Origin of the sequence: Tahibacter aquaticus, from assembly GCF_004363655.1 — a bacterium.
In the GTDB taxonomy this organism is placed as follows: Bacteria; Pseudomonadota; Gammaproteobacteria; order Xanthomonadales; family Rhodanobacteraceae; genus Tahibacter; species Tahibacter aquaticus.
The window spans coordinates 1-230,686 of the sequence record NZ_SNZH01000006.1 but is presented as its reverse complement, the minus strand read 5'-3'; the positions used below and the strand labels follow the sequence as shown (position 1 = coordinate 230,686).

Below are 230,686 nucleotides of genomic sequence, written 5' to 3'. Positions count from 1 at the left end.
TCCTTCGGCCAGACCCATCGGAGCAGCAGACACCCTCAGCACAGCAGCAGCAGATTCCAGGCAACAGCACGCCGTATCCGTGGCGCGCACGAATCCTTCCCAACCGCTTCGGGTTTTTGGCGACACCCACCCGGGGCGTCGCGATCAGAAAACAGATGCTTTATGGAAAACGCTGCATTACGTTATTTGTATTATTTGCAAGCTATCGCGTGGCGGTGACCGTCCTGCGTGCGCCGCTGCGGATTGGCCATGCCGTCGTTCGTCGGCATGCCCGGCCAGCGGGATCGCGTCGACACTGACGATGCCCCCGCCTCGATGACGTATTCTGTTGCGATAGACGTAGCCACCCGCGTTTCCCCCCAAGCCTTTTTGCCACATCGTGCAACCTGTCTTTTCGCGCTGCCGCCGTGCAACGTCAGCGATGCCGAGTCCGCCCTCCAACGCCGCGCAGGGCCGTCTCCTCGCACCGTACGCGAGCGTATTTGCAGCTGCCGCTCCGGCTAAGCAGGGACCCGGGTGCAGCACCTGAGCGGCTGTCGCCGCCACTGCACAGCAGCGTTCCGAAGCGGCAACGTGGATGCCGCAGCCATCAAGGACAGCTGCCCGAAACCGCATTCGCGCAAGCCCTCACCGCGCGATGCCGGAACGCCCCGCTGTAGTTCGACAACACGCCTGGCGCAAAATGGGCATTGACGTAGTTCACCGCCTGGAAGCCGGTTGCCGGCAAGCCGCTGTACACGTCGCCGTCGCTCGACTCACGCAGTGCATGCCGCTGCGTCGTCGTCTCCAGCGTGAGGCGCAGCCAGCCACCTTGGTCGAACGGTTTCAGGTTGGTATGCAGCCGGGACCCCAGCACCGCGGATTCGACCGGCGGTGCGGAACTGCTCACCATGCTGATGACGTTGACCGACGTACACAGCACGGGAATCGGTGTCGGCGTACCCGGAAAACCGGGAGGATTACCGGTCGGACGGCCTGATTCGCGATCCAACCGCAGAAACGCGACCTGGCTGCAGGACCGCCCGTCGCCGTTGACCGAGAATCCGTTGACCGTGGACGGCTGGCCGAACGTGAAATTGAACGGCGGCAGGGCACCGGCACTGCCCAGCGGCAGTCCCAGAATTTCCGGATCGACATAGAAGCGCTTGGTCGGAAACGTCACAACCCAGTCGGTATTCGATCCGACAGCCGAATCGACGTTGTATTCGTTGAGCAGGGTAGACGCCATGAACACCGCGGAAACCGCATCGATCGCCCGGCTGGGCTGGCCCGAGGTCGGGTAGTCCGAGCGGAACTGCTCGCCGGCCGCATCGAATACATAGGCCGTTGCCACGCCGGGCGCCGTGTTCGCCTGCGCCAGCGACGGGGCGGGCTCTGTGTGGTCCGAATACAGCACGACCTTGCTGAAGCCGCCGATCGCATCGGCGTTGTAGGAAAAGAAAGTTCCCTCTGCGACATTGACGATGCCACCCGCGCCGAACAGTCCACCGGTCGGCGGCAGCAGATCGGTATCGGCCGGGTCGATCGATTGGACGGCGTTGCAATTCGGCGGAACCCCAGCGGTGTGCGTCACTGCCGTGCGCAGCGCTCCGCTGAGGTCGGCCATCTGCAGTATCTCGACATGGCCTTCGCGTGTCCGCGCGATACCCGTCGGCCCGGTGTCCTGATGCGGGCCGGTATACGCGACCGGCAGGAATTCCTGGAATGGACGGCCGGTACCGAGCGAGCCGGACCACTCGGCCTTGTCCGGAGCGGTACAGCTACGATCGGTCGTGAAGATGGCGGCGCCATCGCCCGCCCGCCCGGCGTCGGTCAGCGCGAATACGGTGGCCGTCCAGACGTCGTACTCCGACAGGAACAGGTTGAAGTCCAGCACCTCGCGCGCGTTATAGCCCTCGAGGAAACGCACCCGCACCGCCTTCGCGACGCTGGTCCCATTGACCACCGTGATGAGGGTCTGCTGCTGCCGGTTGACCGTGTAATAGGGATAGATCAGCACCTGGCCGATACCATCGGCGCTCAGCTCGACCGCCTTCGCGCTGCCGCCCGTGCCGGCGACCGCCATCACACACGCCGCCATCGCGGCGTTGAGTACATTTCTTTTCATCGCAAACTCCAACAGGCAAGGAATGAACCAGCATTCCCAGGCGTGGCGGCGACGTGCTGCCGGTCGTTGTGACGCGTGACCACGCTCAGTGCAAGGCGAAAACCGGCCCGCGCGATTTCCCGCAACGCCAGCCATCCGGCAGTGCCGTTTCGCTACGACGGCGGCAGCGGCGTTTCGCTCAGTACAAAGTGGATACCGCAGCCATCAAGGACAGCTGCCCGAAACCGCATTCGCGCAGGCCCTCACCGCGCGATGCCGGAACGCTCCGCTGTAGTTCGACAATACGCCCGGCGTCAAATTGGCGTTGACGTAGTTCACCGCCTGGAACCCGGTTGCCGGCAAGCCGCTGTACACGTCGCCGTCGCTCGACGCGCGCAGTGCATGCGGCTGCGCCGTTGTCTCCAGCGTGAGGCGCAGCCAGCCACTGCTGCTGAACGGTCGCAGGTTGGTATGCAGCCGGGACCCCAGCACCGCCGATTCGACCGGCGGCGTTGAACTGTTGCCCATGCTGATGACATTGACCGAAGTGCACAGCACGGGAATCGGTGTCGGCGTACCCGGAAAACCGGGAGGATTACCGGTCGGACGGCCTGATTCGCGATCGAACGGCAAAAACGCAACCTGGCTGCAGGACCGCCCGTCGCCGTTGACCGAGAATCCGTTGACCGTGGACGGCTGGCCGAACGTGAAAGTGAACGGCGGCAGGGCACCGGCACTGCCCAGCGCCACGCCCAGGATTTCCGGATCGACATAGAAGCGCTTGGTCGGAAACGTCACGACCCAGTCGGTATTCGATCCGACAGCCGAATCGACGTTGTATTCGTTGAGCAGGGTAGACGCCATGAACACCGCGGAAACCGCATCGATCGCCCGGCTGGGCTGGCCCGAGACCGGGTAGTCCGAGCGGAACTGCTCGCCGGCCGCATCGAATACATAGGCCGTTGCCACGCCGGGCGCCGTGTTCGCCTGCGCCAGCGACGGCGTGGAAGTGGGCGCCGCGGGGTCCTCATACAGCACGGCCTTGCTGAAGCCGCCGATCGCATCGGCGTTGTAGGTATAGAACGTTCCCTGTGCGACATTGACGATGCCACCCGCGCCGAACAGTCCGCCGGTCGGCGGCAGAAGCTGGGGGTTGGCCGGATCGATGGTCTGCACGGCGCCGCAATTGCGCGGAGTCCCACTGGCGTGCGTCACTGCCGTGCTCAGCGCTCCGCTGAGGTCGGCCATCTGCACGATCTCGACATAGCCTTCGCGCGTCCGTGCGATGCCCGTCGGCCCGGTGTCCTGATGCGGGCCGATATATCCGAACGACAGGAACTCCTGGTACGGACGGCCGGTACCGAGCGCTCCGCTCCACACGTCCTTGTGTGGAGCGGTACAGCTACGGTCGGTCGTGGTGACGGCGGCGCCATCGCCCGCCTGCCCGGCGTCGGTCAGCGCGAATACGGTGGCCGTCCAGACGTCGTACTCCGACAGGAACAGGTTGAAGTCCAGCACCTCGCGCGCGTTATAGCCCTCGAGGAAACGCACCCGCACCGCCTTCGCGACATTGGTCCCGTTGACCACCGTGATGAGGGTCGTCTGCTGCCGGTTGACCGTGTAATAGGGATAGATCAGCACCTGGCCGGTGCCGTCGGGGCTCAGCTCGACCGCCTTCGCGCTACCGCCCGTACCGGCGACCGCAAACAGACCCGCGGCAATCGCGGCGTTGAGTACATTTCTTTTCATCGCAAACTCCAACAGACAAGGAATGAACCGGCATTCGCAGGCGTAGCGGCAACGCGCTGCCGGCCGGTGTGACGCGTGACCACGTTCAGTGCGAGGCGAATACCCGGGCCGCTGCAGCCGCCCGCTTCGTCTCGACGTCCTGGCGGATCCACCCATTCGCCGCGTCGATCGCGGCTTCGCGCGTGGCAACGATGCCCGACGCGGATACGGTGCGTAGCCCGGGGCGGAATACCGTCCAGCGCAACGGCGTGGCCGACGTTCCTTCGACGGCGACGCGATAGCCCAGGCGGCGATAAGCCGCCACGCGCTGCAGGCACGGCCGGTGGCCGGTATTCATGACTCGGGGCATATCAGGGATGCGATACATGACGCCAGTTCCTTCAGCTAGACCCATCGGAGCAGCAGACACCATCCACACAGCAGCAGCAGATTCCAGGCAACAGCAGGCCGCATCCGTGGCGCACACGAATCCTTCCCCACCGCTTCGGGTTTTTGGCGATACCCGGCCAGAGCGTCGCGACCGGCGAATTTTTTTGACTTTATGGAAAACGCCGCACCGCGTTGTCGATCTCCGTTGCAGGCCATCGCGTTGTGGCGACCGTCCTGCAGGCGGCGCTGCAGATTCTCCCTGCGGCAGTTCGTCGGCACGCCCGGCCACCGGGATCGGCTCGATACTGACGATGCCCCCACCCCGATTGCGTATCCACTTGCGGTAGACGCAGCGCACCGCGTTTCCCCCCAAGCCCGCGTTGCCCCATCGTGCTACCCGCCGTTTCGCGCGGCGGCGGCGCATCGGCCGCCAGCACTGCCGCCGTGCGGCATCAGCGATGCCGGGGCCGCCCTGCAACACCGCTCAAGTCATTCTCCTCGCACCGTACGGCTGCCGCTGTTTGCAGCGGCTGCCGCGGCGGGGATAGCCCCCGCGTGCCGCACCTGGACCGCCGTCGCCGCCACGGCACTGCAGCGTTCCGAAGCGGCGATCCGTTGGCTTCGCTACGCCCAGGGATGGCTTATGCAAAAGCAGAATTGAACACCTGCGTACCGTTGAATTGCGTATGTTTGCAGCGACTGCATAAAGTTTACAACGTGTGCAAGAAATCCCTTGTGGATTTCTTGCACACGCAGTCGTCAGGGGCGATTGCTCAAAAAATGGAACTTTCTTTGACTCGCCTGGAGTATGCCGTGACGCAGAATCTCGTCTCCATCAGCTACACCGACGAACAGCTGGCCGCCGCCGACGCCGCCATCGACCAGCTCGAAACCGTCTTCGCCAATTTCATCGCACTGACACCCGCCGAACGCCGCAGCATCAACCGCATGGGCGACATCACGCAGCCCTTCTGCGAAAAAACCCTGCGCATGATGGAACAGAACGCCAACCTGATTCCGCCCGTGCTCGACGTGGCCGAAGCGCGCAACGACCTGCTCGCACTCAACCAGCTGATACCGCGGCTGGAGCGGCTGGAACGCCTGGCCGAACGCGGCAGCGATACCCACGCCGCCCTGGGCAGCGACGTCTACATGCTGTGCCTGGCCGGCTACGGCATCATGGACAAAGCCGGCCTGGGCCAGGGCCTGGACAGCCTGCGCAAGGAACTGTCCGTACGCTTCGCCAAGAAGCGCCGCAAACCGACCGAAGAAGCGGCCGCCGCCAAGGGCAAGAAAACCGGCTCGGCCAAGGAGAAGGACACGCCTGAGACCGACGACGACAATACGTAACGCAACCGTGCCCGTCGCGCCGGTTGTGGCGCGGCGGGCATCGCCGGCAGTCCAGCACCCTGCGGTTGGCGCCCTACCCCGGTCGCCACCCGCGGCGAACAGCGGCTACCCGGTCGAAAGTCGCTCCGGCGTAGTGGAAACCGCTTCCGGAAGGGAAAAAAGTCGCAACGACCCGGTCGAAAGCCGCTCCGGAGCAGTAGAAAGCGCTTCGGTTGAACAAAAAAGTCGCAACGACCCCGTCGAAAGTCGTTCCGGGGTAGTAGAAACCGCCTCCGTTGAACAAAAAAGTCGCAACGACCCGGTCGAAAGTCGCTCCGGGGTAGTAAAAACCGCTTCCGTTGGACAAAAAAGTCGCAACGAGCCGGTCGAAAGCCGCTCCGGGGTAGTAGAAACCGCTTCCGTTGGACAAAAAAGTCGCAACGACCCGGTCAGAAGTCTTTCCGACCCCGGTGGGACCGGACTGCTTTTCTCGTCAAAAGTGGGGCATTCCGCCCACCCCGCTGGGACTGGTTTGCATTTCTCCTTCCCCTTCAAGGGGGTGAAGAGTGATCGCTCAGAACCACAGGTTCTGATCACTCTGAACGCCCGACGGGCCGGACAGGCCGGGATGGGGATGGTGTTTGCCGCAGCATGCGCGCGCCGTGACAAAAGCCGGAGCGGCGCAGCACCGCCCCGGCAAGGGGACTCACGGCCCCGGATGGATACAGGCTTCCACCAGCCCGCGCACATCGCGCGAAAGAATCGCCAACGCATCCAGAATGCCGCCATGCGAGCGCGCATCCGGCGCTTCCAGCTGCGCCAGCGCCACCGTCTCGCTGATGGCCTGGATAGCCGCGATGCGATCAAGGATTTCCTCGTACAACGCCTCGCGCTGCGCCGGCGTATCCAGCACATACGCAAACATCACCGGCTCGGCCGATGACACATCGCGACGCAGGGGGAAAAACGAACCTTGGCGGGTCATGGCGCGCACCTCCCGGAGAAGGGAACAACGCCGCCAACGCGGACAAAGCAACCGGGCCTCAGACAGAGCCCGCAACACGCATACCGGTCTTCCATGGACAACTCCCTTTGCGTGGAGTCGCCACCCGGAACAGAAACGAAAGAAAGGGTGGCGAACGGTGTGCGGGTTGGCAGACCGGCTAGGACCGGCGAGCCTTGCGGCTCCCCACACACCGCCGCCAGAAATCGGCAGACGACGCCACAAAAATTCCGGGCGAAAAAAAACGCCGGAAATGATGCGGCGCGGTGTGCGCCTAGATCGGGCTGCCAAGCCCGGTTGCCGAATTGGCGGCAACGAGAGGATTGTTGTACTCGCGGCAGCTAGCGTCAAGGGCGTGGATTTGTCCCTCAATGAGATTGAGCTTCGCAAACGATGCCACAATCGCAAAACCAAGTAGCCGCGCCCCGCGACCCCAGCAAGACTCGCCCGCCCGAATTTGCTTCGAGGTGCCCGCATTCAACAACTGGTTGATTGGCTGCACGTGGACTTGACGCATCCTCATCGACCCACCATTCGGTCGAATATTCGTAATGTATGTCGACTCACAACTGGGACGAGGCAAGAAAATGGGCGAGTTTACGAAACGGGTCCGCGCTGACACTGTCCCCGGACCGCTGAGGCGAGCATTCACTCCCGAGAAGTGGCAGCGCGCATTCGCTGAACTGCAGGAGCCCGATGCCGTCGACCACGACACCTATGCCGCCGGACTAGCTCTTAACGGAAAACTTGGAGCGATCCGGGGGGTTCTGAAACTGTCGTCCTCTGAAAGCGTCTCCGCAACAACAAAGCTCCGGGCGTTTCTAGCAATCGCAAACTACGATTTTTTTGTTGCACGCGACAAAACAAAGCTTGCAATGGAAAAGTTTCGGACTGAAAGAGAGGGCAAGTCGAAAGAAGTTTACACCTTGGAAGAAATTGCCTCAGTGAAGCTCAGCTTGCCAGGTGGATTTGAGTGGAAGCCCGACGAAATCTTCGAGAGCCTTGTGGATGGCATCGAACTACCGATAAAGATCATCTTGCAAGATAGTCCTAGCTTGGCGGGAAACCCTCAACTGAATCAGATCCAATGGGGCGAGGTTAGCCGCGAACTCAACTTAGGTATCCTGTATCGCTTCACCGAGGATTTGTGGGATGACTGCCTTTGGAATAGCTATCAGATGGTTGAGAAGGATCAACGTAAGGTATTCCTGCCACGGGATCTAGATGTTCTCCGTGCCCATCGGATCGGCTTAGCACGACGGACCTCGATCGCGATGAGTTTCGGAGTCATGGCGACACAGTTCCTTAGCGATAGCCTCAATAGGAACGCACGACTACGGGTCCGCGAGATCAGCGGCATCGAGCGTCAAGGCAAGCGCCAGTTCATCAAAGTAGCCAAGCATGGTGTTGCGACCGAAGTACTTAAGGAGATTTCCGTACTTCGTGCCTTTGCCTCAGAGGCCTACTACGGTGATTTGTTAGAGGAGCGCTTAGAGTCTCTTCATGGATTGACTTTATCCGCACTAATCGACGCATGGATGGTCATTTCTCGCGCCGCGTATATGCTGATGCAGTCCATTGATGAAAAGAATATCTACAACGTCTCGGAGAAAATTTGCACGAATGCTCGGCTCCCTGAGTTCGCGCCCACGTTGCAGATCGAGGCACTTGTGGACGCGTTGGAAGCTGCAGCCGGGATCAGCAAGCCGGAAGGCAGGCGTCTCGTAGAGTTCTTCACGTTTCGCGGTGCGGCAAAGCAGGAGATCTGGGCGCAGCCGCTCGTACCTGTCGGACCGGAAACCGTGACGCCTGTTTTTGCTGCAGTCGTGTCCCCAAACTTGAGGCGGCTGGTCGATGTATGGATGAATCAGGCTGGCATTGACCTTGGGAAACGAGGACCGGCTTTCGAGGCCCATGTCCGGAAGCTTGTCATTGAAACAATTGCGAAGTCGAAGGTGCTATCGCCCGTTGCGGCATGCATTGAGAAGGACTATACGTTCAGGCCGAAACACGGGCGTGAGGAGCAGATCGATTTGATCTTCTCCATCGGAAACACGGTCTTTGTTGCGGAAGCAAAGTGCATTCTTGAGCCCACTGATGCCAAGGGTATGGCCATGCACCGTAAGACCGTACTTGGTGCAGCGGAGCAGGTACTTCGCAAGGTCAAATCGTTGGACGAAAACCGAACCGCGTTCATCGCTGACGCACGTCAGTTTAATATGACGTTGGCCGAGGATTTCGTGGTCAAGCCTTTGGTCATCGTGAGTACCAGCACGCATGTGGGCGTTGCTGCGCTGGCGGTCCCCGTTATCGACGAGTTGATTCTTGGTCGCTATCTAGACGGCGAGCTGGAAGACATCGCCTATCAGCCGAGTGATCCAGCGTCGTCAAAACGACTGAAGACCCTGTTTTACTCCAATGCCACTGAGGCTGAAGACCAGGCCTCGAACTATTTCGCGTCCCCGCCGCAACTGCAACGATTCGTGGAAGGGTTGCGCAAGCGCCTCGTCCCACTCTACGCAGCGAACGATACCGACTGGACTGCGTACATCGTGACGCTGGAGTGTGTAGCGGGCGGCGTGCCAATTTCGCTCAAAGGCAGCGCCGCCTTGACTGTCGAACCGGCCTCAACTTCGCCCTCCCAGAAGCTAACAGGATTGGGTTAACTTCCCGCGTCGCAAAGTCAACGGGGTCAGGTTAACCTCCTGCGCCAGACAAATAAGTCAACCCAGGTGGCGCTGAACATGGAACATTGCGTAACCGGCTTGGTCACCCGGACCGACAAGTTGCGCACGTTTGCTCGGCAATTTTCGTTGCCTGAGCCAATCGCGCTGACGGGTGGACTGAAACTACTGCCACTGAGGGACGACGATCTCGATGCAATCCTGCCCGTGCAGACCGGCAGCATTGGCCGAAGATTGCGACATACCCACAACGCGCGTCACACTCATCCAAGCCGGCGCCACGCCCTGTCCGGCCTGCCTCCAGCATAAGGTGTCCAGCGTGCTAGCCGAAGACCACGTTTCTCTAAATCGATACCTGATGCTGGTGACAAAAAACTGTCCGGCGCCCGATTCGATTCCGAGAAAGCCCACGCTATCGCAGTGTGCAAGGCGAACCCGGCCCAATTGACCCCCGCTATCCGTCGTGCTGCAGAAGTGCTTGCGGAAACGACAGTGACCGACCGCACCGTGGCGTTCATTCAGTGCCACTGCTACGCCGATATTCCAGCAGGCAGGGTTTACAACACCGCGTTTATGCTCGCCGAACCGCGCCGCGCCAGCACCACAAGAGCCGAATTGCGAGTCGCCATATTCTGGCGAAAGGTGCCAATGCTCTCGCTCGAACGCTGACACCATCATCTGGTTGTATTCGACTTTCCGGACGGAGTGCCGGCGCTGGTGAACGAGCTTCCGACCGACCGGTTTGATGGAGGAAAAACTCCACCGACAGTGGGCCTGTGCAACGCTGACTCGTGGGAGGCAATGGCTTGCTCGAAGCCGTAGAGTCGCGGAAGCTCCCGATTGCAGCGAGTTTTCCCCCGATCGTGACGAGGTGGCGCGTGGGGCAGTAATCTAGCCCCCACCGCTCGCGGGGGCGAAAACGTCCGCCACGCAAGCACCAGCACATCCGGCCTGGCCGGGTTGTCCCGATTCAGATTAGTGCTCGCTACAGACTCAGGGGATGGAATGAGCTTCGCCACCGCGTTACTCACGCTCGCCGCGGCGTTTCCTGCGGCCAATGCCTACAAGTGCAAGCAGGCCGACGGTTCCATTGCGTTCCAGCAGACGCCGTGTGCGGCGACGGCTGAGACGCTGGGACAGCACCGCTACGAGCGGCAGCCTGATGTGCCGCATACGCAATACGTGCCGTCGCGTGATAGCCGTGCGGCGCAGGAACGCGCGGCGGCCGAAGAGGCGAGAGTGCAGGCGCAGTGGGTGGCCGCGTCGCGTGGGTTGCTGGCACCCCTGCCCTCGCTGGACGCCCCCCAGGCTGACGCCTACAGCTGCTTCGACGGCGCCAAGACCTGGGTGCAGCAGACGCCGTGCCCCAAGACTGTCGTGAGGGGGCATTCGGTTCCGGTCTCGGTCTCGGTGGGTCCGCGCGGAGAAACGTCTCAAGGCACGGCCATGGTGCCGCGGGAGACGGCGGTGCAGCAGCGGCCGATATCACGCGACGAAGTCTGTCGCCAGGTACAGGCCGGCACCGCGACGGCGCAGAAGGAGCAGCGCGCCTCCGATGCCTCGTACGAGCGCAACAAACTGCGCAACAACAACGGTTGCTGAGCATCGGCATGCGGCCAGGTCAATTTAACCGTGTGCGATACCCCCTCTCACCGTTTCAGCACCGTTCAACCCTGTGCACCGGGAAATGACGCTCAACAACCTCACCGATACGGAAACCGAGGTCGTGTTCGACTGCCTGCGCTGCGTGGCTGCCGGCGATGTCATCCTCAACGACGCGGAGTTTCGTATCCTGTTCGGTATCACGTTCGACAGGCTGGAGGACATCGTTCGCCGCCTGCCGGATATCGATGAATCCGATGAGGACGTGCAGCTTGCCATCAACAACGCGCTGAACAATCTACTCGGCTACCCTCACGGACGCGACGCGCGCTTTTTGGCCCACGTTGTGGTTCCGAGACAAGAGGTGGCGCGCATCTTCTGGAAATGGCGCGGCGAGCAAAAAGGACGCTAATTCGCGAGCATTCAGTAGGTCGTAGAACGTATCCAGCGCATGGGCGAACCGGCCGCCACCGTCGACGAGGAACGCTTCCAGGCATTTCCCCACTGGCGCGCATTCGCGCGCCGTGAGTCGTTCGACGACGGAGACAACGGCCGGGTGATTGAAGTGGCTCCACCGGCGGGCGCCCCTGGCGCGCACGGAGGGGTCATCGACACGGCCCATGGAGAAATCACGCCAGGGTTTGGCAGCCCTTGGATTCTCGCGATGGGAAACCACGCGCCGTATCGGGTAACGACAAAACCCCTGGCAGCGAAAGCGCCGGGGCGCTACGGACCGCGAGGCCTTTTCCTCATCGCCGTGGGGATGCGGACATCACGGGCGGTTGAGGCAGGCAAACTTTGTTGATTGCGCCGCACGTACCAGACGACAAACCCGACGACCGCCAGCGGAGTAAGCGCCATTATCAGCATCACCAGCAGCACGAACAGGTGGTGGATTGAAAAGCTTTCCATGTCGAAATCTCCCTACGCCTACGTCTTTGCAGAAGCGTTGCGCCCCTGGCGATTCAAGCACTATCGTACACATGTTCAGGGGAGCAACAACAACGGGAAATGCGATGCGCAAGGCTTTTTCAACGAGTGCAAGCATCGCCTTGGCCATCCTGGGCGCACAGTCCGCTGCTGCGGCGGCTACGCGATGCATCAATTGCAACGACACCCAAATGTATAACGCGGCCCGGGCTGCCGGCGCATCGCCTTCGCCGATTCTGGTCTGGGATCCGGCCGATGGCGATGTCAAACGATTCAGAAATTACTGCGGCGCCTTGAACGGCGTTGATCCCGGCACCGCCGGCAAGGGCGCCACCGGCAGGACAGCCCGAGCGTCAGCCACGCAGGCGACGTGTAGTCTTCAGACCGAAGAACTCGCCGTCACGACCACGACTATCGATTTGGGCCGGGCCCTGGGCGAGGTGTGGCGTGCGACGGGCGGCACTATGAAAGGGATGATCGTTGCGGACTTTAGCGACGTGGGTTTTCCGACGTACCTGCCTGGCAAGCCCACCGCGCACAGCGTTGTGCTCGATGGCGCATTGCGCGGCCGCATTCTGGATAGGGCGAGCGAGCCAGACATCTTCCAGATGGCCCCGGGAAACATTCTTGCCGGTCCAATCGAATTCATCCTCTCGCACGGCGACGCTTTCCTGGGATTCACGGACAGCATCGTCATCACGGTAAACGTGGTGTTTGCCGACGGCTCAAAGGTTCAGGTGCGGGCACCGATGGGCGAAAACGCTACGTATGTGCCCGGGAGCGCTCGGGACAATACAGGCCAGTTGCTTCCGGATCGATCGGACAATATGCAGGATTACAACGGCAGGTGGTACTACCCTCCCGGTTCTGGCGACGACATGAACGCCTTCCTGGACCTCATGCGTCAGCTCGGCGTGCAGGTGGTCTACGGCACCACCGGGCAGGGCACCGGTGTGATCCCGTGTCGCTGGAATCCGGAGAGCAACGAGACCGTTTGCATGTTGCCCCGATGAAAAGCAGGGCAAGCATTTCATTTGAGCGAGACGACTGTCCAAAGAGAAGCCCCGTTTGCTCAGCGTTTGTCCGACACACCACACCGCGGACCGCATCCGGTCCGCGTGATTTCTCCACGGCGCCGCATCGCCAGCGATTGCCGTTTCGCTACGACGGCGGCTGCTGTGTTTCGTGCAGCCGCGTACGCACGAAGAACTCGGCTTTGCGCAGATCGCGCTGCACGGTAGAAATGGAACATTTCAACTCTGCTGCAATCTGCGCCAGATCCAGGCCGCCCCAGTAGCGCAGGGTCAGCGCATCGGCCTGTTCCGGCCGCAACTCCCCCAGTTCGGCGATCGCATTGCGCAGGTCGAACTGCTGTGTCGCGGTATCGCCCAATCCACTCGCTGCCGCCAGCGGCAGCGCCTCGCCACGCGTCTGGCGGCGGCGGTACTGATCGACCAGCACGCCCTTCATTGCCAGCACGCAGACCGCCGCAAAATGCGTGCGGTCGCGAAAGTTCGCGGCTTCGCTGGCGCTCAGGCGCAAGAACGTTTCGTGCACCAGCGCCGATACGGTGAATGTCTCGCCCTGGCGCGGCGCCTGCTGCGCGGTACGGCGCAGCGGCAGGTAGACCGCGTCGAACAGCGCATTGCGCGCCGCCGTATCGCCGTCGCTCCAGCGCTGCAGCAATTCGGTAATATCGTAACGGTCCAGATCCAGCAACATTACATATCTCCCCTACGGGAACTGTACACCGATGAATCTGCGTACTCTGACGCACGTCGAGATGTTGTTCGAGATCTATGCTGTCGCCGGCGAACTGCCGCCGGAACAGCGCGAGAGCTATTTACAGGCACACCTGCCCGAACCGCGCGATCGCCAGCTGTTGCTGGATCTACTGCAATCGGAGCTGCATTCCTCCCAGGCGGCCGGCCTGCTCGACCAGGCCTGGCCGGCTGAACCCGAGGCACTGCAGCCCGGCACCACGCTCGGCAGCTTTCGTATCGAAGGCGAACTGGGCTGCGGCGGCCAGGGCCGGGTCTACCTGGCCACCCAGGCGGCCGAGGTGGTGGAGCGGAAATTCGCCCTCAAGCTGCCGCATCGGCTCAGCGGCGAATCGCTGACCAACCTGCGCCACGAAGCACGCGCCGTCTCCAAATTGGAGCATCCCGGCATCGCGCGTTTTCTCTACATTGACAGGACGGCGGCCGGCCAATGGTTTCTGGTTACCGAGTATGTGCAAGGCCAGCGCCTGGACCAGGCGCTGCATGGCGCGCCGGCCGCGCGCGTACTCGGCGTCTTCGTCCACCTGTGTGACGCACTCGCCCACGCCCATGCCCAGGGCGTGGCGCACCTGGACCTGAAGCCGTCGAACGTGCTGCTCGCCGCGGACGACCAGCCCCGCATCCTCGATTTCGGCCTCGGCCTGATCCAGCTTCCGCAAAGCAGCAGCAAGAGCGTGCGCGGCTACACCCTGCCCTATGCCGCGCCGGAACAAGTGCGCGGCGATCCCAGCCTGCTCAGTGATATTCACGCGCTGGGCACCCTGCTGCTGCAGATCATCACCGCGACGCCGCCGGAACACCTCGTGGCACAGCGGGAGCGTCTGCGCGACCCAACCCTGTCGACGCCCTTGCGCGCACAACTGGGGCCAGACCTGTACGCCATCCTGCAGCGCGCCTGCGCCGCCGACGCAGCGGCGCGCTATCCGTCGGTCGCGCAGTTCGGTGCCGACCTGCGCGCCATGCAGGCACGCGAACCTGTATCGGCCCGCGCCTGGACCTGGCGCTATGCGCTGGCCTGCCTGCTGCGCCGCCGCCCCTGGGCCAGCGCCGCCGTCATCGCCGGCGTGCTGCTGATGGGTGTCGCGCTGCTTGCGCTGACGCTGCAGCGCGCCTCGCTGCAGCGCGCCGAAGCACAGGCGCGCACCGAGGCCGAACGCGCACGCAGCGGCATGCGCCTGCTGGTATCGGCGATGGAATCGGCCGATCCGGAAAGTGCGCCGCAGGTGACGCCGGCCGAACAGGCCCTGGTGGAACGGCTGAAGCGGGCTGCAGCGCGGTCGCCGGATGCGCAGATCCGCGCCACGGTCGACCTGGTCGTGGCGCGCATCGCGCGCAGCACCGGCGACCAGCGCGCCGCGCTGGCGCTGTTCGACGATGTCGTCGTGCGTGCGCAGCAACTCGGCGCGACCGAACTGCTGGGGCAGGCGCTGATCGCCAAGGCCGAGGCGCATACCGAACTGGCGCAGTACGACGAAGCGGCAGCGGCGCTGGCACGCGCCCGCGCGCTGCCGGCGCAGGCGGTAGAGCAGGCCGCGCTGCTGCGCGCCGAAGGCCGCCGCCTGCTCAAGGCAGCGCAACTGGATACGGCAGAGCTAAAACTGCGCGAGGCGCTTGCCGCGACGAACGCCGACGATCGTCTGCGCATCGGCACCATCAACGACCTGGGCACCATTGCGCTGGATCGCGGCCACTTTGCCGAGGCCGCCCGGCTGTTCGACCAGCAGCAGCCGCTGGTGGACGCGGTATACGGGGCGGACTCGGTTGCCGCCGGTGTCAATGCGCACAATCGTGCCAGCGCCTACCGCGGCCTGGAGCAGACCGACAAGGCGCTGGCACAGATCCGCGACGCACAGCGCATCTATGCCGCGCGCCTGGGCCCGCACAGCGCCCGCCATGCGGACGCGCTGATGGTGGAAGCCATCGTGCTGTTCGCCGATGACCCCGACCGCGCCGCCACCTGCCTGCAGCAGGCCATCGCTGCCTACCGCGAGGTCTATGGCGCGAACAGCCCCAAGATCGCCCATTCTTTGTATTTTCTGGGAAACCTATACCTTGAGGCAGGCGATGCCGATGCGGCGTTGCGCGAATTCGCCAGCGGCATCGCCATCGTGCAGCCGCAATTGCCCGCGACGCATCCGTTGCTGGCTGTGCTGAACCTGGGACTGGGCAGCGCCCTGCTCGGCCAGGACAAGGCCAGCGCCGCGCTGGCACCGCTGCAGTCGGCACTGCAGGGGATGCAGGCATCCAATCCGGAGCCGGGTCCGGCGCAGTCGTCGGTATTCAATGAACTGTCACGTGCCTACCGCCTGCTGGGCCGGGCGGCGGACAGCGAGGCGGCCAGCGCTACCGCCTATGAAGGCGTCAAGCAGGCGTTTCCGCCGCAGAGTGTGGAACTCGTCCCGTACCAGCTGGAACGCGCCGCGTCGCTGGCGCTGGCTGGCCGGGCCAGCGAAGCGGACGCCTTGCTGGCCGGTGCCCGCGCCCTGCTGGACACGCAGGGCGAGCGGCCGGCAGCGCAACGTCTGCGGCCACGCCTGCAGCGCGCCGAAGCCTATGTGCGGGATCGGCATACGGCGGACCCGGCACCGCCGTAAACGTACGGAAGATCTGACCGGTTTTTTCCGCTTCGCGCGTTTGGGCTTAATGGGACTATTCCCTTTTTCGATCATGGCGCAGCCATCCTGGCCGCGCCGGGGTTGCTGCCTGCCATCCGGGTAGCGACACCTGTCCTGGCCAGCTCTTCCGCTGACCCACAGGTAATCGCCATGATCACTTCTCTCTCCCGCTCGACGCCGATCCCAAGGCCGCGCCGCCGCCGTAGGCCGTTGCCGTGGTTTCGCGCCCTGCTCGCCGTCGCCACACTGCTGCTGCCTGGCCTTGTGGCCGCCAAATCGGTCGCGGCCGGCACCAACCGCGCCTGTGCCATCACGGCGGCCGGCGCTCTAAAATGCTGGGGCGCTTCGCCTGGCGACGGCGGCGGCGGCAGCCAGGCGCCGGTGCCGGTTTTCGGCCTGGAGCAAGGGGCTTTGCACGTCGCCCAGGGCGCCACCCAAAGCTGTGTCCTGAGCACTGGCGGCCGACTGCGCTGCTGGGGCAACAACAGCTACGGCCAGCTCGGTGACAACACCACGACTGCGCGCAGTACTCCTGCCGACGTCGTCGGCTTCGCCAGCGGGGCGCTGGATTTCGCCGTCGGTGCCGAATTCGGTTGCGCCGTCACCGCCACCGGTGGCGTGCGTTGCTGGGGCCGCAATCATCAGGGTCAGCTCGGCGACAACTCCACAACCCAGCGCAACGCTCCGGTCGATGTGCCGGGCCTGAGCGCCATCAGGGCCGTTGCCACCGGCTATTACCATGCCTGCGCCCTGAGCCAGGCCGGCGCGGTGAAATGCTGGGGCTACAACAATCGCGGCCAGCTGGGCGACGGCAGCAATCTCAATCGCCTGACGCCGATTGCCGTCGCCGGCCTGGGCAGCGGCGTCAGCGCGATCGCCGCGGGCGGCTATACCACCTGCGCCCTGCTCGCCGATGCGACCGTCCGCTGCTGGGGCCAGAACGATGCCGGCCAGCTCGGCGACGGCAGCCTGGTCGACCGGTGGCAGCCGACGGCGGTGCTTTCGCTGAGTGGCGTTGCCGAGATCAGCGTCGGCGGCTACCACACCTGCGCGCGCAGCGCTGCGGGTGCAGCCTTCTGCTGGGGTGCCAACGGCAATGGCGAACTGGGCGACAGCACGCGCCTCAACCGCCTTACGCCGGTCGCCGTCACTGATCTGGGCAGCGCCGTCACACAGATTGCCACCGGCACCGAACTGAGTTGTTTTCGCCGCAGCAACCATGAAATTCGCTGCGCCGGCAATGGCGATGTCGGTGCGCTGGGCAACGGATTCGACGGCGGCTGGGCGTCGCTGGCACAGTCGCTGGCGGCCCTGCCGGAAGCGGTCGACAAACTCGCTGCCGGCGGTCACATCGGCGCGAACATCCAGGACGGCCATACCTGTGCACGCACGCTCAGCGGCGGCGCCTGGTGCTGGGGTTCGAACTACCGCGGTCAGCTGGGCCAGGGCCATACCAACTGGAGCCGTAACGGTCCGGCCGTGGTCACCGGCTATGCCAGTGGCGTGCGCGATATCGGCGCGGGCTCCGGCCACAGCTGCCTGCTGACCCAGGCCGGCGCCGTCAAATGCTGGGGCGGCAACGACCAGGGCCAGCTGGGCAATAACGCCACCGGCAACCGCACCCTGCCGGAGGATGTGGTCGGCGCTTCCAGCCAGGTGACCCAGCTCGGTGTTGGCATTTTCCACAATTGCGTACGTACCAGCGCCGGTGGCGTGCGCTGCTGGGGCGACAACAATTTCGGCCAGCTCGGCGACGGCACCGCCACCGACCGGCGCAGCGCCGTCGACGTGGCCGGCATGCTCAGCGGCATGCGCTCGGTCAGCGCGGGTGGCTCGCACAGTTGCGCGGTAAGCAGCGCAGGCGCCTTGCGCTGCTGGGGCGACAACACCTACGGCCAGCTCGGCGACGGCACGGTTACTGCGCGTACGACGCCGGTGCCGGTCAGCGGCCTGGGCAGCGGTGTCGACAGTGTCAGTCTGGGCGAATTCCACAGCTGTGCGCTACTCAGCAGCGGCGCGGTCAAGTGCTGGGGCCTGAACGACTACGGCCAGGTCGGCGATGGCGGCAATACCCAACAACTGCTGCCCGTCGACGTGGCCGGCCTGGGCGCCGGCAGCACCAGCAGCATCGAGGCCGGCGGCCGGCATACCTGCGCGCGCAGCGGCGGCGGCCTGCTTTGCTGGGGCATCAACAACCGTGCCCAGCTCGGCGACGGCAGTACGGCCAATCGCTACGTGCCTACGCCGGCGGCCGGCCTGTCTGCGGGAGTGAACGTTTATTCCGCCGGCGGCTACCACACCTGTGCAACGCGCCAGGGGCTGGTCTATTGCTTCGGCTGGGGCGAGAACGGGCCTCTTGGCAACGGCCGCGAAACCGACTACCTGCAGGCGCAGGCGGTCGCTACCTGGCTGGTCGCGGGGGACGTGATCTTCCGCGACAGTTTCCAATAAGCAAAAACCCCGCGGTGGCAACACCGCGGGGTTTTCTACATCGCCGGAAACGCCGGATTTATTCCGCCGGCGGTTCTTCGCCGGCAGGCGCTTCGCTCGCGGCGGAGTCGTCTGCAGCCATCTCGTTGCCCGAGGCCTCAGCCGACACAGGTGCTGCGGCGCTATCGCCCGTGTCTTCGCCTTCGCCCTCGCCGTCCTCGTCACCGCCCAGCAAGGCCAGGCCGACCACGCTGGTGAGCGCTTCGTTCTCGGGCAGGCGGATCAGCGTCACACCCTGGGTATTGCGGCCGACGCGGGCGATTTCCGCCGCGCGCGTGCGCACCAGGGTGCCCTGGTTGGACACCAGCATCAGCTCGTGCGAATCATCCAGTTGCACTGCGGCGACCAGCGCGCCGTTGCGGCCGGAGCACTGGATCGCGATGACGCCCTGGGTGCCGCGGCCCTTGCGCGGATATTCTTCCAGCGGGGTGCGCTTGCCGAAGCCGCGTTCGGTCGCAGTGAGGATGTCGCCCTCGCCTTCGACCGCGATCAGCGACACCACTTCGGCGCCTTCGGTCAGCTTCATGCCGCGCACGCCGTGGGCGACGCGGCCCATGGGGCGCACTTCGTCTTCGGCGAAACGCACGGCCTTGCCGTTGGAGGCGAACATCAGCACGTCGCGCGCGCCGTCGGTGATGGCCACGCCGACCAGGCCGTCGCCATCATCGAGGTCGATCGCGCGGATGCCGTTGGTGCGCGGGCGCGAATAGTCGGCCAGCGAGGTCTTTTTCACCGTGCCCTGGCGGGTGGCGAAGAAGACGTAGCGGTCGACCGGGAATTCGCGCACCGACTGCACGGCCTGGATTTTCTCGTTCGGTTCCAGCGGCAGCAGGTTCACGATGGGCTTGCCGCGCGAGTTCGGGCCGGCGTCGGGAATCTGGTACACCTTCTGCCAGAACACGCGGCCGGCGCTGGTGAAGGTGAGCAGCGTGTCGTGCGTGTTGACGATCCACACCTGGGCGACGAAATCTTCTTCCTTCACCGCCGTGGCCGAGCGGCCCTTGCCGCCGCGCTTCTGCGCGCGGTAGGTGGTGATGGGCTGGCGCTTGACGTAACCCGTATGCGACAGCGTCACGACCACGTCTTCGGGCTCGATCAGGTCGAGTACGTCGAGGTCTTCCTGGCTGTGCTGGATCACCGTGCGGCGCGCATCGCCGTAGGCGTCGTTCATTTCCACCAGCTCGCCGCGGATCAGTGCCAGCAGCACGGCCGGATCGGACAGGATCTCGATCAGGCCGGCGATGGCCTTGAGCAGTTCCTTGTATTCGTCGGTCAGCTTGTCCTGTTCCAGCCCGGTCAGGCGGTTCAGGCGCATTTCGAGGATTTCCTTGGCCTGCACGTCGGACAGCTGGTAGCCGTGCTCGCCCAGGCCGGCGTTGGCATCGAGGTCTTCCGGACGCGAGGCACCGGCACCGGCGGCTTCGAGCAGGCTGCGCACCATGCCCGCGTTCCAGCGCCGGGCCAGCATGCGTTCCTTGGCGACGGCCGGCGATTCCGAGGTGCGGATCAGCTCGATCATCTCGTCGATGTTGGCCAGCGCAACGGTCAGGCCTTCGAGGATGTGCGCACGCGCACGCGCCTTGCGCAGTTCGAAGATGGTGCGGCGCGTGACGACTTCGCGGCGGTGGCGGATGAAGGCTTCGAGGATTTCCTTCAGCCCGAGCAGGCGCGGCTGGCCGTCGACCAGGGCCACCATGTTGATGCCGAAGGTCACCTGCAGCTGGGTCTGCTGGAACAGGTTGTTCAGCAGCACGTCGGCCATGGTGTCCTTGCGCACCTCGATGACGATGCGCATGCCGTCCTTGTCGGACTCGTCGCGCAGGCCGTCGGGCGAGATGCCCTCGATTTTCTTTTCCTTGTGCAGCTCGGCGATCTTCTCGATCAGCCGCGCCTTGTTCACCTGGTAGGGCAGCTCGCTGATGATGATGGTCTCGCGGCCGTTGGACTCGACTTCGATGTCGGCCTTGGCCCGCACCAGGATCCTGCCGCGCCCGGTTTTATACGCTTCCACAATGCCGGAAGCGCCGTTGATGATGCCGGCGGTGGGGAAATCGGGCCCGGTGACGAAGCGCATCAGGTCTTCGATACCCAGGCTGGGATCGTCGATCAGCGCGATGGTCGCGTTGATGACTTCGGTGATGTTGTGCGGCGGGATGTTCGTGGCCATGCCGACGGCGATGCCGGCAGAGCCGTTGATGAGCAGGTTCGGTACGCGCGTCGGCAGTACCGTCGGCTCCCATTCCTTTTCGTCGTAATTGGGCTGGAAATCGACGGTTTCCTTGTCGATGTCGGCGGTCAGCTCGGAAGCGAGACGGTCGAGTCGGCATTCGGTATAACGCATCGCTGCAGCGGCGTCGCCGTCGATGGAGCCGAAGTTGCCCTGGCCGTCGATGAGCGGATAGCGCAGCGAGAAATCCTGCGCCATGCGCACCAAGGTGTCGTAGATCGACGCGTCGCCGTGCGGATGGTATTTACCCATCACGTCGCCGACGATGCGCGCGCATTTGACGTAGGGCCGGTTCCAGAAGTTGTTCACCTCGTACATGCCGAACAGCACGCGGCGGTGGACCGGTTTCAGACCGTCGCGCACATCCGGCAGGGCGCGTCCCACGATTACGCTCATGGCGTAGTCGAGGTAGCTCTGCCGCATCTCGTCTTCGATATTGACGCGTATGACTTCTTTGGCTAGTTCCGCCATCGGGATTCCAGGGTTCTGACGCTAGATTGCGCTGCGAAATTGCAGGGCGGCCCAGCCGGCCGGCCGGGTGCCGAAATAACGCGCGAGCATACCACAGAATGGCTCGCATCAGGCGCTGGAAGCCCTTGTTTCTGGCGGTTTTTATCGATTCCGGGCAGAGCCGGGCCCGAGCCGCCGCAGCCGGGGGCGGAATCAGCCTAGGGCGCGCAATTCCTCGGCCAGCAGCAGGGCTATTTCCGCGGTTTCGAACTGGCGCAGAAACAGCGGCACGGCGAAGACCAGGCGGCTGTCCTGCTTGCGCAGCACATAGGCCAGCTGCAGCCGGGCGAAGCAGGCACGGATCGCTTCCACTTCGACATTGGCCTGCGTACGCAGAAGCTGGACCACGTCGGCCAGGCTGGTGCTGCCGTTCGCGGCGACGCGGTAGACCACGATGCGGTCCAGGCGCGAGGCCTGCACGTCGGCGCTCAGGCGGCCCCAGCCGGCCAGCGCGTCGAGCACGGCGGTCGACTGCAGGGCCTGCTCCACTTCCTGCGCGGAAATCGTGGTGGCGCCGGCAGGCAGCGCCTCCAGGCATTCCTGGCACAGGATCGCGACCAGGTTGGCACGGCGTCCGCTCTGGCTGACGATGCGCTCGACCAGCTGCGGCGTTTCGAAGCGCAGGTTGAGCACCTGCAACGGCACGGTCGCCAGTTCGCGGCAGGCGCTTTCTTCCAGGCCGCCGACGCTGACCGTCTCGCCGAAATTGCGCAGCGGCGACTGGTAGTCCAGCGCCGCGGCGGCGTACAAGTCCCAGAACCCGGCCAGCAGGAAATGGCAATGCCCTTCCTCGGACAAGGCGCGCAGGCTGGACAGCTGCGCATAGCCCTGCTCCGCATCGGCGCGGAAGAAGGGATCGGCCTCGTCGATCAGCAGCAGCAGGCGCTTGCCGCCCTGTTGGCGCACCAGTTCCGCGATGCTGCATTCCAGGCCGCTGTCCAGCGGCAGGCCGGCCAGCGCGGCCAGGCGCGGCAGCAGGCGATGGTCGCGCAATACCAGGTACAGGCAGGCCAGCTGCGGATGGTCGCGCAGGCGCCGCTCTATCGCCTTCATCAGGCTGGTCTTGCCCAGCTGGCGGCCGCCGATCAGCAGGTAGTTGGCCGGCTCGCGCTGCACCACCCGGGCGAGCAGGCTTTCGCGGCCGAAGAACGACGAGGCGCGCGCTACGCCGCCGCGGGTCTGGTAGGGCGAAATGCGCGTGATGCGCAGCTGCCGCGCCAGCGCGCGCAGCAGTACCGGCAATGCTTCGTGCTCCAGCAGCCAGGCGGTCTGCAGTTCCTGGTCCAGGCAGACGAACAGGTTGTCGCGGTTGGCGCAGAAGCTGCGCAGCGCGCCTTCGCCGGGCGAAGCGGGGCTCAGCACCAGCAATACGTCCAGGCCGGTCTGCGCCTGGCGCAGGTGGCGCAGCATCGCGGCCGGGTCCAGCTGCGCCGCCGGCACCCACAGCAGGCAGCGCTCCAGCGACACCGGCATCTCGGCAGAAAAAGTCCACTCATACACAGTGCCGGGCAAGGTCCAGCCGTCGCTGGGCATACTGCGTGCGGCTACGCGCAAGGCCAGCATGTCGGCGCGCGACGCTGCCGGCAGCGCCGCAAAGGCCAGCGCATCGTGCCAGTCGCCCGGCTCCACGCGCGCTGCGGCGAGGGTGTCGTCGCGCCGGCGCAGCCAGCCGAGCACGCTGTCGATGCGTGGCAGCTGCGACAGCGGCGTGCGCCGCAGCCGGGCCGGATCGCGCTGCAGCGGCGCAATCAGCGGATGGCGCCAGACCAGCAGCGCGCCGCAGGCGAGCAGGATCAGCACGGCCATCGCCAGCACCACGCCCAGCCAGCGCGTCATGTCGGTGCTGGTGTCGCCGTCGATGCGGCAGTTCATCGGCAGGTAGCGCGAGGGAATCGGTGGATCGCCGGGTACGCAGTCCCATTGCAGCCGATCCGCATCCAGGCGCAGCACGACGCGCTGGCCGCGCAAGCTGCTGCTGAGCGGCGCCTGCGCCTGCACCGTGGCAACGAGTTCGTAAGGCGCCGCCGAGCTGAGCGCGAATACCTGCCCTTCCGTGCGGATGCCGGCAACGGCCAGGTCCTGCGGCCACTCGCCGGTATCGCTGACATGCACATTCAGCAGCATTTTTGCCGTGTGGATTTCGTTCCAGCCGTTGAACAGCTGGGCGGTCGTCTGCGGCGTGGTCACCAATGTGCCGCGCAGCAGCGGATTCCATTGCGGCGCCATGAACAAGGTGCCGAAGAACAGCGTGGCCAGCACCAGCGCGACGCGGCGCAGCCAGGTCTTGTACAGGGGTTTCATCCGGCGTCTTCGCCCCAGGAGGCGAGGATCTGCCGGCCGGCCTCGCGCACGGCGGCACAGCGCCATTCCAGCTGCGCGCCCTGCTCGCCCGGCCGCGCCGCGATCAGGTTGGCCCAGAACAGGCGGCGCAACAGGCGGTCGATCAGGTAGGGCTGGGCCCGGCCCAGGGTGGATTTGTGCAAGAGCTCGCCAATGCGCATTCGCGCCGCCTCGTCGGCCAGCAACGGCAGAAAACTTTCCCACAACCGTACGCTGCCCGACAGGCACTCATGCAATTGGGGTGTTTCCAGACGGGGGTTGTTGGCATGGGCTTGCAGGGCCTCATCGATCAGTGCCGGATGTCCGCCGCAGTGCAGCTGCAGGCGTTCCAGCAGCCTGGCGTCGAGCTGGGCCGCGGGCAATTGCCGGCCGGCCAGGGCACGCAGCTCGGCCACGCCCGGGTCGGGCCATTGCTCGACACTGGCAATGTTCAACAGCGACAGATCTCCACTTTGGTACTTCAGCTCAGCCAGCGCCTCGCCGCCGCAGAGCATCAGGTGCAGTCGGCCGCTGTACATCTCGGACAGCCCGCGCAGGATGCCGGCCAGCGCCTCGCGCAGCTGTGCATCGCCCTGCTCGAAGCGGCTGACCAGGCAGAACACGCGCTCGCCCGCGGCCAGGCGCCGCTCCAGCGCGGTTTCGAAGGCGAAATCCGAATCGATGCCGTCCAGCCCGCACTGCGCGCCGATGGCGGTGAAGTAGTCGCGCGCGTCGGCCTCGACGCTGTAGGGCGGACGGATATGCAGTACCGACGCGTGGCCGTAAAGCCGGCGCGCGGCGTTCAGCAAGGCCTCGCGGAACGGCGGCTGGCCCCAATGGGCCTGGCTCAGCAACAGCAGGATGGGATACGGCGCCAGCCGCTGCAGGCGCTCGAACAGGCCGTCGATGTAGTCCGCATAGGGCTGGCCCGGTGCCTGTCCGCCGACCGGATATTCCGGCTCGAAACCGGCCGCGCCGAGCAGCCGGTCGGTCTCGCTTTCGCTCAGGCGCAGGTAGCGCGCGCAGTCGACCAGCTTGTGCCGATGCTTGCGGTTCGGCAAAGACAGGCCGTGACGCCAGTTGTTGACGGCTTCGCGGCTCATGCCGATCTCGGTGGCCACACCGGCCGCACTGGCACGGATACGACGCATGTAGCCGGTCAGCAGATCGGCGAATTCGCTGGACATGACGATGTGAACGCTCCCCTGTGGAGCGCGCACGCTAGCCGGACCGCCGCGAAAGTCAAACATCGGCGGTGCGCGCATGGCGAGTGTGTGTCCTGTCGATCATCGAAATTCCCGTCGCGATGGCGGTCATTGTCGCGACGTTGCGTAAGTGCAGAAAGCGGCTGCTTGTCCGGCGCAAGCGCCGCGCGCTTGACGCCGCGTCAACCCATCGCCCGCACCGCTGCTCCCCTTTCACCACGAGGATAGACCCATGCTCGCACTGCGTTCCCTGCTTGTTCTTTCCGCCGCTGCCCTGGCCTGCTCGCCCCTGCTGGCCCAGGCGGCCAAGCGCGGCGGCGTCACCCAGACCTTTACCATCAGCGCCGGCAGCTTCAGCGCCTGGACCGTCGACGGCCAGACCAACCCCGCCCTCACCTTGCAACGCGGCGGCACTTACGTATTCCATCTCAACGCCGTCGCCGGCGTGCATCCGTTCAACATCAACACGATCAACACTACCGGCGCCGGTTCGCGCTACACCAGCGGCGTGACCAACAACGGCGCCACAGGCACCATCGACATTACCTTCGTCGTGCCCAACGACGCGCCGAACACACTCCATTACAACTGCCAGAACCACGCCGCCATGAACGGCCCGATCACCATCACCGCGGCCGACGCGATCTTTGCCGACGCTTTCGAGCTGTGACGGCAGCGCCAGTCCATTAATGCAGAAGGCGGCCCCACGGCCGCCTTCTGCTTTACGGTGCAACGCTGCCGGCCTGGCCGGCCCGGCAGGCTGTTCAGCCCAGCACGCTGCCCAGCTCCTTCTCGATCTTTTCCGGCGCGTCCTGCGGTCCGTAGCGCTTGACCACATTGCCTTCGCGGTCGACCAGGAACTTGGTGAAATTCCACTTCACCCCTTCCGTGCCGAGAAACCCCGCTTTTTCACTTTTCAGCCATTTGTACAAGGGATGAGCCTTGTCGCCGTTGACGTCGATCTTGGCGAACATCGGAAAGCTGACGTCATAGGTGAGCGAGCAGAACTGGCGGATCTCGTCCGCATTGCCCGGCTCCTGGTGGCCGAACTGGTCGCAGGGAAAGCCCAGTACGACCAGTCCTTCTTCCTTGTGCCGCCGATACATCGCTTCCAGGCCCTCGTACTGCGGCGTGAAACCGCACTTGGACGCGACATTGACGATCAGCATCGCCTTGCCCTTGTAGGACTTCAACGATTGCTCGTCGCCGTCCAGCGTGGTGGCGGAAAAGTCGTAGGCAGTGGTCATGCGTTTCCTCTCGATCAAGAGCGGCAGGTGCTGCGAACTGTGCCGCGGCGCGGGTCAACGATCAATGATGGTGGCCGCCGTCGCCGTGGACATGGCCATGGGCCAGTTCTTCCTCGGTCGCCGCGCGCACCTCGGTGACTTCGATGGCGAAATGCAGGGTTTCGCCGGCCAGTGGGTGATTGCCGTCGATGGTCACGGTCTCGCCGTCGACTTCCGCCACGGTCACGGCCATGGGGCCGTTCGGGCCGTTGGCGTGGAACTGCATGCCGGGCTCGATCTCGTCGACGCCCTGGAACGCCTCGCGCGGCACTTTCTGCAGCAGCGCCTCGTGGTGCAGGCCGTAGCCGAGTTCCGGCGGCACGACGACGTTGAAGGTATCGCCGGCGCGCTTGCCGGTCATTTCCTGCTCCAGCCCCTGCACGATATTGCCGGCGCCGTGCAGATAGGCCAAAGGCTCGCGCCCGCTGGACGAGTCGATGATCTCGCCTTCTTCATTGGTCAAGGTGTAGTGGAACGAGGCGACACAGCGCTCGGCAATCTGCATACAGAGGTCTCGGAATTGGGCCCGGAACGGGCGGAAGCAGCCGGCCGCTGGGCCGGCGCAGGCGGGAGCATGAGGGCGCGGCGCCGGCGATTCAAGCCGCGGCTGATGGCTCAGCCGGGCAGTGGGGCGGGCTCGTTCAAGGGCTGGTCCTGCGGTCCGCGGGCGAAGGCGGCGTGCATCCTGGCGTCGTCGCGCAAACCCTCCCAGCGCGCCACCACCATGGTCGCAACGCCATTGCCGATCACATTGGTAATAGCGCGCGCCTCGGACATGAAACGGTCTACGCCGATCACCAGCGCCACACCTTCCACCGGCACCTTGCCGTTGAGCGCGGCCAATGTCGCGATCAGGGTGGTCAGGCCGGCGCCGGTGATGCCGGCCGCGCCCTTGGACGTCAGCAGCAGTACGCCGATCAGTACCAGTTCGTCCTTCAGGCTAAGGTCGACGCCGACTGCCTGGGCGATGAAGATCGAGGCCATGGTCAGGTAGATGCAGGTGCCGTCGAGATTGAACGAATACCCGGTCGGCAATACCAGGCCGACCACGGAGCGGTCGCAGCCGGCTTCTTCCAGCCGCTGCAGCATGCGCGGCAAGGCCGACTCGGACGACGAGGTGCCGGCCACCAGCAGAATCTCGCCGCGGATGAACACCAGGAAGCGCCAGAGCGAAAATCCCGACCAGTGCGCGATCAGCCCCAGCACCAGGAACACGAACAGAAAGCAGGTCAGATAGACCGACAGCATCAGCCAGCCCAGCGACACCAATGTGCCCAGGCCGAACTTGCCCACGGTAAACGCCATCGCACCGAACGCACCGATCGGCGCGGCGCGCATGACGATGGCGACGATCTTGAACAGCACATGGGAAACATCGTCGAACAGATCCAGCACGCGCCGGCCCGGCGCGCCCGCATGGGTCATGGCGACGCCGAACAGAACGGCCACCAGCAGTACCTGCAGCAGGTTGTCGCCGGTAAAAGCGGAAACCAGCGTCTTGGGGATAATTCCCAAGATGAACCCGATGATGCTGCTGTCCTTGGCCGCCTGGCGGTAGGCTTCGGTCTTGTCCGGGCTCAGGTCACCCGGATGGATTTCCATGCCGGCGCCGGGCTGGGCCAGGTTGGCCACGAGCAGGCCGATGACCAGCGCCAGCGTGGTCAGCACTTCGAAATAGATCAGCGCCTTCAGGCCGATGCGGCCGGAGTGGCGCAGGTCGCCCATGCGCGCCATGCCGACGACGATGGTCAGGAAGATGACCGGGCCGATGACCATCTTGACCAGGCTGATGAACGCGTCGCCGAGCGGGCGCATTTTCTCGCCCAGGCCGGGCGTTACCGCATCCAGGCTGGGATAGAAATGGCCCAGGGCGATGCCCAGCGCAACGGCAATCAGAACCTGTACGTAGAGCTGCTTGTAGGCGTGGCGCCACATCCCGGCATCCTCCCCGATGCGGTCAGTGTTGAGGTCTGGCTAGCGGCCGCGTCAGGACACGCCGGGCCGAGTGTCCGACACTAGCCGGATTGCCGCAGCGCGAAAAGCGCCGGGTTCGCTTGCGCCCTTGCACGCACCGGTGCCGCCAAAAGGCACCCATAAAAAAACCCCAGGTTTTCACCTGGGGTTTCTTTCACGCTATGACAGCGAGGATCAGACCACCTGGACCTGATCAGCCTGCATGCCCTTCTGGCCCTGCACGGCGACGAACGTGACGCGCTGACCTTCCTGCAGGGTCTTGAAGCCGGTGCCCTGGATGGCGCGGAAGTGCACGAACAGATCGGCACCGCTTTCCGGGGTGATGAAACCAAAGCCCTTGGCGTCGTTGAACCACTTGACGGTGCCAGTCTGACGATTCGACATACTCTTAACTCCATGAAACGATTTGAGAAAATCACGACAACGGTGAATCCGTGCCGAGACTGAGGTTGCAGGGAGCAAGCAGGGCGAATCGATGAAGCGGATCACAGGGATCAACCGCATCAGGCCACAATTTACCGTGACCCAGGCAAACACAGTGCCGCGAAGATACTCGCAATTTCACCTATTGCCAATAGCTACCGCTACGCGACGGCGCAACCCGTCCCGACCGTGGACCGACTACCGTGCCGACACGCTGTACGTGTTCGGCCCTAAGCTTGTATGACGTTTTCTTGTCACGCACAACGGCTAGCGTCGGCCGCGTGGCCCCTCCTACGGAGAAAGTCATGTCAGCAGTGGATACGGTCTGGACCGATTCGCAGCGCGAACTCTGGCAGCGCATCGAGCAGCACGATTTCGGCACCGGCGCTTGCGCACTGAGTTTCCAGCGCCGCCTGGCCGACGAGCACAACTGGAGCGAAGCGGACGCAACGGCGGCGATCCGCGAGTACAAGCGCTTCTGTTTCCTCGCCGTGGTCGCCAGCCATACGGTCACTCCGCCCGATGCGGTGGACGAGGTCTGGCATCAGCACCTGACCTACAGCCGCGACTACTGGACGCGCTACTGCCCGGAAATACTCGGCCGCCCGCTGCACCACGAACCGACCCGCGGCGGAGCCGAGCAGAGCCGCCTGCACCAGCGCCAATACGCCGATACGCTGGCCAGTTACCAGCGCTGGTTCGGCCCGCCGCCCCTGGCTTGGTGGCCCGATGCGCGGACCCAGGCACGCCAGCCGGCGCACTACCGCCGCATCGACGTCGCGCAGCACCTGCTGCTGCCGCGCTGGCGCTGGCCGCGACTGCGCTGGCCACAGCTGCTGCTCAGTGCCGGCCTGCTCGCCATCGCACCGGCCCTGCTCGCCCTGCCGGCCAATCCGCTGGATTTCAGCGGCCCGGAATTCCTGCTGACGTTCGGCGTACTGATGGTGGTGTGTTTCGTCGTCTCCGCAAGCCTGCGGGCACGGCTGCGCAATACCGGCGGCGACACCTGGCCGGGCGTGCCGCTGGATGCCTGGTCGGTCGCCTATCTTGCCGGCGGTACCGCGCGCGTCGTGGATGCGGGCGTGGCCAGCCTGCTCGCCGCCGGTTCGGCGCACTGGAATGCGAAGGAACAGCGCCTGGACGTGCCGCATCCCAACCATATCGACGAGTTCCCCCTGGCCGAAATCGCCCGCGCCAGCGCGGCCAAGACCAAGGCCGGCAAGATTCCAGCCCAGCTCGACGGCATGATGACGCGGCGCCTGCGCGAACCACTGGTCCAGCGCGGCCTGCTGCTGGACGATACACAGCGCCGGCGCATAGGGCTGTTTACCGCCCTGCCTTTCCTGCTGCTGACCGCCTTCGGCCTGGCCAAGATCGCCGTCGGCATCAGCCGCGACCGGCCGGTATTTTTCCTTTGCATACTCACCGCCTTCGCCGTCGTGATGAGCCTGCGCCGCTGGTTCAGCACGCCGACCACCAGCAGTGCGGGTGACCAGCTGCTGCGCGAGTTGAACCAGACCCACGCCCATGTGCGCCGCGCACCGCGCGATGGCGACATGGCGTTGGCCGTGGCACTGGCCGGCACCGCCGTGCTGGCCGGTACCGCGTATGCGGGCTTCCACGACTACCGTTCTCCGGCCAGTTCCGGCTCCAGCGGCGACAGCGGCAGCAGCAGTTGCTCGTCCGGCGACAGCGGTGGCGGTGGGGGTTGCGGCGGCTGTGGCGGCGGTGGCGACTGATGGCCTGTTGCGGATAAATCGCAAACGGGGATAGGGCCGTGCAGGAACTCACTGCGCGGCGCGGCAGTAACCCCAGAGTTGGCCCGGCGAGCCACACGTCCTGCGCGGCAATTGCGCACGGGCCGCCTTGGATTTATCCGGAGCAGGCCACTAGCAGCGCCCGGACAGCGCCTGCATCGCTTCGCGCTGCGTGCGCGCAAGGTAGGCCTGTACTTCACGCACGTTATCGCCCACTTCGGCGACCGCGAGAAACAGTTGCTCCGGGGTAATACCCCATCGCGTCGCCCAGTAATTCACTTCCCAGATCGCGACGATATTGATGCGATCGCTGCCGGCAGCCGGAGACGGCTGATACACGTCGAGCATGAGGTGGCCCTCGTCGATGCAACCGGCACGCTCGCATGCCGGCGTATGGCCCTGTGGAGGCAGAGTGCCCGTGGCATTGCGAGGAATTCGTTAATTCCCGGTCATGCGGTTGTGAACACCGTCATGCCATTCAGGTGCGTATCCACCTTGCCGCCGAGCCAGTGCGAATTCCGCCAGAAACCGTTTACAGCGTATCGAACCAGTCCGCTTTGGCGGACACGGCCTTGCGATCTCAGCGAGCCAGCTCTCACTACGGCCGAGCCCGCAATGAGACCATCGCCGCCCTTGCCCAAGCCACAAACGCCGCAATGAAAACATCTACACCAAGAAACTTGTTCGCATTATTCGCAATCATCGCTGCGGGCGGCGCGCAGGCGGCAACCTGGTATGTCGCTCCCGGCGGCAACGACAGCAATGCCGGCAGCCTGGCCGCACCGTTCAGGACCGTGACCAAGGCCGTCGGCATGGTCAACCCGGGCGATGCGGTCGAACTGCGCGCCGGCACCTATACCGAAGCGGTGATCCTGCGCCGGCCCGGCACGGCGGCAGCCGGCATCGTGCTGCGCGCCTACGCTGGCGAGACAGCGGTGCTGCGCAGCAGCGGCAGCGGCCCTACCCTGTACTTCTATCATCCGGACTGCGACGAGGACACGATCGGCAGCGGCAACGGCAATACCGACTGTCGCGCCTACTACTGGAAGATCGAAGGGCTGACCATCCAGGGCAGCCCGGCCGGCGGCAGCGACGGCAATGCGGTGAAGATCGACGTGCCCAAGGTATCGCTGAGCCGCAACCGGCTCTGCTGCAGCGTCGCCGACATCGTCAAGGTGGTGCGCACCGCCAACGACGCCAGCCTGACCGACAACGAAATCTGGCAGGACTCCGCCGTCGTCGTACCCAGCGCCAACGCGCAAGGCGTCGACATCGTCGGAGCCGACCGCGTGCGCGTGGCACGCAACTACATCCACGACGTGCCGAATATCGCCGTGTATGCCAAGGGCAATGCGCGCGACGCCGTGTTCGAAGGCAATCGCCTGGTGAATATCGGCAACGCCGCCAACGGTCATGCGCTGATGCTGGGCCAGTCCACCGATGCGGAACGCCTGCTCGACGGCAACTACGAAAGCTACGACGGCATCGTGCGCAACAATGTGGTGGTCAACGCCAGCTGGTCGTGCCTGGCCACGGCCTCGTCGTGGAATGCGCGCTTTTACAACAACAGCTGCTACAACACCGGCCAGGTCACGCATGGCTCGGTGCTGTTTTCCAACGAATCGGAAATCGGCCAGAAGGGCCACCAGATCGTGCTGCGCAACAACGTCTTCTACGGTTCCGCCGCGCGGCCGGTGATCAAGATCGGCTCCAACGCGATGGACGATTACGCCACATTGGAAATTGACCACAATCTCTATTTCGTCGACGGCGGCAATCCGCAGTTCATCGCCAGCGACTTCTTCGCCGCGGTGAATTTTGCCCAGTGGCAGACGCGCTATACCCAGCTCAGCACGCGCAACGACGCCAGCGCGGTCGCCGATCCGCTATTCATCGCCACCAGCGGCAGTACTGCGCTGCAGCTGCCGGCAGCCAGCCCCGGCGTGGACAGCGGCGCGGCGACGGCGCTGGTGCGTTCGGATTTCCGCGGCGCCCCGCGGCCGCTGGGCAGCGCGACCGACAAGGGCGCCTACGAATTCGGCAGCAATGACCGCGTGTTCTGCCATGCCTTCGATCGTGCCGATGGTTGCTAGCCCCGCCACGCCATCGCGCCGCATCGACGCGGTCACGGTGCGCAAGCTACATTCGCCACAGCAGGGAAACCCGGCAGCGCGCGAACTTCAATGCCAAAGCGGTCCAAGGCCAAGGAAGCGGTCATCGTCATCGTCGTCGACAGCGAACTGGTGGCTGTCGGCCTGACCATGGCCATGAGTTCGCGCCCTGACGTGCATATTGCCGCGGTTGCCCACAACGCCGAAGCGGGCTGGAAGGCGATTGAGCGGCACAAGCCCGACCTGGTGCTGATCGCGCCGGAGCTGGCCCGCGCCGTGCAACTGCTGTCGGGCGGGCATTGGCGTACGCGCACTATCCTGCTCGGCCGCAATCCGCACGTCGGTGTAGAGCCCGCCTGCGGTACCGAGCAGGTCTGCGGCTTCGTCAGTTACAGCGCCAGGCGGCAGCGCTTTCTGCCGCTGATCGACACCGTCGCACAATGCCCGCTGGTGCAGGCGGCGGCGGGCGGAGCGCGCTGCGGCGACTGTCCGGCGCGCCTCTCGCTCGCCTTGCCGGCGCTGGGCCTGAGCGGCCGCGAATACCAGGTGTTCGTCTTCATCGGCCGCGGCTTTGGCTCGTCGGACATCGCCAGCGAACTGGGTGTCAGTATCAAGACCGTGGAAACCCACCGCGAAAGCATCAAGCACAAGCTCGGCCTGGGCTCGGCACGCGCCCTGAACGCCGCAGCCGCCGGCTGGTGCCGCGGCGAGGTCATCGCCAGCGACCCCTGAAGGCGTTACCCGCTACCGGCCGCCGACGCAGACACCGGACAGTTGTGTGCCCCAGCACACGCCCCCTGACGGATTGTCGGCCGGCGCGTTTCCGCCTGACTGATACGGTGGCAATCCGTAAAAACTGGCGCTGTTACGGTCCGACTGATCCGGTCACCATGCGCGTCATGAAGAGTTATTGCTATCTCTGGCTGGCCTTTGCCGCCCTGGCATCGCCCTCGCCAGCGGCGCCACCCGCAACACAGGCCGACACCGACCTGAGCGAACGCCTCGCTGCCTGCACTACCTGCCACGGCAAGCACGGCGAAGGCATGACGGCGTCGGAGTATTACCCGCACCTGGCCGGCAAACCCGCGCAGTACCTGTTCCAGCAGCTGCGTGCCTTTCGCGACGGCGACCGGCAGTACGCCCAGATGGGCTGGCTGCTGCGCAATATGGACGACGCCTACCTGCACGCCATCGCCATGCATTTCGCCGCCATGCCGCCGCGCACCCGCGCCCAGGGCAGCACCGCCAAGGCCTTGCCGGCGGAAACCGCCGACAAAGCCCTGCAACTGGTCGAGCACGGCGACCCGGCGCGCGGCCTGCCCGCCTGCAAGGCCTGCCACGGCAGCGCACTGACCGGCCTGGAGCCCGGCGTTCCGGCCCTGGTCGGCCTGCCCGAGGACTATATCGTCGCCCAGTTCGGCGGCTGGCTGACCGGCGTGCGCACGGCGCGCGCGCCCGACTGCATGGCCCAGGTCGCCCAGGCGCTGGACCCACGGGAAATCCGCGCCGTTGCCGCCTGGCTGTCGCGCCAGGGCCACGACGAACCCGTGCCGCCTGCGGCCGCCGGCAGCCTGGTACTGCCGCTGACCTGCGCCGACCTGCCGCATGCGCCGGCCATGGCGGTGCAGCCATGAAACTGCCGCGCAAACTCCTGCTCGCCACGGTGTTACTGGCACCGCTGCTGCTGATCGCCGCGGGCTGGCTGCTGTTGTTGCTGGCCCGGCAAGGCGGACTGGAGCCGTTCCGCGTGCCGCTGGGTGGCGTGCGCGCGCCATCGACCGATACCGCCGTGATCGAACGCGGCCGCTATCTGGCCCAGCTCGGCAATTGCGCCGGCTGCCATACCCGCCACCGGGGCGCGCCCTATGCGGGCGGCCGGGCTTTCGCCACGCCTTACGGCACGATCTACAGCAGCAATCTCAGCAGCGACCCGCAGCATGGCATCGGCGCGTGGTCGAACGCGGAATTCAGCCACGCCCTGCGCCACGGCGTCAGCCGCAACGGCGTGCAATCTCCCGTTTTCCCATATGCCAATTTTGCACGGCTGGCCGAGGCCGACATCGAGGCGCTGTTCGCCTATCTCGCCACCGTGCCCGCCAGCGCCGAGGAACCCGTGGCCGACGCGCTGCAATTTCCGGCCAACCTGCCCGGCGCCATGACGGCCTGGCGCCTGCTCTACTACCGGCCTGGCGCCACCCTCGTGGCTGCAGCGCAAGCACCCGACTGGCAGCGCGGCCGCGACCTGGTCAGCGGCATCGGCCATTGCGCCGTCTGTCATGCCACGCGCGGCAGTTATTCGTCGCTGGCCGACGGCCTGCTGCTCAACGGCGGGCGCATCCCGGGCTGGTACGCACCGGCGCTGAATGCGCAAACCCTGGCGCACTACCCGCCGGGCGATCTGGCGCGCTATCTGCGCGGCGCGGCGCGCGACGGCCACGCTGCCTACGGACGCATGGCCGACGTGATCGCGCAAAACCTGCAGCACCTGCAGGTCGACGATGCCAAGGCGATGGAAACCTATCTGCGCAGCCTACCCGCCGCGCCGCCAGCGCCATTGCCGCGCAGCGACATCCAATGGGAGGGCCTGGGCCAGGGCGAATCGCTATACCGCGAACACTGCGCCGACTGCCACGGCGACGATGGCCGCGGCAAGGCCGGCAAGTATCCGGCGCTGGCCGATTCCTCGGCACTGACCGGGCCCGATCCGATCAACGCGGTCAAGGTGATCCTGTTCGGCGGCGCCGCACCGGCGACTGCGCTGAATCCGCAACCCTATACCATGCCGCCGTTTGCCCATCGCCTGTCTGCCGGCGAAGTGGCAGCGCTGGTGAATATGTTGCGCAAGCGCTGGGGCAGTCCCGAACGGCCGATCACCGCCGACGAGGTGTCGCGCTGGGGCGGCATAGAACCGCGATGAAACTCTACGAGCAATACGCCGCCGAAATCACCGCGCTGATCAGCAACGGCCAGCTGCGTCCGGGCGAGCGCCTGCCCTCGGTACGCGAAGCGCGCGCGCGCCGCGGCATCAGTGCGTCCACCATATTCCAGGCCTACCAGCGGCTGGAGCGCGAAGGGCTGATCCACACGCGGCCGCAGTCGGGCTTCTATGTCTGCGCCGCGCGCAGCGCACTGGGCGACGAGCTGGCGGTCACCGCGCCGCGCGCCGAGGCGAACGAAGTCGAAGTCAGCGAACTCGTGTTCGAAGTGCTGCGCGCGGCACGCTCCAGCGGCATTGCGCCACTGGGCTCGGCCTTCCCTGGCCCGGACCTGTTTCCGCTGCCCCAGCTCGCCCGCGCCGCCGCCACCGGACTGCGCCGCCTGGCACCGAATTCCATTGTGGAAAATATCTCGCCGGGCAATCCGCGCCTGCGCGACCAGATCGCCACGCGCTACCGCCTCGACGGCGTGCGCCTGCAGACCGACGAGATCGTCATCGGCAACGGCGCGCTGGAAGGGCTGAACGCCGCGCTGCAGGCGGTGACCCAGCCCGGCGACACCGTCGCGATCGAATCGCCGACGTTCTATGCCGCGCTGCAGGCGATAGAACGGCTCAAGCTCAAGGCACTGGAAATCAGGACCGACGCGGAAACCGGCATCGACATCCAGGCGCTGGGCGAAGCACTGTCGCGCCAGCGCATCGCCGCCTGCTGGCTGATGCCGACGTTCCAGAACCCCCTCGGCAGCCTGATGCCCGAAGCGCGCAAGCGCGAACTGGTACAGCTGCTGCGGCAGCACGAGGTACCGCTGATCGAAGATGACGTCTACGCCGAACTGTATTTCGGCAGCCAGCGTCCGCGTCCGGCCAAGGCCTTCGACGAGGCAGGCCTGGTACTGCATTGCAGCTCGTTCTCGAAATGCCTGGCGCCCGGCTATCGCGTTGGCTGGATCGCCGCCGGCCGCTATGCCCAGCGCATACAGCGCCTGACCCTGATGACGACCATGGCCGCCTCGGTGCCGGCCCAGGTCGCTGTGCTGCACTACCTGGAAGAAGGCGGCTACGACCGCCACCTGCGCCGCCTGCGGGCGGCACTGATGGCACGCATGAGTGCAGCCATACAAGCCATCGAAAGTGCATTTCCCGCCGGCACGCGCCTGTCGCGCCCGCGCGGCGGCTATTTCGTCTGGGTCGCCCTGCCGCCAGGGCTGGATGCGATGCGCCTGCACCAGGCCGCCTTGCAGGCCGGCATCGGCATCGCGCCCGGCCATATCTTCTCGCCCGACCACCGCTTCGCCGACTGCATCCGCATCAACTGCGGCCATCCCGCCGCCGACGTGCTGCCGGCCTTGCAGCAATTGGGCGCACTCGTCCACGCCTTGCTGAGAACCCCTGCATGAAAACCCTGGTTGCCCTCGCCTTCCTCGGCGTCATTGTCTACAACCTTGCTGCCGGCCTGTTTTTCATGATGACCGACAAAGGTGGCAGCGGCCGCATGGTCAAGGCGCTGACCCGGCGCATCGCCCTGTCGGTTGCGCTGATCCTGCTGGTGCTGGTCGGCATCGCCACCGGCTTCGTGCAACCGCATGGCGTGACGGGCTAGCAGCAGCGTGTTGCGGCGCAATTCGCTGCGCTCATCGGCGCCTGCCGCGGCGGCGCCATGCGGGCGAAAAACCGGCGCAACATTGCCGCGTCATGCTTGGCTTTTTTAACGGAAGCCAATGCCATGAAACGTCTGCTCCTGGCCGCACTGATCGGCTGCTGCGGCGTCGCCAGCGCCGAAACCGTCCTGCTCGGCAAGAATCTGATCGGCAAGGGCGCCAGCGCCGTGCAGGCGCGCGATGCCGCCGGCGAGCCGACCCAGCTCGACAGCATTCCCGGCGACGAATCTTCGCCAGCGATGGAAATCTGGACCTACCGCCTCGACGACAAGACCATCACGCTGTGGCTGGTCGGCGACAAGGTGGTCAAGGCGCTGGAAGAACGCAAACCCGCCACAGCCGCCAGCGCCACCGCACCGGTCGCCGCCCAGCTGCGCAATCCAGGCTGATCGCGGTTCGGCGCACCCACATCGCCGGCGCAAGAAAAATCGCGCTGCGGCCACGCCGTTGCGGCGGCTGAGGCGACACCACCGTCGCCTCAGCCGCGCAAGGCCAGCACGATCTCGATCACGATCAGCAGCACGATGGCGATTTCCAGCAGCTCGGCGCGGCGGCTGGATGCCTCTTCGTACAGCGCCGTATAGGTATCGCGCACGATGGCCAGCTTGCGGTCGACCGCGGCCGCGACGTTGGGCACGCGAAACAGCCCCAGTGCCGCGGAATAGACCCGGGCCAGGTAGACGTCTTCTGTCACCTGAAGCGCATTGTCCACTTTTTCTGTCAGCTCGGTGACTTCCGCCACCAGCGTGTGCAGGCGGCGCGCGAGGTGGGCGAAATGGCGCGCGGCAAGCAGGCCGGCCGCATGCCGCGCACGCTCGACTTCGTCGTACATCTGCGGCAGTTCCGCATCGAGCAGTTCGTCGTAGTAGCGCAGTTCCAGCAGCTGCGCATTGGCCACTTCCAGCACGTCGACCACGTCGGAATCGCCGCGCGGCTCGTAGATGAAGGCGCGGTCCCAGGTCAGCACGGCCAGGTCGTCGGCGTAGTAGGAAAAGCGCTGCCGCAGCAGTTCGGCCCGGTACGACTCTGCCAGCGGCCTGTCCTCGCCCGACAGCAGCGGCACCACGTCGATACGCTGCAGCAGTTCCTCGGCGCTCAGGCGCAGGCCGAGATCCTGCACGATGATCAGGCTGTAGTCCTCGCGCAACCGCGTGCTGGACGGACGCTCCAGCGCCGGCCCTATCGCCTCGACGATCTGCTGGCACAGCTGCGCCCACACCGCTGCCTCCGAGGCCGAACCGATGGCTGCATCCACGCGCCGCTGTAGGTCGACCAGCTGTTCCCAGGAACGCTCGCCGACCGGTACGCGAATCGCCATCGCCAGTGCGCCGAAATGGTAGACGTTGGCCGTCACGCCGCATTCGATGGTCTCGCCGTCGAAACTCAGCAGCGTCGGTGGCAGCGGCAGTACCACCGGCGGATCGCCGAAGGTCATCGCCTTGGCCGGTATCGTGCTCAGGCGTGCGCGGCTCGTCGCCGCCTGCGCCGCGAACAGGGCTTCGACGCGGACCAGGTCGATGGCATAGGCAATATCGACGATGCGCTGCACGATGAGGAAACCGGCGCGCACCGTGATCGCTTCCGTCTGTGCCGTTGAGGCGTTCATGTGTCAATCCTTTGCTTGTCGGCCCGGGGCCAGGCCATCCGTCGCGATCCTGGCCCGCGAACGCACGGCATCCGGCCATCGTTCGGCGAACGTTGCCGGCGCCACGTTAAGCGCGCCGCTGTGACAAAACCAGCATCAGCCGCGCCGTTCCTGCCGCGGCACACGGCGTTCGCCACTACGTCCGCCAGTACCGCCGTGCCTTGCGGCAGCGCTATTCGCCGGCTGGCGGCCGTATCGTCAGCGCCTGGTCCTGCCTGCCGGCATAGGTCACCAGCAGCTTGAGCGTGCCCTCGCCCACGTTGCGGCCGTTGTGCCAGGTGTCGACCACCTCATACAGCACCTGGCCGGCCGTGACGCGCCGGCTGCGGCCGTCCTTCAGCCGTACTTCCAGCGCGCCTTCCAGCACCAAGGCAAACGACGGCACCGGATGCTTGTGCCAGCCGGTCTCGCCGCCGGGCGCGATCTCGATGGTCAGCGTGGAGACTTCGGCAGGGCCGGCGGGATAGACCAGCGGCGTGCCGTCCCAGCTCGTCGTCGATTTCAGCAGCGGCGTTACCTTGACGCTGCTGGTGTTATCCAGCGCAACAGCGCCGGTACTCGTGGCAAGCAACAACAGTGCGCAGACAGGACGCAGCAAGGCCGTACTCCTAGTGCCGGGGGAATTTTCGCTGCCGATAGTCGGTGCAATCCGGCCGCGTCGGCAACCGTCGGCCCGGCCGAAGCCGCGGCGGAACAGACCCGCCTGAGGAAACGGCGGCGGCGGCAGGCCTGCCGCCATGTTCGCTGCTCCGGCACAGCCTCGTTTTCCTTTTCACTGCGAGTCCGCAACGCCCGCCGTCGCCGCGGCGCATTCCGGCGTATCGTCGATGCAGGGCCACACCGCCGGCACGCAATGCCGAGCGGAGATACCGCAGCACCGCCATCAGAGGGATTCCGCATGATGCACGCCCCCGCCCTGCCGCTGCACCGCTGCATCTGCTGGCTTGCCGCACTGGTACTGAATGCCGGCCTCGCCACGCTGGCCAGCGCGCAGAACGCCGCACCGTTCAATCCCGACGTGAATTCCAGCGTCGTCACCCTGGCCATCCAGCCCGACGGCAAGTTCCTTATCGGCGGCGCCTTCACCGAGATCGGCGGCGTCGTGCGCAATCGCCTCGCGCGGCTCACCGCCGACGGCAGGCTGGACCCGAATTTCGTCGCCATCGATATCGACGGCGCGGTGCAGGCCATCGCACTGCAGCTCGACGGCCGCATTCTGATCGGCGGCAATTTCACCCAGGTCGGCGGCAGCACGCGCAACCATCTGGCGCGCCTGCTGGCCGACGGCAACGTCGACCCGAGCTACGTGCCCGACGTCAACGGCGTGGTCTACAGCATCGTCGTACGGCCCAACGGACGCGTGCTGATCGGCGGCGATTTCAGCACGGTGAACGGCTTTCCCCGCGCGAATATCGCCCAGATGATCGAAGCCTCGCTGTCCTCCGCCTTCAATCCCGGCACCAATGGCCTGGTCGAAAACATCGCGCTGCAGGCCGATGGCCGGGTGATCTTCAGCGGAACCTTCACCCAGGCCGGCGGACAGCCGCGCAACGGGCTGGCGCGGGTCAGCAGCGGCGGCAGCATCGACAGCGGCTACGTACCGAATCCCGATATCTGCAGCTGCGCGCTGGCCCTGCAGAAGGACGGCAAGCTGCTGGTCGGCGGCAACTTCACCAGCATCGGCGGACAGGCCCGCAATCGCATGGCGCGCCTGAACACCGACGGCACGGTCGACCTGGGCTACGACCCGAACTTCAGCGGCGGCGTGCTCGGCATCGCCTTGCAGGACGACGGCAAGGCCCTGGTCGGCGGCATCTTCGCAACCGCCGGCGGACAGACGCATACGCGTATCGCACGGGTCAATGTCGACGGCAGTATCGATGCAGGCTTCAATGCCAGCGCAACCAGCAGCGTCATCGTGCTGGCACAGCAGGCCAGCGGCCTGATCGTGATCGGCGGCACCTTCTCCAATGTCGGCGGCCAGACGCGCCGCCGCCTGGCGCAACTGCATGCGGACGGCGCGGTAGAAACCGCCTTCGACCAGGTACCCAGCCCGACCCCGGCAGCGCCGGTCGCGATCGCCCCGCAGGGCGACGGCCGCGTGCTGCTGGGCGGCTCCTTCACCCAGCTGGGCGGACAGTCGATAGGCCGCCTGGCGCGCCTGAACGCCGACGGCAGCCGCGATGCGACGTTTGCGCCGGGTCCCAACAACGGCGTCACTGCCATCGTGCTGCAGCCCGATCTGTCCATGCTGGTCGGCGGCTTTTTCACGCAGATGGGCGTCAACGCGCGGACCCGGCTGGCGCGGCTGAACGAAAACGGCATTGTCGACAGCAGCTTCAGTCCGTCCATCGACGACAGCGTTTTCGCCATTGCGCTGCAGCCCGATGGCCGTGTCGTGATCGGCGGCGATTTCAGCCTCGCCGCCGGCGCCAGCCGCAACCGCATCGCGCGGCTCAACGCCAATGGCACCATCGACGCGAGCTTCGATCCGAACGCCGACGGGACCGTGCGCGACGTGCTGCTACAGCCCGACGGCAAAATGCTCGTCACCGGGGCTTTCACGACCATCGCTGGCGCACTGCGCGCCGAAATTGCGCGGCTGCTGCCGGACGGCAGCATCGACACCACGTTCAACCCCGGCGCCAACGCCCCCATCACAGGCATCGCCTTGCAGGCCGACGGACGCGTCGTCGTCGCCGGCACCTTCAGCGTCATCGGTGGTTTCAACCGTGCCGGCCTGGCCCGCTTGAATGCCAATGGCACCGTCGATACGGCCTACAACCCACAGCTCAACAGCAGCATCCGTGCGCTGGCCCTGCAAGCCGACGGCAAGCTGCTGGTCGGCGGTGACAACACGGCCTTCCTGAACCGGCTCAACGTCGACGGCAGCCTCGATACGAGCTGGGTAACACCGAGTGCGGCAAACACCAGCCCGCGCTTCGTCAGCAACATCAGCATCGCGCCCGATGGAAAGGTATACGCAAGCGGGCAATTCCTCGACCTGGGCGGCGTCGGCGACAACGACTATTTCGCCCGGCTCAACCAACCCCAGGCCGCATTGCAGAGTATCGACGTGATTTCCTACAGCAGCGGCGCAGCCTTCGTCTACTGGCGCCGGGCCGGCGCCACACCAGAGCTGACGCGCGCACCGGAACTGGCGTATTCGCCGACCGGCGTCGCCTATGCACCACTCGGAAACTTCACCCGCAGCGGCAAGGACTGGGTCTATCGCAACTATTTCCCGCCGCTGGCGCAGACCTTCTATCTGCGGGTGCGCGGAGCCACCGCCAGTGCCGGCAATGACAGCTACAGTGGCATCGAGCAGCGCGTGAAGCAGTTCCATCTGCCGCTGGCGGAGGGGATTTTCCTGGACGGGTTCGACTGATGGCCGGTAACGGATGAATCGCTGGCGAGATCGCCAAGTACGGGTCGTGCAGGACGCGGCAGCGGAGCAAGGCCATCAGCCCTTGCCGTTGGCCGAGCAAGCATCGGGTACTGCGCAATCAGAACAAGCGCGCTGCTGTCGATCGTGTACACGCCAGATCTCTGAAAAGACTACCGACGCACAAAAAAAAGCCCGGGCTCTCGCCCGGGCTTTGCGTTTCGACCGCGTACAGCGCTAGTTCGCCACTTTGATCGATACCGTCATCGTCAGCGGCGGCGACAGGTTGTTCGCTTCGGTGAACGTCACCTTGCCGAACCACCAGGTTGCCGTCGACACCGGCGCAGCAGGACCTGGCTGCGCAGTGATCGTCAGTGTCTGCGTCGGCGAGACGCCCGGCGTTCCCACCGACTGGAAGCCATTCGCAAAGATGGTTTCGTTGGTCAGCGAGAAGGTCGACGGCGACACCGACAAGGCGATGTCGGGCGACGGGTTCGACACCGTCGCGGTCCAGTTGCCGGCCGGCAGCACGCCGCGGACGATACGCGTCCAGTTGCAGCCCGATGCCTTCGAGCAGACCGTATTGCGCATGCTTGCGAAGTTCATCGCGCGCTGGTCGGTGACGCTGGGCCGCGTCGTGTTCGACGCAAAGTAGTTAGCGACGTCCATAACGAAGCCGGCGCGTGCGGCCTTGGTCAGGTCGACACGGCCGCTGCCCACATCGTCCGGCACCCACGCGGTGGTGCCGTTCTCGCGGAAGCCCGAAACAGCCGTCAACATCAATGCCGACTTGATCTCGGCCGGCGTCCAGCTCGGGTGCACCGACTTCATCAGCATGCCGACGCCTGCCAGGTGCGGGCTCGACATCGACGTGCCACTCATCAGGCCGTAGTTGTTGTTGCCCGGATCCTTGGCAGCGAGGATGTCCACGCCCGGCCCGGTGATGTCCGGCTTGGTCAGGTCGGTGACGCCGGCCGTCGGGCCGCGCAGGCTGAAGCTGCCGAGCACATCGCCCTGGCGCAGTCCGTAGGCCACCGGATCGATCCTGCCCGGCACGGCAGCCGGCGCGCTGGACGCGATGAAGTTCTTCAGCGCGAGACCGAACGGACCTTCGATGAACCACGCCTTCGCATTCGGCGACGTGACCGTGGCCATGTCCATCGACACGGTGCCAAAGTTGATGATGTTGTTGTAGATCACCACGCCGACCGCGCCGGCACCGATCGCGTTGTCGATCTTGATGGCGAAGCTGCAGTCGCCACGCTGGATCAGGGCGATCTTGCCGGTGAACGTGCCAGCCGGGAAACCGCCGCCCGGCGTGCCGCTGTCGGGTACGTTCGGGTTCGCCGCAACCGGGTCGGTACAGCCTTCGATGTTGGCCGGATACGTCGCGATGTCGGCAACGATCTGCGCCGTGAGCGGAGCCGTCGTCGAACCGGGTACGAGGTAGATGCCCTGCGTGTTGGCCGGCGGCGTGCCGGGGCCGGTCGCGCTGATGCCGGCAGTCATCACTTCGTCCTGGCTCGACGCCGCGACGGTCATGATCCACGGTCCCTGGTGCGCCACGCGGCCGCCCGGTGTAGTGAGCGTGGCGCTGGTGTTGCCAGCCGACGCCGCGACAACGATGCCCGACTGCACGGCGGCCAGAAACTCCTTGTCGGAGCCCGTCGCCCACGGGTTGGTGCCGCTGGTGCCGCCTGCCGTCGGGCCGATCGAGTAGTTCACTGCGGTCACGTCGCCGGCCGCCATGAAATTGTTGATCGCCGCGAGCGTCGCGTTGCCGCCGCAGGCGGTGGAATCGCACATCTTGTACGCGCGGATCGCCGCACACGGCGCGACGCCCGAGATCGAGCTGTACGGCGCAACCACCGGCAGCGTCGGATCGATCGCCGTCGTCACGACGTTGCCCGCCGCCGTGCTTGCGGTGTGTACGCCATGGCCGTCTTCGATGTCTTCCGGATTCGGGCCGTTGCAGGCGCCGGTCGGGGTCGACGCGGTGGTGCAGTCGAGCTTGCTCTTGAGCTTCGGCGTGGCGATCGAGAAGCCGCAGCTCGCGTCGTTGGCGAACGACGGATGCGTCGAGTTGGTACCGCCATCGAGCGACGCCAGCGTCTGGCCCTGTCCGCGCGTACCGAGGCCATTCGGCACGGCCGAGCCATTCCAGATCGACGGCGCACCGATGAAAGCTGGGCCTCGGAACGTGTCGCGCTTGAGCATCGGGGTTTCGTAGATCGTCTTGATGCCCGCGACCTTTGCAACTGCTTCGGCTTCCGCCTCGGTCAGGTCAGCCGATATGCCGCTCAGGGTAATATTATAGTAATGCGTAATGTTCAGATTGCTGCGGCCGATCGCGCTGCGGATCTGCGCCAGATGCGTCTGCTGCTGCATCTGCACCTGAAGCAGGTAGTCGCGTGATTCCCGCGCGTTGACGTCGATGCGGCCGGCATCGGTCGCGCTGGCGGCGGCTTCGCCGACCGGCACCTTGCGCTGCCGCATGCCTACGTCGGAATAGAACAGGCCGTCCTCGTCGAATTCGATGATGTACGACTTCGTCGCGGCAGACGTCGCCCCCTGCGGCGACTGCGCCATCACCGGCAGGATCGTCACGCTACAGATGCTTGCGCCAATGACGGCAGCCAACACGTTCATTCGAAAATTGCGCATTACGAATCCCCAAAAAAGTAGCGGCGATGAGCGAGGCCGCGTAACGATCCTGTGGCGGACATCGCATTGCAGTTGCGTGAACGGATCTGTTCGACGCGGAGTTATAGCAACATCGGCATCGGTACGTAAGGCATGCCCAAAGAAACCGCCTAAACAATTGTCAGCGGTCGGTTACTTCACTCAGCCCATCGATCCACACGACCATGGACGCAGACCGCTGGACCTAGTCGCTTCCCCGCCTTGCGACGTATCCAGCCCAGCGCATTGCCGAGCTGCTGCCACAACTGCCGCACACTACCGGCTTGCGCCAGTCGAACACGCTGCCGCGTGCCGGCGTGATCGGTTCGGTCGAACCGGGTCGCTTCTTCGACTGGACCGATCGCCAGCTCGACCGGCTGCGGCCCCATCCGAACCTGGCCGCCGACCGCTCGCACGATCCACCGCCGGGCCCGGAGCGCTGACGATGCCGCACCGATCACTTCCGGCACGCGCGTTGCGCGGCCGGTACCGCCAACCCCCTCGCTGCCACAGGAGCGCACCGCATGAACAACGGGCAAGACATGTTCGAGCCCCGGCGACCGGAATCGCCCGCGGCGATCACCCCACAAGGAATTGCCGACGACCCAATCGATGAGGCCGCGCCTGCACCCGACCCGCGCAATTGTCAGCCCTGGATTATCCAGCGCGGGCGCTGGCGCCCAGCGCTGCTGCTCGATTTCCGGCAGTTCGAGCCGCGCGGCGGCATGCTGACCGGCTGCCAGATGCCCTATCACCACCTCGCCGGGATCGACGATCTCGGCGACGGCATGGTGTCACTGGATTACGGCGTACTGCAGTTCGTCATCCGGCATTGAATCGAACAACCTGGGTTGCCGCTGACATTCGGTAGACCAGAAACACGCCCCCATGACGACAAGCGCCATGGCACGACATCCGTGTTTGCAGCGCTGGATGTGGCAACCGGCAAAGTCATCGGGCGAGTCAAGCGCCGCCACAGAAGCGCAGAGTTTCTTCTATTTCCCAAAGGCGGTAGATGCGGACGTTCCGGCAACCCTGGATGTCCATCTCAGCATGGACAACTAAGGTACACACAAGACCGAGGCGGTGCGTGCCTGGTCTGCCGCTTGTCCCCGTTACCCCGTGCATTTCACACCGACTTCAGCGTCATGGCTCAATGGGGTCGAGCGGTGCTTTGCTGAAATTACGCAGAAGTGGATTAAGCGCGGTTCTCACACCCGTGTCGCGGAGCTGGAGCGACCCATTCTTCACAACATCGAACGTAACAACGCCGATCCCAAGCCCTTCCCATGGCACAAGTCTGCCGATGCGATTCTGCACGCGGTTGGGCGGGCAGCGAAGGTTGTTATTTCAAGGCGGAATTTTGAGACAGGACATCAACGTGCACGCCGGAATATTCGCCCGAGGGAACATTGCCGCAGCCGAAATGGCGTCGTGTTTGGCGGGCGCGCCGCCTCAGCGAGGGATGGTTCAGCAAGGCTTGTCCGGTTGTAGCGCGGTTTGCCGTAGGTGGCGTGGCTCGCTGGCCGAGAGGACGCGCCCGCGTCCCCAAGCCCAGCAGTCAACCCAACAACCCATCCAGGAAGATCCCCATGCGTCTCGCCCTTGCGTCCCTCCTTCTCGTCGTGGCGTGCACTGCCCAGGCCGGCGAAAACATGCTGCTGGTTCTCGACGCCTCAGGGTCGATGCTCGGCAAGATCGAGGGGCGTACCAAGGTGGATATCGCGCGGGCCACGGTCGCCAGCGTGGTCCGCGGCTGGAATCCCGGCAACCAGCTGGGTCTGGTCGCCTACGGGCACCGGCGCAAAGGCGATTGCGCGGACATCGAGACACTTATCCCGGTCGGGCCGCTGGATCCGGACGCCTACCTGAAAACCGTCAACGGTCTCGGGGCGTTGGGCATGACGCCACTGTCGGCTGCCGTCCGGCAAGCGGCGCAGGCGCTCGACTGGTCCGAACACAAAGCCACGGTCATCCTGGTTTCCGACGGCGAGGAAACCTGCAACCTCGACCCCTGCGCGATCGGAGCCGAACTGGAGAAATCGGGTGTGGATTTCACCGCGCATGTCATCGGGTTTGACGTAGGCAACGCAGCCCACCAGGCACAGCTGCGCTGCCTGGCCCAGGCGACGGGTGGGCGTTACTTCAACGCGCGCGATGGGCGAGAGCTCTCTGCCGCGCTGCAGGGGGCGATCGCCGCCAGCACCGAGCCGCCACTGCCGCCCGCACAGGCAACCCTAGTCTTCGAGCAGCCGGTCACCATCGCGCAACCGCTGACGGTGCGTTGGACAGGTCCCGGTGACAATGGCGATTTTGTTGCTTTGGCACGGACGGAACAAAAGGACGGCGATTACCTGACGTACTCACGGATGATTGAAAGCGGAACGACGAAGGGCAACGTCACGCTGCTGGTGCCGGCAACGGCGGGCACCTACGAAGTGCGCTACGTGAACCCACGTCGAGATGCAGTGCTCGCTCGCACACCCGTTGCGGTCCAGGACGCACAAGCCTCGCTCGACGCGCCCGAGTCTGTGATGGCCGGCTCGCGTCTGAAAGTGGTTGCGCGAGGCCCCCACGGCGGCCAGCACTGGGTAGGTTTTGCGCCAATCGGAAGCCCCGTTGGGAGCCACCTCGACTATGCCCGATTGTCCGGGCCGGTCAGCGAGGTGGAGCTGATTCCGCCGGCGGAGCCTGGCACCTTACGAACTGCGCTACGTGCTGAACGAAAACGAGCGCGTGATCGCCTCCCGGCAGATTGCAGTGGTGCCCAGCGAGGTCGAGGTCAGCGGTCCGGCGAGCGTCATGGCGGGCGACGTCTACCCGTTCGCGGCGAGGGGGCCGGTCGACGCCCGCCATTGGATCGGGTTTGCCGCGGCGGGCAGTGGACCGGGTGACTACCGCGATTACACGCGGCCGGAGGCCTCACCGGCATCCGGCGTCTTGTCGGCCCCTGTCGAGCCGGGAAGCTACGAACTGCGTTACGTGCTCAACGAAGGCGAGCGCGTGGCGGCTTCGCAGCGAGTTACCGTTACGCCGGCGAAAGCCACCCTTGCTGCGGCTGGAGCGCCGCTCGTCGGACAGCCGCTACGCGTGGCGTTCACCGGGCCGCGCGGAGCTGGGATTTGGATCGGTTTCGTGCGGACCGGAACGCTCGACTACGTCAGCTATGCGTCGGTGCGGGCAGACGGGGAAGCAGTGGTCGAGGTAACCGCACCGGCCGAGCCGGGCGGTTACGAACTGGTCTTCGTCGTCGGTCAAGCATCGGTCGTGCGTCAGGCGGTTTCGGTTTCGGCGGCGACCCAAGGCGATGGAGGTTCGAAACCTTGACCGATTCAGCAAACAAGCGACTCGCTGCCGTCGCGCGAGGAGTATATGGTGCGTCGGCGCTGGATCCAGCCATGGGCCGTTCCTCCGATCCAATACAGCCAGCGCCCACGACTCAGATCGCGGGGAGGCCTTGCCAGGAGACTGCGCGTGCTCGGTGCAACACGAGGCGGCAACAGTCTCGCAAGGTGCAGCCAACCCAGCCCAACGGCGGGTGACTGCGCGAAGCAACAGACGGATATGGAGAACCCTCACACCGTTGCGGACAGCGCGAAGCACAACGCTGCATCGCCAACTATTGCAGCCCAGGGCGTGATCCTTAAGTTTTCGGCATTGATACAGAATCCACTTGGTGCCTATTCCACTATAGTTTTCCCGCACTGCTATCTGCTTTTAGGCGTGCAGAATCGCCAAAAACTTGGCTATTCGTGCCCAGCGCCCGATCGATCACGATAGGCCTGAAAGCGGACTCTTGGGTCGAAACCCCGAAAAGGGCGCATTAGCGCTCGGCTTGCGCCCGTCCGCTTACATGCGAACGGTGTGATCGAACGGACACGCCTCCATCGGGCGCTAGCGGCTTGACATCCAATATCATGCCATCCAACATACTTTGCATTGCAAGGTATTATGGATGACACAGAGCCATGGCCCCAGACGAACAGGAAAAATGGCAAATCCAGTTGCGTAAGGGCGCGCTCGAGCTGGTGATCCTGGCCAGTCTGCGGGGAGGGGCGGTCTACGGGCTGGCCCTGCTGCGCCACCTTCAGCGATTTCCCACCACAGCCATCACGGAAGGAACGCTGTATCCCCTGCTGGACCGTCTCAAGCGTGACGGGCTGCTGGACGCTAACTGGATGCAGGAAGGCGAGGAGCGTCCGCGCAAATACTACGAGCTCACCGCCAAGGGCAAGCAGAAACTCTCCACGCTCATGCGGGCGTGGCGGCAGTCGGTCACCGACATCGAATCCCTGCTGGCCACCAAGGCCAGCGCAGAACACATCAACAGGGGAGACTGACATGACTTCGCATCACCCGATTCGCCGCTATGTGGACGCACTCGCCCTGCACCTACGAAAGCTGGACAAGGCCGACGCCGCGGAAGTCATTCGAGAGATCGAAAGCCACATTCACGAGGTCATCGAGCAGACCGAGGCACGCGGCGAGGTCCCCGACGTGGATGCGCTGCTGCAAGGCTTCGGCTTGCCGGAGATGCTGGCCGCACAATACGTGGCCCACATCCGCACCGGCGCGCCTCCGCCGGCGGGCTTCCGCGTCGTCCAGCGCGTCACGCAGACGGTGACGCGTGGCCTGTACTACTCCATGGGCGCATTCGGGTATTCCGTCGCCATCGCCTTGCTGCTGCTGGCAGTGGCGAAGCTGTGGCAGCCCTCGCTGGTCGGGGCCTGGTCGATCAACGGTGGCCATTCCGTTGCCATCACCTGGTCCGGATCGCCTTACCAGGATGCGAAGGAAATACTGGGCTACTGGCTGGTGCCAATCGCCCTGCTGGTTTCCACATGGTGTGCCGTGCTGACACACCGGGTCATGCGGATTTTGCAGGTGCTGCGACGCGGGCTGACCTGACCGGAGCACGTTCCCGAGGGCGGCCAATCACCGCTCGCTTCCAACCCTTGCGAACGGTGCGTGGCGGCCTGCGCGGCTGCCCGGCTTCGCTCGCGCCAGAAATGAGAACAGCAAGCATGAAAACCGTGGCGACTTTCGTCGGGCATTTCCTCGTCGTAACGCTGGTATTGGCCGTGATCGCCACCGGCTTCGGCCTGTGGCATGGCGCCGATTTCCACTACGGCCATATCGAAACCGCCTACAAAGCCGGCGACGAAGGTCCGCATGTGTTCCGGCAGGGTGATCACTGGGTATCGCAAACCCTGCGCGGCGACGGCAAGAAGGGCTTCCAGGTGGAAGAAAAACGGCATGCACTGGCCGAGCCTTTCGCGGTGGACGTGGTTTTCCCGGTCGACCAAAGCCGCTTCGCCGTGCAGGCCACGCCGCAGTTCGTCACGCCACCCATCCACTACCGCGGCGACCGGCCTATCCTCGCGATCTCCGACATCGAAGGCAATTTCAGAACCTTCCGTGACTTCCTCATCAATTCCCGGGTAATCGACACGAACTTGAACTGGACCTTCGGCAACGGCCATCTGGTGCTGCTCGGCGACTTCGTTGATCGCGGCGCCTCGGTGACACAGGTCCTGTGGCTGATCTACAAGCTCGAACACGAAGCAGCGCAGGCCGACGGACGCGTGCACTACATTCTGGGCAATCACGAGATCAAGAATCTGCAGGGCAATTACCTGTCCAGCCATAAGAAGTACTTCAACGTCGCCGCGATTCTCGGCCGGCAGCCGTTCGATCTGCTCGGCGATGATGCTTTCCTGGGCAACTGGCTCGCCAGCAAGAACACGATCGAGGTTATCAACGGCATCTTGTTCGTGCATGGCGGCCTGCATCCGGCACTGACCGACAAACCCTGGTCGCTGGAAGACATCAATCGCCTCGTCCGCGACAACTACCGCCGCGCCTGGTATCCGAAGCAACAGGCCAGCAGCGAGGACTTCCTGGTCAATCCCGAGACCGGACCGTCGTGGTATCGCGGCTACTTCAAGGACGACCTGACGCCGGCGCAGGTGGAGAAAACCTTGGCGCGGTTCGGTGCGACGGCAGTCGTCGTCGGTCACACGCTGCACTGGCGCGTAAAGACGCTGTTTGACGGCAAAGTGTTCGCCATCGACGTCAAACACCCTGTCGACCATCGCCACACGCTGCCGCTGCGGCGTTCGGAAGGACTGTGGCTGGAGGGAGGAAAGGCCTGGCGAGTGCTGGATGACGGCCGCCGCCTGACACTGTGAGCCATGCCGTCATGCCGATACGCTGAAAACGACCATCGGCGACGACAAGAAATCTCGACCATCAGCCCGCGATGCCACGAATACCGTCGCCGCTGGACCACACTGCGGAGTCAGCCTGACCTCGCTCCTGCTGCCGCTGGAGAGTCCGTTCCCGAGGATACGATCTTACTCAGTGCGAGTCGGCGGAACCCCCGGAATCAGATAGCGGTCACACCGGCGGAGACCATCAGACTGCTTTCCGACAAGGCCTCCTCGGTGATCGAGTTCAAACTGGCGGGAGGTCCGTGATCGGATGGCAGGCAACGCAACACTGTCGCTACAGCACGCAGTGGGTGGGCAGCACCGCATGGAGGCGCATCTCCTCGGTTGCCAGTTCGCACCGCATCGACACGATACTTACGCGGTGGCATTGACCCTCCAGGGGGTGCAGAGCTTTGACTACCGAGGCAGCGAGCGCCATTCACAGCCCGGTGGCGTGGTAGTGATCCACCCGGACGAGCGACATGATGGCCGCCCGGGTACATGCGACGGCTTTCGCTATCGAGGGATCCACATTGAACCCGGACGCATCCAGCGGATGCTCGGCGGCCGCGAGCTTCCCTTCATTGCCGGGGGCACTTCGACCGATCCACACTTGATTCGGGCGGTGCGAGTATTGCTAGCGGACTATCAGCGGCCATTGGGCGAGCTGGAGTTCGATGACGCGCTCTACGACTTGTCCACTGCACTGAACGCGCTCTCGACGCAACGGCGACAACTCAAGCCATTGGACTATTGCTCGGCTGAGCTGGCGCGCGAATTCCTGGTCGCGCATTGGGACAAGGACGTTACCCTGGCTTGTCTGGAGCAAGTGAGTGGTCGCGACCGCTGGAAGCTGTCGCGCGATTTCCGGGCCTTGTTCGGCACCAGTCCGTATCGCTACCTGCTCATGCGCAGGCTCGAGCAAGCGCGCAATATGCTGGCATCCAACCAGGCGCCGGCCGATATCGCCGTGGCGTGTCGATTTGCGGACCAGAGTCATTTCATCCGTCATTTCCGCAATGCGTTCGGGATGACACCCGGGAAATGGGCAGGTCCGGCCTGAGCAGCGGTCACGCACGATCGTTCTATCCGTGGGCTACAGGCCGGAACTAGAGTTTCGTCTCCCATCAGGAACGATCGATTGTGACCCCCAGCATGCCAGCCCAGCAGTTCTTGTTCGCCACGCAGGCCGAGCGTCATCCGGTACTCGTCTTTGTCGCGCTTACCTTTGCCATCACCTGGACGGTGTGGTTTTGCGTGCCATGGGTGGCCGGAACGGACTGGGCGCTCGGCAAGATCGTCACCGGCTGGGCATTCGGGCCTGCACTGGCCGCGATCATCATGGATCGTTGGCGTGGCACGGGCGCTGCCATCGGCGGGCGGGTTTGGTGGATGCGTTTCGCTGCGGTGTTTGCAGTCGTCATGGTGATCGACGTGTCGATCCTTTTCACGGGGGACGGCGTGAGTGCCGACACGTTCGCAGTCGCCCAGTCCCCGGGGCTGTCGACGGTGGGCATCGTCAGTGCGCTGATTGCAGCGACAATGGCCGGGTTCATCGTAGCCACGGTTGCCGGCAGCCGATCATCGCAACTGTCTTCATTGCTGGAGTGGCGTGTGCCGTTGCGCTGGTGGTTGGCTGCGCTGCTGCTACCACCGGGCTGGATGTTGCTGGGCCTGGCGATCGCGTCGGCGACGGATTCGCCGATCGAATCGATCACCGGCGGACTGCCGCTGCCGGTGTGGATTTTGTTCGTGCTGCGGTCGATCCTCTTCACGCTGCTCGTTGTGGCGGTCGGCGAGGAAGCGGGTTGGCGCGGCTGGATGCTGCCCGAGCTGCAGAAACGCATGAGCCCGGCGCTGAGCACGGTGCTGCTCGGGATCGTGTGGGGGCTCTGGCACTATCCGCTGTTCGTCAATGGCCAGTTCCCCGGCCCCCAGCATTTAGTGTTCGCCAAGGTCGGGGTCTGCGTGTTTCTCGGCATCCTGTTCACATGGCTCTATAACCGCAGCGGTGGAAATCTACTGCTGGCCGTGGTGCTGCATACCGTATTGAACAATGTGGTCCGCGTGATCCCGATTTCCGAGCAGGCAGGGATCGGAATGTTTGCGCTGTTGGTCGTGCTGGTGATCGTCGATCGGATGTGGCGTCGACGTACGCAGACCAACCCGGGGTAGATCAGGATAGGTTTCGGCAAACTTCTAGCGCGGTGTGGCAGCGCGGCACCAGCCCGTACGGCGAGCTATACATGAACCACTCGCGAATATTACAGGTCGGGCGCGTGCCGCAGGCGATGTCGTGGGCGCTGAAGGCGCCCCAGATACGGCAGGCGTTCGGTGTGCCGTTGGCGAGATTGCCGTCGTTGTCGTCGGCGGCGAAGAACATCGTGTACCAGTTGGTCGAGCCGCTGCCATCGACGACCGCCGCCGTGTTGCACTGGCTGCCGGAGACGAGGCGATAGGCGCTATTGGACAGTGTCAGGCTCTTGTACCAGAGCTTGTCCATCTGGGTCCAACCGGCGGCGGCGCCCTAGCGGGTCACGGGCGACTGCGCAAGATCCTAGTTCACCTCGCTCGCGATGTAGTTTTCGCAGTGTCCTTCATAGCCCATCGGGCTGCGATACGGCTGGCTCGCCGTCTTGTGCAGGTACGGGTATGTCTTGCCGTCATGACCGACGTGCTGGTCGCAGTTGATACCGGTGTTGCTGGTAATGGTCGAAGCCTTGGCGATCGTTCGCGTGCCTTGAAGCGAGAAGTCTTTCACGTCGCGATCGACACGAACACCTTCCCGACGATCTCGCTGCAGTTGGCCGCGGTCGGCGTGTGGAAAACCAGCTCGGTGATCACCGACGAGATGAACATCTCGGTGCCGAACCGCATACGCGTCGACCACATCATTGTCGACAAGGTGGTCAATTTCGGCAACGCGTGGGCCGACTGGTGGTATCAGAACCCGCCGGACGCTTCGTTCTCGATTGACATGTCGATAGTGAGCTGAAGACCTGCGACGCGTGCCGCGCCACATTCCGGCGCGGCGCGGCAACATCTCGCGGCAACCAGCTTTACCGCGCCGCACGCGGATGTCAGTGTGCTGAGTCCTACTGTGCCAAGAGATGCTCATGCCACGACGCCTGCTCATCGCCCTGCTGTTCACGACCCTTCCCGCGCTCGCGGCCGAGCCCGTGCGACTGGAACGCGACACGTCAGGCGCCACTGCCGCCGGCACGACCTTCGTCGCGCCGGCCGGCTGGTCGCAGCATCGGCGCGGCGATGCGGTCGTACTCAAAGCACCCGAAGCCGGCTCGTGGATCGCGCTGATCGACGTCGACGCGAAAGACGCATCAGACGCGGCGGCGAAAGCGTGGAGCGCGGTCGATCCCGCCATGCAGCGCGAGCGCACGACGGCGACACCGCTCGGCGACAAGGACGGCTGGCGCGAGCAACGCGTATTTGCCTACGCGACCTCGCCCGACGAGCGTCGCAGCGTCAGCGCGCGCGTCATGCGGTACGGCGAACGCTGGTCGGTTCGCCTCGCCGATCTCGCTCACGCGGTCAGCGGCAAGCGCGAGGCGCAGATCGCACTCGTCTTCGACGAACTGCTGCCGAAGGGCCATGTGCGCGAAACCTTCGCCGGCCGGCGCGCGCACGCGCTTGATGCGGCGCGTCTCGAAGCGCTCGACGCCTTCGTCGCACAGGCGCGCACGACGCTCGACGTGCCCGGCGTTTCGGTCGGTGTGGTGCAGAATGGCAAAGTCGTGTTCGCGCGCGGCTTCGGCGTGCGTGAACACGGCAAGCCGCAGAAAGTCGACGCCGACACGCTGTATCTCATCGCGTCGAACACCAAGTCGCTGACGACGCTGATGCTCGGCAAACTCGTCGACGAAGGCGTGCTGACCTGGGATACATCGGTGCGCAAGGTGCTACCGGCGTTCCGGCTGGCCGATGCCGAGACCGCCGACAAGGTACTCGTGCGGCATCTGTTGTGCGCGTGCACGGGCCTGCCGCGGCACGATCTGGAGTGGATACTCGGCCCGGCTGATGCGACGCCGGCGCTGACGCTCGAGATACTCGGCCGCATGACGCCGACGAGCAAGTTTGGAGAAATGTACCAATACTCCAATCCGATCGCGGCAGCCGCGGGCCTGGTCGGCGGCCATTCGGCGTATCCGTCGCTGGAACTCGGCGCGGCGTACGACCGGGTGATGGCGACGCGCGTGTTCAAGCCGTTGCGCATGACGCGCACGACACTCGACTTTGATCGCGCGACGCGCGGCAACTACGCAAGGCCTTATGCGTTCGATGTCGACGGCAATCTCGCGCCGGTCGCGATGGCGCAGAACACGCCGATCCGCAACGTGCGTCCCGCCGGCGGCGCGTGGAGCAATGTGAACGACCTGTTGCGCTACGTGCAGATGGAACTGGCGCAGGGCATGCTGCCGAACGGCCGGCGCTACATTTCCGCGGGCGCACTCGCGGCGCGGCAGGCCGAGCAGGTGCGTACCGGCAAACACTCGTGGTACGGCATGGGCCTCGACGTGGACGCGCGGTGGGGTACGCCGATGGTGTATCACGGCGGCCGTCTGCGCGGCTATCGCACGAACATGGCGTGGTTTCCCGAGCACGGTGTCGGCGTGGTGGTGCTGACCAATGCCGACAACGGCAACGTGCTGATGGACGCGCTGCCGCGGCGCGTCGCCGAACTCATGTTCGACGGCGAGCCGGAAGCGCAAAGCGCGGTAGAGGCGGCGGCGGAAACCGCGAAGAACGCGTTCGCGGCGAGGCGCCGCACGCTGACGCTGCCGGCCGATGCGGCCGTGGTGGCGACGCTCGCGCCACGCTATCGCAACGAGGTACTCGGCACGATTGCGGTGACGACGCTCGACGACGGCCGCCACGCGTTCGACTTCGGCGCATGGCGCGCACCACTCGCGTCGCGGCGCAATCCCGACGGCAGCACGACCGTCGTCGCGGTGGCGGCGGGCTGGTCGCCGGAGCTGCTCGCGGACACGCGTGACGGCAAGCGGACGCTGACGATTCGGGATCAGCAGCATGAGTATGTTTACGTCGAGGTGGATTGAGGCGATCGGCGGCTGTCCTTTCGCCGACATCCCAACGCAAACTGGGATCTAGCTTCTAACGTCATGCTCTCGCTCTTGCTCGTCTTTCCGGCTGACCCCTGCACCTGTACTGGAGAACCCAATGAGATCTCTAATCTTTGTTGTCGCTTTAATCGCAGCGCCTTTCGCCCAATCGGCGGATCTACCTGTGCTCTCCGCTGAAGAGCTGCACGGGAAGGTGATTGAGGTCACGGATCTTCAGAATAAGGTCATGATGCATGAGTCATCGGTGGCTGATGTCGACAAGCTTTTTTCCCTTTACACCGACAACTTCACCTATATCCATGCTGCGTATGGTGGCACGTACACAAAAGATGAGCTCTACGGCAACACAATCAGGCTCTTGGAGCGAGGCATGTATAACAAGACTGAGCCCCGTTACACTTTGGTCACGACAATTTCCGGCTACAACAGCATTGCTGTACAGCGCCAAGAGACTCATAAAGGGGTCACATCGAGGCATCTTGCGGTGTTTGAGTTCCAAGGCGCCAAAGTGTCAAGAATCACCGAATACTGGAAGTAGTTTGGGGATTGGCAGCTAACTATTCGTTCAAGCCGCTACAACGACCAGATCGCCTCGTCGGTCATCCTGCAGAATACGGTGGACATGATGCGGACCCTACTAAAGCTGCACGAGGAAGGGCACGAGGTGTCGGGTCACGACGTGGCGTTCCTGTCGCCGTACCTCACCAGCTCAATCAAGCGGTTCGGCGACTACCGGCTGGACCTCAAACGCGAACCGAACCCTGGATTCGCGACCGACTGTTCCGCGCCGCGGCCAAGGCGGCACGGTCGAACGTTGCTGCCTGCACACAGGAGCAAGCGAACAGAAAAACAAAGGGAGTATCCACGACGCATAAGGAATCCTTAGAACATCTAACAGAATGAACTGATCGTCGAGATCGTGGCTTTTCTCCTTCCCCTTGAAGGGGAGGGCTTGAAGCTCGTGCCCCAAAAACCTTTCTGGCATTTTGATAGGCGCTCTTAGGCCGTTTCTGGAGGCTTTAGCGCTGACGCGAAGAGCGAGGTTTGATGGGGGCGGACCGTGCGCGTGCCCGATCAAGGCCAGCACATGACGCGCTTTCCCCCGGCGTTGCATTGCGGGAACAGCGGGCGATCAGCGCAGTAACAGCGGCTCCATGCCGTCGGCGAAGAGCGAGGCTTCACGCTGCAGTTCATGCGCACCGATGTCGCAGACGGCGACCCCGTCAGCGTCGCCGTCGGCCGGACGTGTCTCGTCGCGCGCATCGCCGGCCGTGCAGACGAACACCGTGCCCATGGCAGGATCGTCGGGATTGCCGCTATCGATCACCGGACTTCCGGCGAACAGATCGACGACGGGGATGTTGTGCAACGCGCTGCCGGTGGCGCGCAGGCCGCGGATGCGCAGGTCGCCGCCGTTGATGTAGCTGAAGGCGTCGAGGTAGCTGCAACTCGTGTCGGCAATCAGGTTCGAGCCCGTGCCTTGCAGGCCGTTCGGTAGCGAAGACGAGGAACACGCGGCGCTGCCATCGCCGCTGCCCGCGAACAGGTTGTGCGTGGCGGCGTTGATGGTGGTGTTCGCGCCGGTCAGGTTCAGGTGCGCTCCGAGCCCGCTACGTCCGCTGTTCTTCCAGAAGGTGTTGTTGCGCAGATCCATGCGAACGTTGCTCAGGCTCAGCGACGGACCGCTGAGGTTGCCGGCGAAGGTCGTGTTGCTGATGGTGGTGTTCATCGTGTTGGGCACGGTCAGCAGCGTTGCGTACAACGCGGAGCCCTGACCGCTTTCGTTGCGCAGGAACAGGGACTGCCGGACCGTGGTGTTGGTGCGGTCGCGCACGGAAATGGCGCCACCGAAGCTCAGGTTCGCGGTGACCGTCTGTACGGCGCGGTTGTCGATGAACTGGCTGCGCAACACCGTCAGCGTGCCGGAACCCGTGATCACGGCACCGCCCGAAGCACCGGTGTTACCTGTGCTGATTGCTTCGTTGCGCTCGAAGCGTGAGTTTTCGATCCATAAGCTGCGGCGCACGTCCATGGCACCACCCGCGGTCGAACCCGAGGCACGCGCCAGGTTGTCCGCGAACGTGCTGCGGTAGACGAAGGCCCCGCCTTCAGTCGACACCGCGCCGCCGAGCGCGACCCCGTTGGTCGCAATGCTGAGTGCCCGGCAGCCCTGCAGCGTCACCCGGTCCAGCGTAAGGGTCGATGTATCGCTGGTTACGCGCACGCAGCCGCCGCGATCATTGTTGATGAAGCCGTTGCGCACTGTCAGGTCGCGCAGGGTCAGCGAGCTCGACGCTCCGACCTCGAACGGACGCGCGGTGTCGAGCCCGTCCACGACCAGCCCGGGCGAGGCGCTGCCGTCGATCACCAGCGGCGTGGACGTCAGGGTTGGCAGTGGCGAAGCCAGGCCGATCACGCTGTTCGCCGGCAACGCGAAGAGGATCGTGTGCGGCGCTCCCACCGTGGCTTGCGCCTGCATCATGGCGTCGCGCAACGTGCCCGCGCCGCTGGCCAGTGACGAGGTCACGAGGAAGGTCGCGGCATGCGTGGCCGCGCAAGGCATGAAAGCACCCAGCGCGAGAGCCAGGCCGCGGACCCGTGCAAACCGGCGAACCCGAGAATGGGAGCGGGCTCCGACAACGAAAAAACGCATGGGTAATCTCCAGGGGAATGAGCCGGCCCTTACGAGAAGGCGGCAACGATCCGGACATTCCGATGCGCACTCACCGCCACGCGCGCCCGATTGCGCGCTCGATCACACGACGCGCCAGCGCCACAGCCGTGCTGCGGTTGGCCGCGGGATCGTCGGCGACGTTCACCACCAGCGCGACGGTGCTGCCGTCGACCAGCACGTAGAGGGTTGGATCGCCACCGCCCGTTGCCCACGCGGCGGCGTCCCCGAGGCCCTCAATGCGCTCGGCCGGTTCGCGGCGGGCGAACGCATCGGCGAGTTGATGCGCCATGGCTGTGCTTTGCTCGTCGAGATTCCGGCGTTCGGCCTGGCGCGTGACTTGGTCCTTGAGACGCGCCCGGTGCTGCTGGTCCGGCGGATTGAAGTGAAGTGCCGTGAATGCTTCGACATTGCTGCCGGTGCGGATCGGCCCGAGTGAAACCAGGCTCTTTTTCTTCACCCGTGTTCCCGCGTACTCGAACATCCGCCCAGCGTCCCAGCGGTAGCGCAGGCCGTCCGGCCGCGCCGCGTCGGGTGCTACGTCCGGCGGCATACCGGCCAGTTCGGTGATGTCCGCAGCGGGCAGCAACTGATCCAGCCGGCCGCGCCAGTCCGTCAACGACGCTCGCGCCGCGGGCGGGTTTGTTGATGCCGCTGGCGCGGACGGTGGCGGCAGCACGATCGGCAGCGGGGATCCGGCATGTAGAGGTGGGCCGGGCCTGCTGCAGGCCGTGATGAGGACAGTGAGAAACAGGAGGCTGATCGGTCGGCGCATGGACGTTCCGGGTGCAAGCGCGGGCGGTACCGCGGGACCGCCCCTTACGGCACGTCGAGCCGGATCCGGACACGGTCCAGCCTGGCGACATCGGTCGTACGTACACAGTTGCCTGGTCGTGCGGCATCGCCGATGCTCGGGTGTTGGGCGAAGCTGGGGAGACCGTCGCGTGCACGAAGCTGACCGCTGGGCGCTGGTCGAATCGATGTTCGACGCCGCGTGGGAGCTGCCCGAGCCCGAACGGCGCGCCTGGTTACTGGCGCAACCCTACGCCGCAGACGTGCTTGACGAGGTCCTGAGGCTTCTGGCCGCCGCCGGCCGCAGCGATGGGTTCCTGACCACGCAAGATGCGCCTTCCGCCAGCCGGGAATCCTCATCCACGCCCATGCTGCCCGACGAACGCGCGGGCGCGTGGCGGATCGTGCGGGCCATCGGCCGCGGCGGCATGGGCGACGTCTACGAGGTCGAGCGGGCCGACGGCCATTTCGCGCAGCGTGCCGCCCTCAAGCGCATCGCCCGCGCAGGCTCTGGCGACTGGGCCCGCTTCCAGGTCGAGCGCGCTACGCTGGCACGGCTGGAACATCCGGGCATTGCGCGGCTGATCGACGGCGGCCTGCTGCACGACAGCCATCCGTTCATGGTCATGGAGCTGGTCGATGGCTTGCCGATCGACGCCTGGTGCGACCGGCACGGCCTCGACAGTGCCGCGCGCGTTCGCCTGATCGTGCAGGTCTGCGATGCGCTTACCTACGCTCACGGCAAGCTGGTGGTGCACCGTGACCTCAAGCCGTCCAACGTGCTGGTCGACGAGAACGGTCGCGCGCGCCTGATCGATTTCGGCGTGGTGCACCTGGCGGACGCCGCCGAACCGCCTCACGCTGCCGTACCCCTGTCACTGGCCTACGCCGCGCCCGAGCAGATCGAAGGAGCGCCCGTCTCCACAGCGACGGACGTTTACGGCGTCGCGGCCACGCTCTACCGCCTCATCGCCGGACGGCCGCCGCGCGACCTGACTGGCTTGCCCGGTTCCGTAGCCATCGTGAAGGCCTTGGAGGCGCCACCCGCACCGCTTGCGGCATTGCCCCTCTCCACGCCGTCATACAGCGCCGCACGCGCGCTGCTGGCCGATCTCGATGCGATCCTCTTCAAGGCGCTTGCCCCCGAGGCGGCGGCACGCTACGCGACGGTATCAGCCTTCAGCGACGACCTTCAGCATGCACTGGACCGTGGCGAGGTCGCTGCGCGCCGCCACGAGCCCAGGCACCGCCTGCGCCGCACGCTGTGGCGTCTCAAGTGGCCCCTGGCGGCCACCGCCGCCATCGGCGCAAGCCTGGCCATCGGTCTGGGTCTGAGCCTGCGTTACGCCAATCAAGCGGCGCACGAACGGGACCAGGCCCGGCGCGAACAGGCGCGCCTGGAGGCCGTGCAGCAGTCGGTGTTCCATATGTTTCGAAGCGCCGGCGAACTCAAGGGCGGCTCGGCCACGGCGGCAGACGTGCTCGAAGGCGCGGCCCAACGCATTGAGGACGAGTTTGCGCGCGACCCGGCCCAGGCTGCCCCGATCCTGCATGCGCTGGGCGAACTCTACTTCCTGATCACCGACTACGAGGCCGCGCAGCCGCTGCTGCAGCGGCTAGCTGCAGCCGACCCGGCGGTGATCGATCCGGCGTTGATCGCAGCCGCACGCTACGATCTGGCGCAGGTGCTCTACCGGCGCAGCGATGCCGTGGGTGCGCGACCGCTCCTCGCACAGGCGCAACAGTTCTGGGCCAACGATCCGGCGCGCTGGGAAAGCCGCACGATCGACAGCCGGCTGCTGCAGGCGCAGCTGACGCGCAGCGCCGGTGACCACGCTGCAGCGGTAGAACTGCTGCAAGGCGCGCTCGCGCGCCGCATCGAACTGAGCGGCCCGCACCACCGCGAAACCGGCATCTTCCACAACAACCTCGGCGTCGCGCGGTTCTCCAACGGCCAGATCGAAGCGGCGCGCGCATCGTTCCGCGCCGCCACCGAAGTGTGGCGTGTGGCCGGACTGGCGCAATCGCCCGATGCGCTCAACACCCTGAACAACTGGGGGTCGCTGGAGCTGGCTTCCGGCAACCTGGAGACAGCGGAACCGCTGCTGCGCGAAGCCGTCGCGCTACGCCGGCGGCTCTATGGCCCTTCGGCAGCCACCGCGGCCCTGCTCAACAACTACGGCAAGCTGCTGTTGCAGCAGTCGCGTCCGGACGCCGCCCTGCCCGTGCTGCAGGACGCCGCTGCGATGGGCGCGCAGTTCGCCGGTCACGGCAGCCTGCACCACGTCGCCGCGCTGGCGGCCACGGCCGAAGCCCATCTCGACCTCGGACACCGCGAGGCCGGCGCCAAGGACGCCACGACGGCCCTGGACGCAGCGTTGGCCACGCTGGGGCCGGACCATGTGGGCACGGCGCTGGCCAGCCTGACCGTGGCGCGCCTGCACCTGGACCAACAGCGCCCGCGCGAGGCCGCTGCGCTGCTCGACGAGGCGGAGCGAATCGCGGCTGCCTCGGGACCTTCAGGCGCGCGGCTGATCGCCCAGGCCGCGGCGCTCAGGTCGCGGCTGGCTCCGGCAGATCCCCGTGCTCCCCCAGTTGCTGATACAGCCAAGCCCTCGCCTTGATCCAATCGCGGCGCACAGTCCGGTCGGTGATGCCAAGCACCCGTGCTGTGTCGGTTTCCGAATAACCCGCGAAGAACCGGCACTCGATGACGCGCGTCAAGCGTGAGTTGAGCGCACTCAGGCGCTGCAACGCTTCGTCCAACTCCACCAGCCGCTCGTCAGAGGTCCAAAACGGTTCGGTCCCGATCGTCTCCAGGGATTCCAACCCGCCGCCCCCGTGCTTGACCGCAAGCTTCTGGCGAGCGTGGTCGACCAGAGCCTGGCGCATGGCCAACGCCGCCGCGCGCAGGAAATGCAGTTCGCCCTGCCAGCCCTCGCTGCGGCGCAGCTTGAGGTAGGCCTCGTGGACCAGCGCCGTGGTACAGAGAGTCTCACCGGCCCGCACGCGGCGGCGCTCGTGGCTTGCTCGTTTACGCAGGTCGTCCAGCAGCAGTGGTACCAGGGTTTCCGCCGTGCGGGACACGGCCATCGTATCCTCCGGTACTTCGTCGCTTTTCCGCATCCCTGTCTCCGCCTGTGTCTTGCAGCGACCTTAGCAGATGCCGCAGAAACGATAGTCGCTGCACCATGCGTCTAGCCCGCGCCGATCACCTTGTCCTCGGGGCCTCTGACGCGGACGGTTCTTGTCCAGGATGCCAACCAGGATCAAGCCGCAGGCAACGATACGGACCACGTAGACCTGTTTTTTGAAGGCCATCGCATAAACGCTTTTTTGAACACCTTCATGTCGTTGTCGGCTGCAATGCTGCCCAAGTCGCGGAAGACCAGCGACTCCGAACGGTTTAACAGGGCTTCGGCGATTTTCATGACAACGTTCCAGGACACAAGGATTGTCCAACCACCACTTTTTCCGTTGAGCACCTCGTCGACATCAGCGGGCTGCACGGCAACTGGCGCCTCCAGAACAAATCCTTGATTCGGTAGAGAGCATTCTTCCACTTGCTTCCATGAGGCGGGATATAGCCAAGATGGGCTACACGGACAATTTCTTTTTTTAATTTTCTCCATTGTTTTTTGTTCGCATTTCTTTGGTTCCCGCAATCTTCGTGAAATGCATCCCCCAGGATTGCAGCACTCGATCTTCAAGCCTTGTTACCATGTGGCCGCTTGATCCCTTCAGTGAAGCAGCTACTGCCCCCGCAGGGTAGGATGAATTGTCGTGGTTTTGCCGAATATGCCAAGCAAGCATGTCTGCTGCCTGCAACGGCAGAAAAAACTTGTCATCTCCAAAAGTCGGAATGGCGGAGATGAGCTTTCGTGCATCTGAGGGCAGACTCTTCACCCTGTAATCGAAGAACAACTGAAAGTCGCTTGCGACGCCATCTTGCTGGTCGAAGACAAACTCGATCGGTGAGGTCCATCCTTGTGACGCTGCATATCGGGCAATGCCGGCAACAACCCCAAAACTGCAGGCGAAATGAGGATTTGCTAGGTCACGAGGAGCAGTCTGCTGTACGAAGTGACGGAAGGACCGGCGACTACAGGAACCTCGAACGAAATCGTCGACGTAAGCCCGAAGGATGGTCATCGTTCGCCTCATGAACTGGTCTTTGTCGCGGGAAAAGCTTGCGCGGCAAAGTGAGTTGGTGCGGGCGGGGGGACTCGAACCCCCATAGGACAAGCCTGACGGATTTTCATACCAGCTACGGCTTTCGCCGCCGCCCGCGAAGGCGTTTGTGGTCTGGACTATCCCTTCACCGTAGCTCTCGCCGTAGGTGCTGCCCGTCTAGTCTCTACACCTTCCCGTCTCCGGGCTTGGCTCGGGATTGCCAGTTGAAAGGTTTCCCCGACTTTGAGCAGTTCTGCACCCGGGGTTTCCCACCGGGGCACTCAAGTTGATTCAAGTCCGTTGCGTCTACCGATTTCGCCACGCCCGCGCTACCAACCGGCGGCACTATAGCACCAGGAATTCGCCTGCCAAGCGGCAAGAATGCCAGGCATTCCGACGCTTGATCGCCTTGTTGGCCGCAGCCTTGCTGGCCGGTTTCGGCTTGCGCACATTGATCGCTGCCGCATCGAGCGTGTTCTTGATGTACGCCGCGTAGTGCTTCTCGATCATCTCGACGCCGGCACGGCATTTCTTCGCAATCTGGTAAATGTCCGCACCTTCCATCAGTCGCATGCCGATGCAGGTGTGGCGCAGGCTGTACGCAGGACAACGCTGCGATCAGCACTTACTTCTGTAATTGGGCCGTCGCCGAAGAAAGGGAGCAGTGATTCTTTACGTGTCGCCCTTTGTCGGCGACGTAGGCAGCGTTGCGCTCACCTTCGGTGATGATGCCGTACTCAGTAAGGAATGCTTCGGCGGCATCGCGGAAGGTGGGGCCGGATGGCGTTCGCCAGCGTAGCGAGGCATGTACCACTCGCGAGCGAACTCTTGAGCAACAGCAAGGTTGGATTCTTTCATGCTGACGCGGTAGTTGCGTCTGCCCAGGCATCGGGGCTGCGCGGCCAACGCATGTGCGAATCGCGCGCAACAAAAAAGCCCCGCACTGCGGAGCTTTTTGCGAATCTGGAGCGGGAAACGAGACTCGAACTCGCGACCCCGACCTTGGCAAGGTCGTGCTCTACCAACTGAGCTATTCCCGCATTGTCTGTATTGCCGAAAACTGGAGGCCTGGGTCGGAATCGAACCGGCGTACACGGCTTTGCAGGCCGCTGCATGACCACTCTGCCACCAGGCCAGTTTTCGTATCCGGGCCATCGCTGCACATCGCAGCGTCTCCCGAAAAAACAAAACCTCGGCTTACCGAGGTTTTGTGGAAATCGTGGAGCGGGAAACGAGACTCGAACTCGCGACCCCGACCTTGGCAAGGTCGTGCTCTACCAACTGAGCTATTCCCGCACCGGAGACCGCGCATTCTAGGGAATTACGAATCGATGTCAACACTTGGCAGCGAAGTTTGTCGCACAGCCCGGCGCTGGCGAACCGCAGACCCGCCTGCCATGGCCAGGGCGCGGCACTGACAGGCGCTGCAGCCGCTATTCCCGCTCGCGCAGCACCGGCCATGCCGCACGTACGTAGATCAGCGCCGACCAGATCGTCAGCGCCGCAGCTGCAACCAGCAGGTATTCGCCGATGCGGTACAGGCGCAATTCGGCGAAGTCGTGCTGATGCAGCAGAACGACCAGGGCCACCATCTGCACGATGGTCTTGATCTTGCCCAGGGTGGCAACACCGACGCGGGCGCGCTGGCCGATTTCGGCCATCCATTCGCGCAGTGCCGAGATGCTGATTTCGCGGCCGACGATGACGGCACTGGTCACCGCCAGCATCGGCGTGGGATTGCGCTCGACCAGCAGGAACAGGGTGACTGCCACCATGAGCTTGTCGGCGACCGGGTCGAGAAAGGCGCCGAAGGCCGAGGTCATGCCGTAGCGCCGTGCAATCCAGCCGTCCAGCCAATCGGTCAGCGCCGCGGCAATGAAGATCGCTGCCGCAGCCAGGTTGGCACCACGGAACGGCAGATAGAACACGACCACCATCACAGGCAGCAGCAGGATGCGGAACAGCGTCAGCATCGTCGGCAGGGTCAAGCGGATCGGTCGCACCAGGCTTCCTTGATGGCGGGGTGACTGTGGCAGAACAGACAAGGCGTGGAGCGGCTTGGAGTGTGACATGGCCGTCCCGGCCTAACCATGAAACCGGGCGTAGATACGCTCGGCAAGATCCTTGCTGACTCCCTTCACCTGCATGAGTTCCTCCACACCCGCATTGGCAATGCCGGCAATGCCGCCGAACTGCTTGAGCAGGGCCGAGCGCCGCCGCGCACCGACGCCGGGAATCTCTTCCAGGCTGGACTCCTTGCGCGCTTTTTCGCGCCGCTGCCGGTGGCCGGTGATGGCAAAGCGGTGGGCCTCGTCGCGAATGGACTGGATCAGGTGGGAAGCCGGCGAATCCGGACCTGGCCATACGCTGCGGCCGGTATTGCCCAGTATCAAGGTCTCGTGGCCGGCGCGGCGCTCCGGCCCCTTGGCCACACCGACTACCTCGACGCCGCTGACGCCAAGCTCGCTCAGCACGTCCAATGCCTGCGCCACCTGCCCCTTGCCGCCGTCGATCAGCAAGATGTCGGGCAGCAACCCTTCGCCTGCGCTCAGGCGCTTGTAGCGCCGTTCCAGCGCCTGGTGCATGGCGGCGTAGTCGTCGCCGCCGACGATGCCGCTGATATTGAAGCGGCGGTAATGCGATTTCTCTGCGCCTTCGAGACCGAACACCACGCAGGAAGCGACCGTTGCCTCACCCATGGTGTGGCTGATGTCGAAACATTCGATGCGGCTGGGCAGCTGCTCTCGCTGCAGCAATACGCGCAAGGCCTCGAAACGATCGCGCACGGTCTGCCGGCTGGCCAGGCGCGAAGCCAGTGCCGCGCTGGCGTTCTTCTGCGCCAGTTCGAGGAAGCGCGCGCGCTCGGCACGCACGCTGCTCTTGATCTCCACTTTATGTCCGGCCTGGGTGGCCAGCGCCTCGGCCAGCAGCGGCATTTCCTCGCCGGCCGCGCTGACGATGATTTCCTCCGGTACCGGCCGGTCGAGGTAATACTGCGCGACGAACGCCGCCAGCAGGTCGGTCTCGCTCGCATCCAGCGACAGCCGCGGGAAGAAATCGCGCGAGCCCAGGCTGATGCCGTTGCGGAAGAACAGCACCGAGACGCAGGCCAGGCCGTTGTCGATACGGCAGCCGAGCACATCCATATCGGCGCTGGCGCCGTGCACGTAGTGGCGTGCCTGCAATTGCTTGAGCGTGCCGACCTGGTCGCGCAAGGCCGCTGCCCGCTCGAACTCCAGCGCGCGGCTGGCCTGTTCCATGCGTGCAACCAGTTCGTCGATCACCTGCGTGCTCTTGCCTTCGAGGAACATCGCCGCGTGGCGTACGCTGGCGGCATAGTCGGATTCCTCGATCAGGCCTACGCAGGGCGCGCTGCAGCGCTTGATCTGGTACTGCAGGCAGGGCCGCGAACGGTTGCGGAAATAGCTGTCCTCGCACTGGCGCACCAGGAACAGCTTCTGCATCAGACCGAGGCTTTCGCGCACCGCATAACCGCTGGGATACGGGCCGAAATAGCGCCCCTTCTCGTTCTTGGCGCCGCGGTGGAAGCTCATGCGAGGCGCATCGCTGCCGGCGGAGATAAAAATATACGGATAGCTTTTGTCGTCGCGCAGCAAGATGTTGTAGCGCGGCTTGAGCGACTTGATCAGCTGCGCTTCGAGAATCAGCGCCTCGCCTTCGGTGCGCGTCAGCGTGGTTTCCATGCGCGCAATCTGGCTGATCATGGCCATGATGCGCGGCTCCAGCCGCGGCTTGAGGAAATAGCTGCCGACGCGCTTCTTCAGGTCGCGCGCCTTGCCCACGTACAGCAGCTCGCCGCGCCCGTCGAACATGCGATAGACGCCGGGCGAGCTGGTCAGGTGACGGACGAAGTCCTTGCCGTCGAAGGGGCTGGGCGTAGCGTGGCTGGAATCCATGAACTCGGAACGTGCGGGGCAGAACCGGAGTTATAGCGCTGCGGCGGCAGAATCAAGTGCCGCGCGGCTATTCCGGCCTATTCGCCGACCGCAATGCGCTGGCAGCTGCCGCTGTTGGCCAGGTCGACGCGCACGATCTCGTGCGCATTGGTATTGGCGATCCACAGCGCGTTCTGGCTCAGGCTGACGCCTTCGGGCTCGTGGAAGCGGTACGGCAGGCTGAAGCTGCGCGTCTCGCCGCTCTTGAGGTTGATCGCCTTGAGCTTGCTGTTGTAGCTGTCGGCGACGAAGACCAGGCCGCGCGGATCGGTGGCCACGCCCTGGGGATGCTGCAGGCGTGCGGTGTCGCGGCTGCCCTGGGCATCGCCGAACTCCCAGGGACCGGCACCGATCACCGTGGTGACCTTGCGGTCGGCCAGGCGAATCGCCCGGATCGCCCCGGCACCCGCATCGGCCACGACCAGGGCCTGACCGAGGCTGGCCAGCCCGGCCGGCTGGGCAAAGCTGGCATAGGCACCGGCACCGTCGTCGATGCCGAAGCGGCCTGAACCGGCGAGTATGTCCAGCGTGCGCCGGGTGAGTTCCAGATCCCAGATCTGGTGCTGTCCGGCCAGGCTGAAATACAGATGCTCGTTAAGCAGCACCAGGTCGACCGGTGCGCACAGGCCGACGGCGGTCGGGTCGGGGTGCAGGTTGGGCCGGTCGCGCCCGGCCTTGCCGGTGCCGGCGACGGTTTCCACCTCGCCCGACAACAGGCGTACGCGGCGGATGGCATGGTTGCCGGTATCGGCGATATAGAGACTGTCCTTGCCCAGCGCCAGGCCCTGCGGCGAGGACAGGCCGCAATCGATCAGGCGGCCGTCCCAGTAGCCCGCATTGCCGGCACCGAACTGGCGCTGGATGCGCCCGTCCAGCGTGGTTTCCAGCACGCGGTGATGGCCGGTATCGGCGATGTACAAATGATCGGCCGTGGCGACCACGCGCGCGGGAAATGCCAGCGGCAGGCGCGGTTCGGGCCGGCCGACCGCCGGCCAGGCTTCGTAGACCCGCGTGTCCTGGGCGATGGCGTCGTCGAGCAGGCCGGTGATGCGCCGGTCGATTTCCTGGCGCTGGCCTTCGCCGGTGAAGATCGCCACGGCGTGGCCCTGGGTGTCGAGCAGGACTACGCTGGGCCATGCCTGCACACCGAAACGCTGCCACAGCAGGTAATTCGGATCACTGGCCACCGGATGGCGCAGCTGGTGGCGGTTGACTGCCTTGAGCACCGCCGCGGCCGTACGCTGGCCGCTGTAGCGCGGCGTGTGCACGCCGACGATGCACAGGCCGTCGTGATAGCGATTTTCCAGCCAGGCCAGGTCGGCCAGCAGGTTGACGCAATGGACGCTGTCGTAGGTCCAGAAATACAGCAGGGTCACGCGCCCGCGCAGACTCTCTGCGCTGGGCACCTGGATGGTATTGACCCATTCCAGCCCAGCCGGGAACTCGAAGGTCTCAACGTGCTGTGCCATGGATCAAGCCTCGGTTGCGTATGCCGGCGGATTATTCCCGATCCGGCCCGACAAAGGGTCAATCTTGGTCACAGGCCTGCGCAACTTGCTGCGACGGTCGGGTAGGTTGGGGTCAGCCGCCAGGCGCACCTCAACATCTAGGCGCATCACGCACGAAAAGCCCATGACGACACCTGTTCGCGATCCGGGCGCTCCTTCGGCACGGGATCTTTGATTGGGATCAACCTCGATGCTGGGGTGCACCTGTGGCCTACCCCGACCTACGATTTTTCTACGGTTTACCGCGGGTGATGAGGCGGCGGGCGAAATCTTCGGCCAGGTCGATCACCTGGTCGAAGCCGGCCTGCTTGCCGTAGTACGGATCGGGAATTTCCTGCGGTGCGGTTATGCCGGCGAACGGCAGCGCCAGGGTGGCCTGCGCCGTTGCCGCGGCGGGACGGCGCTGTTCGATCTCGGCCAGGTTGCTGCGGTCGGCGGCGAGCAGCCAGTCGAAATCGCGATAGTCGGTTGCAGCCAGCTGGCGCGCGCGATGGCTTTCCAGGCTGTAGCCGCGGCGCAGGGCCGACGCGCAGCTGCGCGGGTCGGCACCGTCGCCTGCATGCCAGCCGCCGGTGCCGACCGAGGCCACTTGCCAGTCCAGCCGGCTGCGCTGTAGCTGCTGGCGCAGCACTGCCTCGAATACGGGTGAACGGCAAATATTGCCAAGGCACACAAATAAAATTTTCATCCGCGCGCCAGCAGTGCGTTCACGCGGGCCAGGTCGTGCGGCGTATCCACGCCAGCGGGAAACGCTTCCGGTGCCAGGCGCACGGCAATGCGATAGCCGTGTTCCAGCACGCGCAGCTGCTCCAGCGATTCGGCCGTTTCCAGCGGCGTGCGCGCCAGGCTGCTGTAGCGGCGCAGGAAGCCGGCACGGTAGGCATAGATGCCGATATGGCGCAGGAACGGCACCGCAGCCGGCAGCTGCGTACGAGAAACAGCGAAGTCGTCGCGTGCCCAGGGCATGGGAGCGCGGCTGAAATACAAGGCCAGTTCACCTGCTGAGACCACTTTTACACAATTAGGATCGAACAGTTCTTCGGCGCTGGCGATGGCCGTGGCCAGGGTGGCCATGGGCGCATCGTTGGCCACCAGCGCCTCGGCCACCGCACGGATACCGCTGGGCGGCGCCATCGGCTCGTCGCCCTGCAGGTTCACGACGACGGTATCGTCGCTCCAGCCACGCTGTTCCACGCATTCGGCCAGGCGGTCGCTGCCCGAAACATGGTCGGCGCGCGTCATGCAGACCGTTACCGGCTGCGCCGCCAGCGCCAGGGCGATGCGTTCGTCGTCGGTCGCCACCACCACCTCCCGCGCACCGGCGGCAAACGCGCGCCGTGCGACATGGACGATCATGGGCTCGCCGGCAATCAGGCTCAGCGGCTTGCCCGGCAGCCGGGTGGATGCGTAGCGGGCAGGAATGGCGACGACGAATTCGGGCATGGCGGGCGCAATCGTGAGGACAGGCGAGGATTGTAGGTGAGGCCCGGCGCGAGATGCGCACACCGCCGGGCCAGCCAGAGCGCCGGGCGCAGCGGCGGCGCCTGCACTTGTCGTTCATGCGTGATCGGCTAGCTATGGCAGCACTGCCAATGGGAGTACCGCATGCATCGATCCGCCCTGCTCTGCCTGCTCGCCGTCGCCACGCCGGCCCTGGCCAGTGCGCCCGACGCCTGGGACCAGCACTACCGCCAGGTCGTCACCAGCTGCCTCAAGGCAAGCCAGCTGGAGAAGCCGCGCAGCGAAGGCCGCCTGATGCTGTTCTCCGACGAGGTCGGCACTGCCCTGCTCATCCGCGGCAAGCAAGGCAGGAAAAAGGACGAATTGAAATTGTGCATCGTTCGCCGCGGCAGCGGAAAAGTCGAAATCCAGTCGGTCAACGATGGCGTCGACCCGGCGCCCTACAGCAAGTAAGGCGCAAGAGCCCGATCCGGTCTGCCCGACCCGCTCGTTTCAGCCCAGCTTGCGCACGCGCAAATTGCGCCCCTTGATCTTGCCTTCGCGCAGCTTCTGCAAGGCCTGATCGGCAATGCCGCGCGTCACTGCGACATAGGCGCGGACGTCGAAGATCGCGATCTTGCCCACGTCGGCCGCAGCGATGCCTGCCGTACCGGTCAGTGCGCCGAGAATATCGGCCGGACGCAGCTTGTCCTTGCGTCCGCCGTCGATGACCAGGGTCTGCATGGTCGACAGCTGGCCGGTCTTCAGACGACCAGGCGTGGTCTTTGCCGTCTCCCAGCGCAGGGGCTGGCCCAGGCGCTCCTCGATGACCTTGGCACGACTCATCTCGCGGGAACTGCACAAGGTCAGCACCAGGCCACTGCGGCCGGCACGGCCGGTGCGGCCGCTGCGGTGCACGTGGGTATCAGCGTCGCTGGCGATGTCGTACATCAGCACCACGGGCAGATCTTCAATATCGAGCCCGCGCGCCGCGACGTCGGTGGCGACGAGGACAGAGCAGCTGCGATTGGCAAAGCGCACCAGCACTTCGTCGCGATCGCGCTGTTCCAGATCGCCGTGCAGCGCAAGCACCGAATAGCCACGCTCGTCCAGCGCCGCGGCAACGTCCTGGGTGTCGCGCCGTGTGTTGCAGAAGATCATCGCCGAGACCGGCTTGTGCTCGGACAGCAGCCAGGCCACGGTATCGAGCTTGCGTTCGGGCTCGACTTCGTAGAAGCGCTGTACGATTTCGGGAACCTGCGAGTCGCCGTCGATGCTGATCTCGATCGCATCGCGCTGGAATTCGTTGCTCAGCGCGCGGATCTCGTCGGGAAAGGTGGCCGAGAACAGGTTGGTCTGGCATTCGCGCGGCGCGAACTTGACCACCGCGGCAATCGCGTCGGCAAAACCCATGTCGAGCATGCGGTCGGCCTCGTCCAGCACCAGCACGCGCAGGCTGCCCAGCTCCAGGCTGCCTTTTTCCAGATGTTCCAGAATCCGCCCCGGCGTGCCGACGACGATGTGGGGCATATGCACCAGCGATTCCACCTGCACGCGCAGCGGCACGCCGCCACACAGGATGGAAAGTTTCACATTGGGAAGAAATCGCGCCAGCTGGCGGATCACCTTGCCGACCTGGTCAGCCAGTTCCCGCGTCGGCGCCAGCACCAGCGCCTGCAGCGCGCCCTGGGCCGGATCGATGCGGGCGAGCAGGCCCAGGCCGAAGGCCACGGTCTTGCCGCTGCCGGTGCGCGCCTGCGCTATCACGTCGCGCCCCTGCAGCAATGGCGGCACCGCCTGCGCCTGAACCGGCGTCAAGGTGTCGAAGGAAAGCGCCTGCAGCGCCTGGGACAGCGCAGGCGGCAGGGCCAGCGAAGCAATATCGGTCATGGCTAGGGCCCCGCGGGCAAAACGCTAGTCTACCGTAGCGAGGCCACGCACCACCGAAAAGCGCCGTGGCATGCCTGTAGGGCGCGATGAGCGCAGCGAATTGCGCCGGCCTTTCGCGCAGATAGCGCTGGCGCGGCACATTGCGGTGCCACTCGCTGTGCTCATCGCACCCTGCGAGATGCCACGGAGCGCGCCATGGAGGAATCTACGCCTGCCAGAGTGCCTCGGCAGCGAGGGCATCCCTGCCTAGGCACCGCCTGCTCTGGAACGGAAACGCTTGAGCTGGTCGCCGAACGCCGCGCCCTTGGCAGGTTTCGCCGTCGGCTTGGCAGCTGGCTTGGCCACGGGCTTTTTTGCCACACGCTCGCCGGTCACCGCCCGCGCCGCAGCGGCACGCTGGACATTCACGGCCGGCTTGCGCCTGGGCTTGGCGACAGCAGGCGCCACCTCAGCCGGCGTGGCAGGCGCGGGCGCCGCATAATGCCGATATGTCGCCTCCACATCGGCCGCAGCCACCTCGCCGTCCCAGTCTTCCATCAGGGTGGCCAGCAGCAGTTTCTCGAACTCGCCGGCAAAGCGCCGCACGACCGATTCCGGATCGGGCACCAGCTTGGCATCAACGATCAGGCCGAAATGCACGCTGCCGTTGTAGCTCAGGATGGAAATGCCCATGCCGATGCTGCCGTTCTGCGGCACCCAGAACATCAGCTCGCGCACGCGTGCGCCGGCCAGGTACAGCGGCATCTGCGGGCCGGGCACATTGGTTGCAACGGCAGTGGCCTTGCGGCTGAACAGCTCCAGCGCGGCGCGCTGTACCGCCACCGGCGCCATGCCGACTGCGGCGAGCAGGCCGAAGGTCAGCGCCGCCTGGCGCGAGCGCTTCAGCTCGCGCATGTTGGCCGCGACGCGTTCGAGCCGGCGCAACGGATTGGCTTCGCCGATGGGCAGGTCGAGGAATACCAGGCCGAAGTGATTGCCCAGCTTCTTCGCATGTTCCAGCGGGCGCAGGTTGACCGGCACGGTCGCACGAATCGTGATGCCGTCGGCTGCCTGGCCTTCGTCGACCAGATGGCCGCGCAGCGCGCCCGCGGCGCAGGCCAGCAGCACGTCGTTGACGGTACAGCCCAGCACCTTGCCCAGGGTCTTGACGTCTTCCAGCGGCAGCGGTTCGGCCCAGGCCACACGCTTGCTCACGCCGAGCGGGCCCTTGAAGGCGGTCGGCGGGTCATCGGGCAGCGACAGGGCAACGGCCAGCTCGCGCGTTATCTCGCCGCCTTCGCGTGCCAGCGCCGCGGCAGTCGCGGGATCTTTCCACATCTCCACACCTTTGCCGATCACTTTCTCGCCGGCCTGCAGCGCCTTGGCGAAGCCGGCGCGGGTCGGTTCCAGCAGGCGGTCCATCACACTGCCCTGGTCCTTCTTCAGCCATACCTTGGCCAGTTCCGCCTGCTGCTCCACCGACGGCGAGGCATCGGTCAGCGACAGCAGCACCTGTACCAGGGCCAGCCCGTCGGCATAGCAATGGTGGATGCGCGAAATCAGCACGCTGCCGCCGCGATAGTTCTCCACCACATGGAATTGCCACAGCGGCTTGGAATGATCCAGCGGACTGGAGGCCAGCTGGCTGACCAGGCGCTCCAGCTCCAGCTTGTCCGCCGCGCCGGGCAGCGCGGTCAGGCGCACATGCCAGTCGAGGTCGAAATCCTTGTCGGTCTCCCAGGCGGCCGAACTGCCGTTGTCGACGGCTTTCTGGCGAAAGCGGCGAAAGGCGAGGAAGCGGCCGGCGATGATCGCCTTGAGCGCGGCCAGATCGAGCCGGGTCTCGAACATCAGCACACCGGTGATCATCATCAGATTGGTCGGGCTCTCCATGCGCAGCCAGGCCGTATCGACCTTGGACATGGCATCCCGCTTGCCCCGCAGCACTTCGAACATCGACATCTCCCCGACCGGCCAGGCGCGGTCGCTCTCCGTCGCCTAGCATCCGCGCAGGCTGAAAAAAACACAATGCACGGCGCCGCAGCGGCGCGGGCTGGGCCAAACGCGCGTGAACGGCCTAGAATTGCCGATCCGCCGGTGAAGGAAGGGAAGCAATGCATCACGCCAGCGACATCCTGCTCAGCCTTTTCATCATTTTCGTCGCCGCCCAGATCGGCGCGGAAATCGCCACCCGGATCAAATTGCCAGGCGTCGTCGGCGAAATCGCCGCCGGCTGCATCGTCGGCCCATCCCTGCTGGGACTGGTCGTACCGAATGAGCCGCTGGAAGTGCTGGCAGAGATCGGCGTGGTGCTGCTGCTGTTCTCGGTCGGCCTGGAAACGCGCCTGGACGATCTGAAAAAAGTCGGCCGCAGCGCCTTGCTGGTCGGCGTGCTCGGCGTGGTGATTCCGTTCGCCTTCGGCTCGCTGTGGGCACACACCAGCGGCTTCGACTGGTCCAAATCGCTGTTCATCGCCGCCGCGTTCGTTGCCACGTCCGCCGGCATCACGGCGCGCGTACTGCAGGAACTCGGCGCGCTGCAGCGGGTGGAAAGCCGCGTGATTCTCGGTGCCGCGGTAATCGACGACATCCTCGCCATGCTGCTGCTCGGCGTCGTCGTCGCCTTGCAGGCCGGCGGCGAAATCAACGTCGGCTCGCTGCTGGTTGTACTGGCGGAGGCAATCGGCTTCCTCGCCATCATCGGCTGGGTCGGCACGCGCGTGATGCGGAGCAAATCGCATTGGCTGGACCGGCCGGCCAATCCGCTGTCGCCGCTGACCATCGTACTGGCGCTATGCCTGGGCCTGGCCTTCCTGTCGACCAAATTCGGCCTGGCCGCGATCATCGGCGCGTTCCTCGCCGGCATGATTGCCTCGGAAACCAGCCAGCGCGAGAAACTGGAACATCAGACCCAGCCGCTGCTGGCCCTGCTCACGCCGTTCTTCTTCGTGCTGACCGGCAGCAAGATCGACCTGAAGGAACTGGCCAGCGCCGAAGCCCTGTGGATGCTGGCCGTGGTCACGCTGATCGCCATCGCGTCGAAGTTCGCCGGTGGTTTTCTCGGCGCCCTGTCGCTGGGCAAGCGCAGCGCCAGCATCGTCGGCGTCGGCATGGTGCCGCGCGGCGAAGTCGGCGTGGTGATCGCCAGCCTGGGCCTCACCGCCGGCGTGTTCTCGCCGCGCACCTATGCCGTGATCGTGGCCATGTCGCTGCTCACCGCCATGGTCACGCCGCCGATCCTGGCATGGCAGCTGCGCCGGCATGCGGTAAAACCTGCACCCGACGAAACGGCGGGACCGGCGTAGACAGCAAGCTCACGCCTTCATCTGCTGATACGCCGCCAGTGCCGCCTCGCGCGATTCGGCCAGGTCGACCAGTGGCGCGGGATAGCCGCTCTGGGACAGCAGCGCGGGCTGCTTCCACGGCGCGTGTATCGATTTGAACGGCTGCCGTGCCAGCTCGGGCACCCAGCGCCTGACATAGCTGCCGTCGGCATCGAAGCGCTCACCCTGGCTTACCGGGTTGAAGATGCGGAAATACGGCGCGGCATCGGCCCCGGTGCCAGCGGTCCATTGCCAACCCTGCGTATTGTTGGCCAGGTCGGCATCGACCAGGGTGTCCCAGAACCAGCGCGCGCCGTGGCGCCAGTGCTGGCGCAGGTTCTTGCACAGGAAACTCGCCACGACCATGCGCACGCGGTTGTGCATCCAGCCCGTATGCCACAGCTCGCGCATGCCCGCATCGACGATGGGAATGCCGCTGCGCCCCTGCTGCCAGGCTTGCAGCTGGGCGCGATCCGTGTCGCGCCAGGGGAATTTGTCGAACTGTGGATTGAGGTTCTTTTTCGGCGTTTGCGGAAAATGATGCATCAGATGATGCGAGAACTCGCGCCAGCCCAGCTCGCGCACGAACGGTTCCGCCATCTCGCGAAACGCCTGGCCGCGCTGCTGCGCCAGTTCTTCCAGGCGCCAGAAGATCTGCTGCGGTGAAATTTCGCCGAAATGCAGGTAGGGCGACAGGCGCGAGGTGGCTGCCTGGGCCGGATAGTCGCGCTTGGCGGCGTAGTCGCGCACAGCCGCGTCGCAGAAATCGGCCAGTGCTTCGTGCGCACCGGCCTCGCCCGGCAGCCAGGCCTCGTGCAGGCCCGTATCCCAGCGGATCGCCGGCAACAGCTTCAAGTCATCGAGGGCAGCATTGCCGTCCAGTGCGACCGCAGCGATCCGCCGCGGCGCCGCACTGCCCGGTCGCGGTTTCAGCCGCGCGCGCAGATTGCGCCAGTACGGCGTGAACACGCGATACGGTGTGCCCTGGCCGGTTTCGACTTCCCAGGGATCGGCGAACAGGCTGGCATTGAAGCCATGCAGGGCGCAGCCCAGTGCCTTCAGTTCGCGCGCTACGCGGCGGTCGCGCGCTGCGATGGCCGGCTCGTACAGCCGGTTGAAATACACCGCGTCGGCGCCGCACTGACGAACCAGTGCGGCCAGTTGCTCAGCGCTGTCGCCGCAGCGCAACTGCAGTTCCACGCCGCGCTCGCGCAGCGCCAGGCGCAAGGCCTGCAGCGAATGATGCAGCCACCAGCAGCTGGCCGCGCCAGGCTGCCAGGGCGCTTCCTCGTCCGGCGCATGGATATATACGGCGACGATGGCAGCCTGCTGGCGCAGCGCGGCGGCGAGAGCGGGATTGTCTTCCAGGCGCAGATCGCGCCGGAACCAGACGATGGCAGTGTTCACGGTGGCTTTTTCCCCGGAGCGGCGGTGGCACGCAGTTCGCCCGAGGTAACGCACCCCAACGCCCCCGCGGCGTGGGGACGATGGGGTGCGAACCGGTCCTGCAAGCGCGCAGGTTAGTGCAGGCCGAGGTGAAAACGGAGTGAAACCGCAGCGTCGCTGCCGCGACCCGGTTTTGCCCGTCGTTCGCCACAGACCGCGCCGTATACTGGCCGCCGCCCACGTCAACACCGGATGTTACCGATGCGCATGACAGTCCCGAATCGTTGCTGGTGCCGGGGCTGGGCCCTGGCCGTGCTGTCGGCCGGCCTGCTGCTGGCCGCCTGCGACCGGTCTTCACCGCCGCTGCCCCAGGCACAGGGCACGCCACCGCCCCGGGCCGCCGAAGCGCCCAGGCCACAGGGCTTTGCGCTGGTCTCGGCGAATGCTGCGCAGTACCAGGGCCAGCTGGCCCTGGCGCTGGAATTCAGCCAGCCCCTGGTCGGCACGCAGGCCTTCGATCCGCTGCTCGGCGTCAAGGATGCCAAGGGCGCCGTGGTCAGCGGCAGCTGGGCATTGGACGAAGATGGCAAGACTTTGCATTTTCCCTATGTACAGGCCAACCAGACCTATAGCCTGACCATCAAGGCCGCACTGACCGCAGTCGACGGCAGCACCTTGCCGGCGGACCAGAATAAAGACATCTTCACCGGCCCGCTGGAGCCCGCCGTCGGCTTTGCCTCCCAGGGCAGCGTACTGCCGGCGCGCGATACGCGCGGCATTCCGGTGGTGTCGGTCAATGTCGGCGAAGTCGATGTCGAGTTCCTGCGCGTACGCGACAAGGAACTGTCGAATTTCTTCGCCAGCTACCAGGGCAACGAGCGCCGCTCCAGCTACGAGCTGGATCCGGACAGCGGCTGGTGGGGACGCAAAGGCAAGCCCATCACCAACATGGCAGATTCGGTCTATGCCAGCCGCTTCGTGCTCGACGGCAAGGAAAACGAGCGCACGCTGTCCTATCTGCCTATCCAGAACATTGCCCAGCTGGCCGAACCCGGACTGTATTTCGTCGTGATGAAGCGCGCCGGCAGCTTCCGCGAGCAATGGGAAACCAGCTATTTCTTTGTCAGCGACATCGGCCTGCATACGCGTGCCTACCGGGAACAGCTGTTCGTGCACGCGGCTTCGCTCAAGAGCGGCGAAGCGCTGGCCAATGTGGATTTATCCATTATCGACAACAAAGGCCAGAGCGTGCTGGATGCGCGCACCGACGCCGACGGCAATGCCCTGCTCAACTACGCGCTGAATGCCGAGCAGGTACTGGTCGCGCGCAGCGGCAGCGACGTGTCGCTGCTGCCATTCAACCAGCCGGCGCTGGACCTGTCCGACTTCGCTGTCGCCGGCCGCCGCCAGGAATGGTTCGACGTGTTCGCCTGGTCCGGCCGCGACCTGTACCGCCCGGGCGAAACCCTGCGCGTATCCGCCCTGCTGCGCGATAGCGACGGCAAGCCGATCAAGCCGCAGTCGGTATTCCTCACCCTGAAGCAGCCCGACGGCCGCCAGTGGAGCCAGGCCAAGCTGGAGCCGCGGGAACTGGGCTATCTGGAATGGACCCAGGCCTTGCCGGCCGATGCGCCGACTGGCCGCTGGCAGATCGAATTCCGTCTCGACCCCACGGCCAAGGAAGCGAACCAGGCGCTGAGCCTGCGCATCGAGGAATTCCTGCCCGAACGCCTCAAGCTCGACCTGAACTCGGCTCAGGCCCAGCTCAAGCCCGGCGAAAAACTCGCGCTGGACGTGCAAGGCGACTATCTCTACGGCGCACCGGCCGCGGGCAACCGCTTCAGCGCGCGCCTGACCATCGCCAACGACGCGCATCCGCTGGATACGCAAAAAGACTACTTCTTCGGCGATCCCACCCTGGAACTGCCCAAGGACGCCCGCGACGTGGTCGACGAGGCGCTGGACGCGAGCGGCAAGCTGCAGCCACAGATCGACGTGCTCGGCGAGATCAAAGCGCAGGCGCCGATTGCCGCCGTCGTTTCCGGCAGCGTGTTCGAAAGCGGCGGCCGCAGTGTCACGCGCACGCTCAAGCGCACCGTGTGGCCGGCCGAGGCCCTGGTCGGCATACGCCCGCTGTTCGATCCCAAAGATGGCGCGACGGCCAATGGCCGCGTTGGTTTCGAGCTGATCCGCGCCAACGCCAAGGGCGAGCTGCTCGCGGCGCAAGGGCTGAAGCTCAGCCTGGTGCGGGAAAACCGCAACTATCACTGGAGCTACGACAAGAGCAGCGGCTGGCGTTTCGACTTCACGCGCAGCTTCGACACGGTGGAAACCCGCGACATCGCCAGTGCCGCCGGCCAGGCCGTGAAATTCGACGTGCCGGTGGAATGGGGCGGCTATCGCATCGATGTGCTCGACCCGGCCACGGGACTGACCCTGCGCTATCCCTTCGTCGCCGGCTGGAGCTGGAGCGACGACAACCGCGGCAAGGAAGCGCGGCCGGACAAGATCAAGCTGTCCCTGGACAAGCAGCACTACCGCGCCGGCGACATGCTCAAAGTCAGCGTGACCGCGCCCCAGGCCGGTTCCGGCCTGCTTCTGGTAGAAAGCGACAAGTTGCTTTATACGCAGCGCATCGATGTGAAGGGAACGACCGAATTCGCGATCCCGGTCACGCCGGAGTGGGAGCGCCACGATGTCTATGTCAGCGCGCTGGTGCTGCGCGGCGGCTCGGCGCCGAGCAAGGTGACGCCAGCCCGCGCCGTCGGCGTAGCCCATGTGAGCATGGATCGGGAAGCGCGCAAGATCGCGCTGGAGATCGAGGCCCCCAGGCAGAGCAAGCCAGAGACCAGCCTGCCCGTCACGCTGAAGGCACCGGCGCTGGCCGGCCAGGAAGCCTACGTCGTGGTGTCGGCGGTCGACCTGGGCATACTCAATATCACCCGCTTTGCCCGCCCCGATGCAGTGGCCTGGTTCTTCGGCCAGCGCCGCCTGGGCATCGACGCCTTCGACCTGTACGGCCGCCTGATCGAAAGTTTCGACGGTGCACTGGCCAAGCTGCGCTACGGCGGCGACATGACCCTGGCAGCCCTGCCTCAGGCGCGCCGGCCGACGGCGAAAGTGCAGACCGTAGACCTGTATTCCGGTGCCGTGAAACTCGATGCCCAGGGCACTGCGCAAATTGAATTGCCGCTACCGGATTTCAACGGCACCCTGCGCGTCAGCGGTCTGGTATTCGGCGCCGACCGCTACGGCGGCAGCGACACGGAAACCATTGTGCGTGCGCCGCTGGTGGCGGAAGTCTCCACGCCGCGCGTGCTGGCGCCCGGCGACAGCGCCAGCCTCACGCTGGACCTGAGCAACTTCTCCGGCAGCGAGCGCGAATTCCAGCTGCACTTCGAAGCCGATCCGCCGCTGCGCATCGCTGACGCCAGCCGCAGCGTGCGCGTCGCCGATGGCGCCAAGAAAACCCTGCAGTTCGACCTGGCCGCCGACGAAGGCCTGGGCGTGGGCAAGTTCCGCCTCATCGCCGAAGCAGGCGAGGTGAAGATCCGCCGCAGCTATGAAATCGCGGTGCGTCCGGCCTGGCCGGCAGTGCTGCGCTCCTCGCCGCAGGTGCTGCAGCCCGGCGCCGGCCTGGGCCTGGGCAGCGGCGCAATGGAAGGACTGATCGCCGATTCGGTCACTGCCAGCCTGAGCGTCAGCGCGCTGCCGCCGCTACCGTTTGCGAGTTCCGTGCGCGGCCTGCTCGGTTACCCCTACGGCTGCGTCGAACAGACCACCAGCCGCGGCTATGGCGTAATGCTGCTGGACAAGGACACGGCGAAAAACCTCGGCATCGCACCACTGGCCGACGAAGCGCGCAGCGCCATGATCGCCAACGCGGTCAGCCGCATTTCGGCGATGCAGATTCCGTCCGGCCATTTCTCCCTGTGGGGCGACGAGGGCTCGGTCGATACGATGATGACGCCGTACGTGACCGAGTTCCTGCTGGATGCGCGCGAATCTGGCTTCGCCGTGCCCGAAAGCGTGCTGCAGAAAGCACTGAAACGGCTCAATGACGACCTGCTGTCCGGCGGCCATCCGTATTACGGCTACGACAATGCCGAGCACCTGCGCTTCGCCGACCAGGCCTGGTCGGCCTATGTGCTGGCGCGGGTGCAGCGCGCATCATTGGGTACATTGCGCACATTGTTCGACAACGACCGGGCCAAGTCGATCACCGCCCTGCCGCTGGTACACCTGGGTATTGCCCTGAGCCTGCAAGGCGACAAGACCCGCGCCGAACAGGCCCTGGCAGAGGCTTTCGCCAAGCAGGTGCAGCGGCCGCAATGGCTGGGCGACTACGGCTCGGAACTGCGCGATACGGCGCTGATGGTCGCATTGACGCACCACTTCAAACTGGGCAAGCCCGATTACGACGAGCGCGTCATTGCCCTGGGCCGCGAGCTGGCCGCACGCCGATCGGCGAATACCCTGCGCTGGCTCAGCACACAGGAACAAAGCGCGATCGCGCGCCTGGGCAAGGCGCTGATCGCCGACGGCACTGCCAAGGTCGGCGGCAGCCTGAGCCTGGCCGGCAGCAGCAGCGAGGTCGAACCCGCGCCGATCTGGAGCCGCAGCTTCGACGCGAACGAACTGCGCGCCGGCGTGCGCTTCGTACCCAATGCCAGCACGCCGCTGTACGTGAGCGAAGACGTGGCCGGCATTCCGAGGAATGCACCTGCTGCCGACGACAGCCATGTCGCGATCAAGCGCCAGTGGTATGCCCTGGACGGCACGGCCTGGGAAGGCAGCGAACTGAAAGAAGGCGCAGGCCTGATCGTCGGTATTTCGCTGGAAGCCAAGGAAGACATGCGCGACGCCCTGCTGGTCGATCTGCTGCCCGGCGGCCTGGAAATCGAGAATTTCAACCTGACCGATGCCAAGCAGTGGGCCGATATTGTCGTCGACGGCGTGCAGATGTCGGAACGCGCTTATTCCGCCAATCTGCGCCACGAAGAATTCCGCGACGACCGTTACGTCGCGGCGCTGAACCTGGCCAAGGGCCAGCAGGCGCATGTGTTCTATCTGGTCCGTGCCGTATCGCCAGGCAACTACCTGGTGCCGCCAACGACGGTGGAAGACATGTACCGCCCGGAAATCCGCGGCATCGCGCGCAGTACACCGGCCCGTGTGACGGTGGTACAGCCGTAATGCATTTCGTCGACGGTCACGGTAGCTCCCGCTCCCCAATCTCGCTGGGGGGACAGCCGCAATGAGTTTCGCAGCGGGCCGCTCTATATCCCTGTCCTCCAAGCTCGCTCGGGGGGTCAGGTGGCGACGCTCAGAGCCGACAGGCTCTGTCGCCGCCGAACGCCCAACGGGCCGGAATGGGCCGGGGTGAGGGGGCAGGCCTGCAGGCCGCCTCGCCGCACTCATGCACGACACACCCAAGCCTTCGCCTGCTTCGCTGCCGCCAGCGGCTCAGCACCAACCGACACCGCCAGAGCCTTATTCCACTAATTTCTTTTTCAACAAACCCGCCTGGCGCTGGCCCCGCCGCCTGCTCTATACCATCGTCGCCCTGCTCCTGCTCGCCGTCGTACTCGACCGCCTGTTCCCCCTGCCCCTGCCCGCCGAAAACAGCGGCAGCACGGTAGTACTGGCCCGCGACGGCAAACCCCTGCGTGCATTTCCCAACGCCGACGGCATCTGGCGCTATCCGACCACGCCGCAGCAGGTTTCGCCGCTGTATCTCGACGCACTGCTGACTTACGAAGACCGCTGGTTCTACCAGCACCCCGGCATCAACCCGCTCGCACTGGGCCGCGCCGCCTGGCAGCTGCTGCGCCATGGCCGCGCTGTCTCCGGCGGGTCCACCCTGACCATGCAGGTCGCGCGCATCCTCGACCCGCATTCGCGCAGCGCCCTGGGCAAACTCAAGCAGATGCTGCGCGCGCTGCAGCTGGAAGCGCATCTGAGCAAGGACGAAATCCTGACCCTGTATCTGGACCGCGCGCCGTTCGGCGGCACCATCGAAGGCGTCGAAGCCGCCTCCTGGGCCTATCTGGGCAAACCCGCCGCGCGCCTGAGCCATGCAGAAGCCGCCTTGCTCGCCGTGCTGCCGCAAGCACCGAGCCGGCTGCGGCCCGACCGCAATGCGGCCGCGGCGCAGCGCTATCGCGACAAGCTGCTCGCGCGCATGCAGGCACTGGCGCGCTGGGACGCGGCCACCGTGCGCGACGCCGCACTGGAAGTCGTCGCCGCGCGGCAGCTCGATCCACCACTGGACGCGGCACTGCTGGCGCAGCGCCTGCGCAGCGCCTATCCGCAGCGGCGCAGCATCGCCACCAGTATCGACCGCGAGCTGCAGGCAGCGATGGAAGCGCGCGTCGCCAACTACCTGGCACGCCTGCCCGAACGCACGTCGGCCGCCCTGCTGCTGGTAGACAATTCCACCTTGGAAACCTTGGCCTATGTCGGCTCCGGCGCCTTCGGCAACGTGCAGCGCCTGGGCCATGTCGACATGGTGCGCGCGTCGCGTTCGCCTGGCTCAACGCTGAAGCCGTTTCTCTACGGCCTGGCCATCGACGATGGACTGATCCACTCGGAAAGCCTGCTGGTGGATGCGCCGCAATCCTTCGGCGGCTACCGGCCGGGCAATTTCGACATGGCCTTCAACGGCCCGGTCGCCGCGGCCGATGCGCTGCGCCTGTCGCTGAACGTGCCCGCGGTAGACCTGCTCGACCGCGTCGGCCCGGCGCGTTTCGCCGCGCGCCTGGCCAATGCCGGGCTGCAGCTGCGCTGGCCGCGCGGCGCCAGCCCCAATCTCGCCCTGATCCTGGGCGGCACCGGTGCCAGCCTGGAGGACCTGGTCGGCGCCTACAGCGCCTTCAACCGCAGCGGTCTGGCCGGTTCGGTGCGCCTGCTGCCCGAGCAGCCGCTCAGCGAGCGCCGCCTGCTCAGCCCCGGCGCCGCGTGGATCGTGCGCAGCATGCTGGAAGCCAATCCGCGTCCGGGGCAGAACCGCGACACCTTCGATCCGGGCCAGCGCGCGCGCCTGGCCTGGAAGACTGGCACCTCGTACGGGTTCCGCGATGCCTGGGCGCTGGGCACGACCCGGCGCTATACGCTCGGCGTCTGGGTTGGCCGGCCCGACGGCACGCCGGTGCCCGGCCAGTACGGCGCCGTCACCGCATTGCCGCTGCTGTTCCAGGCCGTCGACAGCCTGCCCCGCGCCGCTGCCGACGTGCAGGGTTCCAGCCAACCTTCCACCGTTAGCGAAGTGGATATTTGCTGGCCCCTGGGCAGCGCATTCGAACCGCAACAGCCCGAGCTGTGCCAGCAGAAACGCAAGGCCTGGATACTCGACGGCGCCGTCCCGCCTACCCTGCCCGAACGCGAGGCCGCGGCCTGGAATGACCGCCGCCTGCAGCTGCGCCTGAACGCAGCCAGCGGCGAACGCCTCAGCGCCGGCTGCCATGCGGCGCAGGAAATACAGCGCACGCTGGCACGCTGGCCGGCATTGGCCCAGCCCTGGCTGACGCCGCCGCAACGCAAGGCCGCGCGCCTGCCGCCGCTGCAGGCCGGCTGCAGCGACGACAGCCTGGATGCAACGGCCAACCTGCGCATCGCCGGGGTGGCACCGGGTACCAGCCTGGTGCGCGCACCGGGCAGCACGCACGCGCCGCACCTGTCCCTGCGCGCGCTGGGCGCCAGCGGCACGGTGCAATGGCTGATCAACGGCCGCCTGGCCGCGGCAATCGATGCGGCCCAGAGCTTCGAACATGATTTCGACCAGGCCGGCAGGCAGACCGTCACGGCGATGACCGCGGCGGGCAGCTATGCCCAGGTCGAAGTACAGGTATTGCCGTAGGCAAGGCCGAACGCGCGCCAGGCGCATCGCAACAAGTTATTTTGTATAAAAAAAAACTAACGCGAACGCGGCGGCTGCAGGGTTATCGGCTGCACGCCAGCCTTGGCCTGGCTGCTGCTGTCGCCGCTGCCGCAGGCACCGCAGCTGCTGCATCCGCCGGAACTGCCGCAGCTGCTGCCGACCGCCGCGGGAATGCGCGCACGCAGGCGCGTTCCCAAGCGCTGCAGCCAGCCCGGCGAACGGCCCGACTGCAGCAGCGTGGCGATGCCTGCCAGCGCCCGGCCCCAGACCGAAGGCAGGTATTTGCGCAGCACACTCAGCGCGCTGAGTGCGACCAGTACGCCGATGATGGCGTATTGCCAAGCCAGCGAGCTGTTCATGTGCTGAGCATCCGCGTCACCTGGAAGGTGATGAACGAGGCGACATAGGCCAGGCCGAACAGATAGCCCGCGGCGATCCAGACATTGCGCCAGGAATTGGTCTCGCGCCGTATCACCGCCAGGGTGGACAGGCATTGCGGCGCGAAGATGTACCAGACCAGCAGCGACAGGGCCGTGGCCAGCGGCCACTGCGTTGCGATCATCGGTCCGAGTTCCGCCGCGATGGCATCGTCGGAACCCGACAGCGCATAGACCGTGCCCAACGCCGCCACGGCGACTTCGCGTGCAGCCAGCCCCGGAATCAGCGCAATGCAGATCTGCCAGTTGAAGCCGATCGGTGCGAACACGACTTCGAGCCAGCGCCCGATGCGGCCGGCAAGGCTGTAATCGATGGCCGGGCCGGTCGCGCCTTCCGGCGGGCCGGGGAAGGTCGACAGAAACCACAGCAGTATCGTCAGCGCCAGGATGATGCCGCCGACGCGCTTGATGAAGATCCAGCCGCGTTCCCACAGGCCGATGGCCAGGTCGCGCGGATGCGGCCAGCGATACGACGGCAGCTCCATCAGCAGTGCGTGCTCGCTGCGGTCGCGGCTGAAGCGCTTCATCACGTAGGCAACCAGCAGCGCGCTGGCGATGCCGGCGATATACAGCGCAAACAGCACGATGCCCTGCAGGTTGAACAGGCCGGCCACCGTACGTTGTGGAATAAACGCCGCAATCAGCAAGGTATACACCGGCAGGCGCGCCGAACAGGTCATCAGCGGCGCGACCATTATGGTGGTCAGGCGGTCGCGCGGATCCTGGATGCTGCGCGTGGCCATGATGCCGGGAATCGCGCAGGCAAAGCTCGATAGCAGCGGAATGAAGGAGCGTCCGGACAGGCCGGCCTTGAACATCAGCCGGTCGAGCAGGAAGGCCGCCCGCGGCAGATAGCCCGATTCCTCCAATGCGAGGATGAACAGGAACAGGATCAGGATCTGCGGCAGGAACACCAGCACGCCGCCCAGTCCGGCGAACAGGCCGTCGGTCAGCAGGCTGCGCAGCGGCCCTTCCGCCATGCTCGCCACGGCCCAGTCGCCCAGCGCCTTGATGCCGCCTTCGATGCCGTCCATCAGCGGTTCGGCCCAGGAAAACACGCTCTGGAAGATCAGAAACATCAATACCGCCAGCAGCACCAGGCCCCAGACCGGGTGCAGAGCGACCTTGTCGATCACATCGTCGAAGGCCGCCGTGCGTGCCGGCATGCGTACCGCCGCGGCGAGCAGCTGGCGCACTTCAGCATGCAGGTCGGCATCGGCTGCGTCGCGCTTGGTCGGTGCGGCCACGACCCTGTCCAGGCGCTGTACCAGTGCCTGCGCACCGGCATGCTTGACCGCCACGGTTTCCACCACCGGCAGGCCCAGCTCGCGCTCCAGCGCGGCGATATCGATCTCGATGCCGCGCCGCCGTGCCGCATCCATCATGTTCAGCGCCAGCACCATGGGCTGGCCGAGGCGGCGCACTTCCAGCACGAAGCGCAGGTGCAGGCGCAGGTTGGTTGCATCGGCAACGCAGACCAGCAAGTCAGGCCGCGATTCGCCCGCGGCAATGCCCAGGCAGACATCGCGCGTGATGGCCTCGTCGGGACTGGCCGCATCGAGACTGTAGGCACCGGGCAGGTCGAGCAGCTCGACCGTGCGTCCGGAAGGTGCGGTATAGCGGCCCTGCTTGCGTTCCACCGTCACGCCGGCGTAGTTGGCCACCTTCTGCCGGCTGCCGGTGAGCTGGTTGAACAGCGCCGTCTTGCCGCAATTGGGGTTGCCGAGCAGGGCGACGCGCAAGGCGTTTTCTGCCGTACTCATGCGCTGGCTCCTGCTGCCTGCAGCTGCACCCGGGCCGCTTCGCTGCGGCGCAGGGCAAAGCGGGTGAAACCGATCTGCACCAGCAAGGGATCGTTGCCGACCGGTCCGAATGCCACCAGCTTGACCGGCTCGCCGGCGACGAAGCCCAGGTCGCGCAGGCGCCGGGCAATGGGATCGGCACTGCCGACGTCCTCAACCGTATGCACTACGGCGGTGTTGCCCGGAAGCAGTTCGGAAAGGCGCACAGGCAGATAGGCACTAAATAAGAATGGTTCGCGATTATATCCGCAATTGGCCAAACGCGAACGCATGGCAATTGGTCGCAGCCTGGCCTCGGCTTGCCCGGCCCTGCCCCGTTATCATGGCGGTTTGCCGGAGCCTGTCATGACCTCATCCGTTGCGCTGACTTGCCGTGGTGCCGTTGCCGAGATCCGCCTGGCACGGCCCGGCGTACACAACGCTTTCGACGAACAGCTGATTGCCGAGCTCAGCGATGTACTCGCCCAGGTCGAGGCCGACGCCGCGGTACGCGCCGTGGTGCTGACCGGCGAAGGCGCCTCGTTCTCCGCCGGTGCCGACCTCAACTGGATGCGCTCCATGGCCAAGGCCAGCGAGGCGGACAACAACGCCGACTCGCTCAAGCTGGCCGCGCTGATGCGCCGGCTCAACTACCTGTCCAAGCCTACCGTCGCGCGCGTCAACGGCGCGGCCTACGGCGGCGGCGTCGGCCTGGTCGCCTGCTGCGATATCGCCATCGGCGTGGACGGTGCCAAGTTCTCCTTGTCCGAGGTCAAGCTGGGCCTGGTACCGGCGGTGATCTCGCCGTATGTGATCGCTGCCATCGGCGCGCGCCAGGCGCGCCGCCTGTTCATCACGGGCGAAGTGTTCGACGCCGCCGAGGCCTGCCGCATCGGCCTGCTGCACGAAACCGTCGCCCCGGCCGAACTCGACGCCGCTGTCGAGCGCAGCCTGCACTGGCTGGGCAAAGGCGGCCCGCTGGCCCAGGCCGAAGCCAAGCGCCTGGCCCTGGCCATGGCTGGCATGAGCGAGGCCGGCCAGCAGATTATCGATGTGGACAATGCAGCACTGATCGCACGACTGCGCGTATCGCCCGAGGGCCAGCATGGGCTTGCGGCGTTCCTGGACAAGAAGGCGCCGGATTGGGCGCGGCAGGGTTGATTGGCTGACGTGAGGATGATGGCCGGTGTGGCTCAGGCGAGAACACCATCCCCACCCAAACGCTCAACGCCATAGGAACAACGCCCATGCGCGGCCAAACCAACAAAGGAATTCTCGACAACAAGCTACAACGCGCGCTACGAAAGCGCCCGACCAAGGCTGAAGCCAAGCTATGGCAACACCTGCGCCTGCGCCAACTTGACGGCTGCAAGTTCCGCCGTCAGCACCCGTATTACAATGCCGTGCTCGACGACGTCTGTCTCGAACGCAAACGGGTCCGCGAAGTCGACGGCAGCCAGCATGCGGATTCACCGACGGACGCGGAGCGCGACAGGCGTCTGCAACAAGAAGGCTTCACCGTGCTGCGTTTCTGGAACACCGAAGCCATGTCCAACGGCGAAGCCGTATTGAACCAGATCCACAGCATTGCCACGCAATCCGTTCCACTCGCTCGCCCCCGCGCCAAGGAGTCCTGAAATGATCGACCATCTGGGTTTCAAGGTTTCCGATTTCGACCGCAGCCTGGCCTTCTATACCAGTGTGCTGGCGCCGCTGGGCTACGGCCTGGTAATGGAAGTGACGCCGGAAATGACCGGCACCGATGCACGCCATGCCGGCTTCGGGCGCGAGAACAAGCCCGATTTCTGGATCGGCAGCGGTGGCGACGCCACCCGCAACGGCCTGCACGTGGCGCTTGCCGCGCCCGACCGCGCCTCCGTCGACGCGTTCTACCAGGCCGCCATCGCTGCCGGCGCGCGCGACAACGGCCCGCCCGGCATACGCGCGCACTACCACCCGAGCTATTACGGCGCCTTCGTCATCGATCCGGACGGACACAATATCGAAGCCGTCAGCCACCGCCCCGAATAAGCCGAACCCCGTGCCGATGCGCAGCAATCCGCTGCACCAGGCCAGGCAGGCGCAGGCTCTACGCCGGCTGAAACCGCCCGGCACGGAATCGGCGCATCCCTAACTCCGACTGATCATTTGCGCGCAGGCCCCGCTACGCCGAGGCTGCGCGCGCCAGGCAAACCACCACCGGGAAGGCGCACGATGCAAGGACTGTTTTCCAAGGTACTCATAGCCAATCGCGGCGAGATCGCCTGCCGCGTGATCCGCACCTGCCGCCGCCTCGGCATTGCCACGGTGGCGGTGTATTCCGAGGCCGACGCGACAGCCCAGCATGTGCGCCTGGCCGACGAGGCCTGGCCGATCGGCGGCTCGCGTCCGGCCGAATCGTATCTGCGCGGCGACGTCATTCTGGAAGCAGCGAAACGCAGCGGTGCCCAGGCCATTCATCCGGGCTACGGCTTCCTGTCGGAAAACGCCGAATTCGCCGAGGCGGTGGAAGCCGCCGGCATCGTCTTCATCGGCCCCAGCGCGGCGTCGATGCGCAAGATGGGTTCCAAGGCCGGCGCCAAGATCCTCATGCAGGAACACAAGGTGCCGGTGGTGCCGGGCTATACCGGCGAAGACCAGGACCCGGCGCTGCTTGCGCGCGAAGCCTCGCGCATCGGCTTTCCGCTGATGATCAAGGCCGCCCACGGCGGCGGCGGCAAGGGCATGCGCATTGTGCATAATGCCGGTGAATTCGCCGCCAACCTGGAATCCTGCCAGCGTGAGGCGCGCAACGCCTTCGGCCGCGACCGCGTGCTGCTGGAACGCTACGTGGAAAAGCCGCGCCATATCGAGTTCCAGGTGTTCGGCGACAGGCACGGCAACATCGTGCATCTGAACGAACGCGAGTGCTCGGCCCAGCGCCGCTACCAGAAGGTGCTGGAAGAAGCGCCCTCGCCCTTCGTCACCACCGAACTGCGCACGCGCATGGGCGATGCGGCCATCGCCGCGGCGCGGGCCATCGACTACAGCAATGCCGGCACGGTCGAGTTCATTGTGGGACAAGGCGGCGATTTCTACTTCATGGAAATCAATACGCGCCTGCAGGTCGAGCATCCGGTCACCGAGCTGACCCTGAACCTCGACCTGGTCGAACTGCAGCTGCGCGTGGCCGCGGGCGAAGCGCTGCCCGGCTCGCTGGTGCGCAACAAGTCGGTGCCGGCCGACGGCCATGCGATCGAGCTGCGCCTGTACGCCGAAGATCCGGCACAGAACTTCCTGCCCGGTTCGGGCAAGTTGACCACGCTGCGCCTGCCGGCAGCGTCGCGCCATGTACGCATCGACGGCGGCGTGATCCAGGGCGACACCGTGTCGATCTTCTACGACCCGATGATCGCCAAGCTCATCGTCTGGGACAAAACCCGCGCCGAAGCCCTGCAGCGCATGCGCGAAGCGCTGGCCGAAACCGAGATCGTCGGGCCGAAGTCGAACGTGGAATTCCTTGAACGCCTGGTCCGTCATGCGGCGGTCACTGGCGGCACCATCGACACCGGCTATCTCGATCGCCACCTGGACGAATTCCTGCCGCAGGCAGCGGCCGTGGTACCGGCGCACCTGCTCGCGGCGGCCGCCAGCGTGGTGCTGCTGGACCAGGAAAGCGCCGCACCGGCGCTGGCCGCGACCGGCAACGATCCGTATTCGCCCTGGGCTCGCGCCGACGGCTGGCGCCTGGGCCACCCGGGCAAGCGCGTGGTCGCGCTGGTCCACGCCGGCGAGCGCCTGGAACTGGCCGCGCACGGCAATGCCGGGCAATACCGGCTGGACTGGAACGGCCAGCACGCCGTAGTGAAAAACGCCGCCGTGCACGAAGGCTGGCTCAGTGCCGAGATCGACGGCACCGTATACCGCCTGCGCGCCGTGGTCGAAGCCAACCATGTACTGCTGCATGACGGCAACGCACGCCAGGTGTTCGAGCGTGCAGCAGCCTTCGCCTACAGCGCCAGCAAGAGCGGCGGCGGCGACCGCGTCGTCGCGCCGATGCCGGGCCGCGTGGTGCTGACCAAGGTACAGGTCGGCGACACCGTGATCGAAGGCCAGGAGCTGGCGATCATGGAAGCGATGAAGATGGAGATCACCCTGCGCGCGCCGCGGGCCGGCACGATTGCAGCGGTGCAGGCACAGGCCGGCGAATTCGTCGAAGCGGATGCGGTGCTGATTCGACTGGAGGCGGTGTGATGAAGGTATTCGCGAGGTTGGGAATTCCTTCGTCTGTTGGTCTTCGGCGGGCGGCGAAGTCGGGGGTTGCTGCGTTTGCTGGTCTTCGGCGGGTGGCGAGGTCGGAGATTCCGTCGTTCGGCGTTGTTCGTCGCGGGAACGCCTCGACGTTGCGCTGCACCTGGCGGCTTATCCCAACCTACGGCCTGCTTTTTCTTGCCGCCCTGGCCCTGGGCGGCTGCGTGGAAACGCGCTTCGAATCGCCGCTCGGCGACAATATCGAATCCTGCGACGTGGCCTGGAAAGGCCTGTGGCTGCCCGAGGAGGCGCCCAAGGGCGACACCGATGCGAGCGCGTTCTTCGTCGATCACGAATGCCGCTTCCATGTGCTCGACCAGCCCGAACGCGGTGCACCGCTGAAGCAGATCCATATTCCACTGAACTTCGTCCACGACGGCAGCAACGACTACATTGTCGTGTCGGATGCGCAGCTCAAGGGCTTGGTCAAGCTGGGGCCGCCGTTCGCGGTCGACCCGCGGCCGGAGAAGTCGTTCTTCTTCGCGCGCTATGCGCTGCGTGGCGACAGGCTCGACCTGTACGACGTGGACAGCGAGCGCGTGGCCAAGCTGATCCTCGATGCCAAGATCGAAGGCACCATCAGCAAGACCTCGACCGAGCTGCACGTCTACGTGCGCGGCAATCGCGGCCAGATGCTGGAAATCGTGCGTGCGCACGCCATATTCGGCAGCAAGCCTTTCAGCCTCAGGCGCAGCGAGCAGTCGGTCGAGGCCTACGAGAAGGCGCTGATCGCGCGCCAGCGCAAGGAGTGAACATGAACATGCCCAGCAGCGTGCGCATCGTCGAAGTCGGTCCGCGCGATGGTCTGCAGAACGAGAAGGCGATCATCCCGACGCCGCTGAAGATCGAACTGATCGACCGCCTCAGCGCCACCGGCCTGCGCAGCATCGAGGCAACCAGCTTCGTCAGTCCGAAATGGATTCCGCAGCTGGCCGATGCCGCCGACGTGTTCAGCGGTATAGCGCGCAAGCCCGGCGTGAACTACCCGGTGCTGGTGCCCAACCTGCAGGGCTACGAACGCGCCCGCGCGGTCGGCGTCGAGGAAGTCGCAGTGTTTGCGGCCGCGTCGGAGGCTTTCAGCCAGAAGAACATCAACGCCAGCATCGAGGAATCCATCGCCCGCTTCGCGCCGGTGCTGGAGCGCGCCCGCGCCGACGGCGTGAAAGTACGCGGCTATGTTTCCACCGTGCTCGGCTGCCCCTACCAGGGCGAGGTGCCGCTGGCCGACGTGGTGCGCGTGGCCACGCGCCTGCATCGCGCCGGCTGCTACGAAATTTCCCTCGGCGACACCATCGGCATGGGCACGCCGCGCAAGGCCGCGGCCATGCTCGCCGCGGTCGCCGCCGAAGTGCCGATGGACGCGCTGGCGATCCATTTCCACGATACGCGCGGCCAGGCGCTGGCGAATATCCTGGCCTGCCTGGAACTGGGCGTCAGTGTGCTCGACGCCGCCGTATCAGGCACCGGCGGCTGTCCCTATGCCAAGGGCGCCAGCGGCAATGTCGCCAGCGAAGACGTGGTGTTCATGCTCGACGGCATGGGCATCGCCACCGGCATCGACCTGCCCAGGCTGATCGAAACTGGCCAATGGCTGGCCGCCCAGCTGGGCCGCGAAACGGGCAGCAAGGTCGGCAAGGCTGCCGCCTGAGTACGCGATCACGCTGGTGGGGGTAAGCCGCAGGCGCTCCGTGACATAGGCAGGCGTAGCAGCGCTACGGCGACGCATCGCAACGACGCATCGCGACGGAAGACACCGGAATTAGTTAGTGGTTTTGGCGAGACAGGACCCTCGCTTTCTGCACGGCCCTCGTAACCGGTGTGCAAGGCCAGGGCCTGGCGCCAGGCCAGCGGCAGTCCGCCGCCGTGCCACTGGGCGCGCACGGCGGCGAAATCCAGCGTCTGGCCTAGGTAGAGCGCTGCATAGGACTCGGCCAGGGCGTGGAAGAAACCGGCCTCGCTGCTGCCGCCGGGCGATAAGATCTCGAATTGCCTGTGCGCGCAATTCGTGCATGGAAAATCTCGGCGTGGATGCGGTAGCAAAAGCTGGCGTGGCCGTTTGCGGGAAGTCTGTGCGGCGCAATTCGCGGCGCTTATCGCGCCGTACGAGTTGCGCCGCTTTGGTGTGGCACCGATGGTCGCCGCGAATTGCGCCGCAGGCGAATCGACAATCGATGGCCTAAACCGGCACTGCCGCCTTCAAGGCTTCCGCCTGGGCCAGCAGCGTGCAGAGAAACGCCGGCGGCAATTCGCCGAGTTTCACCTCGGCCCATTCTTCGCCGGCATTGCGCCACGGCACGATGCTGCCGACCGTCACTTCTTCGTCCGCATCGAACCAGGCGGAAATGCCCATGTGGTGGATCTTCACCCGCCACTCGCTGTTCGGATGCCAGCTGTGTTCGTTGATCATGGCGCCGTCTTCCGCGTTGCCTTTGAGATAACCCCACTTTTCCATCAGTCCACCGAATCGGGCGCGGTTCACGGTACCGCCGTCCGCGCGGCGCACTTCGCTTTGCGCCAGTTCGTCCGGATGCGGCTCGACCACGGCCACATCGAACTGGCCCATCGGCGAGATCAGTTCGTAGTCGGCGAACTGGCTGCGCCATTGCGCCAGTTCCGCAGCGGGGATCTCGCGCGGATGGGCAATGCGCAGACGCGCATCGGCCGGCAGTTCCACGGCGGTGTCCTGCGCATCGACCAGTTCGCCGCTTTCGCTGGGCCGCAGGCGCAGCAGCGATTCGCCCTGTGCATCCAGCGCCGACCACACCACCGCCTGGCTGATCGCGCCCAGCAGCGGATGATCGACAAACAGGCTGCGCCAGCGTTGCGGCGCCCAGACCTTGCCGGTCTGCAGCGCGCGCAGCAGGCGCTGCGACTGCCGCTTCAACAGCGGCTTGAGGTTCTTGGCCAGCATCTTCAGCTGGTTTTCCGCCACGCCGCGTAGTTCCGCGTCTTCGCCGGCCCTGGTGCGCGGCAGGGTCTTGGACGGCTTGCCGCTGGCATCGACCACGACCACGCTGAAATCGCCGCGCAGCCTCGCCGTGTACGCATACGGGCCGACATCGAGCACCAGGCCGGCGCGGCCGAAACCGAAATCGGGCACGAGCTGTTCGAGGAATTCGTGCAGGCCCAGGCCTTCGCGCTCCGCCGCCGCGCTCAGCGCTTCCTCGGCATTGCGCTGGATGGACTCGGAGAACTTTCGGCTTTCCCACAGCTCGCGCACCTGGGCAATACCGTAAATGCCCGGCAGCTGACACAGCAGGTGCATCACCACGCTCGCCTTCTGCTTGCGGGTCTTCATCCAGGCCTTGGCCGCGCGCACCAGATCGTTGGCCACGCGCTCGTCACCGTATACCGGCAAGGGAAAAAGTAACCAATTGAACTTGTCTGCACCCTTCTCCGCGATCCAGGTCTTCACGCCGTAGGCGGCGAAGTCGGCACGACGCGCCGCGGGCAGCAGGGCAAGAATCTGGCGCGCGCGCCGCGGCAGGCTGTCGCCCGCCTCGATCAGCACCTGCAGCAGATAGCGGCCCAGCGTTTCGTCCAGCGGCTGCAGCAGGCGTGCTGTGTCCACGCCCAGCGCGGCATAGGCATGCTGCAGTACGCGGAGGAAACCGGCTTCGTCGTTGCCGTGCTGGATAAGTTCGCCTGCGGTCTGGACACGCGGATCATGCATGGAAACAGCCCCCTGGAAAGCGGGAACAGCGGTGGTGGTTTGAGCGGGGCAAGCATACGCAAAGCCGCTGCGGAGGCGCCTGGACAATCTGTCCATACGCACTTCTGCCGCGACGCCGATCCGCCATGGCGCGCGTGGCAAAGGCAGGTCCCGGCGAGGCAGCCGCAGCAGCGGCCCCTGCGCCAGGTCGAAACCGGCCTGCCAGTGATTGCAGCGCGCGGCCAGGAACACCCCGCATACCGTTGCGACAGTATACAAATGTTTATTTTTTCCTGATGCCTGCGACGCCGGGCACCCCGGCCCGTCGGGCAGGCTGTGCTCAGGTCACAGCAGCCGCTTTCAGTGCCTCGGCCTGGGCCAGCAAGGTCGCGCGCAGCGCGGCCGGCAGATCGGCCAGCGGCGCGGGCGTCGCCGGCTGCTGGTCGATGCGGTGCAGGATGCGCAGACCGTCGATGACGACGTCATCGCTCAGATCGAAGGTCACCGCAATGGGGCTGTGACCGAGGACTACGTGCCAGTGCTTGTCCGGGCTCCAGCTGTGCGAGCTGACCATGCGATCCGCTGCTTCGTCCTTGGCATAGCCCCACTTTTCCACCAGCGCGGCAAAGCGCCCACGCAGCAGTTTGCAGCCGTCGGCGCGGCCGATGCGCGCGCGCGTCAGTTCCTGCGCCTGCGCCTCGAATACCGGCTGCTGCAACTGCTGCAGTGGCGACAGCAGTTCGTAGTCGGCGAACTGCGCCGTCCACGCCGCACATTCGCCGGGCGGCATTTCCAGCGGGTGCGCAACGCGCACACGCAGCTCGTCCGGCAGCCGGTAAGGCGTGTCGGAAGCGTCTATCAGTTCGCCGCTGGCGCTGGGACGAAACCGCGCCAGCGACTGCTCGTCCGCATCCACGGCCGACCAGACCAGCAGCTGCCCGATCACCCGCAGCAGGGCATGCTCGGCGAACAGCAGACGCCACTGCGCCGCGCTCCACAGCCGTCCGGTCTGCAGTGCCAGCAGCAGCCTCTGCACCTGCTGCCGGTACAGCGGCTTGAGATTCCTGGCCAGCATCTTGAGCTGGTTTTCCGCCAGTCCGCGCCGCTCGGCGTCTTCGCCAGCCCTGGCCCGCGGCAGGCTTTTGCAGGCTTTGCCGGCAGCATCGAACAGCAGCAGGCTGAAATCGCTCTGCAGCCGTGCCGTATACGCATACGGCCCCAGTTCCAGGCGCAGGCCGTCGGCAGTGAAGCCGAAATCCGGCACCAGCTGTTCGAGCAATTCTTCGCGGCCCAGGCCGCGCTCTTCCGCTGCATCGTCCAATGCCTGCACCGCCGCATTGGCGACAAACGGAGAGAACTTGCCGCTCTCCCACAGATCGCGCACGCGGGCGACACCGTAGTCGCCGGGCACCCGGCACAGCAGCTGCAGCGCGGCAACCGCCTTGAGCTTGCGCTTGCCCGCCCAGGCCTTCACGCCACGCACCAGGTCGTTGACGACGCGCTCGTCGGCGTATTCGGGCAGCGGCAACAATAGCCAATTGAACTTGTCCACACCTTGCTCAGCCACCCAGGTCTTGACGCCGTAGGCGGCCAGATCGCTGCGCCGGGCTGGCGGCAGCAGGGCCAGGATCTGCCGCGCACGCCGCGGCAGCTGTTCGCCGGCCTGCTGCAGCACGTACAGCAGATAGCGGCCCAGCGTCTCGCCCAGCGGCGCCAGCAGCCGCGCCGTGTCGTCGTTCCAGGCCTTGGCCAGCGCGGCCGGGATTTTCTGCATAGCGGCCAGCGCTTGCATCTCTTCCCGCGTGGCAACCGCCCAGTCGTCCAGGCCGCGCAGGGAACGGCCGCTGCGCGCCAGGGCGTCCAGGCTGAGGCCGCGGCTATAGTCATCGTGCGCCGCATCGCCGATACAGGCCTCGATCAGCGGCAGCGCCTCCGCCGCCGGGTGCTGGGCCAGTGCAGTCAGCACAACCAGACGCGCCCTCGCCTCGGTTTCGTCCAGCAGGCCGCTGCGCTGCAGCGCGATCAGCGGCGTGCGTGCGAGCAAGGCGCGCACTGCGCTACGGCCGGTCTTGCTCGCTTCGCGCAAGGTGAGTGCCAGGCCGGCGCCGCAGGCCGCCACGGCGTGCCCATCGAACAGCGGCAGCAGGCGCAGTCGGTACTTTTCCTCCAACCGCGCAAACGCCGGGGGAAACGCGACCAGCGCCGACCGCAGCACCTCGGCCGGCACGCGCAGACCGCGGCCCGACGCCGCGATGCCGTGTGCTACCGCAGACACGATCAGCTCGCGCAGCGGCGAATCGCCAGCCTGTAGCGCCGCGCAGAAGGCGGCCACCTGCAGACGGCCGCCAGCCGCATGCGCTTCGAACGGCGCTGGTTGCTGCGCATACAGTTGCTCGGCCAGTGCCAGCACTTCGCCCCGGTCCGTACCAGCGGCCAGCGCATCGAGGAGGCCAGCCGCCAGGGCCAGGCGGCTGGCCTCCTCGCGGCTCGCCTGCCACAGCGCCGACCAGCGCGCCATATCGTCGACGCTGGCATAGACCAGCAATGCGGTGCGCTGCGCCACCAGGTCGGGCCTGGCCTGGCCCAGCTGCAGCAAGGCATCCCAGTGCGGCTGGCGTGGCGGCGCCGGCGCTTCCGCCGTCACCGCCAGCGCGAGTTGGCCCAGGCGGAATGCCGCGCCTTCGGCCACCGCCGCATCGGCCATGCCGGCGTAGTCGAGCAGGCTGGCGCTGTCCTGCATCAGCGCCCATACCGCGCCCGGCATCTCGCGGCCGCGGTCGAAGACGTGACGCTGCAGCAAGCCGCGCAGCTGCGCCTCGTCGCCGTGCCGGGCCACGCGCACCAGAGCACGCTCGAAACTGAAGCGGTCGTGCATCGCGTCGAGGATGCTGCGATACCAGCCGATCGCTTCCGGTGTGTCGAGCAGGTCGCCATGGAACCACTCGCCGCGCGCCCACAGCGCCTGCTCGTGGGCCAGCGCCTGGGCGGGAAAACGCTGTACGAAATCGCAGGCGTCGCCCAGTTCCAGGTAGCGTAGCAGCGGCGGTGCCGACTGCTGCAGGAAACGCTGCCAGCGCAGCGGCGACTCGGCCAGCACGTGTATCAGCCCGGTCCAGGTCAGCGCACGGCGGTCGTTGGCACCGGAATCGCCCAGGAAATCGTCCAGTGCCGGCGCCTGTGCGGCAGCCAGGCAGAGCGGGCGTAGCAGCGCGAGGACCAGCTCGCCCACTTGCCCGGGCGGCAATAGCTGGTAGCTGCGCTGCAGGCTGGCGAGATGCGCCAAGTCACGCAATATGGTCAGCGCCCAGTCGCCGTCCGGCACGGCGTAAACGTGTAAATGTTCACGCAACAGCAGACCGATCGCCTGCAGCTGGTTGAGCAGGATCAGGCTGCGCCGCGTCGCATGGCCGTCCTTGCGCCACTGTTCCGCGCCGATGCCGGCGAGCAGGCGCGCGGGCAGCGCCGTATCCACGCCGGCATCGCGATACAGCGCCGCCACGGCGGCCCATTCGCCTTCGCCAGTCTGTAGCTGCAGCAGCCACTCCTGCAGTGCCGCGGCCTTGGCAGCGTACAGATCGGCCAGGTCGAGCTGCAGCACACCCTTGGCCGCATAGAAATCGGCCAGATCGCTGAAAGGCAATTGCTCGCTGGGCAGCGGTGCCAGCAGTTCGGCCAGGCAGACGGGCACCAGCAGCGGTGCCAGCAGGACTACGGCGCGCTCGCCTTGGTCGAACCAGTGCCGCGCCTGCCGGCCCGGCAGCAGCCAGGCCTGCATCGGCAGCAGCGTACTCGGGTTCTGCCAGCGGCGCGTGCCCGGATCGTCGCGGCGAGGCCGCGCCAGGGCCAAGCGCCAGGCGGCCGGCAAGGCTGCCTGGCCGTGCCAGTAGTCGCGCACCGCCGCGAAATCCAGCGCTGGCGACATGCCGATTTCGCGGTAGGCGTCTTCCAGCGCAGCCAGGAACGTCGCTTCGTCGACAGCCTGTGCCGCCAGCCGCCTGCCCAGTTCGTCGTGGATGTACTGCATGGTTTGCTTTCCTGGCCCAGCGCCCACTGGCGGCACGCGCCAAGCATAGCCAAGCGGCCGCAGCCGCCGCAGCAGCGCCGCGCGGGATCAAACCCAGCGCGCGGGCAGAACCGCCCGCAGCGCTGCGCCACGCTGCTACCATCGGCGGGTCAACGGCTGCCGTGGAAAACGAAGTGCCTGCTCGCCTAGCTCCCGATCAATCCCGCGGTCACCTCATCGCCATCGGCGTCTTCGCCGGGCTGGATACCGAACAACGCATAATTTCCCGGCTACTGTCCACCTGTTCACAACGCGCGCAAGTCTGTTTTCTTGTCGCCGGCGAACTCGACCAGCGCGCCCTTGACGAGATCGAGACCGCCCTGCTGGCCAACGGCGCCGGCGGCGTACGCCGGGTCAACCTGGCCTCGCGCGCCGATGCGGAACGCAGCGAAACCCTGGGCGCGGTGGAAAATTCCGACCTGATCGTGCTGGCCACCATCCATCCGCTGAAGCTGACCACCCTGGTCGGCGGCACCGGCCTGGCCAAGCTGCTGCGCCGGCGCAATGCCGACGGCACGCCGATCGCCGGACTCGGCGCCGGTGCCGCGGTGCTGAGCGAGCACATGATGGCCGGCGGCGAATCCGGCACCACGCCGCGCATGGGCGCCGTCACGCTGGCACCCGGGCTGGGACTGACCAATCGCGTGGTGATCGACCAGGGTGGCGCGGCCAGCGATCGCCTGGGCCGCCTGCTCGGCGCGCTGGCGCTGAACCCGTTCGCGCTGGGCCTGGGCCTGGATGCGGACACCGCCGCCTTCATCGGCCCGGACAACGTGCTGGAAGTGGTCGGCCACGGCGGCATTACCCTGGTCGATCCCAGCGACGTAGGCCCGACCAACATCACCGAAGCCGGACCGCAGGCGCCGATCTCCATCACCAACCTGCACCTGCACGTGCTGGTGCATGGCACGCGCTACGATCTGGATTTCCGCCGGCCGCTCTGACACTCATGACTCTGTCCAGCCTGCGCATCCGCCCGGCCGTCAGCACCGACAACGCCGACATTGCCCGCATCATCCGCACGGTAATGCCCGAGTTCGGTGCCGGCGGCGCGGGTTTCGCCATCCATGACGCCGAAGTCGACACGATGGCGGAAAGCTATTCCATCCCGCGTGCCGCGTATTTCGTCGTCGACAAGGACGGCCAGGTCATGGGCGGCGGCGGCGTGGCCGCGCTGGCCGGCGCCGATGCCGATACCTGCGAACTGCGCAAAATGTACTTCTTGCCGGGACTGCGCGGCCTCGGTGCCGGCAGCGCGCTGATGGCACGCTGCCTGGATGCGGCGCGCGAATTCGGCTACCGCCGCTGTTATCTGGAAACCCTCAGCGGCATGGACGCGGCACAGGCTCTTTACCTGAAGTCCGGCTTCCGCCGTATCGACGGGCCGATGGGCGGCACCGGGCATTTCAGTTGCGACAAGTTTTTCTTGCGGGATCTGTAGAAGCGTCTAACAAAATGCAATACGGCTCCGGCAGGACTGGTTCAAAGCCCTCCTCTTCAAGGGGAGGGCTAGAGTGGGGATGGTGTAGCTCGTTGCCATTGGGTTGTGCGCAGAATATCTGCAGCTCCATCAGATCGCTTTGTGCTATTAGCCAGGGAAAACACTTCAACACCATCCCCTCCCAACCCTTCCCTTGAAGGGGAGGGCTCAAGGGCTAGCAAGTCGACATTTTCTTAGACGCTCTAGGGCTCGCCGGATCGCGGCATGCCACGCCGCCTGCCTACCCCTGCCGGATCGCGACGCTTGATTTACAATCGCCGCCTTTGCGCCGCCCCGGCGCCCAGCTTGCGGAGTGCTGTGCATGGAACTGAGTCAGGTCAAGGCCGTCATCACCGGCGGGGTTTCGGGTCTGGGTTATGCGGTGGCGCAGCATCTGCTCGCCCAGGGCGCTTCGGTCGCGCTGTTCGACGTGAACGCGGAAAAAGGTGCCGAGGCCGTGGCCACACTGGGCCCAAAAGCACATTTCTTCCGTACCGACGTGACCAGCGAAGAGGACGTGGTAGCCAATCTCAAGGCCGCCCACCAGGCGTTGGGTGGGCTGAACGCAGCGATCAACTGCGCCGGCATCCTCGGTGCCGGCCGGGTACTGGGCAAGGAAGCGCCGATGCCGCTGAAGACCTTCGCCGGCACGGTGATGGTCAACCTGGTCGGTTCGTTCAATGTCGCCAAGGGCGCTGCAGACCTGATGCAGCACAACGCAGCAGGCGAGGACGGCGAACGCGGCGTCATCGTCAACACCGCGTCGATCGCTGCCTATGAAGGACAGATCGGACAGGCCGCCTATTCCGCCTCCAAGGGCGGTGTGATCGCGATGACCCTGCCAATGGCACGGGAATTCGCCCGCATCGGCGTACGCGTGATGACGGTCGCCCCGGGCGTGTTCCATACGCCGATGGTCGACGGCATGCCGGAAAACGTATATCAATCTCTTTGTGCACAGGTTCCCTATCCGTCGCGCCTGGGCAAGCCGGAGGAATTCGCCGAGACGGTCGCGTTCATCCTGCGCAACCGCTATCTCAACGGCGAGACCATCCGCGTCGACGGCGCCGTGCGCCTGCAGCCGAAGTAAGTTCGCCCTTCCCTTCCCCTACCACGATTCCAGTGCCATGAAAGCCAGCGAAATCAGAAAAGGCAACGTCGTCGAGCACGACAACAAGGTCTACCAGATCCGCGACATCGAGCGCAGCTCGCCCCAGGGCCGCGGCGGCAACGTCACCTATCGCTTCAGCATGTACAGCGTGCCGGGCGGGGTGAAGCTGGACCTGTCCCTGCGCGCCGAGGACGATCTGCGCGAAGTGGAACTGTCGCGGCGCCAGGCCAACTATTCCTACCGCGAAGGCGACACCTTCGTCTTCATGGATGCGGAGGACTACACCCAGTACATGCTCGACGCCAGCGCGCTGGGCGACTCTGCCGGCTTCATCATCGACGGCATGGAAGCCTGCTACGTGCAGCTGATCGAAGACCAGCCCGTCGCGGTGCAACTGCCGCCGACGGTGACCCTGACCGTGATCGACACCGCGCCGGAGATGAAAGGCGCCACCGCGACCAAGCGGCCCAAGCCGGCCAAGCTGGAAACCGGAATCGAGATCCAGGTGCCGGAATACGTCGTCAACGGCTCGCGCATCCTGGTCAGCACGGTGACGGGCGAATATTCGGGCCGCGAATAAGCGCCCGGAATGCAGCGACGGCGCTTGCCGCCGTCGCTGCATGACGCAGCGCTATGCGGCAGATTCCCTTTCTAGCCATTTGCGCGCCATGCGCTGCAGCGACTCGTCGAAATCGGCCGAACCGATCATGTCGGCAATGTCGCGCCAGGCCAGCTCCAGCGACTCCTCGCTGACGGCGAATTGCTCATCGCCGCAACAGCGCACGACGTAGCGCAAGTCGTAGTGCCAGTGGCCCGGCACTGTCTTGTGATCGGGAATCCAGTGCCGGTCGAGATCGAACAGTTCGCCTTCGACGACGAGATCGCGCAGTCCCGACTCTTCCTCGGCTTCGCGCAAGGCTACGGCTTTCAGGTCGACATCGCCGTCGGCATGGCCGCCCAGCTGCAGCCAGCGCAACAATTTGCGGTGATGCGTCAGCAGCACGCGGCGTCCATCGGCACTGACCAGCCAGGCAGCGCCGGTCAGATGGCCCAGGGCCAGTTCGCGCTCGGCCGCATCGGCATGCTGCGTCATGAACTCGCGAAACTGGGCAATGCCGTGTACTTCCTGCGGATGACGAACGGCATACGCGGCCAGTTCGTGCAGCCAGTCATGCTGCCAGGCAGCCAGCGCGGGTGCTGCGCCATCGGTGGTTGAGCTCATAGCGGGCGCTTGCTGGCCTAGAGAGGGTCGCGTATTTTAGCGCGGATTTGCCGCGCTTCTGATCGGGGCGCAAAAGCTCGCCAGGCCTCGCAAGCAGGTACGCTGCTGTTCGGCGCCGGGTCCTATAAAAATTGCGGGAGGGGATGGAATGATTTTCTGGCGTGTAAAACCGCTCGACCAGATTCTTGAGAATGCCGAGAAGAAGGGGCTTAAACGCCAACTGGGTGCCTTCGATCTGACCATGCTGGGGATCGGCGCCGTGATCGGCACTGGCATCTTCGTGCTCACCGCCGTGGCAGCCAACAAGGCTGGCCCGGGCATGATCTACTCCTTCATCATCGCCGCCGTAGTCTGTGCGCTGACCGCGCTGATCTATGCAGAAATTGCGGCCATGGTGCCGGTGTCAGGCTCCGCCTACACCTATTCCTATGCCGTGCTGGGCGAAGTCATCGCCTGGATGGTGGGCTGGGCCTTGATACTGGAATACGCGATCGCTGCAGGTGCAGTAGCCGTTGGGTGGTCGGGCTACGTAAACGGATTCCTCGCCCATACCGATCTATTCGGACTGGTCAACCAGGGCGACCTGGCGCTGCCGCACGCCCTTATGGCCGGACCGCGCGATACCGTCACGCTCGCCGACGGGACCAAAGTGGCTGGCGGCTTCAATCTGCTGGCTTTTCTGATCTCCCTCGTCATCACCTGGCTCCTGATCATCGGCACCTCCAAGTCAGCCAAAGTCACCGCTGTTCTGGTCATCATCAAGATTGTCGCGCTGGCGACCTTCGTGGTGCTGGCGATACCCAGCGTCACCCACGACCACTTCACTCCGATGCTGCCCAACGGCTGGGGCACGCCCATGTCCGGCACCGGCGTACTCGGCGCCGCCGCCTCGATCTTCTTCGCCTATGTCGGCTTCGACGCCGTTTCCACTGCAGCTGAGGAAACGCGCAACCCGAACCGCAATATTCCGATCGGCCTGATCGGCTCGCTGGCCATCTGCACCATCTTCTACATGCTGGTGGCCTATGCCGCGGTCGGCGCCGTCGGCGCACAGCCGGGTGGCGAGCTGTCCCAGTCCAAGGAACCGCTGGCCTTCGTGCTGCGCGAAATCGGCTGGCCACACGTCGGCAACTGGGTTGCTGCCGCTGCCATCATCGCGCTGCCGTCGGTAATCCTGATGATGATCTTTGGGCAAACCCGCATCCTGTTCACCATGTCGCGCGACGGACTGATGCCGGAGGCCTTCTCCCGCGTGCATCCGCGTTTCCACACGCCGCACGTGGTCACGCTGATCACCGGCGTTGCCGTATCGCTGTTTGCCGCGGTATTCCCGGTCGACATCCTGGCAGACATCTCAAACTCCGGCACCCTGTTCGCATTCTTCGTCGTTGCCCTGGGCGTGATGGTATTGCGCAAAGTTCAGCCGGGACGCGCACGGCCGTTCCGCACGCCGTTCATCTGGGTGGTCGGTCCGCTGGCTATGGCGGGGTGCGTGGTGCTGTTCCTTAGCCTCGGCTGGAATCCGACCATCAAGTATTTCCTGATCTGGACCGTCATCGGCCTAGTCACCTACTTCGTGTTCGGCAAAAAGCACAGCCATCTCGCCAATAAAGGCTGAGTCCGTCAGCTTGCCCCCGCGTCGTGCGGGGGCAAGCGCGCCGTAAACCGCGCACGAACCGCCGGGTTTCTGTGTAATCAACAACTTGGCGCTGCCTTGCAGCGCCTTGTTGCTGTCCGCCGGGACAATTTCGTAAGCCCCTTTGCGCTCAATCACTTAGCGACGCACTTCGCAGTCCGGGTCGATTCGGCAGCAATCTGTACACAGTTTCGGCGCGCTCGACAAAAATCGTTTAAGCACCTGAGCTGGCTCTGGTTTGTGGGGAACGCCCACAAGCAATCCACGGCTTATCCACAGCCCTGTGTTAGCTGCCCGCAACCGCAGCGGTTATGATCGAGGTCCGCGGGAAATACACTTGGCAGTGGGCCCCACGGAATGCGGCTCGGATGCGTTCAGACGGGTTAGCTCCTCGGTCTGGGCGCATCCGGGCAGCGACTATTCAGTCCACCGCCCTTCGTTTCGCCCCCTTGCTTGCCGACCGACACCCCTCTCCGGGTGCAGTGCGCTGCCTGTATTTCAAGCCTTGGCGACGAAGGCCGAGCACCAGCCCTTGCCTGCTACCGACTTGCCCGGAAACAGCGAGCAGGCGCCGCGTGCGGACTTGCCCTGGTAGAAATTGCAGCTCAGGCAGGTATCGCCAGCCTTGTGCTGGGGAAAGCGCTTCGCATCGACGGCAGCGGCATCTTCGGTATAGGCCAGCGCGCTGGCAGTGGGGTCGCTGCCGCTCAGCGGCGGCAGTGCGTCACCCTGTGCTGCGGCGGGCAGGACGACGGCGGCAGCACCGCCGAGCAGCACCATCTGCACAAAACGGCGGCGCGATATGACGTGTTCTGGCTGAGACATAAGCATCCTTGAGTCCTGGCTGGGAACGTACAAGCGCGCAGGCCATGCGGCGCCGCGCGTTCGCCATCGTAATCGTCGCAGCACAGGTCTGCGGCGCTGCGTATCGTTCGCAAAGCGCGCGGTCGATGCGTTTACGGGCCTCAGTTATAGTGCTCGCCCATTCGATCGCAGCAGCCCATGGCCACTACGACTCTTCCCGACCCCGAACGTCTCGCCGCCTGCGCGCGCGAGATCGCCGACGCCGGACGCGACCTCGGCGCGCGTGGCTGGACGCCGGCGACCAGCAGCAACTTTTCCCTGCGCTACGACGACACACATGCCGCCGTGACGGTTTCCGGCCGCGACAAGGGTCGCCTCAGCGTGGATGACATCATGCTGGTCGATTTCGCCGGCAACGCAGTCGGCACCAGCGCGCGGCCGTCGGCGGAAACCCTGCTGCACGTACAGATGTACCGGCGCGATGCCAGCATAGGCGCGGTGCTGCATACGCATTCCCACAACCAGACCGTAGCCTCGCGCCTTTACGCGCCGGCCGGTCTGATCCGCTTCAGCGGCCTGGAACTGCAGAAGGCCATCACCGGCTATACCACGCACGACAGCGAGCTCGACCTGCCGGTATTCCCGAATACCCAGGACATGCCCGAACTGGTAGACCAGGTCGACGCCTGGCTCGATGCAGGCAAGCCGCTGCACGGCTACTTGATAGACGGCCACGGCATCTATACCTGGGGCCGGACCATGGCCGAAGCGCGGCGGCATCTCGAGGCATTCGAGTTCCTGCTTGCGGTGGAGCTGGACCTGAGGAGACTGAGAGCATGAGCCGACTGCGCATTTTCGCCGAAGACCAGCCCGCCCAGGTGCTGTTTGACAGCGACGATCACCCCGCCATCGCGGCCGAACTGGGCAAGGTCGGCGTGCGCTTCGAGCGCTGGCAGGCCAGCGCCGACATCGTTCCCGGCGCTGCGCCCGAAGCAGTCATCGCCGCCTACCGGCATGACATCGACCGCCTGATGAACAGCGAAGGCTACCAGGCCGTCGACGTGATCAGCCTCAATGCCGACCACCCGGACAAGGCGACGTTGCGGCAGAAATTTCTCAACGAGCACACCCATTCGGAAGACGAGGTGCGCTTCTTCGTCGCCGGCCGCGGCCTGTTCACCCTGCACATCGACGACAAGGTCTACGAGGTGCTGTGCACCCAGGGCGACCTGATCGGCGTACCCGACAACACGCGCCACTGGTTCGACATGAGCGAACAGCCGCACTTCGTCGCGATCCGCCTGTTCACCAATGCCGCGGGCTGGGTGGCGAATTTCACCGGCAGCGAAATCGCCCAGCGCTTTCCGCGCCTGGAAGTCTGATTTTCCACTTGCGAACACGTATCCAATGACGCGCGCCATCCTGACCGACATCGAAGGCACCACCAGCTCCATCAGCTTCGTCAAGGACGTGCTGTTTCCGTATGCGCGCGAACACCTGCCAGCCTTTGTCGCCGCCCACGGCGACGAGCCTGAAACAGCCCGCTGGCTTGCCGCCACCGCCAGCGAAGCCGGCCTGGCCGCCGACGACCGCGCCGGCATCGTCGCCACCTTGCAGCGCTGGATCGACGAAGACCGCAAGATCACGCCGCTGAAAGCGCTGCAGGGGCTTATCTGGGCCGACGGCTATGCCAGCGGTGCCTATCGCGCCCACCTGTACGCAGAAGTCGCCGCGCGACTGCACGGCTGGAAACAGCAGGGCCTGGACCTGTACGTATATTCATCCGGTTCGGTCGCGGCACAGAAACTGTTCTTCGGCTTCAGCGAAGCCGGTGATCTCACGCCGCTGTTCAGCGGCTACTTCGATACCGAGATCGGCGGCAAGCGCGAGCAGGCCTCGTACGAACGCATCGCGGCACAGATCGGCCACGCTCCCGCCGACATCCTGTTCCTTTCCGACATCGTCGAGGAGCTTGATGCCGCCCGCGCCGCCGGACTGGCGACGACCTGGCTGTGCCGCCCGCCGCTGCAGTGTCCGGCCGACGCCAGCCATGCCTGCGTCGCCGACTTCGACGCGATAACGGCCTGAGCGTGCACTGGGGCCAGACCGGCCGCCTCGCCCTGGCCATGCTCGCCGGCCTCGGCGCGGGCCTGTATCTCGCCCGCACGCTGGCGCCGGCCCCGCTCTACCTGCCCATGCCAGTGCCGCACGACGCCGCAGCGCAAAACGCCGCGCTGGGCGCGCTGTACCAGACCGGCGAAACCCTGGCCCAGGCACGCGCAACCCTGGGCGACTGGTTCCCCATCCTGCGCGACCCGACTGCCGGGGCAAAAGACGACGCGCCCGACTACAGTGCCGAGCGCGTGCTGTACGACCAGCGCCGCCTGGTCGACGAGGCTCTGGCGCGGCTGGCGCCGCAGACGCCGGGCAAGACCGATCTCTACGTCGTCGCCTTTGCCGGCGACGGCGACGAGAACGTGTTCCGCAACGAAACCGAATATGTGGAGAAATTATTTTCGCAGCGCTACGGTGCGAAAGACCGCATCGTCGTGCTGCAGAACAGCCCGTATACAGTGCAGCAGCGCCCGCTGGCGAGCTGGAGCAATCTCGAACTCGTACTCGACGGCCTGCTGCGCGACAACCGCTTCGATCCGGACGAAGACATCCTGCTGCTGTTCATGACCAGCCACGGCGACGAGGACCACTACTTCTACGTCGGCATGGGCGATCTGCCGCTGGACTGGATACGCGCCGACGACTTGTCGCAGACGCTCAACGCGCGCCCGTTCCGCTGGCGTGTGAACATCGTTTCCGCCTGCTATTCCGGCGGCTTCCTCGATGGTTTGAAAAATTCCACCAGCATGGTCATCACCGCCGCGCGCGGCGACCGCACCTCGTTCGGCTGCGGCAGCGATTCGGACATCACCTATTTCGGCAAGGCCTTCCTGGTCGAGGGCCTGAACCAGACCGACTCCTTCCGCGGTGCATTCGAACTGGCACGCCAGCTCGTCGAGGAATGGGAAGACCGGGACGAGCAGGAGCATTCCGAACCGCAGATCGCCAGCACGCCGCTGATCGAAGCCAAGCTGGCCGACTGGCGCCGCGGCATCGTGCTTGGCCCGGCGCAGGCGTTCGAACCGGCCGGCAAGGCCGGCGCGCCTCACTCAAGAACAAAGTCCACAAAGGAATAACCGTCGGCGTGGTCGCGGCCCGCGTCGCGCAGGCGCAGCGGCCGGTGGAAGCAGGGGCCGTCGACGACAACCGTGTGGTATTCGCCATTCTCGCCGCACAGATCGATGCCAGCGCGGCGGAATTCGCCGATCAGGCCAGTATCGAGTACGCGGCCGAGCAAGCCTGCGTCGAGCTTGCCGTCCTGCACGGCCACCAATCGGGTGACAAAGCCCGCGGCGAGGAACTCCTCCAGCAAAGCCTCGCGCGGCGCTTCCCACAGCGGATGCAGGCACTCCAGCGACAGCTCGGCGCAGACGCTGCGGCACCAACTGCGATGGGCTTCCAGATCGATGTCGCCGAAAGCCACCGCGGCAATGCCGTCCGTGTCGCGCAGCCGTGCGAGGCAATCGCTGAAGTTGCGCCGGTAGTCCGGCAGGCTGGTAGCCAGTTCCATCACGCGCAGGTTCATCGCCGCAGCCTGCGCCCGCAGCACGTCCGGCCGCAGCCGGTGCGAGCGCGTGCGCGCGCCGTCGTCGAACAAGGTAGTGACCAGGGTCTGGGGCGGTCCGGATTGCTGCCACAGCCGCCACAGGCTGAGGGCCGAATCCTTGCCGCCGCTCCAGGACACGGCATAGCGTTGCTCTTGCATGGACCAGCCTCGCCGAAAAAAGCGATTCTGACCTGCGCACGCACACCTGCCCAGCCCTCAGCGGCCGCCGGCAGACAGCGAGATCGGCGCGGTCTCGATGCGATTGCGCCCCTGCGACTTGGCCCGGTAGAGCGCACAGTCCGCCTGGTTCACCAGTACGCGCGGATCGAGTTCGCCCTGCGGCACCAGCGCGGCAGCGCCTATGCTCAGGGTGAGGATGTCCGCCGCGCGCGAATGCGCATGCGGCAGGGCCAGCCGGTTCAGGGTACGGCCGATGTGCGCAGCAACATGCAGCGCCTCGCCCAGGGTGGTATGCGGCAGCAGCACGGCGAATTCCTCGCCGCCGTAGCGTGCGATGCAATCCTCGCCGCGGCCGAGCGCATTGCTCAGTACCTTGGTGACCTGGCGCAAAGCCTCGTCGCCGGCCAGATGGCCGTAGCCATCGTTGTAGCTTTTGAAGTCGTCGATATCCAGCATCAGCAAGGCCAGCGAATACGCGTGGCGCAGAGCCCTGCCCCATTCGGTCGCGAGCATTTCGTCGAAGCGGCGGCGGTTGGCGATGCCAGTCAGGCCGTCGCGGTGCGACAGTTCGGCCAGCTGGGTATTGGCCCGGCGCAGACGCTGGTTCGCCAGCGCCAGTGCGGCGGACTTTTCCTCGACGACGCGGTTGATCTCGTGCAGGCGCGCATTGGCCACGGCCAGGTGTACGGCGCCGGCGATCTGCTCGGCGAGCGCCGCTAGCATCTCGCGCTTGGCCGGACACAGGGCGTGCGCATCGGCCGTTTCCAGGTTCAGCAGGCCGAGGAATTCGTTGCGCATGCGGATCGGAATCACGTATTCGGATACGACCGACGGATTGCCCAGCACATAGTCCGGATCTTCGGCCACATCGGGCACGTACTGCGCCTGTGCGCTGCGGAACGCGCGGCCGATGACCCCCAGGCTGGCCGGCCATTTACCGCCGCTGCGGCCGTGAAACACCGAATTGCCCGCATGCGCGGAAAAGCGCAGGTTGCTGGCATCGTCGTCAACCAGCAGCACGCCAACCGATTCGAAGGCGAAGCGTTCGCGAAAAAAATGCACAATGCGTTGAAGTACTTCGTCCAGGCTGTCGGCCTCGATCGCGGTACGGGAAAGCTCGCTGAGCATGCCGAGCAGTTCCACACGCTGCTGCTGCGCGTGGCTGAGCCAGTCGGCAGCAAACAGCCCGGCTACCTGTTCGGCCACGGTAACCAGCAGGTCGACGTCGTCGGCGAAGGCGTCCGTGCGCAGCGATTCGGCATTGATCACGCCGACGGTGCGGCCGTTGTGACGTATCGCCACGCACAGTTCCGAGCACACGCCCGGCATGGTTTCTATGTAGTTGGGATAGGTTTTCACATCGGCGACGTACAAGGTCTCGCCACTGACTGCCACCTCGCCGACGATACCGCTGCCCAGGTCGCGGGCGTAACCCACATGAATCGAGGCAGGCGCATCGGCTGCCAGCGCTTCGCAGCGGAAACGCCCGGCCTGCACATCGACGGAAGCACAGGCGACGAACTCGCAGGCCAGGTGATCCTTCAGCAGGCGGACGATCTGCTGCAGCTTTGGACGAAGATCGTCCGGCCCGCTGGCGACGCGGGCGACACGGTGAATCAACGCGAGCTGTCTATCCTCGCGTTCGCGGCCGTGGTGGCCGCTGTCGCTGGAACCGAGTTGCGGCATGGCGCTCCTCGCTGGCGATTTTGGCCGAGTCTAGCAAGGCGCTGAGCCCGCCGCATTGGCAAACTGGCCTGCTGGGGGATTTCCGCCGGCCGCCGCTGTGCCAAATTCGCGCTTTTGCCCTCGTCACTGAAGCGCAGCTGCTGTTTTTCAACGCTGCCGTCTTTCCAGCTCTGCCACGGCATCGGCCAGGGAAAGGCCACGCGCGCGCAGCAATACGGTCAGATGGAACAACAGGTCGGCCGCCTCGCCGACCAGCGCAGCCTCGTCCTGGGCCACGGCAGCCAGCGCCGTTTCCACGCCTTCCTCGCCTACTTTCTGCGCGATGCGGCGCACACCGGCTTCGAACAGGCGCGTGGTATAGCTGCCGGGCGGCCGCTCGCGCTCGCGCCGCGCTACCAGCGCATCCAGCCGGCCGAGAAAGCCCGAATCGAACTGCGCCGCTTCGCCGAAACAGCTGGCGCAGCCCAGGTGACAGGTCGGCCCCTGCGGCAGCGCCTGCAGCAGCAGCGAATCGCGGTCGCAGTCGGTAGCTACCGTCTGCAGCAGCAGCCAGTGCTGCGAACTTTCGCCCTTCGTCCACAGGCGCTGCTTGCTGCGGCTGAAAAAAGTCACTTTTCCCGAATCCAGCGTCTGCTGCAAGGCGGCGGCGTTCATCCAGCCCTGCATCAGCACCTGACCGTTGCGGCTGTGCTGGACGATCGCCGGCAGCAGGCCGCTGTCGCCCTTGTTCCAGTCCAGCGTAGCAAGGTCCAGCGACGGCGTATCGGGGCTCATGGCCGCACCGCCACGCCGTTGGCGGCGAGTTCGCGCTTGAGCGCAGGAATGGCGATGCTGCCCGAATGAAACACGCTGGCGGCAAGCGCGGCGTCCACGTCGGCGTGGCGGAACACGTCGACGAAATGCGCCGCCATGCCGGCTCCACCAGACGCCACCAGCGGCACGGCGCAGCGCGCCCGCGCCGCGACCAGCTGTTCCAGGTCGTAGCCCTGGCGCACACCGTCGGCGCCCATGCAGTTGAGCACGATCTCGCCGGCGCCGCGTTCTACGGCTTCCTCCAGCCAGTCCAGGCTGCGCCGCGCGAGCGCGCGGGTCTTGGCCGGATCGCCGGTGAACTGGCGCACGCGCCATTCCCCGTCTTCGTCGCGCAGGCTGTCGATGCCGACCACCACACATTGCACGCCAAATGCATCGGCCAGCTCGCCGATCAGTTGCGGCCGGCTCAGCGCCGGCGAATTGATCGAGACCTTGTCCGCACCGGCCATCAGCACCTCGCGCGCACTGGCGACGCTGTCGATGCCGCCGGCGACGCAGAACGGAATGTCGATCACTTCCGCCACACGCTCCACCCAGCTTCGCTCGACCTGGCGCTGCTGCGGGCTGGCGGTAATGTCGTAGAACACCAGCTCGTCGGCGCCTTCGTCGCGGTAGCGCAGGGCCAGTTCCACAATGCTGCCCATCACGACGTGGTCGCGAAAGCGCACACCCTTGACCACCTGGCCGTCCTTCACGTCGAGACAGGGAATCAGCCGCCGGCTCAGCATTTCAGCGCGGCCGTCAGATCGAGCCGGCCTTCCAGCAGGCTGCGCCCGAGCACTGCGCCGGCCACGCCGCAGTCGCGCAGCGCGTGCAGGTCGGCCACATCGCGCACGCCGCCGGATGCCTGGATCTGCAGGCCGGGCACCAGCTGGCGCAGATAGGTATACAAAGAAATATTTGGCCCGGCCAGCATGCCGTCGCGGTGAATGTCGGTGCACAGCACATGGACCGCGCCGGCATCGGCATAGCGTGGCGCCAGCTCGTCCAGCGTCGGCGCTTCGCTCTGGGTCCAGCCTTCACTGGGCAGGCGCCAGTGGCCGTCCTGCTGGCGCGTGTCCAGCGCAATGCAAAGCCTGTCGGCGCCCAGCCGCTGCAGCCATTGCATGGTCTGCAACGGCTGGCGGATCGCCACGCTGCCGAGCACGACGCGCGCCACGCCCGCATCGAGCAGGCGCTGCACATCGTCCTCGCTGCGCACGCCGCCACCGGCCTGTACCTGCAGCGCGGTGCCGGCCAATGCCTCGATCAGGCGGAAATTCGCCAGGCTGCCGTCGCGCGCACCGTCGAGGTCGACCACGTGCAGCCAGCTTGCACCGGCAGCGGCGTAGTCCTGGGCCAGGCGCAGCGGATCGACGCGGTAGCTGGTCTGCTGGGAATAGTCGCCCTGGCGCAGGCGGACCACATTGCCGGCGCGCAGGTCTATGGCGGGGATGACGGTAAAGTTCACAGGGCTAGGAAATTCTTCAGTAGGCGGGAACCGACGCCGGCAGAGCGTTCCGGATGGAACTGCATGCCGTGGAAATTATCTTTTTGCACTATCGCAGAAAATCGCTGGCCGTGGTCGCAGGCGGCCAGGGTCCAGGCGCCGGCGCTTGCCGCATAGCTGTGCACGAAATAGGCCTGCTCGCCCGATTCGATACCGGCCAGCAGGGCGTGGTCGCGCACCCGCTGCAAGGCATTCCAGCCCATGTGCGGTATGCGCAGGCCAGCTGCCGGCGTCAACTTTTCCACCATGGCATCGATCAGGCCGAGGCAAGGCAGCTCGCTTTCGCTGGAAGCACGAAACAGCAGCTGCATGCCGAGGCAGACGCCGAGTACCGGCTGGGTCAGCCCGCGCAGGGTATCGACCAGGTCGAGTTCGCGCAGCCGCCGCATGGCCGGGCCGGCGGCGCCGACACCGGGCAGGATCACGTGCGAGGCGGCGCGGATGCGCGCTGCCTCAGTCACCAGTGGCGCATCCACACCCAGGCGCTGCAGGGCATGCCGCACCGAACCGATATTGGTGCCACCGCCGTCGACCAGCACCACGCCGCTCACAGCAGGCCCTTGGTGCTGGGCAAGTCGTCGCCGTCGCGCCGCAACGCCTGGCGCAGGGCGCGCGCCACCGCCTTGAAGCAGGCTTCCACCATGTGATGCGCATTGTCGCCCCGCACGGCCAGGTGCAGGTTGGCCGCCAGGGTTTCGCAGAGCGAACGGAAAAAATGCGGCACCAGTTCGGTCGGCAGATCGCCGACGCGTTCGCGCGGAAAGCTGCCATCGAAGATGAAATACGGCCGGCCGGACAGATCCAGCGCCGCGCGTGCCAGCGTTTCGTCCATCGGCAGCACGATGCTGTCGGCGCCCTCGCCCTCGCCTTCCAGTGCCTGGCCGTAGCGGCCTATGCCGCGCTTGTCGCCCAGGGCCTGGCGCAGCGCCTGGCCCAGCGCCAGCGCGCAGTCTTCCACGGTGTGGTGTTCGTCGATATGCGTATCGCCGGCGCATTCCAGCGCCAGGCCGATACCGGCGTGCTTGCCGATCTGTTCGAGCATATGGTCGAAGAAGCCCAGGCCGGTTGCGACGACGGCATCGCCCGGTTTGTCCAGGTCGACGCGCACGCGGATGCGTGTTTCCCGTGTCTTGCGCTCGACCTGGGCGCGCCGCGGGGCGCTGCACAGGGTGCGCGCGATCTCGGGCCAGTTCCACTCGCCGTCGCCCAGACGAAAACCGCGTACGCCGATATTCGCGGCGAACTGGATGTCTGTGTCGCGGTCGCCGACCATGGCCGAGGCCTGCCGGCTCCAGCCGTCGTCGGCGAGATAGCCGTGCATCAGGCCAGTGCCGGGCTTGCGCGTCGCCAACCCTTCGTGGGCGAAGCTTCGGTCGATCAGGGTATCGGCGAAACGCACACCCTGCGATTCGAAAATCTGCAGCATCAGGCGGTGCGGTCCCCAGAACTGCTCTTCCGGAAAACTGGCGGTGCCCAGGCCGTCCTGGTTGGTCACCATGATCAGCTCGTAGCCCGCCGCCTGGCACTGGCGCAGCGCCGGGATCACTTCCGGCAGCAGGGCCAGCTTGGCGTAGCTGTCGATCTGCTGGTCGGCCGGCTCTTCGATCAGGGTGCCGTCGCGGTCGACAAAAAGGTACTTTTTCATTCTGCATCCTTGCCGCAGGCGCCCAGCACATCGAGCAGGCGGCGGTTTTCTGCCGGCGTGCCGACCGAAATGCGCAGGCAGCCGGCCAGTCCGGGGTAACGCGTCGCATCGCGCACGACGATGCCGGCGCTGCGCAGCTGCGCATAAGTGGCTCCCGCATCGTCCCAGCGCACGCAAAGAAAATTCGCCGCCGACGGCAGCACCTCGCGCACCTGGGGCAACAGCCCAAGTTCATGCCGCAGCAGGTCGCGCTGCTTGCGCAGCATGGCGATGCGCCCGCCTGCCTGTTCCAGCCCGGCGTCACTGGTTGCCGCCAGTGCAGCATCGATGCTGCCCAGCGGCAGCGGATACGGCGCCAGAATGCGCCGCAGCAATTCGATCACGCAGGGCGCGGCCAGCAGCACGCCGACGCGGGCGCCAGCCAGTGCATAAGCCTTGGACAAGGTACGCAGCACGGCGAGATTTTCATGCTGCGCCAGCAATGTCTGCGCACTGGGCGCTGCGGCGAATTCGATGTAGGCCTCGTCCACAACCAGCAGAGCGCGGCCCCGCAAGGCCGTGGCCATGCGGGCTATCTCCGCCAGCGGCAGCAGACCGCCGGTGGGATTGTTCGGCGTGCAGACGAATACCAGTTTCACCGCCGGCGTCAGCCCGGCCAGCAGCCGGTCGACATCGACACTGAAATCGGCACGCAGCGGACAGACCTGCACAGCCGCGCCCTGGATCGCCGCCGCCACGCTGTACATGCCGAAGGTTGGCGGAGAAATCAGGATCGCATCGGCCTGCGCCCGGCAGAACGCGCGCACCAGCAGGTCGATGGCTTCGTCGCTGCCGCGGCCAATCAGCAACTGCTCGCCGGCCACGCCGTACAGCTGCGCGAGGCGCTCGCGCAATGCGGCGGGCTGCGGGTCGGGATAGCGGTTCAGTCCCTCGCCGGCGTCGGCGGCCGGCGCCCAGGGCGATTCGTTCGCATTGAGGAAAATCTCGCCGCCGCTGGCTTCGAGACGCGCCGAGGAATACGGCGTCAGGGCGCGGATTTCCGGCCGCGCCAGGTCGAGCACGCTCATGCCGGCGTCTCCGCCAGTTTTTCCAGGCGCAGGCCGACCGCGCGCTCATGCGCGTGCAGTTGCTCGGCCGTGGCGAGTATCTGCGCGCACGGACCGATGCGGCGCAGCCCGTCGGGGCTGAGTTCCTGCACCGTGACCAGTTTGACGAAACTTGCCACCGACACGCCGCTCCAGGCGCGGGCATAGCCGTAAGTCGGCAGAACGTGGTTGGTGCCGCTGCAATAGTCGCCGACCGCTTCCGGCGACCAGGCGCCGAGGAATACCGAGCCCGCATTGCGCACCTGGCCCAGCCAGGAACGCGCATTGTCCACATTAAGAATAAGATGCTCGGCGGCGTAGTCGTTGCCGATCTGCAGTGCCGTGGGCAAGTCGGGCACCCGGATCAGGCGGCTGTACTGCAGCGCCGCGCGCGCCAGCTCGGCCCGCGGCAAGGTCTGCAGCTGCTGCTCCACGGCCGCGGCAACCGCATCGAGCAGCGTCGCGCAAGGTGTCAGCAGCAGTGCCTGGGAATCGCTGCCGTGTTCGGCCTGGGACAGCAGATCGGCGGCGACAAACTCCGCGTCCGCGTTCGCATCGGCGATGACCAGCACTTCCGACGGCCCAGCCGGCAGGTCGATCGCCGCACCCTGGGCATCCATGCCGACCTGGCGCTTCGCCTCGGTGACCCAGGCATTGCCCGGGCCGAACAGCTTGTCGCAGCGCGGCACGCTGGCCGTGCCATAGGCCATGGCGGCGATGGCCTGGGCGCCGCCGAGCTTGAATACGCGGCTGACGCCGCAGAGCTGCGCCGTATACAGCACTACCGGATCGCACAACCCCTGCGCATTTGCCGGCGTGCACATGAGTATTTCTTCACAACCGGCAATCTGTGCCGGCACCGCCAGCATCAGCACCGTCGACGGCAGCGGTGCCGTGCCCGCCGGCACATACAGGCCAGCGCGGTGCAGCGGCCGCAGCACGCGTTCGCAACGCACGCCGGGCGCCGTTTCCAGGCTGACCTCGCCCGGCGCGGTGGCGCGGTGGAAAGCCTCGATGCGTTCGCGCGCCTGCGCGATCGCTTCGCGCAGCGGCGCGGGCACCTGTGCCGCGGCCTGGGCGAATTCGGCTTCGCCGACGGCGATGTCGTCGAGTTCGCAACCGTCGTAGCGCCGCGTCAGCGCACGCAGGGTCGCGTCGCCATCGGCACGCACCTGGGCAATCAGGCGTGCGACCGCAACCGCCAGTTCTTCCGCCCGCGCAGGCAGCGGCCGTGCCAGTGCCGCGGCGCGGCCGGCCGCGTCCAGTTCGTTCCACACCAGGCGCTTCATGCGAGCATCTTCTCCACCGGCAGAACCAGCATGTGGCGCGCGCCGGCCCGGCGCATGTCTTCCAGATGCTGCCAGGTAATGGCGCCGTGGCAGACGGCCTGCAGCGCAACGTCGTCTGCGCTGCCTTCGATGCTGGTGACGGTTGGCTGCTGTCCCGGCGGCAGCAGGCGGGTAACTCCGGCCAGCGCCGCACGCGTGGTCTGCAGCAAGACCAGCTTGGACTCGCGCACCTGGATCACGCCTTCGATACGCCGCAACAGCAGTTCCTGCAACTCGCCGCGCTCGTCCGGCGGCAGGCCAGGCGCCGCGGCCAGCACGGCTTCGCTGTCGAGAATGCCAGCCACTTCGCGCAACTGGTTGGCCTGCAGGGTGGCACCGCTGGAGACCAGGTCGCAGATCGCGTCCGCCGTGCCGAGTTTTGGTGCAATTTCCACAGATCCAGAAAGCACGACGACCTTGGCGGTCACGCCGGCCTGCTGCAGCCATTGCGCCGTCAGCGCCGGATACGTCGTGGCGATGCGCAGGCCTTGCAGGCTGGACGGCTCGGCATAGTCCAGCTCCTGCGGTATTGCGATGGACAAGCGGCAGCGGCCGAAGCCCAGTGGCAGCAGTTCGCGGAACGGCACAACCGCTTCGCGCGACTGCAGCGCCGCCTGCTGCTCGGCCAGCACATTGCGCCCGACGATGCCCAGGTCGCAGACGCCGTCGGCGATCAGGCCGGGAATGTCGTCGTCGCGCACCAGCAGCAGATCGATGGCCAGGCTTTCGCCGAAACAGAACAGCTTGTCGCGGCTGTGGCGGAATTTCAGGCCGCAGCGCGCGAGCAGGTCTTGCGACACTTCCGACAGACGGCCGGATTTCTGTACCGCGATACGCAGGCGGTCACGGGGCTTCATGAGCGGTCTCCGCCACGATTGCTCGGCGGCTTGGCCGCAGGTTTGCCGGGCTGCGGCTTGCTGCCTGGCGTCTTGCCCGACAGCGCCGGCAATGCCGTCAGCACCGGGCTGGGCAGGCCGTTGCGCCGGCGCGGCGGCTTGGGCAGCGGCGGCAGCGCTTCGTGCGCGACCACAGCGAGATAGCCGCCGTTGCCCTGCTGCAGAAAGCGCGCGACGCGGCCAATGGTGGTGACGCTGACCGAGGTGCGGTCGTGGATTTCGCGATAGGCGTAGCCGGCCAGCAGATACGGCACGACGCGCCAGCGATCGATCAGCGCTTCCAGTTCGGCCGGCGTACACAGGTCGCGCAGGAAGGCCATCATTTCCGCCGGGGTGTCCAGCGACAGCAGCGCCCGGCACAGGCTTTCCTCGGCTGGTACGGGCGTGTTCTCAGGTTCCAGATAGCGTCGCTTCATGACTCAATGTAATAACGCGTTAGTACAGTGACGCGAATCTAGCGCAGGTGGGCGGCGGCTGTAAACCCCGCCGGTCCCAGGGCCGTGACGGTCACGTTACAAAATGTTGCAGGTCGTGCTTACACCCAGCACAGCCGGCAAATGCGACGCCCGCGCTGCACTGCAGCGCGCCCGGCAAGCGTCGGGTATCCAAGCTAATCAATGACTTGGCAAATCCGCGTCGGCGAACCGAGTACTACCCAGCACGCCAACTCCATACAGCGAAGGCGCAAAGCCTCGCCCCGCCGCGGCAACGGCGCTGATCTGTGGAGGCACCGATGCCCGTTAACTCTGTTGCTGACAGACAGATACGGCGCGAATCCTGCAAATTCGGGGTGGTCTGTAGCGAGTGCGCTGAATCCATAACCGGGAGGCGTGGCGTGGCACAGCGAAGCAGCTGGTTCTGCCGTTTAGGCCTGCAGGCGGCGTTGCTGCTGGCCAGTGCCTGTGCCCTGGCCGCACCGGTACTCGACCTCTCGCCCGGCCAGAGCCGCGCCACACTGGGCAGTGTCACCACCTATGCCGTCGACGCCAGCGGCCAGGCTGATGCCGCGCAGATGTTCGGCCGTGCCGATGACGCCGCGTTCAAGCCGGTGCCTGCGGACAACGCCACCTTCGGCTTCGTCGACGGCGCCTACTGGTTCCATGCCCGCGTCGCCAACGCCGGCAGCGCCGACATGCGCTGGCTGCTGGTGCTTGAATACGCCCTGCTCGACCAGGTCGATCTTTACCTGCGTCATGCGGATGGCCGCATCGAGCACTTCCAGTCCGGCGACTACCATCCCTTCAGCCAGCGCGCGGTCAGCTACCGCCACCCGAATTTCTGGCTGCAGATGCCGCCCGGCCAGCCGCTCGACCTGCTGCTGCGCGTGCAGAGCCAAAGCTCGATGCAGGTGCCGCTGGCGCTGTACACGCCCACCGCCTTCATCGAGCTGGCGCGCGACGCGCAGCTGGGCATGGGCATCTACTACGGCATCCTGCTTGCGCTACTTTTCTACAATTTGATTCTGTTCGTTTCGCTGCGCGACCGCTCGCATTTCCTCTACAGCCTGCACGTACTCGGCTTCGGCCTGGTGCTGTTCTGCCTCAACGGCTTTGCCTTCGAGTATTTCTGGCCGAATTCGACCTGGCTGGCAAATGCCGCCGTACCCATGTCGATGGCCCTGGCGATGCTGGCCATGCATCTGTTCGCCCGCGACTTCCTCGAACTGCCGCGGCGCCTGCCCTGGGGCAACCGCGTGCTGCTGGGCATGATCGCCTTCCATGCACTGATGCTTGCGGCCAGCCCCTGGCTGGACTACCGCGTGGCGGTACTGATCGGCACCGGCATGGTCTTTCCCGGCGTCGGCGCCGTGATTGCCGTGGCCATCGTGGTGGCGCGGCGCGGCTTCCGCCCGGCGCTGCTGTTTCTGCTGGCCTGGGCCATGCTGCTGGCCGGCACCCTGGTGTATGCGCTGGTTTCCTTCGGCATGCTGGGCAAGAGTTTCGCCACCGAATACGGCATGCAGATCGGTTCGGCTGCGGAAATGATCTTCCTGTCCTTCGCCCTGGCCTACCGCTGGGCCGCTTTGCGCAGCGAGAACGAGCGCATCGCCCGGGAAGCCAACGAACAGCTGGAACAGCGCGTGGAAGCACGCACCAGCGAACTGTCGACCGCCCTGCAGCAACTGAGCGAGGCGCATGTGCGCCTGCGCGAGCACAGTGCCCGCGACGGCCTTACGGGCGTGTTCAACCGGCGCCATTTCGATCAGCATTTCGCGCCGCTGCTGGCACAGTGCCGCGCCGATGCGCGACCGTTCTCGCTGCTGATCGCCGACCTGGACCACTTCAAGCGCGTCAACGACGAACACGGCCATCTGACCGGCGACGACTGCCTGCGCTGCATTGCCACCAGCCTGCAGCAATGTGCCGGCGAGCACGCCCTGGTCGCCCGCTTCGGCGGCGAGGAATTCGTCGTGCTGATGCCGGGTACCGACGAACTCGGCGCGCGCCGCAGCGCAGAGATGCTGCGCCAGCGGGTGGCAGCGCACCGCTTCGCGCTGGAAGGTGGACGCCAGTTGCACCTGACCGTAAGCATCGGCGTGGCCAGCGCCGGCAGCGAGGCACAGATTGCTGCCGAAACCCTGCTGCGCCGCGCCGACGACGCCCTGTACGAAGCCAAGCGCGGCGGCCGCAATCGCGTGGTGCAGGGACCGGTCGCGGCCTGATGCGGCCTGGCCACCAGTGGGAGGCACCTTGCGGTGCAATTCGCTGCGCTCATCGGCACCCTACGAAGGCAGGCCGGGCGCCGCGACGTTTCACGTAGGGCGCCGATGAGCACAGCGAATTGCGCCGCAACACCCTCGGCCGCGCAACGGTTTATCCCACCACTGTACAAAACCCGCACCTTGCTCCAACCAACCGCACGCAAAAGCCCGATCGCTACATAACGGTCGCTGCCACCGCTCACGCCGCGCCGTTGCCTACCCTACTATGACGCGCCGCCGCCGCAGGCCGGCAGCATGCTGCGAATCCGCCCAGCCGCCTGCGCTCACTATGCGAGTCCGACCATGCCGTTGCGAATCCTAGTCTGTGCCTTGCTGGCCGCCCTTGCCGCTCCGCTGCAGGCCGCCGACAGCGAGATACAGGTGCTCAGCGTGCAGACGCGCGATCCGGCACTGATCGCCCGCATGGGCGAAAAATTCGGCCATCTGCACGTCGATACGGACAAGGGCCAGGTCACGGTCGAAGCCGATGCGGCCCAGCGCACCTGGCTGCAGGCGCAAGGCGCCGTGCTGCGCCCGGAGAAAGTCGCGACCGAGCTGCTGCAGGCACAAAGCAGCGGACGCTCGCTCAAGAGCATTCCCGGCTTCGCCTGCTATCGCACGGTGGAAGAAACCCAGGCGACAGTGAACGCCCTGGTCGCCGCCCATCCGGAGCTGGCCAGCCAGATCGACATCGGCGATACGTGGGACAAGGTCACCGCTGGCGGCAACCCAGGCTACGACCTGACGGTGCTCAAGCTGACCAACAATGCCATCCCCGGCCCCAAGCCCAAGATGTTCCTGATGACGGCGATCCATGCCCGCGAGTACACCACGGCCGAACTCAACACCCGCTTCGCCGAATGGCTGGTCAACAACTACGGCACCGATGCCGAAGCCACCTGGCTGCTGGACAATAACGAATTCCACCTGCTGCTGCAGTCCAATCCGGACGGACGCAAGCAGGCCGAAACCGGCCTGTCCTGGCGCAAGAACGTCAACACCAGCTACTGCGGCGCCACCAGCAACAGCCGCGGCGCCGATCTGAACCGCAACTACCCGTTCCACTGGGGCGCGGGCGGCTCCAGCGCCGCCCCCTGCGACGAAACCTATCGCGGCCCCAGCGCCGGTTCCGAACCGGAAACCCAGTCCGTCGTGAACTATGTGCAAAGTATATTTCCGGACCTGCGCCCGGACGACACCACCACGCCGGCGCCGGATACCACCCAGGGCCTGTTCATGGATATCCACAGTTTCTCGCAGCTGGTGCTGTGGGCCTGGGGCGACACCACGGCGGTCGCGCCGAACGGCCCCGGCATGGAGATGATCGGCCGGCGCATGGCCTGGTTCAACGGCTACCGGCCGATGCAGATCATCGGCCTGTATCCCACGACCGGCACCACCGCCGACACGGCCTACGGCCAGCTCGGCGTGCCGGGCCTCAGCATCGAGCTGGGCACGGCCTTCTTCGAGAACTGTGCCAGCTTCGAGGCCAGCACCTATCCGGTCAACATCGCCGCGCTGCGCTACGGCGCGCGCATTCTGCAGGCGCCGTACAAACTGCCGTTCGGCCCGGATACCACGCAGATTTCTGCCACGCCCGACCTGGTCGCCATCGGCGAAAACGTGCGCATCGAGGCCCGCGTCGACGATTCGCGCCTGAACCTCACGCCGCAGCCGCAGAGCGGCGCACCGCCGGTGCCAGCGACGCAGACCATCGCCTCGGCCAGGGCCTATGTCGACAGTCTGCCCTGGAGCAGCGGCACTGCCGGCGAGGCCATGGCCGCCAGCGACGGTGCGTTCAACAGCGGCAGCGAGGCGGTACAACTGGATTTGTCCACCGGCGGACTTTCCAACGGACGCCATCTGGTCTACGTACAGGGCGTCGACAGCGGCAGCGCCGCCGGCGCGCCGAACGCGGTATTCGTCGAGGTGGCGCCGGCGGCGGAGATCGCCCGCCTGCGCGGCACGGTGCGCGACAGCCAGAGCGCTGCGCCACTGGCGGCGACGCTGAAGATCGGCAGCGCCAGCGTGCAGTCCGATGCGGCGGGCAACTACGCCAAGCGCCTGCGCGGCGGCAGCGTCGACATACAGGCCAGCGCGCCCGGCTACATGACCGAGCGCGTCAGCGGGCTGAACCTCGCCGGCGGCAGCGAGACGGTGCGCGACTTTTCCCTCTCACCCAATTGCAGCGTATTCAGCGACGATGTCGAAGGCGCCAACCCCGGCTGGACTGCGCAGTCGCCCTGGGGTGTTGCGAACAACGTCGCCGGCAACGCCACCAAGGTCTGGACCGACAGCCCTGCCGGCAACTACGCCAACAACGTCAATACCAGCCTGACCTCGCCCACGCTGAACCTGAGCGGCTACGAAGACGCGGTGCTGAGCTTCAGCCACAAATGCCTGACCGAGGCTGGCTACGATTTCGGCATTGTGGAATTCAGCACAAATCCCGGCGCAGCCACGCCGAGCTGGAGCGAAATCTACCGCTGCAGCAACCTGCCCAGCTGGCAGACCCAGCATATCGCCCTGCCTGCCGGCGCCAACAACCAGCCGGCGCTCAAACTGCGCTTCCGCCTGACCAGCGACAGCGGCAGCGCGCGCGAAGGCTGGTCGATCGACACTATCCGGCTGGAAGCGGGCGGCGCGGCCTGCCGCGCCAGCGGCGACGGCATTTTTGCCGACGACTTCGAATAAGTCGTCACGGTTCACGCAGGACAAGCGCCGCACGGAGTCGTGCGGCGCCCCGTGCCGCAGGCCGTACTCCGCCGTCCGCCCTGCCGCCTGCCGCAGCGCTAGGGCAGACGCAGGATGGCGCGCTCCGGCTACAGCCGTGCAAAAAACAGCAAGTGAAAACTCGTGAAACTCGTCACATTTTTTTGCGGCCCGTAAACGCGCACGGCAGCCGCACAGCTTCTACGCTCCACAGCTTCCGGGTGAGGGAAAAGCAATGCGCAAGACGATAGTGACAAGCATCCTGCTGGCCCTGGCCAGCACCGCGGCATACGCCGCCGGCGACACGCTGCAGGTGGTTTCGGTGCATACGCGCGATGCGGCGCTGATTGCGCGCATGAGCGAGAAGTTCGGCCATATGCGCGTGGACCGGCACAAGGGCGTGGTGATGGTCGAGGCCGACGCCACGCAGATGAGCTGGCTCAAGGACCAGCATGTGGACGCGACCGTCGAACTGGCAGCGACCCAGGCCGTACAGGCGCAGACCTCCGGCAATTCCCTGCGCAGCATTCCCGGCTTTGCCTGCTATCGCACGGTGGAAGAAACCCAGGCCAGCATGGACGCGCTGATCGCCGCGCGGCCCAACCTCGCCAGCAAGATCGACATCGGCGACACCTGGGAAAAGGTCACCGCCGGCGGCAACCCGGGATACGACCTGGTCGTGCTGAAGCTGACCAATTCGGCCATTCCCGGGCCCAAGCCCAAGCTATTCGCGATGACGGCGATCCACGCGCGCGAATACACCACGGCCGAACTCAATACGCGCTTCGCCGAATGGCTGGTCAACAACTACGGCACCGACGCGGAAGCCACCTGGCTGCTCGACCACAACGAATTCCACCTGCTGCTGCAGTCCAACCCGGACGGGCGCAAGAAAGCCGAAACCGGCCTGTCCTGGCGCAAGAACGTCAACACCGCCTATTGCGGCACCACCAGCAACTCCCGCGGCGCCGACCTCAACCGCAACTACCCGTTCCACTGGGGAGGCCCCGGCGCCAGCAGCTCGCAATGCGACGAAACCTACCGCGGCGCGACGTCGGCGTCCGAGCCGGAAACCCAGGCGGTCGTAAACTATGTGCAAAGTATATTTCCCGACCTGCGCCCGGACGACCTGACCACGCCGGCGCCCGACACCACCCAGGGCCTGTTCCTGGACATCCACAGTTTCTCGCAGCTGGTGCTGTGGCCCTGGGGCGACACCACCACGCTGGCACCGAACGCGGCCGCGCTGGAAATCCTCGGCCGGCGCATCGCCTGGTTCAACAACTACGACCCGCAGCAGTCGGTAGGCCTGTACCCGACCAGCGGCACCACCGACGACAGCGCCTACGGCCCGCTGGGCGTGCCAGCCTATACGATCGAACTGGGCACCGCCTTCTTCGAAAACTGCGGTAGTTTCGAGGCCAGCACCTATCCCCTCAACGTCGCGGCGCTGCGCTACGCCTCGCGCACCTTGTCGGCGCCGTACAAACTGCCGTTCGGGCCCGACGCGCTGCAACTCACGGCCACGCCCGACCTGGTCGTCGCCGGCGACACGGTTCGCATCGAGGGCCGCGTCGACGATTCGCGCCTGAACCTCACGCCGCAGCCGCAGAGCGGCGCGCCGCCGGTGCCGACCACGCAGAACGTGGCCTCGGCGCGTGTCTACATCGACGCCCTGCCCTGGGAGCCGGGCGTGGTGTCGCAAGCCATGACCGCCAGCGACGGCAGCTTCAACAGCGGCAGCGAAGCCGTGCGCGCCGATATCGCCACGACCGGTATGGCCAGCGGCAAGCACCTGGTCTACGTGCAGGGCGTCGACCTGAACGGCGCGGCCGGTCCGCCCAATGCGGTATTCGTCGAAGTCGCCCAGGCGAATGAAATCGCCACGCTGCACGGCACGGTCACCGATGCACAAAGCAGCGTGCCGCTGGCGGCCAGTATCAAGCTCGGCACAGCCACCGTACAGGCCGATGCGGCCGGCGCCTACAGCAAGCGCCTGCGCGCCGGCACGGTCGATGTGGAAGTCAGCGCGCCGGGGCATATCACCGAGCGCATCGCCGGCCTTGCCCTGAGCGGCGGCAGCGATATCGTGCGCAACTTCCAGCTGGCGCCGAACTGCACCGTGTTCAGCGACAACGCCGAAGGCGCCAATCCGGGCTGGACTGCGCAATCGCCCTGGGGCGTGGCCAACAACGTCGCCGGCAACGCCACCAAGGTCTGGACCGACAGCCCCGCCGGCAATTACGCCAACAACATCAACCTCAGCCTGACCTCGCCACTGCTGAACTTCACCGGCTACGACGACGCCGTGCTGAGCTTCGATCACAAGTGCGTGACCGAGGCCACCTACGATTTCGGCATTGTGGAAATCAGCACCAATGCCAGCGCCGGCACGCCGAGCTGGGCCGAGCTGTATCGCTGCGACGGCGGCAGCACCTGGCAGAACCAGCGCATCGCCCTGCCTGCGGCGGCGAACCAGGGCGCGGTGAAGCTGCGCTTCCGCCTGACCAGCGATTCCAGCGAAGTGCGCGAAGGCTGGTCGCTGGACAACATCCGCGTCGAAGCCGGTGGCACGGCCTGCCGCGCGGTGGCAGACGGCATCTTCGACAACGGCTTCGAGTAAGCCCCGCTCTCCTGCAGCCCCAGGCTCTGCAACGAGCCTGGGGCTGCGGATGCGAGCCTGCGCTTTACTGCACCAACACGCCGCTGGCGATCAGCGCGCACATGCGCTGCACTTCCGCATCCATGGCGCGATCGCGCTGCATGAAGCCAACCACTTCGCGCACCTGGGCGAAGGCTTTGCGCACCGCATCGCCGGCACGGAATTCGCCGGCTTCGCTCAAGGCCTGCATCAAGGCCTTCACTTCCGTCTCGAACTGCGCCTGCTCGGCACTGCCCGGCGCGGGTGCGCCCTGTACCTTGGCGGCCAATGCCTGCCAGTCGCCGCGGTCGGCCAGGCGCCGTGCCGCGTTGAGCATGTCCTGGCGGTATTCCAGCGCCTGGGCCGCGGTATAGATTTCCAGCGCCAGCACATGCGAAAGATCTTCTGTCATGTCCAGCACGTGGCGTGCTTCGTTGGCGCCCATGGAGACATGGTCTTCGGCGTTCGCGCTGGTCGGAATCGAATACACCGAAGCCGGGTGCGAGCGCGTGGCCAGATCGTTGACCAGGGCGGCGGCGGTGTACTGCACGATCATGAAGCCCGAGTCGGTCGCGTCTTCGTTGCCGATCAGGAAGGCCGGCAGGCCGTCGTTGTTGGCCGGATCGACCAGCTTGTTCAGGCGCCGCTCGGAGATCGACGCCAGCACCGCGATCGATGCCTTGAGGTAACTCATCGCCAGTGCCAGCGGCATGCCGTGGAAGTGCCCGGCGGAGACCACCTGGTCCTCGATCACAGCCGCGTTTTCCATGTGTGGAAAGATCAGCGGATTGTCGGTGACGGCGTTCAGCTCGATGTCGATCACGCGACAGGCCTGGGCCCAGGCGTCGCGCACGGCGCCGTGTACCTGCGGTGCGCAGCGCAGGCAGTAAGCATCCTGCGGCTGGTGCTTCTTGCCGCCCTTGAACGGCAGGAAGCGTGCGTAGAACGATTCCTTGCCATGGCGTTGTGCGGCCGGCACGTAGTCCCAGGACAGGTCGAAGCGCGCGCTCTGGTCTTCCGCATGCGACCAGGAGCTGGCCAGCCAGGTACGGAAACGCGGCACCAGGTGATACGGAATGTCCGCCAGGGTGGAGCCGCGCAGGTGCGCGCGCAGATTGGCCGCCGATTCCACTTGTCCCGGATGCGGCCGCAGCTGGTGCACTTCGGCCTTCAGCGCGCCGGTGCGGCCGGCGAACGCGTCCAGCGTCATCGCCGCGGCCAGATCAGCGGTGGCGATCAGCTGTTCCATCTTGTGCAATGCCAGCGCCGCGGTCGCCAGCATCTGCGTAGTGCCGTTGTTCAGCGCCAGGCCTTCCTTGAACGACAGCCGCAGCGGCTTCAGCCCGGCCTTGGCCAGCGCCTCGGCGCCGGGCAGGCGCTGGCCGCCGACGAAGGCTTCGCCGCCGCCGAGCAGCACGATGGCCAGGTGCGACAGCGGTGCCAGATCGCCGCTGGCGCCGACCGAGCCTTTCTGCGGAATCACCGGAATCACGTCGTGGTTGAGCAGGTCTGCCAGCGCCTGCAAGGTGCTGGCGCGAATGCCCGAATGGCCGCGCATCAGCGTGTTGACGCGGATGCCCAGCATGGCGCGCACCACGTCGATGCCGAACGGCTGGCCGACGCAGACCGCATGCGTGACGACCAGGTTGTATTGCAGCTCTTCCATCAGCGTGCCGTCGCGCTGCTCCGGATTGCCGCCGGGCAGTTCGTCGCGGGCCCGGTAGGCGCCGAGCAGCTTGTCCGCGTTGCTGCCGAAGCCGGTGGTGACTCCGTAGATCGGTTCGCCGCAGCTGACCTTGTCGGCAAGGAAATCCGCCGTGGCCTGCACGCGCTGCAGCTGCGCCGGATCGAGCACGATGCGCGCGCCGGAATAGGCGATCGCGGCGACCTGGGCGCGGCCCAGCGAGGAGCCGTCGAGGCTAATCGTAGAAATCGTCATTATTATTTTTTTCCCGTGCCGTGACTCATGGCCTGCGCCTGTTCCAGCTCTACCCGCAGCTGCTTGACCAGTTCGCCACGTGCCACTTCGAACTGTTCGCGCTTGTGCAGATCCTTGATCAGTACCGTGCCCTTGGCGAACTCGTCGCCGCCGGCGATCACTGCGAACGGAATGCCGGCCTTTTCCGCATATTTCATCTGCTTTGCCAGCTTGCCCGGTTCCAGCACCACTTCGCTGTTGATGCCGGCCTGGCGCAGTTCATTCGCAATGGCGAGATAGCGCGGCAGCTCGGCCTCGTCCATCTGCGTGACCAGCACCTGCACCGTGCTTGCACCGGTGCCGATCAGCCCCGCCTCGCGCAGCTGCCAGAACAGCCGCGTCGCGCCGATGGAAATGCCGACGCCAGGCAGGTGCGACTTGGTGTAGTGGCCGGCGAGGTTTTCGTAGCGCCCGCCCGAGCAGATCGAACCGATGTGCGGGTGTTCCAGCAGGTGCGTTTCGTAGACCGTGCCGGTGTAGTAGTCCAGGCCGCGGGCAATCGACAGGTTCAGCGCATAGAACGCTTCCGGCACGCCCAGCGCGCGGATCAGTTCCAGTACCTGGCGCAGTTCGTCCAGTCCCTGGTTGAACGCATCGCTGCCCCGGCCCAGTGCATCGAGCTGGGCCAGCGCATCGGCATGGCCGCTGCTGCGGATCTGCACGAAATGCAGGATCTTGGCGATGGCTGCTTCGTCAAGGCCAAAGTCGTTGCTGCGCAGGCTTTCGGCGACTTTTTCCGCACCGACTTTGTCCAGCTTGTCGATCTCGCGCAGGATCAGTGCCTGCGTCGCCGCATCGCCCTGGCCGAGGTTTTCGAAGAAACCGCGCAGCAGCTTGCGGTTATTGAGCTGGATCGCGAACGGACCGATCTTCAGGTCGCGGAACACTTGGTAGATGACCGCCGGCAGTTCCGCATCGAAGCGGATCGACAGGGAGTCCTTGCCGATCACATCGATGTCGCACTGGTAGAACTCGCGGAAACGGCCGCGCTGCTGGCGTTCGCCGCGGTAGACGCGCTGCATCTGGTAGCGGCGGAACGGAAAATTCAGCTTGTGCTCGTGCTCGGCCACGTAGCGCGCCAGGGGCACGGTCAGGTCGAAGCGCAGGGCCAGTTCCGGCGTACCGGCTTTTTCCAGGTTGCCGGTGGATTGCACAAAATAGACCTGGCGCTCGGTTTCGCCGCCTTCCTTGGTCAGCAGGATTTCGCTCAGTTCCATCACCGGCGTCTCTACCGGCAGGAAGCCGAAGCGCTCGAAGCTGCGGCGGATGGTGTCGAGCATGTCCTGGAAGGCGATCTGTTCCAGCGGCAGCAGTTCGAGCACGCCGGGCGGCGTGCGGGCGGCAGTCAATGCCATGAAAATCCTCGTCGATTCGCAGCAGGCGCGGCCATTGCGCGCGAAGGGCGCATAGCCTAGCAGAAGCCTGCGGCGCGGCTTTGCCATGTAATAACCGGCTGGAACAGTGACGCCATTCGCTTTCCGCGCGGTGTTCGCGTATAGTCGACGAGTTTTCGTGCGAACACTCCGGCTTCCCTTCCGGATCCTGACGTGACGAGACGAGCAGTAATTCCGCTCGGCACGTCTTCAGTTTTCTCCCTCCACCGGTTTTCCACGACGACACGGCCTGGGCACTCTTGCCCGCCGCTGACAATATTTACCTAAGCGCGGATGTATGGCCCTGGATGGCTGTCGGGAACGCTCTGGGTTCAACTAGGAGCTTTCCATGTCTTTCGACAACCTCGGGCTGTCGCCTGCCCTGCTGTGCGCGCTCAACGAACAAGGCTACACCAACCCCACGCCGATCCAGTCCGAAGCGATTCCGCTGGTCCTCGCCGGCCGCGATCTGCTCGCCGGCGCACAGACCGGCACCGGCAAGACCGCCGCGTTCGCGCTGCCGCTGCTGGAACGGCTTTACCCCAAGGGTGCGCTGCGCACCGACCAGCCGCGCAAGATCCGCGCCCTGGTACTCACCCCGACGCGTGAACTGGCCGTACAGGTGCACGAAAGCATCCGCGCCTACGGCAAGAACATCCGCTTTGCCTCTTGCACCATCTTCGGTGGCGTCGGCATGGGCGGCCAGGTGCAGTCGCTGCGCCGCGGCATGGACATCGTCGTGGCCACGCCGGGCCGCCTGATCGACCATCTCGACCAGCGCACGCTGAACCTGCGCGACGTGGAAATCCTGGTACTGGACGAAGCCGACCGCATGCTCGACATGGGCTTCCTGCCGGCGATCAAGAAAATCCTCGGCCAGTTGCCGCGCCAGCGCCAGAACCTGATGTTCTCGGCCACCTATGCCGAAGACATCCGCAAGCTCGCCACGGAAATGCTCAACGATCCGGCGCAGATCCAGATCGCACAGCAGAACAGCGTCGCCACCGGCGTCGAACACCGCGTCTACGCCGTCGACAACGACCGCAAGAAGGACGTGCTGGTCGAACTGCTGGCGCAGGACAGCCGCCGCCAGACCCTGGTGTTCGGCCGCACCAAGCACGGCTCGGACCGTCTCGCCCGCCAGCTGGTCCAGGCCGGCTTCAAGGCTGACGCCATCCACGGCAACAAGAGCCAGAACGCGCGCCAGCGCGCACTGAAAGATTTCAAGGACGGCCGCATCACCGTGCTGGTCGCCACCGACATTGCCGCCCGCGGCCTGGACATCGACCAGCTGCCGGTCGTGATCAACTACGACCTGCCCATGGTGGCTGCCGACTACGTGCATCGCATCGGCCGTACCGGCCGCGCCGGCCACGACGGCCTGGCCCTGTCCCTGGTAAGCCGTGACGAGCAGGCCCTGCTCAACGAAATTCAGCGCCTGCTCAAACGCGATATTGAAATTGCCGTGCTGCCGGGCTTCGAACCGAAAATTCCGCTGCGCACCGGTGCCGATGCCCAGCGCGCCGCAAAGCCTGGCCGTGGCGCACGCCGTCCGCATGCCGCCCAGCCCAACGTCGGTGGCAAGCACCACGCCGGCAAGGACCAGCGTCGCGGTGGTGGTGCCGGCGCAGGCGCCGGCACCGGCCAGGGTCGTCGCGCTGGCGGCGGCCGCAGTGCCGGCGGTGCCGGTGGCGGCGGTCGCAGTGCTGGTGGCGCCAATGGCGGTGGCGGCAGTGCGCGTGGTCCGCGTTCGCCGCGCTAAACCGCAGCCACAGGCATAGCTGTCAATACAACGCGCACCGGTTCGCCGGTGCGCGTTTTTTATGCGTGTGGAAAAGCCGCCGATGCCCTGCACCGGCGGCCTGCCCTGGGTGCTTTCGCCGGGCCCTTCACGAACACGGCCAAGCCTGACAGGTTTACCGCCACAGCTTTCCGGTTCCGTTACCGCCGCGCCGCTCCCGCTCATGCACCCATCGGGAACCGCGACGCTATCGGCGAACCTTACGGGCTGGTATAGCTGGCCTGCAGCGAAACGCCGGAGAACGTCGAGAACGCCCGCAGCACGACGTAGTAGGTGCCGGCCTGAACATTGGCAATTGTGCAGGTTTCCGCGTTGCCGCCGATATAGGGGCGGCAGTCGTAGCTCGACGCCGTCGGTGCGGAGCCGAACTTGACGTAGAGATCGGCATCACCCGTTCCGCCGGAAGTGACGAAGCTGAGATTCGTCGCGCCCGCGGGAACGGCGAGCGTATACGTTGCCGTCGTCAGGCCCGAGCCGGTTCCCAGTCCGCTCACCGCGACGCCGTTGCACAGCATCGTGCCGCCGCAGCCGCCCGCATAGACCGCCACCGGCAGGGTCTTCGTCTGCGTCGCTCCGGCGTTGTCGGTAACCGTCAGCGAGACGCTATACGTGCCGGCCACGCTGTAGGTCTTGCTCGGGTTGATCGCGCTCGACGTGGTGCCGTCGCCGAAGTTCCACGCCCGCGCAACGACAGTGCCGTCGGCATCGGTGGAGGTATCGGTGAACGTCGCGGTCAGCCCACTGGCCACGAACGAGAAGTTCGCGACAGGGACGATATTCGCTCCGCCCGTCGTGAAGCTGCCCGTCAGCGAGACGCCGGAGAACGCCGAGTACGCGCGCAACACGACGTAGTACGTGCCGGCCTGCACATTCGCGATGCTGCAGGTTTCTGCGTTGCCGCCGATGTAGGGACGGCAGTCGTAGCTCGACGTCGTCGGTGCGGAGCCGAACTTGACGTAGAGATCCGCATCGCCAGTGCCGCCGGCGGTGACGAAGCTGAGGTTCGTCGCGCCCGCAGGAACGACCAGGCTATAGGTCGCCGTCGTACCGCCCGCGGCAGCGGCCAGGCCGGTCGCGGCAACGCCGTTGCACAGCACCGTGCCGCCGCAGCCGCTGGAGACGAGCGTCACCGGCGCCGTCTTCGTATGCGTCGCGCCGGCGTTGTCCGTCACGGTCAGCGACACGGTATACGTGCCGGCGGCACTGTAGGTCTTGCCGGGATTCGTCGCGCTCGACGTGGTGCCGTCGCCGAAACTCCAGGCCCGCGCAACGATGCTGCCGTCGCTGTCGCTGGAGCTATCCGTGAAGGTGGCCACAAGCCCGTTCGTCATGAAGCTGAAGTTCGCGGTCGGCGCGATGTTTGCCGGCGTGCCGACGCCGATCGACTTGGTGACTGTGTTGGTCGCACCGCTGTTGTCCGTCACGCTCAAGCTGACGCTGTAGGTGCCGCTGGCCGTATACGTTTTTACCGGGCTGGTCGCCGTCGATGTCGTGCCGTCGCCGAAGTTCCACAGGCGCGAGGCAATCGTGCCGTCGGCATCGCTGGACGCATCGGCGAACGTCACGGTCAGGTTTGCCGTGGTCTGCGAGAAGTTGGCGATCGGCGGCACATTGCCACCGCCGGCGGCGTAGATCTCGGCCGTCGCGACCGGGCCGGAGCCACCGGTGAACAGCACATTGCCCGTATTCAGCAAGGTGGCCGTGAACATGCGCGAACGCGCGGCGGCCAATGCACCCGCATCCGACCAGGTTCCCGCGGCGGTGTTATAGCGCTCCAGGCTGGTCGTCACGGAGGAGTTGGTATAGCCGCCGCTGACCAGCACACCGCCATCGGCCAGTGCCACGGCGAGCTGGCCCGAACGCGGCGTCGCCATGGCGCCGGTGGTGGAAAAGGTCTGCGTCGCGGGATCGAACAGTTCGGCACTGCCCTGCTTGCCCGCACTGTTGTGTCCACCGGCAATGAGGATGCGGCCATCGGCCAGACGCGTTGCCGTAGCCGACGTGCGCGCCGTCGCCATCGAGCCCGTGGCACTCCAGGTACCCGTTGCGGGATTCCAGATCTCGGCGCTCGTCAGATAGGCATTCGAATTGTCCTGGCCACCTGCCAGCAGCACGCGACCGTCCACCAGCCGCGCCGCACTGGCACGCAGCCGTGAAGTGCTCAGGCTGATGGCCTGGCTGAACTGGCCGCTGGCCGGATCGAATACCTGGGAATTGGTGCTGTCGATGACGAGCACCTTGCCATCGAGCAAGGTGACGGTAGTGGGATAGGTCGTCGAGGTATTACCGGTCAGCGAACCTGCCGTCATGCTCCAGCTCGCGCTGGACGGATCGTAGATTTCGGCGCTGCGCAGGAATTCGCCACCGGAAGCGGTCTGCCGCACACCGCCAACGACGAGGATGCGTCCGTCGGCCAGCGTGGCCACGCCGGCCTGGCTGCGCGCCACGATGAGCGGCGAAGCCAGCGCGAAAGAGCCGCTGGCCGGATCGTAGATTTCGACGCTGGTGGTACTGAGGCCGCCGCTGGAGTAGCCGCCTGCGACAAGCACGCGGCCATCGGGCAGCCTGGCAGCCGCGTGGTCGGCGCGGACCAGCGACATGGCGCCGGTAGGTTCCACGGCGTCCGCGGCCGGCGCGACGGACAGCAGCAGAAGCATCGCCGAGAACAACTGAAACATTAACGGTCGTGTGTATCGGAGTGAACAGAGCATGGTGGTGATCATCTCGCGAGGGTTGTGGGAAAAAGGGGTGGAAAGGCAGCGTACCGATCAAGACTGTCGGAAAAATTGCAAAACGGAGCGCGCTGGCGGCGCGAGATCAGCCGCGTGGATGGCAGCTGGCGGACAGCATCCCGCGCGGCCGTCTCAAAGCCTGCGCCGAAACGGCCCGGCGAACCGCGCACGCCAGGCATTGGCCCGCCGTGCGCCCTGCTGCCGGATGCGACCGGCCTGCTGCCCAGCCGCCCAGCCCGCACGGCGCCGGCTGCACAAGCGCGCTATGCAGCCGCGATGCACCCGTCTTGTTTCAGGGCCAGCACTTCCTGTGCGAACCTCGGCACTTTCCCGACTGGCACCGCCATGGCTACGACCGCTGCTGCTCCCCTGCGCCTGGCTTCGGTCGACATCCTGCGCGGCCTTACCGTCGCGGCTATGCTGCTGGTCAACAATGCTGGCGACTGGAACCATGTCTGGCCCTGGCTTGAACACGCGAGCTGGCACGGCTGCCTTGCGGCAGACTATATTTTTCCCTTATTCCTGTTCATCGCCGGCGCTTCGCTGAGCCTGGCGCTTGAGCCGCAGCTCGAACGCGGCGCCGAGCCGCGCCGCCTGGCACGCGCCGTGCTGCTGCGCGCACTGCGCATCGTCGCCGTCGGCCTCCTGCTGCATGTCGCTGCCGCCCTGCTGATCCCCGAGCGCAGCCTACGCCTGCCCGGCGTATTGCAGCGCATCGGCCTGTGCCTGGCCGTGGCCGGCCCCGTCGCGATTTACCTGCGCGAGCGTGCGCAATGGACAGTGTTCGCTGCACTTGTGCTGGGCTATGCCTGCCTGCTCGCCATCGGCGGCGTCGCCCAGGCCGACAGCCTCAACCTGCGCATCGACACCGCAGTGCTCGGCCGCTATGCGTACGCATTCGATGCCGCCAGCGGCCGCGCCTTCGATCCGGAAGGCGTACTGAGCACGCTGGGCGCGCTGGCGACCACCGTCCTGGGTTTGCGCGCGGGCAGTTGGCTACGCCGCGGCAACCTGCGCGCGCTGATCGGCTGTGGCGCCCTGCTGGCGGTGCTCGGCGGCCTTTGGAATTTCGCACTGCCGTTCAACAAGGCATTGTGGACACCGAGCTATGTGCTGTGGACCGGCGGCGTGGCCTTGCTGGTGCTTGCCCTGGCCCACCAGTTCGTCGATCGTCACGGCCTGTGGCTGCCGGGCCGGGCCTTGGGACTGAACGCCATACTGGCCTATGCGGGCTCGTGGCTGATGGTGTGTCTGCTTGCTGCCTTCGGCGCCGACAGCTGGTTGTACGAGCAGGCGTTTGCGCGCTGGATCACACCGCTCTTCGGTCCCGAAGCCGCTTCTGCCGCGTGGGCTTGCGCAATTGTCGCCATTTGGTGGACGGTGGCGATTGGCCTGGATCGGCGACGCTGGTACTGGAAGGTCTGAACGGTGCGATGGCGAGTGGGTGAATTTTCCGACTGCGTTTCAAATCGGCCGTTGTATCGAAACAAACTGTCGCCGAGCCACACGGACATTCCTTTTCCCGGCGCCGTGGGCAAAACCAGCCGTAAGGGGGTCATGGCGAACGTGGCGCCTGTCGGGTAATTGCCGAAAAAAATAAGAACGCAGAGTGCAGGCCATTCGGTCAATACGGGCGAGGGGCAAAGCGAATCGCTTGCGCCAGCCCGGGACGAAGGCTCCGATCAAAACAAAAGCTCTGCGCGAGCCGGAATCTCTGCACAAAGCAAACGCCGTGCAAAGCCAAAGTCCGATCAAAGCAAAGCCCCGCCAAGACTGAGGCTTCGCCCAAACGAAGCCTCAGCCCGCAAAATCTCCGCTACGGCTGAAACCCGTTCGCGAAAATCGGATCGCTCCCGCCCGTGCACATGCCCGGCACCTGTGCGTGCGTCAGGCTGATGTCGTCGACATACCAGCCCTGCCCCGCCTGGCCGCCGTCCGTGCGGTACAGCCAGCGTAATTGCACGGTCTGGCCCGCATATGCCGCCAGGCTGATCTGCGACTGGGTCCACGTGGTCAAGTGATTGGTGCCGGTGAATGCGCCGGAACCCTGGGCAATGCCGCAGAGGTTGCCGCCGTTGCTGATGGTCGAGGGATAGCCACCGGTCGGGGTCAAGCGGGTCCAGCTGGTGCCGTTGTCGGTGGAGATTTCCACAACGCCGCCGTCGTAGCCTTGTTCGATGTCCCACAGACTCCAGAACGACAGCTGCTGGCTTTGTCCGGCCGTCAGGACGAGGTTCTGGCTGACCAGTGATACGCACAGGTTGTTGGCCGAGGTCGACCAGAAGCTCTGCGTGCCGTTGCGGATGCGTGTGGTCGAGGTATGCCAGCCGGCGTGCTGCACGCTGTTGCCGGACTCGGTCACGGGTGCCGCGCTGGAGGTATCGAACGGCGGCTCGCCCGGTTCGGCACCGGAAGCGAAGGTGCCGTCGGTCAGCGGTCCGGTGGCGTAACCGGACAGTTCGATCGCATTGCCGTCCTCCACGCCGTTGGCGCCGTCGGTGGAGCGCACGACGTAGTAGCGGTTGACGCCGCCGGCGACGCCGCTGTCGGCATAGCTCGCGCCACTGACGCCGGTGGCGATGCGATTGCCTGCGGCCGGCGTGAAGCCAGCACTGTCGCCGCGATACACCGAATAGCTGGCCGGGCCGCCACAGGCCGGTGCTGCCGCATTCCAGGCCAGGTTCAACTGGCAGCTGGCCGTGCCGGCGTTGGTGATGCCGGTCAGGCCATTGAACAGCGGCGGTGCGTTGCAGGCGCCGGTGGTCTGGGCTTCGACGCAGCTCGATGCGGTCGATACGCACTGCCCGCTGGCATTCTTTTCCACCACGCGATAGCCGTAGGTGACCAGGCCCGAGGCGGTGTTGTCGGTAAAGGTCGGCGTGGTCAGGTTCTGGCCGATGCGCGCGAAGGCACCAGCGCAACCGCCTTGGGCGCGCTCCACGTCCCAGACGTTGCCGCTGCTGCCCGAGCCGGTCCAGCCCAGGCTGATCTGCTGGTTGCCGCTCGGCGTGGCGGTGAAGCCGCCCGGCGTCGCCACCGGCGTGCACAGCTGCGGCTGCACCACGAAAAAGCCTTCGTCGATGCCGGTGAGGATTACATTGCCGCTGCCAGGAAAACGGTAATTGTTCCAATTGCCATTGAACTCGGCGTTGTTGCTGGCCGGGTAGACGTCGAAATAGGCCACTTCGGTCATCTGCGCCTGGGACAGGTTGTCCAGGCGCAGGATGCGCAGGCCGGCCTCGTAGTTGGACTCGTACACGTACTGGCCATGCACGTAGAGGTTGTGGTCGATCACGCTGAGTGCGTGCTGGTGGTAGCCGACCAGCACCGGCGCATCGAGATCGGACAGGTCGAATACCAGGGTGCGGGCGTTGTGGCCGAACTGGCTTTCGTCGAGTTCGTCGTTGAGCAGGGCGTAGCGCTGGTCTTCGGTGAACCAGGCCTGGTGCGGATAGCCCGCACCGGTCCAGGTCAGCGAAGACAGGGTCACCGGTGCCGCCTTGCTGGTCACGTCGACGATGGCGAGGCGGTCGGTAGGTCCGTTCGCATTCAGGCAGATTTCCTTGCCCTGGTGCTGGGTGTCCGGACCGTGGTAGTTGAAGCACTGGCTTTCGTGGGTATAGCCGCCGGTGGCCACGCAGCTCACGAAAGTGGGGTTGTCCGGCGTATGGATGTCGTAGATGCGCAGCCCGCCGACCGCGGTCGGCGCGGGACAGGTGTCGCTGCCGGCGACGTAGGCGAAGCCGGTGGTCTCGTTGATGCCGATGGTATGGCCGCGGCCGAAGTCGCCCCGGTAGGCGTCTTCGGTGAAGGTCTGCGGCGTGGTCACGCCGCGCAGCCGGGTCAGGTCGAACACCTGCAGGCCGTGGCTGCCGTTGTTGTCGCTGACCACGTAGGCATGGTCGGCATAGACGCGCACGTCGCGCCAGGCCGAGCTACCGGTCTTGGTCGGCAGCTTGCCCAGGTATTTGGGATGGGTGGCATCGGCCAGTTCGAACATGGCCAGGCCGTTGTTCGCGCCGATCAGGGCGTATTCGATCTGCGTGGTCGGATCGGTCCAGCCCCACAGGCTGTTGGTGCTGGTGGCGGCGAATGTTGCCACCGGCGTGAACGAAAGCAGGTCCACATTGGAACAGGGATAGGTTGCCGCCATGCCGTTGACGCAGGGCGTATTGTGCAGAGGCGCCAGCGGCTGCGGCCGCGCCGGCCGCGCATCCAGCAGGGCCTGGTCGCGCGGATTCAGCGCGCCGGGCTCGGTCCAGGCCGCCACGGCGGACATCGCCAGGCCTGCGCCGCACAAATGCACAAGCAACGCGCACAGGCGCGAGGTCGCAATGGTCTTCATGAAGCGGTTCTCCCCAACCGTAATTATCTGATTCTAGGCGGAAAGACCTCGCCGAAACATGCATCGGCCGCGGCATATTGTTCCAACCCGCGTGCATGGCAACGCGTACGGGACTTCCGTCAGGGGCAGGCCCAGCCAATTCCGTTTAGGATCGGCGCCCGTTTACCTGTCCGGAGTGCGTTTCCATGAAGAACCGTCTTGCCGTCGCCCTGGCCCTCGCGCTGGGCATCGCGGCTCCGCTGTACGCCGCCGACAAGGCGGCTCCCGCCGCGGCAACCGCCGCCGCCGCGAGCAAACCCGACATGGCCAACAATCCTTTCGCCAAGCCCAGCACCCTGCCGTTCCAGTATCCGGCCTTCGACAAGATCAAGAACGAGCACTTCGTGCCGGCCATGGAAGCCGGCATGCTGGAGCACCGCGCCGAGATCGACGCGATCGCCAACGCCAAGGACGCACCGACCTTCGACAACACCATCGTTGCGATGGAAAAGGCCGGTCAGTTGCTCAACCGCGCCACCACGGTGTTCTTCAACCTCAGCGGCGCCAATACCAACGACACGATCGAGAAGATCCAGAGCGAAATGGCGCCGAAGCTGTCGGCCCACCAGGATGCCATTGCACTGAATCCCAAGCTGTTCGCCCGCGTGCAGGCGCTGTACGACAAGCGCGACGGCCTGGGCCTGGACGCGGAAAGCAAGCGCCTGGTCGAGCGCTACTACACCGACTTCGTCCGCGCCGGCGCCAAGCTCAACGAGGCCGACAAGGGCAAGCTCAAGGCGATGAATTCCGAGCTGGCCACGCTGCAAACCTCGTTCAGCCAGAACATGTTGAAGGAAAACAACGCGAATGCAGTGATCGTCGACAGCAAGGAAGAACTCAAGGGCATGTCGGAAGCCGGCATCGCCGCGGCAGCCGAAGCCGCCAAGCAGCGCAAGCTCGACGGCAAGTACGTCATCGCGCTGCAGAACACCTCGGGCCAGCCGGCGCTGGCGCAATTGCAGAACCGCGCCCTGCGCGAACGCCTGCAGAAGGCCTCGGTCAATCGCGCCAGCCATGGCGGCGAATTCGACAATCGCGCCATCGTGGCCAAGGTGGCGAAGATCCGCGCCGAGCGCGCTGCGCTGCTGGGCTACGAGAACCACGCCGCGTATACGCTGGAAGACGAAACCGCCAAGACCGTGAAGGCCGTCAACGACCGCCTCGCCCAGCTTGCCCCGGCTGCCGTGACCAATGCGAAGAAGGAAGCGGCCGACCTGCAGGCGATGATCGACAAGGAAAAGGGCGGCTTCCAGCTCGCCGCCTGGGACTGGTCCTACTACGCCGAAAAAGTACGTTCGGAAAAGTATAGTTTTGACGAAAGCCAGCTGCGTCCGTATTTCGAGTTCGACAATGTGCTGAAGAACGGCGTGTTCTTCGCCGCCAACAAGCTGTACGGCCTGAGCTTCAAGGAACGCACCGACCTGCCGGTCTACAACCCGGACGTGCGCGTGTTCGACGTGACCGATGCCGACGGCAAGCCGCTGGCGATCTTCCTGGTCGACTGGTATGCGCGCGACAACAAGCGCGGCGGCGCCTGGATGAACGAATACGTGTCGCAGAGCGGCCTGTTCGGCACGCATCCGGTGGTGGCCAACCACCTCAACATTCCCAAGCCGCCCAAGGGCGAGCCGACCCTGCTGAGCTTCGACGAGGTGAATACGGCATTCCACGAATTCGGCCATGCCTTGCACGGCATGTTCTCGAACGTGAAATACCCGCGTTTCTCCGGCACCAGCGTGCCGCGCGACTTCGTCGAATATCCGTCCCAGGTCAATGAAATGTGGATGACCTGGCCGGAAATCATGAAGAACTACGCCAAGCACTACAAAACCGGCGAACCGATTCCGCAGGCACTGGTAGACAAGGTGCTGGCGGCACAGAAGTTCAACCAGGGCTTTACCACCACCGAGTACCTGGGTGCGGCCCTGCTCGACCAGTCCTGGCACCAGATCAAGGCTGCCGATGCGCCCGGCGCCGACGGCGTACTCGGCTTCGAAGCCGCTGCGCTGAAGAAGGCTGGCGTCGATTTCGCGCCGGTACCGCCGCGTTACCGCAGTGCGTATTTCTCCCACATCATGGGTGGCTACGCTGCCGGCTACTACGCCTACATCTGGAGCGAAGTGCTGGATGCAGACAGCGTGGAATGGTTCAAGGAAAACGGCGGCCTCAAGCGCGAGAACGGCGATCATTTCCGCAAGACCCTGCTTTCCCGCGGCGGCAGCGAAGATGCGATGCAGCTGTTCAAGGATTTCCGCGGCCGCGATCCGGACGTCAAGCCGCTGCTGGAACGCCGCGGCCTGGACGCAAAGTAAAACCGCCTGAAACAACCGATCCGGCACAACAGGCCGGACAGTAAACGTATTGCCCACTTCAGCCCGCGGCCCTTTTGGCCGCGGGTTTTTTTGTGCCTGTGCTGCTACGGCCACGCCCGTGCCGACCAGCGGCAGTACGGTGGCGAAGGCCGGGCCTGGCGGCTGTTGACCTATTGCCAGGTTTGACCCGACCGGGTTATACCCCGACACTGCGCATCCAGGGGACGGGGGCAGGGGAAGCAACGTGGGGTTTTTCGCTTTTTTCCAACGGATTTTTGGCGGCGGCAAGACCGCCACTGCAGAGCGCCGCGACAAGCCGCGCATGAATGCGCGCGAAGGCACCCGCGTACTGATCGTCGACGACTCGCCGACCATCGTCGCGCTGCTGCGCAAACTGCTGCAACAGAACGGCTATGCCACGCTGGAAGCCGGCGATGCGGAAGAAGGCATACGCATGGCCCAGGCCGAGGCGCCCGACCTGATCTTTCTCGATATTGTCCTGCCGGGCATGAACGGTTTTGCCGCGCTGCGCCAGCTGCGCCGCGACCCGCGCACCAAGGACATTCCCATCATCATGATCAGCGGCAACGAACAGGCGACCGAGCAGTTCTACGCCCAGCGCATCGGCGCCGACGACTTCATGAAAAAGCCGTTCTCCCGCGCCGAAGTGTTCATGCGCATCGAGCGCCTGCTGAATGCGGAGAAGGTGCCCTACCGCACCTCGCAAGGCGGCGGCCGGCGCGAAGCCTAAGCTGCTGCGTACCGCCCTGACGGTTCGACCAGCGGGCCTGCCCGCCCCGATACAGCTGCCAGACTCGCGCTTCCAGCAGCCCTCTTCGACAAACAAACGGCGGTCGCCGCGCCTACGGCACCGACGCGGAAGCCGCGCAGGGGTTGGGTTCGAAATCGTCGATGAACAGGGTGTCTTCCGGATTGGTGCGCCAGTCGATGTCCTGGAACAGCGGCAGGGTCAGGTCGACCTTGTTGAAGATGCTGCGGTTCAAGGACGGCCCCATCAGCAGGTTGGGGAAGTCCTCGGAATGGAAATGCGATACCGATGAACCGGTCCGCACCGGATTCGGTGCGAACATGCGCACGCAGCCCTGCTGCGTGCCGGCCAGACCGGCGCCGGTCTGCACGCCCAGCTTCGCATTCACACCGGGTGCCGGCAGATTGGCTTTCATCGCCGTGCCTGCCGCCTGGGTGGTGCCCAGCGAAGGGATCGTGATGGTCGGATCGACACCGCTCATGCCGGGCAGGCCCGCAGCATTGTTGGCGATGATCACGCCGACGGCCCCTCCGTCCTGCGCATTCTTTACTTTTATCGTAAAATCACAAGTACCGCGATCGATCAGGGCCATCTTGCCGGCGATGGCCGCAGCGTTGACGAAGGGCGTTTCGCAGCCGTCCGTGGCGGTGCCGCTGCCGTCATTGACCAGTACCACGTCGGCAGTGACCGGGTTGGCTGCCACGCTGGCGCCGAATTCGGCGGTCTGGGCGTCGTAGACGCCGGCAATGCCGGCCGGCGTATTCACCGTGACCTTGGCCGGCGGACCGAGGAACTTCTTTGACTGCTTGTTCACCCGCTTGCTGGTCCAGACCAGACCAGACCAGACCAGATCAGGTCGGGATCGGTAATCGCCGACGCGACGCGTTCGGCATTCGTCATCGCGCTCCAGTATTTGCCGGTCTCGGTGTCGTACGGGTAGGTCGCCCAGATCGGCGGCGACGAGGTCAGGTACGCGCCCGTCGCGGGATTGGTTCGCCGCAGCGGGTTTTTCTCCACCATTGCCAGCGGCAAGGCTGCCGCAGGCGCAAAGGAACAGGCCGCCAGGGGCGGCCGCAAAATGGGACTTGGACTTGGTTATGTGTCTCCAGCGCGGAGTTGCCCGCGATGGGACCGTTATCGATGCTAAAGCGGCCCCATCGACTCGAGCCGGAGCAGGCTTGCAGACACCTGCCGCCCTGAGGCAGACAGCAGCCGCCCCTTCGGTCGGCAACTGCCACGGCATTGCGCCTGAGCGCTGTGCCGTATTTTCGTCGGCGACGATGGCTCATAGCACCGTTGCATGGGGCGACAAAGAACGCCAGCAGATGGTCGGCCGGCGTGCCCGCCCTGCACCAGGGTAGCCGCGGGTCAGCGCAGGAATTCGCCAATCAGGCGCGGCTCCAGCAGAGCCATGAACAGCACGCCGAAACCGGCGCCCCACAAGTGCGCGCTGTGGTTGATGTTGTCCTGGGACTGGCGATCCATGTACCAGGTATAGGCGAGATAGATCACGCCGAACACGATCGCCGGCATGGGGATGAAGAAGAACGCGAGCGTGGAACCCGGTGCTACCAGGATGAACGCGAACAGCACCGCCGAGACGGCGCCGGAAGCGCCCAGACTGCGATAGTTCGGGTCGTTCTGGTGCTTGAGGTAGCTGGGCAGTATCGACACCACCAGCCCACCCAGGTAGAGCAGCGGCAGGCCCAGCGGCCCGATCAGGCGGCCTAGCACGATCTCCATGTTCCGGCCGAAAAAGAACATAGTGAACATGTTGAAGAATAGATGCATGCCGTCGGCATGGATCAGTCCATACGACAGCAGGCGCCAGTATTCCTTCTTGCGCTTCACCGCCGGCGGCCAGAGGATCAGCTGCTGCTGCAGGCGCGGATTGCCCCAGGCAATGATGGACACGGCGACAGTGACGCCGATGATGATCAGGGTAACCAGCATGAACAGGAACTCCGTAAAAGGTCTCTGCAACCTGCGCCGCGAACCCGTGCTGCAAAATTCGCGACGTGAATCCGCACGTAGGTCGGGGTAAGCCGCAGGCGCACCCCGACATCGAGGTGGTTCACCATCGAAGATCCCCGTGCTGAAGAAGTTTTCCTCCGGAACGCGGCGAGATTCCTTCGGCACAGGCTTTTCGTCGGTGGGTACACCTCGATGTCGGGGCGCACCTGCGGCTTATCCCAACCTACGCTCTTCGGTGTTTCACCGGCCTGGCTTGAACAGCGCCGCGTCGATGATCGACCACAGATGGATCACCCAGCCCAGCAGGATCAGCCACAGCAAGGCGGCAAGCACGAACTGCACCGCGGCCATCAGCACGCGGCCCTGTACCAGCTGGCCCAGGCCGGGGATGAAAAAGCTGCACAAGGCGGCAATGACATTGCCGGCGGAACCCTGGCCTGCGCTCATGGATAGCTTGTCCTCACGAAAGTCATGCACGAGTTTCGCAGATGTTGCCGGCTGCCAGGAAATTCAAGCGGCTGCGGTTGCTTTCGGTGCAGGCGCGGACTAGTGTCCCGCCACTTGGACGGCCGCCGTGGGCCGTACTCTTCGGGGAGAATCGCGTGAATCCAGTTCGTTGTGCACTTGCCCTGGCCGTGGCTTTTGGCGTAACGGCAGCGGCACCCGCCGCCACGACCGCCGATGCGGACAGCTTCGTCGCCGCCGTCAACCAGGAACTGCGCGACAACTACGTCGAGATCACCGCCGCACAATGGGTGGCCGAAACCTATATCAACGGCGATACCGAAACCCTGGTGGCCAAGGCCAACGAACGCGCGCTGGGCCGGCTTTCTGTCAATGTGGACAAATCCAGGCAGTTCGACGGCCTAGCCGGCCTGTCGCCGCTGACCCGCCGCGGCATCGACCTGCTCAAGCTGCAGACGGCGATGCCGGCACCGAAAGATCCGGCCAAGCTGGCTGAACTGACCCAGATCGCCTCGCGCCTGAACGCCGCCTATGGCTCGGGCAAGTCCTGCAGCGACGAAGCCAAGCCCGAGACCTGCCGCAACCTCGACCAGCTGAGCAAGGTGCTGGCGGAGAATCGCGACTGGGATGCCGACCTGGAAGCCTGGACTGCCTGGCACCGCACGGCCCGCGGCATGCGCAAGGACTATGTGCGCTTCGCCGAACTGGTCAACGAAGGTTCGCGCGAGATGGGCTATGCCAATGCCGGCGACATGTGGCGCGCCGGCTACGACATGTCCTCGGCGGATTTCCGCAAGGAAACCGACCGCCTGTGGAGCCAGGTGCAGCCGCTGTACAAGGATCTGCAGTGCTATGCGCAGCACAAGCTTGAGCAGCAGTATCCGGGCAAGCTGGCCAAGGACGGCACCATTCCGGCGCATATCACCGGCAACATGTGGTCGCAGGACTGGGCCGCGCTGTATCCGCTGCTGCAGCCCTATCCCGGCGTGTCCAATCTCGACGTCGACGCGGCGCTGAAGGAAAAACAATACACGCCGGTCGCCATGGTGCAGCGTGCCGAGGATTTCTACAGCTCGGTCGGCTTTCCGCCGCTGCCGAAATCGTTCTACGAAAAATCGCAGCTGACCCGGCCGGCCGATCGCGACGTGGTCTGCCATGCCAGTGCCTGGGATCTCAATCTCGACGGCGACGTGCGCATCAAGATGTGCATCAACGCCAACGAGGAAGACTTCCGCACCATCTATCACGAACTCGGCCACATCTATTACTACCTGGCCTATAACACGCTGCCGCCGCTGTTCCAGACCGGGGCACACGACGGTTTCCACGAAGCCATCGGCGACACCATCCAGCTCAGCCTTACGCCGGGCTACCTGGCCCAGATCGGGCTGGCCGGCGCCACCCGGCCGAGCAAGGAAGCCATGCTCAATGCGCAGATGAAACTCGCGCTGGAGAAGATCGCCTTCCTGCCGTTCGGCAAGCTGATCGATGAATGGCGCTGGGGCGTGTTCGACGGCTCGATCAAGCCGGAAAACTACAACGCGGCCTGGTGGGCGCTGAAAAAGAAATACCAGGGCGTTGCCCCAAGCGTCACGCGCAGCGAGGAAGATTTCGATCCGGGCGCGAAATACCACGTACCGGGCAATACGCCGTACATGCGCTATTTCCTTGCCCACATCCTGCAGTTCCAGTTCCAGCGCGAGCTGTGCAAGGCCGGCGGCGTCAAAGGCCCGCTGCACGAGTGCTCGATCTACGGCAACAAGACTGCCGGCGCCAAGTACTGGGCCATGCTGCAGAAGGGCTCCAGCCAGCCCTGGCAGGAAACCCTGAAGGAACTCACCGGCAAGGGCGAAATGGACGCCTCGGCCATCCTCGACTACTTCGCGCCGCTGCATGCCTGGCTGAAGCAGCAGAACAAGGGCAAGAGCTGCGGCTGGGAATAAACGCGGCAGCCGGGCAACACCATCCCCGGCATGGGCCACCCGGCCGCGACGGGGATGGTGTTTGCCGCAGCACCCGGCGCTGCGAACCGCGAGTCGGCGCGACGCCGACGCCTCAGGCGCGCAACAGCAGCCGCACCAGCCACAGGCCGAACAAGGTCGCACCGACCGAGCCGATCACGTGCGCGGCAACCAGCGCACCGGCCCAGCCGTACTCGCCGCGTTCGAGCAGAAAACCTGCCTCGCCGGAAAATGTAGAAAAAGTAGTCAGGCCGCCGAGAAAGCCTGTGCCGACGAACAGCCGCCATTGCGGCGACAGCCCTGCATGCGCGTCGAACACACCCATCAGCACACCCATCAGCAGGCCGCCGCCGAGGTTGACCGCGAGCGTGCCCAACGGCAGTTGCACAAACAGCGGATTCAGCCACAGGCTCAGACCCCAGCGCAGCCACGCCCCGACTGCGGCGCCGACACCGACAGCGATGAAGGAAATCCACGGCATCAAACCTTTCCTCGGCAACTGGGCAAGCAGTGCAGTTTATGCGCTGGCCGCGCGCGGACGATCGTCGTAGGCTGCAGGCCTCGATTGCCGCACCCGCCAGGCACGCGCATGGTGCATCATGTCGCCCCTGCCGCGCTCCCGCCCTCCTGACGGAATCTATCCATGTCGCCGAATCCTGACCACCAGCAGCCGCTTAGCGAAGAAGACATCCAGACGCTGGCGCGTTTCCTCGACGAACGCGTGCTCGAACGCGACGGCATGAGTTTCGAAATGCTCGACGGCTATCTCACCGCCGTGCTGTCCGGCCCCGAACTGATCATGCCGTCGGAATGGCTGCCGCCGATCTGGACCGGCGAAGATCCCGGCGAAGCGCCGGTGGAAGTGTTCGAAGACCAGGCCGAAGCCGAACGCATGCTTGGCCTCGTCATGCGCCACTACAACACCATCGCCGGCGTGCTGGCCCAGGGCGGCGCCGAATTCGAGCCGTGGATCGGCGAAGTCGAGCTGGAAGACGGCGAAGTCGCCGCGTTTGCCCAGGAATGGGCGCTGGGCTATCTGCGCGGCATCGGCCTGCGCGAGGAAGCCTGGGACGAGCTGCTGTCCGACGAGGACTGGAGTGGCGACCTGGAAGCCCTGGACCTGCTCGCCCGTGGTCCCGACGACGAGGAAACCGGCGGCGAAGTCGCCAGCCAGGAACAGCGCGACGCGCTGATCGACGACCTGGTCGGCTTTGCCCTCGACGCCCACGACTTCTGGCTGGAACAACGCCTGACGCCCAGCACCGTGCGCCGCACCGAGCCCAAGCAGGGCCGCAACGACGACTGCCGCTGCGGCAGCGGCAAGAAATACAAGCAATGCTGCGGCAAAGGGCAGTAACGCCGCCACGACGGTAAAAGTGCACAGTGGGACAAGGCGCAGCCGCGCCCTGCCCACTGTGCAGTTGCGCCCACCCGCACCGATGGGAAAAAGCAACAAATGAACGTAGCACCCAAGCGCGGGCTGACCCTGCTGCTGGCCGGCCTGGCGATGTTCGGGCCGTTCGCGATCGACACCATGTTCCCGGCGTTCCCCGCCATCGCCGCGGAATTCAAGGCCGACGAATTCCAGCTGCAGCAGACGCTGTCGATCTACCTCATCGCGCTGGCCGTCATGTCGCTGCTGCACGGACCGCTGTCCGACGCGCTGGGGCGGCGCCCAGTGGTGATCGGCGGCGTGGCCTTGTTCACCCTCGCCTCGATCGGCTGTGCCCTGACCTGGTCGATAGAAAGCCTGTGGGCATTCCGCGCGCTGCAGGGCATGTGCGCCGGCGCGGGCTGGATCGTCGCCCGCGCCATCATGCGCGACCTTTACGATGGGCCGCAGGTGCAGCGGCTGATGTCGAACGTCTCCATGCTGTTCACCGTCGCGCCGGCACTGGCGCCGATGATCGGCGGCTGGGTGCTGCTGATGGGCCACTGGCGCTGGATCTTCTGGTTTCTCGCCCTCTGGGGCGGCCTGCTGCTGGTCGCCTCGATCTGGCGCCTGCCCGAATCGCATCCGCCGGAAAAGCGCATCGCCCTGCGTCCGCGCGCCCTGATCGGCGGCTATGTGGAAATGCTGCTGGACCGCCAGTTCTGGCCGCTGGCCATCGCCGGCACGATGAATTTCAGCGCCCTGTTCCTCTACATCTCCTCGGCGCCCGCCTTCGTGGTCGACCTGCTCAAGCTGGGTCCGCAGCAATTCGGCTGGCTGTTCGTGCCAGCGGTCAGCGGCATGTTCCTCGGCGCACTGCTGTCCAGCCGCCTGGCCGGACACCTCAGCGTGCCGCGCACTGTCGGCACCGGCTACCTGATCATGCTGGCGGCCTCAGCCGTGAATATCGGCACGGCGCTCTGGCTGCCGCAGCCGCAGCTGCCCTGGTCGGTGCTGCCCATAGGCCTGCACGCGATCGGCATTTCCCTGTCGTTTCCCAGCCTGACCCTGCTGCTGCTCGACCGTTTTCCGCTGCACCGTGGCGGCGCATCTTCGCTGCAGGCTTTCGTCAGCCTGGTATTCAATGCCGTGCTGGCCGGGCTGGTCGCGGTCGTGCTGTCCGGCTCGGCCTTGTACCTGGCCCTGGGCGCGGCGACGCTGACCCTGATCGGCTTCGTTGCCTGGCGCGTCTATCGCGTGCAGACGCGGCCGCAGGCGGCAGTGACCTGAGTGTTGCCACGATCTGCCGGCCGCGGCGCAAGCGTCGCGCCGGGTCGCAGCCGCGGCGCAGGCCGCATGCTATGTTTCGGCCCATTCACCCAGAGACCAAGCCCATGCAGCGATGGATCAAACTTCCCGACGGCCGCTTCGTCGATGCCAACCGCATCATGTACATCGGCAAAGTCGAAACCTATCCGCGCATCGACGAAGACGGCAACGACCTGGGCCAGGGCTATAACGTGAACATCGGCACCGACATTCCGCGCGAAACCCAGCTCACCGTCATGGGTGGCAAGGACGAAGTGCTGACCATGCTCAAACAGATCCTCGGCACGGCGCCGCCGGCCGCCTGACGCTTCATCGGCCCGCCGGTGCCCGCTGCGGCGCCCGGGCAGGCAGCACGGCATTGGTTGCGGCACAATAGCGGTCTTTGCGCCGGCTGCAGCGGCCGGCGCGCCTGACCGGTCGACCGATGAGCCTGCAAGCCAATTTCGAACAGATTCCGCTCAAGCAATACGCCGAGCGCGCCTATCTGGATTACTCCATGTACGTGGTACTGGACCGCGCCCTGCCCTTCGTCGGCGACGGGCTGAAGCCGGTACAGCGCCGCATCGTCTTCGCCATGAGCGAGCTGGGCCTGGACGCCGCGTCCAAGCCGAAGAAGTCGGCCCGCACCATCGGCGACGTCATCGGCAAATTCCATCCGCACGGCGATTCCGCCTGCTACGAAGCGCTGGTGCTGATGGCCCAGCCGTTCTCCTACCGCTATCCGCTGATCGAAGGCCAGGGCAACTTCGGTTCGCCCGACGATCCCAAGTCGTTCGCGGCCATGCGCTATACCGAATCCAAACTCACGCCGATGGCCTCGCTGCTGCTCAGCGAAATCGGCCAGGGCACGGTGGATTTCACGCCGAATTTCGACGGCACCCTGGAAGAACCGTCCTGGCTGCCGGCGCGTGTGCCGCACGTGCTGCTGAACGGCTCCATGGGCATCGCCGTCGGCATGGCCACCGACATTCCGCCGCACAACCTGCGCGAAATCGCCAGCGCCTGCATCCGCCTGCTCGACGATCCCGATGCCACCGTGCGCGACCTGTGCGAGCACGTACTGGGCCCCGACTACCCGACCCGCGCGGAAATCATCACCGCCAAGGCCGACCTGCAGGCCATGTACGAAACCGGCATCGGCAGCGTACGCGCACGCGCCGTGTATCTGAAAGAAGACGGCAACGTCGTCATCACCGCCCTGCCCTACCAGGTATCGCCGTCGAAGATCCTGGAGCAGATCGCGGCGCAGATGCGGGCGAAGAAACTGCCCATGCTGGAAGACCTTCGCGACGAATCCGATCACGAGAACCCGTGCCGCCTGGTGCTGATCCCGCGCTCCAATCGCGTCGACGCCGACGAGATGATGCAGCACCTGTTTGCCACGACCGACCTGGAAAAGAGCTACCGCGTCAATCTCAACATCATCGGCCTGGACGGCAGGCCGCAGGTGAAGAACCTCAAGCAGGTACTCAACGAATGGCTGCGCTTCCGCACCGACACGGTGACGCGCCGCCTCAACTACCGCCTGGCCAAGGTCGAACGCCGCCTGCACCTGCTGGAAGGCCTGCGCATCGCCTATCTGAACCTGGACGAAGTCATCCGCATCGTGCGCACCGAGGATGAACCCAAGCCGGTGCTGATGGCGCGCTTCAAGCTCAGCGAAGAACAGACCGACTACATCCTCGAAACCCGGCTGCGCCAGCTCGCGCGCCTGGAAGAGATGAAGATCAACGCCGAGCGCGACCAGCTCGAAGAAGAGCGCGCGCGCATCAATGTCATCCTCAATTCCAAGCAGCGCCTGAAGACGCTGATCAAGGACGAACTGAAGGAAGACGCGAAGAAATACGGCGACGAGCGCCGTTCGCCCATCGTCGAGCGCCAGGTCGCCCAGGCCCTGGACGAAGCCGCCCTGGTGGCAAGCGAACCCACCACCGTCGTGCTGTCGCAGAAAGGCTGGATCCGCGCCGCCAAGGGCCACGAAGTCGACCCAGCCGGCATGAACTACCGCGAAGGCGATGCCTTGCAGGCCTACGCGCGCGGGCGAACGACGCAGCAAGTAGCCTTTGTGGACTCCACCGGCCGCAGCTATTCCGCCGCCGCTCACAGCCTGCCCTCCGCCCGCGGCAACGGCGAGCCGCTGACCGGCCGCTTCGCCCCGCCTGCCGGCGCCCGCTTCGAGACCGTGGCCATGGCCGACGCCGACACGCGCCTGGTGCTGGCTTCCGACTTCGGCTACGGCTTCGTCACGCGCTTCGCCAACCTGATCGGCAACAAGAAGGCCGGCAAGCAGATTCTCAACATCGACGACAACGCCCACGTGCTTGCGCCGGCCTATATCGCCGACGCTGCGCGCGACCGCATCGTCGTCGTGACCAGTGCCGGGCATCTGCTCATGTTCTCGGTGGCCGAGCTGCCCGAACTGGAAAATGGCGGCAAAGGCAACAAATTGATCGAGATACCCAAAGCCAAGCTCGGCGACGGCGAACGCGTAGTCGGCATCACCGTCGTGACCGAAGGCAAAGGCGAAGTCACCTTGTATGCCGGCGCACGCAAACTCACCTTGCGCTGGGCCGACCTGGTCGAATACGGCGGCAATCGCGCCGGCCGCGGCGGACTGCTGCCGCGCGGGCTGCAGCGGGTGGAGCGGATCGAGACGAGTGGTTAGTGGATTGGGCTTGGGAAGAAATGCGTAGTTGGTTTCTTTTTGCTGGAAATGTAGAAAACCAAGTTGGCTACCGGCTCGAATTGATAGGCGTCGGTATTGCCGCGGTCTGCGGCGAAGGCAGTTTTTTCCCAGTACGCCTCAACGCCTGCCCCCTCTCCCATCTTCTCCCCCGACGCAGTCGGGGGAGAGGGGCTAAAGCGCAAACAACGCCCCGCAACATAACGCCACCGCCGTTGCCTTTGCTCGTGATTGTGCATTGGCTTTGGCACTTGCTTCTGCGCGCAGGAAGCGCGCCTTACCGGGGCCCCATATGCCGCGGCGAGGCACGTAGGGAAAAGCCCGGAGGGTCCGCAGGCGCGCGATACGCTCTTGCTTTGCCCCCGCCGGAAGCGAAGCCACGAGCCTCCGCAGGCGCGCGACACGCTCTTGATTTCGCAAATCGAAACCAGGAACGCCCCGCCACGCGATACCTGGTTTTGTCTTTCGCAAAAAGTCCCGCAGAAAAGCAACACGAAAAGAAACAAAAAAGCGCGTCAGCGCCAATCCCCCGAAGCCACAAATCCCGCCCAATAAAACGGATGCACCGACTCCCCGCGCGCGCGCCTCGCCGTCAGCACGGCCAGGTCCGCCGCCGCCACGGCGTCCACCGTATCGCTGCCCTGCTGCAGCCGCGCCCGATACAACGCCTCCATCCAGGCCGAAGTCGCCGCATCGTCGACCGGCCACAGGCTCATGACAACGGTACGCGCGCCCGCCAGGCGAAATGCGCGGCGCAGGCCGAATACGCCTTCGTCGTCCAGGCGCGCGCCCAGACCCGTATCGCAGGCCGACAGTACGACCCAGCCGACACCGTCCAGCGCCAGCGTGCTGACATCGGCGCCCAGCAACAGGCCGTTGCTGCCCCGCTCGCCGCTGAGTACCAGTCCGGCCTCGCGCGCCAGCGCTTCGCGGGCACTGGGTGCATTGCCGCCGTCGTCGCGGCGCAGGCCTATGCCGCGGCGGGTTGCACCAGCCTGTTGCGCACAGCTGGCGCCGATCTCGAAGGCGTGCGTTGCAAAATGGATAATGCGCGATTGTGGCCCCGCCTTGCGCAGGGCGCTGGCGGTGGCCGCCTTGCCCTTGAGCGCAGTGACTTCGCTGACGCCGGCCGCACGCGATACCTCAGCCAGGGCGTCGATTTCACGTTCGGCGCCAGGCAGCGCCTCGAACGCACTGCCTAGTTCGGGACAGCTGCCGCGCAGGCGGCCCAGTTCGCTCGCATCGCTGCGCGCCAGCTCCGGCACGCCCAGCAACAGCAGGCGCCCCTCGCCGGCAGCCGCGGCAGCGGCACCGAGGTCATGCTCGGTTTCCAGCAGGTGGGTGCGCAGGCCGCGTTCGATCAGATAGCCTTCGCCATCGGGTAGCGCGGCGAAATTCAGCCGGTGCACGCCGGCATCGGCGACTACCAACACACGGCCGTTCGGGTTTTTCAGTGCCAGTGCGTCGTAGAGGCGCTTGCGCACGGCCAGGCCAGCTTCGCGCAATTCGCTGTCATGACCGGGTTCGCGCATCAGGCGGTACCAGCGCTCGGTCAGTGCATCCAGTGCGGCGACTTCTCCCAGGTCACGCAGCTGTGGCACAGCGCCGGTTTCGGCGACGAAGGCGTAGAGGTGCGGCTTGTCGGCTCCGGCACCGCTGGCAAAGGCGACCAGGCTGGCCTGCGCCGGCAGCTTGGCCAGCAATGCAGGCATCGCAGCGCGTTGCAGCGGCATCACCGGCGCGCCGGCGCCCAGGGCTTCGATGGCAGCATCGAGTTCGCGCCGCAGTCCCGCCAGGGTCGGCGCATCGGAATTGCCGCGCAAGGCATCGGCATAGGCGCCGGCCGCTTTCGACCAGCGTTCCCAGCGCTGCTTTTCTTCGCCCTTGGAATTCTGCCGCGCCTGCGCAAGGCGCAGGCTGGCCAGGCGCGTGGCCAGGCCACGCGCGGCGGCAATCTCGTTCCAGGCCGCGGTCACCTGATCGGCATCGCCGACCGCGGCCTCGGCCAGCAGGCGTTCGCTGCAACGGCCCAGGCCGCGTTTGAAATCCAGCGCCTGGGTCTCACCGAGTACCGGCGTCACCGCGGCGACCAGCTGGCTGCGGCGCTGCTCTACCAGCAAGGCATTGCGCAAGGCGCCCGCATGATCGCCGCTTTGCGCCAGCGCATCGGCCAGTTCGCAGCGCCAGCGCAGCAACTGCGGATGCTCGGTACCCGCACCGGACTCGAATTGCGCCAGCGCGCCGGTAAGCATGGCTGCGGCCGCGGCGGCATCGCCGCGGCGCAGCAGCACTTTGGCCAGGCCACGCAGGGCCGGGGCGCCATCGATATGCTCGGGCTGCAGGCGCTGCGCAATAATGGCCAGCGCGCGGCGGTAGCGCGCCTCGGCCTCGTCCAGCAGATTGCGTTCGTAGGCGATTTCGCCCGCGACGATCAGCGGTTCGACGACGCGCTGGCTGTCCTTGCCGAACTGTTCTTCCTGCAGCGCCAGGTTCTGCGTCAAGGCCCTGTCGGCTTCCTCGTACTGCTGCAGTTCGTAGGCCAGGGTGCCCAGGTTGCCCAGGATGGCTGCATAGCTGCCGGAAGCGACCAGGCCCGGTTCCTGTGCCGCGGCGGCGGCGGATTCGCGGTACAGGCTCAAGGCCAGCTCGCGATCGCCGAGATTGCGCTCGGCTTCGGCCAGGTGTCCCAGTGTCATGGCCAAGTCGCGCTTGGAAACATCGGGCTGGCTGCGCAGGCGCTGCAGTTCCGGTCGCATCAAATCGCGCACCTGGGCAAATTCGCCGCGGGAAATCAGGCTTTCGCACAAGGCACCGACCAGCCGCCGGCGATAGCCGTTGTTGTTGGACGAACTGAATGCCTCGGCTTCCTTGATGCCCTGCCGCGCCGTGCTCATGGCGACGTCGTAGTGGCCGAGACGGTCGGAGAAGACCGTGAGGAAGAACATCGCGCGCAGGCGCCGCGCACGTTCCAGCATGCTGCGCGGCTGGCGCAGCAGCTCGACACCTTCTTCGGCCAGTTTCGCCGCTTCGGCGTAATCGCCGTTGGCGCCGCGCATCTGCGCGGCCATGGCCAGCACGAACGCCGCCTCGGCCGGCGCGATGCGGCCTTCGCCGTTGTGCAGCAGGTCCAGGGCCTGCGTCACGCCCTCGCCGGCCTGCTCGCGCTGGCCGCCGCGCCAGTCGCGCTGCGCCTGCCATATCGTCAGCGTGGCCAGGGATTTCGCGCGCGGGCTCTGCGCACTGCGGCGGGCGGCCAGTTCGTCGCGCCAGGGAGTCCACTCGGCTTCGCTGAAATCGGCCGGGCTTTCCAGCATGAGGTTGAACATGAACTCGACCAGCGCGTCGTGCTCGCGCGGCTGCAGCAGCGCTGCCATGCCGAGTTGCTTGGCCTGCAGGTAGGCCTCGCCCGGAATCAGGCTATCCAGCTCGGCGACAGTATCGGCCCGCGCCAGCGGCGCGAGGCACAGCAACAGCAACAGCAGAACCGGGCGAAACGGGCGGCGAGGCATGCGCTGATCCTGGCGGTGGACGGATAGGCCGTGATGCGATCGGCAGCGACGTGCGCACCGACCGGCATCTACCGCTGCGGATCTTCTCCTACCTGTGGCTGTGTGGAAACACGAAGCGCTCACAGCGCAGCACCGCTGTGGCCGTGTCGCAGCCCAGGCGCTGCCACAGGCCGGCCAGGTTGGTGCCTTCGGCCGACGCCGCGCTGCTGACCGGTGCCAGCCGGCCGACACCGCGCGACACCAGCGCCGTCTCCGGCGTGACCGCGCGCTGCCATTGCGCGATGCGTGTCTCGACCAGGTCCAGCGGTGTGCTCGATGCGATCACGACGAAGGTTTCGCGCTCGGCCTCGCTGTCCACCTGCCAGCTCAGGCCAGTGACCCCGTCGTGACCCGGCAGTTGCCAGCGCGTACCGGGCTTGAGCGGATTGCCCGGCGTGACGCCGGGCAGCGGATACAGCACGGTGGGCTCGGGCGAGCCATCGTCGTTGAACACATAGACCCAGGTCGGCTGCGCCGCGGCGACTTCCAGCCGCAGCTTGTCGCCGAGCGCAATCGGCGCACCATCGCCGAGGCGTTCGCGCTGGCCGCCCGCGTCGCGATAGAAATGGCTGTCGAGCTTGAATTCCGCCACCGGCATGGCGCGCCACAGCATGCCGACAAAAGCGACAAAGGCAACAAATAGCGTAGCCGCCAGGGCCGCCCAGTGCAGCGCCTGCGGCCGCCAGGGCCGCAGGCTGGCCTCCAGGGCGGCGAGGAACACCAGCACGCCGGCATGGCGGCGGTTCGGATCGCTCGCCAGGCCGCGCTCGATGGCCCGGGCCAGTGCACGCGGCAGATACGGGCGCAATTCGCGCAGCGGCTTGTACGCCTGGGCCAGCTGCTGCCGGCGCAGTTCGTCCAGATCTTCGCCGCTGTAGGGATAGACGCCGGTGAGCAGGCGATACAGCAGCACGGCCAGCGCGTACTGGTCGCTGGCGGGCACGGCGTTGTCGCCGGCCAGTATTTCCGGCGCGAGGTATTGGCGCGTGCCCGACACCGTGGCGAAGCCAGGATCGCGTTCGAATTCGCGCGCCGCGCCGAAATCGGCCAGGACGATGCGGCCGCTCACGTCGCGCAGCACGTTTTCCGCCTTGACGTCGCCATGGGTCAGGCCCAACCGGTGTACCGCGGCCAGGCCCCGGCACAGCTCGATGCCGACCTGCACCACGTCGGCGGCAGCGAATACACCGTCCTGCTGCAGCAGTTCGGCCAGGCTGCGTCCGCGCACCAGTTCTGTCCACAGGCCGACGCGGCCGTCTTCGGCCGCCGCGCCGTAGACGCTGACGATATTCGGATGACGCAGCTTGGCCAGGCGGCGGCCTTCGGCCAGAAACTGATGAGACAGGGCATCGCAATCGACCCGGCGCAGCTTCAGCGCGACCTCCTGGTCGAGCATGGAATCGTAGGCGCGCCAGACTTCGCCCTGGGCGCCCTCGCCGATCTTTTCCAGCACATCGAGATTGGCAAAGCGGAACTGCACGCGCGGATGGCCGGTGCGCTCGGGCCGGATCTGCAGGCCGCGGAATACTTGTGCCAATTGGGATAGTTCGCGCAGGCCTTCGCCAGCATCGGCGGACTCGCCGTCGAGCCTGGCCAGCAGGCGCCAGTCCAATGCCGCATCGTCGGCAATGCCGGTAGCGATCCGCTCGAGATCGTGCTTGTCGCCTGTCATTGCCACCCCCTGCCCGTGCTGTGCGGGCGTCCCACCCAATAACGTAGGCGAGCGGTCCATCAGAACATACCGCAGTCGGGAAGTGTGAACGGCATCACCAAGGAGGGCCCGCAACAACCGGCGTAGCGGCCGCTTCGGCCCGTAAACCGGGCCGGCGTCCGCTCGCGACGGATTGCCAGGGCTGGCCAGCAACAGGGCCAGCAGCGCATGACTCAGGCCTGGTGCGGCTTCAGCGCACCGGCCAGTTGCACCAGGGCGCGCGCAACCATCACGCGCACCGCATCGGGCGAACTACCGACTTCGCTGGCGATTTCCGGATAGCTCATGCCGAATTCCAGCCGCATCACCACCAGCCCCTGCTGGCGCTTGGGCAGGCTGGCCAGGGCAGCCTCGTAGGCGCGCAGGCGTTCGTGTCCGACCAGTTGTTCTACCGGCGAAGGCAGATCGCTGTCAGCCATCTCGGTGTCCAGCTCGGTGCTTTCGGGACGGCGCATCAGGCGGCGCACTTCGTCGCGCACCTGGTTGAGCAGTATCTGGCGCAGATAAGCCAGGAAACTGCCCGGGCCTTCGCTTTCGAAATGATCGATCTGGCGCAGCGCGCGCATCAGCGCCAGCTGGACCAGGTCTTCGGTCTCGTGCAGATCGCGCGCGGCGCGTGGCAGGCGGCCGTGCGCCCATTGCCGCAGCAGCGGCAGGAAACGCCGCATCAGTGCATCGCGGGCGAAATTTTCGCCGGAACGCACGCGGCGGATCAGAACTTCGGTAGGCTCGCTGCTAGGGAGCGGTATCGGTCTGTCGGCATCGCGCCGACCGAACGGAAGAACTCGCGCAAGACTGGAAGCAGCCATCGTTCCCTCACCCATGTATAGCCCCGATTTGCACAATGCCACATGGCGGAATAGCCTGACCAATGAAAGCTGTGTATCCACCGATAACCTGAAGTTATAGTGTGCGGAAGTTCATGCAAGGACTGCCAAATCGATGCGCCTGCCGCTGTCGTCGCCATTGCTGGAGTCGTTCCTGGTCCTCGCCCGCGAGCTGAACTTCTCGCGAGCAGCCGACCTGTTGCATATCACCCAGCCAGCACTGACCAAGCGTATCCAGAACCTCGAGTCGCTGCTTGGCCAATCCTTGCTCATCCGCCAGTACGGCGCGCTGGAACTGACCGAGAGCGGCCGCACCCTGCAGCGCTACGGCGCCGCGCTGGAACACCAGGAGACCGAACTGCTGGCCAGCCTGGTCGGCGAACGCACCGGCCAGCTCGCCGGCTTCTTCCGCATCGTGACCTTTTCCTCGGCCCTGCGCTCGATCGTACTGCCGGCGCTGGGCCCAGTGCTCCGCGCCAACCCCAAGCTTTCCTGCCATGCGGCCAAGGCCGAAGTGGAGGTACTGCACGAGATGCTGATCGACGGCAAAGTGGATTTCTGTATTAGTTTGTCCGAATGCGAGCGTGCCGGCATCGAGAACGTGCAGCTGGGCATCGAGCGCGACGTGCTGATCGAGTCCTCGCAGTTCTCGATGCGCGACAGCTGCTTCATCGACCATGATCCGCGCGACAATTTCACCGAGAAGTTTTTCCTCAGCCAGACCGGTTCCACCGTGCCGCGCATGGAACGCGCGTATTTCGACGATATCTACGGGCTGATCGACGCGGTGGCCGAGGGCATAGGCCGCGCCGTCGTGCCGGTGCATCTGCTCGATCCGTCCATTCCGGTGCGCATCGTGCCAGGCTTCAAGCCGTTCGATGTGCCGGTATTCCTGCACTACCACCACCAGCCGTATTACACGCGCCTGCAGCAGGCGGTGATCGACGACCTGCTGACGCATTGCCCGCCGCTGCTGCGCACCGACCGCGTCGGCCTGGACGCAGCCGTCGGCGTGGCCGACGACGCCCTGGTGGCAGCGCAGGCACGCCAGCGGCAGCGCACGCAGCAATAGTTGCGGCGCACGCCACGATCGAAATGGTCGCGGCATATCCGCGCAGCAATGCGGACACCGTAAGATCCGGCGGCGCCGGCCCCGTGTTCGCCGCCCCTCTTCCCTGTACGAGCCATCCCTGCCGCCATGCGACTGCTACGCCGCCTGCTGAAATATCTTGTGGTACTGATTGTTGCCCTGCTGCTCGGCGCCGGCGTGTTGCTCTGGGGCAGCCTGGCCAAGCTCGACGGCGACAGCATCGCCGGCGTAGCCAAGCCCGTGCTGATCGAGCGGGATGCCCTCGGCACCGCCACCCTGGCCGCCGACAACCGCCGCGACCTGGCCTGGGGACTGGGCTATGTGCACGCGCAGGAACGCTACTTCCAGATGGACCTGCTACGCCGCTCCGCCGCCGGCGAGCTGGCGGAACTGTTCGGCGACCAGGCACTGCCGCTGGACCGGCGCCATCGCCAGCACCGCTTCCGCGCCCGCGCCGCCATCGCGCTGGCGCAATTGCCGGCAGAGCAGCTGGATCTGCTCGATGCGTATCGCGACGGCGCCAATGCCGGCCTGGCCGAATTGCGCGTACGCCCCTGGGAATACCTGCTGCTGCGCCAGTCCCCGGCAGCCTGGACGCGGGAAGACTCGGCCCTGGTCATCTACGCCATGTATTTCGACCTGAACCGCGACGGCGCCAACAAGCGCGAACTGAACCTGGCACGGCTCAAGGCCAGCGTGCCGCCGCCGCTGTACGACTTCCTGATCCAGCCCGGCTCGCCCTGGGATGCGCCGCTGCGTGGCGAAGTGTTGCCGGCCGCGGCACTGCCCGGGCCCGAGGTGATCGATCTGCGCCGCCTGCCCACCGCCACGCCGGCACAGACAACAGCCGTGGCCAGGCTGGACGACGACGTAGTCGGCCAGTTACCCGGCAGCAATAATTTCGCTGTCGCCGGCAGCCTGACCGGCAACGGCGCAGCCCTGGTCGCCGACGATATGCATCTGACCTTGCGCGTGCCGAATATCTGGTATCGCGCGCGGCTGCGCTATCCCGACCCGACCCAGGCCGGCGGCACGGTCGATCTGAACGGACTCACCCTGCCCGGCACGCCAGCCCTGGTCGCCGGCAGCAACGGCCATATCGCCTGGGGCTTTACCAATTCCTACGGCGACTGGACCGACTGGGTGCGCGTACAGATCGACCCGGCCGATCCGACGCGCTACCGCACGCCGCAGGGCTGGGAAAAACTGCAGCGCCATGCGGAAGTGCTGCGCAGCGGCAGCGCACCTGGCGAAACCCTGCTGATCGACGAAACACGCTGGGGTCCGATCACCGCGCGCGATGTCGACGGCACGCCGCTGGCGCTGGCCTGGACGGCGCATCAGCCGCGCGCGCTCAATCTGCAATTGCTGCATCTGGAAACCGCGCGCGATGTCACGCAGGCGCTGGCGATCGCGCCGACCATGGGCATGCCAGTACAGAATTTCGTGGTCGGCGACAGCGCCGGCCATATCGGCTGGACCCTGACCGGCAATGCGCTGCCGCGGCGCCAGGGTTTCGATGCCAGCCAGCCGGCGGACTGGAGCGAAGACGGCAAAGGCTGGTCGGGCTGGGTCGACGTGGCCGACTATCCGCGCCTGCTCGATCCGCCGAACGCACGCCTGTGGAGCGCCAATGCACGCACCATCGACGGCGACTGGCTCGCCCTGCAGGGCGATGGCGGCTACGACCTGGGCGCACGCCAGCGCCAGATCCGCGACGACCTGCTCGCACGCACGCAATTCGCCCCGGCCGACCTGCTGGCGGTACAGCTGGACGACCGCGCCGAATTCCTCGCCCCCTGGCATGCGCTATTGGCGCAGACGCTGGCCGCCAACGACGACGCGGATCTGGCCGAACTCAAGCGCCTGAGTGCGCGCTGGAGCGGCCGCGCCGGCGTCGATGCGGTCGATTACACCCTGGTGCGGGAATTCCGCCAGCAGACCATCGCCGCCGTGCTGGCGCCGTTCGAGGCTCTGGTCAAGCAGCACTACAGCGAATTCGAGCTGCCGCCCGCACAAAGCTACGAAGCAACCGTGTGGACATTGCTGCAACAAAAGCCGCTACACCTGCTGGCCTCGCAGCACGCCGACTGGAACGCACTGCTGCTGGCCGCGGCGCGCAGCACGGTGGCCGCACTGACTCAGGACGGCACGCCGCTGGCCCGGGCCAGCTGGGGCAGCCGCAATGTCGCCCGCATCCGTCATCCCCTGTCCCGCGCGCTGCCGGGCTTCCTCGGCCGCTGGCTCGACATGCCGGCCGAGGCACTGCCCGGCGACAGCAATATGCCGCGTGTACAGGGGCCGGATTTCGGTGCGTCGCAGCGCTTTGCGATTGCGCCAGGGCACGAGGCGGAAAGCTATCTGATGATGCCAGGCGGACAGAGCGGGCATCCCCTGTCGCCGTTCCATGGCGCGGGTCATGCGGATTGGGTGCAGGGCAAGCCGACGCCGCTGTTGCCGGGTACGACGGTGCATCAGTTGCGGCTGCTGCCGCCGCAGCCGTAATACCGCGGCGATCCATGCCTGGACCGCCACGGCAGGTCTTTGCCGCCTATCGGCTCAGGGCGTAGCCAACTGGAAATCGTCCGCGAAGATCTCCTCCGACACGGGCGCTGCCGGGGCAAGACTGGACGCGGTATACGCGTCCGGGCTGCCTGACTGGGCCACATGCAGGGCAACCTCGGCCGCGCCCGGCGACTGGCTGCTGACGAAGGAGAAGCGATACAGCGTGCCCCAGCTCAGCGGGTTGAGCACCGCCGGCACACCGACGGCCGGTGTCGGATTGACCGGAGCCGTCCACGTCAGGCTGCCGTCAGCGACGGCGGCGGTCCAATTGTTTGCCGTGTCCAGATCGCCGTCGTTGAACTCGAACGACGCCGCGCTGACGCCCACCGGCAGCGGTACGCTGAAACGGTCGTAACCCATGTTGTGGATGACGCGGAAGCGCTGCGTGGGATCGGTATCGTCGCTGTACTTGCCGGTGCCCTGGGTCGCGGCGCGGGCAAAATCCACGTTCATCACGGCGTAGTCGTAGCGCCACTGGCCGCCGCCCAGGTCGGTCGCCGAGACTGCGACGCGGGTATGCCCTTCCTTGCTGGCAATTTCCACATTTTTCTTGTTCGGGTCGGTCGTCGTCGGACTGATCCAGCGGTTGATCACCGGTCCCAGCAGCATCGGCGAGCCATTGCCGATGGACCAGGGGCCGCTGCCCGAGTAACTGAAAGTGACCGGACGCGAGGCCATGGTGTTGTAGGGGTTCACGTCGTCGCGGACGATGTACCAGGACTCGAAATAGTAGGTTCCGCCGGCAGCCAGCTGCGATTCGCGCACGATCATGCGCTGGCTGTAGTTGCCGTTGCCGTTGCCGTCGGCGGTCAGGTCGCAGTTCGGATCGAAGATGGAACCGCAGCGGCCCCACTCGCCGGTCGCCGGCACCAGTTCGCTGCGCGGACCGAGGTCGCCGTTGCTGTCGTTGTTGCCGGTGCCGTAGGTATCGGAGCAGGAACGGCCGAGAATCGCGCCGGTGCTGCCGCCGCTGCCCGGGCCGGCGGAACAGCCGCCGTTGGTGGTGACGAAGGCATGCTTCATGCCCGAGCGTCCGATCTGCTCGATGCGGCCGTTCTGCACGCGGTACAGGTTCCAGACCAGGTTCGGATGCTGGTCGTTGTCGTAGGGCGGACGCGAACCGGTGAACTTGCGGTACCAGGCCACGTCGGCGGTATACAGTGCCGCGCTGGTGCCGTTGGGATCGCCGGCTACCGTTTCCGCCGCCGTTCCATTGTTTACATTGTTTCTGAGTGTAGAAGACGGCGTGAACACCGCATAGCCGTCGGTTGTGCCGGCCGGGCCGTCGCAGGTCAGGTTGGTATTGCTCAGCGAACTGGTACAGCGCGAATACTGTGCATTGAAGCTGAGCATGAAGACGTCGGCTTCGTAGGTGGCATTCGGCACGTCTGGCACCGGCGTGCCCGGCCAGACCGGTTCGGCCTGCACGATGCGGATGTACTGGCCGTCCTGGGCGCGCACATCCAGGTTCATGCGCAGCTGCGCCACGGCCCAGTCGGCGACCTGCGGCTTGCCCAGACGCTTGGCGAGATCCGGATGCAGGCGCAGGTCCATGGTCTGCACATCGATACGGCGGCCATCCTCGGCCACCGAATACATCAGCTTGTCCAGATAGAACCAGGTCTTGCCGGCGGCATCGACCAGGTCCAGGGTCTGCGCATCGCCGGCGCGCGGACGCAGCGACGCATCAACCAGGGAAATCTCCCCATCCGGGGTCTTCAGCGTGAAGCCGCCGCGCAGGGTCAGCCTGCCGGCGGTGAAATGGTCGAAATTGGTACTGCTGACGGCAAAGCTAAGACCGGTCTGGTCGCGCAGCGGCACGGCGATGAAGCCACGGCTGTCAGCGTCGCCGACACGTACGGCGTCCTTGATGCCGACGCCCAGATCACGCAGCAGATCCTCGTTCCAGATAAAGCCGAGGTCGCCACCCTGCGCAGTCCAGGTCTGCATCGCTGCCACCTGTTGCGTGGCAGTGCTGGCCACTACAGGAATTGCCGGCGCCCCCAGCGCCAGAACCAGTAAACACGCTCGGGTCCGATTGTTCATCGCTGCCTCTGATAGGTATCTGCGCCCTGCCCCGGCAAAATCCCTGGCATCGCCCGGCCGACATCGGCAGCCGGGCGACCATTTCGATTGCGTTTCAACGTGTGGCTTTATCTCACCAGCGAAATACCGTGTCGAGCACGATCACGGCTCGAAGGTGTCGCGGAACAGCGGCCAGTCGCCGACCGGCGTGATCAGCGGCCCCACTTTCTTGCAGACCATCGAATCCTGCGGAATCGCGCCACTGCCCGAGGTAGGCCAGTTGTTCGACGTGGAATCGCGCACGCTCGCCGTGTAGTAGAACACCACGTCGGTATCGGCGAGGCTCTCGCCGTTGGCAAGATTGGACGCAACCATCTGGCAATCGCTGAGGTTGTTGTCGGCCTTGTCGGAAAACTCGTTGTTGATGAACTTGGTGCCGATCACGTCGACGGTATGCAGCCCGCGGCCGGATTCGTTCACCGGCGTGTAGTCGCCAGCACCCGAGGTGATGCGGAAACCGAAGTTCTGCACGCTGTCGCTGATTTCCCAGTAGGTCGGTCCGCCGCCGGGACCGCCGGTCAGGCTGCGCAGGTCGGTGAATTCCGTTGGCTTGAGCACGCCGTTGGCGGAGATCTGGTCGTGCGCGGCACCGGCGATGTCGAAGTCCAGGCGCCAGTAGTTGTGATGCCAGTGGGTGACGTTGTTGTAGGTGCCGTTGGAGTTGCCGTAGCCGAATTCGGGATTGATGTCGCCGTTGGCATAGAACGCGATACGGCTGGCGTACTGGTACCAGCTGGCCGAGTACTGCGTGGTCAGCAGTACATAGCTGTCCTCCGGGTTGAGCGCATTGGTGCGGTCTTCGATCGCCACGCCGCTGGCCTGGCAGTCGGCATTGACGAAGGGATTCGGCGACAGGTTGCTGAAGGGACAGGTGCCGTGCGAAGCCGTCGCATCCTTGGAGATGTCGCAGGTCGTCGTGGCGAGGAAGCTGCCGGGCACGCCGAGCTGGTTGCGCACGGCCGGGGTCGCGGCGAATTTCGCGTTGGCGTCCTTCCAGTCGCGGTAGCAGTCGCCGCCGGAACCATTGCGGTATTCGGCAAACAGGATCGGCGAATGAAAGCGCTTGGCCACCTGGATGCCCTTGTAATAGACATCGCGCACTTCCAGGCCCGAGCCCTGTACGCCCGAGCTGCTGCCCGGCGCCAGCCAGCACATTTCCCATACTGCCGGGCCGGTCGCCGGCCATTTCAGCAAGGTGCCGCCGGACACGGCGCAATTCGGATGGGCGGCGAGCAGCGAGGCGCTGAACCCGCCGAGCACAAGCACGGCCATTGCACGCACGAGATAAGCAGTCTTCATGGGAGTTCCTTGGATCGAGGGCTTCACGGGTGTATTTGCGAGACAGGCGCCGGGTTGTCGGTGCCGTAGAAGGGGTGTACGACCTTGCGCTGCATCAGGTCGACGATGGCGTGGGCAACGGCGCGCTCGCCGTCGGCGCCACCGGATACGATCACGTGCACGCAGCGCGAGCCGCGGCTGCAGTCCGCATCGCGCGCGTCGAGATAGGCAAAGCCGGCGTAGAAATTCAGCCCGGGCTCGGCCAGTACCCTGCTCAGGCGCTGGTCTTCGCGGGCGAGTGCGAAGGCCAGCTCCATCTCGGTATCGGTGAAGTTCATGGTCTGGTTGGGCAGGTCGCGCTGGCTGCGCAGCGCGCCGCCGCGGGCATAAACGCGCTCAATGCCGACGCCGCGGGAATAGTCCCAGGCATATTCGACGGTGACCGGCACGTCGGCGCCGTTTTCGCGAAACACGTCGTCATAGCGCCGTATCGCCACGATGGCCGGCAGCTGGATGTCGCGGGAAGCCCGCGAGGCACTGAGGCCTGGCCCCGCTTCGCCGGCCGTACCCGACAGGCCGCCCGGCGGCGCCTTGGCGGCAGCCGCCGTTTCGCGCGGCGGCACGCTGGCACAGGCGGCCAGCAGGCCGGCAGCCAGCAAGGACAGAACAAAGCGCAAAGTAATAGACATGGACAACATCAACGGCTTCCGGTGCTCGCCGCGGCACTGCGCATGTCCTCGGGCGGCGATTTGCCGAGGGCAGGGTCATTCCAGAGGTCGTACAGGTACTGCCCGCGATTGACGTTCTGCGGACCGACGTCGAACGGCCGTTCCGGCGATGCACTGCACAGGGTGTTCTCGGCGGGAATGCTGCCTAGCGCGGCTTCGCGCTGCAGGAACTCGATGTAGTCGCGGCTGGCGATCTGGTGTTTCAGTGTGGCCTTGACCGTGATCGGCAGTGCGGTTCCCGGTGGCACCGCGATCGCGTAGGTGGCCAGGTCGTAATTGACCAGGCGGTCCGAACCGGGCGCCGTCGGCGGATACACCCGCCCTACCGGGCGCAGGGTTGGATCGCTGCCGCCACGGAAACCCAGCGGCGGGATGCGCGTGTCCTTGGCGATGCAGTTGTTGAGTACCAGGTGGAACTGCTTGCGTCCCAGCGCGTCGGCCACCTTGCAGGTGCTGCTGGCACTGTCCCAGATGCCCTGCTGTATGTCGTAGATGCGCGCCTGGCTGTCTTCGCTCAGCACGGCCGTTGCCGTGTCGTAGGCGGCGCTTTCGAACACGACCTGGTTGGCCGCATCGCGCGCCACCACGTTGAGCCACATGCGCCGGCCTTCGCCATAGCCGGTAGGCAGCTTGTGGCCGCTCAGGTTGGTCACTTTCACCTTGGCCACCAAGGTGCTCTGGCCGGCGACGAACGGATCCAGCGTCACGGCCACATCGGCGCTGCGGTCGGTCAGCATTTCCCGCGCCCAGGCGATGGTGCGGTCGAACGCGCTTTCGCGATCGAGCTGGCCGGGGCCGCCGTACTTGGCCTTGATCAGGCGCGGCACCCAGGTATTCGCGCCGACGAATTCGTGCACCGGCAGATTGCCCTGGCGCGAACCGGCCGGGTTGTTGACGCAGGCGCGCGCATCGGGCGAGGTGGAACTGCGCATATGGCAATCCTGGCAGTTTTCACCGCGAGCCAGTGCTGGCTGAGTGGTCAGTGCATCACCGAGGCGGTCGCGGAAGATCGCGTCGGCGAAATCACTGCGCAGCCATTCGCTGTAGGTGCGTTCCAGCGGGAAGATCTGCCCGGTATCGGTCCCGTCGTTGAGAATCAGCGTATTGACCGGACCCGCCGGCGTTTCCGGCGCATCGCCATTGTGGCAGCTGCCGCAGATCTCGGCGGAAGCGTGGAAAGACGACTGCACCCAGCCGTGCGGCGGCTCCAGCGGGTCGTTGCCGGAGTTGTAGCGATATGGCCCGCGCCGGCAGGGCCCGCCGTACGTGCTGCCGTCCGGGTTGGTGCATTGAGTCTGGTCGTCCAGCCACAGGCGCGAGCTGCCGATGGCCGCGCTCTGCCCGGCCGGCCCCTTCGGCATCATGCGGTGGCAGTACTGGCAATTGATGCCGGCGTAGTCGTTGCCTTTGTAGTCCGGCTGGTCGTAGTTGCCCTGCAGCATGCAGCCGTTTTCGCCGTTGACTGTCTGGCCCGGCGTGGCGGTCTTGGAGACGCGGCCTTCGAACCAGGCCATCGGCGCGTGGCAGCGCAGGCAGAAGTCGCCGACGCCGGGAATGTCGCGATTGGCCACGTCCAGCGCGGCCCAGAACAGCGGGTCGCGGCCGGCATTGGCCTTCATCGATCCGGACCAGGCGTTGTAGGGCAGCAGCGCCTCGTCCTGCGGTGAGGAACCGCGATGACAGCCTTCGCAGGCATCGGCCGGCTCGATGCTCCAGAGCAGGCCGGGCTGGGTGCCATGCGGCGTGTAATCCACGGCCGGCGCCGGTTGCGCAAAAGCAGACAGCACGACGACCCAGGCCAGCAACACAACCGCTCGAAAATACGTCACCACACGCACACCCCCACTGATCCGGTGCGGTTCCCTACCGAACAAAAAAGCGCGTCCTGCACTTTGTGTTTGCACTCACCCGCGCCGCAGCCGTCTCGCGACGCCGCGTCAGTTTCCTGCCATCAACGTCGCCGTCGCCGCTGTCTCGGGCGGGGACTTGCCATAGGCCGGGTTGGCCCACAGCGAGTACATGAACTCGCCCCGCGACTGGTTCTGCGGGCCTACGTTGAAGGGCCGGCCGGGCGCGCCGCTGCACAGCACGTTCTCCGCCGGCACAGCCGGTGCCGCCTGGGCCTGGTTGCGCAGGAATTCGATGTATTCCTTGCTGGAAATCTGGTGCTGCAGGTTCGCCTCGATACGCACCGGCAAGGCCGTGCCGGCCGGCAGCACGAACGTGTACGCGGTGTCGTCGTAGTTGACCAGCTCGCCCGACCCCGGTGCGGTTTCCGCATAGCTGTAGCCGACCGGGCGCACTTCGTCGCCGTTGGCATCGCCGGCCGCGGCAGGGCGGAAACCCAGCGGCGGAATGCGGTTGTCCTTGGCGACGCAATTGTTCAGCACAAAATGGAACTTCTTCACGCCGCCGGATTCGGTACGGCAGACGCCCGGCGGCGTCGCGTCCCAGATGCCCTGCAGCGCCTCGTAGATCTTGATCTGGCTGTCTTCGCCCAGCACGCCGCTGGCCGCATCGAAAGCGCCGCTCTCGGCCACCAGCACATTGGAAGGAGTGAACACTTTCACATTGAGCCACATGCGGCGGCCCTCGGCGTAGCCGGTCGGCAGCTTGTGGCCGCTCAGATTGGTCGTGCGCACGCGTACACCGATCTGGCCGGGGCTGGACGGACCCGGCGGCGTGAACGCAGTCAGCGTGGTGGTCACCTTGGCGCTGGACTGCAGCAGGGCGCGGGCCCAGGCAATGGTGCGGTCGAAATCGCCGCTGCGATTCAGGCCGCCGCTGCCGCCGTAAAGCGACTTGATCATCGCCGGCACCCAGGTATTCGCACCGACAAAGGTATGCACCGGCATGTTGCCCGTGCGCGACCCTTCCGGGTTGAGATTGCAGGCCTGGGCCAGCGGATCGTCGGTGTTCGGCATATGGCAGCCCTGGCACTGCTGCGCCTTGGTCAGCACCGGCGTGCCGGATGGAGCCTGTATGCCGTCGCGGAAGATCAGGTCGGCGAACAGGCTGCGCTTCCATTCGGTATACGTGCGCTCGATCGGGAACGGCCGCGTCGTCGCCGTGCCGTTTTCCAGCACCAGGGTCTTGAGCGGGCCGGCATCGGTATCGGGCGTGGACACGTCATGGCAGGTGCCGCACAGATCGGAACTCGCGTGCAGCGGCGACTGCTGCCAGCCGTGCGGGGGCTCCAGCTTGTAGTTCACATAGGCATACGGGCCGCGCCGGCAGGGACCGCCGTACTGGTCGCCGCTGGGCGTGATGCAGGTGCCGGCATCGTCGATCCAGGTATTGCCGTTGCCGATGGCGAAGGGCTGTGCCTGCGGCCCCTGCGGTCCATGCGGCATCATGCGGTGGCAGTAATGGCAGCCGACGCCGCCGTAGTCCATCTGGTAGCCGTCGCTGTCGTTGTAGTCGCCATTGAGCTGGCAGCCGCTGGCGCCATTGGCCGGCTGACTGCTGCCGTCGCCTTTCTTGGCCACGCGGCCAGCCAGCCAGCCCGACGGCGTATGACACCGCAGGCAATAGTCGCCAGCGCCGGGGAAATCCTTGTTCGCCACATCGAGCGCAGCCCAGAACAGGGGATCGCGCGTGGCATTGGCCATCATCGAGCCGGCCCAGCTGCTGAACGGCATCAGGCTGTTGTGCGGCGCGGAAGTGCCGCGATGGCAGCCCTGGCAATTGGAACTCTCTTCCAGCGGCGTCTGCAGCAGCGGCTGGGTACCGTGCGGGGTGAAGTCCAGTGCGCGGGCCGACGGCGAACCGCCTAGCGCCGCTATCGTCCACATGCCCAGCAGGCCTAAGGCTCTGAACGCCTGCCCGATACGCCACCACCCCATCCGAACGCCCCCTAGAAAGGCCTTGAACCCGTGACCAGTGATTGGCCTTCGTGCCCGGTCGATTGCTCCCACAATCCCGCCGAACCTGCGCGCTGCCAAAGTCTGGCCAGCGCCGCGAAGCAGACGCGCGACCGGATCGAAAACGTTTTCCGCCGTGTCCGGCACTTGCCTCGCTACTGCGGAACGACAAGCAAGAATGCCGCCATACGAATATGAACGGTAGCATAGCTTACGCCGTGGAAGCATAAGGAACTGGACAGATACGGGTGTTGCAGTGCAACAGCGCAAGGTTCCGCAGCACTTGTCCCGCGGGACATACGCAGGCTATGTCAGAAAGCGACACCAGCGGCCGCTTCAGAGACTCCACTGCCGGTCGGCGAACGCCAGAGAGCGTAGGGCGGACCAACGCCCTGTCATGCTGCTGCGCTAGGCGGCAGGCTTCGCAGGGTGCGATGAGCGCAGCGAAGTGCACCGTCGCGGTCGGCAGGCAATTGGCTATGGCCGAGGCTTGCGGTGCAATTCGCATTCGCTCATCGCGCCCTACGTGACGGGGCCGCCGAAGACGACGCAGAACCGCCTGCAACGGCATTTCTCCAAGGCGGAAAAATAGAAAAGCACCGGGGCTGGCGTGCCCCACCTTGAATGCACCGCCCAAGCCATTCGCCCAACGCCGCTATTCGCCCTCATCGCGGCAGCCGCACTGACGCCACTTCGCAGCATTGTTAGCCCTACGAAGCATTTCGCACTAAACACGGCGAAAAGCCGGCGGCCTAACCGATAGCTAACGCCGGCTAGCGAGCGTACGCCTACATTTGGCTTGCGCAAGGCCAATCCACGCCGCGCAAACACGGTGCCAGGGATCGGCATGACAGACAGGAAGTCTCACGGCGCAGGGACGCGCCATTTTATCTTATGCATACAATGCTGCATCGTTTACACAATGGCATTGCGGCAACCCACCAGACCTTTGCCCCGGGCACATGCGTAGCACGCACCCGCAACCAGTCTCGTCAAGGCAGCCTGCGCCGCGGTGGTACCACGGCGCGCAGCGGCGCAAACGTCTTGGCATTCCAGATCTGTTCGCCCAGCGCGAGCTGGGCGACGCTGTCCATCGGCGCCAGGTCGCTGACGAAGCTGAAGCGGAAAGTACGGCCCCAATCCAGCGCCGCCGCACTGCCCCGCGACCAGTCGATGCGTTCGGCATTGCGCAGCGCGGGCCAGGTCACGCCGCTGTCGGCGACGGCAGCAAAATCCTGCTGTTCCAGCACGGCCGTCGCATCAGCCCAGACGCCGAAACGTTCCAATCCGCGATTTTCCACAATGCGCAGATTGGGCTCGGCGCCCTGGGTCACGGCCTGGCTCAGGTCGAAGTTGAACAACTGGTACTGGTAGCGATAGCGGCCGTCGGCCAGCGCATCGACGCGTGTGCCCAGCAAGGCCCTGCCCTGCCCTGTCTGCACCAGGCTGCTGCGCGTCCAGCTGCCCGCCGGGGCCAGTTCCAGCCAGCGCTGCAGCATGCTGGCGTTGCGGAAATCGCCGGCGTCGAAACGCCAGATCCAGGCATTCGGATCGCTCCCCTGGCCACGCTGCTTGCGCGGCACGATTTCCATCAGGCCGATATTGTTCCAGGGCTCGGCATCGTCGCGCACCACGTACCAGTATTCGACGAACCAGCGCGCGCCCGGGTGCAGCGCCGGCAGCAGTTCGCGCTCGCGCACGCCCAGGCGCTTGGCCGGGGTATACGCGTCGTCGGGCAGCAGGCCGTTGTCGGCGTCGATCACGCCGTTGCAGTCCTTGTCGTAGAGCGAACCGCAACGGCCCCAGCGCGCGCTGTAGGGAATGATTTCGTGGCGCGGCGCCAGGCCGCTGGAAAAATCGTTGCTGAAGCCGCCGTAGGTGTCTTCGCAGCCGGGATAGAGAATCTCGCCGCCGTCGCAGCCGCAGGCGGCGTTGATAGTGTGGAAGGCGTGCTTGGCCGCGGACACGCCGATCTGGCTAAGCCTGCCGTCGGCGTCAAGGCGATACAGGTTCCAGACCAGGTAAGGATGCTGGTCGTTGGCATAGGGCGGCGCCGGCGGGGAAAATTTCGGATGCCAGGCCACAGAAGCCGTGCCTTCGTTGCGCAGGCTGGCATCCGGTGCCAGTACGACGATGCCGTCGCTGCTGTCGGCCGTGCAGCTGCGCGTATGCCCGCCCTGGCCGTCGTCGCGTCCACAACGGTACGAGTTCACACCGTCGGGTTCGCGCTCTTCCCAGTTCAGCGCCAGGCGCAGCATGCGCACGTCGGCCTTGGCCACGACGCTGGGCCATTCGGCGCTGCACACGGCCATCTGTTTCGACGGCTGCGCCTCGACGACTGCACCGGCCACGCCTTCGCTCTGCGCGCCGCCGACCAGGCGGCCGCTCCATTCCGCATGGCCCAGCCAGCGCGCCAGTGCCGGCGCGATGCGCAGGTCCATATGCCGCAAGGCCAGCGCGCCGTCGGCAGCCACATAGGCATGGGCATGATCGAGGGTGAACCAAGCTACGCCGCGCGCATCGGTCAACTCCAGGCCGATCGGTGCATCGCCGCGCTGGCGCAGGCGGAAGCCGCGCAAGTCCAGCGAGCCGCGTCCGGCCAGGTGCAATTGCGGCCCGCCGCGATGGGCGACGGCACCGCGTTCCAGCGCCACGAAACGGCCCGCTTCGCGCCGCCAGCGCAGTTGCTCGCCGGCGCCGATGGCGAAACGCAGTTCGCGATAGTCCGCCACCGCCTCGCCCGCCGCGCAGCCGCCGCATTCGCCGGCCAATTGCAGTCCCAGCGGCGCCAGCGCGCCGAGGTTGAACCAGAGCGTGGTCGTACCCGCGTTCTGCGGCGAGTCGGCACCGCCGCGCACAGCCAGCGATGGGTTCGCCGGCACCGGCTGGGCCAGGGCAATGCCTGCGCCCAGGCCCAGCAGCAGGCCGGCCCAGGCAAGCCAGCGGGCGCGATAGCTACGCATGCAGCAGCATCCGTTCGGCAATCGCCAGGTACAGCGCCGGCAAGCGTTCCAGATCGGCCACGGCGACGTGCTCGTCGAGCTTGTGGATGCTGGCATTGACCGGCCCCACCTCGACCACGTCAGCACCCAGCGGCGCGATGAAGCGCCCATCGGATGTGCCGCCGCCCGTGCTGCATTCGGTTGAAATGCCGCAGACACTTTCAATGGCCGCCACCGTGCCGGCGCGCAGCGGCCCGGCGCGGGTCAGGAACGGTTCGCCCGACAGATCCCAGCGCAGATCGAATTGCAGGCCGTGCCGCCGCACTATCGCCTCGCTGCGTTCGCGCAGGCTGTCGGCGCTGCTTTCGGTACAGAAGCGGAAATTGAACACGGCGTCGAGCTGGCCCGGAATCACATTGCTGGCGCCGGTGCCTGCGGCAATGTTGGATACCTGGAAGGTGGTCGGCGGGAAATCCGCATTGCCCGCATCCCAGCGCGTCGCCGCCAATTCGGCCAGGGCTGGGGCAAACGCGTGGATAGGATTGAGCGCCTTGTCCGGATAGGCGACATGGCCTTGCACGCCATGCACCTGCAGATAGCCCGACAGCGAGCCGCGCCGGCCGACGCGGATGACATCGCCCAGACGCGTGCTGGAGGAAGGCTCGCCGACCACGCACCAGTCCAGCCGTTCGCCGCGGGCGCGGAAGGTTTCCGCCACGCGACGCACGCCGTCCCTGGCCGCACCTTCCTCGTCGCTGGTCAGCAGCAGGGCAAGCTTGCCCGGATGCTGCGGATGCGCCGCGACGAACTGCTCCAGCGCCAGCACAAAGGCCGCGACCGAGCCTTTCATGTCGGCCGCGCCGCGGCCGTAGAGCAGGCCGTCGCGCAGGCTGGGCTCGAACGGCGGGCTGGCCCAGGACTGCGCCGGGCCGCTCGGCACGACGTCGGTATGGCCGAGAAAGGCCAGCACCGGACCGTCGCCGCCGTGCACAGCCCAGAGGTTGTCGACCTCGCCGTAGTGCAGGTGCTCGATACGAAAACCACACTGGGCCAGCCGCGCGGCGATCAATGCCTGGCAGCCGGCATCGTCCGGCGTGACCGAGGCGCGGCGAATCAGCTCGCAGGTGAGTTGCAGTACGGGCGACAGCGTGGGCGGCATGGCGTCAACCGGAAAAACGCTGGGAAAACTGCTTGTCATTGAAACCGACGCTGACTGTGCCGTCGTCGGTGACCAGTACCGGCCGGCGCACCAGGGCCGGGTATTCCTTGATCAGCAAAGTCCATTCCGGCGCGCTCTCCGGCGTCTTGCGCGTCTCGGGCAGGCTGCGCCAGGTAGTCGATGAACGGTTGACCAGTTTCTCCCAGCCGCCGACGGCGGCGGCCCAGGCCTTCAGCGTATCGGCCGGCACCCGCTGTTCGCGGTAGTCGACGAAATCATGCGTCACGGCGTGGCGCTGCAGCCAGTTGCGCGCCTTCTTGCAGGTGTCGCACTTTTCCAATCCATACACTTTTGCACTCATCTCAGTCACCTCGCAGCAGTTCGTTGACCGAGGTCTTGGAACGCGTCTTTTCGTCGACCTGCTTGACGATGACGGCGCAGTACAGGCTATGGCTGCCATCGACCGCTGGCAACGAACCGGATACGACGACGCTGCCCGCCGGCACGCGTCCGTAGCCGATCTCGCCGGTCGCGCGATTGAAGATGCGCGTGGACTGGCCGATGAACACACCCATGCCGATCACGCTGCCGCGCTCCACCACCACGCCCTCGACCACTTCCGAACGCGCGCCGATGAAGCAGCCGTCTTCGATGATGGTCGGTCCGGCCTGCAGTGGTTCCAGCACGCCGCCGATGCCGGCGCCGCCGGACAGGTGTACGCCTGCACCGATCTGCGCGCAGGAGCCGACCGTAGCCCAGGTATCGACCATGGTGCCCGCACCGACGAAGGCGCCGATGTTCACAAAGCTCGGCATCAGTACCACATCGCGGCCGATGTGTGCGCCGCGGCGCACGATGGCGCCGGGCACGGCGCGGGCGCCGAGTTCGCGGAAACCTGCTTCGTCGAAGTCCTGGAAGCGCAGGTCGACCTTGTCGTAGTACGGCGCTGGCTCGCCCGGCATGACCCGGTTCGGGTTGAGCCGGAACGACAGCAGCACGGCTTTTTTCAGCCACTGGTTGACCTGCCAGCCGCCGTTGCCATCGGGTTCGGCGACGCGGCGTTCGCCGCTTTCCAGCAGGCCCAGGGCCTGCTCCACAGCGGCGCGCAGGTTGGCGTCGACGCTGGCCGGACTCAGGTCGGCACGGCCTTCCCAGGCGGCGTCGATCAGGTGTTCAAGTGCTTGCATGACTCTCCTTGGTGGTATTTGCCGCACTGGAATCCAGCCGTGCGAGCAGGGCCTGCAACAAGGCCTGCTCCGCTGCGCTGGTCAGGGGGCGGTCGTTCTGGTCGGTAATCTGGAAAAAATCTTCGGCGCGCTCGCCGAAGGTGGCGATGCGCGCGTCGTGGATGCGCACCTGGCGTTCGCGCAGAACCAGAGCCACCAGCGCCAGCAGGCCGGGCCGGTCGGAACAGACCAGCGACAGCTGGGTGCGCCGCGTCGCCGCGTCGGCACGGAAGGCGATGCGCGGCACCATGTGGAAATGTCGCAAAGGCCGCGCCAACGGACGCTTTGCCAGCTGCGGCCGGTACGGCTGCTGCTGCAGGCTGCGCATCAGTTCGCGGCGCACCCGCTCCACCCGTTCCGCGTCGTCGAGGGCGCGGCCCTGGGTATCCAGTACGAGTAAGGTGTCCAGGCTCATGCCTGAGGCCGTGGTCAGCACACGCGCCTCCTGCACCGACAGGTTGAGCCGGTCCAGGCAGGCCGCGACGGTGGCGAACAGGCCGTCACGATCAGCGGCGTAGACGAAGATCTCGCTGCCGCCACGCACACCGTCGGACTGGATCGCCAGCAGCGGCAGGTCGGCGCTGTCCGCATCGAGGATCAGCCGCGTCTGCCAGGCGATCTGTTCCGGGTGATAGCGCAGGAAGGCCTGCTCGGGAAAACCTGCCCACAGGTCCAGCACGCGGCCATCGCCGACGCCGTCGGCACGCAGTATCTCCAGCGCCTGGGCCTGGCATTCGGCCACCTGCGCCGCGGTCTGCGGCGGCCGCTCAAGCCCGGCGCGCAGCACATAGCGGGCGGCCACGTAGAGATCGGCCAATAATCTATCTTTCCACGAATTCCACAATTTAGGACTGGTGCCGGCGATGTCGGCACAGGTCAGCAGATAGAGCAGGTCCAACCGGTCCCACTCGCCCACTTGCACGGCGAAGCGGTGCACGATGTCCGGATCGGTGATGTCCTGGCGCTGCGCGGTCACGCTCATGAGCAGATGCCAGCGCACCAGCCAGGCGACCAGTTCCGCATCCGCCGCGGGCAGGCCCAGGCGATAGCAGAATGCGCGCGCCTCCACCTCGCCCAGCTCCGAATGATCGCCACCGCGGCCCTTGGCGATGTCGTGGAACAGCGCTGCCAGCAGTAGCAGCTCGGGCCGGCTCACGCGCTGGTAGACCTCATGGCCCAGGGCGAATTCGCGGCTGCTGTCGACCTGGGCGAAGCGCGCCACGATGCGCAGTACGCGCAAGGTGTGCTCGTCCACGGTATACACGTGGAAAAGGTCGTACTGCATGCGGCCGACCACCTTGCCGAACGCCGGCAGGTACTGGGCCAGCAGGCCGTGCCGGCTCATGCGCGCCAGCGCCGGCACCGCCGCCGCGCCCAGGCGCAGCAGACGCAGGAAGGCAGCCTGCACGGCCGCATCGTCGCGCAGGCTGTCGGCATGGATTTCCACCGCCGCCTGCAGCCGCGTCAGCGCCTGGGCGCGCAGTCCCTTCAGCGTGGGGTTTTCCGCCAGCGCGATGAAGATTTCGATCAGTGCCGCCGGGCGCTGCACGAACAGATCCGCATCGCGCAGGTCGAGGCGCTCGCCGATGGCGAGGAAATGCTCGCCTACCGGTTCAGCCGCGAACAGCACAGGTTCTGCCAGGGCTTCCTCGCAGCGCTGCAGGAAGGCCGCATTGGCGCGTTCCAGCACGATGGCGGCACGGAAGTAGTCCTGCATGAACTGTTCGACGCCGAGGTTCTGCGCGTGTTCGTCTTCGTAGCCCAGGCGCCGCGCCAGCTCGCGCTGGTAGTCGAACAGCAGGCGCTCTTCCGGCCGTCGCGCCAGCAGGTGCAAGGCGAAACGGGTACGCCACAACACCGCCCGGGCCGCATCGACGGCGGCCACTTCGGCCGTGCCCAGCAACCCCTGCGCGGCCAGTTCGCGCCAGTCGCGCAGGCCGAAAAGGCGCCGCGCCAGCCAGCCGATCACGTGCAGGCTGCGCAGGCCGCCGGGGCCATCCTTGAGATTGGGTTCGAGGTTGTAGGCGGTATCGTTGTAGCGCGCATGGCGCTGTTCCTGCTCGGCGCGCTTGGCCGCCAAGTACGGCAGCCGCGGCCATAGCGTCGCGTCGGCCAGCAATGCATCCCAGGCCGGATCGAAGCGCTCGCTGCCGGCGATGCGGCGGCCGTCGAGCAGGCTGGTATAGACCGAGGCGTCCTCGGCGGCCAGATCGCGGCATTGCTGCAGCGTGCGCACCGCATGGCCAGGCTTGAGGCCGAAATCCCACAGGCAGGTGAACAGGGTTTCCAGCGAACGGGTCAGCGAGCCCTGTGGCGTGCTGTCGACCAGTACCAGCAGGTCGATGTCCGACTGCGGAAACTGCTCGCCGCGGCCGAAGCCGCCGACCGCATACAGCGCCGCGCCGCTGGCTTCGCCGACGATGGCGGTCCAGATATGCCGCAGCAGGTTCTGCAGGGTGCCTGCGCGCAGGCGCACCAGCTCGTCAGCGGCAACGCCGTCGCGGAAGGCCTCGGCAAACCAGCGGTCCACGTCGCCCAGCCATTGGCGCAGGGCCAGCCGCGCTTCGGCGGAAATACCCGAACGCGGCACCGCCGCAGGCAGACGCGGCAAGGGTGCACGGGCCGGGATTGCGCTCATGAAGCCTCACTGGCAGGGCGGGATCGAAATCCACAGTACCGGCTGCATTGCTCGCCTCGCAAGCGCATGACGCGCAGCGATGGCCTGCAGCCGCTTTCCGCCCGGTCCTCAACGGCGCCGGGCGGCAGTGCAACGACGATCAGGCAGCCGTAGGCCAGGGGGTCAGGATCTCGACGCCGTCGTCGGTGACGGTGACGGTGTGTTCCCACTGCGCCGACAGCGAGTGATCGCGCGTGACTACGGTCCAGCCGTCGGGCATCAGGCGGGTGGCGGCCTTGCCGGCGTTGATCATCGGCTCGACCGTGAAGCACATGCCCTTTTCCAGGCGCAGTCCGGCACCGGGCTTGCCGTAGTGCAGCACCTGCGGTTCTTCGTGGTAGACCCGGCCGATGCCGTGGCCGCAGTACTCGCGCACCACCGAGAAACCGGCCGCTTCGGCGTGCTTCTGGATGGCATGGCCGATATCGCCCAGGTGGGCGCCGGGCCTGACCTGCTGGATGCCCAGCATCATCGATTCGAAGGCGATGGTGCACAGGCGCTGGGCACGCACTTCGGGCTTGCCGACGAAGTACATGCGGCTGGTATCGCCATGGAAGCCGTCGCGGATCACGGTCACGTCGATATTCACGATATCGCCGTCCTTGAGGATCTTGCGCGGATCGGGAATGCCGTGGCAGATGACGTGGTTGACCGAGGTGCAGATGGTCTTGGGAAAGCCCTTGTAGCCGAGGTTGGCCGGAATCGACTGCTGCACCTTGACGATATGGTCGTGGCAGATGCTGTCCAGCTCTTCGGTCGAGACGCCCGGTTTGACGTACTGCCCAATCATTTCCAGCACTTCGGCGGCGAGTGCGCCGGCGATGCGCATCTTGGCAATGTCTTCCGGAGTCTTGATCGTTACGGCCATGGCTTCCTCGAGTGGGGCTGTCCCTGCGGGCGGGAAAGGGGCGGATCATAGCAGGCCGTCCGCCGGGCGGGCTGCGCGGCAGATGGGGGCAGGTTCGCCAGGGGCAAGCGGCACCTGCCGCGCCGTGCAACGGCGCTGGCGCTACTGGAAGCTGTCGGCGAACAGCGCGTCGGTCCAGATCCGCATCTGCCACAGCTCGAAGCCGTGACGGCGGTCACTGGCCCCGAAATACACGGTGCCGCCCACCTGTCCCAGCACCATCGGCCACGACGACGCATCATACGGAGCGATATCGGGCACGGTGGCAACCGCAGTGCCGGCCGGATCGGTGGCACACAGTTCCGTGCCCGAGGCCGCGCTGCTGCACCTGAACACGACGACCTGGTTCTGCAACGCAGCGAGGAAACCTGCCGCTGGCACATGGGTCGCCGGCATCGGCAGGCCATGCGTGCCGGCCACGCTGCCGTCGCTGACCAGGTGCGGCGTGGCGCAGGTATGACAGGCCGGATTGAGATGGGCATAGCCGTCCACCACCACGAGTTCGGGCCAGTAGAAATTGGTCTCCGACCACAGCATCTGGGTGCCACTGTCGCTGCCGTCGCTGCTCCAGAGCTGCACCGGGGTGTTGCCCGGTCCGGTCAGCGCGAACAGCATGCGGTTGCCGAGGTTCACGGCGGCGGCGGTCACGCCCACCGGCAGCGGCCGCACATAGCCGGTGCCGGCGACCGTGCCGTCGGTGAAGTTCAGCCCACACTCGGTATTGCTGCTTGAGGTACAACTGGCAAAGTACAGTTTTCCATTGAACACCGTCGAAGCATAACGGCTGTCCTCCTCCACCTTGCGGTGCGTGTTCAGGCGGAACGTGCCCGGTGCGGTCGCATCGCTGCGCCACAGCTCGTTGGTCGGCGTGGCGAAGATGGCGACGTTGCCGATCGAACCGATCGGCACGTTATTCGGCGCGGCAGGGCCGTTGTTCAGCACGGTCATGGCGGTGTCCGACTCGCGCATCACGCAGAAGGCGCCGCCGACGCCGCAGCTGAATACCACCGTCTCGCCATTACCGATCGGCTGCATGTAGGCCGAGACGTTGCCGCTGCGCAGCAGGGTTACCGCGCTGAAATCGCTGTTGACGCGGAACACCTCGATCGGATCGGCAAAATTGCCCGAGGTCTGGAACAGCAGATCGTCGCCCAGCGCCTGCGGCCCAGAGGCGAGGCGGTTGTTGTAGAGGCTGCGCGGCAGTGGCTGGGTGCCGGCGTCCGTGCCGTCCGTGCGCCATAGCCCGCCGACGGCACTCAGAGGCCCGCCCGGCGGCTCATTTGCGACGAAGTAGAGTCGGTTTCCCAGCGCCTGGGAATTGCGGCGCAGTCGCAACGCCGACAGTCCATCGGGGTTGTCCGGCCAGACGTCGTGCAGGCGTCGCGTGCCGGAGGCAGTACCGTCGCTGATCCAGACTTCCGTGCCATAGCCGTCTTCGCCCTGGCCAATAAGTACATTGCCGAGAGCGGCAGACATTTTGGGAAGGAACGGGCCGATCGGCGTGGTCGCACCATTGCTGACGTCGACCGCGTTCCACGCGTTGCCCAAGTCCACGAACACCTTCTGCCCCAGCACGTGAAAACTGCCCCCGATCGGGGTCGACAGCACCGGCTGCGTGCCCCCAGCGGTGCCGTCGGTGCGGAAGAGCAGCAGTCCGCCGCTGATCGCCTCCCGGGCCATGAAGACCAGATAGTTGCCGACTCGCGCCGGCATCGGCGAATCGAATCCGTTGGTGACAGGGCTGTTGCTCACCAGTTGCGGCTGCGGCTGCGCGGCCGAGCTGCGCTGCAGGCGCACCTGGTTGCCGACACGGTCGAAGATGTACAGCTGTTGATTCAGCGTCTGCACTCCCAACGGTATGCCCGTCGCCGAACCGGCGAATTCGTGGGTTCCTGCGCTCGTGCCGTCGGAACGCCACAGCGTCCAGCCGCCGCTTTGGCGTTCCCACAGGAAATAGCAGACCGAATCGAGCTCGAGTCGGAAGCGGGCCAGCGTGTTGAAGTACTCCGGCCCCTGGCGCGCACCGGCCGCTTCGGCAATGAACGTGGCGGTCAGTCCGTCGGAGCTGGCCAGTGCAACGCCAGCAGCCGTTTCCGCCGCCAGCACCGCAGCGTTGGGCAAGCTGCAGCCTTGGCGTACCGGCGGAAACTGGGCGGGCAAGGCCACCGGGCCGGTTCCGGCCGCGCTGCCGTCGCTGGACCACAGCGGCCCCGGCGACGCGCTCGTCCAGAGCAGGCGCGAACCGACCTGGGCGACCTCGAACACGGCACCAGACAACGGCGGCGTCGGCCAGTTAATGTTGGTCAGCTGCTGCAGCGGCTCGCTCGCCGACACCGACCAGAACTGCTGCCCGCTGCTACTCCCAGCCAGCACGATCGCCTTCTGCCCTGCTGCACCGATGACGTAGGGCGAGGACATACCCGCGCCCGGGTTGATATCCGCAACCAGCTCAAGGCCTCCGGCCGTACCGTCGGTGCGATACAGCTCGATGCCGGTCGCTGGCGCGTTGGCCTGAAAATAGACGTGTGGACCGATCGTCCTGAAGTGCTGGGGACTCGAGCCCTGCCGCATCGGCTGCGGGCCAAGAATGTCCTTGACCAGAGTCCGCTGAAGATCGGGCACGGTACCTGCAGGGGCTGACGGCGCGGGCAGCAGCCCGGCGAGCAGCATGAACGCATATGACGGACGCATGGTTTCCCCTGGAGGTCTGCGGACGGCCGGCACACGCCGCCGGTCGCGGCGCGGCGGTCGATCGCCGCAGTATGCCGCAGAATCGTCACGCTCCAATGAAAGACTTGCTCGGCCAGGGTCAAGCGGCTATTCTTCCGCCGATTTTCTGCCCGGCCCCAGGCCGTTGGGCCTGAAGATCCAGGCGAGGAGCAAGTCCCGCCACACGGCAATCCTGCCGAATCCACACACGTTCCGTCACCGCTCCGGGGTGCTTCGCAAGAAGTCGGTCGCGGGGGAACGTGGAGGACAACAACCCCGGGCCGCGGTACGACACCACGAACGTTCGTGCGCGCCCTTTTCAGGAGCTTCACCATGCCCCAAGTCACCATGCGCCAGATGCTGGAAGCCGGCGTCCATTTCGGCCACCAGACGCGCTACTGGAACCCCAAGATGTCGCCGTACATCTTCGGCGCCCGCGGCAAGATCCACATCATCAACCTGGAAAAGACCGTGCCGCTGTTCGGCGACGCGATGAATTTCCTGTCCGGCCTGGCGCAGCGCCGCGGCACCATTCTGTTCGTCGGCACCAAGCGCTCGGCGCGCGAAGCGGTGAAAGAAGAAGCCGAACGCTGCGGCATGCCGCACGTCGCGGCCCGCTGGCTCGGCGGCACGCTGACCAACTTCCGCACCGTCAAGCAGTCGGTCGCCCGCCTGAAGGAACTCGAAGCCATGGCCAGCGACGGCCGTTTCGAGCGTCTGGTCAAGCGCGAAGTGCTGGGCCTGCAGCGCGAGTCGGAAAAGCTCAACATCTCCCTGGGCGGCATCAAGAACATGAACCGCCTGCCGGACGCGCTGTTCGTGATCGACATCGGCCATGAAGACATCGCGATCAAGGAAGCCAAGAAGCTCGGCATCCCGGTCGTGGCCGTGGTCGACACCAACTACGATCCGAGCCTGGTCGACTACGCCATCCCGGGCAACGACGACGCCATCCGTGCTGTGCAGCTGTATGTGCGCGCCGCTGCCGACGCCGTGCTGGAAGGCAAGGCTGCCGCACCGCAGGCCGCCGTCAGCGACAAGGACGAGTTCGTCGAACTCGATGCCGAAGGCCACGTCAAGGCCGCGACCGACGATTCCCCGCGTGGCCGCAAGCCGGCTCCGCCGCGTGGCAAGCCGGGCGCCAAGCCGGGCCAGCGCCCGGGCGGTGCACCGCGCGGCCGCAACGGCGGCGGCGGCCGTCCCGGCGGCTCGGGCGAGTAAGCAATAACGCAACAGTGCCGGGCGGAAGCACGCTCTTCCGCCCGGACCGCGTCACGAAGACGTCGTGATGCCGCAACAAGATTCCCGTTCCTGGCGCGACGTCTACGTCGCTTGCCGCAACTATCGAGGTTTACATGGAAATCACCGCCAGTCTGGTCAAGGAACTGCGCGAGCGCTCGGGCGCCGGCATGATGGAGTGCAAGAAGGCACTGACCGAGAACGCCGGCAACATCGACGCAGCGATGGAATACCTGCGCAAGTCGGGCCTGGCCAAGGCCGACAAGAAGGCCGGCCGCGTCGCCGCGGAAGGCCGCATCGTGCTGGCGCAGAGCGGCGGCAAGGCTGCCCTGGTCGAAGTCAATTCCGAAACCGACTTCGTCGGCAAGGACGACAACTTCGTCAACTTCGCCAATACCGTCGCGAAGATTGCCCTGAGCACCGGCGCAGCCGACGTGGAAGCGCTGAAAGCCGCTCCGTATGAAGGCGGCGGCACGGTCGAAGAAGCGCGCCAGGCCCTGGTCGCCAAGGTCGGCGAAAACGTGCAGGTGCGTCGCCTGGCCAAGGTCGACAGCGCCAACACCGTTGCCGGCTACGTGCACGGTGGCCGCATCGGCGTGCTGGTGGAACTCACCGGCGGCACCGAAGAGCTGGCCCGCGGCATCGCCATGCACATCGCTGCGATGAATCCTCCCTACGCGAAGGCGGCCGACGTGCCGGCCGAATTCATCGCCAAGGAAAAGGAAATCGAACTGGCCAAGATGACCGAGAAGGACAAGGCCAAGCCGGCCGAAATCCTGGAGAAGATCATCGGCGGCAAGATCGCCAAGATCGTCAACGAAGTCACCCTGACCGGCCAGCCCTATGCGCTGAACACCGACCTGAGCGTCGAAGCCGTGCTGAAGAAGGAAGGCGCAGACATCGTCGGCTTCCAGCGTCTGGCGGTCGGCGAAGGCATCGAGAAGGTGGTCGAGGACTATGCGGCGGAAGTGATGAAGCAGGCGGGTCTGGCCTGAGTCGTTAGATTGGATTGACTCGCTGTCATGGCGGGTTCGAAAAAGCCGCGGCTTGCCGCGGCTTTTTTGTTTTCTGGATTCGGCGTGAGCGGCGGGGTTTGGTTTCGACTGAGGAATCAAGGGCGCGTCGTGCGACTGCGGGAAGCTCGATCTTCTGTTTCGCTTTGAAATTAGAGGCGTATCGCGCCTGCGGAGTCTCGTTGTTCAGCTAAGCATTTGAAATACAAGACGTATCGCGCGCCTGCGGCGCGCTCGTTACTTCTCTTTGTGTGGAGGCGGTTTCAACCGGTCGATGCATCACCAGATGATGTTATCGACCGGTTGAAACCGCCGACAAAGGGAAGTAACCAACAGAAAACCGCCCTAGATGCCGCAGTTTTGGGCCATCCATGGCCCAAAACCGCGTGAGGCCGCTACAGCGGTCCGCACACAAGACATTCTTGTCCCATGCGCGGACTCGTGGCCATCCCTGGCCACGACCCTTCGGGCTTTTCGCTACGCGGCCTCACCGCGGCATATGGAACCCCGGGTAGGCGCGCTTCCTGCTCGCAGAACAACAACAGCCGAAGCCGAAGCCGAAGCCGAAGTCAAATCTGAACCCAAACCCAAAACCAAAACCGAAGCCAAATCACGAGCGACAACCGCGGCCACGATTTACGCATTGCGGCACGCCGGTTTTTGCTTTAGCCCTCTCCTCCAAACGTGGTTGGGGGAGCCGCGCAACAAAAATCTCAGCCCGGCCCTGCCCCTGCGCAAACGACAAAAAGCGCGGGCATCACTGCCCGCGCCGCCTTTATCGCTATCGATTTACTGCCCGAACCTCACGGTTCGCGCTGCGCGGATTACTCCACGCCACCTACTGCAATCTGGCCCAGCTTGAAGAACACGTCGGTGTTGTCGAACGTGCCGCTGAAGCTGGAGGCGCCGCGGCCGAAGGCCGACAGCGGAATGTCGGTGCCGGTATGCGCTGCCTGGTCGCCCGCTACCTGGCCGGTAATCAGTACGCCGTTGTCCTTGTTGCGCAGGCTGGGGCTGGACGGCGACTGTGCCGGCGGGAACGGCTGCTGCGTGTCCTTGGTCGGAAAGGCGTTAGGCAGCCAGTTTTCGTAACGATCCGCATTGGCGCCGTAGCCAATCAGCATCTTGCGATCGATGTTGGTGGTCTGCGGGTAACCGTCCGCCGCCATGGTGTAGCGCGGGAACTTGGCGGCTTCGTAGATGCCAACGACGTTCTTGCCCTGCAGCTTGTCGGCTTCCAATTGCGCCGCCGTCACGGTGGCAGCGCCGATGATGGCAGCGCCGGAACACTCATGGTCGGCGGTGACGATGACGATGGTGTCCGGATTCTTCTCGGCGAAACGCTTGGCCACGGCGATGGCGCGGTCGAATTCCATTACGTCGTGGATCCAGCGGTCGGTGTCCATCAGGTGCGCCTGCTTGTCGATGGACGCGCCTTCGATCATCGCAACGAAGCCGTTGGAATTGCGCGACAGCACCTGCAGCGCCTTGTCGGTCATTTCGTCCAGCATGGGCTGGTCGGGGAAGCCGAAGGCGTCGACCACTTCGCGATTGCCGCGGCGGCCGGCAATCTTGTCGTAGGACACATTCATGTTGGAATAGGCGAACAGGCCGAGCAGCTTGTCCGGCACGCCGCGGGCGAAGGCCTGGTTCAGCGCGGTGTTGTCCGGCGCGTAGGCGAAACCGGCACTGATGAAATCGCCGATCAGATCGCGTTCCGGGTCGAGCTTGCCGGGTGCCACGCCCCAGCCGTTGATCACGTCGCTGGGCAGCACGTAGTCGTTCCTGGCGCTGCGCTGCGAGCCGTTGCTTGGCTGCGGGCTGGTAGCGCCGCCGACGTTGGGCAGGAACCACTTGCGCCCGCCACCCAGCAGCACGGCCAGGCCGGTCTTGTTACGTTCGTCCAGGAACTGGTCGACGATGCCGGTGCCGTTGCCGCGCAGCGCGGTGTGCACGGCATTGGCCGCCGGCGTCGCGTCGAACACGTCGGCGGTGGTGACGATGCCGAGCGACTTGCCCTGCAACATGTGCAGATATTGCGAAAGATACTCGATGCGCGGATTGTCGAACGCGGCCAGCGTGTCGTCCGGGAACACGCCTTCTTCGTTGTTGTTGGCCTTGTTGCCCGATACGTAGTTGGCCATGCCCGGGGCCGAGTCGGTGACGATGGAGTTGAGCGAGGCCGTCATCACCTGGCCGCTGAACGGGAAGGTGTCCATCGCCAGCTTGTCGCGCGCCTTGCCCTGCGCATAGCCCTTGGCCATGATGCGCGCGGCAGTGCGGTGCGAAGCACCCATGCCGTCGCCGAGCAGGATGATGATGTTCTTGGCCGTCTTGCCGCCGTTGGTGATGCCGACCACTTCGAAGTTGCCGGTCGCGCTGATCGTGTTGCCGGCGCTGGTGCGCGCGACCACTTTGAACTCGTGCACACCGGCGGTGTAGTTGGAATAGGCGCGGAAGCTCAGCACGGCGCTATTCGCGTTCAGGCCGGCGACGAGCACGCAGCCGGCGGCACCGGTGGTCTTGCCGGCGGCGACGCAGGTTTCCGCCGCACCGGTTTCGCTGACCAGGCTGTTGCGGATCAGGCGCGAATCGCCGGCGCCGCCGCCCAGCGGCAGGGGACCATTGATCCACACGCCGTCGACGAGAAACTGGAAGCTGGTGACGGTTTCGCCGGCATCCGGCTGCACCGTTGCCTGCAGGTCGAAGCGCTGGCCCGGCAGGAAGCGCGCGATGACCGGATTGGACGTGCCCGAGGCGAACAGTTCGCTGGGCGGAGTCAGGCGCGAAACCGTGGCCGCCTGGGCACCGGCGGACAAGCCCAGCGCCAGGGCAGTGCCCAGGGCGAGGCGGGAGATGGACATGATGCGCATGAGCGCTCCTGGCTGTGGTTGGAAAAAATGGGATGCAGCATATGCCGCATTAGATACAAAATTATTTGTTTGCCCTGACGAGGATTTTGGTCAGGCGCGGGTCCAGCTCGACCCGCGCAGGAAACACGCGTCCGGGCAATGCCTCGGATTCGCTGCGGCCCACATGCAGGCGGCCGGTAACCTGGATCAGGCCCGGCATATGCGCCGGGCTGAGCGCCGCCTGGCCGGGCAGTTCCACCAGCACGGCCGCCGGCGGCATATCGTCGGCCAGGCCTTCGTCTGCGTCGCCCAGGGTCAACGGCAGCGGGCTCAGCACAAACGCACCGTTGCCGGACTGCTCCTGCTGCACCATGTAGCCGACCAGGCGCACGCGCTTGCCGTCGAGATCGGCCAGACGCTCGCCGGCTTCCAGCCCGCGCGGCCCTGCGGGCAGTTTGAAGATGTCGCCGAAACGCAGTTCGCTGACGTCGCGCGGCGGCGGCGGCAAGGCGCGCTCCACCGCGAACGCCTTCGGCGCGCGCGACAGCCGCGGCGAGGCGTTGCCGTGCTGATGAGCGGAGGCCGCAGCGGCGGCCAGAAGAAGGCCGGCAAGAATGAGGCGGCTGAACATTGAAGCACTCCCGAAGACGTAGCGAACGCAAAGCGAATCGCCGGGAACGGTAGTGCGGATTTGTGAAGCTGAAGTTACGCCCGGCGATAAACCATCGCGGCCTGCACACGGGAAACCGCCGCCGGCAGACACGCGCGGGCTGCGCCCATTTGCCGCAGCAACACAGTATTTTCGGCGGCTAAATGCGCCTTCCTGTATGATCGCGCGCGTTTTGAGCCTTTCGGCTCCCCGTACTCGACGACCACGGATTCGGCTGCGTTTACGCCGAAGACGCGCGGTCGCGTCAAAAACGTGAAGGAGAGCATATGCCCAGCGACATCAAGTTCAAACGCATCCTGCTCAAACTCAGTGGCGAAGCATTGATGGGCGAAGCCGACTACGGCATCGACCCGAAAGTCCTCAACCGGCTGGCCAAGGAAATCATCGAGGTCCAGCGCGCCGGCGTGCAGGTCGGCGTTGTCATCGGTGGCGGCAATATCTTCCGCGGCGAAGGCCTGGCCAAGGCCGGCATGGACCGCGTCACCGGCGACAACATGGGCATGCTGGCCACCGTGATGAACGCGCTGGCGATGCAGGATGCGGTGGAAAAACTCGGCGCCTATGCGCGCGTGATGAGTGCCATCAAGATCAACGAAGTGTGCGAAGACTTCATTCGCCGCCGCGCCATCCGCCATCTGGAAAAAGGCCGCATCGCGCTGTTCGCAGCCGGTACTGGCAATCCGTTCTTCACCACCGACTCTGCCGCCGCCCTGCGCGCGATCGAAGTCGGCGCGGAGCTGCTGCTCAAGGCGACCAAGGTCGACGGCATCTATAGCGCCGACCCGAAGAAGGAACCCGGCGCCGAGCGTTACGACCGCCTCACGTATACCGAAGTGATCCAGCGCAACCTGCAGGTCATGGACACCACAGCGATTGCCCTCTGCCGCGACAACAAGATTCCGCTGCGCATCTACGACATGGGCGTGCCCGGCAATCTCATGCGCATCTGCAAAGGCGAGGCCGTGGGAACGCTGGTCACCTGAAAAAGTGGGGTAAGCGTTGGGGGTAAGCCGCAGGCACACCCCGACATCGAGGTACATCCGCAACAAAAAGCTCATGCCGAAGGAATGCCGCCCCGTGCCGAAAAATTTCCTTCGGCACGGGGCTTTGCCGGTGCGTTACCGCGATGTCGGGGTGCGCCTTCGGCTTAGCCCGACCTACGTTCTTTTTTTTGCGCCCGCCGGGGTTTATGCAGAGATGTCGGCGTTGGAATACACGCTCTGCACATCGTCGAGATCTTCCAGCATGTGGATCATCTTGATCACTTGCTGGGCGGTTTCGCCGGAAACCGCGATGTCGTTGTCGGCGCGCAGGCCGACTTCGGCGTGCTCGGGCGCCAGGCCCGCGGCCGTCATGGCCTGCTTCACGGCCTCGAAGCTGTCGGCGCTGGTCAGCACATCGATGGATTTGTCGTCCGGATACACCACGATGTCGTCGGCGCCGGCCTCGATCGCAGCCGAGGTGATGGCGTCTTCGTCGCTGCCGGGCAGGTAGCTCAGGGTGCCAACGCGCTTGAACATGAAGGACACCGAACCATCGGTGCCAAGGTTGCCGCCGCATTTGTTGAAGGCGTGGCGCACGTCTGCCACGGTGCGCACCTTGTTGTCGGTCATGCAGTCGACGATGACGGCGACGCCGCCGGGCGCATAGCCTTCGTACCGCACTTCTTCATAACTGACGCCTTCAAGCTCGCCGGTGGCTTTCTTGATGGCGCGTTCCATCACGTCGCGCGCCATGTTCACGGCCAGGCCCTTGTCCATCGCCAGGCGCAGGCGCGGATTGGCCTTGGGATCACCGCCGCCGGCGCGGGCCGCCACGGTCAGTTCGCGAATCACTTTGGTGAAGATCTTGCCGCGGCGGGCGTCCTGGGCGTTCTTGCGCCCTTCGATAGCCATCAATCTGCCCATGGCGATCACCTGCAATGCCGGAAAAAGGGGCCGGATTGTAGCCTTGCCGCAGGGGCGAGTGGAAAGCGGCCGGCCACGAACGCCCGCGCCGGCCCGCAGGCAGCCCGTCCCGGGCGGCGCGGCGCCGCCCGGGACGCTATACTCCGGCCGCTTTGTTTTGGCCTAAGGATTTCGCCGCCATGATCAACGACATCAAACAAGACGCCCAGGCCCGCATGGCCAAGTGCGTCGAATCGCTGCGTCACGACCTGCAGCGCCTGCGTACCGGCCGCGCCTCGACGGCGCTGGTCGAACATATCAAAGTGAATTACTACGGCAGTGACATGCCCCTGTCCCAGGTCGCCACGGTGGCCGTGCAGGACGCGCGCTCGCTGACCATCACACCCTGGGAAAAAACCATGGTGCAGCCGATCGAGAAGGCCATCATCGGCTCCGACCTCGGCCTCAACCCGACCACTGCCGGTCTGGTCATCCGCATCAACCTTCCCCCGCTTACCGAAGAACGCCGCAAGGCCCTGTCCAAGCAGGTGCACGGCGAAGGCGAAGACGCCAAGGTTGCCGTACGCAACGTGCGCCGCGACGCGATGCAGCACGTGAAAGAGCTGCTCAAGGAAAAGAAGGTCACCGAGGACGAGGAGCGCAAGGCCGAGGACGATATCCAGAAGCTCACCGACAAGGCGATCAAGGATGTCGATGTCGTGGTCAAGACCAAGGAAGACGAGCTGATGTCGCTCTGAAGGAGCCCGGCTCTGGAACCGCATACGCCCCCGCCTATCCCGGGCAGCACCGATAACCGCCTGCCGCGCCATGTCGCCATCGTCATGGACGGCAACGGCCGCTGGGCCAGGAAACGCCTGCGACCGCGCAGCTTCGGCCATCACGCCGGGCAGAAGGCGGTACGCAGTGCGATCGAGTTCTGCCTGCGCCGCGGCATCCGCGCGCTGACCCTGTTCGCCTTTTCCAGCGAGAACTGGCAGCGGCCACCGGACGAAGTCAGTGCATTGATGGAGCTGTTCCTCAAGGCGCTGGACCGGGAAGTGGAGGAATTGCATGGCCATGGCGTGCGCATCCGCTTCGTCGGCGAGCTGTCGGCCTTTGCTCCGGCCCTGGCCAGCCGCATGCATGCAGCGATGGACAGGACCGCGGCCAACACGGCGCTGGACGTGAACATCGCGGTGAACTATGGCGGCCGCTGGGATATTGCCCAGGCGGCACGCCGCATCGCGCAGGCAGTGCAGAGCGGCGCCATGGCTGCCGATGCAATCGACGAGCACAGCCTGGCTCCTTACCTGTGCCTGGCCGGACAGCCCGGCGTCGACCTGTTCATCCGTACCGGCGGCGAGCAGCGCGTGAGCAATTTCCTGCTGTGGCAGATCGCCTACGCCGAAATCCATTTCACGGCCACGCTATGGCCGGACTTCGACACTCAGGCCTTCGAGGCCGCCCTGGCCGACTACGCCGGGCGCGAGCGCCGTTTCGGCAAGACCAGTGCCCAGATTGCCGCGGGTGCCTGAGATGAAACCCTGCCCCGCCCTGATCGACCTGAACGGAGTGCGCTGAACCCGTGGCTTCCCCGATGAAAACGCGCACTGTCACGGCCCTGGTGCTGGCTCCGGTCGCGATCGCCCTGATCCTGTTCGTGCCGACGGCCATCTTTGCCGCAATCACCGGCGCAGTATTCCTGTACGCGGTATGGGAATGGACGCGCATGCTGGGCCTGCGTGACGCCGCGTCGCGCGCGGTTACGGTGGTTGTGCACGGACTGGCCATGCTGGCACTGTGGCTGGGCCATGGCAGCCTCTGGTGGTGGGGCGTGATCGTTGCCGGCGTGGCCTGGTGGCTGCTGGCCGCCCTGTGGCTGCGCCATTTCAGTTTTGCCGTGGCACCGACGCGGGACAACACCGCGCTGAAGCTGGCCGCCGGTTTTCTGATCGTGGTACCGGCCTGGTGCGGCCTGCTGCAGGTGCATGCCGGCGCCGACCACGGCCCCTGGTGGACGCTGTTCGGCCTGATGCTGGTCTGGGTTGCCGACAGTGGCGCCTATCTGGCCGGCAGCCGCTGGGGCAGGACCAAGCTCGCGCCGCGCATCAGTCCGGGCAAGACCTGGGCCGGCGTCTACGGCGCGCTGGTGGCTTCGGCCATGGTCGGCGTCATCGGCGCCTGGCTGCTGGGCATGCGTGGCGTAGCCCTGGCGGGCATCTTTGTATTGGCCATGCTGACCGTGCTCGCCTCCATCGTCGGCGATCTGTACGAAAGCCTGATCAAGCGCCACGCCAATGTAAAAGATTCGGGCGATCTGTTCCCTGGCCACGGCGGCATGTTCGACCGGCTCGACAGCGTATTCGCCGCGCTGCCGGTCTGGGCGGCCGGGCTGGCGCTGCTGAGCGCCTGAAGCCGATACCCGACATGAGAAATATCGCCGTCTTCGGCGCTACCGGCTCGATCGGCGCGAGCACGCTGGACGTGATCGCGCGCCATCCGCAGCACTTCCGCGCCCGCGTGCTGGCGGCGCATCGCAGCGTCGAAGCTCTGGCCGAGCTGTGCCAGCGTTTCCAGCCGGAACTGGCCATCATCGCCGACCCGGCCCTCGAAGCCGATCTGCGCACGCGCCTGCTGCGCGCCGGCCTGAGCACGCGCGCGGCCAGCGGCAGCGATGCCTTGAACGAGGCTGCCGCCGGTTCGCTCTGCGATACGGTCGTGGCCGCCATCGTCGGTGCCGCCGGCCTGGAATCGACCCTGGCCGCCGCCCGCGCCGGCAAGCGCCTGCTGCTGGCCAACAAGGAATCCATCGTGATGGCCGGACCGCTGCTGCTGGCGGCACTGGCCGAAGGCGGCGGCGAGCTGCTGCCGGTGGACTCGGAACACAACGCCCTGTTCCAGGCCCTACCCGGCCGCGCCGCGGTGCGCCAGGACAGCCTGGCTGCAGCCGGCGTGCGCAAGCTCATTCTTACCGCATCCGGCGGGCCGTTCCGCGGCAAGACCCGGGCCGAACTCGGCGCGATCACGCCGGCACAGGCCGTTGCCCATCCGAACTGGCGCATGGGGCGCAAGATCTCGGTCGATTCGGCCAGCCTGATGAACAAGGGGCTGGAAGTGATCGAGGCGCACTTCCTGTTCGCCGCCGCGCCGGACCAGATCGACGTCGTCGTGCATCCACAGAGCATCGTGCACTCGCTGGTCGAATACAGCGATGGCTCGGTACTGGCTCAGCTCGGCAATCCGGACATGCGCACTGCGCTGTGCTATGGCCTGGCCTGGCCGCAGCGGCTGGACGCCGGGGTCAAACCCCTGGACCTGATTGCCCTGGCCCGGCTGGATTTCCAGCCGCCCGACCTGGACACGTTCCGCTGCCTGGGCCTGGCCTACGCGGCACTGCGCGCCGGCGGCACCGCGCCGACGGTGCTCAACGCGGCCAACGAAATCGCCGTGGCCGCGTTCCTCGACGGGCAGTTGCCGTTCCTGGCGATTGCCGAAGTGATCGAGTCCTGCCTGGAAAAAATCCCGTCTGAACCCGTGGCCAACCTGGCTCAACTCATTCAGACGGACTTAACCGCCCGCGACACGGCGCAACGTATGATGCGCCGCCTGCACTGTTGAGCCCCGCATGAGCAATTTCTTCGGATCGATCTGGTGGTTGCTGGTCACCCTGGGCCTGCTCGTCACCTTCCACGAGTTCGGCCACTACTGGGTCGCGCGGCGTTTCGGCATCAAGGTGCTGCGCTTCTCAATCGGGTTCGGCAAGCCGCTGTGGAGCCGCTACGGCAAGGACGGTACCGAATACTGCATCGCCGCGATCCCGCTCGGCGGCTATGTCAAATTCCTCGATTCGCGCGAAGTCGACGTCACGCCTGAAGAGCGTGCCGGCGATTTCACCAGCAAGCCGATCTGGCAGCGCATGTGCGTCGTCGCCGCAGGACCGCTGTTCAACCTTGTCTTTACCCTGTTCGCGTTCTGGGCCATGTTCGTGATCGGCAAGCCCGACTACCAGCCCGTGATTGGCCGCGCCGAAGGCATTTCCGCCAGCGCCGGCTTCCAGGCCGGCGACCGCATCGACGCCGTCGGCAGCGAAAAGACCGAAAACTGGACCTCGGCCATGATGGCCCTGCTCGAACACGTGATGGACCGCAGTGCGGTCGACGTCAGCGTGACCACGGCAGCCGGCAGCAGCATCGTGCGCCGCCTCGACCTGAGCACGATTGCCGCCGGCAAGGAAGAACGCGCCGCGCTGTCCGAGGTGGGCCTGACGCCGAAGCAGTTCCTGCTCGGCCCGCCCATCGCCGGCGAAATCACCAAGGGCAGCGCGGCGGAAGCCGCCGGCGTCGCGGTGAACGACCGCTTGGTCAGCCTGGAAGGCAAGCCCATCGGCAAGTGGGACGATCTGGTCGCCGCCGTCCAGGGCAACGCGGCGGCCGGCAAGGCGCTGGCGCTGGTCGTGGAGCGCGCGGGCAAACCGCTGACGCTGAGCGTGACGCCGCGCTACGAGAAGACCGAAGACGGCAAGATGGCCTGGCTCATGGGCATACGCCACAAATACGAGCAGCCGCCCTACGACGCCCTGCTGCGCTACGGCCCGCTGGCAGCCATTCCGGCCGCCATCGATGAGACCGCCAGCTTCACTGCCAAGACCTTCGGCCTGATCAAGCGCATGGTCACCGGCGCGGCCTCGCTGCAGAACCTGTCCGGCCCGGTCACCATCGCCACGGTGGCCAATGCGACCGCCAACGAAGGCCCGGCCCACTTCCTCAATTTCCTTGCCCTGATCTCACTGAGCCTGTGCATCATGAACCTGCTGCCCATCCCGATCTTGGACGGCGGTCACCTCGTGTATTACCTTATCGAGTCGATCAAGGGCAGCCCGGTCAGCGACAAGGTGCTGATCGCCGGCCAGTACGCTGGTCTGGTCATGCTGGCCGCCCTGATGGGGCTAGCGTTCTACAACGACATCGTGCACCGGATACTGTCCTGACCGACACTCCGGCGCATCCATACAAACCGCGGCAAGCGCCCGCCGCCAATAAGAAAACCCTGACGGATTGACGATGAAGCGTATCGCCGCCCTGCTCCTGCTTGCCTGCCTCGCCGCCGAGGCCCACGCGTTCGAGTCCTTCGTCGTCTCGGAAATCCGTATCGATGGCCTGCAGCGCATCGCTCCCGGCACGGTATTCACCTACCTGCCGGTGGAAAAAGGCGACCGCATGACCTCCGACGCGGCGGAGAAAGCGATCCGCGCGCTGTTCAAGACCGGCTTCTTCAACGACGTGCAGCTCACGCGCCAGGGCGAGATTCTCGTCGTCACGGTGCAGGAGCGTCCGGCCATCTCCAAGATCACCCTCAAGGGCAACAAGGAGCTGAAGGAAGAAGAGCTGCGCAAGGGCCTCAAGGGCATCGGCCTGGAAGAAGGCGAAACCTTCGACCGCCTGCAGCTGGACCGCGTACAGCAGGAACTGACCCGCCAGTACCACAACCGCGGCAAGTACAACGTCACGATCACGCCCAAGGTCACCCCGCTGGACCGCAACCGCGTCGACATCAATATTGTCATCGCGGAAGGCAAGGCGTCCAAGATCAAGCACATCAACGTGGTCGGCAACGCGGTGTTCACCGACAAGGAAATCCGCGACGAATTCGAGTCCGGCACCACCAACTGGACCTCGTGGTATTCCAAGAACGATCAGTATTCGCGCGAGAAGCTCTCGGGCGACCTGGAAAAGCTTGCCTCGTACTATCTCGACCGCGGCTACGCCGACTTCAACGTCGAATCGACCGAGGTGTCGATCAGCCCGGACAAGCGCAATATCTACGTCAGCGCCAATGTGCACGAAGGTGAGTTGTATACGATCAGCGACATCAAGCTGCTGGGTGACCTGGTACTGCCCGAGGAAAGCCTGCGTGCCCTGCTCAAGACCAAGGCCGGCGAGCAGTTCTCCCGGCGCAAGCTGGAGCAGAGCGCCAAGGCGATGAGCGCAGTGCTGTCCAACATCGGCTATGCCTTCGCCGAAGTGACGCCAGTACCCAAGACCGACAAGGAAGGCCGCACCGTCGAAGTGACCTTCTTCGTCGAGCCGGGCAAGCGCGTCTACGTCAACCAGGTCAGCTTCAAGGGCAATGTGCGTACCGAAGACGAAGTGCTGCGCCGCGAAATGCGCCAGCTCGAAGGCTCCTGGTACTCGCAGGCCGCGATCGACCGCTCCAAGGTGCGCCTGCAGCGCCTGGGCTATTTCAAGAACGTCGAAATCGAAACGCCGAAGGTTCCGGGCACCGAAGACCAGGTCAACATGGTGGTTACGGTGGAAGAACAGCCCTCCGGCAGCCTGCTGTTCGGCCTGGGCTATTCCCAGGTGCAGAAGCTGATCGCCTCGGTGTCGGTGTCGCAGAACAACTTCCTCGGCACCGGCGACCGTGTCGCCATGACGGTACAGCGCAGCTCCTATCTCAAGCGCTATGACGTCAGCTACGCGCAGCCATACCTGAACGACTCGGGCATCAGCCTCGGCTACAACGCCAGCGTGCGCAACCTGGACCAGAGCCAGGCCAACATCGCCAACTACTCCACCGATACGGCAGCCTTCTCGACCTTCGTCGGCATACCCGTCGGCGAGACCGACGGCGTGCAGCTGCAGCTGGGCCTGAACAAGACCGAGATCAACGTGTTCGAGGGCTATACCCCGCCGAACATCATCCGCTACATCACCGATCTCGACCGCCGCACCATCCATACCTGGAACCTGACCGCGTCCTGGGCCCACGACACGCGCAACAAGTACTTCACCCCGACGCGCGGCGGCCTGCAGTCGATCTCGGCGGAAATCGCCCTGCCGGGTTCCACCCTGGAATACTTCAAGCTGTACTACCAGGGCGCGCATTACTTCCCGCTCAGCGACAAGTTCACCTTCCTGGTCTCGGGCAACCTGGGCTATGGCGACAGCTATCGCGATGCGACCGGCCGCTACGATCCCAACTCCGACGTCAAGATCCCGCTGAAGATCGGCGGCCTGCCCTTCTTCGAGAACTTCTACGCCGGCGGCGTGCGCGACGTGCGCGGCTTCGAGGACAACACGCTGGGCCCGTGCGAACGCCTCACTCCGCTCAGCGACTACTGCCAGCCGCTGGGCGGCGCCTTCAAGGTGCTGGGTTCGGCCGAGCTGATCCTGCCGACGCCGTTCGCCAAGGAAAGCGATTCGGTGCGCATCTCCGCCTTCGTCGACGTGGGCAACGTGTACAAGACCTTCGGCGACTTCAAGAGCGACGAACTGCGTGCCTCCGCCGGCCTTGCCCTGCAATGGCAGGCGCCGGTCGGTCCGATCACCATCAACCTTGCCCGTCCGCTGCGCAAGAAGGACGGCGACAAGACCGAGACGATCCAGTTCTCCTTCGGCACTCAGTTCTGATCGAAACTGGCATCATCACGCCTGCCACCCCGGACGCTGCAGCGGCGTCCGCCGTGGCGACTTGACGACGGAGATACGCGTGGGCCAGCACGCCAGGTCAGCATGGAGGTTTGCGGCAGCGCTGGCGCTGTTGCCGCTCGCGGTACTGGCCCAGGCCAAGCTCGGCTATGTCGACATGAAGCGCCTGCTGGACAACGCGCCGCAGGTGCAGGCTGGCCGGGACAAGCTGCAGCGCGAGTTCGCCGGCCGCGACACCAGCCTCAAGCAGGACGAAACGCGCCTGGCCGAGCTGAAGCGTGTCTTCGAACGCGATGGCGCGCTGCTCGAGAAGACCGAATCCGACAGCAAGAAACGCGAAATCGACGCGCTGGAGCGCAACCTCAAGCGCACGCGCGATGAACTGCGGACCGAACTGAAGAGCCGCAGCGACCAGGAACTGGACAAAAGCTGGCAGGAGATCAACAACACCGTGGTCGAGTACGCGCGCGAACAGGGTCTGGATCTGGTCGTCCCCAGTCCGGTGGTCTATGCCGATCCCCGCATCGACATCACCGACCGCGTACTGGAACGCCTGCGGCGCGATTTCCAGAACCGCCAGGCCAAGCCATGACGGCGCCTGCGCCGGTCTGGCGGCTGGGCGAGCTGGCCGAACGTTTTGCCCTGGAACTGCGCGGCGATGCGCAACAGACCGTAGCCGGCGTAGCCACCCTGGCCCTGGCCGGGCCGCAGCAGCTGAGCTTTTTGTCCAATCCGCAATACCGCAGCCAGATGCAGGCCTCGCAGGCCGGCGTGGTGGTGCTGCGTGCCGACGATGCGTCCCTGCGCGACGGCGCCGCGCTGATCGCGCGCGATCCCTACGTCGCCTATGCGCGCATCGCCGCGCTGTTCGAACCCATCGCCGCGGCGACGCCCGGCATCCACCCCAGTGCCGTGGTCGATGCCAGTGCGCGCATCGATACCAGCGCCAGCATCGGCCCGCTCTGTGTCGTCGAAGCCGGCAGCGAGATTGGCGCCGGCGCGGTACTCGGGCCGGGCTGCTGCGTCGGACCCGACTGCAGCATCGGTGCACAGAGCCGCCTGGTCGCCCGCGTCACCCTGGTCACCCGCGTACGCCTGGGCGCGCGGGTACTGGTGCATCCGGGGGCGGTGATCGGCTCCGACGGCTTCGGCCTGGCCTTCGAACGCGACCACTGGATCAAGGTGCCGCAACTCGGCGGCGTGCGCATTGGCGACGACTGCGAGATCGGCGCCAACTGCACCATCGACCGCGGTGCGCTGGAAGATACGGTGCTGGAAGAAGACGTACGCCTGGACAACCAGATCCAGGTTGCCCACAACGTGGTGATCGGCGCGCATACCGCCATGGCCGGCTGTTCTGCCGTCGCCGGCAGCGCGCGTATCGGCCGCTACTGTCTGATTGGCGGCGGTGCCGGTATCCTAGGCCACTTGAACATCGCCGACCGGGTCACCGTAACGGCGATGAGCCTGGTCACCCATTCCATCCATGCCGCCGGCGAATACTCCTCGGGCACGCCCATCCAGGAGAACCGCCAGTGGCGCCGCAATGCCGCGCGATTCCGCCGACTGGACGAACTGGCGCGTCGCGTGAAAGCCCTAGAAAAGGATTGAGCTCCATGACGGATTCGAACGCCAGCACACAATTGCCGCTGGACGTCGGTCGCATCTTCGACCTGCTGCCTCATCGCTATCCCTTCCTGCTGGTCGACCGCGTCACCCAGTTCGAATCGGGCAAGCGCCTCACGGCACTGAAGAACGTCACCATCAACGAGCCGTTCTTCCAGGGCCATTTCCCCGGTCATCCGGTCATGCCAGGCGTACTCATCATCGAGGCGCTGGCGCAGGCCTCGGGGCTGCTGGTACAGCTGACCAATGCCGAATCGCCCAGCGCCAGCCCGCTGTTCTACCTGGTCAAGGTGGACAAGGCGCGCTTCTCCAGCATCGTCGGCCCGGGCGACCAGCTGGTACTGGAAGTCGAGCAGAAACGCATGATCCGGCGCATGGGCCAGTTCTGGTGCCAGGCCCTGGTCGCCGGCAAGGTCGTGGCGGAAGCCGAGCTGCTCTGCGCGGAGCGCAACGACTGATGATCCACCCCACCGCTGTAATCGATCCCGCTGCGCGGCTGGGACTCAACGTCAGCATCGGCCCGTATTCGGTGATCGGCGCCGACGTCGAGATCGGTGACGACACCTGGATAGGCCCGCACGTGGTCATCGAAGGGCCGACCAGGATCGGCCGCGACAACCGCATCTGGCAGTTCGCCTCCATCGGCGCCGCACCGCAGGACAAGAAATTCCACGGCGAGCGCTCGATGCTGGAAATCGGCGACCGCAACGTGATCCGCGAATTCGTCACCTTCAACCGCGGCACCGACGACGGCGGCGGCGTCACCCGCATCGGCAACGACAATTGGCTGATGGCCTACGTGCACCTCGCGCACGACTGCATCGTCGGCAACAACGTGATCTTCGCCAACGCCGCCTCGCTGGCCGGCCATGTCACGGTCGACGACTGGGTCATCCTCGGCGGCTTCACCCTGGTGCACCAGTTCTGCCAGGTCGGCGCACATGCCTTCACCTCGATGGGTTCGATCATCAACCGCGACGTGCCGCCCTATGTGACCGTAGCTGGCAGCTTTGCCGAACCCAAGGGCATCAACAGCGAAGGGCTGAAGCGCCGCGGCTTCGACAGCGAGCGCATTCTCTCCATCCGCCGCGCCTACAAGACATTGTATAAATCGGGACTGCCCCTGGCCGAGGCGCGCGAGGAACTCGCCCGCGCCTCCTCGGACGCCCCCGATGTCAAGCTGATGCTGGATTTCATCGATCGCAGCCAGCGTTCGCTGGTGCGCTAGTGGAACCCGCGCAGGAAGCCGGCGCCGCTTCCCCCGCGCCGCCGGCCGACACAGCGGCCGTGCTGTTCGCCCTGGTCGCGGGCGAAGCGTCCGGCGATCAGCTCGGCGCCGGCCTGATCGTGGCGCTGCGCGAACGCTTTCCTCAGGCGCGCTTCGTCGGCATCGGCGGCCCGCGCATGATCGAGGCCGGGCTGGAAGCCTGGTATCCGGCGGAAAAGCTCGCCGTGATGGGCCTGGTCGAAGTTCTGCGCCACCTGCCCGAGCTATTGCGCATCCGTGCCGACCTGCTGCGCCGCGTCGCCGCGCTCAGGCCGGCGGCATTCATCGGCATCGACGCACCGGATTTCAACCTCGCGCTGGAACGCAAACTCAAGCAGCGCGGCATCCGCACCGTGCACTACGTCAGTCCGTCGATCTGGGCCTGGCGCGAATCGCGCGCCGCGAAGATGGGCGCCAGCGCCGACCTGGTGCTGTGCCTGTTCCCGATGGAACCGCCGATCTACCAGCGCTACGGCGTTGCCGCGCGCTTCGTCGGCCATCCCATGGCCGATCGTTTTGCCCTGGTCAGCGAGCGCCTGCCCGCCCGCGCCGATCTCGGCCTGTCCGACCAGGCGCCGGTGCTGGCCCTGCTGCCGGGCAGCCGCCTCGGCGAAATCCGCCGTCTCGGTGCCGACTTTCTGCAGGCCGCACGCCGCTGCCAGCAGCAGATTCCGCAGCTGCAAGTCATCGCGCCGATGGCCAATCGCGCCTGCCGCGAGGCGTTCGAGCAGGTCGCCGACAGTGTCGGCATCGATCTGCGCAGCGACGATCCGGAATCCCGCGGCAGCATCGAACTGGTCGACGGCAAGGCCCAGCAGGCGCTGCTCGCCGCCGACATCGTGCTGGTCGCCTCGGGCACGGCCGCGCTGGAAGCGATGCTGGCCAAGCGGCCCATGGTCGTCGCCTACAAAGTTGCGCCCTGGACCTACCGCCTCGTCACCTGGTTCAAGCTGCTGCGCACGACCCGCTTTTCCCTGCCCAACGTGCTGGCCGAACGCGAGCTGGTGCCGGAAATCCTGCAGCAGGCCTGCACGCCGCAGGCCCTGGCCGACGCCGTCCTCGCGCTGTACGCCGACAGCAACGGCCGTGTCGCCCTGGTGGCCGAGTTTGAACGCCTGCACCGGCTGCTGATCGGCGATGCCGACCGCGGCGCCGCCGCTGCCGTGGCGGAGCTGGTACACAACGCCGGCTGACAACACCAGCCCGCCGCGCCCATTGACCTGTCTGCCGCCCCACCGCACCATGCGCGCCACTTCCGTCAGCACATGCCGGTGATGCGACTTCTCCCTCCGCTCGATCGCCGCGCCCTGCTGCTGCACCTGCTGGCCGTGCTGGCCTACGTGGCCATGCTGATCTACGGACCGCTGAACGAAGGCACCGTCGACGAGCGAATTTACACTTGTGTACTCAGCGGCAGCCTGTGCCTGCTGCTGGTTTGCCTGACCCGCCGCGTCGCCTTCAGCCTGATCGCCACGGCCGGACTGTTTTCCGTACTGCTGGCCAGCAGCGTGCTCAAGGTCACCTACCTGACCACGCCGCTGCTGGCGCCGGACCTGTTCTATTTCGTCAACGCCGACACGCTGGAAGTGGTGCTGCGCTATCCGCTGCTGCTGATCGCGAGCTTTATCGGCCTGGTCCTGCTGCCGCTGGCGCTGATCGGCATCTGGCGCATCGACCGGCCGCAGCTGCTGCCGGCCTGGCGCCCGCTCTGGCGCCACAGCGTGCTCGGCGCCGCGGCCCTGGCCAGTCTGTATGCCCTGGTGCAGGCCTTGTCGGTACAGGGGCCGTTCGCCCCGGTCTACGGCAAGGGCATGTGGGCGGCGATGAACGACAAGAGCTATCTCACCGACTTCTTCATCTCGTTCTATTCCACCCAGATCCAGCCGCCGGCACTGGTACAAGGCGCCAGGACGCGGCAGGTCTGGAACGAACAGGTCGCCAATGTCGGCGACCCGCGCCAGCGTCCGGACATCGTCGTCGTGCTGGAGGAAAGCACCTTCGATCCGACCATGCTCAGCGTATGCAAACTGCCGCTGTGCAAGCGCAAGCTGTTCCAGGACGACAAACGCACGCGTGCGCACGGCTACCTGCAGGTGCATACCTGGGGCGGCGGCACCTGGACCAGCGAATTCGCCTTCCTCACCAGCATGGCGCATGTGCTGTTCGGCAACGCCGGCCTGTATGCACCGTTCAACCTGGCGCCGCGCGTAGCCTACAGCCTGCCCAAGGTGCTGAAGGAAAACGGCTACCGCACCGTGGTGATCTACCCCATGTCGGGTAGCTTCATCAACGCGCGCAATGCCTACAATTTCTACGGTTTCGACGAGTTCTACGACGGCACCGAAAACGGCCTGGGCTGGGAATCGACCGACTTCGACCTGCTCAAGGTGTTCGACCGCATCCTGGCGCAGGAACGCAAGGACCACCCCGGCACGCCGCTGTTCGTCTTCATGCTGACCCTGCACCAGCACGGTCCGCACATGACGCCGCTGGGCCAGTTGCCCTCGCCCTACAACAAGCCGCTGTTCCCCAAGCAGCTCGATCCCTGGCTCAACCTCAACCTGGGCAACTACCTGTCGCGCCTGGAACAGTCCGAGCAGGCCATGGCGGAACTCGAACAGAAACTGTTTGCCAGCGACCGCCGCACCGTGCTGATGCACTTCGGCGACCACCAACCGTCCTTCGACGGCGCCATCAACGCGCTGCAGAAACGCATCCCAAAGGGCGTGACCGATCCTACCAAGGTCACCTATTACATGCTCAAGTCAAATTTTCCACTGAGAAAAAAAGTGGATTTTGACGTACTGGACATCATCTACCTCGGTTCGCTGCTGCTGGACGTGGCTGACCTGCGCAAGGACGACTTCTACGAAGCCAACACCTTGCTGCGCGACCGCTGCCAGGGCCGCTATTTCGACTGTGCCGACCCGGCCATGCTGGAGTCGTACCACGACTACGTCTACGGCAAGCTCGGCGCGCTGAAAGACTGATGGCACGCAAACGCTTCGATACCGGCCTGCCCGCCGACGCTTTTATCGCCGGCGTCGACGAAGCCGGCCGCGGCCCGCTGGCCGGCCCGGTCGTGGTGGCCGCGGTGATACTCGATCCGGCCCGGCACATCCGCGGCCTCAACGACTCCAAGCAGCTGAGCGAAGCGCAGCGCGAGCTGCTGGAACCACGCATCCGCGAGCACGCCCTGGCCTTCAGCGTGATCGAAGTCGGCGTGAACGACATCGACCGGCTGAACATCTTCCAGGCCACCATGTACGGCATGGCCGCCGCGCTGGCCGCGCTGCCGTTGCAGCCCCATCTGGCACTGATCGACGGCAACCGCCTGCCGAAACAGGCGCTGCGCTGCCCGGCCCATGCCATTGTCGGCGGCGACGCGAGCGAACCGGCGATCAGCGCCGCTTCCATCCTGGCCAAGGTTGCCCGCGACCGCCTGATGGTGGCGCTGGACGCGCTGCATCCAGGCTACGGCTTCGCCAGGCACAAAGGCTATCCCACACCGGAACACCTGGAATCGCTGGCCCGCATCGGCCCTTGCGCGCATCACCGGCGCAGTTTTGCACCCGTGCGTGCGCTGCTGGAACCGGGCCTGTTCTGATTCCGGACGGCCGCGCCGCGCGGCCCGATTCGTCTTGAGCCCGATGGATTTCGACGCAGCCCGCATCCAACGGCAATGTCGGTCCGTATCGCCCGCATCCCGCCACGCCAGGATCGTCCTGCCTGGCATCGCGCTACGCGTCACCGCGGCGGAGCGTCTGCCTGCATAGCCAGCGGCAACCGCACCTGCGTCACGCCGCCGGTAATCGTCCCTGTCGCCGCAGCGCTCGATGCCGCGCCACCGCAGTCCCAGCGGCCGGCAGGGCGCTGCGCGAAGCCGCCTGAGTCAAATCCCTTTTTCGCGTGATTTACATGTGAAAAAAATAGTTTCAACGGCGACTGCATCCGCTTCCGCTCGTGGCGCGTACTTCTCTGGTGCCGCCGTTGCGGCCCTGCCGGCGAGGACCGGCAGCGGCATTCCCGCCAAATTCCAGGCACTACAGATTCACCAGGAGTCTGACATGAAGCAGCATCCCGCCCTACGCTCCACCACTCTCGCGCTCGCCATCGCGGCGACCGCCGGTCTTGGCGCCGTCACGCCGATGGCGCACGCATCGAGCCATCGCGAAGCGCCCACCATCACGCAATATCCAAAAATGGACGGCACCGACCTCTATGTGTTCCGCAGCTACGAGCCAGGCCGCAGCGACTTCGTCACCATCATCGCGAACTATGTGCCGCTGCAGGACGCCTACGGCGGACCGAACTATTTCACGATGGATCCGGATGGCATCTACGAGATCCACATCGACAACAACGGCGACGCGCGCGAAGACCTGACCTATCGCTTCAAATTCCGCTACGAACAGAAAAACATCGCCTTGCAGATCGGCGACAAGGCCGTCGCGATTCCGCTGCGCAACGCTGGCCAGATCAACGCGATGGATTCCTCGGCACGCAACGACGCCGAGCTGTTCACGGTCAGCCAGATCAGCGGCCCGCGCACGCCGACAGCCGTCGGTTCGCTGCTGCGCAACGCCGCCGACAACGCCACCGAATTCGCCAAGCCCGTCGACAACATCGGCAACAAGTCGATACCGGACTACGCCGCCTACGCGGCCAGCCACAAGTACGCGATCACTATTCCCAACTGCGCGATCCCGGGCCGCCTGTTCGTCGGCCAGCGCCGCGAAGGTTTCGGCGTCAACCTCGGCGAGATCTTCGACCTGGTCAATATTCCCGTCGGCCGCGTGATCGGCAGCCGCTCCGGCGGCACCAACGCCACGGCCGGCAAGAACGTCACTTCGCTCGCGCTGGAGCTGCCGATTGCCTGCGTCACCAATGGCGATCCGGTCATCGGCGCCTGGACCTCGGCCAGCCTGCCGCGCTCGCGCCTGGTCAGCAGCGATCCGCTCGCCCAGGCCATCGTCAACAGCAACATGGTGCAGGTGTCGCGCCTGGGCATGCCGCTGGTCAACGAAATCGTGATCGGGCTGAAGGACAAGGACACGTTCAATGCCAGCTCGCCCAAGGACGACGCTCAGTTCGCCACCTACGTCACCAACCCGACCCTGCCGGCCCTGCTGGAAATCCTGTTCGGCGCCGCCGGCGTGCAGGCGCCGCCGGTATTCCCCCGCGGCGATCTGGTCGCCGCCTTCCTGACCGGCGTCACCGGCGTGAACCGGCAGCTCAACGGTGTGCCCGCCGAAATGATCCGGCTCAATACCGCCCTGCCGGCAACGGCCAAGGGCCAGCAGAACAGCCTGGGTGCGGCGGCCTGCTTTGTCGACGGTGCGCTGACGCTGTCCAATCCGGGCTGCGATCCGGCCGGCTTCCCCAACGGCCGCCGCCCCGGCGACGATGTCGTCGACATCGAGCTGCGCGTCGCCATGGGTGTGCTGCTGCCGCCGGGACCGGGCAAGCCGGCCAGCGCCGCACTGCCGTATACCGATGGCGTGCTGGTCGAAGACAGTCTGTTCGACAACGCCTTCCCCTACCTGACCACGCCCCTGGCCGGATCGCCGAACGGCGGCAACGGCCTGCCCGCCAATCCTGCCACGCCGTAAGCAGACAGGGCCGCCGCGCAGACGGCGGCCCGTCCCGGGAAACCTGATCATGCCGCCATCTTTCCTCATCGCCGTCGCGATCCTGCTGTGCAGCCTTGCCGTCGGCAGCGCCGCCGCGCCGTACCGGCCGCGCAGCGACAGCGAAGTACTGGAAACCCTGCCGCGCAGTGCGCAGCGCGGCGACAGCTCGGCCGTGCGCGCGCTGCGTCTGCTGCATGCGCGCGATCCGGCCAATCTCGATATCGCCGTGCGCCTGGCCCAGGCGCAGATCGCCGCGGCGCGCGCCGCTTCCGATCCACGGCTCTGGGGTCAGGCGCAGGCCACGCTCGCTGCCTGGTGGGAACAGGCAGCCGCGCCGGTTCCCGTGCTGCTGCTGCGCGCGGCAATCCGGCAGAACCGCCACGAATTCGCTGCGGCGCAGGCCGACCTGCGCCGCGCGATCGCCGAACAGCCCGCGCACGCACAGGCCTGGCTAGACCTCGCCAGCCTGCAGCAGGCAACCGGCGACCTGGCCGGCGCCGCGAATAGTTGCGAACACGTCATCGGTGCGGGTGCCACGGCCATCGGCACGGTCTGTCGCGCCGGCGTCGACGCACTGACCGGCGCCGGCGCGAAAGCCTATCGCGTGCTGGAAGACACCATCGCGCAAGAGGGTCTGGCTGCACAGCCTGCAGCGGTGCGGACCTGGGCGCTGACCCTGCTGGCCGAGCTGGCGGAGCGTCTCGGACGCAACGGCGAAGCCGATCGCTGGTACCGGCAAAGCCTGGCCGTCGACCCGGCCGACAGCTATACGCTGGCCGCCTACGCCGACTTCCTGCTGGACCGTCGGCGCGCGGTCGAGGTCACCGTGCTGATCGCTGCCGATACGCCGATCGACAGCCTGCTGCTGCGCCGCGCCCAGGCCGACCGGCTGCTCGGAGCGGACACCGCGCAAACCGGCAGCGATGCACTGGCCGCACGCTTCGACGCACTGCGCCAGCGCGGCGACAACGTACACCGGCGCGAAGAGTCTCGCTTCCGGCTCGCCCTGGCGCAAGACCCGGCGGCGGCACTCGAACTCGCGCTGCAGAACTGGGCCGTGCAGAAGGAACCGCTGGACGCGCGCATCGCACTCGAAGCCGCACTCGCCGCGGGCCGGCCCGAAGCCGCCACCGAGGTCGTGCGCTGGGTCGCCGAGTCGGGCCTGCAGGACGTCCGCCTCGATGCGCTGCTGCACCCGGTGCCTGCGCGATGAACGCCGTGCTGAAAGGCATTGCCAGCCTGATGCTGCTGCTCGGCCTGTGCGCGCCAGCTGCTGCGCACAAACCCAGCGACAGCTACCTCAGCCTGCGCCGGGAAGCGGGCCAGCTCAGCGGCCGCTGGGATATCGCCCTGCGCGATCTGGACAGCGTATTCGAGCTGGACCGCAATCACGACGACCGTATCGACTGGGGCGAGGTACGCACGCGCCGCGACGAGATCGACCGCTATGCAAAGTCGCGGCTGTCGCTATCGGCCGGCGCCGCCTGTCCGCTGCAGATCGCCGATCACCTGATCGAGCAGCACAGCGACGGCCGCTATCTCGTGCTTTTGCTGCAGGCGCCCTGTGCCGGCGACGGTGCACTGAGCGTCGACTATGCCGCGCTGTTCGATGTCGACGCGCAGCACCGCGGCCTGCTCAAGCTCGAACTGGGCGACGCCACGGTGCTCAGCGCCGTGCTGTCGCGGGAGCAGCCACGCCAGACCTTCCAAGCCGGCGGCGCTTCGCACTGGCAGGCTTTCGCCGGCTACGTGCGCGACGGCATTTTCCACATTGCCATCGGCTACGACCATCTGCTGTTCCTGGTCGCCCTGCTGCTGCCGGCCGTGCTCGGCCGCGCAGGGCGCGCCTGGCAGCCGGTGCCGAGCCTGTCGGTCGCCGCCGTGTCCGTGCTCAAGATCGTCACGGCATTCACGCTGGCGCATTCGGTCACGCTGAGCCTGGCCACGCTGGGCATCGTGCAGATACCGGCACGCCTGACCGAATCGATCATCGCATTGTCGGTACTGCTGACAGCCGTCGACAACCTTGTGCCGTTCCTGCCGGCACGGCGCTGGACCGTCGCCTTCGCGTTCGGCCTGATCCACGGCTTCGGCTTCGCCAGCGTGCTGGCCGACCTGGAGTTGCCGCGCAGCGCACTGGCGTTGTCGCTGGTCGGCTTCAACGTCGGCGTGGAACTCGGCCAGCTCGCCGTCGTCGCCGTGCTGATTCCGCTGGCCTACCTGCTGCGCCGCAGCCTGCTCTACCAGCCCGTCGTGCTGCGCGGCGGCTCGGTCGCCATCGGCCTGCTCGCCGCAGGCTGGCTGGCCGAACGCAGCCTCGATCTGAAGCTGATGCCGTTCTGACCGCGCCGGCACACCGAACCGCCGCAATCCACGTAGGACGCGATGAGCGCAGCGAATCGCGCCGCAAAAGCCGGGTTTGGCCGCAGGCATGCACAGGACGACGCTGCCATTCGCTGCGCTCATCGCACCCTGCCGATGCACGGGTGCCTAAGGATTCCTCCAGCAAGCGGCGAGATTCGTCCGGCGCGGGCTTTTGGCAACCGATGCGGCGCGATGCAGGGTGAGCCTGCGGCTCACCCCTGCCCATTGCGCCACGGCCTTTTGTCACATATCAATTTTGCAACATTGCCGCCTTGATCGCTGCTTCGGCATTGACACAGCCGTGGCCGTAAAGCCGGGAATGGCCGTTGCTGTAGTCGGCCGGCTTGCCGATCTTGCGCGCCGTCTTGCCCAGCAAGGTCTTCACCTCGGCAGCCTTCATCGTCGGCGCCACGGAAAGCACCAGGGCGCAGATGCCTGCTACCAGCGGACAGGCGCTGGAGGTTCCGCCGAAGTCGTAGGTGTAGTCACCGGCGGCATAGCCCTGCGGGGTGGTCTGACCACTGAGCTGGAAGGTGCCGGTGACATCGGTCGTCAAAATGCCCCAGCCGCCGGCACCGCTGGACGGCGCACAGAGCCAGATTTCCTTGCCGAAGTTGGAATAGTTCGAGCGCGTGTCCTTGCTGGTGCAGGCGGCGACGGCGATCACGTCAGGATGCACGGCAAATCCGTCCAGGGTGTTCTTGCCAGGGTCGTTGACGTCGTGGTTGTCATTGCCGGAGGCGAACACGATCACGCAGCCCAGGCCGTTGCGGCCATTCCGGGCGCACCTGGCAATGGCTTCCGATGCCAATGTGGACAAGGGGAAATAGTTGGCCGCAGCGCCCCAGCTGCAGCTGACCACGGATGCGCCTTTGCTGGTCACATAGCCGAACCACTTCTCGATCTGGCTGTCGGCCAGATCGACGCCCCAGCGCACCGGCATCAGGCTGGCGCCAGGCGCGGCGCCCAGAATGCTGCCGCCCTTGGCCGAGCCCGTCGCTACGCCGGCACAGGCTGTGCCATGCCAGTCCTGCGTCTCGGGATCGGGCGCAGTGACCTTGGAATTACGCGTGAAATCCCAGGGATCGCGCACTTTATCGACGGTGGACAGATCCGGGTGGGTCAGGTCGAAGCCATCGTCGATGATCGCAACCACGACGTCCGGCGAACCGAGCGACCCGCAGGCTTGCCAGGCGCCAACCACCCGCGCATCTGCGCCGGCCAGAAATCCGGTCTTGGTGCCGCGGTGCTTGCCGATGTTGCGCAGATGCCATTGTTCGTTGAGCAGGGGATCGCTGGGGATCAGCACGTGCTTGAGCTGCCCGGGTGACGACAGTTCCGGTTCCGCCACGGCGACGAGAGCCGACTGCTGCAGCCTTGCGGCCACTTTCACCGGGTTTTCCGACAGTGCGGTGACTTTGGCGATCAGGTCGTCGTCTCCGCGGGCCTCGACCAGGGCAAGGCCGTTGCTCTCGATGAGCTGGTCGCGCTCCTCGACACTGGCTGCAGGTTTGAAGCGGATGAACAGTTGGCCGGTGGGGACGAACGGCACACCGTCGCCCGACGTGTGGAAGACGTGTGAGCCCACGTCGACCGCGGCGGCGGAACGCAAATGGTCGAGTGTCGCGTTGGTCGCTTCCAGCGGCGTGTCGGTGCTGAGTAGGCGGAACCCGCCGAGTCGCGCCTGCGGGCTGGCGGAAACAGCGGCGCTGGCGCGGATCAGCGTATCGAGTTCCTTGTCCTTGCCGGGACGCGCACGCAGCGCCAACAGTGTGTCGCTCTTGGTCAGCGTGAGCTCGCGCCCACCGTAGTTCAGCTGGGTCATTTCATTGGCCATTGCGGCTCTCCGTCGGGATAGTTCGGGAATGGGAGCGACCGGCATGGCCAGGCCCTGGCCTGTTCTCCGCAAAGATCAGGCGTTCCGGATGCCGGACACATACCCATCGCAGGCAAAGCAGCTCAGTCGATACGCAGCCGTTCAGTGCAGATCACTTCTGGGCCGGTAACCCAACAAGTGGCAGTGCGCCGGCAAATCTCCCGGCCGCGGCCTTGGCTTGCGCGTAGCGATGGCCCGTCCCCCGCTCCCGGCCGCGAGTCGCGCCATGGCGTGCGGTGTCTGGCCCGGGCGCCGCATTGCCCGACATTGCGACCAATTGTTACGAAAGGCACGCCCCTTGCTTGCCCCGCGGACGACTACAATGTGCGGTCGTAACCCCTCCCCAGCCGGTGTCGTACCCATGCTGTATCACCTGCACGAACTGCAACGCTCGTTCATGAGCCCCCTGGTCCATTTCGCCGAGGCCGGCGCCAAAACCTGGAGCGACAAGAGCACCCTGCTGTCGCAAGTGCCCGGCGCACCGCGCATCGCCGCCGGTTTCGAACTGCTGTACCGGCTGGGCAAGGACTACGAAAAGCCGCCGTTCGATATCCGCAGCGTCACCGCGCACGGCCATGAAGTACCCATCGTCGAATACCGCGCGCTGCAGAAGCCCTTCTGCAACCTGATCCGCTTCAAGCGCTTCACCGACGACGCGGCTACTGTCGACGACCTCAAGGACGATCCGGTCGTGCTGGTCGTGGCGCCGCTGTCCGGCCATCACGCCACCTTGCTGCGCGATACCGTGCGCACCCTGCTGCAGGACCACAAGGTATACATTACCGACTGGATCGACGCGCGCATGGTGCCCAAGGAAGCCGGCCCGTTCCATCTGCACGACTACGTCACCTATATCCAGGAGTTCATCCGCCATATCGGCGCGAAGAACCTGCACGTGATCTCGGTCTGCCAGCCGACCGTACCGGTGCTCGCCGCCATCTCGCTGATGGCCAGCAACGGCGAGACCACGCCGCGCAGCATGACCATGATGGGCGGTCCCATCGATACCCGGCGCAGTCCGACCCAGGTCAACGACCTGGCCACGACCAAGCCGCTGTCATGGTTCCAGAACACCGTGATCCACGACGTGCCAGCCAACTATCCCGGCCACGGCCGCCGCGTCTATCCGGGCTTCCTGCAGCACACCGGCTTCATCGCCATGAACCCGGGCCGGCATCTGAGTTCACATTGGGATTTCTACGAAGACCTGCTCAAGGGCGATCTCGAAGACGCCCAGTCGCACCGCAAGTTCTACGACGAGTACAACGCCGTGCTGGACATGCCGGCAGAGTATTACCTCGACACCATCACCACCGTATTCCAGCAGCACCTGCTGCCGCGCGGCGTCTGGGATGTGAACGGCGAAAGGGTCAAGCCCGGCGACATTCGCCACACCGCGCTGTTCACCATCGAGGGCGAACTGGACGATATCTCCGGCCTGGGCCAGACCGAGGCGGCGCACACGCTGTGCAGCGGCATTGCCGCGGAGCGCAAGCGCCATCTCACGGTGAAGGGCGCCGGTCACTACGGCATCTTCAGCGGCCGCCGCTGGCGTGACGTGGTCTATCCCGACGTACGCGAGTTCATCCGCCAGCACGACGCCAAGCCCGCCTGAAACCCTGCTGCCGGCGGCCGCTGCCGCCGGCAGCAGGCTCCGCCCCCTGCCTGCGGTGCCGCGGCACCGCCAGTGGCCTGCAACCGACAAATCGATAGCCGCTCACGCGTCCTGACCGCGCAGGACTTGCTGCCCCACCCGGCCGATAGCTTCGGCTATTGGCCTCGCTCCGCAGCGGCGACCTGCACGCCCCGTCCTTCCTTAGCGACCCCACTACCGATTTGTCCGCTGCAGGCCACGGGTGCGGGAAACCCGCCGCCAGCCTGGCGCGAAGCCGTCCGCAGCATCTTCGCCGCCGCGCAAAGCTGTGCAATAGTGACGGGACCGATCCGTCCCCACCCTGTCGCATGCTCCCGTCCCGCTGCCGCCCGCGATTCGCCCGCCCGCCTGCCGGAGCCGGCCAACGCCCAACCGTGAAAAATTTCCGTTTGTGGCCTGGGCCGCGCTGTGTGCAAAATTGCCTTGTCCCATCTGCCGCCGGCCAGCCATGACACTCGCCCCGCCTCCGCCGCCCAAGGCTTGCCGGTGTTAAGCGCCATCTGCAGCGCGCTGCTGGAATTGACGCTGGCCGCTGCGCCACCGCCGCAGCCGCTGCGGCCACTGATGCTGGACGCGCCCGCGCAAGCGCTGGAACGCGGCCAGGCACTGCTGTCCCGGCCCGGCCTGGGCATCGCCGAGCGCGAAAGCCTGCTGCGCGACATGGCCACTGCGGCGCTGCTGCTGAACGGCGAACAGGCCAGCCGCATCGCCGCGCAACTGGAGTCGCTGGGGCGCGACCAGCACAGCGCTACTGCAATGGCCCTGGCCGACGTGGTGCGCGCCCATGTGCGCATGGAGGGCGACGACATCGAGTCCGGGCTTGCCCTGGCCAACGCCGCCACCCTGGCCCTGCGCCGGCTGGAGCATCCGTACTGGAGCGCCGTCGCCGAACTGGAAACCTGCGACGTACTGCTGACCGCCGCCCGCGCCGGCCCGGCCCGGCCGTATTGCGAACGCGCGCATACCGCCTGGCAGCAGCTCGACGACCGCTACGCCCTGGCGCGCAGCGAAAACCTGCTGCAATGGGCGCTGGGAGCCACCGGCGAGACCGCCGCAGCGCTGGCGCTGGCGCTGTCTGCGCGCAAGCACTACGAAGCGCTGGGCAGCAAAGGCGGCGTCGCCATGATGGACGACAACGCCGGCGCGCTGTATCTCGCCCTGGGCCAGCCACAGACCGCGCTGGCGGCGTCGCGCCGCGCCCTGGCCTACGAACTGGCCAACGGCAAGGCCGCCCACGCGATTTCCTCGCGCCGCAATATCGCCAAGGCGCTGGCCGCCCTGGGCCAGCACGCGGAAGCCCTGCGCGAACTGGCCGCGGCCCTGGCCGAGGCACGCCGGCTGGAGCTGGGCCGCATCAGCGCGCAGTTGCTCGCCACCCAGGCCGAAGTGGCCGAAGCTGCCGGCCAGCTGCCGCTGGCGCTGTATGCCACGCGCGAGCTGATCCAGCTCAACGCGCGCCTGTCCAGCCGCGAAGTGGAACGCGCCGTGGCCGAGCTCGATGCACGCTACGGCGCACAGACGCGCGAAGCCGAGATCCGCGGTCTGCGCCAGGCCGGCGAGCTGCAGAGCGCCCACCTGCGCGCCGCCGAAGCCGACCGCAGCAGCGAACAGGCGCGGGCGCGCTTCTATTCGCTGGCATTGATCGCCGCACTCAGCGTCGGCCTGCTGCTGGCCGCGTTGATCACCTTGCGCCTGCGCTGGCTCAAGCAGCTCAATACGGCGCTCAACCAGGTCAATCGCACGCGTGCCGACATGCTGGCGATGGCGGCCCACGAAGTGCGCAACCCGATTGCAGCAATCAGCGGCCTGATCGACCTGTCGCTGCAGCGCGTACACGACAAGCGCGCACGCAACCTGCTGGAAACCGCGCGCGCCACCTCGGCCGGCCTGGTACGCACGGCCGAGGACTATCTCGACCATGCCCGCCTCGCCCTCGACCGGGTCGACCTGCGCGACGAGCCGTTCGATCTGCCGCCGCTGCTCAACCAGGTTGCCAGCCTGTACCGGCCAGAGCTGAGCGGGCGGCCGATACGGCTCAAGCTGGTCGCCAGCGAAAACCTGCCCCTGCGCGTCTGCGGCGACGCGGCGCGGCTGCAGCAAGTGCTGGTCAACCTGCTCGGCAACGCGGTCAAGTTCACCAGCGCCGGCGAAATCCGCCTGCATGCCGAAGCGCAGAGCGGCGGCCGGGTACGCTTCGCCATCGCCGATTCCGGCCCCGGCATCCTGGCGCAGGAGGTCGAACGCCTGCTGCAGCCGTTCGAACGCGGCGCCGGCCGCACCCGCCGCGGCGCCGGCCTGGGCCTGTCCATCGCCAACCAGCTGGTACAGATCATGGGCGGCGAGCTGGCCATCGAAAGCCAGCCCGGCGTCGGCAGCTGTTTTTCCTTCACCCTGCCGCTGCCGCCTGGGCCACCGGAATCCACGGTGGAGCTGCCGCCGCCGGTGCGCGGCCGGGTACTGCTGGTCGACGACGACAGCGCCATCCGCGAGCTGCTCAGTGCACAATTGGACATGTTGGGGATTGAACACCGCGTTGCCGCCGACATCGCCGCGGCGCTGTCCATCTGGCGCGAATTCGCACCGGAGACCTTGCTGGTCGACCTGCACCTCGACGGCGAAAACGGCATCGACCTGATCCGCCAGATCCGCATCGAATGCGGCAGCCGCCGGCCGCCGCGCTGCCTCATCCACAGCGCCTCGCCACCCGACGGCCCGCACGACCGGCCGCCGGTGGAGTGGAACATCGAATGGGTCAGGAAGCCGATGCCGCTGCGCGACCTCGGCCGCCTGCTGGGCGGTGAAGCAGCGGCGACGCCGACGGCGGTCGTCGCCTAGATCTGCAGCTCCGCTGGCGAGTGGCGCAGGAATACTGCGTATCGCCGGGCCGGCACCTTGCGGCGCAATTCGCTGCGCTCATCGCGCCCTACGGCGGCGCCTTGCGTCCGCGGCTGGCGGGAATCGCAGGGTGCGATGAGCAACGCGAATGGCACCATCGGGCGGCCCGTGCTGCGGCGGCGCCACAGCCCAGGCCTCAAGGCTTGGCGTCGGCCACGCGCACCGGCACAGGAACATTGCACAGTTCCACCTTGCCGGCCTGGTACAGATACCAGTCGTCGTGGCGGTTGCGGCGCGATTCCACCAGCGCGGTAAACGTCGGCGTGTCGGTACGCAGCAGTTCCAGCCTGCTGCGCTGCGCCTCGGGCACTTCGCTGCCCAGGCGCAGCGTCTTCAGCGCCACGCGCTGCTCGGGTTTCTCGTAGAAACCCAGTGCACCGCTGCCGCGCGGCAAGGCAGCCAGCAGTTCCATGCCCTGCACCACCCGCCCGACCAGGGTAACGTTGCGGTCCAGGTGCCGCGGCGAATGCCCCAGCACCACGTACAGCTCGGCGCCGTTGCCGCTGTCGGACGCGGTATCGCGGCCGACGCCGACCATGCCATAGCAATGCGCCATCCAGGTCTGCCCGGCCTTGGCATCGCGTGCAACCGGAAAACCGTTCGACCAGCCCACCTGCGGTGCGTATACATCGCCGTCGGGCAGCGGCGTAAATGCCTGCCTGGCAATGGCCTGGGAAAATTCGCCGGGCAGCGAGCGCTTCGCCTCGCCGAAGGGCCGGGCCTTTTCTTTCTCGCCCGAATCCGGATCGCCCCATTGCACGACGTAGTTGTCATGCACGCGCAGGATCGCCAGTCCGTCGAAATAATGCTGACGCAGCAGCGTCTTGATGTTCGCCACGTGCGCCGGCGCGTAGTCGGGGGCCAATTCGATCAGCACGCGGCCTGCGGCGAAATCGAGATAGACGGTGTTGTCCGGATCGAGCTTGCGCCAGTCCGCCGGTTTGCTTGCGGCCAGCACTTCGCTCATGGTTTTGGGCTTGGACTCCTTCTCTGCCGCGCCTACGTGCGGAGCGCAGAGGAACAGCAGGCTGGCCGCGGCAATGGTGCTGAACAGACGATGTGGCATCGATTCCTCCGCAAGTGGACAAGGCATTGCGACCAAGCGTAACGCATCGCGCAACGGCTGCTGCGCTTCCCGCCGCACCAACAAATGACGCCGCACCCTGTGAGCTGCCACCGCAGGCATTGGGTGTTTCGACAGTGGCGCGCGCCCTGAGATTGGGCGGCGCTATTGTCGTCTTCGCTCTGCCTCCCCGCGGAGCAAAGCGCGACCGCACCGGCGAGCGACGGATCGTTCGCCACCGCGCGTCGCGCCGCTGAGCGCCGCCGCCACGCCGCGACGGCACAGGTTCCATCATCCCCTGGAGTTACCCATGCAATCACTACGCAGTCCGTTCGCACGACTTGGCGTCGGCAGCCTGCTGGCCATGGCTGTCACCGCCGCGTTCGCACAGTCCAACAGTGGATTCGAAACACCCGTCCTCGCCAACGGCGTCTTCAACTACACGCCATCGGGCGCCAGCTGGACCTTCACCGGTTCGGCCGGCCTGGCCGCACCGAACAGCGGCTTCACCACAGGCGCACCGGAAGTACCGGAGCTGCGCCAGGTCGGCTTCATCCAGAATACCGGCAGCCTGCAGCAGACCGTATCCCTGAGCCCCGGCGCCGTGCTGTCGTTCATGGCAACCCAGCGCAACGGCTATCCCGACAACCAGGAACTGCAGGTTCTGGTCAATGGCGTCGTGCAGAACTTCAAGCTCGGGGCCACTGGCGGCCGCGTCACGGTCGACCGCGTCAAGCCGGCCCGCGGCTACTACGAAACCTACGCCGTGCGCCTCGCCTCGGTCACTGCCACTGGCAACTACACAATCACCATCAAAGGCCTGAAGACCACGGGCGATGCAACGGCGCTGATCGACAGCGTCGCCGTCAGCACGCCGGCGAGCAAGGCCTACGGTTTCTGGGACCAGGGCCTCGTGTCGGCTGCCTGGCGCAGCGACCTTCCGACGGCCACGCCGTCGTTTGCCACCGGCCCGTGCATCTCCGTGGGCAGCACGATCCCGAACGTGACGGCTGGACCTACGCCCGTCGGCAACGCCACCACACCGGCCGACTGCTATGGCGGACCAGGTGGTCCGAGCTATCCCGTGTATACGCAGTCCAACTGGTCGGCCTCCGGCTATACCGCCGGCTCGGGCGCGCCGCACTGGGTCGCGGCGCTCAACAGCGAAACCGTCGCCCTGCCCGGCTGCGGCTCCGGTCCGCCGAATCAAAGCCTGCCGAACGTACCGGCCGGCAATCCCGGCGCGAGCGTGCTGGTCACTAGCGTGACCGCAGCGTCAGACCCCGCCATCGGCAACAGAAAAGTGGCGAATCTCCTCTACAACCACGATGCGACGCAGGCCAACGTCTGCATTCCGTACATCTCGTTCGGCGCCAGTTCGGCGCACGGCAATGCCAAGCCGATCGCCATCGCCACGCTGGCCGATACTACGCACCGGCCGAGAATCGCGTTCAAGGAAATGGTCACCGCCACCGACGGCACGTCGCACGCAGTCGCCTGGGTGTCGTTCTGGATCAGCGGATGGAATGACAATATCCGCCGTCTTGTACAAATCCAGTTGGGCAAGCAGGCGCATCTCGGCGACAAGTTCGCCAACTCGCAGATCTGGAACTGGAACGTGATCGACTCGTACTACTACCCGGGTGCCTACACCCACCATAACAATGTCACCCGGGTCAATACGAACTGTAACCTCGGCTTGCCACAGGTCTCGTTCACTAATACCTATGTCGGTAGCGGTCATTCGCCCAGCTCGATCACCGCGTACGACATCGACCTCTACAGCCTGATGACTTGCGTCGCCAACTCCGGCGCCTTCGACGGCCAGCCGTCGCAATTGCCCGATCCCATGGTCATTTCCGGCGTGGAATGGGCGATGGAACAGGTACAGGCTCCGCCGCAGCACCAGGGCGATTGGCCGCCGTCGCACAACGCCATCGGCATCTTCGACATGCGCGTGCAGTAAATCGCAGCGAGAGTCGCAATTGAAAAAGCCCGCACCTCACGGTGCGGGCTTTCCGCTCGCCGAGGCGATGGCGGGTTTAGAACTTCATCGCCAGGCGCGCAAAATACGAGGTGCCGTTGAGACCGAACTGCACGCTGTCATAAATATGACCATTGTCGGTTTCGTCCGCATTCTGCTTGTCGGGGAACTGGTCGAAGATATTCGCCGCGCCCAGGGTCACCTTGATCTTGTCGGTGAACGCATACGTCACGCTGGCATCAGCCGAGGTCTTGGCACCGTAGTTCAGGAACACCGGCGGGCCGGAGAACGAACCCAGGGTCTGCGAACCGAAGTGCACGATCTTGAACATCGTGTCCCACTTGCCGATGGAATAGTCGAACGTCAGCGTGGCCTTGGTGCTGGGCGCGCCGTCTTCGATGAAGCGGCGTTCGCGATCGGACAGGAAGGTGTCCGCGCCGCCTTCGAACGACAAGGGCAGCGGCACGTTGAGCTTGGTGATCTCGGTCTTGCCGTGGTTCAGCGCGAAATACGTGGTCAGCTCGCCGTCGCCCAATTCAGTGTTGTGCGAAATGGTCAGGTCGATACCGGTCGTGCGCGTGTCCACGGCATTGGCGAAGAACGCCGCCGCACCGACACCCTCGGCTTCCAGCAGTTCGCGCAGCTCGTCGCTGATGCTGGGGCTGTCCACAGCGAACTGCCCCGACAGCACGACGCGATCGTCGATGTCGATGCGGTAGCCGTCCAGGGTCACGCTGAGGTTGTCCAGCGGATTCCAGGCAAAGCCCAGGGTGAAGCTGGTGGCCTTCTCTTCCCGCAGCAGGTCGATGCCGGCCGCGTTGGCCACTTCGCTGCCATTGCGCGCCAGCAGGATGTCCAGCGGATCGCCGCCGACGAACTCGGTATAGGTGGACTGGAAATCGCGCTGCTGCAGCGACGGCGCGCGGAAACCGGTACTGGCCGAACCGCGCAGCAGGAAGGTGTCGGTGAGGCGGAACGACGAGGTCAGCTTGCCCGTGGTGGTCTTGCCGAAATCGTCGTAGTCCTCGAAGCGCGCGGCGACGCCGGTCATGAAGCGGTCGGTCCAGTTCAGCTCCACGTCGGCATAGGCAGCCCAGCTGGTGCGGCTGGAATCGGTCTCGTCCGCCGGCTGGAAGCCCGGATAGCCCTGGCTTCCGGCATTGCCGCCGCCGGGGCCGTCGTAGTCGTCCCAGGAGCCGCGTTCGCCGGCGAAGATTTCATAGTTCTCGCGGCGGCGTTCAAGGCCGAAGGCGACGTTGGTGCCGGCCAGCACGCTGTCGAGGTAACGCGAGAAATCCACATTGGTGGTGTACTGGGTGAACGCGTAGCCGCCCGCATCGAACTTGTTCGGGCTGAGGCCGCGGCCGCCGCCGAGCAGGTCGGCGTTGGCGATGGAGGCATTCAAGGTGTTGCTGATGTTGTTCAACAGCTCGTTGTAGCCATAGGCCTGCGACACGTCAGCACGCCACTGGCCGATATTGCCCCAGACGCCGACGATCAGGGTGCGGTCTTCGATGTCGCCGTTGATGAATGGAACAAATCCATTCGGATACATGGCCTCAGAGTTGCGCGACGGAATGTCGTCGCTGCCGATGCCGCCGCGGCCGAACGCACCGGAAGAGGCGTAGCGGTCCTGGTAGCCGCCACTGAAGTACAGATGAGCCACCTCGCCCAGCGGCACTTCGCCGTTGAGGAACAAGGTGCGGTTGTCCATCTTGGTATCGCCGATGGTGCGCGGGCTGCCGCGCGGCTCGGAACGGTCGGAACGGCCGCGCTTGAGGTACTCGCCGGTCAGCGCGATGGCACCGCCGTTGGCCAGTTCGAAACCGCAATAGGCCGAAGCCAGGGTGTTTTCGCCGTCGCCGCGGGAATACTGGCCGAAGCCCAGCACGCTTTCGCAGCCCGGCGTCTTCTTCAGTGCAATGTTGATCACGCCGGCGATCGCGTCGGAACCGTACTGCGCCGCAGCACCATCGCGCAGAATTTCCACGCGTTCGATCGCCAGCACCGGCACGGTATTGAAGTCGGTACCGGTATTGCCGCGGTTGCGCGCACCGAAAATATTCACAATGGCCGCCTGGTGCTGGCGCTTGCCGTTGAGCAGGACCAGGGTCTGGTCCGAGCCCAGGCCACGCAGCATGGCCGAATCGACCAGGTCGGCATTGTCGGCGCCGGTCTGGCGAGTGGAGTTGAACGACGGCGCGATGAACTGCAGCGACTGGGCGAGATCGAATTGAGCACTCTGCTCGGCGATCTTTTCCATCGGCACGATATCGACGGGTACCGGCGTTTCAGCTTCCGAGGAACGTCCGTAGCGGCGCGAACCGACGACGGAAATCGCTTCCAGCTCCTGCGCATCGCCACCAGCCTTGCTGCCGTCCTGTGCCGCTTCCGCTTCGGCCGTTTCCGCGGCCCGTACCGCCGGCACGGCCAGCACGCTGACGCAGCCAAATGCGCCGGCCGCCCACAGCGCCGTCCACAAACGTGATTTCCCCATGATCCCCACTCCTCCGATTGTTAAAACTTCCTTAGCTTACCGTGATGATTGGCGAACGTGTAAACCCCGCCGCCGCAAAACGCGGCGCCGGTCACCGTTCCGCTTGGCGATAGGATCAAATCCCCACAAAAATGCAGTCGCGGCAAAGCCTTGTCGGCGCTTTGCAGGCCAGGGCCGGTTAAAACATCCCAGACCCAGCCGCGATCAATGCAAAGCCGATGAGGCATGGGGACATGACGTGGCGTTTCTCGAATCGAGAGAAGATCCGACGGAATACATTGAGTCGGCGGAGCCGCCGGAACGAAACCGAGATCCAGCGCCAATTGCCGCGCTTCTTTGCCTTCATAGGCCCGCGCCATCCACAGAGGGATCGGACAGGGGCGTGCGGTCCAGCCAGCGCAACAGCTCTCTGCCTTCGGGCGCGCCATGCGCCTGAACCAGTGCAAGGCCGAACGCTATGGCCGTCCGAGCCTTCGCGGCAACCCGATGAATCCCTGTGTTCTGCCCGCCTCCTCCCTGCGCGCAGTTTTGCGCGGGGAGTACTCGACAGCAACAGTGCTAGCACGCCCCGGCAGGTATCAGTAAGAACACGTTAATCGCTACAGCCCCTGCTTCCGCGCCCACAAAGCTGGACTATGCTTCGCCGACACAGTGATCTTCAGGGGATGACTAATGTCGGCTAAGCATTCTGTTTCGCGTTCGCGCCGCGGTACCCTCGGCGCCAAAATCATCATCGCGCTGGCCTTGTCCAGCTGCAGTACCTTCAGCCACGCCAACCGCGCCGACCTCGATCTTGCCTTCGGCGTCGACGGTGTCGTGCGCCTCGCGGTAAGCAACGGCGGGTTCAACGATGTGCTCGTACAGCCCGACGGCCGCATCGTCGCCGCGGGCATGAGCGGCACAGACTGGCTGGTTGCGCGCTTCAACAGCGACGGCAGCCTCGATAGCGGTTTTGGCAACGGCGGCGTACGCACGGTGACGCCGCCGGCGACGGTGCCCTCCAAAGCACAGGCGGTGACGCTGGACTCCAGCGGTCGCGTGATGGTTGCCGGCGGCCGCTTTGTCGTGCGTCTTGATACCAGCGGAAATCTCGACCCGAGTTACGGCACGGGTGGCATCTATACGCCGCCACTCGGCCCCGACCACCTGGGGCTGACTATCAGCGACATCATTGTTTCCAGCGACGGCGGTTTCCTGCTTTCGTGCATCGTGGCCGCCTATTATGTGTCGGGCCCCCAGGTGGGGCCGAACATTTCGGCGCTGAAGCTGACCTCTGCCGGGGTCGTCGACACCAGTTTCGGCGTCGCCGGATATGCGCTCCAGATCGCTAACTCCCAGCGTATTCGGAACGAGACGTATGCCGTTGCGGAGTGGAACGGAAACATCTACGTCGCCGGCGGCACCTCATCGAGTACGTTTACCTACAACACGGCTGAACTGATTCGTTTCACTGCCGCTGGCGCCGTTGATACGACCTTTGGCAACAACGGCATTTTGGTTCCATTCCCGACGGTTTCCTGGGATCCGAACAACGCGGTTACCGAGATCGCCATGCAGCCGCCATTCGGGCTGATCGCTGCTGGAGCCGGCGCCATAACCCCCTCGTTGTTTGATGCGACGAGGGTCGGGCGCATCACCGCCGCCGGCCAGGTCGATGCCGGCTTCGTCGACGCCGGTATCGTGCGGCAGCCTCTCCCGCTGGTGTCGGGCCTGCTGGTCGACGGGGACAGCCGCGTCGTCATCGCAAGCACGACGCCGACGGCACCGATCGTCGCCAGCCTGCTGCCCAACGGCGCCAGCGATCCGGATTTCGGCACGGCGGGTCAGCGCAATGTTCCATTCGATGGCCAGCCCGCAACCGCGCTCGCGCTTCAAGCCGACGGCAAGTACCTGCTCGCGGGCGGTGAGGGTTCGAGCGTGGCCTATCTCGCGCGGCTGCACGGAACGGCGGTGTTTCCGCCGGAAGTGACCACCACGCCGCCGGCCGGAACCACCCTCTCCGCCAGCGGCGGTGCGCCCGGAGTGACGCAGTCGCTGGGCGCCATCCAGTTCGTCAATAGCGGCGGCGGCGATCTGATCGTCAGCGGCTGCACGGCCAGTGCAGGTTTCAGCGCCGGCGCATCGTTCCCGCTGACCGTCACGCAGGCCGCCCCGCAGAACGTCGCTGTCGCCTGCCAGATGCCGGCAGCGCCGCTGACGACGGTGTCGGGCACGCTGACCTGCAATACCAACGACGGTGATGAGCCGCAGGTCACCTTTGCGCTGCAATGCACTTCAGGTACCGGCGCGCCCGGCGCTACCGCCATTCCCACGCTGGCCGCAGGCGCAAAGTGGCTGCTGGGCGGATTGCTCACGCTGCTGGCCGTGGTGATGATGCGGCGGCCGCTCGCGGCGCGGGGCGCCAAAGCACGATAACGGCGAAGGACATCGCCTTTCGCGAACGGCGATGCGTGCGGAGCGCTGGAACCTGATCAGCCGCGAGGCGGTGTTCCTCGTCGCTGGCGGCGCGCAGGGCGTGGTGACACTAATGGTGCCCGGCACTCCATGCGCGAAACCAGACGCGAGTTCGCCCGTGGGAATACGTCCGCGAACTCACCAGTGACGGAACGCGGTTGAACGTCTGTTGCGCCGGCGCAAAGGATTGCGCCGGAGGTTCTCCCGATTCGACAAGCTCCAGGTCATGTTCCCGGGCTTCATCGGCTTTGCGTCGATCGAAGATGGGCCTCGAATGTGTTGACAGGCCCTAGACGTGGTGGGAGATGAAGGCAAACAGCAGCGCGCCGGCACCGGCACCGACAGCCAGCCCCAGGCACAGGCGGAACCACGCGCTCTTGCGCAGGCGCACTGCGATCTGCTCGCCCGAACCCCGGTAGATGCGCGTAGCGCCGGCCCAGGCCGGTGGCGGCACCAGCGCGCGACGTTCTGCGCAAAAGTAACCAAATACACAAACCTGCGTGTGTGCCCGCAGTACGTGCAGGGCATAGCTGCAGCGCGCCCAGTCGACGTCCTGCGGCGCGATGCGGCCGACATCGCTGCGGTAGCTGCCGTCGGCATCGTCCCAGCGCTGCAGCAATTCGTCGGCTGCTTGGCGGCGGTCGAGGAAGGTCGTCGTGCGCACGTAGTGCTGTACCGCAGCCTCGCCGACAGCGCCGCTGGCGGTGCTCTCCGCATCGAGTTCCGGCACCGTCAGCAGGCGGAAATAGCCGGCGGCACTGGCGATGGTGCACGGCGCCAGGCCGACGCCGTCGAACAGCGTGCTGATGGTGCGGTGACGCTGCCCTGCACCGCTGTCGTGGATCACGCGATAGTGATAGGCAATGCACTCGCCAGCGTCGAACGGCGCCTGCAGTAGCTCGCCCTGCGCCTGCAAGGTGCCGACGATCACCGCGCCCGCGCCGTCGGCGGGAACACGGCCGGCCAGCGCCGCACGCAATGCCCACCACTCGCGCAGGCTGCGCAGTGCCGCAAACAGCAGTGCCAGCGCAATCCAGGCCAGCAGACCGGCCATGGCCGCTATACCGAGCGTCTGCGGAAAACCCAGCCCGTAGCCGTAACGCAGACCCAGCACGATCGCCACGGCCGACAGCAGCCAGCCGCCGAGCGCGTACAAGCAACCGAAGGCGACACGTTTCATGCCTTTTCCTGCAGCGCGTCACGGTCGATGCGCGAGGTGCGCCGCGTATCGTCCATGCACAGGTATACCGTCAGCGACAGCGCAATACAGGCCGTTACATACCAGTAGTAACCCGACTCCATGCCCTGGGTCTTGAACCAGATGGCGAGCATTTCCGCGGTGCCGCCGAAAATCGACACGGTCAGCGCATACGGCAGACCGACGCCGAGCGCACGAATCTCCACCGGAAACAGCTCGGCCTTGACCACGGCATTGATCGCCGTATAGCCGCTGATCGCCGTCAGCGCCAGCAGGATCAGACCGAAGGCTTCGACCGCGCTGACGCCCGGCCCCAGCGCGCCGAACAGGGGCACCGTGCCGAAGGTGCCCAGCACGCCGAAGGCGATCAGCAGCGGACGCCGGCCGATGCGATCGGACAAGGCGCCGACCAGCGGCTGCAGCAGCATGAACACGAACAGCGTGGCGGCCGATACCGCCGTCGCCGTGTCCTTGCTCATGCCGGCGCTGATGACCAGATACTTCTGCATGTAGGTGGAAAAGGTATAAAAAGCCAAAGTGCCGCCCAGGGTCAGGCCAACCACGGTCAGCAGCGCGCGCGGATGCGCCAGCAGCTCGCACAGGCGGTGGCGCGCGCGGTTGCTGCCAGACTGCTGGCGGAACGCCTCGGTCTCCAGCATGCTGCGACGCAGGTACAGCGAAACCAGCGCCGCCAGCGCGCCGACGGCGAAGGGAATGCGCCAGCCCCAGTCGTGCAGCTGTTCGCTGGTCAGCACAAAGCGCTGCAGCAGAATCAGCACCGCCAGCGCCAGCAGCTGGCCCATGATCAGGGTGACGTACTGGAAGCTGGACCAGAAGCCACGATGCTCGCGGCTGGCCATTTCGCTGAGATACGTCGCCGACGCACCGTATTCGCCGCCGACACTCAAGCCCTGCAACAGCCGTGCTAGCAGCAACAGCACCGGTGCGGCCACCCCGATCTGCGCATAGCCCGGCGTCAGCGCGATCAGCAGCGAACCGCCGCACATCATCAGCACCGACAGCACCAGCGCCGCCTTGCGGCCGTGACGGTCGGCATATTCGCCCAGCAGCCAGGCGCCCAGCGGCCGCATCAGAAAACCGACGGCGAACACCGCAGCGGTATTCAGCAGCTGCGCCGCCTGGTCGCCGGCGGGGAAAAACACCGGCGCGAAGTACAGGGCGAACGCGGTATACACGTACCAGTCGTACCACTCGACCAGGTTGCCGACCGAGCCGCTGAAGATCGAGCGCAGGCGTTGCGCCGCTGTCATGGCTGGGGATTCTTGCTGCGCTGCGGCCACGGGCAGGTTTCCGGGAGGAATTCATGCAAGGGTGCATGGCGGCAGCGCGGGGTGCAATGAGCAAGGCGGTTTGCGCGGGCGGAATCTTCGCGCACGCTGGCAGGTCGAGGATGGCGACGGTGCAATTCGCGGACGCTCATCGCACCCTACGAAACGCACCCTGCGAAAAGCGGACGGCGCCGTGGCAGGGCGCCGATGAGCGTAGCGAATTGCGCCGCACGCCCCTCCCGGCGGCCACACCGTACCGACACCGCCACACCGATTGCCTGTCGTGCGTGCGAGACCCGCCATGCGCCACTGCGCCCTAGGCAATCCGCTGTTCGTAGTCTTTTTCCAGCTGCGTATGCCGGCGCCAGAAGCCCTCGGGTTCGCGCGCTTCCAGCCGCGCCGCAAGGATGTCCAGGTGGGTATGCCAGCCGGCAGCGACACTGAGCCTGGCGTCGCGCTGGCCGAGGCGGCTGTGGGTGACGACCAATAGCACCTTCTTGCCGCGCGGTGTCAGCTCGAAGCGCACTTCGGACGGATCGGCCAAGCCCTCGCCCCAGGTATAACCCAGCAGATGCATGGGTTCGCAGACGGTGATGCGGCCGTGCATGCTCCCTTCGCAGCCCTGGTCGCGGTATTTCTCCGGCGGCGCCTCGTCATTCCCGGTCAATGCGGAATTGTGGAAGATGTGCTCTACCCTGCCGCCGGCGCGCAACTGCATCTCGCCGGCAGCCAGCCACTGGCCGCGCAACGGCGAATCGGTCAGGTAGGCCCAGACCCGCTCCAGCGGTCCGGGCAACAGGCGTTCCGCACGCAGGCTGTCGACCGTCGTGGCGACGAGGTAATCGCTCATGGCTTTCTCCTTTTTTTTGCAGGGGAGTGCCGCGCGGATTTCGCTGCCGCGCGGTCTTCGGCTTCGAGCAGCGACTGCAGCACGTCCAGCCGCTGGTTCCAGAACTGCTCGTAGTAGCGCATCCACTCCACGCCCGCATGCAGCGGCCGCGCGTCGAGGCTGCACAAGTGAGTGCGGCCCTGCACGCTGCGCTGGACCAGGCCGGCGGCCTCCAGCACTTTCAGGTGCTTGGATACGCCGGCCAGGGTCAGCGCGAACGGCGCCGCGAGTTCACCGACGCTTTGCGGCTGTTGCGACAGCCGGCGCAGCAGGGAACGGCGCGTAGGGTCGGCCAAGGCGTGGAATACGGCATCGAGCTGGGGCGAGCTATCTTCAACCATGTGGTTGAATATGCCGTCGCCACACGCGACTGTCAACCGGATGGTTGACTATTTTCCGGGGCGGGTCCGACGCCGGGGAGTTGCGCAGCTGTCGAGCGCTGTTCAACAGGGGATTTGTCGTGGGCTTTCTGGCGGGCTGGCACCTCGATGCCCGGGGCAGGCCGTGCCGCTTGGCCCGTTCAACGCGCTGGATGCGCCCGGCAACCTGCCCCGGCCCATGTTTCGTTTTTGCCATTTTCTTTCGGGCACAATGGCCGCCCGGCGCTGTCCACATTGCGTTACCGGCAATCCACGAGTTCGCCACCCGCCGTTATGTCCAATTCCACTTTTCAACGAGTCCGCCATCTGTTCGACATCCTGGTCGAACTGACGCCGGCGCAGCGCCTGGCCGATCTGGAAGCACGCAGCGATCTCGACGCGCCGACACGGCAGCTGCTGCATCAGCTGCTGCAGCTGGATGCCGATACCGCCTCGCTGACTGCTGCACCCGCCCTCGTTGCTGCACACCGTGCCGCACGCGACTGGATCGGCTATCGCGTCGGTGCCTATGCCATCACGGCAAAACTCGGCGAAGGCGGCATGGGCAGCGTGTTTCGCGCGCAGCGCGTTGTCGGCAATATCGACCAGCAGGTGGCGATCAAGATCGCCCACCGCGAACTGTTGAACGAAAGCAGCCTGGCCCGGCTGCGCCTGGAACGCCAGGTGCTGGCCCTGCTGCAACATCCGAACATTGCCGCCATGTACGACCTGGGCGAGCTGGACGACGGCACGCCGTATATCGTGATGGAGTACGTCCAGGCCCTGCCGCTGCCCGACTACGTTGCGCACAACGGCACCGGCCTGCGCGAACGGCTGCAGCTGTTCCTGCAGCTCTGCGACGCGGTGGCCTACGCGCACCGCAACCTGATCGTGCATCGCGACATCAAGCCGGCCAACGTGCTGGTGACCGACACCGGCCAGCCCAAGCTGCTGGACTTCGGCATTGCCAAGCCGCTGCAGCACCGCCTGGGTTCGGTCGAGATCGAGCAGACCCATGCCGCGCAGCGCTATTTCTCGCTGCGCAATGTCGCACCGGAACAACTGCGCGGCGAAACCGTCACGGTCACCTGCGACGTCTACGGCCTGGGCACGGTGCTGTACGAATTGCTCTGCGGCCATCCGCTGTACGACCTGGAAGGACTGAACCTGACCGAGGTCGAGCAGCGCATCAGCCAGGACGACCCGCCCCCGCCCAGCCGGCGCGCCGCCGCCAGCAACGCCGCGCTGCTGCCCTGGCAGCGTACGCTGGCGCCCGACCTCGATGCCATCGCACTGTTCGCGCTGCGCCGCGATCCTCAGGCGCGATACGCCAGCGTCGACGCACTGGCAGCCGATCTGCACCGCTATCTGCACGGCTATCCCGTCGCCGCACGGCAGGGTTCGCGCCTCTACCATGCCGGCCGCTTCCTGCGCCGGCATCGCGTGGCGCTGGCAACCAGCGCGCTGTTTGTCGCCGTGATCGCGGTCGCAGGTACGCTGTGGCTGCGCCAGTATATTTCTGCCCAGGCCGAGCGCGAGCGCGCCGAGAACGTCACCCACATCATCATCGACGCACTCGCCGCCGTGCAGCCGGCAAGAGCACGTGACCAGGAAATCAGCGCGCGCGAAGTGTTCGAACAGGTCGGCAGCATCGCCTTGTCCTCGTCGCTGGATAACCAGCCGGCTACGCGCACGCAGCTGGCCGCCGCCGTCGCGCGCATCTACCTGCAACTGGGCCTGCCGCGCGAAGCGCTCACCCTGATCGAGCGCATCGAAGGCGATATACCGCAAGCCTCCGACAAGGTGCGCTTCGAACTGGAAACCGCCCGCGCCCAGGCACAGCTGGAACTCGGCCGCGTCTGGCAGGTGCGAGCTGCGCTGCAGACCCATGCGGAAACTGCGCGCACCGCCCCCGAACGCCTGCAATGGCGGCTACTCGAAGCCGGTGTACATATCAACCGCGGCGAGTTCGACCAGGCGCTGGCGCTGTTGCAGACCGTCGCCGCCGCCGATTCCGGTGCGGCGCAGATGACCCGCTCTGCCGCACGGCGGCTACTGCCGCAAGTGCTGCTGCGCCTGGGCCGGCGCGACGAAGCCCAGGCCAGCGCCCGCGAACTGCTCAGCGAACACCGCAGCCTGTATGGCGATACGCATCCGGAACTGCTGGCTACGCTGAACGATGTGCTGAGCATCATGCTGGACCTGGACAACTACGCCGACGCCGCCGGCCTCGCCGCGGAAACCATGACCATGAGCCGGCATCTGTACGGCGAAAACAGCCTGATCTACACCAAATCACTGAGCAAGCATGCGACCGCGCTGGCCGAGCTGGGGCAACTCGATCGCGCCCTCGACGAAGCCCGCTCCAGCCTGCAGAAAATCCGCGCGCTGAGGGGCGAGAATGCACCGGTCACGGCCAGCTACCACTACTATCTCGCGCTGATTCTGGAACGCCGCGGCGACAGCAATGCAGCCCTGGAACACTTCGCCGCGGCAGCGCGCATCGGCGAGGCGAGCATGAGCGAACACAGCGACGCGCTGTATCAGATCCGCTTCAAGCTCGCGGCCGCACAACTGCAGCACGACCAGCCCGCCGCTGCAGGCAAGAGCATCGACAGCGCCCTGGCCATGGCCGAGCGCTATCCCCTGGTCGACAAACCCGATCTGGGCGCGGTGGCGCAACTGATCCGCGCCCTCGCCGACAACCGCCTGCAGCCCTCTGCGGCCTACGCCGCTGCCGTCGAACACAGCACAGCCACGGCCCAGGCCGAAGCCCGCGGGCTGCTGGCCCGGCGCACGCTTGCAGCCCTGGTGCCCACGCCGCGACCGGATACGGTCGCGGCGCCGCGGTGAATCACACGATGCGGCACCTGCAGCGGGTGACGCCAATGCAGCGAATGGCAGCATCAGCCCAGCGAAGTACACGCCGGCACCTCCCCCGCAGAAGCTGAGACAAAGCGCGCTAGCGCGGCACCGGATGAAGGCTCGTCATTGCGCCACCGGGCATGCGTCATCAGCCGGAGACGCTAACATCGCTACCTGTCGAGGCCTTCATGCCAAAGAATTCACCGCCCACCGCGCCACTGCCGAATCGGCAGCTAGCCCAATCGTTTGCCAAGCTGCTGCAGAAGGCTCTGAGCCTGGAACTGGACGTAGTGCTTGAAGCGCTGGCAAAAGTAGCTGCACAAATAAAGTCCGCCGCCGCACTGGCCCAGGCCGATCTGGACGAAGCGCCTGCTCCGCCAGCACAGGCCGGCATAGCCGGGCCGGCCGAATGGGCACAGTTGCAGACATCGCTGCAGCAGTGCCAACAGGATTGGAACAACGGAAGTGCCGCCACTCTCGATTCCGGCTTGCTGGCAAAAAAGCTGGATACCGCATCGATTTACCTCACGAGCGCGGGCGAAAGCCACCCACACATCGCGGCAAGCGTGATCGGCGATGCCCACGAAAAAATAGCTAAGACGCAGATTTATCTGGCATCGAAATTTCTGACCGACAAGGACAACCGGGCAGAAAGCGTGAGGGCCGCACGAACGTTTCTTGCGGCGCTGAAAAACTGGATCGACGTCAGCAGCCAGAACGAGGTGGTAGACCTGGCCATCGAGCTGCGCAGCATCGACGCCGATTGGAGCAAAGAATCGCGCTACTCGGTCGACACCGTGCTCAGGCAACTGTCCCTGGCCGTGCCCTTGCGTGAATCGCTGCATCAGCTTGCACTGGCTGAAATCGAGTGCGAAAACGCTCGCAAGACCGTTGTCATCTGGCGGGCCCAGCTGGAGACCCTGCTTGCGGTCGAAAACCGATCGGCGACGGCTGCCAGCAGCACCGCGCGGGCAATACTGGATCGGCAACACGAGCGACGCAGCTACAGGAAAAAGGAATTCGCCGACTTGATACAGCGTCTGCGCAAGCAGTTCCTGCAGAAAGCCGAGATCGACGCAGACCTGATGGGACCGCTGTCCGTCGACAATACCGAGGAAGCAGCGAGAAACCTCAAAAATGCCGCAGGCAGCTGGCGACGCGCCAACAAAGAACTCGACCAGCACGCGCAACGCATGAGCCTCGCCCCGCTGTCGTCGGCGACGTCGTTCCAGCAATGGCGCGACAGTCGCAACGAAATTCTCGGGGCCATCGAGAAACGATTCGACCAGGCCGCAAAAACCCTGTCGGCGCTTCGCGCTGTAGACAACCAGCTGACACAATTTCTGCAACTGGAGGCAACACTCAGGGAAAATGAATCACCGATCATAAAACTTATAAGAATTTACAAAAAATCAAAAAGCAAGCACAAAAAACAGCGTGCGTATGGCCAAGCCGATGGTTTGTCGCTCTGCGACATACTGCGCGATGAAATGACGCGCCTTGAAGCGGCTCACGCCGCCCTGCCGGTAATGCCGGCTGACTGGAGCAAGCCGGCCAGCCACGCATTGATGCTGTTTATCGCCGGCGCGCTTACCTATGTATTGTTCGGTGCCGTTCTGTTGAGGCAGCCGCTGTGGAATGTATTCGGCGTGGGCGATGCGACTGACCTGGTGTTTCATCCGGCCTACATCTTCGGACTGGCGCTGTTGGTCATCTGGACCAGCCTCGCTGCACGAGACGTGCCCAGGAAACACGCCGACCGCGCGTTGAACCGGTTGAAGCAGGCCCGTCGCGGCGAACCGCACGTTTCCGCTGTAAAAACACCGCTGATGCAGTTCAGCAAAAGTATCGCCATTGCCCAGTTCTGCGCATTGGCCGTCGTCACTGCCGGGGTTTGTGTGGGCTGGCTGATCGCCAGCCGCTACGGCGGGATGGCCTACGCCGAAGCGCCCCGGGTGGAGTGCCGGAAAAATACTCGCGTCTATGCATTCTCCAGAGGGTTCGTCGCTGTAGGCCCGAGCCCGCTTGAAAACTACCTCGTCTACACCAAAGATCCTGCCGCCTCTCTCTGCGGCAGGAAACTGCGAGACAGGGAAATGGAAGGAACGCCGAAAAGCACATTCAAACTACCCAAAGCTCTCACCGATTCGCTGTCCGCCCTTTCGGAATTGAAATGGTTGAACGCCCTCGGTGACATGAGCGTCGCACTAAAAGACGGCGGCCTGCAGCTAAAAGACAGCAGCACAGCACTGACGGACAGCGCGAAAGCACTCAGGGATGTCGCCACCGCACTTGGCAAGATCGCCGACACATTGAGTTCGCCCACGACGGCCACGACCTCGCTGCGCATCTCCGCATCGGTACAGGAACTCAAACAATGCCAGCAAAATCCGGATTCGCCGAACTGCATATTTCGCCCCCTGACACTTGCAGTCGCCGAGATGGACAAGAAGATAAAGGTGCTGTCAGACGGAATGCCTAGCGTGAAAGAAGCGACCAAAGCAACGGAAACGAACACGAAAATTCTGTCCGGTGTCAACAATAACATTGAGGATATGCTAGCAGAGTGGCGCGAAGCGAAAGCGCGAAATTTCTTTACCTTCCTCCGCGACAAAGCGGTGGGCAACAAGCAAAAAGCAACGTCACCGACAGTCCCTCGACATGAAACGGAGAGCAAACCCTGAAAAACAAGGGCGGACCGGCTTGGCCCTGTGCAGCAAAAGCGCCGAGCCGCAAAACCGGCCTCGCGGCGGACTCACCGTTTCTAGCAGGCTGTTGAGAAACCAGTTTCCGCAGGCACAATGATAGGCGCCATCAATAACGGGTTAGCGAACAGCAATGCGCACAGCAGACGTCCAG

Annotated in this window: 174 protein-coding genes, 3 tRNA genes and 3 pseudogenes; 91 read left to right on the top strand and 89 right to left on the bottom strand. The window is 65.6% G+C overall.

Annotated elements, in window-relative coordinates:
• Positions 1–589: 589 nt before the first annotated feature.
• The 3 genes from DFR29_RS11650 to DFR29_RS11640 all read right to left on the bottom strand — a co-directional run bounded on the left by DFR29_RS11650 (position 590) and on the right by DFR29_RS11640 (position 4,202).
• On the bottom strand, positions 590–2,107 hold the full coding sequence (locus DFR29_RS11650) for a hypothetical protein (RefSeq protein WP_133818771.1): 1,518 nt from the start codon (positions 2,105–2,107) through the stop codon (positions 590–592).
• Between the two features lie 204 nt (positions 2,108–2,311).
• Positions 2,312–3,835 (bottom strand): hypothetical protein, encoded by a 1,524-nt coding sequence (locus tag DFR29_RS11645; protein WP_133818770.1) that lies wholly within the window; start codon positions 3,833–3,835, stop codon positions 2,312–2,314.
• An 85-nt stretch (positions 3,836–3,920) separates the two neighbouring features.
• Positions 3,921–4,202 (bottom strand): hypothetical protein, encoded by a 282-nt coding sequence (locus tag DFR29_RS11640; protein WP_133818769.1) that lies wholly within the window; start codon positions 4,200–4,202, stop codon positions 3,921–3,923.
• An 815-nt stretch (positions 4,203–5,017) separates the two neighbouring features.
• On the opposite strand from DFR29_RS11640, the gene DFR29_RS11635 reads away from it, so the two are divergent.
• Complete coding sequence (locus DFR29_RS11635) at positions 5,018–5,554, top strand: hypothetical protein (RefSeq protein WP_133818768.1); 537 nt, start codon at positions 5,018–5,020, stop codon at positions 5,552–5,554.
• A 685-nt stretch (positions 5,555–6,239) separates the two neighbouring features.
• On the opposite strand, the gene DFR29_RS11630 is transcribed toward DFR29_RS11635, so the two are convergent.
• Positions 6,240–6,518: a hypothetical protein gene (locus DFR29_RS11630; protein WP_133818767.1), complete on the bottom strand. Its 279-nt coding sequence runs from the start codon at positions 6,516–6,518 to the stop codon at positions 6,240–6,242.
• Positions 6,519–7,123: 605 nt separating this feature from the next.
• On the opposite strand from DFR29_RS11630, the gene DFR29_RS11625 reads away from it, so the two are divergent.
• The 4 genes from DFR29_RS11625 (at position 7,124) to DFR29_RS11615 (ending at position 11,234) form a co-directional block, all read left to right on the top strand.
• Positions 7,124–9,202: a hypothetical protein gene (locus DFR29_RS11625; RefSeq protein ID WP_133818766.1), complete on the top strand. Its 2,079-nt coding sequence runs from the start codon at positions 7,124–7,126 to the stop codon at positions 9,200–9,202.
• A 510-nt stretch (positions 9,203–9,712) separates the two neighbouring features.
• On the top strand, positions 9,713–9,889 hold the full coding sequence (locus DFR29_RS29140) for a hypothetical protein (protein WP_166654042.1): 177 nt from the start codon (positions 9,713–9,715) through the stop codon (positions 9,887–9,889).
• Between the two features lie 336 nt (positions 9,890–10,225).
• Positions 10,226–10,822, top strand: coding sequence for a hypothetical protein (locus tag DFR29_RS11620; protein WP_133818765.1), 597 nt, complete (start codon positions 10,226–10,228; stop codon positions 10,820–10,822).
• A gap of 85 nt (positions 10,823–10,907) precedes the next feature.
• A complete protein-coding gene (locus tag DFR29_RS11615) occupies positions 10,908–11,234 on the top strand; it encodes a hypothetical protein (RefSeq protein ID WP_133818764.1) in 327 nt (108 codons plus the stop codon).
• A 314-nt stretch (positions 11,235–11,548) separates the two neighbouring features.
• On the opposite strand, the gene DFR29_RS11610 is transcribed toward DFR29_RS11615, so the two are convergent.
• On the bottom strand, positions 11,549–11,734 hold the full coding sequence (locus DFR29_RS11610; protein ID WP_133818763.1) for a hypothetical protein: 186 nt from the start codon (positions 11,732–11,734) through the stop codon (positions 11,549–11,551).
• 104 nt (positions 11,735–11,838) lie between these two features.
• On the opposite strand from DFR29_RS11610, the gene DFR29_RS11605 reads away from it, so the two are divergent.
• Complete coding sequence (locus DFR29_RS11605) at positions 11,839–12,765, top strand: hypothetical protein (RefSeq protein ID WP_133818762.1); 927 nt, start codon at positions 11,839–11,841, stop codon at positions 12,763–12,765.
• Between the two features lie 148 nt (positions 12,766–12,913).
• Here DFR29_RS11605 and DFR29_RS11600 read toward each other — a convergent pair whose 3' ends face one another.
• Positions 12,914–13,474 (bottom strand): ECF-type sigma factor, encoded by a 561-nt coding sequence (locus tag DFR29_RS11600; protein ID WP_133818761.1) that lies wholly within the window; start codon positions 13,472–13,474, stop codon positions 12,914–12,916.
• Positions 13,475–13,505: 31 nt separating this feature from the next.
• Between DFR29_RS11600 and DFR29_RS11595 the strand changes: the two genes are divergently transcribed.
• Together DFR29_RS11595 and DFR29_RS11590 are read left to right on the top strand one after the other, a co-directional pair.
• Positions 13,506–16,127, top strand: a complete 2,622-nt coding sequence (locus DFR29_RS11595; RefSeq protein ID WP_133818760.1) for a serine/threonine-protein kinase — start codon at positions 13,506–13,508, stop codon at positions 16,125–16,127.
• 171 nt (positions 16,128–16,298) lie between these two features.
• Complete coding sequence (locus DFR29_RS11590) at positions 16,299–18,599, top strand: RCC1 domain-containing protein (protein WP_133818759.1); 2,301 nt, start codon at positions 16,299–16,301, stop codon at positions 18,597–18,599.
• Positions 18,600–18,657: 58 nt separating this feature from the next.
• On the opposite strand, the gene gyrA is transcribed toward DFR29_RS11590, so the two are convergent.
• The 3 genes from gyrA to DFR29_RS11575 form a co-directional block, all read right to left on the bottom strand.
• The gene (gene gyrA / locus DFR29_RS11585) at positions 18,658–21,336 is read right to left on the bottom strand and encodes a DNA gyrase subunit A (protein WP_133818758.1); all 2,679 of its coding nucleotides are present in this window, start codon (positions 21,334–21,336) and stop codon (positions 18,658–18,660) included.
• Positions 21,337–21,528: 192 nt separating this feature from the next.
• A complete protein-coding gene (locus DFR29_RS11580; RefSeq protein ID WP_133818757.1) occupies positions 21,529–23,676 on the bottom strand; it encodes an nSTAND1 domain-containing NTPase in 2,148 nt (715 codons plus the stop codon).
• On the bottom strand, positions 23,673–24,881 hold the full coding sequence (locus tag DFR29_RS11575) for a hypothetical protein (RefSeq protein ID WP_133818756.1): 1,209 nt from the start codon (positions 24,879–24,881) through the stop codon (positions 23,673–23,675). Before DFR29_RS11575 ends, DFR29_RS11580 begins: the two co-directional genes overlap by 4 nt.
• A 250-nt stretch (positions 24,882–25,131) precedes the next feature.
• Here DFR29_RS11575 and DFR29_RS11570 point away from each other — a divergent pair, with 250 nt between their 5' ends.
• Positions 25,132–25,569 carry a hypothetical protein gene (locus DFR29_RS11570; RefSeq protein WP_133818755.1) on the top strand — a complete coding sequence of 146 codons (438 nt, stop codon included), beginning with the start codon at positions 25,132–25,134 and terminating at the stop codon, positions 25,567–25,569.
• Between the two features lie 94 nt (positions 25,570–25,663).
• On the opposite strand, the gene DFR29_RS11565 is transcribed toward DFR29_RS11570, so the two are convergent.
• From DFR29_RS11565 to DFR29_RS11550, 4 genes are all read right to left on the bottom strand, one after another.
• Positions 25,664–26,146: a glutathione peroxidase gene (locus tag DFR29_RS11565; protein ID WP_133818754.1), complete on the bottom strand. Its 483-nt coding sequence runs from the start codon at positions 26,144–26,146 to the stop codon at positions 25,664–25,666.
• Between the two features lie 61 nt (positions 26,147–26,207).
• Positions 26,208–26,690: an FKBP-type peptidyl-prolyl cis-trans isomerase gene (locus tag DFR29_RS11560; RefSeq protein ID WP_133818753.1), complete on the bottom strand. Its 483-nt coding sequence runs from the start codon at positions 26,688–26,690 to the stop codon at positions 26,208–26,210.
• 110 nt (positions 26,691–26,800) lie between these two features.
• Positions 26,801–28,120, bottom strand: a complete 1,320-nt coding sequence (gene dctA / locus DFR29_RS11555) for a C4-dicarboxylate transporter DctA (RefSeq protein WP_133818752.1) — start codon at positions 28,118–28,120, stop codon at positions 26,801–26,803.
• Between the two features lie 213 nt (positions 28,121–28,333).
• Positions 28,334–28,543 (bottom strand): cold-shock protein, encoded by a 210-nt coding sequence (locus tag DFR29_RS11550; RefSeq protein ID WP_133818751.1) that lies wholly within the window; start codon positions 28,541–28,543, stop codon positions 28,334–28,336.
• A gap of 344 nt (positions 28,544–28,887) precedes the next feature.
• On the opposite strand from DFR29_RS11550, the gene DFR29_RS11545 reads away from it, so the two are divergent.
• Positions 28,888–30,321, top strand: a complete 1,434-nt coding sequence (locus DFR29_RS11545) for a TIGR04222 domain-containing membrane protein (protein ID WP_133818750.1) — start codon at positions 28,888–28,890, stop codon at positions 30,319–30,321.
• Between the two features lie 150 nt (positions 30,322–30,471).
• On the opposite strand, the gene DFR29_RS11540 is transcribed toward DFR29_RS11545, so the two are convergent.
• Positions 30,472–30,687, bottom strand: a complete 216-nt coding sequence (locus tag DFR29_RS11540) for a DUF3606 domain-containing protein (RefSeq protein ID WP_133818749.1) — start codon at positions 30,685–30,687, stop codon at positions 30,472–30,474.
• Positions 30,688–31,019: 332 nt separating this feature from the next.
• Between DFR29_RS11540 and DFR29_RS11535 the strand changes: the two genes are divergently transcribed.
• The 7 genes from DFR29_RS11535 to DFR29_RS11505 all read left to right on the top strand — a co-directional run bounded on the left by DFR29_RS11535 (position 31,020) and on the right by DFR29_RS11505 (position 37,435).
• Positions 31,020–32,432 carry a choice-of-anchor Q domain-containing protein gene (locus tag DFR29_RS11535; RefSeq protein WP_166654041.1) on the top strand — a complete coding sequence of 471 codons (1,413 nt, stop codon included), beginning with the start codon at positions 31,020–31,022 and terminating at the stop codon, positions 32,430–32,432.
• Positions 32,433–32,522: 90 nt separating this feature from the next.
• On the top strand, positions 32,523–33,182 hold the full coding sequence (locus DFR29_RS11530; protein ID WP_133818747.1) for a response regulator transcription factor: 660 nt from the start codon (positions 32,523–32,525) through the stop codon (positions 33,180–33,182).
• 167 nt (positions 33,183–33,349) lie between these two features.
• On the top strand, positions 33,350–34,084 hold the full coding sequence (locus DFR29_RS11525) for a c-type cytochrome (RefSeq protein ID WP_133818746.1): 735 nt from the start codon (positions 33,350–33,352) through the stop codon (positions 34,082–34,084).
• The gene (locus tag DFR29_RS11520; RefSeq protein WP_133818745.1) at positions 34,081–35,367 is read left to right on the top strand and encodes a c-type cytochrome; all 1,287 of its coding nucleotides are present in this window, start codon (positions 34,081–34,083) and stop codon (positions 35,365–35,367) included. The genes DFR29_RS11525 and DFR29_RS11520 overlap by 4 nt, the downstream gene beginning before the upstream one ends.
• Positions 35,364–36,785, top strand: coding sequence for an aminotransferase-like domain-containing protein (locus DFR29_RS11515; RefSeq protein WP_133818744.1), 1,422 nt, complete (start codon positions 35,364–35,366; stop codon positions 36,783–36,785). Before DFR29_RS11520 ends, DFR29_RS11515 begins: the two co-directional genes overlap by 4 nt.
• Entirely contained in the window at positions 36,782–36,988 is a 207-nt protein-coding gene (locus DFR29_RS11510; protein ID WP_133818743.1) for a twin transmembrane helix small protein, read from the top strand. Before DFR29_RS11515 ends, DFR29_RS11510 begins: the two co-directional genes overlap by 4 nt.
• Positions 36,989–37,111: 123 nt before the next feature.
• The gene (locus tag DFR29_RS11505) at positions 37,112–37,435 is read left to right on the top strand and encodes a hypothetical protein (RefSeq protein WP_133818742.1); all 324 of its coding nucleotides are present in this window, start codon (positions 37,112–37,114) and stop codon (positions 37,433–37,435) included.
• A gap of 89 nt (positions 37,436–37,524) precedes the next feature.
• Here DFR29_RS11505 and DFR29_RS11500 read toward each other — a convergent pair whose 3' ends face one another.
• Together DFR29_RS11500 and DFR29_RS11495 are read right to left on the bottom strand one after the other, a co-directional pair.
• Complete coding sequence (locus DFR29_RS11500; RefSeq protein ID WP_133818741.1) at positions 37,525–38,652, bottom strand: hypothetical protein; 1,128 nt, start codon at positions 38,650–38,652, stop codon at positions 37,525–37,527.
• A gap of 211 nt (positions 38,653–38,863) precedes the next feature.
• Positions 38,864–39,289, bottom strand: a complete 426-nt coding sequence (locus DFR29_RS11495) for a cupin domain-containing protein (protein WP_208113579.1) — start codon at positions 39,287–39,289, stop codon at positions 38,864–38,866.
• Between the two features lie 300 nt (positions 39,290–39,589).
• Here DFR29_RS11495 and DFR29_RS11490 point away from each other — a divergent pair, with 300 nt between their 5' ends.
• Entirely contained in the window at positions 39,590–42,079 is a 2,490-nt protein-coding gene (locus tag DFR29_RS11490; RefSeq protein WP_166654040.1) for a hypothetical protein, read from the top strand.
• Positions 42,080–42,313: 234 nt separating this feature from the next.
• Here the strand turns inward: DFR29_RS11490 and DFR29_RS11485 are convergent, their stop codons facing one another.
• Positions 42,314–44,725, bottom strand: a complete 2,412-nt coding sequence (locus tag DFR29_RS11485; protein ID WP_166654039.1) for a S8 family serine peptidase — start codon at positions 44,723–44,725, stop codon at positions 42,314–42,316.
• A 317-nt stretch (positions 44,726–45,042) separates the two neighbouring features.
• On the opposite strand from DFR29_RS11485, the gene DFR29_RS29135 reads away from it, so the two are divergent.
• The 10 genes and pseudogenes from DFR29_RS29135 (at position 45,043) to DFR29_RS11440 (ending at position 53,145) form a co-directional block, all read left to right on the top strand.
• A complete protein-coding gene (locus DFR29_RS29135) occupies positions 45,043–45,201 on the top strand; it encodes a hypothetical protein (protein WP_166654038.1) in 159 nt (52 codons plus the stop codon).
• An 81-nt stretch (positions 45,202–45,282) separates the two neighbouring features.
• Complete coding sequence (locus DFR29_RS11480) at positions 45,283–45,594, top strand: hypothetical protein (RefSeq protein ID WP_133818737.1); 312 nt, start codon at positions 45,283–45,285, stop codon at positions 45,592–45,594.
• Between the two features lie 6 nt (positions 45,595–45,600).
• Positions 45,601–46,105 (top strand): annotated as a pseudogene (locus DFR29_RS30030) (IS630 family transposase); the annotation flags it as partial.
• Positions 46,106–46,350: 245 nt separating this feature from the next.
• Positions 46,351–47,652, top strand: a complete 1,302-nt coding sequence (locus tag DFR29_RS11470; RefSeq protein ID WP_133818736.1) for a vWA domain-containing protein — start codon at positions 46,351–46,353, stop codon at positions 47,650–47,652.
• Positions 47,653–47,698: 46 nt separating this feature from the next.
• Entirely contained in the window at positions 47,699–48,085 is a 387-nt protein-coding gene (locus tag DFR29_RS11465; RefSeq protein ID WP_166654037.1) for a hypothetical protein, read from the top strand.
• Positions 48,086–48,726: 641 nt separating this feature from the next.
• The gene (locus DFR29_RS11460) at positions 48,727–49,098 is read left to right on the top strand and encodes a PadR family transcriptional regulator (RefSeq protein WP_133818734.1); all 372 of its coding nucleotides are present in this window, start codon (positions 48,727–48,729) and stop codon (positions 49,096–49,098) included.
• Between the two features lies 1 nt (position 49,099).
• The gene (locus tag DFR29_RS11455; RefSeq protein WP_133818733.1) at positions 49,100–49,666 is read left to right on the top strand and encodes an HAAS signaling domain-containing protein; all 567 of its coding nucleotides are present in this window, start codon (positions 49,100–49,102) and stop codon (positions 49,664–49,666) included.
• A 116-nt stretch (positions 49,667–49,782) separates the two neighbouring features.
• Positions 49,783–50,949, top strand: a complete 1,167-nt coding sequence (locus DFR29_RS11450; RefSeq protein WP_166654036.1) for a metallophosphoesterase — start codon at positions 49,783–49,785, stop codon at positions 50,947–50,949.
• A 346-nt stretch (positions 50,950–51,295) separates the two neighbouring features.
• Positions 51,296–52,033, top strand: coding sequence for a helix-turn-helix transcriptional regulator (locus tag DFR29_RS11445; RefSeq protein WP_208113578.1), 738 nt, complete (start codon positions 51,296–51,298; stop codon positions 52,031–52,033).
• Between the two features lie 80 nt (positions 52,034–52,113).
• The gene (locus DFR29_RS11440) at positions 52,114–53,145 is read left to right on the top strand and encodes a CPBP family intramembrane glutamic endopeptidase (protein ID WP_133818730.1); all 1,032 of its coding nucleotides are present in this window, start codon (positions 52,114–52,116) and stop codon (positions 53,143–53,145) included.
• A gap of 1 nt (position 53,146) precedes the next feature.
• On the opposite strand, the gene DFR29_RS11435 is transcribed toward DFR29_RS11440, so the two are convergent.
• Positions 53,147–53,473, bottom strand: coding sequence for a hypothetical protein (locus DFR29_RS11435; RefSeq protein ID WP_133818729.1), 327 nt, complete (start codon positions 53,471–53,473; stop codon positions 53,147–53,149).
• A gap of 162 nt (positions 53,474–53,635) precedes the next feature.
• Here DFR29_RS11435 and DFR29_RS11430 point away from each other — a divergent pair, with 162 nt between their 5' ends.
• Complete coding sequence (locus tag DFR29_RS11430; protein WP_133818728.1) at positions 53,636–53,965, top strand: hypothetical protein; 330 nt, start codon at positions 53,636–53,638, stop codon at positions 53,963–53,965.
• A 343-nt stretch (positions 53,966–54,308) separates the two neighbouring features.
• Here the strand turns inward: DFR29_RS11430 and DFR29_RS30025 are convergent, their stop codons facing one another.
• Entirely contained in the window at positions 54,309–54,581 is a 273-nt protein-coding gene (locus DFR29_RS30025; RefSeq protein ID WP_243746022.1) for a hypothetical protein, read from the bottom strand.
• Here DFR29_RS30025 and DFR29_RS11425 point away from each other — a divergent pair, their 5' ends adjacent.
• The 3 genes and pseudogenes from DFR29_RS11425 to DFR29_RS11415 form a co-directional block, all read left to right on the top strand.
• Positions 54,582–56,045 carry a serine hydrolase domain-containing protein gene (locus DFR29_RS11425; protein WP_243746021.1) on the top strand — a complete coding sequence of 488 codons (1,464 nt, stop codon included), beginning with the start codon at positions 54,582–54,584 and terminating at the stop codon, positions 56,043–56,045.
• 121 nt (positions 56,046–56,166) lie between these two features.
• Entirely contained in the window at positions 56,167–56,607 is a 441-nt protein-coding gene (locus tag DFR29_RS11420; RefSeq protein WP_133818726.1) for a nuclear transport factor 2-like protein, read from the top strand.
• Positions 56,608–56,640: 33 nt separating this feature from the next.
• A pseudogene (locus DFR29_RS11415) lies at positions 56,641–56,972 on the top strand (Tn3 family transposase); the annotation flags it as partial.
• A gap of 229 nt (positions 56,973–57,201) precedes the next feature.
• Here DFR29_RS11415 and DFR29_RS11410 read toward each other — a convergent pair.
• Complete coding sequence (locus tag DFR29_RS11410) at positions 57,202–58,632, bottom strand: choice-of-anchor Q domain-containing protein (protein ID WP_133818725.1); 1,431 nt, start codon at positions 58,630–58,632, stop codon at positions 57,202–57,204.
• Positions 58,633–58,792: 160 nt separating this feature from the next.
• Positions 58,793–59,515, bottom strand: coding sequence for a hypothetical protein (locus tag DFR29_RS11405; protein ID WP_166654035.1), 723 nt, complete (start codon positions 59,513–59,515; stop codon positions 58,793–58,795).
• A 169-nt stretch (positions 59,516–59,684) separates the two neighbouring features.
• On the opposite strand from DFR29_RS11405, the gene DFR29_RS11400 reads away from it, so the two are divergent.
• A complete protein-coding gene (locus tag DFR29_RS11400; protein WP_166654034.1) occupies positions 59,685–62,156 on the top strand; it encodes a serine/threonine-protein kinase in 2,472 nt (823 codons plus the stop codon).
• Here DFR29_RS11400 and DFR29_RS11395 read toward each other — a convergent pair.
• The 12 genes from DFR29_RS11395 to kdsB all read right to left on the bottom strand — a co-directional run bounded on the left by DFR29_RS11395 (position 62,086) and on the right by kdsB (position 70,612).
• Positions 62,086–62,658 carry an ECF-type sigma factor gene (locus DFR29_RS11395; protein ID WP_133818722.1) on the bottom strand — a complete coding sequence of 191 codons (573 nt, stop codon included), beginning with the start codon at positions 62,656–62,658 and terminating at the stop codon, positions 62,086–62,088. The genes DFR29_RS11400 and DFR29_RS11395 overlap by 71 nt on opposite strands.
• Positions 62,659–62,801: 143 nt before the next feature.
• On the bottom strand, positions 62,802–62,963 hold the full coding sequence (locus DFR29_RS29130; RefSeq protein ID WP_166654033.1) for a hypothetical protein: 162 nt from the start codon (positions 62,961–62,963) through the stop codon (positions 62,802–62,804).
• 187 nt (positions 62,964–63,150) lie between these two features.
• Positions 63,151–63,684 carry a hypothetical protein gene (locus DFR29_RS11390; protein ID WP_133818721.1) on the bottom strand — a complete coding sequence of 178 codons (534 nt, stop codon included), beginning with the start codon at positions 63,682–63,684 and terminating at the stop codon, positions 63,151–63,153.
• Between the two features lie 366 nt (positions 63,685–64,050).
• The gene (locus tag DFR29_RS29645; RefSeq protein ID WP_208113577.1) at positions 64,051–64,269 is read right to left on the bottom strand and encodes a hypothetical protein; all 219 of its coding nucleotides are present in this window, start codon (positions 64,267–64,269) and stop codon (positions 64,051–64,053) included.
• Positions 64,270–64,669: 400 nt separating this feature from the next.
• Positions 64,670–64,745: transfer RNA gene (locus DFR29_RS11375), tRNA-Gly, on the bottom strand.
• Positions 64,746–64,766: 21 nt separating this feature from the next.
• Positions 64,767–64,840: transfer RNA gene (locus DFR29_RS11370), tRNA-Cys, on the bottom strand.
• A gap of 85 nt (positions 64,841–64,925) precedes the next feature.
• Positions 64,926–65,001: transfer RNA gene (locus DFR29_RS11365), tRNA-Gly, on the bottom strand.
• Positions 65,002–65,138: 137 nt separating this feature from the next.
• The gene (gene pgsA, locus DFR29_RS11360) at positions 65,139–65,699 is read right to left on the bottom strand and encodes a CDP-diacylglycerol--glycerol-3-phosphate 3-phosphatidyltransferase (protein WP_133818909.1); all 561 of its coding nucleotides are present in this window, start codon (positions 65,697–65,699) and stop codon (positions 65,139–65,141) included.
• Between the two features lie 90 nt (positions 65,700–65,789).
• Complete coding sequence (uvrC, locus tag DFR29_RS11355; protein ID WP_133818720.1) at positions 65,790–67,622, bottom strand: excinuclease ABC subunit UvrC; 1,833 nt, start codon at positions 67,620–67,622, stop codon at positions 65,790–65,792.
• Positions 67,623–67,699: 77 nt separating this feature from the next.
• Positions 67,700–69,130: a thioredoxin-like domain-containing protein gene (locus DFR29_RS11350; RefSeq protein ID WP_133818719.1), complete on the bottom strand. Its 1,431-nt coding sequence runs from the start codon at positions 69,128–69,130 to the stop codon at positions 67,700–67,702.
• 271 nt (positions 69,131–69,401) lie between these two features.
• On the bottom strand, positions 69,402–69,857 hold the full coding sequence (locus tag DFR29_RS11345) for a low molecular weight protein-tyrosine-phosphatase (protein ID WP_133818718.1): 456 nt from the start codon (positions 69,855–69,857) through the stop codon (positions 69,402–69,404).
• Positions 69,854–70,612 carry a 3-deoxy-manno-octulosonate cytidylyltransferase gene (gene kdsB, locus DFR29_RS11340; RefSeq protein ID WP_208113576.1) on the bottom strand — a complete coding sequence of 253 codons (759 nt, stop codon included), beginning with the start codon at positions 70,610–70,612 and terminating at the stop codon, positions 69,854–69,856. The genes DFR29_RS11345 and kdsB overlap by 4 nt, the downstream gene beginning before the upstream one ends.
• A gap of 162 nt (positions 70,613–70,774) precedes the next feature.
• On the opposite strand from kdsB, the gene DFR29_RS11335 reads away from it, so the two are divergent.
• Positions 70,775–71,083, top strand: a complete 309-nt coding sequence (locus DFR29_RS11335) for a hypothetical protein (RefSeq protein ID WP_133818717.1) — start codon at positions 70,775–70,777, stop codon at positions 71,081–71,083.
• 39 nt (positions 71,084–71,122) lie between these two features.
• Here the strand turns inward: DFR29_RS11335 and dbpA are convergent, their stop codons facing one another.
• Positions 71,123–72,499 carry an ATP-dependent RNA helicase DbpA gene (gene dbpA / locus DFR29_RS11330; RefSeq protein WP_133818716.1) on the bottom strand — a complete coding sequence of 459 codons (1,377 nt, stop codon included), beginning with the start codon at positions 72,497–72,499 and terminating at the stop codon, positions 71,123–71,125.
• 246 nt (positions 72,500–72,745) lie between these two features.
• Positions 72,746–74,434, bottom strand: coding sequence for a WS/DGAT/MGAT family O-acyltransferase (locus DFR29_RS11325; RefSeq protein ID WP_133818715.1), 1,689 nt, complete (start codon positions 74,432–74,434; stop codon positions 72,746–72,748).
• A 158-nt stretch (positions 74,435–74,592) separates the two neighbouring features.
• On the opposite strand from DFR29_RS11325, the gene DFR29_RS11320 reads away from it, so the two are divergent.
• Positions 74,593–75,783 carry a cation:proton antiporter gene (locus tag DFR29_RS11320; RefSeq protein ID WP_133818714.1) on the top strand — a complete coding sequence of 397 codons (1,191 nt, stop codon included), beginning with the start codon at positions 74,593–74,595 and terminating at the stop codon, positions 75,781–75,783.
• A 9-nt stretch (positions 75,784–75,792) separates the two neighbouring features.
• Here DFR29_RS11320 and DFR29_RS11315 read toward each other — a convergent pair whose 3' ends face one another.
• Complete coding sequence (locus DFR29_RS11315; protein ID WP_133818713.1) at positions 75,793–77,208, bottom strand: cryptochrome/photolyase family protein; 1,416 nt, start codon at positions 77,206–77,208, stop codon at positions 75,793–75,795.
• Between the two features lie 246 nt (positions 77,209–77,454).
• Here DFR29_RS11315 and DFR29_RS11310 point away from each other — a divergent pair, with 246 nt between their 5' ends.
• Complete coding sequence (locus tag DFR29_RS11310; protein ID WP_133818907.1) at positions 77,455–82,383, top strand: alpha-2-macroglobulin family protein; 4,929 nt, start codon at positions 77,455–77,457, stop codon at positions 82,381–82,383.
• A 223-nt stretch (positions 82,384–82,606) separates the two neighbouring features.
• A complete protein-coding gene (gene pbpC, locus DFR29_RS11305; protein ID WP_133818712.1) occupies positions 82,607–85,045 on the top strand; it encodes a penicillin-binding protein 1C in 2,439 nt (812 codons plus the stop codon).
• Between the two features lie 56 nt (positions 85,046–85,101).
• Here the strand turns inward: pbpC and DFR29_RS11300 are convergent, their stop codons facing one another.
• From DFR29_RS11300 to DFR29_RS11290, 3 genes are read right to left on the bottom strand one after another with little or no spacing between them, the layout of a single operon-like run.
• Positions 85,102–85,425, bottom strand: a complete 324-nt coding sequence (locus DFR29_RS11300; protein ID WP_133818711.1) for a DUF6587 family protein — start codon at positions 85,423–85,425, stop codon at positions 85,102–85,104.
• Positions 85,422–87,266, bottom strand: a complete 1,845-nt coding sequence (feoB, locus tag DFR29_RS11295) for a ferrous iron transport protein B (protein WP_133818710.1) — start codon at positions 87,264–87,266, stop codon at positions 85,422–85,424. Before feoB ends, DFR29_RS11300 begins: the two co-directional genes overlap by 4 nt.
• Entirely contained in the window at positions 87,263–87,511 is a 249-nt protein-coding gene (locus DFR29_RS11290; RefSeq protein WP_133818709.1) for a FeoA family protein, read from the bottom strand. Before DFR29_RS11290 ends, feoB begins: the two co-directional genes overlap by 4 nt.
• A gap of 139 nt (positions 87,512–87,650) precedes the next feature.
• Here DFR29_RS11290 and DFR29_RS11285 point away from each other — a divergent pair, with 139 nt between their 5' ends.
• The 6 genes from DFR29_RS11285 to DFR29_RS11260 all read left to right on the top strand — a co-directional run bounded on the left by DFR29_RS11285 (position 87,651) and on the right by DFR29_RS11260 (position 93,222).
• Positions 87,651–88,445 carry an enoyl-CoA hydratase-related protein gene (locus DFR29_RS11285; RefSeq protein ID WP_133818708.1) on the top strand — a complete coding sequence of 265 codons (795 nt, stop codon included), beginning with the start codon at positions 87,651–87,653 and terminating at the stop codon, positions 88,443–88,445.
• Between the two features lie 86 nt (positions 88,446–88,531).
• Entirely contained in the window at positions 88,532–88,921 is a 390-nt protein-coding gene (locus DFR29_RS11280; RefSeq protein WP_133818707.1) for an endonuclease domain-containing protein, read from the top strand.
• 1 nt (position 88,922) lies between these two features.
• A complete protein-coding gene (locus DFR29_RS11275) occupies positions 88,923–89,315 on the top strand; it encodes a VOC family protein (protein ID WP_133818706.1) in 393 nt (130 codons plus the stop codon).
• Positions 89,316–89,507: 192 nt separating this feature from the next.
• Positions 89,508–91,517: an ATP-binding protein gene (locus DFR29_RS11270; protein WP_133818906.1), complete on the top strand. Its 2,010-nt coding sequence runs from the start codon at positions 89,508–89,510 to the stop codon at positions 91,515–91,517.
• 149 nt (positions 91,518–91,666) lie between these two features.
• Positions 91,667–92,326, top strand: a complete 660-nt coding sequence (locus DFR29_RS11265; RefSeq protein WP_133818705.1) for a hypothetical protein — start codon at positions 91,667–91,669, stop codon at positions 92,324–92,326.
• A gap of 8 nt (positions 92,327–92,334) precedes the next feature.
• On the top strand, positions 92,335–93,222 hold the full coding sequence (locus DFR29_RS11260) for a hydroxymethylglutaryl-CoA lyase (RefSeq protein ID WP_133818905.1): 888 nt from the start codon (positions 92,335–92,337) through the stop codon (positions 93,220–93,222).
• 528 nt (positions 93,223–93,750) lie between these two features.
• Here DFR29_RS11260 and DFR29_RS11255 read toward each other — a convergent pair.
• Positions 93,751–95,247 carry a DUF4132 domain-containing protein gene (locus DFR29_RS11255; protein WP_166654032.1) on the bottom strand — a complete coding sequence of 499 codons (1,497 nt, stop codon included), beginning with the start codon at positions 95,245–95,247 and terminating at the stop codon, positions 93,751–93,753.
• A gap of 319 nt (positions 95,248–95,566) precedes the next feature.
• On the bottom strand, positions 95,567–99,250 hold the full coding sequence (locus tag DFR29_RS11250) for a DUF4132 domain-containing protein (RefSeq protein WP_166654031.1): 3,684 nt from the start codon (positions 99,248–99,250) through the stop codon (positions 95,567–95,569).
• A 173-nt stretch (positions 99,251–99,423) separates the two neighbouring features.
• Between DFR29_RS11250 and DFR29_RS29125 the strand changes: the two genes are divergently transcribed.
• The 4 genes from DFR29_RS29125 to efpL all read left to right on the top strand — a co-directional run bounded on the left by DFR29_RS29125 (position 99,424) and on the right by efpL (position 102,460).
• The gene (locus DFR29_RS29125; protein ID WP_166654030.1) at positions 99,424–100,233 is read left to right on the top strand and encodes a cyanophycinase; all 810 of its coding nucleotides are present in this window, start codon (positions 99,424–99,426) and stop codon (positions 100,231–100,233) included.
• 5 nt (positions 100,234–100,238) lie between these two features.
• Complete coding sequence (locus tag DFR29_RS11240; RefSeq protein WP_133818701.1) at positions 100,239–100,730, top strand: GNAT family N-acetyltransferase; 492 nt, start codon at positions 100,239–100,241, stop codon at positions 100,728–100,730.
• Between the two features lie 361 nt (positions 100,731–101,091).
• Positions 101,092–101,859: an SDR family NAD(P)-dependent oxidoreductase gene (locus DFR29_RS11235; RefSeq protein ID WP_133818700.1), complete on the top strand. Its 768-nt coding sequence runs from the start codon at positions 101,092–101,094 to the stop codon at positions 101,857–101,859.
• A 37-nt stretch (positions 101,860–101,896) separates the two neighbouring features.
• Positions 101,897–102,460 (top strand): elongation factor P-like protein EfpL, encoded by a 564-nt coding sequence (gene efpL / locus DFR29_RS11230; RefSeq protein ID WP_133818699.1) that lies wholly within the window; start codon positions 101,897–101,899, stop codon positions 102,458–102,460.
• A 51-nt stretch (positions 102,461–102,511) separates the two neighbouring features.
• Here the strand turns inward: efpL and DFR29_RS11225 are convergent, their stop codons facing one another.
• A complete protein-coding gene (locus tag DFR29_RS11225; protein ID WP_133818698.1) occupies positions 102,512–103,102 on the bottom strand; it encodes an NUDIX hydrolase in 591 nt (196 codons plus the stop codon).
• Between the two features lie 148 nt (positions 103,103–103,250).
• Here DFR29_RS11225 and DFR29_RS11220 point away from each other — a divergent pair, with 148 nt between their 5' ends.
• Positions 103,251–104,720, top strand: coding sequence for an amino acid permease (locus tag DFR29_RS11220; protein ID WP_133818697.1), 1,470 nt, complete (start codon positions 103,251–103,253; stop codon positions 104,718–104,720).
• Positions 104,721–105,236: 516 nt separating this feature from the next.
• Here the strand turns inward: DFR29_RS11220 and DFR29_RS11215 are convergent.
• On the bottom strand, positions 105,237–105,563 hold the full coding sequence (locus tag DFR29_RS11215; RefSeq protein WP_133818696.1) for a high-potential iron-sulfur protein: 327 nt from the start codon (positions 105,561–105,563) through the stop codon (positions 105,237–105,239).
• 177 nt (positions 105,564–105,740) lie between these two features.
• Between DFR29_RS11215 and DFR29_RS11210 the strand changes: the two genes are divergently transcribed.
• The 4 genes from DFR29_RS11210 to DFR29_RS11195 are packed head-to-tail and all read left to right on the top strand — an operon-like array spanning position 105,741 to position 108,733.
• Entirely contained in the window at positions 105,741–106,382 is a 642-nt protein-coding gene (locus DFR29_RS11210; protein WP_133818695.1) for a methylthioribulose 1-phosphate dehydratase, read from the top strand.
• A complete protein-coding gene (locus DFR29_RS11205) occupies positions 106,379–106,924 on the top strand; it encodes a 1,2-dihydroxy-3-keto-5-methylthiopentene dioxygenase (protein ID WP_133818694.1) in 546 nt (181 codons plus the stop codon). Before DFR29_RS11210 ends, DFR29_RS11205 begins: the two co-directional genes overlap by 4 nt.
• Before the next feature lie 25 nt (positions 106,925–106,949).
• Complete coding sequence (gene mtnC, locus DFR29_RS11200; protein ID WP_133818693.1) at positions 106,950–107,630, top strand: acireductone synthase; 681 nt, start codon at positions 106,950–106,952, stop codon at positions 107,628–107,630.
• Between the two features lie 2 nt (positions 107,631–107,632).
• A complete protein-coding gene (locus DFR29_RS11195) occupies positions 107,633–108,733 on the top strand; it encodes a C13 family peptidase (protein WP_243746019.1) in 1,101 nt (366 codons plus the stop codon).
• Here DFR29_RS11195 and DFR29_RS11190 read toward each other — a convergent pair.
• The 11 genes and pseudogenes from DFR29_RS11190 to DFR29_RS30020 form a co-directional block, all read right to left on the bottom strand.
• The gene (locus DFR29_RS11190; RefSeq protein ID WP_133818692.1) at positions 108,703–109,362 is read right to left on the bottom strand and encodes a Dph6-related ATP pyrophosphatase; all 660 of its coding nucleotides are present in this window, start codon (positions 109,360–109,362) and stop codon (positions 108,703–108,705) included. The genes DFR29_RS11195 and DFR29_RS11190 overlap by 31 nt on opposite strands.
• Before the next feature lie 57 nt (positions 109,363–109,419).
• Positions 109,420–111,069: a diguanylate cyclase domain-containing protein gene (locus tag DFR29_RS11185; protein ID WP_133818691.1), complete on the bottom strand. Its 1,650-nt coding sequence runs from the start codon at positions 111,067–111,069 to the stop codon at positions 109,420–109,422.
• A 147-nt stretch (positions 111,070–111,216) separates the two neighbouring features.
• Positions 111,217–111,843 (bottom strand): bifunctional phosphoribosyl-AMP cyclohydrolase/phosphoribosyl-ATP diphosphatase HisIE, encoded by a 627-nt coding sequence (gene hisIE, locus DFR29_RS11180; protein WP_133818690.1) that lies wholly within the window; start codon positions 111,841–111,843, stop codon positions 111,217–111,219.
• Entirely contained in the window at positions 111,840–112,610 is a 771-nt protein-coding gene (gene hisF, locus DFR29_RS11175) for an imidazole glycerol phosphate synthase subunit HisF (RefSeq protein ID WP_133818689.1), read from the bottom strand. Before hisF ends, hisIE begins: the two co-directional genes overlap by 4 nt.
• Positions 112,604–113,332 carry a 1-(5-phosphoribosyl)-5-[(5-phosphoribosylamino)methylideneamino]imidazole-4-carboxamide isomerase gene (hisA, locus tag DFR29_RS11170; protein WP_133818688.1) on the bottom strand — a complete coding sequence of 243 codons (729 nt, stop codon included), beginning with the start codon at positions 113,330–113,332 and terminating at the stop codon, positions 112,604–112,606. The genes hisF and hisA overlap by 7 nt, the downstream gene beginning before the upstream one ends.
• A complete protein-coding gene (gene hisH, locus DFR29_RS11165; protein ID WP_133818687.1) occupies positions 113,329–113,922 on the bottom strand; it encodes an imidazole glycerol phosphate synthase subunit HisH in 594 nt (197 codons plus the stop codon). The genes hisA and hisH overlap by 4 nt, the downstream gene beginning before the upstream one ends.
• Positions 113,919–115,016, bottom strand: a complete 1,098-nt coding sequence (hisB, locus tag DFR29_RS11160) for a bifunctional histidinol-phosphatase/imidazoleglycerol-phosphate dehydratase HisB (protein ID WP_133818686.1) — start codon at positions 115,014–115,016, stop codon at positions 113,919–113,921. The genes hisH and hisB overlap by 4 nt, the downstream gene beginning before the upstream one ends.
• A complete protein-coding gene (hisC, locus tag DFR29_RS11155) occupies positions 115,013–116,083 on the bottom strand; it encodes a histidinol-phosphate transaminase (RefSeq protein ID WP_133818685.1) in 1,071 nt (356 codons plus the stop codon). Before hisC ends, hisB begins: the two co-directional genes overlap by 4 nt.
• The gene (hisD, locus tag DFR29_RS11150; protein WP_133818684.1) at positions 116,080–117,390 is read right to left on the bottom strand and encodes a histidinol dehydrogenase; all 1,311 of its coding nucleotides are present in this window, start codon (positions 117,388–117,390) and stop codon (positions 116,080–116,082) included. The genes hisC and hisD overlap by 4 nt, the downstream gene beginning before the upstream one ends.
• Positions 117,387–118,286 (bottom strand): ATP phosphoribosyltransferase, encoded by a 900-nt coding sequence (hisG, locus tag DFR29_RS11145; protein ID WP_133818683.1) that lies wholly within the window; start codon positions 118,284–118,286, stop codon positions 117,387–117,389. Before hisG ends, hisD begins: the two co-directional genes overlap by 4 nt.
• 146 nt (positions 118,287–118,432) lie before the next feature.
• A pseudogene (locus tag DFR29_RS30020) lies at positions 118,433–118,741 on the bottom strand (YerC/YecD family TrpR-related protein); the annotation flags it as partial.
• Between the two features lie 419 nt (positions 118,742–119,160).
• Here DFR29_RS30020 and DFR29_RS11135 point away from each other — a divergent pair.
• From DFR29_RS11135 to DFR29_RS11125, 3 genes are all read left to right on the top strand, one after another.
• Complete coding sequence (locus DFR29_RS11135) at positions 119,161–120,987, top strand: sensor domain-containing diguanylate cyclase (RefSeq protein ID WP_166654029.1); 1,827 nt, start codon at positions 119,161–119,163, stop codon at positions 120,985–120,987.
• A gap of 342 nt (positions 120,988–121,329) precedes the next feature.
• Positions 121,330–123,720: a M14 family zinc carboxypeptidase gene (locus DFR29_RS11130; RefSeq protein ID WP_166654028.1), complete on the top strand. Its 2,391-nt coding sequence runs from the start codon at positions 121,330–121,332 to the stop codon at positions 123,718–123,720.
• 253 nt (positions 123,721–123,973) lie between these two features.
• Positions 123,974–126,361, top strand: a complete 2,388-nt coding sequence (locus DFR29_RS11125; RefSeq protein ID WP_133818679.1) for a M14 family zinc carboxypeptidase — start codon at positions 123,974–123,976, stop codon at positions 126,359–126,361.
• 64 nt (positions 126,362–126,425) lie between these two features.
• On the opposite strand, the gene DFR29_RS11120 is transcribed toward DFR29_RS11125, so the two are convergent.
• Positions 126,426–128,318: an HAL/PAL/TAL family ammonia-lyase gene (locus DFR29_RS11120; protein WP_208113573.1), complete on the bottom strand. Its 1,893-nt coding sequence runs from the start codon at positions 128,316–128,318 to the stop codon at positions 126,426–126,428.
• A gap of 2 nt (positions 128,319–128,320) precedes the next feature.
• Positions 128,321–129,706, bottom strand: a complete 1,386-nt coding sequence (gene hisS, locus DFR29_RS11115; RefSeq protein WP_208113585.1) for a histidine--tRNA ligase — start codon at positions 129,704–129,706, stop codon at positions 128,321–128,323.
• Positions 129,707–130,079: 373 nt separating this feature from the next.
• Between hisS and DFR29_RS11110 the strand changes: the two genes are divergently transcribed.
• Positions 130,080–131,492: a DEAD/DEAH box helicase gene (locus tag DFR29_RS11110; RefSeq protein WP_133818676.1), complete on the top strand. Its 1,413-nt coding sequence runs from the start codon at positions 130,080–130,082 to the stop codon at positions 131,490–131,492.
• A gap of 239 nt (positions 131,493–131,731) precedes the next feature.
• Here the strand turns inward: DFR29_RS11110 and DFR29_RS30310 are convergent, their stop codons facing one another.
• Positions 131,732–134,209: a PKD domain-containing protein gene (locus tag DFR29_RS30310; RefSeq protein ID WP_166654027.1), complete on the bottom strand. Its 2,478-nt coding sequence runs from the start codon at positions 134,207–134,209 to the stop codon at positions 131,732–131,734.
• 399 nt (positions 134,210–134,608) lie between these two features.
• Between DFR29_RS30310 and DFR29_RS11100 the strand changes: the two genes are divergently transcribed.
• Positions 134,609–135,688 (top strand): acyltransferase family protein, encoded by a 1,080-nt coding sequence (locus tag DFR29_RS11100; protein ID WP_133818674.1) that lies wholly within the window; start codon positions 134,609–134,611, stop codon positions 135,686–135,688.
• Between the two features lie 391 nt (positions 135,689–136,079).
• Here the strand turns inward: DFR29_RS11100 and DFR29_RS11095 are convergent, their stop codons facing one another.
• Positions 136,080–138,608: a choice-of-anchor B family protein gene (locus DFR29_RS11095; RefSeq protein WP_133818673.1), complete on the bottom strand. Its 2,529-nt coding sequence runs from the start codon at positions 138,606–138,608 to the stop codon at positions 136,080–136,082.
• A 185-nt stretch (positions 138,609–138,793) separates the two neighbouring features.
• Between DFR29_RS11095 and DFR29_RS11090 the strand changes: the two genes are divergently transcribed.
• Both DFR29_RS11090 and DFR29_RS11085 read left to right on the top strand, forming a co-directional pair.
• Positions 138,794–140,959 (top strand): M3 family metallopeptidase, encoded by a 2,166-nt coding sequence (locus DFR29_RS11090; protein WP_133818672.1) that lies wholly within the window; start codon positions 138,794–138,796, stop codon positions 140,957–140,959.
• Positions 140,960–141,203: 244 nt separating this feature from the next.
• Entirely contained in the window at positions 141,204–141,710 is a 507-nt protein-coding gene (locus tag DFR29_RS11085) for a response regulator (RefSeq protein WP_341829853.1), read from the top strand.
• A 112-nt stretch (positions 141,711–141,822) separates the two neighbouring features.
• Here the strand turns inward: DFR29_RS11085 and DFR29_RS29120 are convergent, their stop codons facing one another.
• The 4 genes from DFR29_RS29120 to DFR29_RS11070 form a co-directional block, all read right to left on the bottom strand.
• Entirely contained in the window at positions 141,823–142,542 is a 720-nt protein-coding gene (locus DFR29_RS29120; RefSeq protein WP_166654026.1) for a PA domain-containing protein, read from the bottom strand.
• The gene (locus DFR29_RS29115) at positions 142,539–142,748 is read right to left on the bottom strand and encodes a hypothetical protein (protein WP_166654025.1); all 210 of its coding nucleotides are present in this window, start codon (positions 142,746–142,748) and stop codon (positions 142,539–142,541) included. The genes DFR29_RS29120 and DFR29_RS29115 overlap by 4 nt, the downstream gene beginning before the upstream one ends.
• Positions 142,749–143,096: 348 nt before the next feature.
• Entirely contained in the window at positions 143,097–143,681 is a 585-nt protein-coding gene (locus DFR29_RS11075; RefSeq protein ID WP_133818670.1) for a rhomboid family intramembrane serine protease, read from the bottom strand.
• A gap of 261 nt (positions 143,682–143,942) precedes the next feature.
• Complete coding sequence (locus DFR29_RS11070; protein WP_133818669.1) at positions 143,943–144,149, bottom strand: hypothetical protein; 207 nt, start codon at positions 144,147–144,149, stop codon at positions 143,943–143,945.
• 155 nt (positions 144,150–144,304) lie between these two features.
• On the opposite strand from DFR29_RS11070, the gene DFR29_RS11065 reads away from it, so the two are divergent.
• Entirely contained in the window at positions 144,305–146,110 is a 1,806-nt protein-coding gene (locus DFR29_RS11065; RefSeq protein ID WP_425598830.1) for a M2 family metallopeptidase, read from the top strand.
• 112 nt (positions 146,111–146,222) lie between these two features.
• Here the strand turns inward: DFR29_RS11065 and crcB are convergent, their stop codons facing one another.
• The gene (gene crcB / locus DFR29_RS11060; protein ID WP_133818667.1) at positions 146,223–146,609 is read right to left on the bottom strand and encodes a fluoride efflux transporter CrcB; all 387 of its coding nucleotides are present in this window, start codon (positions 146,607–146,609) and stop codon (positions 146,223–146,225) included.
• Positions 146,610–146,771: 162 nt separating this feature from the next.
• Here crcB and DFR29_RS11055 point away from each other — a divergent pair, with 162 nt between their 5' ends.
• The 4 genes from DFR29_RS11055 (at position 146,772) to parC (ending at position 151,494) form a co-directional block, all read left to right on the top strand.
• Positions 146,772–147,485 carry a UPF0149 family protein gene (locus DFR29_RS11055; RefSeq protein ID WP_133818902.1) on the top strand — a complete coding sequence of 238 codons (714 nt, stop codon included), beginning with the start codon at positions 146,772–146,774 and terminating at the stop codon, positions 147,483–147,485.
• 99 nt (positions 147,486–147,584) lie between these two features.
• Positions 147,585–148,790: a multidrug effflux MFS transporter gene (locus DFR29_RS11050; RefSeq protein ID WP_133818666.1), complete on the top strand. Its 1,206-nt coding sequence runs from the start codon at positions 147,585–147,587 to the stop codon at positions 148,788–148,790.
• A 104-nt stretch (positions 148,791–148,894) separates the two neighbouring features.
• The gene (locus DFR29_RS11045) at positions 148,895–149,134 is read left to right on the top strand and encodes a hypothetical protein (RefSeq protein ID WP_133818665.1); all 240 of its coding nucleotides are present in this window, start codon (positions 148,895–148,897) and stop codon (positions 149,132–149,134) included.
• Between the two features lie 119 nt (positions 149,135–149,253).
• Complete coding sequence (gene parC, locus DFR29_RS11040; protein ID WP_133818664.1) at positions 149,254–151,494, top strand: DNA topoisomerase IV subunit A; 2,241 nt, start codon at positions 149,254–149,256, stop codon at positions 151,492–151,494.
• 533 nt (positions 151,495–152,027) lie between these two features.
• On the opposite strand, the gene DFR29_RS11035 is transcribed toward parC, so the two are convergent.
• The 3 genes from DFR29_RS11035 to DFR29_RS11025 form a co-directional block, all read right to left on the bottom strand.
• Positions 152,028–155,021 (bottom strand): CHAT domain-containing protein, encoded by a 2,994-nt coding sequence (locus DFR29_RS11035; protein WP_133818663.1) that lies wholly within the window; start codon positions 155,019–155,021, stop codon positions 152,028–152,030.
• 88 nt (positions 155,022–155,109) lie between these two features.
• Positions 155,110–156,732: a serine/threonine protein kinase gene (locus tag DFR29_RS11030; RefSeq protein ID WP_166654024.1), complete on the bottom strand. Its 1,623-nt coding sequence runs from the start codon at positions 156,730–156,732 to the stop codon at positions 155,110–155,112.
• 212 nt (positions 156,733–156,944) lie between these two features.
• Entirely contained in the window at positions 156,945–157,475 is a 531-nt protein-coding gene (locus DFR29_RS11025) for an RNA polymerase sigma factor (protein WP_166654023.1), read from the bottom strand.
• Between the two features lie 238 nt (positions 157,476–157,713).
• On the opposite strand from DFR29_RS11025, the gene DFR29_RS11020 reads away from it, so the two are divergent.
• Together DFR29_RS11020 and DFR29_RS11015 are read left to right on the top strand one after the other, a co-directional pair.
• The gene (locus DFR29_RS11020) at positions 157,714–158,670 is read left to right on the top strand and encodes a LysR family transcriptional regulator (RefSeq protein ID WP_133818660.1); all 957 of its coding nucleotides are present in this window, start codon (positions 157,714–157,716) and stop codon (positions 158,668–158,670) included.
• 126 nt (positions 158,671–158,796) lie between these two features.
• Positions 158,797–161,193 carry a penicillin acylase family protein gene (locus DFR29_RS11015; protein ID WP_133818659.1) on the top strand — a complete coding sequence of 799 codons (2,397 nt, stop codon included), beginning with the start codon at positions 158,797–158,799 and terminating at the stop codon, positions 161,191–161,193.
• Between the two features lie 54 nt (positions 161,194–161,247).
• On the opposite strand, the gene DFR29_RS11010 is transcribed toward DFR29_RS11015, so the two are convergent.
• The 12 genes from DFR29_RS11010 to DFR29_RS10955 form a co-directional block, all read right to left on the bottom strand.
• The gene (locus tag DFR29_RS11010; protein WP_133818658.1) at positions 161,248–163,203 is read right to left on the bottom strand and encodes a hypothetical protein; all 1,956 of its coding nucleotides are present in this window, start codon (positions 163,201–163,203) and stop codon (positions 161,248–161,250) included.
• A gap of 237 nt (positions 163,204–163,440) precedes the next feature.
• Positions 163,441–164,637, bottom strand: coding sequence for a hypothetical protein (locus tag DFR29_RS11005; protein ID WP_133818657.1), 1,197 nt, complete (start codon positions 164,635–164,637; stop codon positions 163,441–163,443).
• A gap of 23 nt (positions 164,638–164,660) precedes the next feature.
• Positions 164,661–165,305, bottom strand: coding sequence for a hypothetical protein (locus tag DFR29_RS11000; RefSeq protein WP_133818656.1), 645 nt, complete (start codon positions 165,303–165,305; stop codon positions 164,661–164,663).
• A gap of 8 nt (positions 165,306–165,313) precedes the next feature.
• A complete protein-coding gene (locus DFR29_RS10995; protein WP_133818655.1) occupies positions 165,314–167,173 on the bottom strand; it encodes a hypothetical protein in 1,860 nt (619 codons plus the stop codon).
• 108 nt (positions 167,174–167,281) lie between these two features.
• Positions 167,282–169,138 (bottom strand): hypothetical protein, encoded by a 1,857-nt coding sequence (locus tag DFR29_RS10990; RefSeq protein ID WP_133818654.1) that lies wholly within the window; start codon positions 169,136–169,138, stop codon positions 167,282–167,284.
• Positions 169,139–170,199: 1,061 nt separating this feature from the next.
• On the bottom strand, positions 170,200–172,170 hold the full coding sequence (locus DFR29_RS10985) for a hypothetical protein (RefSeq protein WP_133818653.1): 1,971 nt from the start codon (positions 172,168–172,170) through the stop codon (positions 170,200–170,202).
• Positions 172,163–173,296, bottom strand: coding sequence for a succinyl-diaminopimelate desuccinylase (dapE, locus tag DFR29_RS10980; RefSeq protein ID WP_133818901.1), 1,134 nt, complete (start codon positions 173,294–173,296; stop codon positions 172,163–172,165). Before dapE ends, DFR29_RS10985 begins: the two co-directional genes overlap by 8 nt.
• Positions 173,297–173,312: 16 nt before the next feature.
• Complete coding sequence (locus DFR29_RS10975) at positions 173,313–173,669, bottom strand: Spx/MgsR family RNA polymerase-binding regulatory protein (protein WP_133818652.1); 357 nt, start codon at positions 173,667–173,669, stop codon at positions 173,313–173,315.
• A 1-nt stretch (position 173,670) separates the two neighbouring features.
• Positions 173,671–174,495, bottom strand: a complete 825-nt coding sequence (dapD, locus tag DFR29_RS10970) for a 2,3,4,5-tetrahydropyridine-2,6-dicarboxylate N-succinyltransferase (RefSeq protein WP_133818651.1) — start codon at positions 174,493–174,495, stop codon at positions 173,671–173,673.
• A complete protein-coding gene (glnD, locus tag DFR29_RS10965; RefSeq protein ID WP_133818650.1) occupies positions 174,482–177,172 on the bottom strand; it encodes a [protein-PII] uridylyltransferase in 2,691 nt (896 codons plus the stop codon). The genes dapD and glnD overlap by 14 nt, the downstream gene beginning before the upstream one ends.
• A 139-nt stretch (positions 177,173–177,311) precedes the next feature.
• Positions 177,312–178,079 (bottom strand): type I methionyl aminopeptidase, encoded by a 768-nt coding sequence (gene map / locus DFR29_RS10960; RefSeq protein ID WP_133818649.1) that lies wholly within the window; start codon positions 178,077–178,079, stop codon positions 177,312–177,314.
• 141 nt (positions 178,080–178,220) lie between these two features.
• Positions 178,221–180,809, bottom strand: coding sequence for a hypothetical protein (locus DFR29_RS10955; RefSeq protein WP_133818648.1), 2,589 nt, complete (start codon positions 180,807–180,809; stop codon positions 178,221–178,223).
• 351 nt (positions 180,810–181,160) lie between these two features.
• Between DFR29_RS10955 and rpsB the strand changes: the two genes are divergently transcribed.
• Both rpsB and tsf read left to right on the top strand, forming a co-directional pair.
• The gene (gene rpsB, locus DFR29_RS10950; RefSeq protein WP_133818647.1) at positions 181,161–182,048 is read left to right on the top strand and encodes a 30S ribosomal protein S2; all 888 of its coding nucleotides are present in this window, start codon (positions 181,161–181,163) and stop codon (positions 182,046–182,048) included.
• A 134-nt stretch (positions 182,049–182,182) separates the two neighbouring features.
• Positions 182,183–183,061 (top strand): translation elongation factor Ts, encoded by an 879-nt coding sequence (gene tsf, locus DFR29_RS10945; RefSeq protein ID WP_133818646.1) that lies wholly within the window; start codon positions 182,183–182,185, stop codon positions 183,059–183,061.
• Positions 183,062–183,903: 842 nt separating this feature from the next.
• Here tsf and DFR29_RS10940 read toward each other — a convergent pair.
• Together DFR29_RS10940 and DFR29_RS10935 are read right to left on the bottom strand one after the other, a co-directional pair.
• Positions 183,904–185,952: an alkaline phosphatase gene (locus DFR29_RS10940; RefSeq protein WP_133818645.1), complete on the bottom strand. Its 2,049-nt coding sequence runs from the start codon at positions 185,950–185,952 to the stop codon at positions 183,904–183,906.
• A gap of 61 nt (positions 185,953–186,013) precedes the next feature.
• The gene (locus DFR29_RS10935) at positions 186,014–186,562 is read right to left on the bottom strand and encodes a hypothetical protein (protein WP_133818644.1); all 549 of its coding nucleotides are present in this window, start codon (positions 186,560–186,562) and stop codon (positions 186,014–186,016) included.
• A gap of 305 nt (positions 186,563–186,867) precedes the next feature.
• Between DFR29_RS10935 and pyrH the strand changes: the two genes are divergently transcribed.
• On the top strand, positions 186,868–187,584 hold the full coding sequence (gene pyrH, locus DFR29_RS10930) for a UMP kinase (RefSeq protein ID WP_133818643.1): 717 nt from the start codon (positions 186,868–186,870) through the stop codon (positions 187,582–187,584).
• 204 nt (positions 187,585–187,788) lie between these two features.
• On the opposite strand, the gene DFR29_RS10925 is transcribed toward pyrH, so the two are convergent.
• A complete protein-coding gene (locus DFR29_RS10925) occupies positions 187,789–188,508 on the bottom strand; it encodes a YebC/PmpR family DNA-binding transcriptional regulator (protein ID WP_133818642.1) in 720 nt (239 codons plus the stop codon).
• 179 nt (positions 188,509–188,687) lie between these two features.
• Between DFR29_RS10925 and frr the strand changes: the two genes are divergently transcribed.
• The 16 genes from frr to DFR29_RS10845 all read left to right on the top strand — a co-directional run bounded on the left by frr (position 188,688) and on the right by DFR29_RS10845 (position 206,783).
• A complete protein-coding gene (gene frr, locus DFR29_RS10920) occupies positions 188,688–189,245 on the top strand; it encodes a ribosome recycling factor (RefSeq protein WP_133818641.1) in 558 nt (185 codons plus the stop codon).
• Positions 189,246–189,281: 36 nt separating this feature from the next.
• On the top strand, positions 189,282–190,022 hold the full coding sequence (gene uppS, locus DFR29_RS10915) for a polyprenyl diphosphate synthase (protein WP_208113584.1): 741 nt from the start codon (positions 189,282–189,284) through the stop codon (positions 190,020–190,022).
• 62 nt (positions 190,023–190,084) lie between these two features.
• Positions 190,085–190,900, top strand: coding sequence for a phosphatidate cytidylyltransferase (locus DFR29_RS10910; protein WP_133818639.1), 816 nt, complete (start codon positions 190,085–190,087; stop codon positions 190,898–190,900).
• A 14-nt stretch (positions 190,901–190,914) separates the two neighbouring features.
• The gene (gene dxr, locus DFR29_RS10905; RefSeq protein WP_133818638.1) at positions 190,915–192,105 is read left to right on the top strand and encodes a 1-deoxy-D-xylulose-5-phosphate reductoisomerase; all 1,191 of its coding nucleotides are present in this window, start codon (positions 190,915–190,917) and stop codon (positions 192,103–192,105) included.
• 7 nt (positions 192,106–192,112) lie between these two features.
• Positions 192,113–193,474 carry an RIP metalloprotease RseP gene (gene rseP / locus DFR29_RS10900; RefSeq protein ID WP_133818637.1) on the top strand — a complete coding sequence of 454 codons (1,362 nt, stop codon included), beginning with the start codon at positions 192,113–192,115 and terminating at the stop codon, positions 193,472–193,474.
• Positions 193,475–193,547: 73 nt separating this feature from the next.
• Positions 193,548–195,896: an outer membrane protein assembly factor BamA gene (gene bamA / locus DFR29_RS10895; protein WP_133818636.1), complete on the top strand. Its 2,349-nt coding sequence runs from the start codon at positions 193,548–193,550 to the stop codon at positions 195,894–195,896.
• A gap of 79 nt (positions 195,897–195,975) precedes the next feature.
• Positions 195,976–196,506: an OmpH/Skp family outer membrane protein gene (locus tag DFR29_RS10890; protein WP_166654022.1), complete on the top strand. Its 531-nt coding sequence runs from the start codon at positions 195,976–195,978 to the stop codon at positions 196,504–196,506.
• Positions 196,503–197,525, top strand: a complete 1,023-nt coding sequence (lpxD, locus tag DFR29_RS10885; protein WP_133818634.1) for a UDP-3-O-(3-hydroxymyristoyl)glucosamine N-acyltransferase — start codon at positions 196,503–196,505, stop codon at positions 197,523–197,525. The genes DFR29_RS10890 and lpxD overlap by 4 nt, the downstream gene beginning before the upstream one ends.
• Before the next feature lie 5 nt (positions 197,526–197,530).
• Positions 197,531–197,998 (top strand): 3-hydroxyacyl-ACP dehydratase FabZ, encoded by a 468-nt coding sequence (gene fabZ / locus DFR29_RS10880; protein ID WP_133818633.1) that lies wholly within the window; start codon positions 197,531–197,533, stop codon positions 197,996–197,998.
• Entirely contained in the window at positions 197,998–198,768 is a 771-nt protein-coding gene (gene lpxA, locus DFR29_RS10875) for an acyl-ACP--UDP-N-acetylglucosamine O-acyltransferase (RefSeq protein ID WP_133818632.1), read from the top strand. The genes fabZ and lpxA overlap by 1 nt, the downstream gene beginning before the upstream one ends.
• Positions 198,768–200,000, top strand: coding sequence for a lipid-A-disaccharide synthase (gene lpxB, locus DFR29_RS10870; protein ID WP_133818631.1), 1,233 nt, complete (start codon positions 198,768–198,770; stop codon positions 199,998–200,000). Before lpxA ends, lpxB begins: the two co-directional genes overlap by 1 nt.
• 81 nt (positions 200,001–200,081) lie before the next feature.
• Positions 200,082–201,797: a sulfatase-like hydrolase/transferase gene (locus tag DFR29_RS10865; protein WP_166654021.1), complete on the top strand. Its 1,716-nt coding sequence runs from the start codon at positions 200,082–200,084 to the stop codon at positions 201,795–201,797.
• Positions 201,797–202,414 (top strand): ribonuclease HII, encoded by a 618-nt coding sequence (gene rnhB, locus DFR29_RS10860; RefSeq protein ID WP_133818629.1) that lies wholly within the window; start codon positions 201,797–201,799, stop codon positions 202,412–202,414. Before DFR29_RS10865 ends, rnhB begins: the two co-directional genes overlap by 1 nt.
• Positions 202,415–202,874: 460 nt before the next feature.
• Positions 202,875–204,419: a DUF4331 domain-containing protein gene (locus DFR29_RS10855; RefSeq protein ID WP_133818628.1), complete on the top strand. Its 1,545-nt coding sequence runs from the start codon at positions 202,875–202,877 to the stop codon at positions 204,417–204,419.
• A gap of 49 nt (positions 204,420–204,468) precedes the next feature.
• Entirely contained in the window at positions 204,469–205,653 is a 1,185-nt protein-coding gene (locus DFR29_RS10850) for a tetratricopeptide repeat protein (protein WP_133818627.1), read from the top strand.
• Complete coding sequence (locus tag DFR29_RS10845; RefSeq protein ID WP_133818626.1) at positions 205,650–206,783, top strand: HupE/UreJ family protein; 1,134 nt, start codon at positions 205,650–205,652, stop codon at positions 206,781–206,783. Before DFR29_RS10850 ends, DFR29_RS10845 begins: the two co-directional genes overlap by 4 nt.
• A 271-nt stretch (positions 206,784–207,054) precedes the next feature.
• On the opposite strand, the gene DFR29_RS10840 is transcribed toward DFR29_RS10845, so the two are convergent.
• Complete coding sequence (locus DFR29_RS10840; protein ID WP_166654020.1) at positions 207,055–208,641, bottom strand: S8 family serine peptidase; 1,587 nt, start codon at positions 208,639–208,641, stop codon at positions 207,055–207,057.
• Between the two features lie 400 nt (positions 208,642–209,041).
• On the opposite strand from DFR29_RS10840, the gene DFR29_RS10835 reads away from it, so the two are divergent.
• Together DFR29_RS10835 and DFR29_RS10830 are read left to right on the top strand one after the other, a co-directional pair.
• Entirely contained in the window at positions 209,042–210,295 is a 1,254-nt protein-coding gene (locus DFR29_RS10835; RefSeq protein ID WP_133818624.1) for a polyhydroxyalkanoate depolymerase, read from the top strand.
• Between the two features lie 525 nt (positions 210,296–210,820).
• On the top strand, positions 210,821–213,169 hold the full coding sequence (locus DFR29_RS10830; protein WP_133818623.1) for a hybrid sensor histidine kinase/response regulator: 2,349 nt from the start codon (positions 210,821–210,823) through the stop codon (positions 213,167–213,169).
• Positions 213,170–213,365: 196 nt separating this feature from the next.
• Here the strand turns inward: DFR29_RS10830 and DFR29_RS10825 are convergent, their stop codons facing one another.
• The gene (locus DFR29_RS10825) at positions 213,366–214,295 is read right to left on the bottom strand and encodes a peptidylprolyl isomerase (RefSeq protein ID WP_133818622.1); all 930 of its coding nucleotides are present in this window, start codon (positions 214,293–214,295) and stop codon (positions 213,366–213,368) included.
• Positions 214,296–214,602: 307 nt separating this feature from the next.
• Here DFR29_RS10825 and DFR29_RS10820 point away from each other — a divergent pair, with 307 nt between their 5' ends.
• Positions 214,603–216,258, top strand: a complete 1,656-nt coding sequence (locus DFR29_RS10820; RefSeq protein WP_133818621.1) for a hypothetical protein — start codon at positions 214,603–214,605, stop codon at positions 216,256–216,258.
• A 76-nt stretch (positions 216,259–216,334) separates the two neighbouring features.
• On the opposite strand, the gene DFR29_RS10815 is transcribed toward DFR29_RS10820, so the two are convergent.
• Entirely contained in the window at positions 216,335–218,773 is a 2,439-nt protein-coding gene (locus tag DFR29_RS10815; protein ID WP_133818620.1) for a TonB-dependent receptor plug domain-containing protein, read from the bottom strand.
• A gap of 20 nt (positions 218,774–218,793) precedes the next feature.
• Positions 218,794–219,132 carry a hypothetical protein gene (locus DFR29_RS30500; protein ID WP_133818619.1) on the bottom strand — a complete coding sequence of 113 codons (339 nt, stop codon included), beginning with the start codon at positions 219,130–219,132 and terminating at the stop codon, positions 218,794–218,796.
• A 313-nt stretch (positions 219,133–219,445) separates the two neighbouring features.
• Between DFR29_RS30500 and DFR29_RS10805 the strand changes: the two genes are divergently transcribed.
• Positions 219,446–221,188 carry a delta-60 repeat domain-containing protein gene (locus DFR29_RS10805; protein ID WP_133818618.1) on the top strand — a complete coding sequence of 581 codons (1,743 nt, stop codon included), beginning with the start codon at positions 219,446–219,448 and terminating at the stop codon, positions 221,186–221,188.
• A 328-nt stretch (positions 221,189–221,516) separates the two neighbouring features.
• On the opposite strand, the gene DFR29_RS10800 is transcribed toward DFR29_RS10805, so the two are convergent.
• The 4 genes from DFR29_RS10800 to DFR29_RS10785 form a co-directional block, all read right to left on the bottom strand.
• Positions 221,517–222,407, bottom strand: a complete 891-nt coding sequence (locus DFR29_RS10800) for a hypothetical protein (protein WP_133818617.1) — start codon at positions 222,405–222,407, stop codon at positions 221,517–221,519.
• Positions 222,404–223,696, bottom strand: coding sequence for an MFS transporter (locus DFR29_RS10795; protein WP_133818616.1), 1,293 nt, complete (start codon positions 223,694–223,696; stop codon positions 222,404–222,406). The genes DFR29_RS10800 and DFR29_RS10795 overlap by 4 nt, the downstream gene beginning before the upstream one ends.
• Before the next feature lie 334 nt (positions 223,697–224,030).
• Positions 224,031–224,564: an SRPBCC family protein gene (locus DFR29_RS10790; RefSeq protein WP_133818615.1), complete on the bottom strand. Its 534-nt coding sequence runs from the start codon at positions 224,562–224,564 to the stop codon at positions 224,031–224,033.
• Complete coding sequence (locus tag DFR29_RS10785; RefSeq protein WP_208113572.1) at positions 224,561–224,944, bottom strand: ArsR/SmtB family transcription factor; 384 nt, start codon at positions 224,942–224,944, stop codon at positions 224,561–224,563. Before DFR29_RS10785 ends, DFR29_RS10790 begins: the two co-directional genes overlap by 4 nt.
• Before the next feature lie 312 nt (positions 224,945–225,256).
• Between DFR29_RS10785 and DFR29_RS10780 the strand changes: the two genes are divergently transcribed.
• Positions 225,257–227,815, top strand: coding sequence for a serine/threonine-protein kinase (locus tag DFR29_RS10780; RefSeq protein ID WP_166654019.1), 2,559 nt, complete (start codon positions 225,257–225,259; stop codon positions 227,813–227,815).
• Between the two features lie 200 nt (positions 227,816–228,015).
• Positions 228,016–230,511, top strand: coding sequence for a hypothetical protein (locus DFR29_RS10775; protein WP_133818613.1), 2,496 nt, complete (start codon positions 228,016–228,018; stop codon positions 230,509–230,511).
• Positions 230,512–230,686: the final 175 nt, after the last annotated feature.

What these genes read in the sequence shown, in the direction of transcription:
- DFR29_RS11650 (WP_133818771.1), bottom strand. Translation starts at nt 2,107, where the DNA reads ATGAAAAGAAATGTACTCAACGCCGCGATGGCGGCGTGTGTGATGGCG.
- DFR29_RS11645 (WP_133818770.1), bottom strand. Translation starts at nt 3,835, where the DNA reads ATGAAAAGAAATGTACTCAACGCCGCGATTGCCGCGGGTCTGTTTGCG.
- DFR29_RS11640 (WP_133818769.1), bottom strand. Translation starts at nt 4,202, where the DNA reads ATGTATCGCATCCCTGATATGCCCCGAGTCATGAATACCGGCCACCGG.
- DFR29_RS11630 (WP_133818767.1), bottom strand. Translation starts at nt 6,518, where the DNA reads ATGACCCGCCAAGGTTCGTTTTTCCCCCTGCGTCGCGATGTGTCATCG.
- DFR29_RS11625 (WP_133818766.1), top strand. Translation starts at nt 7,124, where the DNA reads ATGGGCGAGTTTACGAAACGGGTCCGCGCTGACACTGTCCCCGGACCG.
- DFR29_RS11620 (WP_133818765.1), top strand. Translation starts at nt 10,226, where the DNA reads ATGAGCTTCGCCACCGCGTTACTCACGCTCGCCGCGGCGTTTCCTGCG.
- DFR29_RS11615 (WP_133818764.1), top strand. Translation starts at nt 10,908, where the DNA reads ATGACGCTCAACAACCTCACCGATACGGAAACCGAGGTCGTGTTCGAC.
- DFR29_RS11610 (WP_133818763.1), bottom strand. Translation starts at nt 11,734, where the DNA reads ATGGAAAGCTTTTCAATCCACCACCTGTTCGTGCTGCTGGTGATGCTG.
- DFR29_RS11605 (WP_133818762.1), top strand. Translation starts at nt 11,839, where the DNA reads ATGCGCAAGGCTTTTTCAACGAGTGCAAGCATCGCCTTGGCCATCCTG.
- DFR29_RS11600 (WP_133818761.1), bottom strand. Translation starts at nt 13,474, where the DNA reads ATGTTGCTGGATCTGGACCGTTACGATATTACCGAATTGCTGCAGCGC.
- DFR29_RS11595 (WP_133818760.1), top strand. Translation starts at nt 13,506, where the DNA reads ATGAATCTGCGTACTCTGACGCACGTCGAGATGTTGTTCGAGATCTAT.
- DFR29_RS11590 (WP_133818759.1), top strand. Translation starts at nt 16,299, where the DNA reads ATGATCACTTCTCTCTCCCGCTCGACGCCGATCCCAAGGCCGCGCCGC.
- gyrA (WP_133818758.1), bottom strand. Translation starts at nt 21,336, where the DNA reads ATGGCGGAACTAGCCAAAGAAGTCATACGCGTCAATATCGAAGACGAG.
- DFR29_RS11580 (WP_133818757.1), bottom strand. Translation starts at nt 23,676, where the DNA reads ATGAAACCCCTGTACAAGACCTGGCTGCGCCGCGTCGCGCTGGTGCTG.
- DFR29_RS11575 (WP_133818756.1), bottom strand. Translation starts at nt 24,881, where the DNA reads ATGTCCAGCGAATTCGCCGATCTGCTGACCGGCTACATGCGTCGTATC.
- DFR29_RS11570 (WP_133818755.1), top strand. Translation starts at nt 25,132, where the DNA reads ATGCTCGCACTGCGTTCCCTGCTTGTTCTTTCCGCCGCTGCCCTGGCC.
- DFR29_RS11565 (WP_133818754.1), bottom strand. Translation starts at nt 26,146, where the DNA reads ATGACCACTGCCTACGACTTTTCCGCCACCACGCTGGACGGCGACGAG.
- DFR29_RS11560 (WP_133818753.1), bottom strand. Translation starts at nt 26,690, where the DNA reads ATGCAGATTGCCGAGCGCTGTGTCGCCTCGTTCCACTACACCTTGACC.
- dctA (WP_133818752.1), bottom strand. Translation starts at nt 28,120, where the DNA reads ATGTGGCGCCACGCCTACAAGCAGCTCTACGTACAGGTTCTGATTGCC.
- DFR29_RS11550 (WP_133818751.1), bottom strand. Translation starts at nt 28,543, where the DNA reads ATGTCGAATCGTCAGACTGGCACCGTCAAGTGGTTCAACGACGCCAAG.
- DFR29_RS11545 (WP_133818750.1), top strand. Translation starts at nt 28,888, where the DNA reads ATGTCAGCAGTGGATACGGTCTGGACCGATTCGCAGCGCGAACTCTGG.
- DFR29_RS11540 (WP_133818749.1), bottom strand. Translation starts at nt 30,687, where the DNA reads ATGCTCGACGTGTATCAGCCGTCTCCGGCTGCCGGCAGCGATCGCATC.
- DFR29_RS11530 (WP_133818747.1), top strand. Translation starts at nt 32,523, where the DNA reads ATGCCAAAGCGGTCCAAGGCCAAGGAAGCGGTCATCGTCATCGTCGTC.
- DFR29_RS11525 (WP_133818746.1), top strand. Translation starts at nt 33,350, where the DNA reads ATGAAGAGTTATTGCTATCTCTGGCTGGCCTTTGCCGCCCTGGCATCG.
- DFR29_RS11520 (WP_133818745.1), top strand. Translation starts at nt 34,081, where the DNA reads ATGAAACTGCCGCGCAAACTCCTGCTCGCCACGGTGTTACTGGCACCG.
- DFR29_RS11515 (WP_133818744.1), top strand. Translation starts at nt 35,364, where the DNA reads ATGAAACTCTACGAGCAATACGCCGCCGAAATCACCGCGCTGATCAGC.
- DFR29_RS11510 (WP_133818743.1), top strand. Translation starts at nt 36,782, where the DNA reads ATGAAAACCCTGGTTGCCCTCGCCTTCCTCGGCGTCATTGTCTACAAC.
- DFR29_RS11505 (WP_133818742.1), top strand. Translation starts at nt 37,112, where the DNA reads ATGAAACGTCTGCTCCTGGCCGCACTGATCGGCTGCTGCGGCGTCGCC.
- DFR29_RS11500 (WP_133818741.1), bottom strand. Translation starts at nt 38,652, where the DNA reads ATGAACGCCTCAACGGCACAGACGGAAGCGATCACGGTGCGCGCCGGT.
- DFR29_RS11490 (WP_166654040.1), top strand. Translation starts at nt 39,590, where the DNA reads ATGATGCACGCCCCCGCCCTGCCGCTGCACCGCTGCATCTGCTGGCTT.
- DFR29_RS11485 (WP_166654039.1), bottom strand. Translation starts at nt 44,725, where the DNA reads ATGAACGTGTTGGCTGCCGTCATTGGCGCAAGCATCTGTAGCGTGACG.
- DFR29_RS11480 (WP_133818737.1), top strand. Translation starts at nt 45,283, where the DNA reads ATGAACAACGGGCAAGACATGTTCGAGCCCCGGCGACCGGAATCGCCC.
- DFR29_RS11470 (WP_133818736.1), top strand. Translation starts at nt 46,351, where the DNA reads ATGCGTCTCGCCCTTGCGTCCCTCCTTCTCGTCGTGGCGTGCACTGCC.
- DFR29_RS11460 (WP_133818734.1), top strand. Translation starts at nt 48,727, where the DNA reads ATGGCCCCAGACGAACAGGAAAAATGGCAAATCCAGTTGCGTAAGGGC.
- DFR29_RS11455 (WP_133818733.1), top strand. Translation starts at nt 49,100, where the DNA reads ATGACTTCGCATCACCCGATTCGCCGCTATGTGGACGCACTCGCCCTG.
- DFR29_RS11450 (WP_166654036.1), top strand. Translation starts at nt 49,783, where the DNA reads ATGAAAACCGTGGCGACTTTCGTCGGGCATTTCCTCGTCGTAACGCTG.
- DFR29_RS11445 (WP_208113578.1), top strand. Translation starts at nt 51,296, where the DNA reads ATGGAGGCGCATCTCCTCGGTTGCCAGTTCGCACCGCATCGACACGAT.
- DFR29_RS11435 (WP_133818729.1), bottom strand. Translation starts at nt 53,473, where the DNA reads ATGGACAAGCTCTGGTACAAGAGCCTGACACTGTCCAATAGCGCCTAT.
- DFR29_RS11430 (WP_133818728.1), top strand. Translation starts at nt 53,636, where the DNA reads ATGACCGACGTGCTGGTCGCAGTTGATACCGGTGTTGCTGGTAATGGT.
- DFR29_RS30025 (WP_243746022.1), bottom strand. Translation starts at nt 54,581, where the DNA reads ATGGCCCTTCGGCAGCAGTTCGTCGAAGACGAGTGCGATCTGCGCCTC.
- DFR29_RS11420 (WP_133818726.1), top strand. Translation starts at nt 56,167, where the DNA reads ATGAGATCTCTAATCTTTGTTGTCGCTTTAATCGCAGCGCCTTTCGCC.
- DFR29_RS11410 (WP_133818725.1), bottom strand. Translation starts at nt 58,632, where the DNA reads ATGCCTTGCGCGGCCACGCATGCCGCGACCTTCCTCGTGACCTCGTCA.
- DFR29_RS11405 (WP_166654035.1), bottom strand. Translation starts at nt 59,515, where the DNA reads ATGCGCCGACCGATCAGCCTCCTGTTTCTCACTGTCCTCATCACGGCC.
- DFR29_RS11395 (WP_133818722.1), bottom strand. Translation starts at nt 62,658, where the DNA reads ATGCGGAAAAGCGACGAAGTACCGGAGGATACGATGGCCGTGTCCCGC.
- DFR29_RS29130 (WP_166654033.1), bottom strand. Translation starts at nt 62,963, where the DNA reads ATGAAAATCGCCGAAGCCCTGTTAAACCGTTCGGAGTCGCTGGTCTTC.
- DFR29_RS11390 (WP_133818721.1), bottom strand. Translation starts at nt 63,684, where the DNA reads ATGACCATCCTTCGGGCTTACGTCGACGATTTCGTTCGAGGTTCCTGT.
- DFR29_RS29645 (WP_208113577.1), bottom strand. Translation starts at nt 64,269, where the DNA reads ATGGAAGGTGCGGACATTTACCAGATTGCGAAGAAATGCCGTGCCGGC.
- uvrC (WP_133818720.1), bottom strand. Translation starts at nt 67,622, where the DNA reads ATGGATTCCAGCCACGCTACGCCCAGCCCCTTCGACGGCAAGGACTTC.
- DFR29_RS11350 (WP_133818719.1), bottom strand. Translation starts at nt 69,130, where the DNA reads ATGGCACAGCACGTTGAGACCTTCGAGTTCCCGGCTGGGCTGGAATGG.
- DFR29_RS11345 (WP_133818718.1), bottom strand. Translation starts at nt 69,857, where the DNA reads ATGAAAATTTTATTTGTGTGCCTTGGCAATATTTGCCGTTCACCCGTA.
- kdsB (WP_208113576.1), bottom strand. Translation starts at nt 70,612, where the DNA reads ATGCCCGAATTCGTCGTCGCCATTCCTGCCCGCTACGCATCCACCCGG.
- DFR29_RS11335 (WP_133818717.1), top strand. Translation starts at nt 70,775, where the DNA reads ATGCATCGATCCGCCCTGCTCTGCCTGCTCGCCGTCGCCACGCCGGCC.
- dbpA (WP_133818716.1), bottom strand. Translation starts at nt 72,499, where the DNA reads ATGACCGATATTGCTTCGCTGGCCCTGCCGCCTGCGCTGTCCCAGGCG.
- DFR29_RS11325 (WP_133818715.1), bottom strand. Translation starts at nt 74,434, where the DNA reads ATGTTCGAAGTGCTGCGGGGCAAGCGGGATGCCATGTCCAAGGTCGAT.
- DFR29_RS11320 (WP_133818714.1), top strand. Translation starts at nt 74,593, where the DNA reads ATGCATCACGCCAGCGACATCCTGCTCAGCCTTTTCATCATTTTCGTC.
- DFR29_RS11310 (WP_133818907.1), top strand. Translation starts at nt 77,455, where the DNA reads ATGACAGTCCCGAATCGTTGCTGGTGCCGGGGCTGGGCCCTGGCCGTG.
- pbpC (WP_133818712.1), top strand. Translation starts at nt 82,607, where the DNA reads ATGCACGACACACCCAAGCCTTCGCCTGCTTCGCTGCCGCCAGCGGCT.
- DFR29_RS11300 (WP_133818711.1), bottom strand. Translation starts at nt 85,425, where the DNA reads ATGAACAGCTCGCTGGCTTGGCAATACGCCATCATCGGCGTACTGGTC.
- feoB (WP_133818710.1), bottom strand. Translation starts at nt 87,266, where the DNA reads ATGAGTACGGCAGAAAACGCCTTGCGCGTCGCCCTGCTCGGCAACCCC.
- DFR29_RS11285 (WP_133818708.1), top strand. Translation starts at nt 87,651, where the DNA reads ATGACCTCATCCGTTGCGCTGACTTGCCGTGGTGCCGTTGCCGAGATC.
- DFR29_RS11280 (WP_133818707.1), top strand. Translation starts at nt 88,532, where the DNA reads ATGCGCGGCCAAACCAACAAAGGAATTCTCGACAACAAGCTACAACGC.
- DFR29_RS11275 (WP_133818706.1), top strand. Translation starts at nt 88,923, where the DNA reads ATGATCGACCATCTGGGTTTCAAGGTTTCCGATTTCGACCGCAGCCTG.
- DFR29_RS11260 (WP_133818905.1), top strand. Translation starts at nt 92,335, where the DNA reads ATGCCCAGCAGCGTGCGCATCGTCGAAGTCGGTCCGCGCGATGGTCTG.
- DFR29_RS11255 (WP_166654032.1), bottom strand. Translation starts at nt 95,247, where the DNA reads ATGCATGATCCGCGTGTCCAGACCGCAGGCGAACTTATCCAGCACGGC.
- DFR29_RS11250 (WP_166654031.1), bottom strand. Translation starts at nt 99,250, where the DNA reads ATGCAGTACATCCACGACGAACTGGGCAGGCGGCTGGCGGCACAGGCT.
- DFR29_RS11240 (WP_133818701.1), top strand. Translation starts at nt 100,239, where the DNA reads ATGACTCTGTCCAGCCTGCGCATCCGCCCGGCCGTCAGCACCGACAAC.
- DFR29_RS11235 (WP_133818700.1), top strand. Translation starts at nt 101,092, where the DNA reads ATGGAACTGAGTCAGGTCAAGGCCGTCATCACCGGCGGGGTTTCGGGT.
- efpL (WP_133818699.1), top strand. Translation starts at nt 101,897, where the DNA reads ATGAAAGCCAGCGAAATCAGAAAAGGCAACGTCGTCGAGCACGACAAC.
- DFR29_RS11225 (WP_133818698.1), bottom strand. Translation starts at nt 103,102, where the DNA reads ATGAGCTCAACCACCGATGGCGCAGCACCCGCGCTGGCTGCCTGGCAG.
- DFR29_RS11220 (WP_133818697.1), top strand. Translation starts at nt 103,251, where the DNA reads ATGATTTTCTGGCGTGTAAAACCGCTCGACCAGATTCTTGAGAATGCC.
- DFR29_RS11215 (WP_133818696.1), bottom strand. Translation starts at nt 105,563, where the DNA reads ATGTCTCAGCCAGAACACGTCATATCGCGCCGCCGTTTTGTGCAGATG.
- DFR29_RS11210 (WP_133818695.1), top strand. Translation starts at nt 105,741, where the DNA reads ATGGCCACTACGACTCTTCCCGACCCCGAACGTCTCGCCGCCTGCGCG.
- DFR29_RS11205 (WP_133818694.1), top strand. Translation starts at nt 106,379, where the DNA reads ATGAGCCGACTGCGCATTTTCGCCGAAGACCAGCCCGCCCAGGTGCTG.
- mtnC (WP_133818693.1), top strand. Translation starts at nt 106,950, where the DNA reads ATGACGCGCGCCATCCTGACCGACATCGAAGGCACCACCAGCTCCATC.
- DFR29_RS11190 (WP_133818692.1), bottom strand. Translation starts at nt 109,362, where the DNA reads ATGCAAGAGCAACGCTATGCCGTGTCCTGGAGCGGCGGCAAGGATTCG.
- DFR29_RS11185 (WP_133818691.1), bottom strand. Translation starts at nt 111,069, where the DNA reads ATGCCGCAACTCGGTTCCAGCGACAGCGGCCACCACGGCCGCGAACGC.
- hisIE (WP_133818690.1), bottom strand. Translation starts at nt 111,843, where the DNA reads ATGAGCCCCGATACGCCGTCGCTGGACCTTGCTACGCTGGACTGGAAC.
- hisF (WP_133818689.1), bottom strand. Translation starts at nt 112,610, where the DNA reads ATGCTGAGCCGGCGGCTGATTCCCTGTCTCGACGTGAAGGACGGCCAG.
- hisB (WP_133818686.1), bottom strand. Translation starts at nt 115,016, where the DNA reads ATGAAAAAGTACCTTTTTGTCGACCGCGACGGCACCCTGATCGAAGAG.
- hisC (WP_133818685.1), bottom strand. Translation starts at nt 116,083, where the DNA reads ATGAGCGTGCTCGACCTGGCGCGGCCGGAAATCCGCGCCCTGACGCCG.
- hisD (WP_133818684.1), bottom strand. Translation starts at nt 117,390, where the DNA reads ATGAAGCGCCTGGTGTGGAACGAACTGGACGCGGCCGGCCGCGCCGCG.
- hisG (WP_133818683.1), bottom strand. Translation starts at nt 118,286, where the DNA reads ATGAAGCCCCGTGACCGCCTGCGTATCGCGGTACAGAAATCCGGCCGT.
- DFR29_RS11130 (WP_166654028.1), top strand. Translation starts at nt 121,330, where the DNA reads ATGCCGTTGCGAATCCTAGTCTGTGCCTTGCTGGCCGCCCTTGCCGCT.
- DFR29_RS11125 (WP_133818679.1), top strand. Translation starts at nt 123,974, where the DNA reads ATGCGCAAGACGATAGTGACAAGCATCCTGCTGGCCCTGGCCAGCACC.
- DFR29_RS11120 (WP_208113573.1), bottom strand. Translation starts at nt 128,318, where the DNA reads ATGACGATTTCTACGATTAGCCTCGACGGCTCCTCGCTGGGCCGCGCC.
- DFR29_RS11110 (WP_133818676.1), top strand. Translation starts at nt 130,080, where the DNA reads ATGTCTTTCGACAACCTCGGGCTGTCGCCTGCCCTGCTGTGCGCGCTC.
- DFR29_RS30310 (WP_166654027.1), bottom strand. Translation starts at nt 134,209, where the DNA reads ATGTTTCAGTTGTTCTCGGCGATGCTTCTGCTGCTGTCCGTCGCGCCG.
- DFR29_RS11100 (WP_133818674.1), top strand. Translation starts at nt 134,609, where the DNA reads ATGGCTACGACCGCTGCTGCTCCCCTGCGCCTGGCTTCGGTCGACATC.
- DFR29_RS11095 (WP_133818673.1), bottom strand. Translation starts at nt 138,608, where the DNA reads ATGAAGACCATTGCGACCTCGCGCCTGTGCGCGTTGCTTGTGCATTTG.
- DFR29_RS11090 (WP_133818672.1), top strand. Translation starts at nt 138,794, where the DNA reads ATGAAGAACCGTCTTGCCGTCGCCCTGGCCCTCGCGCTGGGCATCGCG.
- DFR29_RS29115 (WP_166654025.1), bottom strand. Translation starts at nt 142,748, where the DNA reads ATGGTGGAGAAAAACCCGCTGCGGCGAACCAATCCCGCGACGGGCGCG.
- DFR29_RS11075 (WP_133818670.1), bottom strand. Translation starts at nt 143,681, where the DNA reads ATGCTGGTTACCCTGATCATCATCGGCGTCACTGTCGCCGTGTCCATC.
- DFR29_RS11070 (WP_133818669.1), bottom strand. Translation starts at nt 144,149, where the DNA reads ATGAGCGCAGGCCAGGGTTCCGCCGGCAATGTCATTGCCGCCTTGTGC.
- crcB (WP_133818667.1), bottom strand. Translation starts at nt 146,609, where the DNA reads ATGCCGTGGATTTCCTTCATCGCTGTCGGTGTCGGCGCCGCAGTCGGG.
- DFR29_RS11055 (WP_133818902.1), top strand. Translation starts at nt 146,772, where the DNA reads ATGTCGCCGAATCCTGACCACCAGCAGCCGCTTAGCGAAGAAGACATC.
- DFR29_RS11050 (WP_133818666.1), top strand. Translation starts at nt 147,585, where the DNA reads ATGAACGTAGCACCCAAGCGCGGGCTGACCCTGCTGCTGGCCGGCCTG.
- DFR29_RS11045 (WP_133818665.1), top strand. Translation starts at nt 148,895, where the DNA reads ATGCAGCGATGGATCAAACTTCCCGACGGCCGCTTCGTCGATGCCAAC.
- parC (WP_133818664.1), top strand. Translation starts at nt 149,254, where the DNA reads ATGAGCCTGCAAGCCAATTTCGAACAGATTCCGCTCAAGCAATACGCC.
- DFR29_RS11035 (WP_133818663.1), bottom strand. Translation starts at nt 155,021, where the DNA reads ATGCCTCGCCGCCCGTTTCGCCCGGTTCTGCTGTTGCTGTTGCTGTGC.
- DFR29_RS11030 (WP_166654024.1), bottom strand. Translation starts at nt 156,732, where the DNA reads ATGACAGGCGACAAGCACGATCTCGAGCGGATCGCTACCGGCATTGCC.
- DFR29_RS11020 (WP_133818660.1), top strand. Translation starts at nt 157,714, where the DNA reads ATGCGCCTGCCGCTGTCGTCGCCATTGCTGGAGTCGTTCCTGGTCCTC.
- DFR29_RS11015 (WP_133818659.1), top strand. Translation starts at nt 158,797, where the DNA reads ATGCGACTGCTACGCCGCCTGCTGAAATATCTTGTGGTACTGATTGTT.
- DFR29_RS11010 (WP_133818658.1), bottom strand. Translation starts at nt 163,203, where the DNA reads ATGCAGACCTGGACTGCGCAGGGTGGCGACCTCGGCTTTATCTGGAAC.
- DFR29_RS11005 (WP_133818657.1), bottom strand. Translation starts at nt 164,637, where the DNA reads ATGAAGACTGCTTATCTCGTGCGTGCAATGGCCGTGCTTGTGCTCGGC.
- DFR29_RS11000 (WP_133818656.1), bottom strand. Translation starts at nt 165,305, where the DNA reads ATGTCTATTACTTTGCGCTTTGTTCTGTCCTTGCTGGCTGCCGGCCTG.
- DFR29_RS10990 (WP_133818654.1), bottom strand. Translation starts at nt 169,138, where the DNA reads ATGTGGACGATAGCGGCGCTAGGCGGTTCGCCGTCGGCCCGCGCACTG.
- DFR29_RS10985 (WP_133818653.1), bottom strand. Translation starts at nt 172,170, where the DNA reads ATGCGTAGCTATCGCGCCCGCTGGCTTGCCTGGGCCGGCCTGCTGCTG.
- DFR29_RS10975 (WP_133818652.1), bottom strand. Translation starts at nt 173,669, where the DNA reads ATGAGTGCAAAAGTGTATGGATTGGAAAAGTGCGACACCTGCAAGAAG.
- dapD (WP_133818651.1), bottom strand. Translation starts at nt 174,495, where the DNA reads ATGCAAGCACTTGAACACCTGATCGACGCCGCCTGGGAAGGCCGTGCC.
- glnD (WP_133818650.1), bottom strand. Translation starts at nt 177,172, where the DNA reads ATGAGCGCAATCCCGGCCCGTGCACCCTTGCCGCGTCTGCCTGCGGCG.
- map (WP_133818649.1), bottom strand. Translation starts at nt 178,079, where the DNA reads ATGGCCGTAACGATCAAGACTCCGGAAGACATTGCCAAGATGCGCATC.
- DFR29_RS10955 (WP_133818648.1), bottom strand. Translation starts at nt 180,809, where the DNA reads ATGCGTCCGTCATATGCGTTCATGCTGCTCGCCGGGCTGCTGCCCGCG.
- rpsB (WP_133818647.1), top strand. Translation starts at nt 181,161, where the DNA reads ATGCCCCAAGTCACCATGCGCCAGATGCTGGAAGCCGGCGTCCATTTC.
- tsf (WP_133818646.1), top strand. Translation starts at nt 182,183, where the DNA reads ATGGAAATCACCGCCAGTCTGGTCAAGGAACTGCGCGAGCGCTCGGGC.
- DFR29_RS10940 (WP_133818645.1), bottom strand. Translation starts at nt 185,952, where the DNA reads ATGCGCATCATGTCCATCTCCCGCCTCGCCCTGGGCACTGCCCTGGCG.
- DFR29_RS10935 (WP_133818644.1), bottom strand. Translation starts at nt 186,562, where the DNA reads ATGTTCAGCCGCCTCATTCTTGCCGGCCTTCTTCTGGCCGCCGCTGCG.
- pyrH (WP_133818643.1), top strand. Translation starts at nt 186,868, where the DNA reads ATGCCCAGCGACATCAAGTTCAAACGCATCCTGCTCAAACTCAGTGGC.
- DFR29_RS10925 (WP_133818642.1), bottom strand. Translation starts at nt 188,508, where the DNA reads ATGGGCAGATTGATGGCTATCGAAGGGCGCAAGAACGCCCAGGACGCC.
- frr (WP_133818641.1), top strand. Translation starts at nt 188,688, where the DNA reads ATGATCAACGACATCAAACAAGACGCCCAGGCCCGCATGGCCAAGTGC.
- DFR29_RS10910 (WP_133818639.1), top strand. Translation starts at nt 190,085, where the DNA reads ATGAAAACGCGCACTGTCACGGCCCTGGTGCTGGCTCCGGTCGCGATC.
- dxr (WP_133818638.1), top strand. Translation starts at nt 190,915, where the DNA reads ATGAGAAATATCGCCGTCTTCGGCGCTACCGGCTCGATCGGCGCGAGC.
- rseP (WP_133818637.1), top strand. Translation starts at nt 192,113, where the DNA reads ATGAGCAATTTCTTCGGATCGATCTGGTGGTTGCTGGTCACCCTGGGC.
- bamA (WP_133818636.1), top strand. Translation starts at nt 193,548, where the DNA reads ATGAAGCGTATCGCCGCCCTGCTCCTGCTTGCCTGCCTCGCCGCCGAG.
- lpxD (WP_133818634.1), top strand. Translation starts at nt 196,503, where the DNA reads ATGACGGCGCCTGCGCCGGTCTGGCGGCTGGGCGAGCTGGCCGAACGT.
- fabZ (WP_133818633.1), top strand. Translation starts at nt 197,531, where the DNA reads ATGACGGATTCGAACGCCAGCACACAATTGCCGCTGGACGTCGGTCGC.
- lpxA (WP_133818632.1), top strand. Translation starts at nt 197,998, where the DNA reads ATGATCCACCCCACCGCTGTAATCGATCCCGCTGCGCGGCTGGGACTC.
- DFR29_RS10865 (WP_166654021.1), top strand. Translation starts at nt 200,082, where the DNA reads ATGCGACTTCTCCCTCCGCTCGATCGCCGCGCCCTGCTGCTGCACCTG.
- rnhB (WP_133818629.1), top strand. Translation starts at nt 201,797, where the DNA reads ATGGCACGCAAACGCTTCGATACCGGCCTGCCCGCCGACGCTTTTATC.
- DFR29_RS10855 (WP_133818628.1), top strand. Translation starts at nt 202,875, where the DNA reads ATGAAGCAGCATCCCGCCCTACGCTCCACCACTCTCGCGCTCGCCATC.
- DFR29_RS10850 (WP_133818627.1), top strand. Translation starts at nt 204,469, where the DNA reads ATGCCGCCATCTTTCCTCATCGCCGTCGCGATCCTGCTGTGCAGCCTT.
- DFR29_RS10845 (WP_133818626.1), top strand. Translation starts at nt 205,650, where the DNA reads ATGAACGCCGTGCTGAAAGGCATTGCCAGCCTGATGCTGCTGCTCGGC.
- DFR29_RS10840 (WP_166654020.1), bottom strand. Translation starts at nt 208,641, where the DNA reads ATGGCCAATGAAATGACCCAGCTGAACTACGGTGGGCGCGAGCTCACG.
- DFR29_RS10835 (WP_133818624.1), top strand. Translation starts at nt 209,042, where the DNA reads ATGCTGTATCACCTGCACGAACTGCAACGCTCGTTCATGAGCCCCCTG.
- DFR29_RS10825 (WP_133818622.1), bottom strand. Translation starts at nt 214,295, where the DNA reads ATGCCACATCGTCTGTTCAGCACCATTGCCGCGGCCAGCCTGCTGTTC.
- DFR29_RS10820 (WP_133818621.1), top strand. Translation starts at nt 214,603, where the DNA reads ATGCAATCACTACGCAGTCCGTTCGCACGACTTGGCGTCGGCAGCCTG.
- DFR29_RS10815 (WP_133818620.1), bottom strand. Translation starts at nt 218,773, where the DNA reads ATGGGGAAATCACGTTTGTGGACGGCGCTGTGGGCGGCCGGCGCATTT.
- DFR29_RS30500 (WP_133818619.1), bottom strand. Translation starts at nt 219,132, where the DNA reads ATGGCGCGGGCCTATGAAGGCAAAGAAGCGCGGCAATTGGCGCTGGAT.
- DFR29_RS10805 (WP_133818618.1), top strand. Translation starts at nt 219,446, where the DNA reads ATGTCGGCTAAGCATTCTGTTTCGCGTTCGCGCCGCGGTACCCTCGGC.
- DFR29_RS10800 (WP_133818617.1), bottom strand. Translation starts at nt 222,407, where the DNA reads ATGAAACGTGTCGCCTTCGGTTGCTTGTACGCGCTCGGCGGCTGGCTG.
- DFR29_RS10795 (WP_133818616.1), bottom strand. Translation starts at nt 223,696, where the DNA reads ATGACAGCGGCGCAACGCCTGCGCTCGATCTTCAGCGGCTCGGTCGGC.
- DFR29_RS10790 (WP_133818615.1), bottom strand. Translation starts at nt 224,564, where the DNA reads ATGAGCGATTACCTCGTCGCCACGACGGTCGACAGCCTGCGTGCGGAA.
- DFR29_RS10785 (WP_208113572.1), bottom strand. Translation starts at nt 224,944, where the DNA reads ATGGTTGAAGATAGCTCGCCCCAGCTCGATGCCGTATTCCACGCCTTG.
- DFR29_RS10780 (WP_166654019.1), top strand. Translation starts at nt 225,257, where the DNA reads ATGTCCAATTCCACTTTTCAACGAGTCCGCCATCTGTTCGACATCCTG.
- DFR29_RS10775 (WP_133818613.1), top strand. Translation starts at nt 228,016, where the DNA reads ATGCCAAAGAATTCACCGCCCACCGCGCCACTGCCGAATCGGCAGCTA.